Below are 225,247 nucleotides of genomic sequence, written 5' to 3'. Positions count from 1 at the left end.
TGGATCACCGCTTCGAAGAAGGTCATTCCACACAGCAGGTAAAGTGTGGCACAGCTCAGCGAAAGGCCTGCATAAAGCGCCAGCAGCCGGTAGACGAACGGGCCGACATGACCATAGGGCTTGCTGGTGTTTTCCGAAGATTCCAGGGCAAAGAGCTGGCTGCCACCAACGCGCAGACCCGGCAGAAGCCAGATCCCGATAGCCACCACACCGATGCCGCCAACCCATTGCAGCAGCGCCCGCCAGAGCAGGATGCCGGGTGGCAGGGTGTCGAGGCCGGTCAGGATGGTCGAGCCGGTGGTGGTCAGGCCGGAGGCGGTTTCGAAAAAGGCGTCTGTAAAGCTGATGCCGAGACCGCTGAAGTAGAAGGGCACGGCACCGGCAAAGGAAAATGCGAACCAGGCGGCGTTGACGAACAGGATGGCTTCGCGGAAGTGACCCGGTGGCCGCTCTCCCTGAAAGGCCATGGTCATCAGCAGGCCGGCCGTCCCCAGGACGAGAGCCGACACCAGAAAGACCTGCCAGTCCGAGTTTCTGGCGAACACATCCGCGATCCCGGGGACGATCATCAAAACTGAAATCAGGATGAGCAATCGTCCGATTGGCAACGCAATGGCGCGATAATTCATAGACTGGACGTCCGCAACGGTCGGCTGTCAGGACAGCAGGCGTGTGTGTCAAAAGACTTTCGTTATCTGCCTGTGCACCGCAAAAAGCAAGGCCAACGGGTTTTGAACCTCCTGAAGACCTGGAACGGCGGGTCGGTGGTTCACCCTTGGCGCCGTCGCCAAATATGCTTCTAAAACACACCTGTACGCCAGATCATGTTGACCGGACCGGGAGGCTTTGCCAGAGTGATTTCATAAATTTGGGAGGAAAACATGAAACCACTTACCTGGGCGCTTGGCGCAGCAATGGCGCTTGGCCTGGCAGCCGGTTCGGCGCAGGCCGCAGACACCACCTTGCGCATTTCGCTGCAACTGCCCATGACGAGCCATCTCGGCCAGAATCTTCAGCTTTTCAAGGAAGAAGTCGAGAAAAACTCCAACGGCGACATTGCTGTGGAGATCTACGATTCCGCTCAGCTCTACAAGGACAACGAGGTTCCTGCGGCGGTCGGCAGCGGCTCCATTGAAATGGGCGTCGCGTCCCTGACCCGCTATGTCGGCGACATTCCCGCCGTCGATGTCTTCTATCAGCCGTTCCTGTTCGATACGGAAGAAAAGGTCCGGAAGGCTGTTGCCAAAGGGTCCCCCGTGCGCGGACCGCTGGACGAGGCGATCGCGGAAACCGGTTCGACCGTGCTCTGGTGGCAGGCCTATGGCGGCTCCATCATGCTGTCCAATGGCGCTCCGCTGAAAACGCCGGAAGATCTGAAGGGCAAGAAGGTCCGCGTCTTCGGCAAGACCCTTGGCGATTTCGTGACCGTGGCCGGCGGTGCACCAACGCTGATTTCCGGCTCGGAACAGTATCTCGCCTACCAGCGCGGTACGGTGGACATCGGCATGACCGGGATTTCCGGCGTCAAGTCTCGCAAGCTCTGGGAAGTGATGGACACGATCACCGTCACCAACAATGCGGATATCGAGTTTATCGTCGTGGTGAACACGGATTTCTGGAACAGCCTGCCGGATGAGCACAAGAAGATCATCGAGGCCGCGGCCCTGAAGGCGGAAGCCGATGTGCGTGACCGCATGTCCCAGATCGAGGCAGAGGCTTACGAGATTTCGAAGCAGAACGGCATGACGGTCTACACTCCGACCGAGGAAGAAATGGCTGCCTGGAAGAGCGTCAGCCAGCCGGTCTATGACAACTTCGTCGAAAAAGCAGGCCCGCTGGGCAAGCAGGTTCTCGAAGCCGCTCAGACATTCTGACGGTTCGCGGATCATGAATGACGGAAGCGGCGGGCAACGCCCGGCCGCTTCCGGTCACGGATACCGGGCCTCCGGCGTCCTGTCCCGGCCTTGCCGATTGCTCGATCGACAGATGGTTTCATGAAAGCCTTCTATTTTGTTCTCCAGGCCTTCGCCTGGATCGCCGCATTCCTGTTCGTCGCCGTGGGCTGCATGCTCACCTACGAAGTGCTGGCGCGGTATCTCTTCATTGCGCCCACCATCTGGGCGTCGGAGCTGTCCCAGCTGTGCCTGATCTGGGGCACCATGCTTGCCATGCCCTGGCTGCTGAAGAGCGGACGGCACATTGCGGTCGATGCGTTGACGGACCAGTTGAGCCCGGTCTGGCGCCGTGTTTGTCACGTGCTTGCGATGGGTTTCGTGGCGGTGTTCAGCATTCTGGTCGCCTGGAAAGGTGGCGGGATATTCTACGATTCCTTCGAGCGAGGCCGCACGTCCGGCACCATGCTGGATCTTCCCATGTGGATTTCCGAACTGTCCGTTCCCCTCGGGTTCGCGCTATTATTCGTGCAGGCACTTATCGAACTCGGCCAGAAGCCCAAGTCGGGCGATCATGAAGCGGTGGTTATGGAATGACCACAGTTCTCATTCTCGCTGCGCTGTTCAGCTTGTTGCTGATCCGGGTTCCGGTTGCCTTCGCGCTGGGCGGTCTTGGTCTGGCCATGCTCATTCTCGGCGGTTTCTCGCCACTGATGGCGCCCCAGGCGATCCTGTCGACACTCGACGGGTTCATTCTTCTGGCGGTGCCGCTGTTTCTTCTGATGTCGAATATTTTGCTCAAGGGCGGTGTCGGGCGGGATCTGTTTGCCGCGGTTCATGCCTGGGTCGGCCACTGGCCTGGCGGGCTTGCCGTCGCGACGATTCTGTCCTGCGCCATCTTCGCCGCCATTTCCGGGTCTTCGGTCGCAACAGCCGCCACCATCGGCACGGTTGCGATCCCGGAAATGATCCAGCGCGGCTATGAACGAAAATTCGTCTACGGGCTACTGGCCGCCGGCGGCACGCTGGGTATCCTGATCCCGCCGTCGATCCCGATGATCGTCTACGGCTTCGTCACCGAACAATCGGTGATCGCGCTGTTTCTGGCAGGTGTCGGCCCGGGCTTGCTGCTGGTGGTGTTCTTCATCGTATTTTCCATGGTCTATGCCCGCTGGTTTGGCGGTTACACCCCGGAACCGGCGTCAAGCTGGGACGAGCGTTTGCGGGCAACAGTGCGGGCGTTTCCCTCGATCCTGCTGGCGCTGGTGGTCATCGGCGCGATCTACAGTGGTGCCGCAACACCGACGGAAGCCGCCGCCATCGGCTTTGCCGTGGCGCTTCTGATCACCGGGCCGCTCTTGCGCACGCTCACATGGCAAGGCCTGAAGGAAGCCGCGTTCGATGCCATGGTGACGACGGTTGCCATCGTGCTGATCATCGCCGGCGCCAAGGTGTTCGGAAAGGCGATCACCCTGTACCGGATCCCGCAGGACATCTCGGTCTTCATTGGCCAGACCATCGACACGCCGCTGGCATTCATCATCGTGGTGTCGATCGTGCTTTTGATCATGGGGCTGGTGTTCGAGGCGCTGTCCATGGTGCTGATCATGACCCCGGTGCTGTTGCCGGCGGCCATGGCGCTGGGATTCGATCCGATCTGGTTCGGCGTCTATATGGTCGTGATGGTGGAATGCGCCTTGATCACACCGCCGGTCGGGCTCAATCTCTATGTCATCCAGTCGGTGGCGCGGTCGAAACTGTCTGACGTTTCGCGGGGGGTGCTGCCGTTCCTGGTGATCATGTTGATTTCGGTCGCGATCCTGTATGTCTGGACTGATCTCGCGCTCTATCTTCCGTTCAAGTTCTGAGGTTTTTGTCATGCCGTCACCGGCAGATTTGCTTCGCGCGCTGCTGGAGCAGCCGAAACTCCACGTCATGCCCTGCTGCTACGATGCCTTGTCGGCCAAACTGATCGAACAGGCCGGGTTCGATCTGACCTTCATGTCCGGTTTTGCCGCCTCTGCATCGCGGATCGGCCAGCCGGATCTCGGGCTGATGTCTTATGGCGAGGTGCTCGATCAGGCGCGCAATATCACTGATGCCATCGGTATTTCGCTGCTGGCGGATGGCGATACCGGCTACGGCAATGCCATGAACGTGCGCCGTACGGTGACCGGCATGGCCAAGGCGGGTGCTGCGGCCGTGATGATCGAGGATCAGGTTGCGCCAAAGCGCTGCGGCCACACACCGGGCAAGGCTGTCGTTTCCCGTGAAGAAGCCTTTGACCGGATCCGTGCGGCGCAGGATGCCAAGGAAGCAGGTGCCGATATCCTGATCCTTGCGCGTACCGATGCCCGCCACGAGCATGGTCTTGCCGAGGCGATCGCCCGGGCGGCCAGGTTCAAGGAACTCGGTGCCGACATCCTCTTTGTCGAAGCGCCCAAGACGGTGGCTGAAATGCAGGAGATCTGCCGGGAACTGCCGGGCCCGAAGATGGCCAACATCGTGGAAGGCGGCGAGACGCCGGACCTTTCCCATAAAGAGCTGCAGGACATCGGCTACGCCATTGCCGCCTATCCGCTGACCCTGATGGCCAGCGCCATGAAGGCGATGGTGGCAACGCTCGAAAAACTGAGGACCGACCAGGACCGCACCCCGGATCTCATGGACTTCAAGGAACTGCGCGAGCGGATCGGTTTCAACGATTATTACGAAGTTTCATCCAAATACGAGACATCGAAGCGGGACTGACAGCGCCCGCCTGTCCGAAGCCGCGTCTTTGTGACCAACAGCGAAACTCGGCATCGCGCCACTCGGCGTTGGATTTATTTCAAACGGGATGATAGACCCGGCGCGACTGAGAAGCTGTAACGGAAAACTTGAATGCAGGGCGAAAGACGCCGAAGACCTTCGCTGTCGCTCCCGATCCTGCGGACATCACGCGACCAGCACCGGGACGGCACACTGACGCTCGGCAATTTGCTGCTGGCGCTGGGCGAGACGTCGTTCGGCTGGGCGATTGTGCTGTTTTCCCTGCTGACGCTTCTGCCGTTGCCGCCCGGCTCCTCTCTCGTCACCGGTCTGCCGGTTCTCGTCACCACGTTCCAGATGGTGCTCGGCTTTCCGCATGTGAAACTGCCCAGGCCACTTGCTCGCCTGTCTCTCAATCACAACAAGTTGCGGCGAACGATGGTGCGCCTGCGTCCCGTCACAATGCGGCTGGAGCGCGTGCTGGCCCACCGGTACGAAGGTCTGTTTGCGCGAAAACATGAGCGTTTGCTAGGGCTTGCGTTGTTCGTGATTGCTTTCACATTGTTTCTGCCTGTACCGCTCAGCGGCTGGTTTCCGGCGGTCGCGCTGTTCATCGCCGGCGTCGGCATCGTCGAACGGGACGGCCTGGTGGTTATCTTCGGTCTTCTGCTGGGTCTGGCCGCGGTGCTGCTGACGGCTGCCATCCTGACTTCGATCGCGATCAGCACGAACGCACTGATGGCCTGACGTATATGTCCGGCACGCAGTTGCGATCCAGCGGCACGGTCTCGCCGTTGCGCTATTACCGCATTTCTACTAAAGCTGGCGCAGTGCATTCACCGATAGGCGGCTGAATTGAAAATTCCGGATTTACCGTTCACCGTGACCGACTGGTCGAAAATCGAACCGACGGAACATCCCGGCGAGACTGGAACTGCGTTCTGGCGGACTCTGAATATCGGTGACATCCGCATCCGGCACGTGGAGTATTCTGAGGGCTATCTGGCGGATCACTGGTGCGACAGGGGGCATATTCTTCTGGTTCTGGAAGGTGAACTTGTCTCGGAGCTGAAGGATGGTTCAAAGACCACGCTGACCGCGGGGATGAGCTATCAGGTTTCCGACTTTGGCGATGCAGCGCACAGGTCGTCGACCACGACCGGCGCAAAGCTGTTCATCGTCGACTAGGCCGGGAAAAACCCGCAGTATCGAGAAGAGCGTTTCAGCCGCGCGGTGATTTTCGGCAGCTTCCTTGACTCTCTGGCCGGTTTCAGGCATAGACCCGCCAACTCCATATGAGTGACTGATATTTCAAGCCGCCGACCGGGACCCGTAAAGGTGTAAAGAGATCCCGGAGGTTACCACCCGACAGCGCGTTGCGCCCTCGGGTGTCAAACTGCTTTGCGCGGATTGATCCGGTTGGAAACGACCGGCGGTTGCCCATATGGTTCGGGAGACTTCCCGAAACCGAGACCATTCAAGGACTACTGATGTTTGAAAGCCTGTCCGATCGATTAAGCGGTATTTTCGACAAGCTCACCGGCCGCGGTGCGCTGTCGGAAAACGACGTCAACGAGGCGCTGCGCGAAATCCGCCGCGCGCTGATCGAGGCCGACGTCGCGCTGCCGATCGTACGCTCCTTCACCGACAAGGTGCGCAACCGCGCCGTCGGGGCCGAGGTGGTCAAGTCCGTGACGCCGGGCCAGATGGTCGTGAAGATCGTTCATGATCAGCTGGTCGAGATGCTCGGTGAAGAAGCCCACCCGATCGATCTGAACGCTCCGGCGCCGGTGGCGATCATGATGGTCGGTCTGCAGGGGTCGGGTAAAACCACCACCACGGCCAAGATCGCCCGCCGCATGACCCAGCGCGAGAAGCGCAAGGTGCTGATGGCGTCGCTCGACACCCGCCGTCCGGCGGCCCAGGAGCAGCTCAAGGTTCTGGGCGAACAGAACAGCATCGACACGCTTCCGATCGTCGCGGGCCAAGGCCCGGTCGAGATCGCCAAGCGGGCGATGTCCGCCGCCAAGCTCGGCGGTTACGACGTGGTCATGCTCGACACCGCCGGCCGTATCCACATCGATGAGCCGCTGATGGTGGAAATGGCAGAGGTCAAGGCCGCTGCCCAACCGCACGAAATCCTGCTGGTCGCTGACTCACTGACGGGTCAGGACGCCGTCAATCTGGCGCAGAGCTTCGATGAGCGCGTCGGCATCACCGGTATCGCCCTGACCCGTATGGACGGTGACGGCCGCGGTGGCGCGGCGCTCTCCATGCAGGCGGTCACCGGCAAGCCGGTCAAGCTGATCGGTACCGGCGAAAAATCAGACGCACTTGAAGACTTCCACCCGCGCCGGATCGCAGACCGCATCCTCGGCATGGGCGACATCGTCTCGCTGGTCGAAAAGGCCGCCGAAGCCATCGACGCGGAACAGGCCGCGAAAATGGCGAAGAAGATGCAGAAGGGTCATTTCGACCTGGAAGATCTCGCCGAGCAGCTTCGCCAGATGGAAAAACTGGGCGGCATGTCCGGCATGATGGGCATGTTGCCGGGCATCGGCAAGATGAAGAAGCAGATTGAGGCTTCGAACATCGACGACAAGATGTTCAAGCGTCAGGTCGCCATCATCGAATCCATGACACCTGCCGAACGTCAGAAACCCGAACTGCTCAAGGCCAGCCGCAAGAAGCGTATTGCTGCCGGCTCGGGCATGGATGTGGCCGACGTCAACAAGCTTCTTAAGATGCACCGCCAGATGGCGGACATGATGAAGAAGATGGGCAAGGGCAAAGGCATGCTGGGCAAGCTGATGGGCGGCCTCGGCGGCGGCGGAATGCCGGACGTCGACCCCAAGCAGCTTGAGGAAATGGCCAAGTCCGGCAAGTTGCCGGGCGGCATGGAAATGCCGAAAGGCCTGCCCGGCGGCATGGGCGGCGGTCTGCCGCCAGGCATGGGCATGCCGGGTCTTCCGGGCCTCGGTGGCCCGAAACTTCCCGGATTTCCGGGCATGGGCAAGGGCAAGAAACGATGAGCGAAGCGGAGACCAAGCTGGGTGAAAGCCCTGCCTTGAGCGAACTGAAGGCTCTTCGGGCGTCCATCGACAACATCGATGCAGCTCTTGTTCACATGCTCGCCGAACGGTTCAAGTGCACCCAGAAAGTGGGTGTCCTGAAAGCCACCAACGACCTGCCGCCGGCTGATCCGGCGCGGGAGAAAATTCAGATCGAGCGGCTGCGCCAGCTTGCCTGCGACGCCAATCTTGATCCTGACTTTGCCGAGAAATTCCTGAACTTCATCGTCAGGGAAGTGATCCGGCACCACGAAGCCATTGCCGCTGAAGCCGGCAACTGAACAAACTGGAGACATAAAAATGGCTACGAAAATTCGCCTGGCACGTGGCGGTTCCAAGAAGCGCCCGTATTACCGCATCGTTGTTGCTGACATCCGCTCCCCGCGCGATGGCCGTTTCATCGAAAAGGTCGGTTCCTACGACCCGATGCTGCCGAAGGATTCCGAAAACCGCGTGACCCTGAACGTCGAGCGCATCCAGCATTGGCTGGACAACGGCGCGAAGCCGACCGACCGCGTTCACCGTTTCCTGGATGCTGCCGGCCTGTTGAAGCGTGAGCCGCGCAACAACCCGAAAAAAGCCGAGCTGGGTGCAAAGGCGAAGGAACGCGTTGAAGCCAAGCGTCAGGCTGAAGAAGAAGCAGCCGCTGCTGCCGCTGAAGCTGCTGCCGCTCCGGCTGAAGAAGCTGCTGCAGAATAAGCAGATGTGTCAGGCCGCGCCGGAATACAGTTGCCAGGGAGCCTTTTGAAATGACGTCCGAGGACGATCAGAAGGTTCTGATGGCCAAGATCGGTGCGGCGCACGGCATTCGCGGGGAAGTGCGGGTCAAGCCCTATGGCGATGACCCGCTTTCCTTTGCCGATTACGGCATTCTGACCACCCGGGACGGAAAACGTTCCTTCGAGGTGGAACGGGCGCGGGTGCAGAAGACGGTCGTGATCACCAAGTTCAAGGGGATCGCGGACCGCAATCAGGCGGAAGAACTGAACGGCATCGATCTCTTCATCGACCGTGATCAGCTGCCCGAGCCTGAAGAAGACGAATTCTACTATTCCGACCTGACCGGCCTCGACGTGCTCGACCAGACTGGCGAGACGCTTGGGAAAATCATTGCGGTTCAGGATTTCGGTGCCGGCGACCTTCTGGAAGTCCGGCCAAAACGCGGCCGAAGCTTCTATATCCCGTTCACGAAGGAATTCGTGCCGGAGATCGATCTGGAAAACGGCCGGGTCAGCGTTTCACTGCCAGAAGACTATTTCTCCGAAGGAACGCCCGAACCCTCGACGGGTGCGCCGGACAGGTAACGCGTCGGCACGGGCTGCAGGCCCATCTGCCGCAGATTGAGTTCTTCACGCTCGTTCGCCTGAACGTCCTCCCGGACAGCCTGACGAACCTCGGACCGCTTCAGAGCAATCAGCGCGACGATCAGCGCGACCCCGATCCCATTGGCAAAGGCATCCTGCAGCGACATTTCGTGGTGGGGAATGAAGCCCTGCACCACTTCGCCTGCGAGACCCATGCCGAAGGCAACGACGGCGGAAATGCGCAGCCGGCAGCAGAACAGCGCATGGATGGACAGGGTCAGAAGCGCGAAAAACCCAATATGGATGACCTTGTCATACGGGTGGCCGACGCCGGTGTTGAACACAAGACCAGCCAGCACGCCGAAGGTCATCAGCGCGAACAGGGGCAGCACGCGGCTCAGGGAAATGTCGAGATAGTGCCGGTCGACATGAACCTGTATGAAACGGGGAAGTTTGAAACGCAGGACTGGAAACTTTGCCACGGCAGTAAACCCGATTGAAACGCTCTTGCCACATTATACGGGGAGCCTTAATCAGAGCTTTCTTTCCGGCGGCTAACCTGATGAATTCGACAGGTTTTTAGAAAACCGGTAAACGGGCCCTTAACCATTCGCGATTTGGGGCTGGCTCAATGGCCAATCAGCGGAACTGACAGGCGTAATGACGTTCAAGGCAACCATTCTGACGCTCTACCCGGACATGTTTCCTGGGCCCCTGGGTCACAGCCTGTCGGGGCGTGCGCTGGACAAGGGATTGTGGCAGCTCGAAACCAGTCAGATCCGTGATTTTGCAACGGACAAACACCGCTCCGTTGACGACACGCCGGCCGGTGGCGGCGCCGGCATGGTGCTCAGGGCCGATATTCTGGCCAGAGCCATCGATGCGGCGGCGCCTGCCGACGATCCGCGCCCGCGGCTTCTGATGAGCCCGCGCGGAGCGCCCTTCACCCAGGACCGTGCCCACGAACTTGCCGAAGGCCCGGGCGCAGTCATCGTCTGCGGCCGGTTCGAAGGGGTCGACCAACGGGTGATCGACGCGCGCGGCCTGGAGGAAGTCTCCGTTGGCGACTACATCCTCTCTGGCGGGGAAATCGGCGCGCTGACCATGCTGGACGCCGTTATCCGGCTGATCCCGGGTGTCATGGGCAATATGGACAGCGCGGAAACCGAAAGCTTCGAAGGCGGCCTGCTGGAGCATCCGCAATATACGAGGCCTGCCGAGTTTGAAGGTCTGACCATTCCCGAGGTTCTGACCTCGGGCAATCACCGGAAGATCCACGAATGGCGCATGGCCGAAGCCGAGCGTCTCACGCGCGAGCGGCGGCCGGATCTCTGGGATGCCTATATGGCGGATGAAGACGACGTGGATTGAAGAATCCGCATGACAGTCGGACAAATTTCCTGTATATGCGCGCCGAAGCTGGGTGAAGTTGTGTCTTTTCCTTGGAAAGACCTGCGCTCTGAACTTGGGCCGGAAGGTTCCAGACAATCAGAAAATCCTGGCTGACAAGCAACATGGCCCAAAGTCGGTGAACCCGTTTCCGGCCCAAACCGGAAAACGCTCTGACCGCTTTGTAATTCAAAAGGGAAATATGCCATGAACATCATCGAGCAGCTCAATGCTGAAGAAATGGCGAAAATCGAAGAGCAGCGCAAGCTGCCGGAATTTTCTCCTGGTGATACCGTTCGCGTCAACGTGAAGGTCACCGAAGGTACCCGTACCCGTACCCAGGCTTACGAAGGTGTCTGCATCGCGCGTTCCGGCGGCGGCATCAACGAGAGCTTCACGGTTCGCAAGATTTCCTACGGTGAAGGCGTCGAGCGTGTCTTCCCGGTCTACTCCCCGATGCTGGAAGGCGTTGAAGTGGTTCGCCGCGGTAAGGTCCGTCGCGCGAAGCTCTACTACCTGCGTGACCGTCGCGGCAAGTCTGCCCGTATCGTCGAAAACACCAACGCTCGCTCCAAGCGCCTCAACGAAGAAGTGCGCGCGGAAGTGGCTGCTGCCAAGGTTGCCGCTGCAGAAGCCAAGGCTGCTGCCAAGGAAGCTGCAGAGAACGCAGCCGAATAAGCCGGCCCGGCAAGACGTTTCGAAAAGGCGGTCCTTCGGGCCGCCTTTTTTGTTTTGGCGCCTTCCCCTGGCGCTGCCGATGACAAATTGAGGGCTTTGCGACCCTTACACCCGGCGCCAGTCAATCTGAGTTGAATTCAGCTCAACTTGGAGCTCTTGACCTTCAAGCGGCGCTGCGTCATTCACTAGCTACGATAAACGAGGATAGACCCTCGCGGCTGGACGCGCCGCAAAGGGCATCACCGGGCACTTCGCAAACTTTTGACTGTTTGACCGTTTGCTCGGATGAACCGAGGAGAGACCCATGGCCAAGGCACGGACGCTTTACGACAAGATCTGGGACGACCACGTGGTCGACATGCAGCCGGACGGAACCGGCCTGCTCTACATCGACCGTCACCTGGTGCATGAAGTCACCAGCCCGCAGGCTTTCGAGGGCCTGCGCATGGCCGGCCGCAAGGTGCGCCAGCCGCAGAAGACGCTTGCGGTTGTCGACCATAACGTTCCGACCACCGACCGCCGCCACGGCATCGATGATCCGGAATCGGCCCTGCAGGTCGATACGCTGGCCAAGAATGCTGCCGAATTCGGCATCGAATATTATTCCGAACTCGATATGCGTCAGGGTGTCGTTCACATCGTCGGACCGGAGCAAGGCTTCACCCTGCCCGGCATGACCATCGTCTGCGGCGACAGCCACACCTCTACCCACGGCGCTTTCGGCTCCCTGGCACATGGCATCGGAACGTCGGAAGTGGAACACGTTCTGGCCACCCAGACGCTGATCCAGAAAAAAGCCAAGAACATGCTGGTGAAGGTCGAGGGCAAGATCCCGGCCGGCGTTACCGCGAAGGACATCGTTCTGGCCATCATCGGCAAGATCGGTACTGCCGGCGGCACAGGCTACGTGATCGAATATGCCGGCGAAGCCATCCGCGCGCTGTCGATGGAAGGCCGGATGACGGTCTGCAACATGTCCATCGAGGCCGGCGCACGCGCAGGCCTGATTGCACCGGACGAAACCACCTTCAAGTACATCGAAGGCCGCCCGAAAGCGCCCAAGGGCGAAGCCTGGGATATGGCACTTGACTACTGGAAGACCCTGCACTCTGACGCAGACGCCTATTTCGACAAGGTGATCGAACTGGACGCAGCCAACCTGCCGCCGATTGTTTCCTGGGGTTCGTCTCCGGAAGACGTCATTTCGGTGGAAGGCGTGGTGCCGGATCCGGCGGAAATCGAAGACGAAAACCGCCGCGAATCCAAGAAGCGCGCCCTCGAGTATATGGGTCTGCAGCCGGGAACGAAGATCACGGACATCAAGATCGACCGTGCCTTCATCGGGTCCTGCACCAACGGCCGCATCGAAGACCTGCGTGCCGCGGCAGCCGTCATCGGCAATCACAAGGTGGCGTCGGGCGTTAGCGCCATGGTCGTTCCGGGTTCCGGCCTGGTGAAGGAGCAGGCCGAGGAAGAAGGTCTGGACGTCATCTTCAAGGAAGCCGGATTTGAATGGCGCGAGCCGGGCTGCTCCATGTGCCTTGCCATGAACGCCGACAAGCTGAAGCCGGGCGAGCGCTGCGCATCGACATCCAACCGCAACTTCGAAGGCCGTCAGGGCCACAAGGGCCGGACCCATCTGGTTTCGCCGGCCATGGCGGCTGCGGCGGCCATTGCCGGACATTTCGTCGATATCCGCGAGTGGACGACGAATTGATTCGACCGCATTTCGGGTCATGAGAAAGGGCGCCGCAAGGCGCCCTTTTTGCTTCTTCGCGCAGAACAGTCACAATGACGCAGGGGATTTTGCTTTTGCGTAAACAATTCATGGAGTTAAGAAAAATCCTTTGCCGGGTCTCATCTCACGGCAACTGCACCCAGAAATGATTTTCCCGGGCTTCACAAGACTGTCACCTCGGCACTACAATACTCCCGTCACAAAAGGACATGTTCCGCTGTCCGTTTGACCGGATCACGGACATTCCGACAGGTCAACGCGCTGTCAGTTGGCACCTGATTGCTTGAAGTTGATCCAACGTAAGTCGTTAGAGCAACGCATCCCTGTCTGGGTGCGGTGTACTCTTGGAATGAGGAGCGGAAGGTGACGATAGCGGTTTCGTCGGGCGCCCATCCGGCGTTGGTGCTCAATGCGGATTACCGGCCCTTGAGCTACTACCCCCTGTCTCTGTGGAGTTGGCAGGATACCATCAAGGCTGTGTTTCTGGACCGGGTCAACATCGTTGCCGAATACGATGCGGCGGTTCGAAGTCCGAGCTTCGAGTTCCGATTACCCAGCGTGGTTTCGCTCAAGACCTTCGTGAAACCCAGCCGATACCCCGCCTTTACCCGATTTAACGTCTTTCTCCGCGACAAATTCCAGTGCCAGTACTGCGGCTCCAAGGATGAGCTGACCTTCGACCACCTTGTCCCACGCTCCAAGGGTGGTCTGACCACCTGGGACAATGTCATTACCGCCTGCTCCCCCTGCAACCTGCGCAAATCCAACAAGTCCTGCCAACAGCTGAACATGTGGCCGATGCACATGCCGTTTCAGCCGACCATCCAGGACCTGCACAACAATGGCCGCGGCTTTCCACCCAACTATCTGCATGATAGCTGGCTGGACTTCCTTTACTGGGATACCGAACTGGAACCGTAGGGCATGGCTTTGAAAACGCGTGCCCACGCGCATTGAGGGTTTGAGACAGGATCGTCATTCAGCCAGAGGCCTTTGAAGGCTTCTCTGCGGCCCGACCGGTGTTTCCAGGCTGATCTGTGCGGGCTGGTGAAAACCGGCTTCAGGCGGTTTCACTCCCTGATTTCATGCAGGCCGTCGCCGGCATCACCTGAAACATTTGTGGCCGCTTCGCCTGTTCCGATTTGGACCATGAGACCGCGGACGCACCACGGCTCAGGCCAAATTTCTTTCCATTTGGTTTACCAAACGGAAGATACCCCTGATTTTCTACATTCCGTTTAAGGAATTAGGTACTTTTCTAGATTATCTGTCTCACAAAATCACGAGGCAGCAATGCAGTATTTCAGGCGTCTCATTGGCCGGCCCTTGCTCAAAGAGTTAACCGGCGATCGCAAAGCATCGATTTTGCCGGTTTTCGCTATCATGGTCGTCCTGATCGTGGTGATCGCCGGGACCACGATCGACGTGTCCCGCACGGTGAATGCACGCGAGAAACTGTCCTTTGCCATTGATGCGGCAGCTCTTTCTGTTGCCGCAGATCTGTCGACCAGCGTCATGAGCGACGAGCAGATCAAGGCGGCCCTGGCGGATTCCTTCAAGGCCAACCTCGCAGATGTCGAATTCCTGGATGAGGCGATCAAGAACCTCAGCTTTGTCGTCGATCCGGAAAACGGCACCATCAAGGTGTCGTCCTTTGCGACGCTCGACAACTATTTCATCGACATGGGTGGATATGGGATGCAGGCCCTCGGGCCGGAAACGTTCAACTTCGGAACGAGCTCCCAGGTGACCTATTCGCGGTTCGACGTTGAACTGGCCCTCGTCGTCGACGTCACCGGCTCCATGCGCAACGACATGGGTACGCTGCGGGATGCGTCCAAGGGCCTTGTGAACATCCTTATTCCGGAGACCACGGAAGAAGCGGACAGCAAGGTGCGCATTTCCCTCGTCCCCTACAGCCAGGGCGTCAATCTTGGAACTTACGCCGCCAAGGTGAAGGGCGGCGTCTATGGCTATGCTGACAGCAGCGTCTGTGTGACCGAGCGTCAGGACTATGACGACGGCGAGGATATCTACAAAGTCCGATACACGGACATGCCCTACCATTATTACGTCAAGACCGATCCGCCGCCGAAGGATGTGTTTTACGGCGGTGGCAGCAACAGGTGCTCCAGCACGTCGAAGATGATCCCGCTGACGGCAGACCGGGACAAATTGCTCGATGCGATTGCGGACCTGAATGACAATGGCGGCACGGCTGGCCAGACCGGGGTGGTCTGGGGCTGGAACAGTATCTCCCCGAACTATTCCGACGTGTGGCCTTTGGCGAGCAAGCCGGAACCCTACGACAACGATGATGTGCTCAAGTTTGCGATCATCATGACCGATGGCGACAACAACCGTTTCTACGAGTATGTGAAGGAACGGGAAGAATGCGACTGGGTCTATTCGAAACGGTTCGGCTGGCAGTGGAAATGCGAGATGATTCCCGTCAATCAGTGGCAGGAACGCAGTGAAAGCGAGAGCTACAACAATAATTCCTCTAAAGCTCAGCGTGCGCTTTGCCAGGCCATGAAAGACGAGGGAATTTCCATTTTCGGGGTCTACTTTGGTACCAACGATAGCTCGGCCGGTTCTAAAAACATGCAGTCCTGCGCCAGCACAGGCAACTACTACAAGGCGACGAGTGCGGATGAGTTGATCAACGCGTTTGCCAATATCGCCAAGAAGATTCAGCAGATCTACGTTTCCAGATAACCGGATTCTTCCGGGATCTGATCTGAAAAACTGAAAAAGGCTCGCCGGTTGGCGAGCCTTTTGCGTTTCCAGTTTCAGACCGTGCCGGTCAGCTGCGGTTCTGGCGGTTGTCGATCAGGTCATCGACAACGGTCGGATCAGCCAGGGTCGACGTATCGCCGAGGCTGTCGAAGCTGTCTTCGGCAATCTTGCGCAGGATCCGGCGCATGATCTTGCCCGAACGGGTCTTGGGCAGGCCGGGCGCGAACTGGATCAGGTCTGGCGAGGCAATGGGCCCGATTTCGGAGCGGACATGCTTGACCAGTTCCTTCTTCAACTCGTCGGTCGGCTCTTCGCCTTCCATCAGGGTGACATAGGCATAGATGCCCTGCCCCTTGATGTCGTGCGGATAGCCAACCACAGCGGCTTCGGAAACCTTCGGGTGCGCCACCAGTGCGCTCTCGACTTCCGCCGTTCCCATGCGGTGGCCGGACACGTTGATCACGTCATCGACGCGGCCGGTGATCCAGTAGTAGCCATCTTCGTCGCGGCGGCAGCCGTCACCCGTGAAATACAGGCCCTTGTAGGTGGCGAAATAGGTCTGGACGAAGCGTTCATGGTCGCCATAGACCGTGCGCATCTGGCCAGGCCAGCTATCCTTGATGACCAGATTGCCTTCCGTCGCCCCTTCCAGGAACTTGCCTTCCGCGTCGACGATTGCTGGCTGCACGCCGAAGAACGGCCGGGTGGCCGAGCCCGGTTTCAGGTCGGTTGCGCCGGGAAGCGGCGTGATCAGAATGCCGCCGGTTTCCGTTTGCCACCAGGTGTCGACAATCGGGCAGCGTTTGTCGCCGACCACGTTGTAATACCAGGTCCAGGCTTCCGGATTGATCGGCTCGCCGACGGACCCCAGAAGACGCAGCGACTTGCGCGAGGTCTTGGTGACATGTTCGTCTCCGGCGCCCATCAGGGCGCGGATCGCGGTCGGTGCGGTGTAGAAGATGTTGACGTTGTGCTTGTCGCACACTTCCCAGAAGCGGCCGGGTCCCGGATAGGTCGGCACGCCTTCGAACATTAGCGTGGTTGCGCCATTGGCGAGCGGGCCATAGACGATGTAGCTGTGACCGGTGACCCAGCCCACATCCGCCGTACACCAATAGACGTCGCCTTCGTGATAATCGAAGACATATTCATGGGTCATGGATGCATAGACCAGATAACCGCCGGTGGTGTGCATCACCCCCTTCGGCTTGCCGGTCGAGCCGGAGGTGTAGAGGATGAACAGCGGATCTTCCGCATTCATTTCCACCGGTGCGCAGTGATCGGACACCCGGTCTGCTTCGTCGTGATACCAGACGTCGCGGCCGGCCTGCATGGAAATGTCGCCGCCAGTGCGCTTGACCACGATCACGCTTTTCACGGGCGCTTTTTCGGCTGCCTTGTCGACATTGGCCTTCAGCGGCACCTTGCGGCCGCCGCGCAGGCCTTCATCGGCGGTGATCACGCATTCAGAGGCGCAATCCTCGATCCGCTGCGCCAGACTGTCCGGTGAGAAGCCGCCGAAAACGATGGAATGGACCGCGCCAATGCGGGCGCATGCCAGCATCGCGTAGGCAGCTTCCGGGATCATCGGCAGATAAATGGTGACGCGGTCACCCTTCTTGACGCCCTGGCCATGCAGCACGTTGGCGAACTTGTTCACCTCGTGGTGCAGTTCCTTGTAGGTGATGACCTTGTGCTCGTTTGGATCGTCGCCTTCCCAGATGATCGCTGGCTGATCGCCGCGTTTCTCCAGATGGCGGTCGACACAGTTGGCCGAAACGTTGAGCGTTCCGTCCTCGAACCATTTGATCGATACGTTGTGATAGTCGTAGGAGGTGTTCTTCACCTTGGTGAATGGCTTGATCCAGTCGACCCGCTTGCCGTGTTCGCCCCAGAAGCCCTGGGGGTCTTCCACGGAGCGCTTATACATTTCCAGATATTTGGCATTGTCGACATGCGCCCGCGCGGCAACGTCCGCGGGAACGGGAAATACGGACTCAGTCATGTGAAACCTCCCAGAAACCACAATTGGACCGACGGTAAGTGAAATCTCCCTTCCGCGGCCTTGCTTTGCTGGGGCCATTATGCGTATCGCCCCACCAAGCGTCCAGAACCTGGACTTGGTACTTTAGTCGGCGAGTCTTTGGTCTATGGCAAGGCCTAAGACCTTCAAACTCGTACGGATTTACGCGTATTTCGAGGGGGATGGCGGTCAACTCAGCCATCCGATCACGATACCCTGGACAAGGAGCACACCGAGCCAGTGTCCGCCATCGATCAGCGTCAAATTCCAGGACAGCCCCTGGAAACGGTGATTGACGATCTGCGTGGTCATGACGATGCCGACCCAGATCATCAGGGCTGAGATGATCCCGTTCCTGATGTCGGCTCCGCCGCTGTGGTAGATGACGCCGGCGAAGACGAAGGCCATGATGATCTGGCAGAAAAAGGTGGTTGCGAAGACAACCGGATCCGGCCGGGTCCGGTCCCTGGTCAGGCCGGCGGCCTTCATCCAGGCCTTGCCGAGGATGCCGTACCAGAGCGCGCCAAACAGAAATGACACAATGGCGGCCGCAGCAACCGCAATCAGGTTGATACCGTCGAACATCATTGCAGGTCTCCCAACGTCATTTTTTTCTTGGCAAATCTGTCTAGTTGCGACTTTTATCACACTTCGAGATGGCAAGAGTTCCTAAATTCGGCCCGTCTCGCCTATCTCCTTTCCGGATAAGGCTTTTTCTAGAAATACATTACAGGAGCCCAAGGTTTCATGCTGATTTCAAAGCAACCTGTGTTTCGATTGCTGGGAGCCGCTCTCATCGGCGGCGCAATGGTCATGTCGCCCGCAAGGGCGCAGGAGGATACACCCCCGGATCTTCTGTTCGTCCTGGATTCCTCCAATTCCATGTGGGGTCAGATCGACGGTACCGCCAAGGCGGAAATTGCCCGGTCTGCGTTCGATGGCTTCGTGGCCGGCCTTCCCGATGGCACAAGGGCCGGAGTGATGGCCTACGGCCACCGCCGCAAGGCCGACTGCGGCGATGTCGAGACGCTGGTTCCGGTAAGCGACCTGGACCGCGCCAAACTGGTGGAAAGCGTCAAGGCGCTTACGCCGCGCGGAAAGACACCGATTACCGAAACCCTGCGCCAGGCCGCAGAACTTCTGGCACAGAATGATCGGCCCGGCCGGCTGATCCTGATTTCCGACGGTATCGAAACCTGCGGCGGCGACCCTTGCGCCCTCGCCGAGGCGCTCGCAAGGTCCGGTGTCGATTTCAAGGCCCATGTCATCGGCTTCGATATCGCTTCCAAGGCGGACCAGGCCAAGATCGCCTGTATCGCGCATCTGACCGGCGGTACCTACTGGAATGCCCGGGATGCTGAAGGCTTGAGTGAAGCGCTGAAGGAAAGCGTTGCCGCGGTGGAGGAAAAAACACCGCTTCCCGTCACCGTGCTGACGGCTGCCGACAAGGAAAGCGGCCAGCCCATAGATGGGCCGGTGCAGTGGATGGTATCGCGCGTCGATGACGAGACCGTGGTAGCCTCCGGCATGACGGGCGGCAGCGTCGAGGTTGAACTGGAACCAGGTTCCTACGTCGTCAGCGCCGAACTCGGCGAAAAGGCGGGTGGCGCTGCGCTTGACGTGTCCGACAAGGGGGGCCAGCAGACCGTTCTTCTGGATGGCAATCTTCCTGAGGCAAGCGTCACGCCGGCCTCTCCCGAGGCGCCCGCTACGTCTCTGCTGGATATTGCTTTCGACGGCCCCGGTCTCGACGGCGACTTCCTGCGGGTGGTCACTCCGGACGGAAACCGGCTGGAACGGGATCTTTGGGTTTATGTGAAAGACGGCAATCCTGCCAAATTGGCACTGCCAACCCAGCCGGGGGACTATGAAATCGTCTATGTCTGGACTGAAGCTGGCGAGCGGGTTCTGGCCAGGGCTCCGGTCAAGGTGACAGAAGTCCAGGCGACTCTCACCTACGCTCCTGAAGTCGCTGCCGGACAGCCGGTCGAGATTGCCTTTGAAGGCCCCAACGGGCCGGAAGACTGGATCGGGATCGTTCCGAAGGATGGCACGATCGATGATTATCAGGGCCGCTGGAAAGGCACTGTCGATGGGTCTCCGGTCACGATTCAGGCCCCGAGCGAAGCCGGCAGTTACGAGGTTATCTATGTCACTGGCATCGATCAGACTGTCCTGACGCGCCAAGCGCTAACCGTTGGCGAAAGTGCTGCCGCTTTGCAGGCTGCCGGCACTGTGGAAGCGAGCGGCAGACTTAACGTGACCTGGAGCGGTCCGAAGGCCCCGGACGACTGGATCGGCATTGCAGCGGTCGGCTCGGATCCTTCGGCCTATGTCACCTACGAACGTCCGGATGGCGACAGCGTGTCGATCATCGCGCCACTGGCCCGGGGCGATTATGAACTGCGCTACATTCTTTCAACGCCAGACGGGTCGAAGATCCTCGCCAGTCAACCGCTGAAGATCACGGATCCGCAGGTGACGCTGGAAGGCCCGTCCGAAGTTCCGGCCGCTACCTACGTCAGCGTAAAGGCGAGCGGCCCGGCCAACGCCAGCAACTTCATCGGTTTTGCCGAACCATCCCAGGATGCGTGGAGCACGGCGCCGGGAGCCTGGGAGATTGCGGATAACATCTCCAACGGTGTTGTGGAGGTGCGGACACCGGAAGAACCGGGCACATACGAGCTACGCTTCGTCCTGTCCGCAGGTGATGCGGAAATCGTTGCGCGGCAGACCGTGACGGTGAAATAGCGTCACAAGTCCTCGTCGAAGATCGAAGCCCGCCGCTGAAAAGTTGCGGGCTTCGGCATGTTTGGGGGCTATTGTTTCAGCCAGACGGAAAGCTGTCCGCAAGGCTCGAAACCGAGCTGCCGATAGACCGGCAGCACGCTTGCGTCGTTTTCGTAGGTGCACAGCGGCCGGTTCGGGAAAGGTTCCAGAAGATCGTGCAGGGCGCTGTAGAGCCAGGTCTTGCGGCAGAAGACGTTGGAGATCCCCAGCACATCCTTGTCGTCCAGCCTTGGCCCGGTGTTGAAGACGGCACCCGCCTTCACCGTGCCATCCTTCACGATGGCAGCGAAATCGATGGCTTTGCGTTCCAGCAGCTTGGGTGGGAAAACGGGATGAAGGCTTTCGTTGCTGTTCCAGCCGGCCAGCCATTTGCGCAAGCTTTCCGACGTCGCCACCTTGTGCCATTCGGAGCTGACCGTGGCGCGTTTGGAACTGACCGGCGGACGAAACAGCCATGTGCCGGTAAAAAGCTTCTGAAATCCGTAGGACACCAGATCCAGGGTGTCGAAACTGTCCTTCACCCCGGCTCCTTCCGGCACGTCGGTCAGCGCGGCATAAAATTCCGCTCCCGGTTTCGGCAACAGCGTGACAATGTTCGGATAGAGCGGCAGGGTCTTGTCCCGCGCGCACCAGAACCCTGCATGAAAAGCGGTTTTCGCGCCTGCGGATTTCAGAACCGCATCGCACCAGAGCGCGTTGTTATGCGCGCAAGCTTCCTGTCTGCCAGCGATCATGCGGCCATCATCATCCAAGATTCAAGCGTTCAGCCCACCCTTTTGGACAATGAAGTCTACCACGGATTCGACACCCTCACCCGCCTTTGTATTGGCGAAGACAAAGGGACGGTCCTTGCGCATTTTCTTGGCGTCCCGGTCCATGACCTCCAGATTGACGCCGACATAGGGAGCAAGGTCGGTCTTGTTGATGATCAGGAGATCGGAGCGTGTGATGCCCGGCCCGCCCTTGCGCGGAATTTCCTCGCCGGCGGCAACGTCGATCACATAGATCGTCAGATCGGCAAGCTCCGGCGAGAAGGTTGCGGCCAGATTGTCACCACCGGATTCGATCAGGATCAGATCAAGATCCGGGATGCTTTTCGTCAGGTCCGCTACGGCTGCCAGATTGATGGAGGCATCCTCGCGGATCGCCGTATGGGGGCAGCCGCCGGTCTCGACGCCGCGAATACGGTCGCTGGTCAAGGCCTGCGAGCGCATCAGGGCTTCGGCATCCTCGCTCGTGTAGATGTCGTTGGTGATGACGGCGAGCGAATAGTCGTCGCGCATGGCCTTGCACAGCTTGTCGGTCAGTGTGGTCTTGCCTGACCCGACGGGACCGCCAATGCCGACGCGCAAGGGACCATTTTGGGAAGTCATGAACGGAACAACCTCGAATACTGGGTTTCGTGCGCCATGGAGGCGATATCTGCAAGGAAGGTGGAAGTGCCAAGGTCATCAAGACCTGCTGCCTCGGCTTCTTCCGCGATTTCGAAGATCACCGGTTCCAGACCCGCCAGCACCTTCTGTCCGTCGCTCTGGCCAAGCGGCACGACCCTGACGGCGACGGAAATCAGGTTGGCGGCAAAAGCATGCAGAAAACAATGGAGCGCGGCATCCACCGGCAACCCGTGGGCCGCAGCCGCTAGGCCCAGTACCACCGGATAGGGCCAGGATAGGTTTTCGTCCGACGCGACCTCGTGAAACAGGCGTGCGGCTTGCGTGTCCGCTGACGGCATCCAGCTGTTGCAAATGGCCCTGAAAAAGGCGCTGCCCTGGGCGCTTGATTCCAGGTGCCGTTCTCTGGAGGGCTGCAATGCCAGACCCAGGTCCCGCAGTTCTGCGACGGTCTCTCCGTCTCCTGCGAGGGCGGCCCGGTGGGTTTCCTTCAGGAGGATGGCATCGCTTCTTCCAGCGCCAAAGCGCAGGATTTCGCGCAGCCAGATGTCAAGGTCGCGCGCGTTTGCCACCCCGCCCTGCTCGATCACCTGTTCCAGCCCGTGGCTGTAGGTAAAGGCACCGATGGGAAAGGCCGGCGAGAGAAACGCCTGCAGCCGGTAGAGCGCCTGCGGTGACAGGGGCAGTCGCGGAGCTAAGGGTTCAGTCATGGGAATGTCCGGACCCGTGATCGTGGCTATGGTCATGGCTGTGCCCATGCGGATGGTCGTGCGAATGCCCGTGTCCATGATCGTGCCCGTGGGTGCGGCCATGGCCGTAGGCACCGCCTTCCGGATCGAAGGGGGCAGACAGTTCGGTCAGACGGCCGCCGAGTTTTTCCACCATGTCTTCAATCACGTGGTCCCGCCGGATCCGCAGGGTGTTGCCCATGAGCTGCGTCGGCAGGTGCCGGTTGCCCAGATGCCAGGCGATCTTCACCAGATGGGCCGAGTCGTCGGCATGAATTTCGACCAGCTCTTCCGGCTCGGCAAGAACTTCAACGATCCGGCCGTCTTCCAGCTCCAGACCGTCGCCATGACGCAGGTGAATGGCTACTGGTTCGTCCAGCAGAAAGGTCAGGCCGGCAGCGCCGGTGAGCACAGCCCTGCGCCTGTACCGGTCTTCCCGGTCAAGCGTCACCTGGTCGACGGCCTGGCCGGTCCATGTCCCGGCATTGTGGATCTTCGCGACGCGGATCATGCGGCCTCCGCAACCTTTGCCATTGTCGCACGGAAGGCAGGGCGCTCCTTCAACCGCTTGAAATAAGCGTAGACAGGCCCCTCGTCCGGCAACTCGAATTTGGCACTGCTGGCCCACCCGAGACAGCTTCCGAGCAGGATATCGGCAATCGTAAAGGTGTCGCCCATCACGTAGGGCCCTTTCCCGAGGCGTTGCTCCAGCGTTTCGAGACCCCGTGCGAATTCCATTCTGCAGACGTTTTTGATAGCTGGCACCCGCATTTCCTCCGGGTGGATGAAACTGTTCTTGGCTGCCGTCCAGAGCGCGCCTTCAAGGACGTCTACCCCGAACTGGGTAAAACTGTCCTGCCGCGCGCGTTCAATGATTCCGGCCGGAAAGGTGAACTGGCCGTGTTTGTCGGCTAGATAGGCGCAAATGGCGATGGACTCGGTGAGCACCTCGTCTCCGTCAATCAGCACAGGCACCTTGCCGGTCGGGTTCAGCGCCTTGACGGTGTCCGTTTGGGGAAAGGCTGGATCAAGCTCATATGGCTCGCCCAGTTCTTCCAGCAACCAGATCACCCGCATGGCCCGTGAGCGCGGATATCCGACGATCTTGTACATGGCTTTCCTCTTCCGAACGCGTCTGTCCGGTACTTAGAACAGGAAGTAGCGCTGGGCCATCGGCAGCACTTCGGCAGGTTCGCAGGTCAGCAGTTCGCCATCCGCGCGAACCTCGTAGGTCTCCGGATGCACTTCGATTTCGGGCATCATGTTGTTGTGAATCATCGACTTTTTCGAGATCCCGCCACGGGTGTTCTTGACCGGAAGCACCAGGCTGTCGAGGCCTGCTTTGTGCTTGACGCCGGTGTCGTAAGCCGCCTGGGACACGAAGGTGACGCGGCTGTGCGTCAGCATCTTGCCATAGGAGGCGAACATCGGCCGGTAATGGACCGGTTGCGGCGTGGGGATGGAGCCGTTCGGATCGCCCATCGGGGCGGTCGCGATGGAGCCGAGCTTGAGCACCAGCGAGGGTTTGATGCCGAAGAATTGCGGGTCCCACAGAACCAGATCCGCCAGCTTGCCGACTTCGACAGAGCCGATGTACTCGTCCAGGCCGTGGGCGATGGCCGGGTTGATGGTGGTCTTGGCGATGTAGCGCTTGACACGGAAGTTGTCGTTATCACCGGTTTCATCAGCAAGACGGCCGCGCTGCACCTTCATCTTGTGGGCGGTCTGCATGGTGCGGATGATGATTTCGCCAACACGGCCCATGGCCTGGCTGTCGGAGGAAATGATCGAAAAGGCGCCCATGTCGTGGAGAATGTCTTCCGCCGCAATGGTTTCCTTTCGGATCCGGCTTTCAGCGAAAGCAACGTCCTCCGGAATGTCCTTGTGCAGGTGGTGGCAGACCATGAGCATGTCGAGATGCTCTTCCAGCGTGTTGATGGTATAGGGCCGGGTCGGATTGGTGGAGGACGGAATGACATTGGGTTCGCCCACCACCTTGATGATGTCCGGCGCATGGCCGCCACCGGCCCCTTCCGTATGGAAGGCATGGATGGTGCGGTTCTTGAACGCGGCGGTGGTGTTCTCGACAAAGCCGGATTCGTTCAAGGTGTCGGTGTGGATCATCACCTGAACGTCGTACTCATCGGCAACCGACAGACAGTTGTCGATGGTCGCCGGTGTTGACCCCCAGTCTTCATGGATCTTCAGGGCGCCCGCGCCTGCCATCACCTGCTCTTCCAGAGCGGCGGGCAGAGACGCATTGCCCTTGCCAGCGAAGAGAAGGTTCATTGGAAAGCTTTCGGCCGCCTGAAGCATCCGCGTGATGTGCCAGGGACCGGGCGTACAGGTGGTCGCGTTCGTGCCGGTGGCCGGGCCGGTGCCGCCACCGATCATGGTGGTCACACCGGAGCACAGGGCTTCGTCAACCTGCTGCGGGCAGATGAAATGGATGTGGGCGTCGATGGACCCCGCGGTGAGGATCTTGCCCTCGCCGGCAATCGCCTCGGTACCGGGTCCGACGATGATGTCGACACCGTTCTGCACATCCGGGTTGCCGGCCTTGCCGATGCCGACGATCCGGCCGTCCTTCAGGCCGACATCGGCCTTGACGATGCCCCAGTGATCGATGATCAGCACGTTGGTGATGACCGTATCGACCGCACCGGCGGAACGCGGTGCCTGAGACTGGCCCATACCGTCGCGGATGACCTTGCCGCCACCGAATTTCACCTCATCGCCATAGGTGGTGAAATCCTTTTCCACCTCGACGATGAGATCGGTATCCGCAAGGCGCAGCCTGTCGCCGGTTGTCGGTCCGAACATGTCCGCATAAGCGGCGCGGGGCATCTTGTAGGCCATATATAGTCTCCAATCGGCGATCAGAAATCGGTGTGTTTAATTCGCGTAGTCCTCAACCGTCGCATCCAGGTCTTCGGTGCGTTTCATGGTGAGGACAATCAGGCAGTTCCGGTAAAGTTCGTTGCCTCGTGTGCCGCCCTTGAAAGGGTAGCTGTAGGCGGTGCAATCCTTGTCGGCGTAAGTCTTCCAGGCAGCCTGGGCTTCATCGAGGCTGGCCGGTGCGCCCTTCAGGTGGTCCGGCAGATCGGCATCGATCTCCACCAGCCTGACACGCAGGCGGTCGAAGGCTTCCTGCATGCGTGCGTCGGCTTCCTTCAGGGCCTTGTCGGCACAAAAGCTGCGTTCGGCATTGGTCAGCGGATAGCCGCAGTCGATGTTGTCCTTGACAGTCTCTTCCTGGGCACCCGCGCTGCCGACGGTGGCCAGAAACAGGGCGATAGCAGGAGGGATCAGGCTGCGCACAGGCATCAGTTCCCCAGACCTTGCTCAAGCTGTCTCAATTCGTCGATGCGGCTGCGCGTGAGGTCGGCCCGGCAGCCGTAGACCAGCATGGGTTCCATGGTTCCGCCGCGGGCCAGAAAGCCGTAGGCGTCGCAGGCCTTGTCGCGATAGGGAATCCAGGCGCGCTGGGCTTCGCGCAGCGTCTCGACTGCCCCTTTCAGCCCTTCCGGCAGGTAGGCGTCGGTCTCCGTCATCTTTTCCATTGCGGATCTGTAGACCGCGTTCAGCTCCGCATCCGCTCTCAGCCAGTCGAGGTTGGCGCACTGGGTCATTTCCGACTGCGTCATGGCATTCTCGCAGTTGGGTGTTTCCTGTGCGGCAACCGGACCGGCCAGAACGAGGCCAAGCCCGAAAAGCCATGACGAAAGAGTGGGTGCAGATCTGATCACAATTCGCCCATGACCTTCTGGTTGAAGCCGTAGACCGTGCGGTTGCCGCCATATGGCACCAGCGTCACCAGTCTGGATTGACCGGGTTCGAAGCGCACGGCTGTGCCGGCGGGGATATCGAGGCGCATGCCGCGTGTCTTGCCGCGGTCGAAGGAGAGGCCTTCGTTTGTTTCGAAAAAGTGATAGTGGCTGCCGACCTGGATCGGACGGTCGCCGGTGTTGGCGACTTCCAGCGTGAGTGTCTCGAGGCCTGCGTTCAGTTCGATCTCGCCGTCGGCGGGAAACAGTTCTCCGGGGATCATGCTCGTCTCCTTGGAAATCGCGGTCAGCGGATCGGCTCGTGCACGGTCACGAGTTTGGTACCGTCGGGAAAGGTTGCCTCGACCTGAACATCGTGGATCATCTCGGACACGCCTTCCATCACCTGGTCGCGCGTCAGCACCTTGGCGCCTGCCGACATAAGGTCGGCAACGGTGCGCCCGTCGCGAGCGCCTTCCACCACGAAGTCGGTGATCAGGGCGACGGCTTCAGGGTGGTTGAGCTTCACGCCGCGCTCCAGACGGCGGCGGGCGACCATCGCGGCCATGGAAATGAGCAACTTGTCCTTTTCGCGGGGCGTCAGATTCATGAAAGAAAGTCCTCCAAATCAGCAATACCAGACGCGCGGCAGCGCGGTCATTCGATATCCGGTGAGAAACGACATCAGGGCCGCGCGCAAGCTGCGGCCATCATTGGACACAAACCGGGAGATCAGCAAGCCGTTCCAGGCGCTGGCGGCCGCCTGGACGGTTCCCTCCGGCAGGGCATCGATCAAGTCTCTTGCCCGGGACAGCCTGTCTTCGGCATCGGCGGAGCAGTCGACAAAGGTTGCGGCCGCCAGGGCGCCCGCAGCGGTGGCAGGACCGGTCAGAGCTGCGGCCGGGTCGCCATCCAGACGGATGTCATCGGCGAAGATCAGCTTGCCGTCCCTGCGGATGCGCCAACTGTCCCGATAGAAAACGGATTTGACCTGTTCGCCCATCGCCTTGCGGCCGAGAACGAAGGATTCCACCATCATCAGCCTGGCATCGCCTTCCAGGTCGGCCCGCAGCGTCCGGCGGAGGCGCGAGGCATCAAACAGGATGGTTTCCTGAGGCAGCCATTCCAGGGTCGCACCGGCTCCGACGGTGAAAAAACCGCTCACTTCGGCGGTACCGCCCGGGCTGCGATACGCGCGTTCGGCGGTCTGGCTGGTCACGATTACGTGTACGCCGGCATCGGCGCCAACTTCATAGGCGAGCTTGTCGCCTCCGGTGAGGCCGCCGGCAGTGTTGATGAGAACGGCTGTGGCGGGGGTGTCATAGACCTTGGGCAGGCGGACCTTTGCAGACCCGCTCTGGTAAAGGTCGGTCAAACGGGTTTTGCCTTCCCGCGCTGCAAAGCAGACCTTGCCAATGCCCTTCACGCGCTGCAGGACGATGGCCTTTCCGGCCGTTTCTGATGCCAGACCAGCATCATACATCGCTTGACCGCCCCCCCTGCGGGCTCATCCAGTCATTGTTATTTTTCACATCTGTTCAAATTGGTCCAGACTGACCCCGGGCCGCAATAGGCAATATGCCCTTGGCAATCTTAGCAAGAGCCGGGCCAAGGCCGGCAATTGGAAACGCCGGGCGAAGCCAGTACAAAAAAGGCTCTGTTTCCCGAAGCTTATCAATCTCCGTTTGCAAAAACTGCCTAAAAATAGGGCAAATGCAAGAAAGATTGGCGTGGAGTGGTTTTCAGGAAGGGCTTGCTCTCGCCATCATGTTCCGGTTTTTTAAGAGAACAGCAGCTATTCATACTGCCTCTGCCCAATTGCGACGCGTCATCCGACGGATGACAAGCGAGGGAAACCGTGTTTTTAAGCCCGTTTGGCCGCCTGACTTCCGTATGTCTGACCGTAACCGTTCTTGTGATGAGTCTGGCCATCAGCCAGGCGCGGGCGGATATAGGTGCCTATGTCCTGATCGATGCAAGTTCCGGCGCCGTGATCGAAGAGGAAAACGCCACGCGCAAGTGGTATCCGGCCTCGCTTACCAAGCTCATGACCGCCTATGTCACCTTCAAGGCGATCCGCGAAGGCCGTGCTTCGCTCGACAGCGCCGTGGTGCAATCGAAGAACTCGGCGGCCGAACCTCCCAGCAAGATGGGGTTCAAGGTCGGAACCCGGTTTACCGTCGACACGGCTTTGAAAATCATTCTGATCAAGTCCGCAAACGATGTCGCGGTTGCTCTCGGTGAGGCGATAGGAGGATCCGAAGCCGGGTTCATCGCCATGATGAATGCGGAAGCTCAGCGCCTCGGGATGACCAACACCCGCTTTTACAATCCGCATGGCCTGCCCGATAACCGGCAGGTGACCACGGCGCGCGACCTTGCCATTCTGGCCCTTGCGCTTCGCCGGGATTTTCCTGAAGCCCGCAACTATTACGACCATCCTGGAATCCGCTTCGGCAAAAAGACGCTGCGCTCCGCGAACCGCGAGTTCCTGTTGCGCGTGCCCGGGGCCAACGGCATGAAGACCGGCTACATCTGCAACTCCGGCTACAATGTTGCCGCCTCCGCGACGCGCGGCACCAAGACGCTGATCGCGATCATCCTCGGTGCCGGTTCGGGTCTGGAGCGCACGGCGTTTGCCCGTCAGCTCTTTGACGAAGGTTTTCGCAAGCGGGGCGGACGCAACATTACAAGCCTTACGGGCTCCTCCGGCAACCCGCCCGCCGACGGATATTGCCGGCGCAACAAGAGCCCGGGTCCGAAGGGCTACATGGCCCGGTTTGACATGGAAAAGGAAAAGCAGGGCGGTTTCCTGTTTTTTGCAAAGGCCGACAAAACCGACGAAGACAAGCTGGATGACAGCGGTTTCATGCTGTCGAACGGCAAGCCGGACTGGGCCAAAATCCTCGACCGCACCCTCGGCCCGCGCCGGATCGCCTATCGTCCGCTGGATGTCGGTCTCGGTAACCCGAAAGGCTCACCTTCCGCCAGTCCGGGAACGGTTCCTGCCAGCGCGGCTGACGACGCTGTGGCCGCGATTACGGGGGACGATATAGCTCCGGAGGATATACCGCTGCCGGTTGCCAATCCCGTGCGGCGTGCGGAAAATGAAATTCGCGCCAAGATGCAGTTCACGGCCGATGCCAAGGCGGCGGGTGCCATTCCGCAGACCGGCGATGGTGCGGCCCGCCCGGGTGCCGCCGCCGACCTGTCCAAGTCGTCGCCCGGTTCGATCTTCCGCAAGGGCCTGGACTTCACCGTTCCGGTTCCCTCGCCAAGTCCCCGCAAGTAAATCGACATCAGATCTCTGACCGTACCGGTGGTTTAGCGTTTCGGTTAACAGGGTTAACCTTTTATTTACGCTACTCCTTAACACTGAAGTAAGCATTTTTCTGGCAAAGGCGTGCTCCCTGCCGGATGACAAAATGCCTCTGCGGCACAGAATATGCCGGTACAACAGGTCGAGAGATCGCATGATGATTGAACCGAGATCCACCGCCACCATCCGGGCTCTTGCCAGCCTTGCTGAGCTTTCCGCCAATCAACTGGAGGAAGGGGTTTCGGTCGACCATGTGATCGCCACCTTGCGAAAGGCGGCCGAGGCTGTCCGGCTTGTCGTTGATGTCGAGGCGGAAGACGAAGCGGACGACTTCGGTTTCGAGGCTGACGCCGACGACGAAGCGGAGCTGGAAGCTGGAGAAGCGGATATCGTCCAGGATCTGACCCCCATGACCCTGTCCGAGGATGATGCGGACAAGAAGATCATCGCGATGGACAAGAAGGACGCCGAAGCGGTTTCCGAAGAAGAAGACATCGTTCTCAACGCGGGCTGATTCGGCGCTCGCCAGACAATTTTTCAAGTGAACACACCGACGTGGCGGGAGCAGCATTTGCGCTGACCCGCCTTTCTGCCTATGTGTCTGCGGAAAGGCAGCCGGGTCCGATCCAGGAACGGCGATTGCATCTGGAGACGAACCATGGCCTCGCCGACACCGGTTTCCGAAGGACAAAAACCCAAGGGCCCGAAGCCCCCCATTCCCTTGTCCGTCCTGACGGGCTTTCTGGGGTCGGGCAAGACGACGCTCCTCAACCGGATCCTGAAGGATCCGTCGATGGCGGACACGGCGGTCATCATCAATGAATTCGGCGAAATCGGGCTGGACCATCTGTTTGTCGATCAGGCCGGCGACGGCATCGTGGAGCTTGCCTCCGGCTGCCTGTGCTGCACCATTCGCGGCGATCTGGTCACCACGCTGGAAAATCTTCTGCGCCGGCTCGACAACGGCCGTATGGACAGGCTCAACCGCGTGATCATCGAGACGACGGGGCTGGCGGACCCGGCGCCGATCCTGCACACGGTCATGCTGCATCCCTATCTGCTGATGCGCTACCGGCTCGACAGCGTGATCACGCTGGTGGATGCGGTCAACGGCCTGTCGACCCTCGACAATCACGAAGAAGCGCGCAAGCAGGCCGCGGTTGCAGACCGGCTGGTTTTCACCAAGACCGATCTGCTTGAAGGCGATGAGGCGCGTGCCTCTTTCGACGCGCTCAAGCAGCGTTTGCAGCAGCTCAATCCCGGCGCCCGCCGGCTGGAGGCGCAGGCGGATGATGCAACGGTGGAGAATCTTTTCAACGCTGGGCTCTACGATCCCAAGAGCAAGATCCCGGACGTGGCTGCCTGGCTGAACGCGGAAGCCTACGAAGACCAGCAGCATGGCCACCATCACGGTCATGATCACTCGCATGGCCATTCGCACGGGGATCACCACGGCCACCATCATGATCATGCCCATGATGTGAACCGGCACAGCGATGCCATCCGGGCCTTCACCTTGTCGACCGACCGTCCGGTCCCGGCGTCCGCGTTGGAAATGTTTCTCGACCTGCTGCGTTCGGCGCACGGCCCGAAACTGCTTCGGGTCAAGGGCATCGTGCAACTGGCCGAAGACCCTGAACGGCCCGTGGTGATCCACGGCGTCCAGCACGTCTTCCATCCGCCGGCGACTCTGGAAGCCTGGCCGGATCAGGATCGGCGCACCCGAATGGTGTTCATCACCAGGGATCTGCCGGAAGGCTTCGTCCGGCGCATGTTCGAAGCTTTCTCGGGCGCCTTGCTGCCCGACACGCCGGACCACCAGGCCCTCACCGACAATCCGCTGGCTGTGTCAGGGTTTACAAGTCCGGTGAGGTAGGTCGCAGACCCGCGATACGCCGACCCACTTCCAAAGGGATCCCTCATCCTGAGAAGCCGCGAAGCGGCGTCTCGAAGGATGGGCGGCACCCACAGGAGCAAGAGGCCCATCCTTCGAGACGGACCTGATGGCCCTCCTCAGGATGAGGTCGTAAGAGAGAGGCGAATTTGTGAAACTTCAGGAAACTCAATCCTTCTTGCGCAACCGGATCAACCCTTCCTGGGCGGTCGAGGCGATCAGGACGCCGTCTCTGGTGAAGAGAGAGCCGCGGTTCATGCCGCGCGAGCCGGAGGATGAGGTGCTGTCGGTGGCGTAGAGCAGCCATTCGTCCGCTCGGAACGGACGGTGGAACCACATGGCATGGTCGAGGCTGGCCGCCTGGATCTTCGGGCTGAAGACGGACGTGCCGTGGGGAAACAGCGAGGTGTCCAGAAGGGTCATGTCGGAGGCATAGGCGAGCACGCACTGATGCATGCGCTCGTCATCCGGAAGCGGACCGCTCGCCCGCACCCAGACATATTGCTGCGGCGGCAGAGGTTTCTTGCTGAAGTAATGCGTCATATCGACCGGGCGCATCTCGATCGGCCGTTCGCGTTCCCAGTAGCGGCGGATGTTTTCCGGGGCCATCGAAAGGAATTTTTCCTTCAGCTCCTGTTCGCTCGGCAGGTCGTCGGGTGCCGGAACCTCCGGCATGTCGATCTGATGCTCCAGCCCCTCTTCTCTCACCTGGAAGGATGCGGACATGGAAAAAATCGCTTCGCCATGCTGGATCGCGACCACGCGCCGCGTGGTGAAGCTGCCGCCGTCGCGGATACGGTCAACTTCATAGATGATCGGCACGGCCGGGTCGCCGGGTCTCAGAAAGTAGCCGTGAAGGGAGTGAACGTGACGGTCTTCCACCACCGTGCGCGAGGCGGCGACCAGTGCCTGGCCGATCACCTGTCCCCCGAAGACACGTTGCCAGCCGACCTGCGGGCTGCGACCACGGAACAGGTTGCGTTCCAGCGGTTCCAGGTCAAGTATCTGAAGAAGAGTATCAATAGCCGTGTTCATCGGCGCGATCCCTGTTAGATAGACGGCAGGTGATTTGGCTTGGGTCATGGCAGCCCAACCCCGCACTCTTGGACGGCAGTTGACGTTAAAGTCAAGATGCCTTTAGGGAAACCTGAGGCAAGGAGAAGAAGACGATGGCGAGAAAAAAAAGCGTCCCCGACATGTTCGATGTCGTGATCGCAGGTGGCGGTTATGTCGGCCTGTCGCTGGCGGTGGCGCTCAAGCAGGGCGACGCCAGCCTGACATGTGCCGTCGTCGATCCGAAGCCGATGGAAGATCTGCACAAGGATCCCCGCGCCTCGGCCATCGCGGCGGCTGCTTCGCGTATGCTGTCGCAGCTCGGCATCTGGCAGAAGATTGAAAGCGAGGCTCAGCCGATCAACGAAATGATCGTTACCGACAGCAAGCTTCGCGACGCGGTCCGGCCGGTGTTTCTGACCTTTGGCGGTGAGGCGACGGAGGGCGAACCCTTTGCCCACATGATGCCGAACGGTGTGATGATGCCGGCGCTCTACAAGGCGGCCAAGGCGCTTGGCGTTTCCTTTTTTGCGCCGGGCACCGCGGATTCGTTCCGCAGTCACCCCGATCATGTGGAACTGACGCTGGAAGACGGCTCGCTGTTGAAAAGCCGGCTGCTTGTGGCGGCCGACGGCGTGCGCTCCCGACTGCGCGACCTTGCCGGAATTCGCACGGTCAACTGGGACTACGGCCAGTCGGGTATCGTCACCACGGTCAAGCACGAACGGCCGCACAACGGCCGTGCGGAAGAACATTTCCTGCCCGCCGGGCCCTTCGCCATCCTGCCGTTACCGGGCAACCGGTCGTCGCTGGTCTGGACGGAAAAGACAGCCGACGCCGACCGGCTTGTGCGGTCCGACGATTTCACGTTCGAACTGGAGCTGGAGCGCCGGTTCGGCCATCACCTCGGCACACTGGAACTGGACGGTCCGCGCCGCGCCTATCCGCTGGGACTGAAGCTGGCGCGTGATTTCGTCAAGCCGCGCTTCGCCCTGATCGGAGATGCCGCGCACGGCATTCATCCGATTGCGGGCCAGGGTCTCAATCTCGGCTTCAAGGATGTTGCGGCGCTGGCCGAAGTGCTGGTCAACGCCCGGCGTCTGGGGCAGGACCTGGGTGCGTTCGATGTTCTGGAACGCTACCAGCGCTGGCGCCGGTTCGACACGTTCCAGATGGGCGTCGTTACCGATGTGCTCAATCGCCTGTTCTCCAATGACAACGACGTGTTGCGCGCTGTTCGCGATTTCGGACTTGGCCTTGTTGACAGGATGCCCGGCCTGAAAACCCAGTTCATCAAGGAAGCCGCCGGGTTCGCGGGACCCGTGCCGAAATTGCTTTCCGGCGAACCTATCTGATAGGAGTGGATTCGGATCGTCTCACACTCCGCAGGATTACCGTTTGATGATTGCCAATCCGGAGAGTTTTCCCGCCTACCGGTCGATATTGATTACGGGGTGTTCCTCCGGCATTGGTCTGTGCGCAGCTCATATTATGCGGGGCCGTAACTGGCGCGTGTTTGCAACGGCCCGGCGGCAGGCCGACGTCGACCTTTTGAGCGACCTTGGATTCGAAACCTTCCGCTTGGACTATGAAGACGCCGCCAGCATCGAGGCGACCGCCAACGAGGTTTTGCAACGGACGGACGGCGAGCTGAGCGCCGTGTTCAACAATGGTGCCTATGCGGTTCCCGGAGCTTTGGAAGACCTGCCGACGGAGGCGATGAGGTCGCTTTTCGAGGCAAATTTCATTGGCTGGCACGATCTTACGCGCCGACTGGTGCCCGCCATGCGCGCCAACAGGTTCGGCCGGATCGTTCAATGTTCGTCCGTACTGGGACTGGTGGCGCTGAAGTACCGCGGCGCCTACACGGCCTCCAAATTCGCGCTGGAAGGCTATTCCGACACGCTTCGACAGGAGTTGAAGGGGACGGGCGTACATGTCAGCCTGATCGAGCCGGGACCCATAGATACGAGGTTCACGCGAAACGCACTGGCGAATTTTGATCGCTGGATCGGCGAGGATGGTCTGCAGGCGTCGCCCCATCGTAAGACCTACGAGAAGCGCCGCATCCGGATGGAAGCGGGTGAGCCCGGGCCGTTCAAGTTGCAGCCGGAGGCCGTTGTCAAACGGCTGGTTCACGCGGTGGAAGCAAAAAGGCCGAAGGCGCGCTATCATGTCACAATTCCCACCACCGTCATGGCGGTGGCCAAAAGGATGCTGCCGGTCAGCCTGCTGGACCGGTTCTGCATCTGGGCCGCTGACGGGGAGGAATAGCTGCCTGCCGACCGGCGAGCGCGCCGGACAGCGGTGAAACAAGGAACACGAAATGGCAGATCTGATTAATATTCTCATCCCCGTCGGCATGGCCGCAGTTGCCCTGGTGCTGCTGCTCGGCATCTGGAACATGTTCCGGCAGGGGCCGGCCAACCGCTCGCAGCTTCTGATGCGCTGGCGTGTCGGCCTTCAGTTTCTGGTGATTGTGCTGGTGATGGGCGGTCTCTACTTTTTCGGAACCGGCCACTAGGGTGTTGCCCCATAAACGAAGATGAAACAACCGGATCATACTGGAGGGACAGGGGCACAATGGTTGTTCTGAACAAGATCTACACGAAGACCGGCGACGACGGTACGACAGCGCTCGGCTCAGGCGAGCGGCGTTTGAAAAGCGATCTCAGGATCGAGGCTTACGGCACCGTCGATGAAACCAATTCCGTCGTCGGCCTGATCCGCCTCAACACCGGGCAGTCGGCTCCGGACGTCGATCAGGTGCTTGGCAGGATCCAGAACGACCTGTTCGATCTGGGAGCCGATCTCGCGACGCCGGAAACGGACGAGGATCTTGGCTATGAGCCGCTCCGGATCACCGATGCCCAGGTTACGGCGATCGAACAGGCGATTGACGTTCTCAATGCGGAGCTCAAGCCTTTGCGTTCCTTCGTGCTGCCCGGCGGCAGCCCTGCGGCCGCGCATCTGCATCTGGCTCGCACTGTTTCGCGGCGGGCGGAACGGCTGATGGTGGAACTGGCGGCGCGCGAAAAGATCAATCCGGCCGCGGTGCGCTACATGAACCGTCTGTCGGACTATTTCTTCGTCGCCTCGCGCTACCTGAACGACAAGGGCGAGCAGGACGTTCTGTGGGTGCCCGGGAAAAACCGCTAAGCCGGTTCTTCCCCTTGCCGGAGGCGTGGCGCTGAATGTTCCTTCCCCTGCACGATCAGAACCGGCTGGTGCATGTCCCCCGCCCCTATGTGAACCTTAGCCTGATTGCGGCCAATATCCTGATCTTCCTCTTTTATCAGGGGGCAGGCTCGCAGCAGGCCGTTGCCGCTTCTTCCTACTCCTTCGGGCTGATCCCGGTTGTCCTGTTCGATATCAGGGATCTGTCGCCGGAGCTGCAGGTGCTGCCGGACTGGATGTCGGTGGTCACCTATTCGTTTCTGCACGGCAGCTTCATGCATCTTATCGGCAACATGCTGTTCCTGTGGGTGTTCGGCGACAACATCGAAGATGCGGTGGGGCACCTGCGTTACCTTGTTTTCTATCTGCTGTGCGCCATCGCCGGCGGGCTGGCCTATGCCTCCCTCGACGTGAATTCGGACGTGCCGTTGATCGGGGCGTCCGGAGCCGTTTCAGGCGTGGTCGCCGCTTATCTGATGCTGCATCCGCGTGTGAAGGTCTGGGTACTGGCGCTCGGCCGGATACCGTTGCGCCTGTCCGCGGTCTGGCTGTTGGGGGGCTGGATCGTCTATCAGCTCGTCAACGCGGTGATTGCGTCCGACAGCGATATCGCCTGGATCGCGCATATCGGCGGCATGGCGGCCGGGGCGCTGCTGATCGTGTTTTTCCGGCGCAGGGGTGTTCCTCTCTTCGACCGGCCCACTTTCTAGCGTGTATCTGTGCGCCGGCGAAACCGGCCAGTCCTTCGGGCAGCTTTTGCAAGACCGCGAGAGCTCTGATCGAATTACAATTGGCTTCAAAAAGCACTTTCGCTGAAGGTGCCTTGAATGCAGCCCGGCTTCAGTCAGGCACTGGCTGACGCTCGACGGCTAGGCTGCTTTCCAGACGGCATTGCCGGTTCGGCAGGCGACACCCCTGCGGCTGATGGTCCTGCCGTCAGCCAGTTTGATCCGCTCCCTGTAGGAACGGCAGAAGTCTCCCGAAGTGTTTTTCCAGGTCTTCAGGGGAGTGGCGGTGCCACTGGCGCCGCTTGACGGGTTTTTCCAGCTTCGAGCATTGCCGGAAACCGATTTTTCCAACGCAGCTTGAAGCGTTCTTTCCGCCCGGTATTTGTCGGATGCCATCAATTTGGCTGCCGGTTTGCCGGTTGACACGGGCGTCGGTTCCAGGAGAGATCCAACCGTGTCTTGCGGGGTCAATAAAGAACAGCCCGCTACGAAATTTGCGATAAAAAACAGAAATACCGCCCCTCTCGGGACGTGGCCCCCAAAAAAAATCAAATTCGACCCCGCCTCTTGGATCTATTGCCAGCCGTTCGATATCGCCTCCCGTTCCTCGCTCCTGCTGAGGGATCCACCTGAAGGCTCACTGTCACCATTAAACTGGCTTCCGCCAAAGATGCTACCTAAAAAACCGCCTGAACCGGGCTTTTCTGTGGCAGAACGGCCGGAAGAGCGATTGTTCGAGCCGTTCGCGGGTGATGCGGACACCGAAGAGAATGAATCACTTGCTGCCGAGCGGTTGGACGAAGATCTGGAAGAGGACTCGTCGCCCCGACCGGAGCTGCTTCTGCCGCCGGAATTGTTCCCGCCTGACCTGTTGCCGCTGGAACTGGAGCTGTTCCCACCGGAGCTATTCCCACCTGCACTGTTGCCACCGGAGCTCTTGCTTCCGCTGTCGCCGCCACCAGACTTGCTGCCGCCGCTGTCGCCGCCGCCAGACTTACTGCCGCCGCCGGAGCTGCTTCCACCGCCGGAGTTGCTGCCACCGCCGGAGTTGCTGCCACCATCGCCGCCAGAAGAACTGCCTCCGCCGGAATTGCCGCCACTACTGCCTGAATCACCGCCACCGCGACCTGGCCGGTCCCGGCTTTCGCCCCGGTCACTGCGTTCGCTCCGGTTCGAGCGTTCGCTGCGGCTGTCGCGATCTCTTCGCTCGCTCCGGCTTGACCGTTCGCCGCGGCTGCTGCGCTCACCGCGCTCGCTGCGCGATTGTGCGGCCGCGGCAATGCTGTCCTTCATGTCGATCAAGGGGCTGAAGTAGACAGAAGAGAACACCATTGCCGCAGCTGCAACACCCGGCAGCATGCGAAACATCGCAGAGAGGCGGTCTTGCAATGTAATCTGGCGGGCGCGTTTCATCGTTTGCGGTTTCAACTTGTAATCAGAGGCCTATTTTGGTCGTCGAGAGCGGTTTTACGACCTTCGCATGCACAACACCCGGGCGATCTTCGTTCTTCCCGAAGATAGTCTAAAAAAAGCCAGGATCAAAAGCTCTCCTCAGGTGTTGTCTCCCTGAGAGCGGTTTTGCGGAGAACTCCTTGTCTGAAGATACGTTAAAGACGGAGATGATCCGTCTGCTCCCGAAGCTGAGGAGTTTTGCTTTAAGGCTGTGCCGGAATCCGGATCAGGCAGACGATCTGGTGCAGATGACATGTGAACGTGCAATCCGCTCGCTCGATCAGTTCGATCCGGCAACCCGGCTTGATAGCTGGATGTTCCGGATTTTGCAGAACCTATACTTCAATTCGGTTCGCGACACCGCAAACCGGGCCAGGTTGTTCGACCTTGCTATGCTGGATTTCGAGGAAAGCTACGATGGTGCGAAAGCCGCCGCGAGCAGCCTGGAACTTCAGAAGGTTCAGGATTTCATCGGCGAACTGGACGAAGACAACCGTGAGGTTCTTCTGAAAATCGCCGTCGAAGGCAGAAGCTACAAGGATGTGGCGGATGAACTCGGTGTCCCGATCGGAACCGTCACCAGCCGGCTTGCTCGCGCAAGGCTCAAACTGCGTGAGTGGCTGGACACGAACGATGCCCCGCAGGGGGTCAGGCTGCGCAGCATGCCAGGGGGTGTGTGATGACATTTGACGAAAAGCGCGAACAGGTCCTGCTTGCCAAGGATATCGGCAAGATCCTGGATGCGGAAGGCTCGGAAGAAGAGCGTGCGGCGCTGCTTCGCCGGATCGAGGCGACCGGCAACGGGCAAGACCTCCTGGAGCAGATGTCGAAAGACAACACGCTCCTGCAATCTGCCGTTGCCGCGCCGGTACCGGACGAATCGATGGCGAGGTTCGAGGCGCTCATCGACAGGGAATTCGCCAAGCGCGAAGCGCCTGTGCGCCATCATGCACACGTTTCCTGGACGGGCGCCATGATCCAGATTGCGGCAGCACTTGTGATGGTTGCCGGCACATTTGCCTTCACCACCTACTGGATGCAGACGCGGATGGACAACGCGGTGTCTTCCCTCGCCGCACACATGGAGACCGAACGGGTTCTTCTGGCGCAGACAGTGCAGGAAGCCCTGGAGACGAAGGTCAGCGGCGAACCCGTGTTCGTCGGTCAGGAAGGCGACTGGACCGAGGTTCTGACGCCGATCAAGACCTATCGCAGCAAAAGCGGTCACTGGTGCCGTCAGTACCTTCGGCAGACGACATTCAGCAAGCTGGATCTTGCCATTCGCGGAACGGCCTGCCGGGATGAGAACGGCACCTGGGTGACAGTTTTCGCCGAACCGGTTTCGGACAAGTTCTCGCCAGAGACCCCCGGCATCTGACCGGGCCGGATCGAAGATAACCGACTGACCGCCGCGCGTTTCCGACAACGGAGCGCGCGGTTTTGTTTTTCGCCTACGGTCCAGGTTTTCCCGGCTTTGCTGCGTTGCCGAACTATCCACATTGCGACGCATGTTTTTCCAGGCCCGGCAATTTGCCGACTTAAACCTTTTACTGCAATTGACAGCCGCCGTGTCGGTCAGTACCGTCCCCCGCCATGCGCCACGATTGGCTCAATTCTGCCGTTTGTAACCTAGCGTCAAGACGGCAGGGAGCCGCATAATGCGGTGCGGTGAAAGCCGGCCCAGCAAGAGGTTGAGACCAAATGAAGATCCTCGTACCCGTAAAACGGGTCATCGATTACAACGTGAAGGTCCGTGTGAAGGCGGATGGTTCTGGCGTCGATCTTGCCAACGTCAAGATGTCCATGAACCCCTTTGACGAAATCTCCGTCGAAGAAGCTCTGCGGCTGAAGGAAGCAGGCAAGGCGAGCGAAGTGATCGTCGTGTCCGTCGGCCCGCAGCAGGCCACCGAGACGCTGCGTACCGGCCTTGCAATGGGCGCCGACCGCGGCATTCTGGTGAAGACCGACGATACCACCGAACCGCTGGCGGTCGCGAAGATCCTGAAAGCCATTGTCGAAGCCGAAGAGCCGGGTCTTGTGATCCTCGGCAAGCAGGCCATTGACGATGACTGCAACCAGACCGGCCAGATGCTGGCAGCCCTCCTCGGCTGGAGCCAGGGCACCTTTGCCTCCAAGGTCGATCTGGGCGAAGGCACTGTCGATGTTACCCGCGAAGTCGACGGCGGCCTGCAGACCATCAAGCTGAAGCTGCCGGCCATCGTGACGACGGACCTGCGCCTCAACGAGCCGCGTTATGCGTCCCTGCCGAACATCATGAAGGCGAAGAAGAAGCCGATCGACGAGAAGACCCCGGCCGATTTCGGTGTCGACACCGCGCCGCGGCTGACCGTTGTCAGCACCGCCGAGCCGGCATCGCGTCAGGCCGGCATCAAGGTCGGTTCGGTTTCCGAGCTGGTCGACAAACTCAAGAACGAAGCCGGCGTCCTTTAAGACCCGTCGCAGGAGGATAAAACATGACAACACTTCTTGTGGCCGAACATGCCGGTGGTGAACTGAACGATGCCACGGCAAAGGCCCTGACGGCAGCCGTCGCCCTCGGCGCAGACGTCCATGTCCTGGTCGCCGGCAAAGGCGTTCAGGGCGTTGCCGATGCTGCATCCAAGCTTTCCGGCGTTGCGAAGGTCCTGCTGGCTGAAAGCGACGCCCTGGAACACCAGCTTGCGGAGCCGACCGCCGACCTGATCGTCGGTCTTGCCGGCGACTATGATGCCATCGTCGCCCCGGCAACCGCCAACGGCAAGAACACCCTGCCGCGCGTCGCAGCACTGCTGGACGTGATGCAGATCTCCGACGTGACCGCCGTTATCGACGCCGAGACCTTCGAGCGTCCGATCTACGCGGGCAATGCGATCCAGACCGTAAAATCCGGCGATCCCAAGAAGGTGATCACCGTGCGGACGTCCACGTTCGCTGCTGCCGAAGCAGGCGGTTCCGCCGCTGTCGAGACTGTTGCCGGCAGCGATGGTTCGGGTCTGTCGGAGTTCGTGGGCGAGGAACTCTCCAAGTCCGATCGTCCGGAACTGACCTCTGCAAAGATCATCATTTCCGGTGGCCGAGCGCTCGGGTCTTCCGAGAAGTTCCAGGAAGTCATCATGCCGGTGGCAGATGCGCTTGGCGCCGCGGTTGGTGCATCGCGCGCCGCCGTCGATGCGGGCTACGCTCCGAACGACTGGCAGGTTGGCCAGACCGGCAAGGTGGTTGCGCCGGATCTCTACATTGCCTGCGGCATCTCCGGGGCTATCCAGCACCTCGCCGGCATGAAGGATTCCAAGGTGATCGTCGCGATCAACAAGGACGAGGAAGCCCCGATCTTCCAGGTGGCTGATTACGGCCTCGTAGCCGATCTCTTCGACGTCCTGCCGGAATTGAAGGCTGCCGTCGAGTAAGACCTGCGGCAAATTGATCACGGACCCCGGAGCGAATGACAGTTTTCGCTCCGGGGTTCTTGCTGTTCGGCGCAAGACTTGCCAAAAATAGCCGCAACTCGTCCAAACGGGATGTTTTCAAAAGATCGGATTTTCAGGATGGCAGTCGAAATCAAGAAAGTCGGCGTAATCGGCGCTGGTCAGATGGGCAGCGGGATTGCCCATGTTTGTGCACTAGCGGGCTTCGACGTGGGATTGAGCGATCTCTCCATGGAGCGGATCGAATCCGGCCTGGCTTCGATCAACGGCAATCTGGCACGCCAGGTGTCCAAGTCGATGATCACCGAGGAAGAGCGCAATGCGGCGCTTGACCGTATCAAGCCGGCCGAAGACCTCGATCTTTTGCGCGATGCCGACCTGGTGATCGAATCCGCCGTCGAGAACGAGCAGGTCAAACGCAAGATCTTTTCGCAGCTCTGCCCGATCCTGAAGCCGGAAGCGATCCTGGCAACAAACACCTCGTCCATCTCGATCACGCGCCTTGCCGCGTCGACAGACCGTCCGGAGCGCTTTATCGGTATCCACTTCATGAACCCGGTTCCGGTCATGGAGCTGGTTGAACTGGTGCGCGGCATTGCCACGGAAGACGAGACCTTCGAAGCATCAAAAGGGTTCTGCGTTCGTCTCGGCAAGCAGATTGCCGTGGCGGAGGATTTCCCGGCCTTCATGGTCAACCGTATTCTGCTGCCGATGATCAACGAAGCGATCTATACGCTTTACGAAGGCGTCGGTTCGGTCGATTCCATCGACAAGGCCATGCGTCTTGGCGCCAACCATCCGATGGGTCCGCTGCAACTTGCCGATTTCATCGGCCTCGACACCTGCCTGTCGATCATGCAGGTGCTCTACGAGGGTCTGGCCGACACCAAATACCGTCCGTGTCCGCTGCTCGTGAAGTATGTTGAAGCAGGGTGGCTTGGCCGCAAGACCCAGCGCGGTTTCTACGACTACCGCGGCGAACATCCGGTTCCGACCCGGTAACCGGGTCGCCAAACCGCAGGAACGCCAGAACCACATGAACCTTGCCCGCTATTGCCTCACCAGCGCCGCCCCGGATGCGGGCAAGACGGCGCTGGAACTGGTAGGGGTTGGCGGCGCTCTTCTGGAAACCTGGAGCTATGGCACGCTGACGCGTACCGTTCTTTCGGTCGCGACGGGCCTGCGTGCCACGGACCTTTCGCCCGGTGACCGCATTCTTCTCAGGATCGGTCATTCCAGCGATTTTCCTCTGGCCTTCTTTGGCGCCATCGCAGGCGGCTTCGTACCGATCCCGACCTCTTCCCAGCTCACCGCATCCGAAGCTGAAGCGATCCTGACCGATAGCGGGGCCCGGGTGGTGCTGCACGACGGACATACCGTGCTGCCGGACGCGGGCAGCGCGACGTTGCTGGGTCCGGAGGCATTGGTCGAACTGAAGCAGGCTGAGCCGGGAGATTTCGCGGAGACCCACGCTGACGATCCGGCATTTCTTGTCTACACTTCCGGCACGAGCGGCACGCCAAAGGGCGTGTTGCATGCGCAGCGCGCGGCCAGTGCGCGCAGGCCCATGTATGCGGGCTGGTATGGCATCAGCGCGTCAGACAGACTGCTGCACGCTGGCGCATTCAACTGGACCTATACGCTGGGTGCGGGGTTGATGGACCCCTGGGCGAATGGTGCCACCAGCGTGGTTTATGACGGACCGCGGGACCCGGACCTGTGGCCAGACCTGATCACCGATACACGCGCAACGCTTTTCGCGGCCGTGCCCAGTCTCTACCGGCGTATCCTGAAGTATGGCACGGTTTCTCCGTCGTCCTTTCCAGAGCTGCGCCATGGACTGACCGCGGGTGAAGCACTCCCGGCAAGCCTTTACCGGGAGTGGACGGAGCGCACCGGGCGCGAACTCTATGAAGCGCTCGGCATGAGCGAGATCTCGACCTATCTTTCCAGCGGTCCCAGCGTACCGGTCAAGCCGGGCTCGCCGGGCAAACCGCAGGCAGGCCGGAAGGTTGCCATCCTCAGCGAGGCGGAAGACACGCCGGTGCCGGTTTCCGGACCTGAAACAGGTCTGCTGGCCGTTCACAGGGACGAACCGGGCCTGATGCTGGGGTACTGGAACCGTGCCGACGAAACAGCGGCCGCGTTTCGAGGCGACTGGTTCCTGACCGGTGACCGGGCACGGAGGGATGAAGACGGCTATTTCTGGTATGAAGGCCGCGCCGACGATCTGATGAACGCTTTCGGTTACCGGGTGGCCCCGGAAGAAGTGGAGCGGGTGCTTGCCTCCGATCCGCAGGTGCAGGAAGTGGCCGTGACAGCGGTGCTTGCCCGCGAGGGTGTCAGCCTGATAACGGCTTTTGTGGTTCCGACCTTGCCTGGTCAGCTGGATATCGACCGTCTGGCCGCCTTTGCGGCAGAAAACCTGGCGGAATACAAGCGCCCCAAGGTTTACAAGGTGCTGGACCAGTTGCCCCGCACACCATCTGGCAAGGTTCGGCGCAGCGTCCTGCGGGCGGGAGACTGACACATCGTTAACACCTGATTAAGGGTAGGGGTTTAGGGTGGCCACAACCTCAGGAGTTAACGATGGACAGCGTTGGCATAGCCACCACTTTCGTGGCCCAGCAACAGGCCCAAACAGCCCAGACGCTTCAGTCAGAGATGATGAAGATGGCCGCGCAGCAGGATGCCAATCTGGTGGCGCTGCTGCAGCAGGGCGCCGACAATCTCCAGGCTCAGCAAGCCGCACCGCCCCCTGGTCTTGGCGGACGGGTGGACGTTAGCGCCTGATCCCTTTCCTTTCCGATTTTCTTAACGGCCCGCGCGGAAATGCTCCACGCGGGCCGTTTTCGTTGGACTGCGGGGCATCTTTTTTCGGAGTGCGCTCGCAACTTTTCTTTTGAAGGGTGCTTCGGAAAATCCAGATCCTTCATATGGTTATTATTTATTACGTAAAGTTTTAAGTAAATTGTTTCGATAAAATCAGCAAAAGAGTTAGCAATTGTGCGAGTTCTTTTGGAAATTTACCTTTGAATTCAGCTATTTCATGCATGGTAATCTTTGAAATCGTATCCAAGGATTGGAGCGACGATGCCAGATGCAATAGGATATGGATCATCCCAGGCGTTTCAGCCGAACACGACCAACGCGCGTGCGAACCAGGTTGCAGAGCAAGCTGAAGCATTCAAGACGAAGCGCTCCGAAGCGGCTGCCGAGATCGCACAGCGACAGGCAAGCTTCAGCACCAGCCGGGCAGAATTTCTGAGCCGGCAGGCCGAGCAACTGGAAGATCGCGCCGAAACGCGCCAGCTGGAAAATGGCGTGGGAATTCAGGTCAACATCCTGGCCTGATGCGGCGCAGGACCCGAACGGGTCATCTGCAAGCGCGAGACGAACGAATAAAAAGCCGATGCACCCGAGTGTCAGGATGACGGGTGACCGTCGGCCACGGACAAGCCTCATCACCACGGCGAAGGAGTAACCCATCATGCCGAGTGCTATCGACAGTTCCTCTTCCTCGGCTGCCTACAGCGCTGCAAGTGTTCGCAGCGAACTTGCCGCCAATGCGGTCAAAGACCAGAATGAGCAGGAGCGTCAGGTTGCCGAGCGGCTGGAGCAGGCTCAGGCAACGCAGGAAGAAGACCGGCGCGAATCCCGCCGCATTCCGGGTCTGGGCAACGCAGTCGATATCAGCGTCTGAACCGGCGGAGGATAACCTCCACGGGTCCCCTGAAGGTCCCCGATATTCTCATCTCTGGCGGCAGCCGGACGTCAAGCGTCCGGGGCCACCATTGCATTTGTGATAAGCGCCTTGGCCTCGCTGGAAGCCCACTCGGCAGGCCCGTACATGGTGCCGATCTCGCAGCCCTTCGGGCTCACCAGAATGGTTGTCGGCAGGCCGGTTGCCCGGGCGACCTTGCGCAGATCCTTCAGAAGATCATTGGAGCTGTCCTGATAGAAGGTCAGATTGCCGACACCGACCTCTTCCAGAAAGTCCTTCGGTTTCTCCGGTCCGCCCCGGTCGAGATTGACGGCGACCACTTCGAACGTCTCGTCTCCCATTTCCGCCTGAAGCGTATCCAGCGCCGGCATTTCCTTTCGGCACGGTGCGCACCAGGTTGCCCAGAGATTGAGGAGAACGGTCTTGCCGCCGAAATCCGAAAGCGTCATCTGCTGGTCATCCGGCCCCTTGAAGGTCAGGTGCTGAAGGTCCAGCGGTGCGCTTGCCGGCAGGAAGGCAGCCACCTCTCCCGTGGCATAAGGCTTGGCGGCGGCAGCCAAATCGAGTGCTGCCGAACAGCTTTGCGCACCGGCGATGTTGCCATTCGGTCCAGCGATCACGTATAGAGCCGCTACGGCGGCCACTGCGCCCGCAAGCCCGGCGGCAACAATGCCGCGTCTGTTGGTTTTTGCTGGTTCGGTTGGCTTTGTCATTCGTTCACACCCCGCAAGGGGGCGCCTTCTAAGGGACAGGACATGAGCAATCGCATGTGGGGAGGCCGGTTCGCTGAGGGACCGGACGCCATCATGGAGGAGATCAACGCCTCCATCGACTTCGACCGGAAGCTATATAAGCAGGACATCGACGGCTCGAAAGCCCATGTGCGCATGCTGGCCGAAAAAGACATTGTGACGCGGGACGATGCCGACAAGATCGTTCAAGGTCTAGACACAATCCTGTCAGAGATCGAAAGCGGCGAGTTCAAGTTCTCCCGCGCGCTTGAAGACATTCACATGAATATCGAGGCGCGCCTTGCCGAGCTGATCGGCCCGGCGGCCGGGCGCCTGCACACCGCGCGCTCGCGCAACGATCAGGTGGCGACCGATTTCCGACTGTGGGTGCGCGACACGCTCGACACGCTGGATGATCAGCTCGGTGACCTGATGCAGGCGCTGGCGGAAAAGGCGGAAACGCATGCCGCCGACGTCATGCCCGGTTTCACGCACCTGCAATCCGCCCAGCCGGTGACCTTCGGCCATCACATGCTGGCCTATGTCGAAATGTTCGGCCGTGACCGCGGCCGTGTGCGCGATGCCCGCAAGCGCATGAACGAATGCCCGCTTGGTGCTGCCGCTCTGGCCGGCACGTCCTTCCCGATCGACCGGCACATGACCGCCAAGGCGCTCGGCTTCGACCGGCCGTCGGCAAACTCGCTCGACGCCGTGTCGGACCGCGATTTCGTCATCGAGGCGCTGGCTGCAGCTTCCCTCACAGCCATGCATCTGTCGCGCCTTGCCGAGGAAATCGTCATCTGGTGCTCGGCGCAGTTCGGCTTCGTCAAACTGTCCGACAAGTTTTCGACCGGCTCTTCGATCATGCCGCAGAAGAAGAACCCGGATGCAGCGGAACTGGTGCGTGCCAAGTCCGGCCGTATCTACGGCTCGCTGCAAGCGCTTCTGGTGATGATGAAGGGCCTGCCGCTCGCCTATTCCAAGGACATGCAGGAAGACAAGGAACAGGCTTTCGACGGCCTGGCCAGTGTTTCCCTTGCGCTTGCGGCCATGACCGGCATGATCCGCGATCTGGAGCCCGTCACCAAGGCCCTGAAGAAGGCCGCAGGCTCGGGCTATTCCACCGCGACGGACCTGGCCGACTGGCTGGTGCGCGTTCTCGGTCTGCCGTTCCGCGATGCCCATCACGTGACCGGCCGCATCGTGGCGATCGCCGTTGAGAAGGGCGTCGAGCTGCACAAGGTCTCGCTGGAAGAGATGCAGGCGGTGGAGCCGAAGATCACCAACGAGATCTTCCAGGTGCTGTCCGTCGACAAATCCGTGCGCAGCCGCACCAGCTATGGCGGTACGTCGCCTGTGAACGTGCGCAAGCAGGCGCGCCGTTGGCTGAAGGACCTGTCCAAGGCCTGACGGCGTGCTGAAGGTCCGCTCTCAGCCAGGGCACGGCGCGAACTGGTCTTGCCGAACGCGCCGTGTCATGCGAGGAGAAGGACCAGCGTGTGACTTTGAAAAAACTCCCGCGTCCGCCCGGGCGCTGGGCAGTCGATCCTAAAAGGCATAATGGTGATGACAATGCGGTTCAAAACCCTGGCTCTGGTCGGTCTTTGCCTGAGCGTGACCCTGGCAGGGTGTGGCCGCAAGGGCGGGCTGGACACTCCGGGGGCGCCTGTTCAGCAGGCGGACAGTGCGGTTGATCCCGCCGTGGCAGCTCCGGTAGAGCCCGCGGCCCCGGAGAGCGACAAGTCCTTTTTCCTGGATTTTCTGATCCGATAAACCACAGGCGCAGCGGGAAAACCGGCTGCGCAGCGGAGCCAAGCCGGATGTGCCGAGGCACCCGGGATGCTCCATCGTTTCAATGCCGATCAGCTATCGCACGGTCCGGTCACGTGACCGGGCACTGAACCTGATCCAGCCGCATGAGGGCCGCCCCTTGCATCACTTCGAATACAAGAATGGCGAACTGTTTGCCGAAGACGTGGCGATCGAGACGATCGCGCGTGAGGTCGGGACACCGTTCTATTGCTATTCCACCGCGACGCTGACCCGTCATTACCAGGTGTTTGCCGCCGCGTTCAGCGACATCCCGTCGCTCGTCTGCTACGCGATGAAGGCAAATTCCAACCAGGCAGTGCTGAAGACGCTTGCGCAGCTCGGCGCGGGCATGGACGTGGTCTCGGAAGGCGAATTGCGGCGCGCACGGGTCGCGGGCGTTCCCGCGTCGAAGATCGTCTTTTCCGGTGTCGGCAAGACCGAGGCCGAACAGGCCTATGCGCTGCGGGAAGACATCCTGTGCTTCAACGTCGAATCCGAACCAGAATTGCGCCAGCTTTCCAGGGTGGCCAGCGAGATGGGCAAGACCGCGCGCGTGTCCATGCGCATCAACCCGGATGTAGACGCCAAGACCCACGCCAAGATTGCGACCGGCAAGGCAGAGAACAAGTTCGGCATTCCCTGGCAGCGCGCCCGCGACGTTTATGCCGAGGCAGCGGCTCTGCCCGGCATCAAGGTCACCGGCATCGACATGCACATCGGCTCGCAGATTACGGAGCTGGAGCCCTTCGACAATGCGTTTGCGCGCCTGGGCGAGCTGATCACGGATCTGCGCTCGCAGGGCCATACGATCGATCATGTCGATCTCGGCGGCGGCCTGGGCATTCCCTATATCACCGACAACAACCCGCCGCCGCATCCAGATGCCTATGCGCAGGTGGTCAAGAAGCACGTGCGTGAACTGGACTGCATGGTCATGTTCGAGCCCGGTCGCATGATAGCGGGCAATGCCGGTATCCTGGTAACGGAGGTCATCTACGTGAAGGATGGCGCCGACAAGAAATTCGTCATTGTCGATGCCGCCATGAACGACCTGATCCGGCCGACGCTTTACGAAGCCTATCACGAGGTGCGCCCGGTGCGTGAACCGGCGGTAGAAACAGACCGAATCAAGGCCGACATCGTCGGGCCGGTCTGTGAAACCGGTGATTTTCTCGCCCAGAATCGGGATATACCCAGCGTAAAGGCAGGGGAAATGCTGGCGGTCTATTCGGCCGGCGCTTATGGAGCGGTTCAGTCCTGCACCTACAATACGCGGCTGCTGGTGCCCGAAGTGCTCGTAAATGCAGACCAATTCGCCGTTATCCGGCCGCGGACAAGCTACGAAGATCTGCTCGGTCTGGACCGGATTCCCGATTGGCTCAAGGGTTCGTGAACAAATCGGCCGACAATTAGTTGAACCGACAGGTTGCCGGACAGCTCGCTATGCCTCACCTTATTGTAAGGTGGGCATGGCCAGCGGGCTGCGTTTCCGGCGAAACGGGCAGTTCGGGGGGCAAAACCGGAGGTGCCATTGAGCGCGAGCGACAGCGACCCCGATCAAGACCGTCAGATTTCTCCCGAAGCTAGCGGCTGGCGGGCTATGATCCGGTCCCGGCTGGACAAGCTGGTGGGCCAGAGCCGCCGTGCCTTGTTCATCGAACGCCTCTGGCGCGCCTTGTTGCCGGTGCTTGTGGTGATTGGCCTGTTCGTCGGGCTGTCCTGGCTCGGTTTATGGCTGGTGCTGCCCGCCTGGGCCGGACCGCTTGGTCTTCTCCTCTTCGCCGCTGCCATCATCTGGGCGGCGCGCGATCTCTTCCACCTGACCTGGCCGACACGCGAGGACGCGCTTGCCCGCGTCGAAAAATCTTCCGGCCGTACCCACCGTCCGCTGACCGCGCTGGAAGACGAGTTGTCGGTCGGCGCGCGCGACCGCGAAAGCCAGGCCATCTGGGCTCTGCACCAGCGCCGCACGGCGGAAGCTGTCGCCGCCATCCGATCCAAGGCGCCCGATCCCCAGGCCTTCCGCCGCGATCCCTGGGCGCTTCGCGTCCTGGCCGCCAGTGTACTCCTGATCGGCTTTTCGACCGCCAGTGGCGATCATTTTGGCCGCCTGGTCTCGGCTTTTCAGAACCCGTTCAAGACAGTGGAACCGCCCAGCCGTCTTGATGCCTGGGTCACGCCGCCGCTCTACACCAGCGAACCGCCGATTTATCTGACGGGCGAAAGTGCCCAGTTGCGCGATCCCGGCACACCGATCTCGGTGCCGGAAGGCTCCATACTCGTCGTCCGTACACAGGGCGCACGTGATCTCAAGATGACCTATGCCCGGGCGGAAGACACCGAGCCACAGGTGATCGAACCCGAGCTCGGCACGGAAAACGAAGACCCGGACCTGAAAGCGCTTCTGCCGGTCGAACGCCGGCTTGAACTGGAGACCACCGGTATCGTCGAGCTGCTCAACGGGGAAGAGCATCTGTTGAGCTACGTCTTTGCGGTGAAGCCGGATGATGCGCCGAGTATCCGCTTGACGGACGATCCTGAAGAACAGCTCAGCGGCGCGCTCAAGTTTTCCTATCTGGTCAATGACGACTACGGCGTCGTGGCGGCCGAGGCGCGCATCGCTCCGCTTCCCAATCCGGATCACAACAACCGGGCGCCCCGGCCGCTTGTGGAGGCTCCTCAGTTTCCGTTGTCGCTGCCCGCGCGTGCCGGAACGGCCAAGACCGCGGAAACCATCCGGGATCTGACGTCCCATCCCTGGGCAGGTTCTGAGGTCAACCTGTCGCTGCTTGCACGCGATCAGGCTGGCCAGGAAGGCCTGTCGCCTGCCTATCGCATTACCCTGCCCCAGCGCCGCTTCGGCAAGCCTCTGGCACGTGCCGTTGTGGAGCAGCGCCGCAATCTGGCGCTAGATGCCCAGAACCAGGATCAGGTGATCATCGCGTTCGACGCCCTGATGCTGGCGCCGGATATGTTCGACTTCAAGCCGCGCAATTACCTGGGCATGCGCTTTGCCTATGGGGCTCTTGTGAATGCCAGCACCGATGAGGAGCTGAAGGCCCTGTTGCCGCTTCTGTGGGATCTGGCCCTGTCCATCGAGGATGGTGATCTGTCGGCTGCCGAACGCAAGCTGCGTGATGCCCAGGAAGCCTTGCGCAAGGCGCTGGAAGAAGGGGCGAGCGACGAGGAAATCGCCAAGCTGACCCAGCAACTTCGTGAAGCCTTGAACGAATACATGCAGGCGCTGGCCGAGCAGATGCGCCAGAACCCGCAGGCCATGCAGCCCTTCGATGGCAACCAGCAGACCTTGAGCGAGCAGGATCTGAGTGAAATGCTGGATAGGATCGAGGAACTGGCGCGCACAGGTTCTCGCGATGCGGCCCGCGAGCTGCTGGCACAGATGCAGCAGATGCTGGAAAACCTGCAGGCCGGCCGCCCGCAGATGATGCCCAACAGCATGTCCAGCGAAATGATGGAAATGCTCAACCAGCTTGGTGAAATGATCCAGCGGCAACAGCAGCTGATGGACGAGACCCACAAGTTCAACCAGGATCAGCAGCAACAGCGCCGTGGCCAGCAACAGCAGCCCGGGCAACAGCAGCAGCAAGGCCAGGGCCAGCAACTGACCCAGGAACAGCTTGAGCAGATGCTGCAGCAGTTGCAGGAGGGCCAGGGTGAGCTGGCGCAGCAGCTTCAGGAACTCATGGATCAGCTCAGCCAGAACGGCATGGGGCAGAACCAGGCCCTTGACGAGGCTGGCGAGTCCATGGGCGACGCGCAGCAGTCCCTAGGCGAAGGTCAGGCGCAACAGGCGCTTGGCGAGCAAGGGAATGCTCTTGATGCCCTGCGGCGTGGCGCACAGGGCCTGACAGAGCAGATGATGGGCCAGGGGGAAGGTGCCGGGTCGCCGAACGGTCCCTCGCCGATGGACGAGGACCCGCTTGGCCGCCCGCGGCGCACCGAAGGCCCGGATTTCAACAACCGGGTGCGTATCCCGGACGAGATCGACGTGCAGCGGGCCCGCCGGATCCTCGAAGAGCTCCGCCGCCGCTTCTCCGACCCGTCCCGTCCGCAGCTCGAGCTGGATTATCTGGAGCGGCTCTTGAAACGGTACTAGGTCTTTTCGGACAAAGTTTCATGACCCCGCTTCGGCGGGGTCAGTTGTTTTAAACGGTGGTGTTTGTGGTCCATCCTTCGAGACAGCGCGTCGCGCTTCCTCAGGATGAGGGAGATCTTGTGGCAACGTGAGAGTGAATGCGGCAGGCCGTCAATCCAATCGACAAAAGCCCTTACCCCCAAAAGACAACTTCATCCTGAGGAGCGCACGTGTGCGCGTCTCGATGGATGGGCCGCTTCGCCAATTCACTGTGGTCCGAAGGAATAAGGTGACTACCGGGCGTAATCAGCCTCAAACAAAAACCCCGCCGAAGCGGGGTCTTGGATTTCGAAGCCTTGGCCGGAAGCCTTAGGCGTAGCGGCGGGTCTCGCTCGGCAGGTCGCCGGAAATGGCGTTGCGCACGGCCTTGCGAATGTCGACCAGCGAAAACGGCTTGGTGACCACGTCATGCACCAGGGTTTCAAGGCCGTTGGCCCGTTCGCGCTGGTCGGCGAAGCCGGTCATGAGGAGGATCGGCATCCGAGGGTAGTCGCGGGCTGCGTGCAAGGCAAGGGCAATGCCGTCCATGACGGGCATCTTGATGTCGGACAGCAGCAGATCGAAACTGCCCTTCTCGCGGGTCAGAACTTCGACGGCTTCGCCGCCATCCTCGGCCGCTTCGACGGAATGACCGTCAAGCTCCAGGGCACGCTTTACGAAGCTGCGGACAGCTTCATCGTCTTCAGTAAGAAGAATGCGAGCCATGCTCACTCTCCCGTGTTGCCGTCAGCCGCTCCGTCGTCCGGGGCGACAACGTATCCAATATAGGGCAACTGCCGCCAAGCGTGGCCCATATCCATACCATATCCGACGACAAACTTATCAGGACAGGCAAAACCAACGTAATCGGCAGATATGGCAGCTTTACGGCGCTCGGGTTTATCCAGCAAAGCTGCGATCTTTACCGAGCGTGCTCCCCTGTTCAGCAGCCGCTCCCGCGCGAAGGCGAGTGTGCGGCCAGATTCCAGGATATCATCCACTAAAATTATATCGCGCTCGTTAACGTCACTTTCAACATCGCGCAAAATACGGATGTTTTCCGAGCCCTCGGTGCCGGCCCCGTAAGAGGACAGGTGCATGAACTCCATTTCCGGCTGAAGCGAGGCCCGGTGCATGGCCCGGACGAGGTCGGCCGCAAAAATGAAACTGCCTTTCAGCACGGCGACGACCAGCAGGTTCTGCGGTTTGCCTTCGGCGATTTCCTCTGCGAGTGCGCTAACGCGCTGGGCGATGGCGTCTTCATCGAACAGAGTATGAATATGTGATGTCATGGTCACTCTAGAACTACCTGGCGTTGGCCGCGTTCAACAAACCGCACCTGGATATCGGTAGCGGTTTTCGGAGGGTCGGCTAATATCGTCCTGAACCGGGTTTCGTCCAGTGCGTTTAGCGTTTTTGTTCTGGGTTCCACCGTCCAGGCATAAACTTCCTGCATGTCGGCGCCGCGGATCGACAGGCGCACTGCAGGAACGGAGTTGAGCTCGTCGAGCAGATTGCGGATCGACCCTTCGACCACGAGAACCTTTTTGCCGTCCTCGACTTCGGTGAAGGTGCGCAGGTTGCGGAATTCCAGTCCGCGCAGGTTTACCTCAAACCCGATCATCCCGAACAGACTGGCCAGATCAGGAGACTGCTTCACCAGTGTGTCGCGCATGAGAACGAACATGACGCAGACCGCAATCGCGACACCGAACAGCGCGACGCCGCCGATGCGCCGGTAGTTGCGCCGCACCAGCCAGTTCAGGATCGCGCCGATCTGGTCTCTGCGGAACTTGTTCGGGTTGACGATGATTTTCGGCCGCTTGGCCAGGGATTCAATATCGGCCTTGTTCTCCGGTCCCGCCGACTGGGCGTCTTCCGCCAGGTCCGCTGCAAACTTCGCCTCGTCACTGGCTGTGCGGGCGGCGGCGGGTTCGGGAATGGCGGTTGCTGGTTCGTCGTCCTCGTCCTCCGGTTCCGCGTCGAAGGTTTCTTCCTCGGCGTCGGCGGCCCACTCGGCCTCGTCCTGTTCGGGGTCTTCCGCTACCGAGGATGATACGGTGTCCTCGTCGGTCTTGGCGCTGAACGCGACCTCGCCTTCTTCGTCATCGGCGGGCGAAACGAACCAGCGGTTGCCGCACTTGGCGCATTTGACGCTGCGCCCTTCCGGGCCAAGTGCCTCTACCTTAATCTCGTAGGACGTACTGCAGTCCGGACATTTGATCTTCATGTGCGAAGACCTTTCGCCATGGCATGCTCTATCGGGTCACTTCGGGGCCCACAGGGGGTCGAAATCCGGCACGAAATATTGGACAAGGGCCAAGCAAATCCTATGACGGGCTTTCAGGTCCTTAATGGACCTTTATATGATTAATGCACCGTTAACGGCCAGGCTATAGCGTTCGGGCCATCAACAGGAGTAATTTTGTGATCCGCTTCGAAAATGTCGGATTGAGATACGGAATGGGGCCGGAAATCCTGCGCGATCTGACATTTCAGATCGAGCCGCAGTCGTTTCAGTTCCTGACCGGGCCTTCCGGGGCGGGCAAGACCAGTCTGATACGGCTCTTGTTCATGTCCCTGCGTCCGACCCGTGGATTGATCAAGGTGTTCAACCGCGACCTGAGTGTGATCGACAAGCAGGAATTGCCGAAACTCCGGCGCAAGATCGGTGTGGTGTTTCAGGATTTCCGGCTGCTGGACCATCTGACGACATATGAAAATGTCGCCCTGCCGCTGCGTGTGGTGGGAAAGGATGAGTCCGAGTATCGATCCGACGTGATCGATCTGTTGCGATGGGTTGGTCTGGGCGACCGAATGCATGTTCTGCCGCCGGTGCTGTCCGGCGGGGAAAAGCAGCGCGCCGCGATCGCACGGGCGCTGATCACCCGCCCTGAGGTGCTGCTTGCCGACGAGCCGACCGGTAACGTGGATCCGCCACTTGCACGCCGTCTGTTGCGCCTTTTCATTGAATTGAACAAACTCGGCACGTCTGTCGTCATCGCGACCCACGATATCGCGCTGCTGGAACAGGTGGACGCCCGGCGCATGGTGCTTGCGGACGGGCGCCTCTCAATTTTCGATTAGGCGGCATAATGGTTCAGTCCGACGACACCGACAAAAAACAGGCGAGCGCTTCCAGCGTCCGTCCGCCCAGGCGGGTGGAACGCCCGAAGCGTGGCCGCAAGCCGGCCCGCAAGGCCGCGCCCAAGCCGAAGAACGAGGCTCCCCAGGGAGACGACGCCAAATTGCGCCCCTCCGCGGCGATCGTGCCGCCGCAGGCTGTTGCCGGGCGGGCGCTTACGCTTGTGGTTGCCATCATGAGCTTTCTGGCCTGTCTGACGGTGGGGGCGGTCTCGGTGGTGTGGGACGCTGCCGATGCCTGGCAGAACGATCTGGTGCGCGAGATCACCATCCAGATCCGCCCGACCGAAGGCGTCGACATGCTGCGGGAAATCGACAAGGCGGTTGCGCTCGCCCAGGAGTTTCCGGGCATCGATTCCGTTCGTGCCCTGTCGGATGCCGAAACCAAGGCGTTGCTGGAACCCTGGCTCGGCGAAGGGTTGCAGCTTGACGGCCTGCCGGTGCCGCGGCTCATCCAGATCACTGTCGGAGATCCGGAACTCCTGAACCTGTCGCAATTGCGCGACATGGTCTCCCAGACCGTGGCCGGTGCAAGCGTCGACGATCACTCGGTCTGGACGTCAAGATTGTCGGCCATGGCCGGTGCTGTGGTGCTTGGCGGTTTTGCCATCATGGTGCTCGTTCTCGGATCGATGGTCCTGAGCGTCGTCTTCGCGACGCAGGCGGCCATGGCCGGTAACAAGGACGTCGTCTCCGTTCTGCATTTCGTCGGTGCGGAGGACGGCTTCATCGCGCGGGAATTCCAGCGGCACTTCCTGATGCTGGGTCTGAAGGGCGGCGTTTCCGGCGGTGTTGCGGCGATCCTGAGCTTTCTCACGGTCGACATGCTCACCCGGCAGAGCTCCGGCCAGGCCGGTTCCGATCAGATGTCGGCACTCTTCGGCGGCATCTCCGTCAGCCTGCCCGGCTACCTCGGTGTGTTCGGTGTGGTGTTCCTCGTGGCGATCCTGACGGCCCTTACTTCAGGTCTCGCAGTCAAGGCCCATCTGGCGAAAGTGGATTGATTTTATCACACAATGCCGTGAAATTGGCCGAATCACTTATCATAGTCGCGCCATGATTCATGCTGACACAGTGTTAGACCCCGTTCTGGACGACGGAAGTTCCGTCGTTGGCGAACGGCGTGTGTCCAAATCGCAGGACCAGCGCGCAGCACGCAGGAGCACCACCACGGGCGATACGCGCAAGAAGCGATTTGGCCTCAGGGTCCTGTTCGTCGCGGTCGTCACGGCTCTTTTGGCCGGAACCGCCGGGCAGTTTGCCATGTTTGCCCAGAAGGTCGCCAATGCCAGAGTGCCGGCTGCCGCCAATGCGGATGCCATCGTGGTGCTGACGGGCGGACACGCCCGCGTCAACGAGGCCGTCCGCCTTCTGGAAGAAGGACGCGCCAACCGCCTGCTGATTTCCGGCGTTCATCCCGGCACCACGCGTGAACAGCTTGCCGCCGTCACCGCGTCCAACATGCCGCTGGAAACCAACAGCGTCGATCTTGACCGTGTTGCGCTCAACACCGCTGGCAATGCGGTGGAAACCGCCAACTGGGTCAGGAAAAACGGGTTCTCCTCCCTGCTGGTCGTGACCAGTGCCTATCATCTTCCCCGGGCCAAGGTGGAACTTGCCGGAGCCCTGCCGGATGTTTCCCTGATTGCCTATCCGGTTTTCTCCAAAGACCTGAACCTGGACCACTGGTACAGGGAACCGGCAACGATGCGGCTTCTCATGCGCGAATATGTGAAGTATATCCTCGCCCGACTCCGGATTACCGTGCAGGGTATGCGCTGACATCAGTCGGACCATGGCCGAGCGGTGACTTCACCTACGACCAGTCTTTGCGGTGCCATGGTTTTTCTGCGCTCTACCCTTTTCCAGATCCTGTTTTATACGGTCACGTTGCTGCTGATGATCCTGTTTGCGCCGGTGATGCTGCTGCCGCGCCGCTGGGGCTGGTGGGTGGTGCCGACCTGGTCGCGGGTGCTGCAGCTGCTGATGCGCGTCTTTGCGGGCATCAAGGTGGAAGTCCGGGGACGGGAAAACCTGCCTGACGGCGGTTTTATCGCCGCCATGAAGCACCAGTCCGCCTGGGAAACGGTGGCACTGATACCGCTGTTCAGAAGCCCCACCTTCATTCTGAAGCGCGAGCTGCGCTGGATACCGATTTTCGGATGGTACACTGCCAAGTTCAAGCAGATCCCGATCAACCGCGGCAAGCGGACTGAAGCGCTGGCTGCGATGATGCAGGCCGCCAAGCAGGCGATTGCCGAAAAGCGCCAGATTCTGATCTTTCCGGAAGGCACCCGCCGTCCCGCCGGGGCCGAGCCCAAGTACAAGTTCGGGATCGCCCATCTTTACCGCGACCTGAAATGCCCGGTGGTGCCGATCGCCCACAATGCCGGCCTCTACTGGCCCCGTGCCTCATGGAAGGTCTATCCGGGCACGGTGATCGTCGAGATCCTGCCGCCGATCGAACCGGGTCTGGCCCCGAATGCCTTTTACGGCAGAATGGTCACGGAAATCGAAGCGGCCAGCGACCGGTTGATCGAGGAAGCGCGCGCGGCCAGCAAGCCCTCCCCGGTGCTTGAGGACGTGGACAAACGCCGCAAGGCACAACCGGCCTGAAAAAAAAGACCGCCTCAATGCGTTGAGGCGGTCTTTCAGTTTGAAGGGGTTCAGGTGCGATGATCGCCTGAACCGGGCTTCAGGCTGCCTTAATGTGCTGCCTTGCCGGCTTCGGCCGTCTGCAGGCGCATCAGGCCCAGATGCAGCACGCCGCCCAGAACCGCGCCGATGACCCAGCCGTAGCCGGAGAGTTCCGAAAGGGCCGGAACCCAGACGGTTGCCACCGAGAACAGTGCGGCTATGGCGAAGGCAAAGATCGCCTTCATGTTCCAACCGTTGTTGTAGTGGTAGCGGGCCTCCGGATCGGAGGAAAACAGCGCCTCGACATCGATGTTCTGCTTGCGCACCAGGTAGTAGTCCGCGACCAGAATGCCGTAGAGAGGTGCCAGGAAGGCACCAAGCGTGTCGACGAAAGCGGCAATGCCGATGTTCGAGATGACCGACACCCACAGCGCACCGATGAAGAAGGCGATGACCGCGGTGATGATGCCGCCGGTCTTGGCCGAGATCTTTTCCGGGTTGAGGTTGGCAATATCATAGGCCGGCGGAATGAAGTTTGCCACCAGGTTGATGCCCACCGTTGCCGCGAAGAAGGTGATGGCAGCGATCAGCGTCAGCAGAACGTTGTCGACACGATCGACGATGTCGGCCGGGTTCACCAGCTTTTCGCCGAACAGAACGACAGTGCCGGCGGTCACGAACAGTGCGATGAACGAGAAGAACGCCATGGAGACCGGCAGACCCCAGAAGTTGCCGCGTTTCATGGCGCGTTCATCCGATACGAAGCGGGAAAAATCGCCGAAGTTGATCACGACGGCGGCGAAATAGGCGATCATCGTGCCAACGACTGCGACAAAGGCCGCAACGGGCCCACGCGGATCGGATGCTTCGCTGCCTTCAAATATGGTGCCGAGGGCCGCGAAGATGCCGTTGCCGGCTTTCCACCAGATGACCAGGCACAGCGCGATCATGACGATATAGACGAACGGGCCTGCCCAGTTCAGGAACTTGCCGACCCAGTCGATGCCCTTCATGAACAGGGCAACCTGGAAGACGCAGACGATGAGATAGGAAATCCAGCCGACGGTTGTCATGCCGAGGAATTCCGCTCCGCCTTCGCTGCCTATCAGCGTGTTGAACAGCAAGGCGACCGCTGTAGAGGCGAAATAGGTCTGCACGCCGTACCAGAAAATGGCAACGATGCCGCGCACCAGTGCCGGAAAACGGGCGCCGTAGACACCCATCGAGGCACGTGCGATCACCGGATAGGGCACGCCGTGCTTTACTGACGGACGGCCGGTGAGATTGACCAGCACCATAACGAAGAAACCGGCCAGCACGATCGCCGCGAAGACCATCCAGCCGTTGAGGCCGTAGGTGATGAACAGTGATGCAGCCAGAGTGTAGCCGAACAGGCTCTGGATATCGTTGTTCCAGACGTTGAAGATCTCGAAGGCGCCCCATTTGCGCTCCGAAGCCGGGATCGGCGCGAGGTCTTCGTTGTAGAGACCTCCGTCTCGCGGACCCGATTTGCCAGTTGAATTCGCCATAGTCTCCTCCTTGCGGCCACATCCCCGGCGGCCTTGGTGTTTATCCCGACGTTCGCGTGACTTCTTGCGTTCTCCCGGACGCAGGAAGCGCTTGGCTGTGCATTGCAAAAAGTTTGTGCTTGCATCTAACATTTTACAAAGCATGTTAGGTAACAGACTATGCGGAATTTCAAGCAGGTCCTTTCGGTTTTGCTTGGAAATGCCTTTGGAGACAACCTGCGAACATCCAGGCCGGATCGACGGAGCTGCAATGAAGGACGCGAACAAGGGCGAATTGCTGAACGACAAGGCTTTTCAGGCACTTGTCGAATCCTTGCGCAGCGGTTCGTTGCGCAACGGACAGTTTCTGTCGATGTCCCAGCTCGTCGACCTTCTGCAATATCCGATCGCACCTGTACGCGAAGCCGTGAAATACGCCAGCTCGCAAGGGTTCCTGACGACGGTGCCCAAGCGCGGTCTTCAGGTGATGGAAGCAAGCGCAGACAATATCCGCGAATGTCTCGATGAACGGCTGGTGCTGGATCAGGAAGGCGCGCGGCGGCGTATTTCACAGGGTAATCTGGACGGCCTGGAGGCCTTGCGTCACCGGCACGAGGTCATGCGGGACGCGGCAAGGACCGGCGCTGCCGTCAGCCTGCCGCCCAAGGCCATCGAGGTGGATCTGTCGCTCCACACCTACCTTGGCGAAGGTCTTGGAAACTCGCTTCTGTCCGCGGCTTATGCAGCCAACCGTATCCGGATCGCCGTCATCCAGCATGCGCGGCCGTTTCTTGCCGACCGGATCGCCTCGGCGATGGAAGAGCATCTGGCGGTCATCGACGCGCTCGAAGCGCGCAATGCAGCAGAGGCGGTGCAGGCGCTGAAATATCACTGCGAGCAGACGCTGCGCTGGTGGGGCGTTCCCTGACGAAGCCTGCCTGCCGCGGCGGCTCGGGGATCAGGTTTTCAGGCGTTCGGCCAGCCAGGCCAGGCCTGTGTCCGGAATGCCCATTTCCTGAAGGTGGGCTGCGGTGTTTATGACGTAGTCAGGATTGGCGCCCGACTTGCCAACAGCACCCCTCACGATCTCAAGCTGTTCTTCCAGCGGCAGCGCCCCTGCATATTGGGCGTGGCTGTGGTCGACCATGTAGACAAGCGCTTCGACCGTCTCGCCACTGTCGAGTTCGACGTGATGATGGTGTTCCTTGTAGACCATCGTCGTCTGTTCGCGGGCGCGCAGATACTCCAGCACCTGCGGCCAGATGTCCCTGGAGACCTGATAGGCGATGCCCCGGCAGGCGCCGCCGTTGTCCAGACCGAACACGAGTCCGGGGCGCTGCTGGGTGCCCCGGTGCACCCAGGAATAGACGCAAAGTGAGCGATGCGCACCGCGCAGCAGAGCCGGTTCGGCGCGCTGGTGATCAAATCCCGGGTTCCACATCAAAGAACCATAGCCAAAGACCCAAAAATCGCTCATATCGACCTGTCTTGTTTTACCGCAGCTGCGGAGATAGCAAGCTGCACCGGCCGTTTCAATGGCACTCCGGCAGTCGTCTGTCTTGAAGATGGCCGTTGGTGGTAGTGTGGCCGGCCCGGAAACCGACAGAACCAGAAGAGAGTGTCTCCCAGTGTCCGATACCAAGACCAAGCCACCGAAACCCTCCAGACGCGGATATATTCTGTTGGTCGGAGCCATCGTTCTGGTGATCGCGGGCTGGTCGGCTGCCTGGTTTTACGGGCAATCCGTCCTGCGCGAGCAGCTCGACCTGCAGATCGCCCGCATGGCGGACCAGGGCCTCGATGTGAGTTGTGCGGATCTGGCCATCGCCGGTTATCCGTTCCGGTACGAAGTTTCCTGCGCGGACATGCGCTCGGCCGACCGCTGGGGAACCGCCGCGTCTCTTGGCGGGCTCAATGCGGTCGCTCTGATCTACAATCCCTGGCACGTGATTTTCGAGGCGAAGTCTCCCGCCGCCATGTCGGTGCCGGTGAACGGCCTGGAAGGCGGGCTGACCTGGCAGACGGCCCGTGCCAGTGTGAAGTTCGGCGAGAACACAATCGGGTCGTTTGACGCGGTGATCGACAAGCCGGAAGCCGCGGTCGATACCGCCCTCGCCCGGGGCCTGTTTGCGGCCGAGAAATCCGAAGTCCATCTGCGCAAGCAGCCCGAAACCACAGCAACGCTGGAAAGCTTTGTCACGGTGCAGGATCTCAGCCTCAAGTCTTTGCCGGAGCTGCAGCAGACGATTTCCCTACGTTTCCATACCCGCATCGAGGGCGGCACGACCCTGCTCGCCGGGGCCGACCTATTCTCGCTTGTGCAGGCGCAAGGCGGCGAATTGCCGGTGGAGCTGGTGCTGGCTGAAGCAACGCTTGGAACCGGCAAGGCTTCGGCAGGCGGCAATCTGGTCATCGCGGGCGACGGCACCTTGAGCGGGGCCCTGGAGCTGAGCCTCGGCAATCCGGACGCGCTTCTGGACAGCGTGAAGCCCCTTTTCCCGCCCGACGACCAGACGTTTTCACTGCTGCAGAATGTGGTGAAGAGCCTTGAGCCCGCCGCAAAGGAAATCGACGGTGTAAGAACCATCGCCCTGCCGGTCTCGATCGACCGTGGCGTCGTTCGCATCGGTTTTCTGCCGCTTGGCCAGATCCCGCCGCTGTTTCCAGCAGGATCCTGAACACTTGAAAGCCTCAGCCCGCGCTCCGTCACTGGTTTGCGGGCTGAAGCCTTTCTGAAGGGAGGCCCGCTCAGTCGCCGGCGATGCGGTCGATCGGGATCAGGTAGCTCTTGCGATGGTCGGGTTCGGCGATCTTCTCATAGAGCGCAACCGCCGGGGTGTTCTTGCCCGGCACGAGCCAGCGCAAATGCAGCCATCCGCGGCTCTGGCCCTCGGTGACCAGCGTTTCGATCATCTTGCGGCCGGTGCCCTTGTTGCGGTGGTCCGGATGAACGTAGATGTCGTCCATCTGGCCGATCCTGAGGCCGGTGATCAGTTCCGGCAGGTCGAAGAAGACCGCGAAACCGACCAGCTTGTCGCCTTCGAAAGCGCCCAGAACCTCGGCGGTCTTGTCGGCCAGAATACGTTCGGCGTAATAGGCGTCCGGACGGCGCGGTGCCCCGCGCTTCAAGGCCTGCGCGTTTTCCGCGATAAGCGGCGCAAGCTGATGGGCATCATCCAGCCGAAGGGCCCTGATTTGCGTTGTCGTCATGATTTCCCCGGAAAGCAAATCGTTTGAGTGTGACTTTGCCCCACCATGTCCTGAAACGGGCACCCTGATCAAGGACTTCGATGAATTAAAGCCTGCGGCATCTATCCCGGCGGACAACCCGGGCAATACCCCGCGTGCGCAGGCTTTCGCTTTCCGCGATTTCGTGCCATGAGCGATGGACGGGAAATGGCGGGAAATTGAAATGGCAGACAGTCAAAGGTTGAAGGCGACGCTGATCGGGCTTACGGCTGTGCTGATGTGGGCGACCCTTGGCCTGTTCGGCGCCGGTTCCGGCAAGGTCCCGCCCTTTCTGCTCAACACGCTGTGTTTCGGCTTTTCCGGGATCATGGCGCTGGTCTGGCTGGTGCTTACCGGCAAGACCCGGCTGCTCCGGCAACCTCTTGGCGTCTGGGCTTTCGGGACCTTCGGCCTGTTCGGCTTCCACTTTTTCTACTTTACCGCCATTCGCAATGCGCCGCCTGTTGAAGCCAATCTCATCAATTACACCTGGCCGCTGCTAATTGTGCTGTTTTCCGCACTTTTGCCCGGCGAACAGTTACGGCTGCACCATGTCATCGGCGCCGTTCTTGGTCTCGCCGGTGCAGTGCTTCTGATCACCGGTGGGGAAGGTGTCGGCTTTTCCTCCGGCTCCATGCTCGGCTATGGGGCGGCCGTGGCTTCATGCCTGTTCTGGTCCAGCTACTCCGTGCTGTCGCGCAGACTGGGCGCGGTTCCAACGGAAGCCGTTGCAGGGTTCTGTCTGATGACCGCGATCCTGTCGGGCGTCTGCCATCTGGCGCTGGAGGAAACGATCCTGCCTGCCTCGTCGCTGGAATGGGCATCGGTGCTGGCTTTGGCCGCATTCCCGGTCGGGCTTGCGTTCTTCACCTGGGACATTGGCGTCAAGCGCGGCGATATCCAGGTGCTGGGGGCGGCGGCCTATTCGGCACCGCTTCTGTCCACCCTCTTGCTGATTGCCTTCGGCTTCGGGGCGTTGACGCCTTCGGTCGGCATTGCCTGTCTGGCGATTACGCTGGGGGCGGTGATTGCTGCAAAGGACATGCTCTTCAAACGCCGGCAAAAAGCACCGGCGCGCGCGCCAGCGGATGAACTGTCGTGACCGCCGGGGGTTGGGGCTGCGTTAATCGCCAGTCCGGCGCTCAAACACTGCCTTTCCCCCTTCGGCGAATTCCCCTCCTTGCTGCGATCCACTAAGTTAACCGGAAATCCGTTTTCTCAGTTCGCAGGATCTACCCATGACAGCACAGCCAAGACCCCGCCGTTCCGCTCTCTATATGCCCGGCTCCAACGCCCGCGCACTGGAAAAGGCGGCGACGCTGGATGTGGACTGCCTTCTGCTCGACCTGGAAGACGCGGTCGCCCCTGATGCCAAGGAAATGGCGCGAACGCAGATCGTCGAAGCCGTTTCAGCACGCCCCTATGGCAAGCGCGAGGTGGTGATCCGCATCAACGGGCTGGAGACGCCCTGGGGTGAGGACGATCTGGCTGCAGCGGTGAAGGCCAGTCCGGATGCCATTCTGGTGCCCAAGGTCAACAGCCCGGCCGACCTGCAGATGGTTGCGCACAAGCTGTCTCTTCTGGGAGCGTCACCGGATCTGAAGCTCTGGGCGATGATGGAAACGCCGCTTGCCATGCTGAATGCCGGCGCCATCGGCGCCTGCGGACTGGATCCGGCCGTGAGGCTGTCCTGTTTCGTGATGGGCACCAACGATCTGGCCAAGGAAACAAGAGCCCGCCTGTCGCCCGGCCGCGCCGCCATGACGCCCTGGCTGATGACGTGTGTTGCCGCCGCGCGCGCGGGAGGCATCGATATTCTGGATGGGGTCTACAATGCGTTCCAGGACGAGGAAGGCTTTGCAGCCGAATGTGCCCAGGGTGTCGACATGGGCATGGATGGCAAGACACTGATCCACCCGAAGCAGATCGCCCCCTGCCACGCCGCTTTCAGCCCGTCGGAAGAGGAAGTCGCCTGGGCGCGCAAGATCAACGCTTTGTTCGATGAGCCGGAAAATGTAGGCAAGGGTGCAATCCAGGTGGACGGCAAGATGGTTGAAAGGCTACATGCGGACATGGGCAAGCGGGTGATCGCCATCGCCGACGCCATAGCGGCCCGGACCTGATACACAAGAGACCTTTCATGAAACTCTACCGCTTCATCACCGGCATCGACGACAGCGAATTCTGCCATCGGGTTACCCAGGCTCTCAACAAGGGCTGGCAGCTTTCCGGTTCTCCGTCGCTCACCTACGACGCGACACGCGGCGCGACCATTTGCGGCCAGGCCGTGACCAAGGAAGTCGATGGCGTCGAATACTCGCGTGACATAAAACTCGGCGATTATTGATTTTCGCCCGCACTGATTGCAGCGCCGCCAGGTAAAGTTTCGTCAAAGGACTTTTCCTGTCGGCGTCAGGCCTGCGGGGCTGTTTGTAGCCTTGCCGAAACCCCGTCCTGCAGCAGATCCTCAACGAACCATGCCGCGAACTGGTGACGGCTCGAAACGCCGGCCTTTGCGTAAATTCTGGTCAACTGAGCTCGCACTGTTCCTTGCGCGGCGCCGCGAAGCTGGGCGATCTCCGAAAGATCCAGGCCTTTCAAGGCCAGGAGACCGACATCGCTCTCGGCTGGGGTGAGGCCCCATTCCGTAAACTGCGTGTCGATGATCCGGGCTAGATCACCCCGGGCCGCACCAAGGGCACGCTCCTGGTGACGCAGTCTTTCCAGGGTCAGCCGCAATTGCCATCCGGCCAGAAAAATGCCGACGATCAGGACAAAGGCGACGAAGAATTCGAAAACGGAATGCGGGCTGCCCAGGTCGGTCACAAGGTCGGTAAAGGCATCGCCGACAAAGAAGATCGCGGCGACGGATTGCAACAGCATGAATGCGGCAAGGGCGATTGTCTCACGCCGTCCCTGCCGCAGGTTGATCCCTGAAAATGTCATTTTTCCCTGTTCCGGCCAACCAGCATGGGCCGAACCAGATTACGCTTCATCACACGACTTTCAACTGCGACACCTGCGACATGGATCAGGGCCAGCACCAGCATCAGGTTGGCGGCGATCTCGTGAACTTCCTCCGCGGCTTCACCCAGGGCCGATTTCTCTTCGCCTTCGTCGTCGTCGTCCTTGACGAGCACCGACCAGTCTCCGGCGGCAACCGCCGCCTTTTCCTCGGCAATCGTGATGGGGCTCTTGGCACCGGTCATGTAAAGGCCGGTTCCGGTTACCACGACAAGGCAGGCCCAGAGCGCATAGACCATGATCGCTCCGGCAGGATTATGGGAGCGATAGTGGCGCGGCTTGCCGCGAACCAGGTCGATGAGGTGAGACACCGCAGCTCGCGGGTCGGGCAGAAAGGAGGAGAACCTGGCTTCGGCAGGCCCGAGAAATCCCCATACGAAGCGGAGCGCCAGCAATCCCAGAACGCCCCAGCCTATCCAGATGTGGATGGTGCCGCCGCCCTTGTTGATGAGGCCGTTGGCGATGACTGCGGCTGCGATCAGCCAATGGCTGATGCGCACCAGCGGATCCCACAGATCGGGGGGGCTTTGCGCCCCCTCGGTCGATTGCGGGCTGTTTTGGGCACCCATGATCAGTCTTCGTTTTTAACGTTGGTGACTTTGCCGGACTTCGGGTCGATATAGATTTCCCAAAGCTTGTTTTCGGCATCGGTGCATTTCGCTTCGATCTTGCCGTCCTCGGCCTCGAATTCCTTGACGGTGCAACCGGCCTTGGCGAGAGCCGCAGTCGCTTCTTCCGGATTGGTGCCAACCATGTCGCCAACGGCAGGCATCGCCTGGGCAGCGACCGGAGCAAGGCAGAGGCAGAGTACGGCGAGAGATTTCTTCAGCATGGTATTGTCCTTCATCAGGTGGTTGCGACCGTTGGCGGTCTTGCTCCTGAATGGCCGCAAACCGCGCTGCGGTCGATTGACGGACTGCTGACACGAGGCACCGTAAGCAGATGCTTACGCGTGGATCTGAGGGATTTCCGGGACCTTCCGAGCTTTTGGCTTCGGACTGCGGAAGCGCGAGTAAAGCCAATCAAACGACGCGTTCCTACGGTCACAGAAGCCAAGCCGACGTGATTTGATTCCGTAGAGTGTCTGGAGCGAAGTGCCAGGTGACACATACCACGATAGCGTGGCGCTCTGGAATGCGAGCGCCACGTTCTCAGGCCCAGTGTGGGCAACTCCAATCCCCAGCAGCAAGACTGGCAGGAAGAAACCGCCCGGAATGCGTTTTGCGGCTGACTAAGCTGTCACGAGATCCTTCAGGACGTCGGCCGCGAGCTGGAAGGATTTCACGCGGGCGCCGTGATCGTGGATCATGCCGGTGATCATCAGTTCGTCAGGTTCGTAACGGGTGATGATTGCCGACAGCTGGTCTCGGATCGTCGCCGGAGATCCCGTTGCCGAGCAGGACAGGGCGTGTTCGACCTGCGCCAGAACAGGTGCCGGGATTTCGGCGCTGATATCTTTCACCGGCAAGGGCAATTTGCCCGGGCTGCCCATGCGCAGGCGGGCGAAGGCGAGCAGCTGGGACGAACGGTGGTAATCGGCCTCTTCATCTGTGTCGGCGGCAAACACGCCGGCTGCCACCATCACATGCGGTCTGGCAAGTTGCGGTGACGGCTGGAAGGTTGCCCGGTAGATCTCCAGAGCTTCTTCCAGCATGTCCGGTGCAAAATGAGAGGCAAAGGCATAGGGCAACCCGAAGGCCGCCGCGAGTTGCGCGCCATAAAGGCTCGAGCCGAGGATCCAGATCGGAACCTGCGTGCCCTCACCCGGGATCGCGCGAACCCTGCTTGTTTCGGATGCTGGCCGGAAATAGCCCATAAGCTCCTGCACATCCTGGGGAAAGCTGTCCTCGCCAGCCATGTGGCGGCGGAGCGCCCTTGCTGTCGCCATGTCCGTTCCCGGAGCGCGGCCCAGCCCAAGATCGATCCGCTCCGGAAAGAGCGTTGCCAGCGTGCCGAACTGTTCCGCGATGATCAGCGGCGAGTGGTTGGGCAGCATGATGCCACCCGCGCCGACACGCATGGTGGAGGTCGCCGCTGCCACCTGTCCGATGACAAGCGATGTTGCCGCACTGGCAATGCCCGGCATGTTGTGGTGTTCGGCCAGCCAATAGCGATGGTAGCCTGCGTTTTCTGCGGCCCGCGCCAGATCGACGGTATTCGCCAGAGCTTCGGCGGCTGTCTGGCCTTCCGGGACAGGGGAAAGATCGAGAAGGGAAAAATGCTGCATGGATATCTCCGTTGGAGCTCCATGTAGGATCTGAAAACTCTCCCGCCAAGGTCAAGTTTTGTCGGCTCCCCTCTTCAGGGCAGTCATTCCAGGCGTTCAACCGCTTTGCGACCGGACAGAGAGGATCTAGCCGGCGAACATTGTCTCGAACACACGGTCGTAGATCTGATGAACGGCGGCGCTCTCTTCGGAGCCTTGCCGGGCAAGGTTGCCAAGGCCGGGTGCGGCGTTGACCTCCAGAACGATGGCGTCCGCCTCAGCGCCGGCAGCGTCCGGCAGGATCAGGTCGACGGCGGCATAACGCAGGGCAAGCGCCTGCGCGGCTTTGCGGGCAAGGGCTGCAAGTTCCGGACCCAGGGAGCCGGTCACAATTCTGGCTGTACCACCCGCGGACAGATTGACGACCGGCAGGAGCGTGACTGTCTGCCCTGGCGCGGGGATCGCTTCCAGCGTCAGACCCTGCTGCGAGAGTTCGACGTTGAGACGGGGATCGACCGCCTCAAGACGCACATCAGCGCCGATCAACTCTGCAATGCTGCGAAGGCCATCGCCGGTGATCTGTGGCGGGCGCCGTTCAATGGCGCACAGCACTTCGCCGTCCAGCACGACAATTCTCAGTTCCTGTCCGCGAATTTCCGGCTGCACCAGAAGCTGGTCATTGCGCTCGGCAAGGGCGCTGAGGGCATCTTGAAACGCGTGAAGGGTGTTTACCCGCAGAACGTCCCGCCCTTCCCGGCCGCAGTTGGGTTTGACGAAAAGTGGAAACCCGTGCTGCTCGGCGAAATCGAGAAGATCTCGCGGCAGTTGGCAGTCCTTGCGGATGTCCCGCGCAAAAACCAGGCGTCCATCCGGCACCGCAAGGCCTGCCGCCTTCAGAAAGGCTGCGGCATAGGCTTTGTCTGTGGCGATTTCCGCAGCGCCGAGCGTATTGAGGTCGAACCGGGTGCCCTTGAAGAACCAGCGCTTGCCGGACGGGCTTTCGACCATGCCGGCGTGGCCGTGGCTATCGCCGGCTGTCAGCCGGAATCCTTTGCGGGAGCAATAGGTTTCAAGCAGATCGAAGACGAGCGCACGCCGGCCGGCCGTTTCCGTCATGCTGGGCCAGCCGGGCTGTTAGTTGTTTTTCTGGCGGGCGTTGGCCAGATAATCGATCTTGAAAAGGTCTGGATTGGTCGGGCCGTTGGAGACGACGTTATAGACTGCAACCGACGTGTCGTAGCCTTGCTGATCGGTGACCGTCCACTGCTTCAGGGCGTAGTCCTTGGCATCGAAGATCAGCGTCAGCGTGCCGGAGTTGAACTTGGTCTTGTCCAGGATCGTGACAGTGATCAGGTCTTCTTCCACCAGAACGTTGGTGACGTTGGTGTCCTTCTGCAGGTCGATGTCGTCGGACAGCAGGAAGCGCAGGGGCGTCTGGCCAAGCGGCCAGATATCCTGGGTGTTCAGCTTGCGATCACGCACCGACACCGATTTGCCGTCGGCCACGATGTCGAGCACCGAAGGTTTGTTGTAGTAGAAACGCACCTTGCCCGGACGGGCCATGTAGAACTTGCCGTCGGACTGGTTGCCGTCAGGACCGAACTGGATGAAGTCGCCATGCATGGTCTTCACCGAGTTGAAATAGGCGTTCAAGTCCGTAAGGGTTTTTTGTTCCTGCTCGGTCAGCGCCGCAGCGGGCAGCAGTGCCGACAGGGACAGTGCCGCGGCCAGGCCGGCTGCCAGCAGAGGCTTGATCAAGCGGGAAGCGAAGCGTTTCAGCATGATGCAATGTCCTAAATCGTTCTCTCTGTGACACGTTTCCCCCTAGCTAGGGAGCGTGTGTGGCAAAGCTTTGGCAGTCTACCATCAAAAATCTTCTTCCACGCCGTTCTGAACGAGAATCTCGCGTTTCCCGGCGTGGTTGGCCGCGCTGATCAGACCTTCGTTTTCCATGCGCTCGATCAGCGAAGCGGCGCGGTTGTAGCCGATGGAGAGGCGCCGCTGCACGTAGGAGGTCGATGCCTTCTTGTCGCGCAGCACGATGGCAACCGCCTTGTCGTAAAGGTCGTTGCCCTCGTCGCCGCCGGCAAGACCGCCGCCGTCGTAGGGGCTTTCGCCCTCGTCTTCTTCCTCGGTCACGGCTTCCAGATACTGCGGCGTGCCCTGAACCTTCAGATGCTTGACGATATCCTCGACCTCGTCATCGGCAACGAACGGCCCGTGCACACGCTGAATGCGTCCGCCACCGGCCATGTAGAGCATGTCGCCCATGCCCAGAAGCTGCTCGGCCCCCATTTCGCCCAGGATGGTGCGACTGTCGATCTTCGACGTGACCTGGAAGGAGATACGGGTCGGGAAGTTGGCCTTGATCGTACCGGTGATGACGTCCACCGACGGGCGCTGCGTTGCCATGATCAGGTGGATGCCGGCGGCACGGGCCATCTGTGCCAGACGCTGGATGGCGCCTTCGATGTCCTTGCCGGCCACCATCATCAGGTCGGCCATTTCGTCGACGATGACGACGATATATGGCATCGCCTCAAGCGGCAGTTCCTCGTCCTCGTAGATCGGCTGGCCTGTGTCGCGGTCGAAACCGGTCTGGACGGTGCGGGTGAACGACTCGTTCTTTTCCAGCGCCTGCTTGATGCGGGTGTTGTATCCGTCGATGTTGCGGACGCCCATCTTGGACATCTTCTTGTAGCGGTCCTCCATCTCGCGGACGGTCCACTTCAAGGCGACGACGGCTTTTTTCGGATCGGTCACGACCGGTGTCAGCAGATGTGGAATGCCGTCGTAGATGGACAGTTCCAGCATCTTCGGGTCGATCATGATCATCTTGCACTGTTCCGGCGTCAGCCGGTAGAGCAGCGACAGGATCATGGTGTTGATCGAGACCGACTTGCCCGAGCCGGTGGTCCCGGCGACCAGCAGGTGAGGCATGCGCGCCAGATCCGCGACGACGCTTTCGCCGTTGATGGTCTTGCCGAGGGCGAGCGCCAGCTTGGCCTTGGACTTTTCGAAGTCCTGCGCGGCCAGCAGTTCGCGCAGATACACCGTCTCACGACGCGCGTTCGGCAGTTCGATACCGATGGCGTTCTTGCCCGGGATCACCGCCACGCGAGCGGAAATCGCGCTCATGGAGCGGGCAATGTCGTCGGCAAGGCCGATGACGCGGGACGACTTGATGCCAGGCGCGGGCTCCAGTTCGTAAAGGGTCACGACCGGGCCGGGGCGCACTTCGATGATTTCGCCGCGAACGCCGAAGTCTTCCAGCACGCCTTCCAGAATGCGGGCATTCTGTTCCAGCGCATCGGCGGATAGGCCCGGCACCTTGCCGGCCACCTTCGGTTCGGCCAGAAGCCGCAGCGGAGGCAGTTCGTATTCTTCTGGTGCGCCGAGGAACGACGGCTGCGCCTCCGCGATAGCCCGCTTGCTCTGCTTTGGACGCGGAGCCGGGGGAATGACACGGCCGTTCGATGCGGTCTGAGCTGATGCCTGCGACGCGGAGTCCGGTGCGGCTATGCCGACCGGTACGGCCGGGCGCCCAGTTACAGGGCCCTTGTCGATCATCAGGTCGTCCGGCGCGAAGGTGTCACCTTCCTCGTCGTAGTACTCTTCCGCATAGGGCTCTTCGGCGTCATCCGCATGACGACCGCGCTGGTAGAAGTCGTCCAGGCCGTCGTCGTCTTCCCGGATCAGACGTCCTGCGAGCGCCTTGCGGAAGGCCTTCAGACGGCTGCCCTGGCGGGTGTCCTCCGGCTCGTAGTCGTCGTCGTCCTCACCTTCGTCCTCGTTCCAGTATTCTTCTTCCTCCGGAGCCTGGCTGCGCTTCAGGCCGGTCAGGCGGCGCAGTTGCGCTGCGGCCAGAAGGCCGAAATGCTCCATCTGGCCGACGAAGGCGCTGAAGAAGATGCCGAGGCGGGATTCGCCGTCTTCGTCATCGAAGTCGAGCTCCTGCTCTGCGGCCTTGCCATGGCCAACCGGACCCGCGACGGGTTCGATCCGTTCGGACGGCGCACCGACCTTGCCCAGCCAACCGGCGGCTGCCAGCAGACACAGGACGGCGGGCACACCAAGTCCGAGCGCGCCGACAATCGTCGCGGCGCCGCTGGTCATGTTGTCCGTGACGAGCGCCGGCAAGTGGTGAACGGTGTCGCCGAAGAAGCCGCCGAGACCGGTCGGCAGCGGCCAGCTTTCAGGAACCGGCAGGGAGGCCAGGGCACCTGCGGCAAGGCTCGTTCCGAGCAGCCAGAAGACCAGGCGCTTGCGGCCGATGCCAAGCACATGACCGGTCAGAAGCCTCCAGCCCCACAGAACCAGCGGGACCAGGAACACGGCGGTTGCCAGACCGATGGTCTGCATCAGAATGTCGGCAAGAATTGCGCCGGGCGTTCCGAGCGCGTTGCGTACCTGGCCGCCGGTGGCGTGGTTGAGGCTAGGGTCGCTGACGGACCATGTCGCAAGGCTTGCAGCGAGCATGGCGGCAACAGCAATGATGCCAAGGCCGGCGGCCCCGACGAGGTTGCGCCGAATGAACCGCTTCAGCGGGCTTTCGGTGTCCAGAAGGTCAACCGAAGATCTGCGGCCGTTGCCGCGAATTGCGCTGGCCCGCCTCATGCCTTGTCCCCCATCCATTTCGCCAGGCGCTCCAGAGCAATCTCGGTCTGCTCCAGCGGCGCCGTCAGGCTGATGCGAATATAGTTTCGCCCCGGATTGCTGCCGTCCTGCTGGTCCGTGGCAAGATAGCTGCCTGGCAGAACCTTGAGCCCGATTTCCGTCCACAGGGCCTTGGTGATCGAGACGGCATCCCCCCAACGGCTGATATCCAGCCACAGGAAGAACCCGGCATCAGGCGTGACCGGCCCGAGGATCGGGCCCAGATGCCGTTCGGCAGCTTCGAATTTTTCGTTGTAGAGCCTGCGGTTTTCAATGACGTGGGATTCGTCCTGATAGGCCCTCACGGCGACCGCCTGTGCCGGTAGCGGCACTTGTGGCGCGGCAAGGCCGCGGAACTTCGCCCATTTTTTCAAGAACTCCGGATCGCCCGCGGCAAAGCCGCAACGCAGGCCGGCCAGGTTGGAGCGCTTGGACAGGGAGTTGAGGACGATGATGTTGGCGAAGCCTCCCCCCTGTTCCTCGTTCAGATCCCGTGCCGCTTCGAGAATGCCCACAGGCGGCGTCTCACGGTAGATTTCCGAATAGCACTCGTCGGCAAAAATAAAGAAACGGTGCTTGCGGGCGAGACCGATCAGGCGCTGCCAATAAGCTGTATCGGCGACAAAGCCTTCCGGATTGGTGGGAGACGCCACGTAGAAGGCGACGGTTTTTTCCAGCAGTTCCGCATCGAGACTGTCGAGATCAGGCAAAAAGTTGTTGCCCGCAACCGCGTCGAGCAGCACGGCTTCCGCATCGGCCACATGGGCCGCAGCGGCATAGGTCTGGTAGAATGGGTTGGGCAGAATCACCACGGGGTGATCCAGGCCCTTGTTCAGCTGGTCGCGGGCGGCGATGGCACCGAAGGACAGGCCTTCGCGGGACCCGTTCAGCGGCAATACGCCGTGATCGGCGTCGATCAAGCCACCGAGGTTGTAGCGGCGGTCCAGCCAGGATGCGATGGCGGCACGAAACTCCGGCGAACCGTCAATCGGCGGGTACCGGCGGAAACCCGCCATGTTTTCCGCCAGAACTTCGGCCGTAAAGTCTGGAATCGCATGTTGCGGCTCGCCAATCGTCATAATGATCGGGTCGAGCCCCGGCATCTCGCCGCTCAGAAGTTCGGCAAGGCGTTGAAACGGATTGGAGCTCGGCAGGGACACACCGCGCTGATAGGCTTTTTTGCTGGCAAGCATGAATAATCCGGCACTCGTTACGCATAACTTTGCACAGACCCTATAGCCGGTGTGGTAAATCCCTTATTAACCAAGCAGGGCAGGGGCTACGAATTGCAGCCATTGCCGCCTGATAATCCGCCGGCAAGCACCAAGGCGCATCATCGGTTGCCTTCGGGAGAATGGCACGCCTTCGCGTTTGCCTCATGGCTTTTGCCCGGAAGTCCTTGATCGCCAACGAAGACCCTGTAGAAATTGAAAGCAGCGGAACGACCGGTGGAAACGAAGTTCGTCCGGCTTTTCAACAGGGCTCACCCGAGCAGGTTCTACGATGGCGAAAACAGAAAAAGATCCCGTGACCGTTGTTTGCTTCGGTGATTCACTCACCTGGGGTTTCAATCCGGTCGACAAGTCCCGCTATGGCCACGATGTGCGCTGGACCCGGCTTTTGCAGAAAGAGCTGGGCGACGGGTTCTATGTGGCCGAAGAGGGCGTCAACGGTCGAACGACCGTCTTCGAGGATCCGGTCAAGGGTGACAAGAACGGCCTTGCGCATCTGGCGACCGTTCGCAAGACCCATATGCCCATCGACATTCTGATCATCATGCTCGGCACCAACGACCTTCAGGCGCGCTTTGCAATGAACGCCGAAACAATCGCGATTGCCATGGGACGCTTGCTGGATTTTGCCCGCAGACCGACCGATGATGTCGAAGGCCGGGCGCCGAAAGTGCTGTTGATGGCACCGCCGCCACTGGCGCCTCTGGCCGGCACGCCTTACGCGGCACAATTCAGCGACCAGAGTGTTGCCGAATCTCATCGTCTGGCAGACTGTTACCGGGAGAAAGCAGCCGAATATGGCGCGGCGTTTTTCGACACGGGAACGGTCATTTCGGCCAGTCCGATCGATGCCGTTCATTTCGAGGCAGAGCCGCAAGCCGATCTCGCCAAGGCGGTGGCATCGGAAGTGCGGAAACTGGCAGACTGAATTTGCAGACCTGATTGCCTGCCGCCGTTAGAGGTGTCTGCGACAGGCGGAGCGGCTCAATATTCTCTCAGAAATCCGACGTCAGTCCCTTGATCTCCCAATCGTCGTAGCGGGTGGGTTCCAGCCCGCCGCGCCCGTTGACCTCTTCAGGTAAGTTCTGCTGTCTGGCGTCGATTTCCTTGCGCCGTTCTTCGGCTTCCAGCAGGGCGCGCTGGGCCGCCGGCGGCAGGTCCTCGAACTTCCGCTTCGGAGCTTCCTCGACATCGGTCTTCAGGGAAGGCGCGTCGCTCTGGCTGTAGCGGCTCGTCGGGTTGTCCGGTGTTTCTGTCATGGCTCTTCGTGGTTCGGTTTTGCGGTCTTGTCCAGCGTATATAGGGTAATCTTGCCAAGGATGGCAGCACTCCCCATCTGTTGAACGGATAGAAAGGCCAAAACGCGCCTTTCTGCAAGCAGTCGAAAACAGGACAGAAACGGAAACAAGCGGCGATGAACTATATTCGCACGGCAATGCTTCTGGCGGCGATGACCGCCTTGTTCATGGGGATCGGTTTCATGATCGGCGGTCAGTCGGGCATGATGATCGCGCTGGTCATCGCGGCTGCCATGAACCTGTTCAGTTATTGGAATGCGGACAAGATGGTCCTGCGCATGCATCATGCCCGGGAGGTGGACGAGCGCGAAGCGCCGGAATTCTTCCGCATGATCCAGCGGTTGGCACAGAATGCCGAACTGCCCATGCCCAAGGTCTATATCATCGACAATCCGCAGCCGAACGCCTTTGCGACCGGCCGCAACCCGCAAAATGCCGCCGTTGCCGCAACGACCGGCCTGATCGACATGCTGACGCCCGAGGAAATTGCAGGCGTGATGGCCCATGAGCTGGCCCACGTGAAGAACCACGACACGTTGATCATGACGATCACAGCGACGATTGCCGGTGCGATCTCCATGCTGGCCAATTTTGCCTTCTTCTTCGGCGGCAACCGCAACAATCCGCTCGGTGTCGTCGGGGTTATCCTGATGATGGTGGTGGCACCGCTGGCGGCGATGATCGTGCAGATGGCGATTTCCCGGACGCGTGAATATGCGGCCGACCGGATGGGCGCGCAGATCTGCGGCGAGCCCATGTGGCTGGCGTCCGCTCTGTCGAAAATCTCACGTGGTGTCGAACACATCCACAACCCGGATGCGGAAGCCAATCCGGCGACGGCTCACATGTTCATCATGAACCCGCTGTCCGGTGAACGCATGGACAACCTGTTCTCGACCCACCCGAACACGCAGAACCGGATCGACGAATTGCGCAAGCTGGCCGACGCGGGTCTGGGCACCGGCGGCAGAAGCGGTCCCATGTCCTTTACCCGCCAGGCTCCGCAGCAGGCCGGCCCCTGGGGCAGCTCCGGTTCGACCGGCCCGTCCAGCGCTCCGCGCCGCCCGAAAGGGCCATGGGGATAGGTTGCTGTCCCCCGGAAGCTCCGACCCCAAGGCAAAAACAACTTTGCCGTAAGACCACCGGCCTCTAATATGACCAGATGCGCCGCGACCGGCAGACCGGTCTGCGGCGCTTGATTTTGATACCGGCCGTAACAGATGGGCCGGCCGCGTGAATGGATTGACCCTTGACCAAACGGCCGAACAACAAACAGAAGCCTTCCGGCAAACCGGCAACGGAACAGGCCGAGAAGCCGGGGTTCGCCGCGCGCAAGGTGGCTGCCGATATTCTTGGCAACGTCGTCCACAAGAAACGGCCTCTCGATGGCGAACTGGACACCGCTTCCGGTCATTCCGGGTTCCGCGCGCTGGCCGCAAACGATCGGTCGCTGGTGCGCGCGATCATCGGTGCAGCCTTGCGCCACCGGGGAGAAATCGCGGAAATTCTGGACCGTTTGCTCGACCGGCCGATCCCGGAAAAGACCGGCCGCGTTCTGGATATCCTGCATGTGGCCATTGCCCAGATGCTGTTTCTCGACATTCCGGACCGTGCCGCCGTTTCGCTGGCCGTCGACCATGCCGGCCTCGACCGCCGCGCCCGGCCCTACAAGGGTCTGGTCAATGGCGTGCTGCGCCGGCTCGGGCGCGAGCGGGACGAGGTCGCCGCCGATCTGGACGCTGCCGTTCTGAACACGCCCGACTGGCTGATGGAAAGCTGGCAGGCAGCCTATGGAGCGGAGACAGCGCGCGAGATCGCACGGGCTCATGAAAATGAAGCCGCGCTCGATCTGTCGGTAAAGACGGATCCAGAAGCATGGGCCCAGAAGCTGGACGGCCAGATCGTGGGGGCAGGCAGCATCCGGCTCCTGCGCAAGGGCGCTGTCGATGCGCTGGAAGGCTATGGCGACGGGCAGTGGTGGGTCCAGGACGCCGCCGCAGCGCTTCCCGCCCGTCTCCTGGGCGACGTGAAAGGTCTGCGTGTTGCCGATCTTTGCGCTGCACCGGGCGGCAAGACCGCCCAACTGGCGGCCACAGGTGCCTCTGTCACCGCGGTTGATATTTCAAAGGCGCGCCTGAAACGCCTTGAAGAGAATATGACCCGACTCGGCCTGAGTGTCGAAACGGTTGCGGCGGACCTTCGGGCCTTCGAGCCGGAGGAGCCTTTCGACGCAATCTTGCTGGATGCGCCCTGCAGCGCCACGGGGACGATCCGCCGGCACCCCGATGTGCCGTGGATCAAGAAGCCGTATGACATTGAGAAATTGACGGAAATCCAGAGCGAGCTGCTGGACCGGGTGGCCGGTTGGGTGAAGCCGGGCGGCTTGATTGTCTATTGCACGTGTTCGCTGGAAGCAGCCGAGGGTGAAGCCCAGGTATCTGCTTTCCTTGAGCGGCAGGCCGGAAAAATGGAACTGGTTGCCGTCGAGGCCGACGAGGTCGGCGGCCTTGCTGAATGTGTCACGAAAGAAGGCTATCTTCGCTGTCTGCCCTGCCACAGTGCCGCCGTGGAGCCTGTCAGCAAGGGTATGGACGGCTTTTTTGCCGCAAGACTCCGCCGGTTTTAACGCGGCATAAACTGTTCACTTGCAATGATTCTTTAAATGAAATGCTAACCTTAATGGTTCGTTTCCAGAAATAGATACCGGAGACTCCCCATAAACGCGCAAAAACCATCAGTTTTGGAGATGGTTTGGTGAATACTGCAAGCCTGAGTGAAAGAAGCCGCATCTGGCGGCTCGTGGCCCTGCATATTTGGCAACGCTCCTTGAAATGGATGCATGGCGGGCCGCTGTTCCGCATGCAGCCGTTTTCGGCTGTGCCTGCGCGCCTGCTTATAGCGCCGCAGGATTTGCGCACTGCTGACGCGACCAATGCCGCCGATATCTACGGCGGCCGCTTCCTGTTCTCCGGCCACCTGGTGGAAACGCAAGGTAGATCCCCTTTCGAGCTGAAGGCCGTTCATGAGGACTGGCAGCGCGAGTTGCACAGTTTCGGCTGGATGCGCGATCTGCGGGCAGCCGACAGTCAGATCTCCCGGCAGAATGCCCGGGCGCTGGTGGAAGACTGGATCAAGTTCTGCGGCCGTTGGCACGACATCGGCTGGGAAGCCTCTGTTGTCACGCGGCGCATACTGTCGTGGCTCGCGCATTCGCCCTTCATTCTTCAGGACGGCGATCATGAGTTCTACCGCAGTTTCGTGCGGTCTCTGGCCCGTCAGGTGCGCTATCTGCGCCAGACCATCAATGAAACGGAAGACGGCGTCGAGCGTCTGCATGCGGCGCTTGCCATGGCCTCCGCCTGCATCTCCATGGCCGGGCAGGGCCGTTTCGCGCGCCAGAGCATCCGGCGTCTGGATCAGGAGCTGACGCGCCAGATCCTGCCGGACGGCGGTCATATCTCGCGCAATCCGAAAGCGCTGATCGACATTCTGGCAGACCTGCTGCCGGTGCGACAGGCCTTCGTTGCCCAGGGGCTGGAAGTGCCGCAGGCGATGGTGCAGTCGGTAGACCGGATGATGCCGCTGTTGCGTTTCTTCCGCCATGGGGACGGGGCGCTGGCGCATTTCAACGGCATGGGGTCCACGCCGAGTGATCTGGTCGCGACCATTCTTGCCTATGACGATGCACGCGGCGCGCCGCCACAAAACGCGCCGCATTCGGGCTATCAGCGCTTGACGGGAGGCAACTCCGTCGTCCTGATCGACACCGGCCCTGCCCCCGCAGTGGGTGTTTCCGGCGATGCCCATGCGGGCTGTCTTTCGTTCGAGTTTTCCTCCGGCAGCAACCGGATCGTCGTCAATTGCGGTGTCTCGCCCAAGTCCAATCCGGCCTGGCGCCGGGTCAGCCGCTCGACACCCGCCCATTCGACCGCGGTAATCGAGGATACGTCCTCCTGCCGGTTCCTGTCCGACCGGCCTTTCGGGCATATTCTGGGCGCTCCCATCCTGTCCGGACCGGTCAGGGTGCCGGTGGAGCGGGAAGACGATGCCGCCGGCAGCCGGATCACCGCCTCCCATGACGGCTACGCGAGCGAATTCCATGTTCTGCACGAGCGGGACATCCGCCTGGCCGGTGACGGCACGGTGGTGGACGGCATCGATACGTTTTCGGCAATCGGTCCGGTGGACCGGGAAAACCGCTACGCAATCCGGTTTCACCTGCATCCGGGCCTGCGCAGCTCGCTTATCCGGGGCGGATCGGCGGTGCTGCTGGTCTGCCGGGATGGTGAAGCTTGGGAATTCGAAGCGCCGGGCACCGAAGTCATGCTGGAAGAGAGCATTTATCTGTCCGATGTCTACGGTCACCGCAAGAGCGAGCAGATCGTGATTGCCGGTGCGGTGCTGGAAGCGCCCTCGGTGGGGTGGCAGTTCCGCAAGACAGCGACGGCCAAGCTCAGCCGCCGTGGAACCAGCGATTTCGACGAGCTGGACGAGCTGCCGCTGGAAGAATAGAGACCTTCCGCTTTTGCTGAAGACGTGATAGGGCGACGGCAACTCCCGGACCGTCCCCAATTGCGAGGCAAATTCATGGCCATTGTGTCCAAAGCCGTACCCGTTCCCGAGCTGGTTTCCGTCAAGCGCGCGCTCTTGTCCGTCTTCGACAAGACCGGTCTTGTCGACTTTGCAAAAGCGCTGTCCGAGCGCGGTGTCGAGCTGGTCTCCACCGGCGGTTCCTACAAGGCGTTGAAGGAAGCCGGGCTTGCGGTTCTGGACATTTCCGAAGTTACCGGCTTTCCGGAAATCATGGACGGGCGTGTGAAGACGCTGCATCCGAAGGTGCATGGCGGTCTCTTGTCGATCCGCGACGATGCTGACCACCAGAAGGCAATGGACGAGCATGACATCGTCGGCATCGACCTCTTCTGCGGCAATCTCTATCCGTTCGAGGACGTTGTCGCTTCCGGTGCCGACTATGCCACCGGCATCGAAAACATCGACATCGGCGGGCCGGCGATGACCCGCGCAGCTGCCAAGAACCACGCCTATGTCACCGTCGTCACCGACCCGGCCGACTACGATGCGGTGATTTCCGAGCTTGATGCCAACGACGGCAAGGCCCCTCTGGCACTGCGCAAGAAACTGGCTCAAAAGGCCTTTGCCCGGACGGCCGCCTATGATGCCGCCGTTTCCAACTGGATGGCGGATCAACTGGACGAAGCTACGCCCGCCCACCGTGCGGTTGGCGGTTCGCTTGCCGAAGTCATGCGCTATGGCGAAAACCCTCATCAGACGGCCGGTTTCTACACCACCGGTGAGAAGCGCCCAGGTGTGGCTACGGCCAGGCAGTTGCAGGGCAAGACCCTGTCCTACAACAACATCAACGACACGGATGCCGCGTTCGAGCTGGTGAGCGAGTTCGATCCGGCCCGCACCAGTGCTGTCGCCATCATCAAGCACGCCAACCCGTGCGGCGTTGCCGAAGGCGCCAGCCTGAAGGAAGCCTACGAGCTGGCACTGCGCTGCGACCCGGTTTCCGCCTTTGGCGGCATCGTCGCCCTCAACCAGACGCTCGATGCTGCAGCCGCGGAAGAAATCGTCAAGATCTTCACCGAAGTTATCATCGCGCCGGATGCGGATGATGCGGCCCGTGAAATCATCGCGGGGAAGAAGAACCTGCGCCTTCTGGTCGCCGGCGGCCTTGCCGATGCGCGTGCCAAGGGCCTGTTCGTCAAATCCGTCGCAGGCGGCCTTCTGGTCCAGTCACGCGACAACGGTGTGGTCGACGACCTCGACCTCAAGGTCGTCACCAAGCGTGCGCCGAGCGAGCAGGAACTGGCCGATCTGAAATTCGCCTTCCGGGTCGCCAAGCATGTGAAGTCCAATGCCATCGTCTATGCCAAGGACGGTGCGACCGTAGGTGTCGGCGCCGGCCAGATGAGCCGTGTGGATTCCGCACGCATCGCCGCCCGCAAGGCTCTGGACGCGACCGAGGCTGCCGGGCTTTCCGAACCGCTCACGAAAGGCTGTGTGGTCGCCTCCGATGCCTTCTTCCCGTTTGCCGATGGTCTTCTGTCTGCTGCCGAAGCCGGTGCAACAGCCGTGATCCAGCCGGGTGGCTCCATGCGCGACGACGACGTGATTGCGGCTGCCGACGAGGCCGGTCTTGCGATGGTCATGACCGGCATGCGCCATTTCAGGCACTAGAGCGTGTCGCGTTTGACCGGAAAAATTCCGGATTGCTTTTGCTGATTGAAATCAGAGATTTCAACGCAAGAAACGATCCAGATAAAACGCGATTTGCTCCAGGCTTTCGCGTTCGCATTTGAGTTGAAGGGCCGGTCTCCGAAGAGACCGGCCTTTTGCATGCAGATCTTGTGGGCCTACATATTAGCTAGCTAATGAGCTGAAATATCATTTGAATATTACCGTGAACGTTCAGAAAATGCGGCTCGCTGAAGACCTTGTTAACGCAAGGCGATTACTCTGCGACAAGCTTCGGCAGGTATTCACCTGCCTTTACTTGCGATTCGCGGAGATTACCGGTGTTTAGAAGAGCGAAGGTCACAACAAAGCTTATAGGGGCCAGTGCGGCGACCCTTACGGCCGCCCTGGTGGTCGGCATCAGTTTTATCGCATGGGAAGCCTCCCGGATTACGGGCGACCTCGCGCGCTCGGAAGCCGAGGCCGTGGCGCGTGAGCAGGCCGAGTTTGTCCAGCGCGGCCTGGAAAAAGGCCTGAAGGCATCACAGACGCTGGCGAGCTCCCTGAGCGGTATGAAAAAAGCCGGTGTGGTCGATCGTGAAGCCTGGAATTCCGTCGTGGAAAACCTGACGCTTGTCAACATGGACCTGGCGGGTACCTGGGGCGTTGTCGCCGGTGACAAGCTCGACGGCAGGGATGCGGAGCTGAAGGGCGACGAGAGATGGGCCGTCGGTGGCCAATGGCAGCCCTACTACTTCCGCAAGCCGGATGGCACTCTGGCTTACCGGCCGATCGAGGAAATCAGCATCGGAGACTTGAGTGACGCCGGCGACCTCTGGTTCAACGGTGCCTATGTGTCCGGCAAAGACTACATGACGGAACCCTATAACTGGGATGCCGACGGAAAGGTCGTGACCGGCGTGTCTTTCTCATCGCCAATCCGCGACGGAGGCACGGTCATCGGGGTTGCTGGTGGCGATATTCTCCTGACGCCGCTCTCCGACGTTCTGGGCAAACAGCGCCCGCTGGAAACGGGGTCGGTCCACCTGCTGTCTCAGAACGGCGTCTGGATCGCGCATCCGGATTCCGCCGTTCTCGGCAAGCCGTGGACGGAAGGCCGGGCTGAAGCCGATCTTGCCGTTCAGGACAAGCTGCTGACCGCGGTCAAGAACGGCGAACGTTTCTCCTATGACGGATATTCCAACACGCTCGGCACCGAGGTGCACCGCATCGTCATGCCGGTGAGTGTGACCGGTACCGATGCCAAGCTGGCCGTGGTGGTCAACGTTCCGCTGTCGACCCTCAATGCGGCGTCCTCCTCGATCACCACCATGATTGTCATCGTCGGTGTCGTGCTGCTCATCGTTGTGGCACTGTCCATCTACTTCGTCGGCAACACCATCGTCCGCCGTCCGCTGGAACGGGCTGTTGGCAGCATTCAGGCGCTTATCGACCGCCGGTACGACGAACCGATCCAGGACACGGACCGTCACGACGAAATTGGCGAGATCAGCAATGCGCTGGAAGTCTTCCGCGAGAAGGCTCAGCAGGCTGAAGCGCTGGCCGCAGAACAGGAAGAAGCACAGCGCCAGCAACTCGCCCGCGCAAGCCGGATCAGCGAGCTGTCGCAGAACTTCGACCGCCAGATCTCCGAGCTGACCCAGACCGTGATGCATCAGGTGCAGGACCTCAACGCGGCGTCGATGACGCTGACGGCCGGTGCCGACGACACCAGTGAAAAGAGCACGGCAGTGGCCGCAGCTTCGGAAGAAGCCTCGTCGAACGTGGAAACGGTCGCCTCCGCGGCAGAAGAACTGATGGCCTCCGTCGGTGAAATCTCCCGCCAGATGACCCAGTCCACCGAGATCGCGTCTCATGCGGTTGAGCAGGCCCAGTCCACGAACCGAAAGATCGAAGGTCTTGCGGAAGCTGCAAACCGGATCAGCGAAGTGGTCAAGCTGATCACCGACATCGCCGAACAGACGAACCTCCTGGCGCTGAACGCAACGATCGAGGCCGCTCGTGCGGGGGAAGCCGGCAAGGGCTTTGCCGTTGTGGCTGCCGAGGTGAAGGAGCTGGCCAACCAGACTGCAAAGGCGACCGAGGAAATCTCGCTGCAGATCCAGTCGGTGCAGACGGAAACCGCCGGGTCGGTCGACGCGATCAAGGGCATCTCCGAAACCATCGAGAAGATGAACGAGATCTCCTCGTCCATTCAGGCTTCGGTCGAACAGCAGGGCCTCGCCACCGACGAGATCGCCCGCAACATCCAGGAAGCCTCCAACGGCACCCAGGAAGTCGCGCAGAACATCGTCAAGGTTGCCGCCTCCGCGGATGACACCGGCAACGCGGCCCGTCAGGTTTCGGCCTCTGCCAACGTCCTGCAAACGGAAGCCGACCGCCTCAAGCAGGAAGTCGAAGGCTTCCTTGCCAACGTCCGTCAGGTTGCCTGACGCAGCACGACAAGATCAGAGCAAACATCAGACGCGCCGGTTTTTCCGGCGCGTTTTTGTTTGGGCATAACCCAACCCGTCGGGCGTTTTATCGCTCCCGAACCCGCAGCAGCAGCATCAGGCCGACGCCGAAAAACACCAGAATGACAGACATGCCGGCCGGTTGGCTGGCGGTGAGGGCGGTCACCACGCCGACGGTCAGCGGAGCGAGGAAGCTGGTGACTTTTCCGGACAGGGCCAGGAGGCCAAAATACTGGGTAACGTGCTGAGGCGGGGCAATGCGAACCAGAAGACTGCGGCACGAAGCCTGCAAGGGACCGGATACCGCGCCAATGACACCGCCAAGGGCAATGAAGACCTGCTCCGGCAGAGAGGCGAACAGAGCGCCTTCGGGGGCGGCGACGGTCTTGACGACAAAGAACACCGTGGTCTTGTCGATTGAAATCATGCCGAGGCCGCAGATCATCAGAACGACAAGCGAGAAGAGGATCACCGGTCTGGCGCCGAAGCGGTCGTCCATCGGTCCGCCAAGCAACAGGCCAAGGGTTCCGGTGACGGTCAGAATGATGCCGAAGGTGCCGATTTCTATGGAGCCCCAGCCAAGCTGGCCGGCGGCATAAATGCCCCCGAAGGCGAACAGGGCGACAAGACCGTCCTTGAAGATCATGTTGGCGAGAAGGAACAGGAAAATGTTCTTGTTGGTGCGTGCCTGTGCCAGGCTGGTGCGCAGGTTTGCAAGGCCGGTGCGCACGGCAGGCCCGATCCTCGACTGATGCGGCACATCCGGCACGAACAGGAACATCGGCAGCACGAAGATAAGGTACCAGAGCGCCGAGAACGGACCCACGGCGCGGTCGCCTTCCTGTGTCGCCGCATCAAGACCCAGAACCGGTTCGAAACCCAGCAGAGTCTTGCCCGATTCAGGGCTGGCCGCGAAAAATCCGAGTGCGATCACCAGTGTGACCAGGCCGCTGGCGTAGCCGAGTGCCCAGCCGAAGCTGGACAGACGCCCGATCCGTTCCGGCGGCACCAGCGAGGGCATCATGGCGTTGTTGAACACGGTTGCGATTTCGATGGACAAAGTGCCGATGGCAAAGGCCACAAGTGCGATGGTGATGCCGTTCGGGCTTCCCGGTGCGGCGTACCAGAAGGCCCAGCAGCAGATGACGAACGGCAGTGAGAAGAAAAGGATCCAGCGCTTACGCCGGCCGGTCGCATCCGCAACCGACCCCAGCACGGGAGCAGCCACGGCAATGCAGAGTCCGGCGGCTGCGGTGGCATATCCCCACAGTGATTGACCTTCTGCAGGCGTTGCCGCCAGTGTTGAGGCAAAATAGGGCGCGAAGACGAAGGTGGTAATCAGGGTGAAGAATGGCTGTGCTGCCCAGTCGAACAGCGCCCAGGAAAGGACGGCGCGCCTGTTGGACGTCTGCAAGGGAATGTCTGAAACGGTCGTCATGGACGGGCAACTCGCTGCCTGGGGGGATCAACACCGGGACGAGCCCAATTCCCCCCTGTCTATCGCTTCCCGGACCTGAAGCCTACAGGCGACTGCGAATATCCGCTGTCTGTTGCGGGAAGTTTTGTCCAGTCGGTGTATGCGGCCCATCCTTCGAGACAGCGCTGCGCGCTTCCTCAGGATGAGGTGATATGTGTTGCCAGGCTGGTGAGAGGCCTACCTCCCACACCCTCATCCTGAGGAGCGCGCTTGCGCGCGTCTCGAAGGATGGGCCACTTGCTCCTTATGTCTCCAGCCAACCAAAAAGCGGGCACTGAAGCGTCCGGAGTGAGAGTATTCAAACCCCAACCTCGTCACCCTGTCCGCAGTAAAAGCGAAGATCCGGGATCGGTGAGCTAGGGTTTCTCCGGAAACCATCTGTTGCAGCGGCTTTCCAGTCCCGGTGCTCGCGCCGCGCTTCGCCGAAAGGAAGACGTCCAGAACGATACTTTCTGAAAAGCCAAGGCCGGCAGGGGAATTGCCGGCCTTGTTGTCGTGTTCCGCGCGGTTATGCCGTGCCGCAGATTTCCGCGAGCAGGCTGGCGGCCACGGAGAATTTCGACACGCTGAGGCCACCGTCGAGGATTTCGGAGACAGAGCGCTTGCGCCGACCGACTTCCGCCTCATGTTCCTCCAGCCAGCTTGCAAAGCCGCCTGCCCGGACTGCCGCGATGGCCAGCGCCCGCTGAGCAGAGACCAGGGTTGCCTGCGCGCGGTCGAGTGCCAGACCGTCGTAATAGTCCCGGACGTCGAGATCATTGGCCAGTTCGATGATCGCGCCGAGCTGGAAGTGGTGGGCGACCTCGAAATAGGCTCTTGCCGCCGTGTCCAGATCGGCCCCCGTTTCTTCCGAAACGATGACGATGTCGGGAATGGTCCGTTCCGCCGGCAGCCAGGCGATTCGCCGTGCCAGACCTTCCGGCACGCCCTGGTTCACATAGGCAGCGGTGCGTTCCGCCAGAACCGCGGCGGGCTCTTCCGGCAGGACGGCTTCCAGGCGGCCACGCAGCGCGGAAATGCCTGCGCGGAACCGTTCGACGACTGCGGACAGTCCCTTGTCGAAGGACACGTTGCGCTTGAACCAGACCACCCGTTCCAGAAGCAGCGACTGGATTTCCGAATAGAGCTCCAGTTGCAGACCACCGTCGATCCTGGTGTCGAGCTGGTCGATTTCCGTATTGAGGTCGGTCAGGTCGTAGCTGTTGCGCACGGCGACGAAGCCCTGAGCGATTTCGGTTGCCGTAGCGTCGGTCTGGTCGCGCAGACGGGTGATGAAGGTCGCCCCGCCCCGGTTGATCATCGAGTTGGCCAGCATCGTGGCGATGATCTCACGCCGCAGCCGGTGGCCACTGATCTCGTCCTTGTAGGTGTCGGCCATCTGGTCCGGGAAATAGCGGAACAGTTCGCGGGCCAGATAATCATCATCCGGAACCGAGCTTTCCAGAAGCGCGTCGTACAGCGTGATCTTGGCATAGGCCAACAGCACACCCAGTTCGGCGCGGGTCAACAACAGCCCGGCCTTGCGCATCTCGTCGAGGGTTGCCTCGTCCGGCAACTGCTCGACAACGCGGTCGAGTAGCCCGGCCTGTTCCAGTTGCCGCATCATGCGCACCTGGTAACCGAAGTCCTCCATGCCGCGCAGTTCGGTCATGGAGATGGCAAGGGTCTGCAGGTAGTTGTTCCGCAGCACGAGTTCGGCCACCTCGTCGGTCATTTCGGCCAGTAGTTCGTTGCGCTGTTCGATGGTCAGCTTGCCGGATTTGACCGCGGCCCCGAGCGCGATCTTGATGTTGACCTCCATGTCCGAGGAGTTCACCCCGGCGGAATTGTCGATCGCATCGGAGTTGGAGCGCCCGCCCTTCTTGTTGAATTCAATACGGGCAAGCTGGGTGAGGCCAAGGTTCGCGCCTTCGCCGATCACCTTTGCGCCGACTTCCGACGCAGTGATGCGGATCGGGTCGTTGGCGCGGTCGCCCACGTCGGCGTCCGTCTCGGATTTTGCGCGGATGTATGTGCCGATGCCGCCGAACCACAAGAGATCGACCTCCATCCGCAAGATGGCCGTCATCACTTCCTGCGGGGTTGCGCTGCCCTTGTTCAGGTTGAGCAGGGCCTGCATTTCCGGCGAAAGCGGGATGGACTTCAACTGGCGTGAGAAGATGCCGCCGCCTTTGGAAATCAGGTCGGTGTTGTAGTCCTTCCAGGAGGACCGGCCGAGGTCGAACATCCGCTTGCGTTCTTCCCAGGTCTTCGCCGGGTCCGGATTGGGATCGATGAAGATATCCCGGTGGTCGAAGGCGGCGATCAGCCTGGTGGCCTTGGACAGCAACATGCCGTTGCCGAAGACGTCGCCGGACATGTCGCCGACACCGGCCGCGGTAAAGGGTTCGGTCTGGATGTCGCGGTTCATCTCGCGGAAGTGCCGCTTGACCGCTTCCCACGCACCGCGCGCGGTGATGCCCATCTTCTTGTGATCGTAGCCCGCAGACCCACCGGAGGCGAAGGCATCGCCAAGCCAGAAGTGCCGGCCTTCCGAAATGCCGTTGGCCGTATCGGAGAACGTGGCCGTGCCCTTGTCGGCGGCCACCACCAGATAGGGATCGTCACTGTCGTAGCGCTTCACCCGCTGCGGCGGCAGGATGGTGTCCTCGTCCAGATTGTCGGTCACGTCCAGAAGGGCGTTGATGAAGATCTTGTAGCTTTCTGTGCCTTCCTTGAACCAGGCGTCGCGGTCGCTCATCGGCGGCAGGTTCTTGGGCACGAAACCGCCCTTTGCGCCGACCGGAACGATCACCGCGTTCTTTACCTGCTGCGCCTTGACGAGGCCGAGCACCTCGGTGCGGAAGTCCTGCGGCCGGTCGGACCAGCGCAGGCCGCCACGGGCAACCATGCCGAAGCGCAGATGCACCCCTTCCACACGCGGGCTGTAGACGAAGATTTCCCGGAACGGGCGCGGCTGCGGCAGGTCGTCGATCTGGCGGCTGTCGATCTTGAAGGCAAACGTCGGCTTGGGCTGACCCTTGCTGTCGAGCTGGTAGAAGTTGGTGCGCAGGATCGACTCGATGGTGTTCTGGAACCGGCGCAGGATGCGGTCGTCGTCAAGGCTGGCGACGTCTTCCAGATCGGCGGTCAGTTCGCTTTCCAGCCGCTCAGTGCCGAGGTCCCGGTCCTTTTCGGTCACATCCGGGTTGAAGCGCAGGTGGAACAGTTCCACCAGCTTGGCCGTGATCTTCGGATAGTTGTTGAGCGTGGACCACATGTAGTCTTCGGAAAAGCGGATGCCGGCCTGGCGCTGATAGCGCGACAGGGCGCGGATCACCGCCACGTCGCGCCAGGCGAGATCCGCCGTCAGCACCAGGCGGTTATAACCGTCGTCCTCCGCCTGTCCGGTCCAGACCGCCATGAACATGCTTTCCAGCCGCGATTGAAGCTGGTCGGAGAAGGTGATGTCTTCGCCGCTGCGCGATTCCAGCGTCATCTCGTGCAGGTACGACAAGGGAGCATCGGCGGGCGTGACGCGGTAGGTCCGCTCGTTGATCACGCGGAAGCCCATGTTCTCCAGAAGCGGCACGCGTGCGGACAGCGGGATCGGCGAGCCGCGGTGATAGACCTTCAGCGACAGGCGGCTGTCCTTGGTGCCCGACTGGCGATGGAAGGTGATGGTGGTGTCGGTCCTGTCTGACAGGGTTTCCAGCTTGACGATGTCGAACAGGGCGGACTGGGCGTTATAGACTTCCTTGTAGCCGCCATGGAACGAAAGCGCGTAACGGTCGGCCAGCTTGCGAGCCTGCGCCGGCGCAAATTCGTCCTTGAGCGCGTCACGCACGCTGTCGGACCACGTGCGCACCATGTCGGCAACGGCGGCCTCAAGCTCTTCCTGCTGCGGTTTCGGCGTTTCGCCGCGATCACGGCCGATGATGTAGTGAACCCTCGCAAGCGGACCTTCGGGATAGGTGACATACCAGGCCGAAACGCGTCCTTCGTAGACCGAGGCCAGATAGGTGCCGACATTCAGGCGCACCTCGGTGGAATAACGGTCTCGTGGAACGAACACGAGAATGGACACATAGCGGTCGAACTTGTCCGGGCGGGACAACACGCGAATACGCGGACGCTCGTCCAGTTGCAGGATGGCGATGGAAAAATCGAACAGGCGGTCGCGGTCGATCTGGAAAAGCTCGTCGCGCGGGAAGGCTTCCAGAACGTTCCGCAGTGCCCGGCCTGAATGGCTTTCCGACCCGTAGCCGGCGCGGGCCAGGACGCTGGCAACCTTGCGGCGCAGGAACGGGATGGTGCTGGTCGGCTCCGTGTAGGCGGTCGAGGCGAACAGGCCGACAATACGCAACTCGCCGTTCATGTTGCCGTCGTCGTCATAAAGCTTGGCGCCGATGTAATCCATGTGCACGCGCCGGTGCACGGTGCTCTTCACATTGGCCTTGGCGATGATCAGCGGTTCGGGCTTCTTCAGGAACTCGCGGATTTCCGGTGTGATCTGAACGAACTCGGTGCCACGGCGCAGAACGCGCACGTCCGGGTCCGACAGGAGGCCGAGGCCCGTGCCTTCGTGGGGTGACAGCTCGCCTTCCTCGACACCGCCCTCGAACATGTATTCCCGCATACCGAGGAAAATGAAGTTGTCGTTTTCCATCCATTCCAGGAAGTGGATCGCTTCCCACAAATCGTCGCTGCTGCCGGGAATCTGCGTGGTCTTGTAGGTGTCGATGGCTTCCGCGAGGCGTTCCTGCATCGGCTTGAAGTCGGACACGACAGCACGGACATCGGACAGCACCTTGTCGAGCCGGGCCTTGAGACCCGCGCGGGCTTCGGGCGAATCGATCCGTGTCACGTGAATGTGGATGAGGCTTTCCTGCCGGTCGGTCCGCTTCGGCGGCTTCTTGCGGGCAATGGCGGACGTCAAAACGCCGTTTTCGTCGCGCTCCACGATGAAGATCGGGTGCAGGACCAAGTGAACCTCGATCTTGCTGTCCTGCAGCTCGTCCATCACGGAATCGACCAGGAAGGGCATGTTGTCGTTGACGATCTCGATGACCGAGACGCCCTTGACCTTGCTGCCCTGTGCCTTGAACGCCGGGTCGGCGATGCTGACGCGGTGCGTGCCGAGCTCGTGGTTCTGGAAATCCTGCCAGGCGTCCCGGGCGAAGCCGATCAGCTCTTCCGCGGTGTAGGCCACAAGGTCTTCCGCGGCGCCCCGGTCATAAAAGGCGCTTGAAAACTCGGCGAGAGCCGGATCTTCCTGATTCAAGGTTGCTTGGACCGCGTCGATGATCTTCAGTTTCTCGACGTCGTGTTTGTCCGGCATTTTCCATCCCCTTAGGCGATCGTATGGTTTGGCTCTGTCGCTGGCTCGTTATAAGTCTTAAGTTCATATTTCAGCGACATAAACGGTTTCATGACGGGAGGAGCAAATTGTCAAGTAAAGTCACGGCCTTGCAAATCGATTCAAGTGTAACATTGAGTGAAAAGACGCAGGCTTATTTCGACCTGTGCCAAGAGAAACTGGGGCTCGTTCCCAACGTTCTCAAGGCCTATGCATTCGACGAAACGAAGCTGCGCGCCTTCACTGACATGTACAACGACCTCATGCTGGGCGAGTGTGCGCTCTCCAAGCTTGAAAGGGAGATGATTGCCGTTGCGGTATCAGCGGTCAACCGCTGTTTTTATTGCCTGACTGCCCATGGAGCTGCGGTGCGCGAGCTTTCCGGGGATCCCGTGCTGGGTGAACTGATGGTGATGAACTACCGTGTCGCGGACCTTTCGCCGAGGCAGCGGGCGATGCTCGACTTCGCCGTCAAACTGACGGAAAAGCCGGCAGAGATCCTGGAAAGCGACCGGCAGGCCCTGCGGGACGCCGGATTTACGGATCGCGATATCTGGGACATCGCCTCGGTGGCGGCCTTCTTCAACATGACCAACCGGGTGGCCGCGGCTTCCGACATGCGTCCGAATGATGAGTATCACTCAATGGCCCGTTGAGATAACGCAGTGGCGCGCGGCGGTGACAAGCCGCGCGATTGGGTGTATGACGCTTGCGATTTTGCACTGATCGGCGTGGAAACTTTCGTGTCATCCGGCACGAAAGCCACGGCGATCCTGAGAGGGAGAGGAGCGGGCCATGGTCGCGCGCGTGTTTATTGATGGTGAAGCCGGTACGACGGGTCTGCAGATCCGCGAGCGCCTCGCCACGCGCCGTGACCTTGAGCTGATCTCCATTCCGGAAGACAGCCGGAAAGATCCGTCAGCGCGGGCCGATTACCTCAACAAGGCCGATATCGCCATTCTTTGCCTGCCTGATGCGGCGGCCAAGGAAAGCGTGGCTCTGATCGAGAACGACACCACCCGCGTGATCGACGCTTCCAGTGCTCACCGCGTTGCCGACGGCTGGGCCTACGGCTTTGCCGAAATGGATCTCGATCAGGCCGATATCATTGCTGCTGCCATGCGTGTCACCAATCCGGGCTGCTGGCCGCAGGGACTGATCGCGGCGGTGCGTCCGCTGGTCGCTGCAGAGCTGCTGCCGTCGGACTTCAACCTGACTTATTTCGGAATTTCCGGGTATTCCGGTGGCGGCAAGGGCATGATTGCCGACTACGAAGCCGCTGGCGCTGACGTCAACGCGTTTGCGCCCTATGCGCTCGGTTTCAACCACAAGCACCTGCCGGAAATGACTGAATACGGCCTGCTCGATGCGGCGCCGTTGTTCACCCCGACCGTCGGCAGCTTCTACAAGGGCATGCTGACGGTTGTGCCGTTGAACCTGGCCGGACTGGCAAGCATTCCGACCGGCGAGCAGTTGCACGCGGCAATCGCGGATCATTTCGCGTCCGCTGCCGGTGGCTTCGTTGAGGTTGCGCCGCTGGAAGGGCTCGAGAAATCCGACAGCCTGAACCCGCAGGCGCTCAACGGCACCAACAAGCTGCAACTGCACGTCTTTGCAAATGACGCCAGGGCGCAGGCCGCCATCGTTGCGGTCTATGACAACCTGGGCAAGGGCGCGTCCGGTGCGGCCGTCCAGAACCTCAATCTGATGCTCGGTGTCGACCAGGCCACCAGCCTCGCTGCGTGAGCGGGCATCCGTTTTCAGGCCTTTCAGGAGAGAAGAAGAATGGAAAAATTTGAGACCCTGACCGGTGTCGCGGCACCGTTGCCGATCGTCAACATCGACACGGACATGATCATTCCGAAGCAGTTCCTGAAGACGATCAAGCGCACCGGTCTCGGCAGCGCGCTGTTCCATGAAATGCGCACCAACGACGACGGGTCGGAAAACGAGAATTTCATTCTCAACAAGCCGGCCTACCGTGATGCCAAGATCCTGATCGCGGGCGACAATTTCGGCTGCGGTTCCTCGCGTGAGCACGCGCCCTGGGCGCTTCTCGACTTCGGCATCCGCTGCGTGATTTCAACGTCTTTCGCGGACATCTTCTATAACAACTGCTTCAAGAACGGCATTCTGCCGATCCAGGTTTCCGAAGACGAGCTGGACACGCTGATGCATGCGGCCGAGCGCGGTGCCAACTTCACGCTGACGATCGATCTGGAAAACCAGGAAATCAAGGGTCTGGAAAGCGGCGCCATCGCCTTCAGCATCGACAGTTTCCGCAAACATTGCCTGATCAACGGTCTTGACGACATTGGCCTGACCATGGCCAAGGCCGGAGACATCGATACCTTCGAAAGCAAGATGGGCAACGACCGCCCCTGGGTGTAAGCCCTGCCGTCTAGTTCATTTGAAAGCCGGGTCGTGAGGCCCGGCTTTTCTTTGTTTTCCATGCTTTTTCCCGCTCAAGCCGCACGGCTCTTCGCAATAGCTTGATCATCCTCTCATGGGACGAACCTCGGGACGGTGATAACGGCAATCGCACCAAGCCGCCCCGCCCCGAAGCCTCTCACTCTTGTCATCCCTGCGAAGGCAGGGATCCAGTATTCATTGAGTTCGCTAGCTGTTCCAAGTCTGGTTACACGGCGTACTGGATCCCGGTCTTGCCGCTGACGCGACAAACCGGGATGACAACCACGCGGGCTTGAGTGGTTCTAACCTTGGTCTGCCTGTCTGGATTGGTGCATGAAGAGGGCGAAATCTGGATCGGCAGATCCGCTGTGTGGGGCTTGCTGGTGTGCAGCTTGTCAAAAGGGCCGGGGCCCCTCACATGGGGGCGACCCACCGGAGCTTGATTGCGGCAATCGCATCAGGCCGTCTTGCCCAGAAGCCTCTCACTCTTGTCATCCCTGCGAAGGCAGGGATCCAGTATTCATTGAGTTCGCAAGCTGTTCCAAGTCTGGTTACACGGCGTACTGGATCCCGGTCTTGCCGCTGATGCGGCAAACCGGGATGACACACAATGTAGGTGGGAGTGGATCCATATTGGATTTTCTGTTCAGGTTGGCCCAGGTGTGCGGGGCTCTCAAATGGATCGAAAGGCGCTTTCTGGCGAAGCGGGGTAGGCAATGCGGGATAGCCGCCTCGCATCTTCTTCACGCAGGCTTGAAAAGCTTTTCAGTGTCCTTGAACGTTTCGTGCGATAGTTCGAACGCATGACTATGACGACACTGGCATCCTATGCTCCCTGGACCGATCGGCGCGGCAACCTGTCCGCCTTGCGACTGGCCGTTTTCATTGCCGTGCTACTTCCGGCAGTGCAGATCCTTTACGGCCTAGCCATTGGCCCGGTGTTGCCGGAGCCTTTCGAGATGGAGCTGCATGCCAGTGGTGACTGGGCAGTCCGGTTCTTGCTCGTAACCCTTGCCGTCACGCCGCTCAGGCGGATCTTTTCGTGGAACCGGATCGTCGGTGTGCGCCGCATGCTTGGTGTCACCGTGCTTGCCTACGCACTGCTGCATCTGGGGCTTTATGCGGCACAGGAAAGCTGGAACCTCGGCAAGGTCGTATCCGAGATCTTTCTCCGCTTTTATCTGACCATAGGCTTTGCGGCCTTGTGCGGACTTGCCGTGTTGGGTGCAACGTCCTTCGATAGCGCCATCCGCAAGCTCGGGCGCAATTGGCAGCGGCTGCACCTGCTGATCTATCCAATCGGTGGCCTTATGCTGTTCCATTTCTTCCTGCAGTCAAAATCGGACGTTACGCAGGCCACCTTGATGGCCGGCCTGTTCGTGCTGCTGATGATCTACAGACTGATGGTGAAGGCCGGCTTCCGCCTTGCCAACCCTCTGGTTCTGGCGGTCTGTGCTTGTGCGGCGGCGGCCGGGACGGCGGGGATCGAATATGCCTGGTATGCCCTTGCCACGGGTATTCCGGCGGACAGGGTGTTTCAGGCAAACTTCGCCGTTTCCCTTGCGATCCGTCCGGCGGTCTGGGTCGGGATTATCGGGCTCGGGGTTGCAGCAGCGGCAATCGTTCAATGGGTCGGCGGATTGCTGGGGCCGAGGCTGCGTCTGAAGCGGGCATAGAATTACGCCAGACCCTCGGTTCAACCTTTGTCATCCCATGGTTCGACAGTGATATCCATGTCGATCAGCTCTCCTTACCGATGCGCTTGGCCGTACGGCAAGGTCACGGCATGGATTGCCGGATCAAGTCCGGCAATGACGATGAGGGGACTCATTTTCCCTTGAAAAGTCGAAGATTTGCACAGGGCCAAGTCTGTTTTGGCTGACTGAATTGCCCGACAGGGGAGATGGGGGCATTCGCCTTACGACTGCTTCTCGTCGTCGCGCACGCGGCGTTCGGCGTTGATCTGTTCCAGTTCAGCCATCTTCTCGCCAATGGGCTTGAGGGCCGCGACCGTTTCGCGGAACTGCTGGGCGCGTTGGTCGAGCAGGCGTTGGGCGAGTTCCGGAAATTCCTGGATCATGCGTTTGAACAGAGCCCGGCGAATGCGAATGATGCGCACGCCGTCGACGGCTTCCGCCCGGCAGGGGCGCTTGTTTTCTGCAAGAAGAGCCGTCTCGCCCAAAAGCGTTCCCTGACCGACACGCTCGATTTCCTCAAAACCGTCCTTGGTCCGGGTCTGCAGGCTGACTATGCCGCTGGTGATCACCAAACCGCCATCGGCGCGGTCGCCCTGATCAAAAAGGCGCTGACCACGGTTGTAATCCATGCTTTCGGCGCTGAAGGCGAGCAAACGAAGCTGATCGTCCTGGAAATCCGAAAGCGTCGGGATTTGTTTGAGAATCGCAATGTCTTGGGCAAGGCTCATGCCCAAGAAATACGCCGATTACCGGTTAGGGCACAAGCTTATATCCACCGGCTTCTGTGACAAGAAGCTCCGCATTGGACGGGTCACGCTCGATTTTCTGCCTGAGGCGGTAAATGTGGGTTTCCAGCGTGTGGGTGGTCACCCCGGAATTGTAGCCCCAGACCTCATGCAGCAGCACGTCGCGGGTCACGGGCTTTTCGCCGGCGCGGTAGAGGAATTTGAGGATGGAGGTTTCCTTTTCCGTCAGCCGGACCTTGGAACCACTGTCGTCCTGCATCACCTTGGCGGCGGGCCGGAAGGAATAGCGGCCAATGGCGAAGGTGGCGTCTTCGCTCTGTTCGTGCTGGCGCAGATGAGCCCGCACCCGGGCCAGAAGCACGGCAAACTTGAACGGCTTGGTGACATAATCATTGGCACCGGCCTCAAGACCCAGGATCGTGTCGCTGTCGCCGTCATGGCCGGTCAGCATGATGATCGGCGCCTTGAAGCCGCCCTTGCGCAGCAGTTTGACCGCCTCGCGGCCGTCTATGTCGGGCAGGCCGACGTCCATCAGCAGCAGGTCGACGTGCTCTTCCTTGGCCATGGCAATTCCGGACGTTGCCGAATCCGCCTGGATCGTCTCGAATTCATCGTAAAGCGAAAGCTGTTCCACCAGCGCTTCACGCAGTTCGTTATCGTCATCGACAATCAAAATCGTGCGAGCGGTCATCGTCGCGTTCCTCGCCAAAATCCAAAAACTTTTCACGGCGACTTGTGCAAAGGACACAAGCGCGTTCCTGCTCCTATGTGCGTGGGAAATTGTTCGCGCACAAGCGGTGCCGCGTCAATTCTTCTTCACGCGGGGTTTAGGGGTGGTTTATCAAGAAGACCGGTCGAGCGGTCAGGCAGAACGGGCACAAACATGAAAACCTTGAAAAAATCGGCGGGAAAGCTGGACGTTCATGCATCACCGCTGGATCGGAGACGGGGCATTCTCCGTCTCGGGGGGATCACGGTCCCGTGTGCACTCGGCCGGTCGGGCATCGTCATGCGCAAGCGTGAAGGCGATGGCGGCACGCCTGCGGGCCGTTTTGCCTTGCTGCATGTCTACTACCGTCCGGACCGGGGACTACCGCCGGCAACGCTTTTGCCGGCCGAACCGCTGTCACCGGCGTCCGGCTGGTGCGACGACCCTGGCCATCGCCGCTACAACAGGCCGGTGCAACTTCCTTTTCCGGCCAGCCACGAAAAAATGTGGCGAGACGACAGGCTCTACGACATCGTCGTCGTCCTGGACTGCAATCTCGATCCCGCAGTGAAGGGAAAGGGCAGCGCGATCTTCTTTCACATCGCGCGGGAGGGGCATTCACCGACGGAAGGCTGCGTCGCCGTTTCGCCGGAACACATGCGCCTGATCCTTCAAAACGTCGGCCTTGGCGCGGAGATGGTGATCCACGCCTGAGCCGAGGTTCAGAACAGATTTACGGGTTGGCCGAGACCTGCGGCCGGTAAATGATGAAGCTGCCACTGACCGTGGTCGAGGTTCTGACGCCGGCGTCGTCGGTCGTGGTTGCCGTGCGAATGCCGAACCCGTTGCGCTTGACGGTCTGGTCGTCCGTGACGTTGCTTTCCAGGAAAGTCGCCCTGTTGCCGTTGACACTTTCCAGGATTGCCGTGTGCCGCGGTTCGCCGCGGGACATCGTCTGCTCCTCCCAACTGCCGTCGGGCTGCGTCACGCGGACCGTGACTTCGAAGCGGGTGAACTGGAAGACATCACCCGGGCGGGCATCGGACAGGTTGCTGATCACCCGTCCCCAGACATAAGTGGAGGCCGGCTTGTTGAAGCCGACATGCCGGAAGCCGTTGTCGACCAGCGACCAGCACTGGCCGTCGCCTTCAACCCGGCCCAGTCTCTCAGTGGCAAAATTGATCAGGCGTTGTGCCTGTTGAGCGTTTACGTCGGGCATGATCGTTATCCTTCATAACTGCCCCTCAGACGCAATGTTAGGCCGGCGCCACCGTGAACTCTGTAACCGGCATCACGATTACGTTGATAAACGGGGCAACCGAATGCGCCTTGCCGCGTTTTTCGAAGAAGGTTCTCACAGACAGGGACCGCAGCCAACCGCATAGGTTTCCGTTGTCTTGTCTGCTATGACCGAAGTTCGGGTTCACGGAGACGATCAGAACATGCGCTGGAGAGGCCGCCGCGGCAGCAGCAACGTTGAAGACAGGCGTTCAATGGGCGGGAGGCCGCGCATGCGCGTTGGCGGCCGCCGGATGAGAGCCGGTGGTGGCATCGGTCTGACAGGCCTTTTGATCGTCCTGGGTATTGCCTGGCTGACGGGCATCAATCCCCTGGCATTGCTCGGCCAACTGGATGGCGGGGGCGGATACGACACCCCGTCGTACCAAACCCAGGCCCCACGCAGTGCCGCGGACCAGGAAACGGCCCAATTTGTCTCTGTTGTTCTGGCGGATACCGAAAACACCTGGGGCCAGATCTTCGAAAATGGCGGGGCAAACTATCCGGAACCGACGCTGGTCCTCTTTTCCGGGTCGGTGTCTTCGGCTTGCGGGTATGCCAGTGCGGCCACCGGTCCGTTCTACTGCGGTGCCGACAGCAAGCTTTATATCGACCTCTCCTTCTATCAGGAGCTGGCGAACCAGCTGAATGCGCCCGGCGATTTCGCGCAGGCCTATGTGCTGGCGCATGAAGTCGGCCACCACATCCAGAACGTGCTCGGCGTTTTACCTGAGTTCCACAAGGCCCGGCGCACACTCAGCAAGGCGGAAAGCAACGCCCTGTCCGTGCGTGTCGAACTGCAGGCCGATTGTTATGCCGGTATCTGGGCGCATTACGCCGCCCGCCAGAAAGGCTTTGTCGAGGAAGGCGATATCGACGAAGCTCTGAACGCGGCGAGCCGGATCGGCGACGACACCCTGCAGCGTCAGACTCAGGGATATGTGGTGCCGGAAAGCTTCAACCACGGCACTTCGGCGCAGCGCGCCCGCTGGTTCAAGAAGGGTTTCCAGTCCGGCGACCTCAACGCCTGCGATACGTTCAATGCGGCGAGCCTTTAAGGGGCGCCAACACATCGAGTTCCGTCTTGGTCCGATCTTGGCAGTCCTGCCGCTTGGCCGTTTGTTTTTTCCGGACCCTTCCGGTTTTGAAAGACTGGGGCATGGATTGCAGGGGCAAGACCTGCAATGACGACCAACTGATAGCGGCTGGCGTGTTTACGCATATCTGCGATGACGGGCTGTCCCACTGGTAATTTGAGGCAATTTCCGCCATATAGGGGCAAATGTCCGCAAGATGGCGGACGCTTTTCCTTGAAGCTTTGAAGAAGTGCGACCGGTATGGCGTCTGAAACCAGACCCTTTTTGAAGATGAACGGCCTTGGCAATGATTTCGTGGTCTGGGACGCGCGTGAAAAACCGCTGCGTCTGGCCCCCGAAGCCATTGCCGCACTGGGCGACCGCGAGACGGGCATCGGTTTCGACCAGATGATCACCGTTGAACGGTCCTCGCTGGGTGTCGATGCCTTCATGCGCATTCACAATCGCGATGGCAGTGAAGTGTCGGCCTGTGGCAACGCCACGCGCTGCATCGGCCGCCTGCTGATGGAAGAAGCCGGCAAGGATCTCGTCACCATCGAGACCGGCGCCGGGCTGCTGCACGCGTTCGATGCAGACGGACCGCGCAGCGTGACTGTCGATATGGGCGTGCCGCGGCTTGCCTGGAACGAAATTCCGCTGGCGGAAGAATTCGCCGACACGCGTGCGATCGAACTCCAGATCGGGCCGATCGACGATCCGATCCTGCACACGCCGGCCGTCGTCAACATGGGTAATCCGCACGCCATCTTCTGGGTCGATGACGTGGAGGCCTATGAGCTTGAGCGGGTTGGGCCCTTGCTGGAACACCATCCGATCTTTCCGGAATACGCCAACATTTCCCTGGCCCATGTGTTCGATACCGATCAGATCCGGGTGAAGGTTTGGGAACGCGGCGTCGGCCTGACGCTGGCCTGCGGCACAGCGGCCTGTGCGGTCGGCGTTGCTGCCGCGCGCGATGGCCGGACCAGCCGCAAGACCACCATCCATCTGCCGGGCGGTCCCATCGGAATCGAATGGCGCGAGAGCGACAACCATGTGCTGATGACGGGTCTCACGGAAGTGGAATTCGAAGGCGAGGTCGATCTCAACACGCTTGCCTGGCGCGAGACTGCCACGGGCGACGCCCCGGTGGAGGCTGGAGCCGCGTCATGAGCATCGATGTCGTCACCTTCGGCTGCCGGCTCAATGCCTATGAGTCGGAAGTCATGAAGCGCGAGGCGGAGGCTGCAGGTCTCAAGGACGCCATCCTGATCAACACCTGTGCGGTCACCGGCGAGGCTGTTCGCCAGGCCAGGCAGGCCGTGCGCAAGGCCAAGCGCGACAATCCGAACGCAAGGGTGATCGTCACCGGCTGCGCCGCGCAGACGGAGAGCGAGACCTTCTCCGCCATGGACGAGGTGGATCTGGTGCTCGGCAACACGGAAAAGCTGGAGCGCAAGTCCTACCAGGACGTTGCCGCCTTCGGCGTTTCCGAAACCGAGAAGGTGCGCGTCAACGACATCATGAGTGTCGAGGAGACCGCTGGTCACCTGATCGACGGACTGACGGGCCGCGCCCGGGCGTTCGTGCAGGTTCAGAACGGCTGCGATCACCGCTGCACCTTCTGCATCATCCCCTATGGCCGGGGCAATTCCCGTTCCGTACCGATGGGCGTGGTCATCGACCAGATCAAGCGCCTTGTCGGCAACGGCTATAACGAGATCGTGCTGACGGGGGTCGACATCACCTCCTATGGCGCCGATCTGCCGGGAATGCCGAAGCTCGGCACGCTGTCGGCAAAGATCCTCAAGATGGTTCCCGAGCTGAAGCGGCTGCGGCTGTCTTCCATCGATTCCATCGAGGCCGATGACGACCTGATGCGGGTGATTGCCGAAGACGAACGGCTGATGCCGCATCTGCATCTGTCGCTACAGGCGGGCGACGACATGATCCTGAAACGGATGAAGCGGCGCCACTTGCGCGCCGACACGATCCGCTTCTGCGAAGACGTACGCCGCCTGCGGCCGGACATGGTTTTCGGCGCGGACATCATTGCAGGCTTCCCGACGGAAACCGAGGAGATGTTCCAGAACTCGCTGAGGATCGTCGACGAATGCGATCTCACGCATCTGCACGTCTTCCCGTTCTCCCCGCGCAAGGGCACGGCGGCCGCGCGCATGCCGCAGTTGCCGCGTGACGTCGTGAAGGAGCGCGGCGCGCGCCTCAGGGCCAAGGGCGAGGAAGCTCTGGTCCGGCATCTTCAGGCCGAGGTCGGCAAGACCCGCCCGGTCCTGATCGAGAAGGAAGGCCTTGGCCGCACGGAACAGTTCACCCAGGTCGAGCTGGGCGGCGGCGATGCGGGAGAGATTGTCGAGACAAGAATTGTCGGTCACACCGGCCGCCATCTCCTGGGCGAAGCCCTCTCCCGGGCCGCCTGAGGGCGGCTCAGGGTTCGGGTGGTGACAGGCTGGCCTTTGGTGTGTGTCAGATTGGATTGAAGCCGGGGCGAATTAGAACATACCCCTCATCCTGAGGAGGCCCACAGGGCCGTCTCGAAGGATAGGCGGCAATCTCGGCGCAAGTGGCCCATCCTTCGTGACAGCGCGATGCGCTTCCTCAGGATGAGGGTGAGAGTTTGGTTCCGGCGGTGGATGCCGACAGTTTAAAAAAGCAGTGTTGGGCAGAATTTTTAAGGCAGGTTCATGAGCGAGAAAAAGCGCGGCTTTCTTGGGCGTCTCTTCGGCGGCAAAAGCAAACCGGAAGACGAGGCCGTTCCGGCCGCCGAGGGTGCGGCACAGGAGGCAACATCCGCGGAACCGCAAGGTGAAGATCCGGCGCTTGACGTGGAGATGGAGGTTCGCCCCGTTGCCGCGATGAACGAGCCGTTCCAGCCGTTCTCGATGGACGTCTCGCCGGGTGTCGCGCCCGAATTGTCGCCGATGAAACCGGTGCTGCAGCCGGAAGACATTCCGTCCACCGATATCGGGTCCGACGACGTCGAGCCTCTGGAGACGGAAACACCTGAACCGCCTGCAGAAGAGCCGGAGGCTGCGGAAACGCCCGCACATGAAACGCCTGCAGCCGAAACGATTGCGCCCGAACCGGCACGTGCTCCGGATCCGATCGTCGAGCCGGCTCCTCCCGCTCCTGCGGTAGAGCCTGTTGCCGAGCCTGCGCCTGCTGCCGAAGAACCGAAACTGTCCTGGTTTCAGCGGCTGAAGGCCGGTCTGTCCCGGTCTTCCGCATCGCTGACCGAAGGAATCAGCTCGATCTTCACCAAGCGCAAGCTGGATGCCTCCATGCTGGAGGAGCTGGAGGATATTCTGATCCAGGCTGATCTCGGCGTTGACACGGCGATGGCGATCACCGACCGGCTGTCCGACGGGCGCTACAACAAGGAAATCTCACCGGAGGAAGTCCGGGCGATCCTGGCGGAAGAAGTCGAGAAAGTTCTCGCTCCCGTTGCCAGGCCGCTTGACCTTGATACCGGCAAGAAACCGCATGTGGTTCTGATGGTCGGGGTCAACGGCACCGGCAAGACCACCACCATCGGCAAGCTGTCGCAAAAGCTGCGCTCCGAAGGCAAGAGCGTCATGCTTGCCGCCGGTGACACCTTCCGGGCCGCGGCGGTGGAGCAGTTGAAGATCTGGGGTGAGCGCACCGGCGCCGAAGTGATTGCCCGCGCGACCGGCGCGGATGCGGCCGGGCTTGCCTATGACGCAATGAAGGAAGCGCAGGCCAAGGGCGTCGATGTGCTTCTGGTCGATACCGCCGGGCGGCTGCAGAACAAGGCCGAGCTGATGGATGAGCTGGAAAAGGTCATCCGCGTGATCAAGAAACACGATCCGGAAGCTCCGCACACGGTTCTGCTGACGCTGGACGCAACGACCGGGCAGAACGCGCTCAACCAGGTCGAGATCTTCGGCAAGGTTGCCGGTGTGAACGGTCTGGTGATGACGAAGCTGGATGGCACGGCGCGCGGCGGCATCCTGGTGGCAATCGCTGCCAAACACGCCTTGCCGGTGCATTTCATCGGTGTCGGCGAAGGGGTTGCCGATCTCGAGCCCTTCTCGGCCAAGGATTTCGCCAGCGCGATTGCCGGAATGGCTTGAACCGACGATAAGCGCCAGGCCTTGCGCGCAGCGCGAGGCCTGGGGTCTGGCGATGGGGCTGAATTTACCGGACCCTACCCTTGGAACTTCAACGCCATGGGCGCGTTGTGTTAGCGTCGAAGTCCATCGCGCGCGGAAACCCTTGTAATGACGGCAGCCGAGCGCAAGCGCGGAAAGGCCGTCATGATTTCCAGACTGTTGCAATCCTTCCTTCTTGCCCTGGTGCTGTCTCTGCCCGGGGCGCTGCCCGTGTTGTCACAAACGGAAAACAAGTCCGGCGCAATCACCGCCGTGCCCGGCGCTGGTGAAGATCAGGCGATAGAGCACCGTATCAACGACATTTTTGATGAACTCGATGGGCTTGCCGGAATTGCCGTCTCGGTGAAATCGGGTGTGGTCAACCTGAACGGTACGGTGACCGAGGCCGTTCTCGCCACGAAAGCCGAAGAGCTTGCCAGCCGCGTGGACGGCGTTGTTGCGGTTCAGAACAATATCACCGAAGAAACAGCGCTCGAGGAACGCCTCGTTCCGGTTTACGAGCGCTTGCAGGCACGTCTGTCCCAGGCTGTGAATTATCTGCCGCTTGCCCTTGTTGCCTTGCTTGTCTGGATGCTCGCGAGTGCGGCAGGTGTGCTGATCGCGCGGCTTGAATGGCCCTGGAACAGGCTGACCCCCAATGCCTTTATTGCAGATCTCGTCCGGCAGTTGATCAGGATCCTGTTCTTCACGATCGGCATCGTGCTGGCGCTCGATGTGCTTGGGGCCACCGCCGTTATCGGCACCTTGCTTGGTGCGGCGGGTATCGTGGGCCTGGCGGTTGGTTTCGCTGTCCGGGACACGGTCGAAAACTATATCGCCAGTATCATGCTCAGCATCCGGCAGCCGTTCAATCCGAAGGATTTCGTCCGGATTGAAGGCTATGAGGGCTATGTCATCAGCCTCACGTCGCGTGCCACGATCCTGATGGAAAAGGATGGCAACCACATCCGCATCCCCAACGCGATTGTCTTCAAGAGCACGCTTATCAATTACTCAACAAATCCAAAGCGCCGCTTCGTGTTCGAACTGGGTGTGGATGCGGAAAGCAATCTGGACAAGGCGCTGGATGTCGGCCTGAACACGCTTCGCCGTCAGGGGTTTATCCTTGAAGAGCCTTCTCCTGATGCATGGATCGAGGCACTGGGAGATTCCAACGTTGTTCTGAGCTTCGTCGGCTGGATCGACCAGACGCGCACCGATTTCCAGAAAGCCCGGTCCGAGGCGATGCGCCTCGTCAAGCTTGCGCTTGAAGCAAATGGCTTCTCCCTGCCCGAACCCATCTACCGGCTGCGCTTCGACGATGCGCCCGCTCTGGAAAACCTCCTGGCAGACAGGGAACAGCCGGATCGGGAGCAAAGGCAAATCGCCAGCAAGGAGACGGTCTTCCCCGATACAGTGGAAGAGGTGCCGAACGATACGGAAGCCGACAGGGACCTCGAAAAGCAGGTTGACCAGGAGCGTATAGCCACCCAGTCGGAAGATCTTCTCGATGAGCATGCGCCGAAGGAATTCGGCGCCAAATCGGCCAACCGTTCCTGACAGGTGTCAGAGGGCGAGCAGCTATCGGATGAGGCGGGTCAGGAAAGGCTGACCCTGCGCCAGCGGGACTCCACGAAGGAGTAGATTGCGAAAATCATGAGGCCCACCGCCAGGGCGAACAGCATGATACGCCCGTAAGGCAGTTCCTGAATGTATCTGAGCGCGTCGAGGGTGCTCGGCAGATCGCCTTCGGCCGTTGCCGCGCCTTCTATGCCAAGCCAGATCATGGCCGACAGAAGAGCAAACACAACACCGCGTGCGCCAAGGCCAAGCACAGACACGACATGGACGACGCGCATCGGGGCCTCGTTTTCATCGAAGTGCTTGGTGTATTTGCCTGAGTAGGCTTTCCACCAGTGGGCGGCCGCGATTCCCAGGAAGACGAGCGACAGACCTGCCACGAAGAGGCGCTGGCCAAGACCTTGTGAAACGGCATTCAACACGTTCGGCAGCAGTTTGCCGCCGCCCGAGCCGGTTAGACCCAGCAGACCGATGGCATAGATTGCGAGAGCGGAATAGGTGGCAGCGCTTGCCAGAAGCGCGAGACGGACGACAATCCCCTGCGCACTCCAGCCGTGATTATCCGCGTCCAGAACAGCCTGAACCAGCCGCCAGACGACAAAGCCGAACAGGCCTGCCACCAGAACAGCCACGAGAACCGATCCGAAAGGTTGGGATAAGAGCGTAACGAGCGCGCCCTTGGTGCCTTTGCTGCTGCCTGCGCCAATGGAGGCGAGAATGGCAAAGAACGATACGACGCCGTAGACGACACCGCGCGAAAGATAGCCGGCGCGCGCGGCAGCTTGTAACCAGTTCGAGTGTCTCATGACCCTGGTCTTTCCGCCATGCCGGCATTTTGACGTTCAGATGTGCGCTGTGGAGTGCCTTCTGTTGAAGGATCGCGGGAGGCGCCAATCAAGGCGCCGCAGGCTTGCGCGGATAGCTTTCAGCGGAAGCTTCAGGCGAGGCCGAGAAACGACAGAATCGCGACAACGACGACAATGAGTCCGACGAGATAAATGATGTTATGCATGATGTGCTCCTTGTCAAAAAGGAAAAGGGCCGGACGCTGAGTGAACGGGGGGCGGCCGTTCATGGGCGGGGGCAAGCGTCCGGCCCAAACAGTTGGAGGTCAGCTGCCGGGGGCGCGGCAGTGTTACCGGGAGTGGGGTCAGATCAGTCCGATAAACGACAGTATCGCGCCGACTACGACGACGAGACCGACCAAGTAGATGATACCGTTCATGCCTCTCTCCTTTCGTTGGAAAGAGAACTCGCCAATTCTAGATTGGTTCCGCCGAAACGCGCAGAAAGTAAAAAATTAGTTTCCGGGTTCCCAGTCTTCCGCCGCCAGGACGAATCCTTCGAACTGGAATCCGGGTGCAACAGTGCAGCCGACCAGGGTCCATGAGCCAAGAGAGCGAGCCTGTTGCCAGGCGTCGCGCGGAACAATGCCCTGTGGGCGTTCGCCTGCCAGAAGATCGTTCCCGAGGGTCAGGACTTCCTTCGTCTTGCCGTCCGTGCTGATGGAAAGCTCCAGCGGGGCCCCGTCATACCAGTGCCAGGTCTCGACGGCGTCCACCTTGTGCCAGCGCGACAGCACACCTTCGGGAAGCAGGAAGTAAATCAGGGTAGATGCGGCCCGGCCGCCATCGTCTGTAACGCTGTCGCGGAAGGTTTCGGCGAAAAAGCCACCTTCCGGGTGCGGCTGCATGTTGAGGAGATCGATGATCTTCTCGGCGGTCAGACTGGCGGAAGAAGACATGAAAGGTCCCGGACGGCTCAACAAGAATTCCGGGACGGGATCGCTCAGGAGGATTTTGGCCCGGTGCAGAAAGCCAGATCATCAATGGTTTCGCGCAAGGCCGCAACCACTTCCTCGTAAAGAAGCTGCATGTCCAGCCTGTGCCCTCCGCCCAGATGACCCGGTATCGGTTCGGCCTGGCCCACTATTCGGCTGACCACGTCCCGTGCCCGCTGCTCCGCAGAGCGTGTCAGATGGTTTTCGGAACTCGCTGGTGTCATGGTGAGTGCCCCTTCATGATCACGATAGCGTGCATATGGGGGCACTCAACCCGGGTTATAAGCCTTACCGTCTGGAAAAACGGCCGTGCGAGCCAGGAATTACGCAGAAAATCCCATAGGTATGATCAAGCGTTGTCCTTGCGGGTGCGGATTTCCGTAAAGACTTCGGCGGCACTTTTTCCTTCCATGCCGAGCGCCTTGGCAACGGAAGCTTCGCCTGCGCGCAGGAACGGGTTCGTCGCCTTCTCTTTCGCCATGGTCGTCGGCAATGTCGCGACGCCTTCCTGGCGAAGGGTTTCAACCTCTGCAGCCCGGGCTTTCAGATCGGCGTTGTCCGGATCGATGGTCAGGGCGAAGCGGGCGTTGGCCAGGGTGTATTCATGGCCGCAATAGATGGTGGTGTCGTCGGGAAGCTGGCGCATCAGCTTGGCAAGCGACGACCACATCATCTCCTTGTCGCCCTCAAATACACGGCCGCATCCGAGCGCAAACAGCGTGTCGCCGGTGTGCGCCACCTTGATTGAAGGGATGTACCAGGAGATCTGATCCAGCGTATGGCCCGGGGTCGAGATCGCCTTGATCTCGTATGGCCCGCAGCGGACGTCGTCGCCGTCTTCCACGGTGCGGTCGAGCCCGGAAATCTTCAGGCGTGAGCGCTCGGGGCCGACCACCGTGGCGCCGGTCTTCTGCTTGAGCGTGCCCAGACCCTGAACATGGTCCCAATGGTGATGGGTGATCAGAATGTGCGTCAGCGACCATCCGGTCTGTTCCAGCGCCTTTTCATAGGCGTCTGCGTCGGGAACGTCGACGGCAATGGTTGTGCCGGTGTCGGTGTCATGGATCAGCACGCCGAAATTATCGTCGAGACAGGTGAACTGGTGAATTTCGGTGGTGTCGCTCAAGGCCATGAAACGGCTCCCTGCTGAGATCTGTTGGTTGACGTGCAGACTGGCAAAGACAAGCGCCAAGGGCAAGGCAAGAGATCTTGCGCTCTCCTGCCGTTCCATGTTCAATCGCCGCGACCCTTCTTGACCGAGCAAGGCTGAATGTATCTCGACGTCGTTCATTTGCGCGCCTTTTACGATTTGCCGCTCGGCAGGCTGCTGCGCAGCCTGATCGGGGGGCCGATTCGCAAGATGTGGCCGGACCTCACCGGCCAGGCCCTGCTTGGTATCGGCTATGCGGGCCCGTTCATGCGGCCCTACCTCGACACGGTTGACCGGGCCATTGCGGCCATGCCCGCGCCACAGGGCGCCGTTCACTGGCCGCGCGAGCGGGACAGTGCCTGCACGCTGGTGGAAGACCAGGACCTGCCGTTTCCCGATGCCTATTTCGACCGGGTGATGCTGGTGCATGCTCTCGATCACTGTTCGGATCCGGCGGCGGTGCTCCGGGAAGCCTGGCGGGTGCTGGTTCCAGGCGGGCGGCTGATTGCCGTCGTGCCCAACCGGCGCGGCCTGTGGGCGCAATCGGAACTTTCTCCCTTCGGCTATGGACGGCCTTATTCGGGCAGCCAGCTCAAGGACCTTCTGAAGAGCTGCCAGTTCAACGTGACCGACGACAAGGAAGCCCTCTTCATGCCGCCCTCGCGCGCCCGCACCATCCTGCGCGCAGCCCGCACCTGGGAAGGCATCGGCCGCCGCATCTGGCCGGCTTTCGGCGGGGTCCTGATCATGGAAGCGGAAAAGGTCGTGTTCCAGAGCCTGCCCGTCGACGGCAAGAAAAGCCGTTTCCGTGTTCTGCGGCCCGTCTTCATTCCCGAAGGCGTCGCGACAGGGCTGAAGCCGGTCAGGTCCGTTCATCGGCAGGTGAAGGCGGACTAGGGCTGGTGGTTTGGTTGCAGGGTGCGGTTTCGCATTGTCGGCTGAACCCCCACCCCTAACCCCTTCCCACAAGGGGGAGGGGAATTCTGCCTTGCCGTGGGCAAGGCCTTCAAATGAACATCAACCGCTGAATTGTGGCCTCACCGCATAAGAGGTCTAGTCCCCTCCCCCTTGTGGGGAGGGGTTAGGGGTGGGGGTCTGATTCCCCAAAATCTTCCCTGAAAGTCCAGAAACTTTGCCAGCCGCCAGTTAATCCCACCGGTTCACCGCTTCAGCAGAAAAACGGCCTGTTCGGCGACGATGTTCCACACCCACCAGGGGGCGTTGACCGGGATCTTGTTGCCTCTGCCGCTGAGGGCGATGGCCTTTTCGACATCCGCGTCCAGTTCCCGGCAGAGCTCGACGAAATCGCGCAGGGAGCAGAAGTGGATGTTCGGCGTGTCATACCATTCGTAAGGCAGGTATTTGGTCACCGGCATACGGCCGCGGAACAGGAGCTGGGCCCGGTTGCGCCAATGGGCGAAATTCGGGATCGAGATCACCACCTGATTGCCGATGCGCAAGAGTTCGCTGACGACCTTTTTCGGTTCGCGTGTGGCCTGCAGGGTCTGGCTGAGGATGACGACGTCGAAGGCCTGGTCCGGATAGTCGGCCAGGTCCTGGTCGGCATCGCCCTGGATCACCGACAGGCCGCGGGCAACACAGCGGTTCACGCCTTCCTGGGACAGTTCGATGCCACGACCGTCCACCTGGCGTTCGCGCACCAGAAGATCGAGCAGCTCGCCGTCGGCCGATCCGATATCGAGCACGCGGGCATTGTGCGGCACCAGCGAGGCGACAACCTTGTGGTCGCCGCGCACATCGCCGGATTTGGTCTGTCTTGGAGCCAGGTTCACGGGATCAGGCCTCCTCGCCCGGTGCGGGCAGGCCGCGGGCGTGTGCTGCGCCGGTGATGAAGCCGGAAATCGTCTGGAACATCTCCGGCACGTCCAGCAGGAACGAATCGTGGCCCCGGTCGCTCTCGATCTCGACAAAGGAAACGTTGGCCGCTGCCGCGTTGAGCGCCTTGACCACGCGCCGGCTTTCGGACGTGGGGAACAGCCAGTCGGAGGTAAACGACATGACGCAGAACCGCGTCTTCGTTCCCTTGAAGGCGTTCGCCAGCGAGCCGCCGAACTGATGTGCCAGGTCGAAATAGTCCATCGCCCGGGTGACATAGAGATAGGAATTGGCGTCGAACCGGTCGACGAAGGTCATGCCCTGGTGGCGCAGATAGCTCTCGATCTGGAAATCCGCGTCGAAACCGAAGGTGACATTTTCCCGGTCCTGCAGGTTGCGGCCGAATTTCTGGTGCAGGGATTCGTCCGACATGTAGGTGACATGCGCGGCCATGCGGGCAACCGCCAGACCCTTGGTCGGACGTTGCCCTTGCTGAAGATAACTGCCGCCGCACCAGTTCGGGTCGGCCATGATCGCCTGCCGGCCGACTTCGTGGAAGGCGATGTTCTGGGACGTGTGCCGGGCTGCCGCGGCAATCGGCACGGCCGAAAACACACGCTCGGGATAGCTGGCTGCCCATTGCAGCACCTGCATGCCGCCCATGGAACCGCCGATGACCGCAAACAGCGTGTCGATGCCCAGGTGATCGACCAGGCGTGCCTGGGCGCGAACCATGTCGCGGATCGTGATGACGGGCAGCGCAAGGCCATAGGCCTGTCCGGTTTCCGGGTTGATGGACGCCGGTCCGGTGGTGCCGAGGCAACCGCCGAGCACGTTGGAGCAGATCACGAAATAATGGTTGGTGTCGATCGGCTTGCCGGGGCCGACCATCTGGCTCCACCAGCCGGGCTTGCCCGTGACGGGATTGGTGGAGGCCACATACTGGTCGCCGGTCAGGGCATGACACACGATCACGGCATTGGACTTTTCCGCGTTGAGCTCACCATAGGTCTCATACGCGATCTGCCAGGGGCCAAGCCTCACGCCGGCATCGAGTTCCAGCGGTTCTTCCGCCGGAAAGCGCGCAAGTTTGCTTGAGGGCGAAACCGCTTCGCTTGCCTTCAGATCCTCCGGGGTGGCTGGACGTGATGTGTCTGCGGACATGGCTCTTTTAGAATTAACTGTTGTCCCGGGCCGGGAGAGTTTCAGGCCGGTTGCGCGGGCCACAGTCCGCCGCCGGGAAACGGCAGGTGCCCGTCAGCGCGGCCAGACTGGCGACCTAGCCGTGCCGGAACGCCTGAGTCAATGTTTTCTTTTGCCTTTGGGCAATCACATGCCTATGACTATGCGCCGCTGAACCCAAACGAAGGCCGGAGCCACCTCATGTCTCACTTGCCGGACAGCGGGCTGTCGCTGGACGACCTCAGGACGCGGGTCGACGAGATCGATGCACGCATCCACACCGCCCTGATGGAACGCGCCCAGGCCGAAGCCGGCATCCAGGCCGCCAGCCGTGCCGCAGGAGCCGCAGCCGCCCTGTTTCAACCCGAGCGCGACGCCGACCAGATGCGCCAGATGGTGGAGCGCCACGAGGGCGATCTGCCGCTTGCGACCGTCGAACACATCTGGCGGGACCTCATTTGCGCCTGCACCAGTCTGCAGGCGGATACCGCCGTTCATCTGGACGGCAGCGCCGATCTGATCGAGATGCTCGATCTGGCGCGTTTCTATTTCGGTTTTTCCGTGGAGCTGGTGCCGGGAAGCGATGCGGCCGACGTGGTCGGCGCCGTGACGGCCTCTGCCTGCGACCTGGGCCTGGTGGCGCTGATCGACCGGGCGGAATTGCCCTGGTGGCGCGGCCTCAGCGAAGCCGGTGCAATCGTGCGGGCACGGCTGCCATTCGTCATTCTGGACGAGCGCCCCGCCGATCTCCCGGCGCTGGTGCTGGCCAAGGCGGACAGCATGATCGACAACGCGGATGTGGCGGTTTATGACGCCCGCTGGTCCGATCTTCTGCCGGGCAACCTGATGGATGAGGGCATTGAGGTGCTCAGTTTCTTCCGGTCTGCCAGCGGTGTCGACGCGCTGCTTGCGATTTCCGGCGAGCTGACGGAAGAGGACGTGCGTGCTGCCTGTAGTGCCGCGGGCGCTGCACCGGATGTTTTGAGACGTGTCGGCGGCTATGCCGCGCCGATTGACGGCAATGGCGATCCCGACGACACATTTGCTGCCGAGGACGAGGAGCCTCAGGGATGAACGAGATGACGACAGTGACCGAAGCTGGCAAGGCAACCGCAAACCGTCCGCAGCCGCGGCCGGGCGTTCTGGATATCGCGCCTTATGTTCCCGGAAAGTCCAAGGGCAGCCACGGCAAGACCGTGCACAAGCTTTCGTCCAACGAAACACCGCTCGGCACCAGCGATGCTGCCAGAGCGGCCATTGAAGCCGTGGCGCGAAACCTGGAACTCTATCCGGACGGCTCCTCTGCAGAGCTGCGTGCCGCCATCGGCGAAGTCTACGGCCTCAATCCGGACCGCATCATCTGCGGCGCCGGGTCCGACGAGGTTCTCAGCCTGATCGCCTACGGTTATCTCGGCCAGGGCGACGAGGCGATCTATTCCGAACACGGCTTCCTGGTCTACGACATTGCCATCCGCGCCGCCGGGGCAACGCCGGTGATTGCGCCTGAAAAGGACCTGACAACGGATGTCGATGCGATCCTGGCAAGGGTCACCGAGAAGACGCGCATGGTCTTCATCGCCAACCCGAACAATCCGACCGGCACCTATCTGCCGTTCGAGGAGGTCAAGCGGCTGCATGAGGGCCTGCCGGCCAACGTCCTGCTGGTTCTGGATGCCGCCTATGCGGAATATGTCCGCCGCAACGACTATGAAAGCGGTCTCGAGCTTGCAGCGACGTCCGACAACGTCATCATGACGCGGACCTTCTCCAAGATTTACGGCCTTGCCAATCTGCGTCTCGGCTGGGGCTTCGGTCCGGCGCATGTGATCGATGCGCTCAACCGCATCCGCGGGCCGTTCAACGTCAACGGCATGGCAATTGCCGCCGGTATGGCCGCTGTTCGTGACCGTGACTTCGTCACGCGCTCGATCGAGCACAATGACACCTGGCTGCCGTGGGTGACCGCGGAACTCGAGAAGCTGGGTCTGAAGGTGACGCCGAGCGTCGGCAACTTCGTTCTGGTTCACTTCCCCGATGAGGACGGCAAGCGCGCGGCGGATGCCGATGCCTATCTTCTGGAGCGGGGCTGCGTGCTGCGCATGGTCGGCAACTACGGATTGCCGAACGCGATCCGCATGACCATCGGCTCCGAAGAAGCCAACCGGGCCATCATTGGCCACCTGAAGGACTTCCTGGAACAGAAATAAGATTCACATGACTGTTGCCCCTATTTTCGAGCGCATGGCCCTGATCGGCATCGGCCTGATCGGTTCCTCGCTTGCGCAGGTCGCCCGACAGCGCGGCCTGGTCAAGGAAATCGCGATTTCCACCCGGTCCGCGGATACCCTGCAAAGGGCGGAGGAACTGGGCCTCGGCGACAGTTATGCGCTCGATGCCGCCGTTGCGGTGGAGGGGGCGGATCTGGTGATCCTGTGCGCACCGGTCGGCGCCAACGAGGCCATTGCCAAGTGGATCGCGCCTGCGCTGAAAAAGGGTGCGGTCCTGACCGATGTCGGCTCTACCAAGGCCTCCGTTGTCGATCAGGTCAGCCCGCATGTGCCCGAGGGCGTGCATTTCATTCCGGGCCACCCGATCGCCGGGACCGAGCAGTCCGGGCCCGATGCCGGGTTCGCGACGCTGTTCGACCAGCGCTGGTGCATCCTGACACCGCCCGAGGGCACGGACCCCGATGCCCTGGAAAAACTGAGCGCGTTCTGGCGCGCCTGCGGCTCCGATGTCGACACGATGGACCCCAAGCACCACGATCTGGTGCTGGCTATCGTTTCGCATTTGCCGCATCTGATCGCCTACAACATCGTCGGTACCGCCGACGATCTGGAAACGGTCACCAAGTCGGAAGTCATCAAGTACTCGGCGTCCGGTTTCCGCGATTTCACGCGTCTGGCGGCCTCCGATCCGACCATGTGGCGGGATGTCTGCCTGCATAACAAGGACGCGATCCTGGAAATGCTGGCACGGTTCTCCGAAGATCTTTCCGCTCTCCAGCGGGCGATCCGCTGGGGGGATGGGCAGATGCTGTTCGACCTCTTCACCCGCACCCGGGGCATTCGCCGCTCGATCATCGAGGCCGGTCAGGAAACCGACGCCCCCGACTTCGGCCGCCACGCCAAGGACAAGGCAGGCGTGCCTGCGGAGTAATTGCGCTTACCCGGAATACGTCCTCAGAAAGACCTATTCGGGCAATAGTCCCTGCAATTGATTTCAGGCCTGCGACGTCGTGGGCCGTCAGACGCTTGGCGTTAGGATCAATTCGTCCTGTCGACGATGAAGCGGGCGAGTGCGCTCAGGATCGCCGCGCGGCTGCCATAGGGCGCAAGCAGCGTCTCAGCCTCCCGGACCAGGCGGCCCAGTTCTTCGCGCGTCCTGGCCGTGCCCCAGAGCCCCACAAGCGTTGCCTTGCCGGCTTCCGCATCCTTGCCGGTGGCCTTGCCCATCGCTTCAGTGCTGGCTTCCACATCCAGAAGATCGTCGGCGAGCTGGAAGGCAAGGCCGATCACTTCACCGAAACGCGTCAGCCGGTCGATGTCCGCTTCGGATGCGTCGGCCAGAATGGCACCTGCCCGGCAGGCGTAGCGCAGCAGTGCGCCGGTTTTCATGGATTGAAGCTGGCGGATCTCGGCTTCGGACCGTTCGCGATGTTCCGATTCCAGATCCAGCATCTGGCCGCCGGCCATGCCGCCGGGCCCCGAGGAACGGGCAAGTGCTCGGGACAGGCGTAGCCGGACGGCCGCATCCGGGTGAACCACGTCTTCCGCGATCACGTCGAAGGCAAGCGTCAGCAGTGCATCGCCGGCCAGAATGGCGGTGGCTTCGTCATAGGCCTTGTGGACGGTCGGCTGGCCGCGGCGCAGATCATCGTCGTCCATCGCGGGCAGGTCGTCATGCACCAGCGAATAACAATGGATCAGTTCCAGCGCGCAGGCGGCCCGGACCACGCCATCGTCTTCCCGGCCGAACAGTTTTGCCGTTTCCAGCACCAGTATGGGGCGCAGGCGTTTGCCGCCGTTGAGCGCGCCATGGCGCATTGCCGCCACAAGCCGCGCGGGACGTGTGATTTCGCCCGGCTGGTGTTCAGCGCCCAATATGTCCTGGAGCGTTGTTTCGACGTATTTTGCCCGCGTCTCGAGATGCGGTTTGAGATCGAAAGTCATGCACGACCCTGCCACGAATTTGCCCGGGGCTTCCCTGTCCCGAATTTTCGCCCCCGTCAAGCCGTTCGAGCCATGGAAATCTGCCCAATGAGGATACTGGACGGATGCTGCCCGGCCCTTTATTGGCTAAAGGCCTGGAGCATTTTCAACTGAAGGCTGCCGTTTGCTGCGATCCATGGAACTTTTAGGCGGGCCCCTCTCTTTACCTGATGTCCTTGCATATGGACGGATCGGGGGCTGATGGCCAGAGCTGCAAAATCATCGACCGGGACGGGGTCGTTCTGGCGTTTCGCGCGCAAGTGGCTTGTCCGCGCCCTGCTGGTGGCCATACTTCTTCCGCCACTTCTCACCGTTATCTATTCCGTGGTGCCGCCCGTCAGCACTCTCATGATCGGCCGGTATGTCCAGTTTCTGTGGGTCGACCGGCAGTGGGTGCCACTTGAAGAGATTTCGCCAAACCTTATCCGTTCGGTGATCACTTCGGAAGACAGCGGTTTTTGCGAGAACGACGGTGTCGAGTGGGACGCGCTTCAGGACCAGGTCGAAGCCTTGAGTGAAGGCGAAAAGCCCCGGGGCGCCAGCACCATCACAATGCAGACGGCCAAGAACCTGTTCCTGTGGGGCGAACGGTCGTACATCCGCAAGGGGCTGGAGCTGCCGCTGGCCCTGATGCTGGATGCGATACTGTCGAAGAAACGCATCCTGGAAATCTATCTCAACATCGCCGAATGGGGCGAGGGAATCTTCGGGGCCGAGGCGGCCGCGCAGGCCTGGTTCGGCAAGAGCGCCAAGGACCTGACGCGGACCGAAGCTGCCAGATTGGCGACAGCCTTGCCAAATCCGCGCGGCCGAAACCCCGCAAAACCCGGATCAGGACATCGGAAACTGGCCGGCACGAACCTGGCCCGCGTGAAGGGTGCAGGGCCAATTTTCGGCTGTGTTCTGGGGAAATAGGCACAGGCGGATGGCGCTTTGGTCCGGGCTGTTCTATCCAGACCAAGAATTTTTTCTCTATGGGGTGGCAAAACGTTGGCGTTGCCTGTATAACGCCGCGCATTCCAACACGCTGCGTGACGCCACGCCCCGGGCTAACCCGGTCCGGGCCGCGCGGTTATGGACCACGGAGAAAAACAAAATGGCCGTTCCAAAGAGAAAAACCTCGCGCTCCAAGCGCGGTTTTCGCCGTTCCGCGGACGCCCTCAAGCAGCCGACTTACGTCGAGGACAAGGATTCGGGCGAACTGCGCCGTCCGCATCACGTTGACCTGAAGACCGGCATGTACCGGGGCCGTCAGATCCTTTCCGCGAAAGACGACGCATAACACCCGCATTCTTCTTGAATGCAGGTAGCGTCCGGATCGGATCGCCGCATGGCAAAACAGGATTGAGGCTGGCCTTGTTTCGACGGGCCGGCCTTTTTCTTTTCTGCGCCTTGAATTGGCTTTCAAGATCGTGTCAGCTCGCTGCGATTTCCGCCCGCTTCGGGCGGCCTTGATACCGGGAGCCGTCCATGCGCCTTTTCTCCGCCCTTCCTTTCACGCTCTTCTCGCTGCTGATCTACAACGCCCTTGCTTTCACGGCAGGTGCGGGAGATCCCGGTTTCTGGGCTCAGCCCGTGATCACCATCCAGATGGTCTCCGGTGCGACATTCGAGCTTCTGGCGAGCGATCTGCTCATCACCGTCGGACTGTTGTTTCTGTTCATCGAAATACTGAAGGCGACTCGCATCGGCACGACGGCCTTGCTGGACCACATGTTCTCGGTGCTGGTGTTCGTCGCCTATCTGGTGGAGTTTCTGGTGGTGCAGCCTGCGGCGACGTCGCTGTTCTTCATCTTGATGGCGATCTCCCTTATCGACGTGATCGCCGGGTTCTCGATCTCCATCACCGGGGCACGGCGGGACGTTTCCTTCGGCCATGGGGACATGCACTAGGCGGGCGTGATCCTGCAAATCCCTCCTTCCGGACAAGAGAAACGCAGTCGGACGCAGGCCCCGACTCCAGGCTTAATTCGCGCCTTGGACGCGCTGAAATTTCGCAGGAAATGGCGTCGCTTGACTCACGCCGACACCCGGTTTCCGGATCGGCGTGCAGCGTTTCGCTGCATTTGTCCGGAATGACGGGCGCGGAGCAAGACCGGAACGGCTAGGCGTCCTTGCTGTCCTCGACGATCGCGTGCTTCTGGATCAGCGGTAGCTGGGTCAGGGTGAAGATGAGGGTGATCGGCATGATGCCGAAGACCTTGAAGCTGACCCAGAAATCGGTCGAGAAGCTGCGCCAGACAATCTCGTTGATCGCGGCAAGAACGAAGAAGAACACGCCCCAGCGGAATGTCAGCTTGCGCCAGCCTTCGTCTGTCAGGCGGAAAGCGCTGTCGAAGACATAGCCCAGCAACGATTTGCCGAACAGCAATCCCCCCAGAAGAACCGTGCCGAACAGGCAGTTGACGATGGTCGGTTTCAGCTTGATGAAAAGTTCGTCGTGCAGCCACAGCGTCAGGGCGCCAAAGACGAGAACCACAGCGCCGGACACCAACGGCATGATCGGCAGTCGCCGCGTCAGCCAAAGCGACACGACCAGCGAAATGCTGATGGCCACCATGAAGGCCGCGGTTGCCAGGAAAATCGGCTTGCCGACTTCCTGCAGCACGGGAAAGGCGGCGGCGATCTGTTCGCCGCGGGCATTGAACAGGAAGAACACGCCAAGCGGTCCCAATTCCAGCGCCAGCTTCAGAAGCGGCGAGAGTTCCTTGCGGGTCGGGTCGTTCGGGGCGTGTTCGAATTCCATGTTTTTACGTTATCCTGTTCAGGAAGTCTGATTCCGGACATAGGTGATGGAGGGTGCCAGGGTCAAGCACCCCGGCCCGAATCGGAAAATAGAGCCGGAAATTTTCAAGGCCAGTAGAGAGACACCGGGAAGCGTGAACATGAAACGTTGGATGCTGGGCCTTGCCGCCACCCTGCTGTTTACGGCTCCCGTGTTCGCGGCGATGCCTCTGCGCTGGGACCAGCTCAAGGATCCGCAGGCTGCAGCCTATGAGGACCCCTTTGCCGCGCTGAGCGGCTCGGAACTGCGGTCGCTCGGCGCGGTGCTGCGGCTTCGCCAGCAATTGGACGAGATGGATGCGACTGACGCGGACCGTTCGACGTTTGAACAGCGTCTTCGGCAGGAAGAGGCCCAGCTTGCTGCGGCCGGCGTGCCGACGGACCAATTGTTGTCGCAGCGCTTCGAGGTGGCGAAGAAGCGGGCTGCTGCGTCGCTTGCCGGCAACAAGGCTCTGGCCGGAAAGGACATCGAGATTACCGGGTATGTGATCCCCGTTCAGGAACCGGGCAGCGATGAGGTGATCGCCGGCTATCTGGTTCCCGAACAGGGCATGTGCAGCCACATGCCGGCGCCAGATCCCAACCAGATGATCCGGTACCGGCTGTCGACGGGCTGGCGGGCGGAATACGTCTACGAACCGGTCCGGCTGACCGGGCGTCTGTCTCTGAAAACAACCCGCCAGGAAATCACGCTTCTGGACGGTCAGGTCGACATGATCGCAGCCTTCGAGATGGAGGTCACCGGTGCCCAGAGCCTGGGTGAAGAGACCGCCCCGGACCCGATGAGCCGGATCTGGAAATTCTTCAAGGGCCCGGTGCCGGAAAACTTCTGGAAGCACCCATGAAAAAGGCGCCGCAAAGGGCGCCTTTTCCTGTGATTGAACTTCGAATTCAACCGTTGGCGATATACTGGCCGCCGTTGATGGTCATCACGGCGCCGGTCATGAAGGCGGCGGCGTCGGACGCGAGGTAAACCACCGTCTGGGCGATTTCTTCCGGATGGCCGAGACGGCCGACCGGGATGCCGGAGATGATTGATTCCAGCACCTTTTCCGGCATGGCGGCAACCATGTCGGTGTTGATGTAGCCCGGGCAGACGCAATTGACGGTGATGCCCTTGAAGGCGTTTTCCTGCGCCAGAGCCTTGGTGAAGCCAATCACGCCGGCCTTGGCCGCGGAATAGTTCGCCTGGCCCATCTGGCCTTTCTGACCGTTGATCGACGAAATGTTGATGATGCGGCCGGAGGCGCGTTCGCGCATGCCGTTGATCACCGGCTTGGTCATGGTGAACATGGAATCGAGGTTCGTCGACAGGACTTCGCGCCACTGTTCGAAGCTCATCTTGTGGAACATGCCGTCACGGGTAATACCGGCGTTGTTGACCAGCACTTCCACCGGGCCCACTTCGCTTTCCACCTTGGCAATGCCTTCAGCGCAGGCATCAGGATCGGAAACGTCCCACTTGAAGACGTGAATGCCGGTTTCGGCCTTGAAGGCCTCCGCTTTTTCCGTATTGCCGGCATATGTGGCCGCCACGGTGTAACCTGCGTCTTTCAAGCCTCGTGAAATTGCTTCGCCGATACCGCGTGTGCCACCCGTGACCAATGCGACCTTGCTCATTCCATTTCCTCCTGACTTCCTGTTCCGGGCCCTTTGGGCTCTCTGACATCAATTCAGTCTAGTTTGCTGTTCCCCATCATGGCCGGAGGTCCGGCCATGATGTTTCTTGCCGGTAGGGGCTTAGCGCTCCAGGCACATGGCGACACCCATGCCGCCGCCGATGCACAGGGTTGCAAGGCCTTTCTTGGCATCGCGGCGGTTCATTTCGTGCAGCAGGGTCGTCAGGATACGGGCGCCGGATGCGCCGATCGGGTGGCCGATGGCAATCGCGCCGCCATTCACATTGACGATATCCGGGTTCCAGCCCATGTCCTTGTTGACCGCGCAGGCCTGAGCGGCAAAGGCTTCGTTGGCTTCCACGAGGTCCAGATCGGCAGCGGACCAGCCGGCTTTTTCGAGCGCCTTGCGGGATGCCGGTATCGGGCCTGAGCCCATGATTGCCGGATCGACACCAGCGGTTGCCCAGGAGGCGATGCGGGCCAGAGGCGTCAGGCCGCGCTTTTCGGCTTCGGCGGCACTCATCACCAGAATGGCGGCGGCGCCGTCGTTGATGCCGGAAGCGTTGGCGGCGGTCACGGATCCGTCCTTGGTGAAGGCCGGGCGCAGCTTGGCGACGCTTTCCAGCGTGGCGCCGTGACGGATGTACTCGTCATCTTCCACAACGCGCTCGCCCTTGCGTTCCTGCAAGGTCACCGGGGTGATCTCGTCCTTGAACCTGCCCGCCTTCTGCGCGGCTTCCGCCTTGTTCTGGGAAGCAACGGCGAACTCGTCCTGCTGCTCGCGGTTGATCTGCCACTTCTCGGCGACGTTCTCGGCGGTCTGACCCATGTGGTAGCCGTTGAAGGCATCCCACAGGCCGTCCTTGATCATGGTGTCGATCATCTTGTAGTCGCCCATCTTGTAGCCGGCGCGCATGTGGGCGCAGTGCGGCGACAGCGACATGTTTTCCTGGCCGCCAGCCATCATGATGGTGGCGTCGCCCGAGATGATCTGCTGCGCTGCAATGGCGACGGTGCGCAGACCGGAACCGCAGACCTGGTTGAGCGTCCAGGCCGTTGCGCTGTCGGCGATACCTGCCTTGATGGCAGCCTGGCGTGCCGGGTTCTGGCCCTGACCGGCCGTCAGAACCTGACCGAACACGACTTCGTCGATGTCGCCGCCGTCGACGCCGGCCTTTTCCATGGCCGCCTTCATGACAATGGCACCGAGGTCATGCGCCGGGGTGTTGGCAAAAGCGCCATTGAACGACCCTACGGGCGTGCGGGTTGCACTGACAATGACGATATCGGTGAAAGCGCTCATCATACTCTCCAGACTTGAGGCCAATTGACCGTAGTGGGCTGGTGCCGTTGCGGCACCTGCCGAGGCTCTTTATGCATGGACTAGAAACTGCGGTGAGATTTGTGTCAACCGTAACACTTCGTATCGAAGGTCTGTTTTCGCATTTGCGGCATCATCCTTTCGTCAGTGCACATAAAAAGGCTGGCACGATCCGATACGATTGGCTTAGTCTCTTATCTGGAGGAGATGACAGGCCTGCGAAGGCCTTGTCGTCAAATGGGAAACGAGCCAAAAGGCTGATAGGCGGAATTCACGGATGGCCAAGACCAACGAGCCGACAATCATCAAGAAATACGCCAACCGGCGGCTGTACAACACGGGCACCAGCACCTATGTCACGCTCGAAGACCTGGCGGTGATGGTGAAGGGGGAGGAGGACTTTGTCGTCTATGACGCAAAGACCGGTGAGGACATCACCCGTTCGGTCCTGACCCAGATCATTTTCGAACAGGAAGGCAAGGGGCAGAACCTTCTGCCCGTCACGTTCCTGCGTCAGCTGATCCGGTTTTACGGCGACAGCATGCAGGGCCTCGTGCCGAGCTTCCTGGAATATTCCATGACCTCGCTCACCAAGGAGCAGGAAAAGCTGCGTTCACAAATGAGCGAAGCTTTCGGCGCAACGGCGTTCGAGGCCATCGAGGATCAGGTCAAGCGGAACACGGAAATGTTCGAACGGGCCATGAAGATGTTCATGCCCTTTCCGGCCGCGGGCGGCGACACGGCTGCATCTTCCAACCCGGCGAGCACGGCCAAGCCGGCAAAGTCCGGCGGCAATGACCTCGACGAGATGAAGCGTCAGCTGGAAGACATGCAGAAGAAGATCAACCAGCTCAGCGAAAAGTCCTGAGGCGTTCGAAGCGCGTGACATGAGCGGGACTCTCGCCACCGGGAATGTAACCATCACCGCGCTTGGCAATGCGCCTGCGGTGATGGAAACCCTGGAAGGCTGGTTCGTCGACGAATGGTCCGGCTGGTATGGACCCGACGGGCCAGGCGACGCGCGGCAGGATCTGGAAAAATGCCTTCAACCCGGCACCCGGTTGCCGCGCTGTCTGGTTGCGCTGGATGGCGGAGGCAGGCTGTTGGGCACGGTTTCGCTGCGCGATACCTCGCCGGGATCGGACCTTTATCCGGGAGCCTGGTTGACCGCGCTGCTGGTGCATCGCGCTTTCCGGAAAGCGGGCATCGGCGCTGAGCTCGTTGCCGCTGCCGAAAGGCAAGCAAGACAGCTCGGGTTTCCGGATATTCTGACCGCGACGGCAACAGCCCGGTCGCTCGTCCTCAAACGCGATTGGCTGCTGGTCGAAACGCTGCACCCGGAAACAGGGCCTTTGGGCATCTACCGGAAAACACTGCAAGCTGATTGAGCCTTGTCCGCCCTCTTCTGGTTGCCGGTTCGTCGCGCAGCGCTGATTGCAGCAGCTCCCCCCAACCTCATCCTGAAAGGCACGACCGACGGTCAGGATGAGGCTGCGTGGAGAAGTGCTTCTTAGCCGCAGTCGGCGACCAGCCTGGCGGCTTCAATACCGGCGACCGCGCAGGCTTCGTCATTGTCGGAGGTGTCTCCGGTAATGCCGACGGCACCGAGGGTTTCGCCTTCGTCGTTCTTCACCAGAACGCCGCCGGGAACCGGAACGATGGCGCCGCCGGAAACGCCGTTCAGCGCGTTGACGAAATGCGGACGGGATTCCGCGTTGGCATTCAGCCATCTGGTGCCGGTGCCGACGGCCAGCGCGCCAATGGCTTTGCCCGTGGCAATCTGCGGACGCATGATCGAGGAACCGTCCTGGCGCTTGAGCAGGATTGCATGGCCCCCGGCATCGAGCACAGCGACGGTAAGCGGCTTGAGAGACAGCTCTGCTGCCTTTTCAAAAGCGGCGGAAATGATGATTTCTGCCGTTGATAATGTCAGTTTGCGCATTTTCCCTCTTCTCCTTAAGGTGCTGGCCGCGATACCGATTTGCTAACAGATCACGGCATTGGCGAATAGGCGGCATTCCCGAGAAGCTATTGCTGCGTTTGGGAAAGAAAGACACTTCGGGCAGGAGACATTCAGTGAAGCGTGATTTTCAGGCTCCGGGCCGGTCCCCGGTTTTTGCGCGGGAAGCGGCGGTTGCGACCTCTCATCCTCTTGCGACAAGTGCGGCTCTGGAAGTGCTTCAGGCTGGCGGCAATGCCGTCGATGCCGCCATCGCGGCGGTTGCTGTCCAATGTGTCGTCGAGCCTCATATGACCGGCATTGGCGGCGACTGTTTTGCCATCGTGATGGAGCCGGACGGCCGCCTGACGGGGTTCAACGGCTCAGGTGCTGCGCCGCGCGCTGCAAAGCCGCAAAAGCTGGCCGAACTGGGCGTGAAAGAGATTACCGACGGCTCGCCGCACGCCGTGACCGTTCCCGGCGCCATACGGGCCTGGGAAACGCTGCTGAAGGCCCATGGCACCAGGAGCTTCAGGTCCCTGTTCAAACGGGCCGTTCAATATGCCCGTGACGGTTTTCCCGTTGCGCCGCGTGTTGCCAGCGACTGGGCCGGCGAGGTTGACAAGCTGCGGGCCGACGAGCTTTCTGCCGCGCGCTACCTGATCAAGGGCGAAGCCCCAAAAGCCGGCACGATCCTCAAATATCCGCATCTTGCAGACACCCTGTCGGCAATTGCCGAGGGCGGGGCGGATGCCTTCTATTCCGGCCCGATCGCCGATGACATCGTGAGTGCACTGAAGTCTCGCGGCGGGCTGATGACCCATGACGATCTGGCCGCCTGCCATACGACGGCGGTGTCGCCGGTGTTGAGAGACTACAGGGGCCATACGGTGGCCGAACTGCCGCCCAACGGTCAGGGCATCGTCGCCCTGATCATGCTCGGCATTCTGGAGCGGTTCGACCTGGATAGCCTCGATCCGCTCGGTCCGGAGCGCTTCCATCTGGAAATGGAAGCAGCGCGCCTGGCCTATGGCGTGCGGGAACAATTCATCACCGATCCGGGCTACATGGATGTGTGTCACACACGGCTGACCGGCGCCGACTACATCGAGCAGCTTGCCGGGCAGGTCTCGCTGACCAAGCGCATGGCGTCCGTGCCCACAAGCGCGCTGGCCCCGCAGACCGATACGGTCTACCTGACGATTGTCGACAAGGACGGACTTGCGGTTTCCTTCATCAATTCCCTGTTCAGTTCCTTCGGCAGCGGCATCGTCGCTCCGGAAACCGGAGTGTTGCTGCATTGTCGGGGCAAGTCGTTCCGGGTGGAGCCCGGGCACGCCAATTCCATCGACGGCGGCAAGCGGCCGATGCATACGATCATCCCGGCAATGGTGCTGAAGGAAGGCGCTCCGTTCCTGTCCTTCGGTGTGATGGGCGGCCACTATCAGGCCTGCGGCCATGCGCATGTGCTGACCAATATCATCGACTACGGCATGGACGTTCAGGCAGCCATCGACTTCCCGCGCATGTTCTTCGACATGGCCAGCCATGAACTTCAGGCGGAAAGGCTCGTGCCACCGTCCACGCTGGACGGATTGCGTGCCCTTGGCCATTCGGTCGTAACGGCGAACAGCCCGATTGGCGGATCCCAGGCGATCATGATCAACAAGGCCCGGCATCTGCTCACCGCCGGGTCCGATCCGCGCAAGGACGGGCACGCTTCCGGCTACTGAGCCGATGGCAGCCGCGTCAATTTGAACCTTGTGATTGCCGCCTTGCGGGTGTTTGGTGCGCCTGGACGCGCCGGTAATCATATGAGGTTTTCAAAATGCCCGGATTTTCGAGGCGGGAGATCCTGCTTGGCGGCGCCGGAGCGCTGACCGCGTTTGGGGCCGGCGGGCTTGGCGCCAGAGCAGCGCTGGCTGCCGACCATAGCCTGACCCTTTCCAATCTCAGTCATACCGTGCTGCCGGAAACGGTGACCGCGGACATGATGAGCTTCAACCCCGGTGGGGCGCCTCCTGTGCTGCGCTTCCGCAAAGGGCAGACCACCACCATCGACGTTCACAACGCGCTTGATGAAGCATCGGTGGTGCATTGGCACGGGCTCAGAATCGCCAACAACATGGATGGCGTGCCTTATCTGACGCAATATCCGATCGAGGCAGGAAACTCCTTCCGATATGAGTTTACGCCGCCGGACGCGGGCACCTTCTGGTATCACCCGCATTGCAACACGCTGGAACAGATCGCCCGGGGCCTGACCGGGGTCATCGTGGTGGAGGACGAGGAAGACGTCGGTTTCGACAGCGACCTGCCGCTCAACATTCGCGATTTCCGTCTTGGTGGCGACGGCCAGTTCATCGCCTTCTACAAGCCCCGGAACGCCGCACGGGGTGGCACGCTGGGCACTGTTTCGACGGTCAACTGGCAACCTCAGCCTGTCTATGAGCTTGCTGCAGGCAGCCTGGTGCGCCTGCGCCTGGCCGTGACCGACCTGACACGGGTCGGCACCTATACGATCTCCGGAGCGGAGGCACTGGTGATCGCGCTGGACAGCAATCCGCTGCCTCAGCCGGTGGCTATGGACGAAATCGTGCTCGCACCCGGTCAGCGCGCGGACGTCGCCCTGCGCGTGCCGGACAGCGAAGACCAGGTCGCCACGCTTGTTCTGAAAAAGCCGAACGGTGACAAGGTGCTGGCAACGTTCCAGCCGAAGGGCGCGACCGCCGGCAGGGACCTGCGCGAACTGAAGCCCCTGTTGCCCAACCCCGTGCCTGTGGCGGATCTTGCCAATGCCGAGGTTCTGGATTTTGTGTTCGGCTGGTCGCCTGGTGGGGATGCGCCGCAGGCAAGCATCTGCGGTTCGCTCGGCTATACCTTCTGGTCGATCAACCGTGTTGCCTGGGGCGGGGACGTGCCGGGGCCGTTCGATCCGCTGGCGACCTTGCGGCATGGCAAGTCGTACATCCTGCGCTTCAGAAACGAGACCCCGAACGATCATCCGATCCATCTTCACGGCATGTCGTTCCAGTTGCTGCGGTCGAACAAGCGCAAGTTGCCGCCTTTGGTGACCGATACGGCGCTGCTTTTGGAAGAAGAAACGATGGAAGTGGCACTGGTCGCCGACAATCCGGGCGATTGGGCGTTTCATTGCCACGTGATCGAACACCAGAAAACCGGCCTGGCCGGTTTTCTGCGTGTCGAAGCCTGAGCGCTTTCTGGCAGATCAGGCAGACAGGGAAATGGTGAAGGAGCGGTCGTCGCCATCGTCGGCGGCGGACGCATATTGCGCGACATGCTGCCGGCGCTCCAGCCAGGTTTCCTCATCAAGGCCATCGCCGGCCAGAAGCTGAGTGGCATATTCGACATGGGCACCGTGATAGGCATCGCGCGTCGAAGCGTTTTCAGCGATATGCGCGGGAACGGCATCCAGAGCACTGTAAAAGCCGTTTGAGGCGGAACCGAAGCCGGTTTGCCCGGCGGGTGCGGTTACCGGCTTCTGCCGGATGCGCATGGGGTGGATGGCGGATACGGGTCTTACTTGCATTTCAGTCTCCGGTGTGGGCCAGTCCGTGGCCAGTCTTTCGGAGGTCCGGGGAGTCCGGATCTGTGTTTCAATATAGGGTGGCCGGCAACAGATAAACGTGATGTGCGTCACACTTTGTCGGGTAAGGCATTTGCCGGTTTCCGTAAGGGAGTAACGGTTGTCTGCCGATTTTGTTCCCGGCTGCCGTCATTTGGCATGGTGCTTCAACCCCGGGTGTCTGCAGTTCCTCTGACAAGCCTCCTCCACCTCATCCTGAGGAAGCGCTGGCCCTTCTCAGTTGTCATCCCCGCGAAAGCGGGGACCCAGTAACCTCATGAGTTTGCTTTAAGGGCTCAATACTTACTTCACGGAGTCCTGGTTTCCCGCTTTCGCGGGAATGACAAATGTGGTTGTGGCAGTTTCCCCGGGCACCATTTTCGGGTCAGACACTCAGGATGAGGTTGGTGGGCAGGAGGCAAGTCGGAAGGCAAGTCACACCCACTTGAAGCTTGCGGTACTAATCCCAAAAAAAAGCCCGAGGCGATGCCCCGGGCTGAAGGTATCCAGTGGTACTTCTGGAACTGTAAAACGGGTTGGCCTAGCGCTCGGTCTTGAGCAGCCGGCCGGCCGGCCGCTGGCGCGGTAGGGCAGCGGTGGCCCGGTAGGAGTTAATGCCGGTCAGAGGTTCAGTTTGCCTGCGGAACCTTGTCTGAGGCTCTCCATCGCGGGTCGCGATCAGATGGGCGAGAAAGACCGAGTTCGGACGGTAGCGCGCGCTGAAGGCAATCTGTTCACGCTCAAGCTCCGGTTCCACGGGAACAGGAAGATACGCGGCGAAAGTTGCCTGACGCTCGGATTCCGTCTCTCCCACGGAGGGACGCTTGCGCCTCACTTTGGCACGACCTGCAGAAGAAACCGGGTTAACTCGCACGATTTAACGCCTCTTTGTTTCAGAATGGCACGCCTTGGGCTGCCTCATCTGAAACGTCGCAATCACCGTGCCACGTTAACCTCTTGTTAACTTTTTGTCCGCAGAAAACCGCCGTTTCGCGTTAATAATTGTTAACGTAGTGGCGCGAAACCGGACACTTTCAGTGAGAAACGGGGATAGCGGTGGTAACCGGAACCGGCCTGTTGCGCTCGTGGCGGGAGGGAAAGGACTAGGCCCTACCGTGCGTCCGGAAAAATCATTCTAAACCGGAGTGCATGCGCTCCGGTGGGTTGACGATCAGCGGCAGGCTGAAATCCTCCGGTGTCAGTTTTTCGGTGTTCAGAAGATGCTGCAGGGAGACGGCAACCGACATGGCATCGTCGAGAGCGTCGTGCTGTCGCCCGTCCGGTATTTCCAGGCCGAAATATTCCGCCAGACGTCCGCTCGACATCTGGCCCATATCCGCAACGGGGATGCCCGCGTTCAAGATAAGACCGATGGCGTTGCCGAAGCGGTGCGCGGGCACAGGTGGTGTCAGGCCTTCGATATAGGAACTGATGGCCAGAAGGGTGAGTTCGTCCTTACCCCAGGACCAGAAATTGGCCCCCTCCGAGAAGGTCGCGAATCTTTCCAGTGCGTCGGCGTGGGCAATGCCTTCGCGGTCGATGTCCGCCTGGGTTATGCCGGTCAGTTCCGTGAAGAAAGGATCCACCTTCGGGTGCGCACCGAACCTGTCTCTCGGTTTGATCAGGACATTGAAGGTATCCAGAATGTCATAACCACCCTTTAGCGAGAGTTTCACCGCCCCAATCTGGGCGACATTCGGATCCGGATCCAGCGGCCCGCACCATTGCCGGCGCATGGCGCCGGGCGCGGTCAGATATTCGCAGTCGAAAATGATCACGTGATGCATGGAAAAAGGATCCGTTGGGTCAAACGAAGGAAAAAAACAGGGCGGCGACAAACAGCAGAACGGTTGAGTAGAACGTGAGCGCAAAGCCGAAGGATCTGGCTGCGGCCCCTTGTGCATAGCCTTGCCAGAACAGCGCGCGTCCGCACCAGAACAGCAGAGCGGCGGCAGGCAAGGCGCCGAGGTACTCCGCCGGGGTCAGCGCTGCGAAGGCGAGATAGGTCAGGGCGGCCAGTGCGGTTTGTTCCAGCGTGTTCTGCAGCATGGCCTGCAGAACCCTGGCCTTGGCGGTTCCGGACGTCAGCCCGCTGCCGTCGATATCTTCAGGAGTGAAAAAGCGATGCCGTGCCAGAATGCCGATGGACAGCAGCAGCCAGAACGCGCTGGCAAGCAGACACTGGGCGGCGAGCGTAAAGCGGGCCTGTGGCGAGCCATCCGTCAGCCAGTCCTGCGGATACTGAAAGGCGCCGAGGCCAAGCCCGGTGGCCGCGACGATCACCGCCGCGATCATGCCCTTCAGGACACCGTGTTGTTTCGTTGTAAGGGGCATCCCGCTGCCTTCAGATGCTGTGCCGACACAGGCAGGGGACCACAGCCGGCTTCAAAAGGAAAGCGCGGCCGGATGGCCGCGCTTCCCGATGGATCATATTCTTGGCCTGTCAGTCCGGTGCCTTGCCGGTCCAGGCGCTGCGGTCGATATCGAGATCCGCGAACTTGTCCGGGTCCAGTACGGGCCGGGCCACGCCTTCGCGAAGCTGGCTCTTGAAGTCGTCCAGGATCCGCTTGGCCGTTGGAAACAGCATCATCAGCGCCAGCAGGTTGACCACGGCCAGAACGCCCATCAGCGGGTCCGAGAAGAAGAACACCGCGGTTGCGCTCGGCGCCGTTGCTCCCAGGAACACGACGCCCATGACGGCTACCCGGAGGATATGCAGCGCCATGGTGCTGGAGGTCATCGAGCTGAGCGCATTCTCGCCGAGGTAGTAGTTGTAGATGATGGAGCTGAAGGCGAAGAGAAGCACCGCGCCGGTGAGGAAATAGCTCGTCCAGTCCCCGAGGTGCGAGGCAAGCGACTGTTGGGTCAGAACCACACCGTCAACGCCTTCGGCGCCCGGCACATAGACATCGCCAAGCAGGATGATCAGCGCCGTGCAGGTGCAGATGATCATGGTATCGATGAAGACCGAGAACGACTGGGTGATGCCCTGGCTGATCGGATGGCGCACTTCTGCCGTTGCCGCCACGTTGGGAGCCGAGCCGAGGCCGGCCTCGTTGGAGAAGAGCCCGCGCCGCAGCCCTTGCGCCAGAGCGGCGCCCATGCCCCCGCCAACCACTTCTTCAAGCCCGAAGGCGTTCGAAACGATTGTCGAGATGACAGCCGGAACTTCGGTGATGTGGAGAAGGATGATCAGCAGCGCCATGCCGATATAGCCGACGGCCATGATCGGCACGATGATATCCGCTGCCTTGGCAATGCGGTGAATGCCGCCGAAGACGATCAGGCCGGTCAGCACTGTCAGGCCGATGCCGGTCCAAAGACGGCCGATGCCGAGGCTTTCTTCCGCCGCGCCGGCCACCGTATTGCCCTGAAAGGCGTTGAAGCCGAACGCAAAGGAGGCCATGAGGCAGAGGGCGTAGAGCACCGCGAGCCAGCGGTAGTCCGCGCCAAGGCCGTGAATGATGGTGCGGGCCGGTCCACCGCGATAGGTGCCGTCACCGGTTGAGCGCTTGTAGAGCTGGGCGAGAGAACATTCGATCAGGCTGGTGGCCATGCCGACCAGGGCAACGGCCCACATCCAGAAGACGGCACCCGGCCCGCCAAGGGTGATGGCCACCGCAACCCCGGCAATGTTGCCGCCGCCCACACGGCCGCCGACGGACAGAAGAAGAGCTTCACGGGCAGAGATCGCGTTGGGATCGCCGGACTGGTTCTTGGAAGACAGAACCCGGAACATCCGGAAGAAGAAACGGAGTTGCACGAACCCGGTAACGACCGTGAAAAAGACGCCAATGACAACGAGAAATGGGATAAGTGCCCACCCCCATGTCAGGTCGCCGATAAGGGCGAAGAACGCCTCGACAAACTGCATGGAACCAACCCTCCTTTTTTGTTCCGCAAGGCTGACGAGAGGTCAGTCCTGCCGGAAGAGAAAAGGTAGGCTTCTATTTCCGCCGTTTGCAATAAAAAAGAGAAGGGCCTGAAATTGCAGCTTTGAATTGACGGATTCGCCTGTTTGCGGCCTGCAAACAAAAAACGCGGCTCGAATGAGCCGCGTTCTTCAGATCAGATCGGAACGTCGGCCTTAAGCGGCCAGAGCGCCCTGTGCCTGGTCAACCAGGGCCTTGAAGGCATCCGGCTGGTTGATGGCGAGATCGGACAGAACCTTGCGGTCGACTTCGATGCCGGCCTTGTTCAGGCCGTCGATAAAGCGGCCATAGGTCATGCCGTGCTGGCGGGTTGCCGCGTTGATGCGCTGGATCCAGAGCGAACGGAAGTTGCGCTTCTTGGCTTTGCGGTCGCGATAGGCATATTGAGCTGCCTTTTCGACGGCCTGCTTGGCGACGCGGATGGTGTTCTTGCGGCGGCCGTAATAACCTTTTGCGGCCTTAAGAACTTTCTTGTGACGAGCGTGGGCGGTAACGCCCCGTTTGACGCGTGACATTTAGGTGATCTCCTTCGGGGCTGGCTTTACGCGTAGGGCAGGAACTGCTTCACGATCTTTGCATCCTGGTCGCTCAGCGTGGTGGTACCACGGGCGTCGCGGATGAACTTGTTCGTGCGCTTGATCATGCCATGGCGCTTGCCGGCCTGTGCGGCTTTCACCTTGCCGGTCGCAGTCAGTTTGAAGCGCTTCTTGGCGCCGGACTTCGTCTTCAGCTTGGGCATTTTGCATCCTTTCCTTAGGTGCATCCGTTCAGAACGGATACTCTTTTGTTGGTGCATTCAGAGCCGACACGGCATGCCCTTGGTTGTCGAAACCGGTCTGCGCAAGAACGCAGAAATCCAGTCCACGACGAGCCGGACGACTCTGGACCGGGCGCTTATATGGGAGCTTTCCCCCGAATGCAACCGGTTTCCGCGCCTTTTTCGCGGTTTCAGCCGCGCTTTGCAGGGTGGTCTCCGCGACCAAACGAGACGCCGCGGAGGTGAGTTGCGCACGGGCAAAGCGGATCAGGCGGCCAGGTCACAGGCCTGACGGGCGGCCTGAAGACTGGCCGAGACCTTTTCAGGATCGGCAACAGTGCCCTGCGCCGCTATGAAGCGGATATCCTCAATGCCCAGGAACGACAACAGGAACTTGAGGTAGGGCTGCACGAAATTGGCCGCGGCAAAGGGTTCGCCATCGAGATAGCCTTCTGCGCCATAGGCTGAGATCACCACAGCGCGCGGCGTTCTTGCAAGGCCCTGAAAACTGGTGCCGTCATAGGAAAACGTGTGTCCGACGCGAACGATCTGGTCGATCCATGCCTTGAGGGCTGCCGGAACGGCGAAGTTGTAGATCGGTGCAGCAATCAGCAGGGTGTCGGCGTCCTGGAGTTCGGCGATCAGCTCATCGGAAAGGGCTGTCGCTTCCTTCAGGTCTGCGGTCATGGAGGCGGGCTCGGTATAGAAACCTTCGATGGTCTTCTGGCTGATGATCGGGATGGACCCATCGCCGACATTGCGGGTGATGACGCGGCAATCGGGGTGTTTGCGGCGGTAGCTTTCCTCGAAATGATCGGCAATGGCGGTGGAGTGCGAGCCGGTCTGGCGGGAGCTGGAATTGATGCGCAGAAGCAGTGTCATGGGGGAACCTCCGGATTTGGACGAGGTCCACAGGCTATTTCTGCAATTGCGCGCTAAAAACGCTGTGGCTTGCAGGATATTCATGCTTATTCTGCATGAATGGATCTGCAAGCCCTCAAGACAATCCTGCTCGTTCGCGACCTCGGCAGCCTGGCGGCCGCGGCGCGGGCTCTGGATCTCGATGCCTCGAATGTTTCCCGCACCGTATCTTCGGTCGAACGGGAGCTTGGCCAGCGGCTTTTCCAGCGCAGCACGCGCAAACTGTCGCTGACAGAAGCGGGCGAAGCCTATCTCCAGCGCGTTGCACCGCTTGTCGAGGAAATCGAGGCCGCGAACGAGGATATCGCCGCCAGAAGCCGGCAGCCACGCGGCACCTTGCGCATGACGGCGTCGGTCGCCTTCGTTCTGGAGGGGATCGTGCCGCTTCTGCCGAAATTTCAGGAGCGCTATCCGGATATCTCGATCGAGCTGTTTCCATCCGACAGCAATCTTGATCTTCTGGCAGAAGGTCTGGACCTTGCAATTCGCCTGGCGGCGGCGCCCAAGGGCGATCTCATTTCCACGAAGCTGCTGCAAACCCGCTACCGGGTGGTGGCCTCGCAAGACTATCTGGACAGGGAAGGTCACCCGGAAGCGCCCGGCGATCTGTCGGCGCGCAATTGCCTGTGTTTTGCCCTGCCGGATTTCCGCAATGCCTGGCGGTTCAGACTGGGCAACAGTGCGCCCTTCGATGTCGACGTTTCCGGCAGAGCGACAATCGCAAGCGCACTTGCGCTGCGTGAAGCTGCCAGGCTGGGGCTTGGCCCGGCCCTGCTGGCCGACTGGCTGATTGGGAATGATCTAAGGGAAGGCAGGCTGGTCGACCTGTTTCCCGCCTACGCCTGCGCACCGGCCAATTTCGAGACCGCCGCCTGGATCCTCTATCCAACCCGGGCCTATCTGCCGTTCAAGGTGCGGGTGATGATCGATTTCCTGAAAGCGGAGCTTGGGCGTTCCGGAGCCTGAGCGCTTGCGCCGGGGCAAAGCCATTTTCCTACCGTGATTTCCTGCCGGCGGAGGAAAAAACAGTGGCGGCCTGAGGGGCTCTGAACAGAGGGCCTGAAGGCCTTTGCCCGGGCAGACACGCTGTCCACCCGGGCAGGACGCCATGTCAGGCGTTTACGTCGACGACGACCCGGCCTTTTACCTGGCCTTTCAGAATATCGGCACCAAGGGCCGGCAGATCTTCGAGCGTTGCCGGTTGGATCATCGCTTCAAGCTTATCCATCGGCAGGTCCTTTGCCAGCCGTTCCCAGGCTTTCAGGCGGCCGTCATAAGGCTTCATGACGCTGTCGATGCCCAGAAGGTTGACCCCGCGCAGCAGGAACGGAATGACCGTGGCCGGCAGGTTGGCGCCGCCCGCAAGGCCGACGGCGGCAACCGAAGCGCCGTATTTCATCTGGCCGAGAACCCGCGCCAGCATCGGGCCACCAACGGCATCGACGCAGCCTGCCCAGGTTTCGCTTTCCAGCGGACGCTTGACCGTTTCGGCCACATCATCCCGCGGCACCACGCGGGCAGCGCCAAGGGATTTCAGGTAATCCCAGGTGCTTTCCCGCCCGGTGACGGCGGCAACTTCATAGCCCAGATTGGCCAGAATGGCGGTTGCCACAGACCCGACGCCACCGGCTGCGCCGGTGACCAGCACCGGGCCGTTTTCCGGCTTCAGCCCGTGCTCCTCCAGCGCCATGACGGCAAGCATGGCGGTGAAGCCCGCTGTACCAATCGCCATGGCATTGCGCGTTGTCAGGCCTTCAGGCAGGGGCACCAGCCACTCGCCCTTGACCCGCGCCTTCTGGGCATAGCCACCCCACCAGGCTTCGCCGACGCGCCAACCGGTGAGCACCACCTTATCACCCGGTTTGTACCAGTCGTCAGAGCTTTCCTCGACCGTGCCGGCAAAGTCGATGCCAGGCACATGCGGATAGTTTCTGACCAGGCCGCCCCCCGGGCCAAGGCACAGGCCGTCCTTGTAGTTGAGCGTGGAGTATTCCACGGCAACGGTGACATCGGCTTCCGGCAGCCGGCTCACGTCGATATTCTCAATCGAGGCGTGGGTTTTGCCGTCTTCGTCCTTGTCGACAATCAGTGCCTTGAAGGTCATGAGATATTCCTTTTTCTCTGCGGTTTCAGGCAGCGGCTTCCGCCGCCGGGCCGGACCAGTCGATCTGGCAGATTTCAGCACTTCTGCCGTCAAAATCCCAGACCCGGCCGTAAGCACGCACGCGCCCCTGAGTGGCGGTGGCAACCGTGATGTCCGAACCCATCCAGTATTCGGTGTTCTTGACGACTATATCCTCGTCCGGATTGGCGCCGCGTACCGGCTCCACTTCGCCCTTGATCGCCTTGCCGACGATCAGGCGGCGTTTCTTGCCTTCGTTGGTGTAGGAGACCGGAGCGCGTTCGGCGCCCAGAAACTCGCTGACCAGAACCCGGAACAGGCCGGTGGTGCCCTTGGCCTGTCCGGAGAAGATCTTGATCAACCCGTCATAGGCCGCTTCGCTGGCGCGCTCGTCGATATAGGCGGCGGCCTTCCAGTTGCCGCGGGCCATCAGGCCGGGAATTTCCAGAACCAGGCCGACATTGAGCCCGGAGAGGTCCTCGCCCTCATAGTGGCCTTCGTCAATGCGCACGCCAGCCCAGGCCTGGCAGTACCCCTCTGTGGGCGGGTGCTTGCCGAGCGACACCACGCAGGGGCAGAAGACGGTGCAGTTGCAATTGAGGATCAGCTCCCCGCGGATGGCCCAGCCGGACATGGTTTTCTCCCTATATGGTTATTGGCAATAACGGCAGAACCAGAACAACCAGTCCGGCCAGAATGAGGAAAACGCCGAGTGGTGCGGTTAGTTTCGCACCGATGTCGGGAAGTTTTTCCAGCGTCATCAGCACCATGGCGAGCCCCATGAAGGCGAGGTTCATGGTGCCGGCAACAAAGGCAAGCAGCATCAAGGCCCAGCAGCACCCAAGGCAGACGGCACCAAGCCTGAGGCCAAGTGAAAGCCCGCCCCTGGCCCCCGGCTGCCAATGGCTGAAGAAGAAGGTCAGCGGGTTGCGGCAGGAGCTGAGGCAGGCCTGCTTGAGCCGGCTGAACTGATAGGCGCCCGCAAGCAGCAGCAGGGCCGCGTTCAACGAGTTGGAAACGGATTTCCCGAATGGATCGAGCAGCGCCTGCGCCGCCAGCCAGACCTGAAGAGCCCCGGCCAGACCCGAGAAGCCGAGCCACATAGCCAGATAGCCGCTCACCAGCGCAACCAGTGGCAAGTTGCCGGCGGCGGACGTCTGCGTCAGTTGTGCGTAGGTGCGAAAGGCAGGAAAGGCCGTTGGCGCCATCATGGCCAGGGCCATCAGCGCCCACATGAGGATGGCGGCTTTGAAGCCGGCATTGGCGGCCGTTGCCGAGCACAGCGACAGGAATGCCTCCAGCGGCTGTCCGAACGGCAGTCCACCGACCTGTCTGGCCAGTTGCCAGTCTGCCGCGTCCCGCAAGCCGCCTGCCTGCATGGCGAACAGCACGGCCCAGGCCGCCAGAATGGCGGCGTAAAAGGTCAGCCAGAGCGTTCTGCTGCCAGGCATGAGCCGTGCGACGGTGTCCACCCGATCCTCCCGATATATTTTCGCCTAGGCTGCGGGGGCGGTCCGCAAAAGTCAAACATTTAATTGTCAGACATTTAAACAATTCGTTTGACCGTGCCGGGCAGCCTCTTTAGGTTTGCCGGGGTTCAGGCGAAATGCGGAGGTTCTTTTGGCGATTGAATTCAACACGATTCAAAAAGAGGGCCTTTCGGTCCAGATCGCCAATGCCATCCGCAACGCCATTCTGGAAGGCCGGCTTGCCGGTGAGGAGCGCCTGCCGAGCGAAGCCGACCTGGCTGAGCGCTTCGGCGTGTCGCGCTCTACGGTGCGCGAAGCGCTGAAACGGCTTGCCGCTCAAAACCTGATCCGCAGCGAGCGCGGGTCCTCCGGCGGGGCTTTCGTCAACCGGATGACCTGGGCCGAGGCGCAGGACAACCTGATGACGACCACGCGTCTTCTGATCGGCATGAACGACATTCCGCTGGAAGACGCCATCGAGGCCCGCTTCGCGCTGGAAGCTGCCGCCCTGCCGCTGGCGGCGGAAAAACGCACCGACGATCAGCTTGCCGAGCTTGCCCGCGAGATTGCCCGACAGAGAGACCGGGACACGAGCGACGAGGACTTCTGTGCGTCGGATGTCGCGTTTCATTCGGCGGTAGCAAGGGCGACGGACAACCCGATCCTGATTTTCCAGCTGTCGGCCGCCTTCGAGGCCATGCAGCCGCTCATGAACATGCTGGTTTACCGTCTGCGCGATCGCGAGCGGATCGCCGACCTGCATCAGGCCCTGGCCAATGCGCTGGCCGCGCGGGACAGCGCCGGGGCTGCGCAGCATCTGGACGCCCTGTCGGCCTATACGCGGGAACTTGCAGCGCAAAGGCGCAAGCCGCGCAGCGCCTAGCGTCGCCGCTCAAGCGTTATCTATCGTTTTCGGGATGCCGCGGAAGGGCCATTTCGGGCGAAAATCGGCCGGAAAACCCTTTTGTTCCAGCATGTTAAGGCATAGGTAACTCTACGGCATTGCCTGATCTCATCCTAAAGTCTAATATAGACGAAAGTCGAAGTTCGAATCGTGGCGGATTTTCCTCCCGCGTCTGCCGAGACAGTCGCCGGATCCACCACTGTTCGAAAAGCTTGGCTTTTGTGCACCCGGGCCCATCTGGCCGGGTGCACAGATCCGAACAGAAGCCGCACCTGCATTGGCAGGGTCGGTCTTCACTTGAGGGAGAAGTGCCATGAAATTCTGGAGCATCGCCATCGTCGCCATGATCCTCGCAGGCGTCGCCGCCACAAAGGCCACCAACCCGAGCCACGCCCTGACCGACAGCTCCGTCGCTTCCGGCGTTCCGGTCACGACGCTGCACACACCGGTCACGCCGTAAGGTCACCGACACATTGCCGGCGCAGGCACCTTTTGCCTGCGCGCCCAGACTTGTTTTATGCAACTTGCCTCGGCTGCATCCCCTGCGCGCAGCCGTTTATCCGGCCTTGAGCGATCCTTGCTCGGCCGTGCTTCGTCTCACGTAATGACTTTTTTGGAAGCTGGTGACCCCGGCGCGATTCGAACGCGCGACCCTCAGATTAGGAATCTGATGCTCTATCCTGCTGAGCTACGGGGCCTTAATGCGGTCGATTAGCATGATTTGGCGTCCGTGGCGACCCCTGGCTGCATCAGACTGTTGGCTCTGGTGGGGATTGTTTCAGGTGGAGGCTTGGTCGGGGTGCGGGTGACGTGGCTGCGCCGTTACCGCGCCGTGCTGGTCTCCTCATTTTTACCGCCGTTTTACCGACCTGTCTTGGACTTGCCTTATTCGCTGCTTAGCAGTGCGGTTTGTCGTGACCGCTTTCTCAGCCTTGCCCGGTGCCATGCCTGTTGCCGGGTGACGTGCGCCTTGAGTCGTCTGCTTGCAGGAGGCGCGGTGAAAGAGGTTCGCGCCAGAAGCTGAAGGGATCGGACGTGCCGAAAAGGCAACAGACAGCGGGTTGGAAGAAGACGGCGCGGGTGCCCAGCCTGCGCGCGGCCAGCGTTGCTCTGGTCGCGGGTGTTGCGGTTGGTGTAGCCACGCCAGCAGCCTTTGCCGCTGAGCAAGCGCCGCTGACGCCCTTAGTTCCGGTGAAGGCCGACGCTGCATGCGCGGAAAGGCCGGAAAAAGCCGTTCCCGTGACTTTTGACAACAATGACGCCGTGTTCGTTTCCGCTTCCGGAGCGCGCTTTTTTGTGGGCGATATTCAGGTTCCTGCGCCAGCTGCAGAAATCGTGGGCCGCCAAAATGGCGGCGACCAAAGCTTGCGCGCCTATCTGGCCTCCCGGCCGGATGTTGAGTTGACGGCCCTCCCGGCAGGGCCGGAAAACCGTTGGGGACTGACGCCCGGTTGGGTGTTTGCTTCATCCGGTAGTGGCGGCGATGCCGTGCTTCTGCAGGCGGATCTTTTGAGGGCAGGCGTTGCCATCTTCGCGCCGGATCATGCAGGTGCGGCCTGCGCGGATGCCTTGCGGGCTGCGGAAGCGCAGGCCAGCCAGGCCAAGGCGGGCCTGTGGGGAAAGAGCGCGCCACGACTTGTCTATTCCGCTGATGCGCCGAAGTCTTTCACCGGCGCTTCCGGGCACTATGTTATTGCGAGGGGGCGTATTGTTTCTCTTGGAAAAACACGCAGCACCCGTTATCTGAACTTCGGCAATTACTGGAAAACGGATTTCACGGTCACGTTGAAGGCCTCTGACGAGGAGGACGTCAATACGGCCCTCGGACGGTTCGGCTGGACGCTGGATGCCCTGGAAGGACAGGTTGTCGAAATACGCGGCTCCGTTCAGGATCGGGACGGGCCGTCTATGGTGCTCCGGCATCCGGAGCAACTGGTGGTACTGAATGACAAAAGGGCAGGACGTGACGGCCAAAGCAGCAACTGATTTCCGTCAGCCGGCATGTTTGCCCGCACGACGCGGTCTGCGCCGGGCCTGGCTGCGCACCCTTGTTGCAGGCGGGACCGCGCTTCTTGTGGCCTCCTGCCAGTTCCTTGGCGATGGCCCGACCGTCGGCACGGTAACGCCGGGCACGTTGCGCCCCAACCTTGCGGCCGATATCGGCGAGCGCGAGCATCCACGTGTGGTGGCCACCTATGGCGGTGTCTACAAGGACGCCGGCGCCGAGCGCGCTGTTGCCAGCGTCGTCGGCCGGCTGGTGGCGGCTTCGGAAGATCCGTCGCAAAGCTACAAGATCACCATTTTGAATTCGCCGGCCATCAACGCCTTTGCCCTGCCGGGCGGGTATCTCTACGTCACGCGCGGGTTGCTGGCCCTTGCCAATGATACGTCGGAAGTGGCTGCCGTACTGGCGCACGAGATGGCCCATGTGACGGCCAACCACGCGATCAAGCGCCAGCAGCGCGCCGAAGCCAAGCAGCTTGCCAACAAGATCCTGACCGATGTCGTGCAGGACAGCGAGGAAGCCCGCAAGGCGATCATTTCGTCTCAGCTTTCCTTTGCCCGCTTCAGCCAGGTGCAGGAGCTGGAGGCTGACGACATTGGCGTGAAGACGCTCGCAAGAGCAGGCTTCGACCCCTATGCGGCTGCCCGCTTCCTGCGGTCCATGGCGGCCTTCGCGCAATATCAGTCCGCCGACAAGTCGGGCTCGACCGCGCCGGACTTCCTGTCGTCGCACCCTTCGACACCGGAACGGCTGCAGATCGCCATTCGCGCGGCGCGGCAGATCGGTGCGCCGGGGATCGGCGAGCGGGACCGCACGCGCTATCTCAGCCAGATCGACGGCATGCTGTTTGGTGACGACCCGCTGGAAGGCTTCGTCCGTGGCCGTTCGTTCCTGCACAAGGCGCTCGGCATCAGTTACACCGTGCCTGCCGGCTACATTCTGGAAAACACGCCTGAAGCCGTGCTGGCCAGCAATGGCGACGGCACGGCGATCCGCTTCGACGGTGCCGATGTCAGCAGCTATTCCAGCCTGCGCGACTATATGAATTCCGGCTGGATCAACGGGCTTCTGCCCGAAAGCGTGCGCGAGACGACGATCAACGGTCTGCCGGCTGTCACCGGGGCGGCCATTACCCAGGGCTGGTCCTTCCGCATTGCTGTGGTGCGGATCGGCAAGACAGGGTATCGCTTCATCTTCGCCAGCCGTTCACCCAACGACACCTTCGACCGGGACTTCCATCAGACGGTGGAAAGCTTCCAGCAGCTTTCGCCCACCGAACGGGCCCGCCTGCGCTCGCTCAGGATCAAGGTCGTCACCGCCAAGCCGGGCGACACGGCGCGTAAACTGGCCATCGGCATGAGCGGGGTCGAGCCATCGCGGCGGTTGGAATTCTTCACTATCCTGAACGACCTGGATGCGAACCAGCCGATCCCGGCCGGCACGGCTATCAAGCTGATCGTCGACTGAGGGCTATCCGAGCGGTTTCCCTGAGAAGCTCAAAAAAAGGCGGACCATAAGGCCCGCCTGTCAGAGTTACTTGGAGGAGATAGCTGTCAGGTGCTGTAGGCGGCCCGGTCGGGCTGGGCCGCAAGCAGAGCGGATTTCAGTTTTTCCATGGCCCGGCTTTCGATCTGGCGAACGCGCTCCTTGGAAATGCCGAGCTTCACGCCAAGCGATTCCAGGGTGGCGCCGTCTTCCGACAGGCGTCTTTCGCGCACGATCTTCAATTCACGTTCGCTGAGGACCTCTAGCGCGGAGGAAAGCCAGCGCTGGCGGCGTTCGGTATCGATGCTGACCGTGACGATTTCGTCCGGAAGCGGGGCGTCGGAGACGAGGAAGTCCTGGCGGTCGGCGCTGGAGCCTTCGCTGTCGGTCACCGGCGCATTCAAGGACGTGTCGGGACCGGACAGACGCGCATTCATCAGCGCAACGTCGGACTGTTTGACGCCGATTGCATCTGCGATCTTCTGATGAAGCTCGCTGTCCGTAAGCGGTGTCTGATTGCCGGAGAGCTTCGCGCGCAAGCGCCTTAGGTTGAAGAACAGGGCTTTCTGGGAGGAGGAGGTGCCGCCACGAACGATCGACCAGTTGCGCAGGATGTAATCCTGAATGGAGGCGCGGATCCACCATGTGGCGTAGGTGGAAAAGCGGACTTCCCGTTCCGGTTCGAACCGTGCAGCCGCTTCCAGCAGGCCGACGTGGCCTTCCTGGATCAGGTCACCCAGTGACAGGCCGAAGTTGCGAAAGCGCGAGGCAACGGCAATGACCAGGCGCATGTGCGACAGAGACAATTTCTCAAGCGCTTTTTCATCCCGTTCCTGGCGCCAGCGTATCGCCAGCTCCAGTTCTTCCTCACGCGTGAGGTAGGGCGCTTTCATTGCGGCTCGGACCAGTTGACGTTTTTCGCTCTGGGACATGATCGACGCTCCGATATGTTATCGGGGGAAATACGTACCGAAGCGTAGGTTAGATCACTTATCGATTCCGTTGGGGCAGTTTTTGCACACATTCGCGTGAACGGACCGCATGGATGCAGCCTTAAATGGAAAAGGGCCCGGATTTCTCCAGGCCCTCGTCGTTTTTTCGCAAGGAAAGTCCGCCTGGATCAAGCGGCTTCTTCCTTGTCCTCGTCGTCTTCCGCTGCAGCTTCTTCAGCGGCTTTGATGCGGCTCGGAGATTTTGCCAGGTTCTGTTCGATCTGCTTGACCGCTTCGGTTTCGGAACATTTGTTCACTGCCGCGATTTCGCGGGCCATACGGTCAAGCGCAGCTTCATAGAGCTGGCGTTCAGAGTAGGACTGTTCCGGCTGGTTTTCAGAGCGGAAAAGATCGCGAACCACTTCAGAGATCGAGATCAGGTCGCCGGAATTGATCTTGGCTTCATATTCCTGAGCGCGGCGGCTCCACATCGTCCGCTTCACGCGCGGGCGGCCACGAACGGTTTCGAGAGCCTTCTTGACGGCCGCAGGGTCGCCAAGCTTGCGCATGCCGACGGAGGCAATCTTTGCCACCGGGACACGAAGGGTCATCTTGTCCTGTTCAAAAACGATCACGAGCAACTCCAAAGAGTGACCTGCAACCTTCTGCTCTTCAATGGCGGTAATCTGGCCGACGCCATGCGCCGGATAAACAATGTACTCGCCTGTCTTGAAACCTTGGCGCTGCGCGGTCTTTTTGGTGTTCGTTGCCATACTCGTATTCTCTCCTGCGCAGTTGGCGGTCCGGGTTCGGACCGATGACGGACCGCGGTGCGGTCCCCTGTTCTTGTGAGACACGTACCCCGCAGTGCGATCCACAATGGAACGCCTGTTGATATGCGGCGTGTCAGGGCTGGTCAGTCGACGTTTTCCACTCTAGAACCTTGTTCAGTCGTGTGGGCTGCCGGGAGCTTGAGCTGTCCGGTTGTGAAGATCCGGAACAGTTTTCAAAGACTCCGTTTTGGGGGTTGTTCTCGTGGTTGGCGACTATCTTCCATGTCTACCACACTTTTGTGGAAAATTAAAGTACTGAGCTTTGTTGGTGCCAAAACACCACAACGGCCCCACCCGGTCGCCCCGGGCAGGTGCCTGAAAATCATGGAAGAATCACTGTTTTAAGCGGTTCTCATTTGTCTTGCGGCAGTCTGCCGCATAAGCATTTTGCCCGAATCAGGAAGCAGGATTCGGCGAAAAGAACTTTTCAAACTTGTTTTCCTTGCCATCAAACTCTTCAGCGTCCGGCAAAGGATCTTTTTTCTCGGTGATGTTCGGCCACTTTTCAGAGTATTCGGCGTTGATCTCGATCCATTTCTCGAGGCCGGGCTCCGTGTCCGGCAAAATCGCCTCCGCCGGGCATTCCGGCTCGCAGACACCGCAGTCGATACATTCGTCCGGATTGATGACGAGGAAATTCTCACCCTCGTAGAAACAGTCCACCGGGCAGACTTCAACACAGTCGGTGTATTTGCATTTGATGCAATTGTCCGTGACGACGTAGGTCATCGCTATCCTCATTCGGCGCCGGGCGGTCTGCAGCCGTTTCGCGCAAGGCCCTGGCGGTCAGTTTCGTGCCGCTCTTTCAACGAAGGCGCACGTATAACGTCTGGTGCAGATGTTGGGTATCGTTTTTGTCAAACCGGCGCAAGCGCTCTGGATGACGCAGTCCGGGCCGGAAAGAGAAAGTTTTTCTGTTTTCGGGCCTCTGGCGGGAAACGGTGTCAGTCGCCGCCGCGGAACGCGTCAATTTTCCGGCGCTCGCGCTTGGTCGGACGGCCTGCGCCGGCATCGCGCTGTCCGGGTGCGGCAGGCGGCGGGGCATCCTTCGGCGGAGGCGGGGGCGAAAGATCCTCATACAGCTTGCGGGCTTCTTCATAGGGGCCGCGTCTGGTGCCGAGGGCGAGGATCTTCAGGACGAGGATGCGGCGCTCCAGGCCGATCGTCAGAACGTCGCCGGTCCTGACCGTCTTGCTGGCGGAATCGATCTTGTCCTTGTTCACCCGGACATGGCCGGATGTTGCCAGCTTCTGGGCAAGGGAGCGGGATTTGGTGACTCTGGCGTACCAGAGCCACTTGTCTATGCGCAGGCTGCCACCGGCAGCAGTGTTATCAGGCGCAGAAATTACTTTTTGTCCTTATTGTCCATGTTCGCCTTGAGGGCCATCAGGGCCGCGAAGGGCGAGTTCGGATCAATCGGCTTGTCCCTCGGGGCCTTGTCGCGGCGGTTGCCGCCGTCAAAGCCCTTCTGGCCACCGCGTCCGCGGCCTTCGCCTTTCGGTCCGCCCTTGCCGTGACGTTTTTCACCCTGACCACCCTTCGGACCGCGACCCTGGCCCTGACCCTGGTCGCGCCGATTGTCGCCACCGCGGCGCTGGTCCTGACGGCCGCGCGGACGGCGGTCGTGCCGACCCGGGCGCCAGATCTCGATGGACACGGTTTCCAGCTCAGCGTCACCTTCAGCCGCTTCACCGTCTGCCTTCGCTTCCGGTGCTGCTTCTGCAGTTGCGGTGTCAGCAGATGCTTCAGCGGGCGCGTCTTCGGCAGTTGCTTCTGTTGCGCCGTCAGCCGCTTCTGCGGCCTCTGTCACAGGCGCTGCATCAGCGGCAGGTTCTTCTGCGAGGGCTTCAGCGCTTTCCGTCGTGGCAGGTTCGGCCGCTGCATCCGCAGTGGTCATCTCGTCTGTGGCAGCCTCCGCGGGGGCGGCAGCTTCAGCAGGAGCGTCTTCTCCGGTTGCAGCTGTTTCTGCTGCCGGCGTTTCCGGGGCTGTTTCCGCCGCCGGTTTGGCTGCGACAGGGCGCTGCACTTCCTTGGTCTCGGACCGGTAGCCGAGAGACTTCAACACGGCGGCAAAGTCCTCGCCCGCGCACCCGAGCAAGGACGTCATGGCAACGGTGACGGTAAAGCCGCCGCCGGTTGCAACCGCACCTTCCGGCGGGCTGACTTCCGCGTCGAGCGGCTTCCAGGCGATCAGCGGACGGATCAGGTCGGCCAGGCGTTCCAGAATGTCGACGCGAACGGCGCGCGGGCCGCACACACGGAAGCCGACAACCTTGTAAAGTGCCTTGTCGATGGTCTCGTCCACCGGAATGGAGGTGCGGCCGGACGCGGAAAGCTGGGGCAGTTCGGCCATGCCGTTCATGTCCAGCGAGCCGTGCTTCAGGGCCCAGAGCTGCGCCAGAAGCTGGCTCGGTGCCGGCTTCAGCAGGGCCGGCACGAACACGGTGTAGGCGCCGAAGCGGATGCCGTGCTTGCGCAAGCTGGCGCGCATGTCCTGATCCAGCTGACGGATTTCGTCGGCAGCCTCGTGGCGTTCCAGAATGCCGAGGCCTTCGACGATGCGGAACGCGATGCCGCGGGCAAGGCCTTCCAGACCTTCGCCGGCCTTCAGGTCCACAAGCGGTTTCAGCAGTGTATCGATCTGAGCCTTGACCCACAGGTCCAGCCGCGCCTGCACGCTGTCGCGTGCCGGGCCGGTCAGGTGTTCGTCCGCCAAAAGCAGGACAACCGGTGCCAGCACTTCTTCCCCGGCAACAAGTTTTGCCACGGGTTCGCCGCGCCAGCGGATCACCGCTTCGGAGGTCAGCACGAAATCGGAGTTCTCGGACTTGCCGAGCTTGTCCGCACGGGACTCGATTTCGGTCGTCAGGGCTTTTTGCGCGGCGGCGCGCACGGTCTTGCCGTCCGGTCCTTCCGCTGCCGCGTCAGGGGCAAACCGGAAGCCAAGCAGATTTCCGATGTGCTGACCTTCCACGAGCACATCGCCGCTCGATGTAATTTCCGCTTCCAGCATTGCGTTCTCTCTCAAACGTCGCATCAATACACTTGTACGCCGATCCACGAACCGCTGCGTGAGCCGCTCGTGAAGGGCGTCAGATAGTTTGTCTTCTATGTCGCGTGTCTCGCCCTGCCAGTGGGCCGGATCGGCCAGCCAGTCGGGACGGTTGGCGACATAGGTCCAGGTCCGGATATGTGCAATCCGGTTTGCGAGAGTGTCGATATCACCATCTGTGCGGTCTGCGAAGGCCAATTGACGCGAGAACCAGTCATCGGCGATCGCATTGTCCTGCATCAGATGGGTGTAAATGGTGTTCAGCAACTCTGCGTGGTTCGCCGGGGCGATCTTACGATAGTCGGGGACCTGGCACACGTCCCATAGCAATTCGACCGCTTTTTGGCCATTTGCCATGCCGGATATTGCGGGATCGCGCAATAAATGTTCAAGGGCGGTGATGTCGTCACCGATGGGTGCCCTGGCGAGACCCTCTTCCCGGGGCACCATGTCGAGGCTGGAACGCAAAGCGTTTGCCGACGAAAAATCCAGCGCACTGTTGCGCCATTGCAGCACTTTCAGGCTGTCGAAATGGTGACTTTCGATCTGTTCGATCAGATGGTCGTCCAGCGGATCGACCCGTCCGGTCACCCCGAAGGTGCCGTCCTTGGTGTGGCGGCCGGCCCGTCCGGCGATCTGACCCATCTCCGAAGCGGTGAGCTGGCGGTACTGATAGCCGTCGTATTTGCGGTTGCCGGCAAAGGCGATGTGATGGACGTCGAGGTTCAGCCCCATGCCGATGGCATCGGTCGCCACCAGATGGTCGACATCGCCGTTCTGGAACAGTTCCACCTGGGCGTTGCGCGTGCGCGGGCTCAGCGAGCCGAGCACCACGGCAGCCCCGCCGCGCTGGCGGCGGATAAGCTCGGCGATGGAATAGACTTCATCAGACGAAAAGGCGACGATGGCAGAGCGGGCCGGCAGACGCGAAACCTTCTTGGAGCCTGCATATTCCAGTACCGACATGCGGGGCCGCGTGACCACGTTGAGGCCCGGCAGCAGCTTTTCCAGCAGCGGACGGGCGGTGGCCGCGCCCAGCAGAAGCGTTTCGGACTGGCCGCGCACATTCAGGATGCGGTCGGTAAAGACGTGGCCGCGGTCAAGGTTGCCGGCAAGCTGCACCTCGTCAATGGCGACGAAGTCCGTCTTCAGGTCCAGCGGCATGGCTTCAACCGTCGACACCCAGAAACGCGGGTTCTTCGGGACGATCTTTTCCTCGCCGGTGATCAGGGCAACCGCGTCCGGACCGGCACGGTCGGCAACACGGTTATAGACTTCGCGCGCGAGCAGGCGCAGCGGCAATCCGATCAGCCCGGACGGCTGGGCCAGCATGCGTTCGATGGCGAGGTGGGTCTTGCCGGTATTGGTCGGTCCGAGCACGGCCGTCACTGTGCGGGACCGGGCAGACGGCGGCAGCGGCATGGTCTGGGGGCGGGGCATGGAGAGGCTTGTGATCGGCTTTCTTCGGACCGGCGCAAACGGGTAGCGCCTATATCTGGTGTGGCGTGTCTAGCACAGCCGAGGCGGGCATGTCCTTATTCTTTTGGCCAGTCAGTCAGGTTTTTGGCGGTCGAAAAATGTTGTGGAGAACGACTCTGGAACAAACCGAAACCGAATCGGCGACTCCGGGCGATTCAGGATTTGTTCCCTACGACATGTGGTTTCAAGTGTGGGTAGAGGCACCAAATCGTGAATCTGGTCAAGAACTTGAGTCATTTTGAGTGGGGGGTGCTGATTTGGCTCGAATCGCTGTCAATGATTAATTTTTGAAAAACGCCGATATGCCCTATCAGGCGGACGGCGTTTACTTCGGCACACAGGGTGAACGAATCCCGTCCGAATCGCTGATTCAAGCCGGTTGCGGATTTGTTCTCACAAGATCTAGTGGGCTTGCCGCGGGTTTCTGTCTAACCGGACCGGGTGGCTGACGAGGCTTTCGCGATGTCTGACAGGAATGTGTCCCGAAATGGCTCACGGTGGTCCCAAGGTCGGTTTTACAGGTCGCAGCCGCCGTATCGATGCTCCAATTGCTGCGCTGCACCTTTTTTGAAAAGGCTGATACTCTCAGGATTTAAATCGAATTAATGTTCATTTTCCGCCGGTTACGGGCGCAGGCGCAAAAATTTTTTCCAGGTTAAAAAAAGGACATGGCGTCTGGCTCTTTTCAAGTGCGTCCGACCAAAGTAGAAATCTTGCCGAAACAGGCTTTTGTTTTGCGCAAAATTAGGGGGAGAAGGCGTTTGGCGATAACAAAAATTCTCGTTGCTAACCGGTCTGAAATCGCGATCCGGGTGTTCCGTGCGGCCAACGAACTGGGCATGAAGACCGTCGCGATCTATGCCGAGCAGGACAAACTGGCCTTGCACCGGTTCAAGTCCGATGAGGCGTATCAGGTCGGCAAGGGGCTCGGGCCCATCGAGGCGTACCTCTCCATCGACGAGATTATCCGGGTTGCCAAACTCTCCGGCGCAGACGCCATTCACCCGGGTTACGGCCTTCTGTCCGAAAGTCCCGAGTTCGTGGATGCCTGCGAGGAAGCGGGCATCACCTTCATCGGGCCGAAGTCGGAAACCATGCGCCGTCTGGGCAACAAGGTTGCCGCCCGCAATCTGGCCATCGAGGCCGGTGTGCCGGTGATGCCGGCCACCGATCCCCTGCCGGACGACATGGACGAGATCAAGCGCCAGGCGGCCGACATCGGCTATCCGGTCATGCTCAAGGCTTCCTGGGGCGGCGGCGGCCGCGGAATGCGCGTCATTCCGGACGAGGCGACCCTTTCCAAGGAAGTTGTGGCAGCCAAGCGCGAAGCCAAGGCAGCCTTCGGCAAGGACGAGATTTATCTGGAGAAGCTGGTTCAGCGGGCGCGCCACGTTGAAGTGCAGATCCTGGGCGACGGCGAAAACGTGGTTCATCTGTTCGAGCGCGACTGTTCCATCCAGCGCCGCCACCAGAAAGTGGTCGAACGCGCCCCCGCGCCATATCTGTCGGCCGAAAAGCGGGCGGAGCTTTGCGAATACGGGCTGAAGATCGGCCGGGCGGTGAATTACCGCGGTGCCGGCACCGTCGAATTCCTGATGGATGCCGACACCGGCGATATCTACTTCATCGAGGTGAACCCGCGCGTTCAGGTGGAGCATACGGTGACGGAAGAAGTCACCGGCATCGATATCGTGCAGGCGCAGATCAAGATCTGCGAAGGCGAGAAGATCGGCACACCGGAAAGCGGCGTTCCCTCCCAGGACCAGATCCAACTTCACGGCCATGCCCTGCAGTGCCGTATCACGACCGAAGACCCGGAGCAGAACTTCATACCGGATTACGGCCGCATCACCGCCTATCGCGGAGCCACCGGCTTCGGCATCCGCCTGGACGGCGGAACGGCCTATTCCGGCGCGGTCATAACCCGTTTCTATGATCCGCTTCTGGAAAAGGTGACGGCCTGGGCGCCGACTGCCGAAGACGCCCGCAAGCGCATGGACCGCGCCTTGCGCGAATTCCGCATCCGCGGCGTGGCCACCAACCTGGTGTTCCTGGAGAACATCATCAGCCATGCCGATTTCAAGGCCAACAATTATACAACCCGTTTCATTGACGAGACGCCGGCGCTATTCGAACAGACCAAGCGTCAGGACCGGGCGACCAAGCTTCTGACCTATATCGCCGATGTTTCAGTGAACGGGCATCCGGAAACCAAGAGCCGAGCCCGTCCGCCGAAGGATGTCGCCGCGCCCGTCATCCCGAATTTCGGCGACGCCAAACCATCCGGCACACGCCAGCTTCTGGACGAGTTGGGGCCGAAGGGCTTTGCCGACTGGATGAAGGACCAGACGCGGACGCTGGTGACCGACACGACCATGCGCGATGCGCATCAGTCGCTGCTGGCCACCCGCATGCGCACCCACGACATCATCAACATCGCGGACGCCTATGCAGCCGGCCTGCCGAGCCTGTTCTCGCTGGAGTGCTGGGGCGGGGCAACCTTCGACGTCGCCATGCGCTTTCTGACCGAAAGCCCCTGGGAGCGCCTGCACAAGATCCGGGAAAAGGCGCCGAACATCCTGTTGCAGATGCTGCTGCGTGGTTCCAACGGCGTCGGCTACACCAACTATCCGGACAATGTGGTCAAGTATTTCGTGGCGGAAGCTGCGGAAAACGGCATTGACCTTTTCCGCGTGTTCGACTGCCTCAACTGGGTGGAGAACATGCGTGTTTCCATGGATGCGGTCCAGGAAGCGGGCAAGCTTTGCGAAGGCGTGCTCTGCTACACCGGCGACATGCTGGACAGTGCCCGGCCGAAATACGACCTGAAATACTACGTCGGCCTCGCCAAGGAACTGGAAGCCGCCGGCGCGCATATCCTGGGCCTCAAGGACATGGCCGGCCTGTTGAAGCCGGAAGCCGCCAGGGTTCTGATCCGGACCTTGAAGCAGGAAGTCGGCCTGCCGATCCACTTCCACACGCATGATACCTCGGGCATTGCCGCGGCCACTGTTCTGGCTGCGGTCGAAGCGGGGGCGGATGCGGTGGATGCGGCCATGGACGCGCTGTCCGGCCTGACGTCCCAGCCATGCCTCGGCTCCATCGTGGAAGCCCTGCGCGGGTCTGAGCGGGACACCGGTCTCGATGCCAAGACCATCCGCCAGATCTCGTTCTACTGGGAAGCCGTGCGCACCCAGTACCGGGCCTTCGAAAGCGATCTGCGCTTCGGCGCGTCGGAAGTCTACCTGCATGAAATGCCGGGCGGCCAGTTCACCAACCTCAAGGAACAGGCCCGTTCGCTCGGACTGGAAACCCGCTGGCACGAGGTCGCGCAGGCCTATGCCGACGTCAACATGATGTTCGGCGACATCGTCAAGGTGACGCCGTCTTCCAAGGTCGTCGGCGACATGGCTTTGATGATGGTCAGCCAGGGGCTGAGTGTGGCGGAAGTCGAGGATCCGGCCAAGGACGTGGCGTTCCCGGACAGCGTCGTCAAGATGCTGCACGGCGATCTCGGCCAGTCTCCCGGCGGATGGCCGAAAGCCCTTCAGAAAAAGGTTCTGAAGGGCGAGGCTCCGATTACCGTTCGTCCGGGTTCTCTCTTGAAGGAGGCCGATCTTGATGCGGAGCGCAAGACGGTTTCGGAGAAAACCGGCCACGACATCAGCGACATCGAGCTTGCCTCCTATCTGATGTATCCGAAGGTGTTCACCGACTTCGACAAGGCCCAGCAGCAATACGGTCCGACCTCCGTCTTGCCGACCCCGGTCTATTTCTACGGTCTTGAGCCGGGCGACGAGATCTCCGTCGACCTGGAAGCGGGCAAGACGCTGGTGATCCGCTGCCAGGCGATTGGCGAAACCGACGAGAAGGGCGAGAAGAAGGTGTTCTTCGAGCTCAACGGCCAGCCGCGCATCATCAAGGTTCCGGACCGTGCCCACGGCGCAACCGGTGCCGCCACGATGCGCAAGGCAGAGGACGGCAACGCCGCCCATGTCGGTGCACCAATGCCGGGCGTGATCTCCACGGTGGCTGTCACTACCGGTCAGGACGTGACCGCAGGCGATGTGCTGGTCTCGATCGAAGCCATGAAAATGGAAACCGCGCTTCACGCCGAACGCGATGGCAAGGTGAAGGAAGTTCTGGTTTCACCGGGCTCCCAGATCGACGCGAAGGACCTTCTGGTCGTCTTCGAAAGCTAGACCGCTTGCGACACCTTTTTCAAAAGCCGCCCGGAGCGATTTCGGGCGGCTTTTTGTTTCCCTGGCGTCCGTCATTTGGGGGGAGAGGCGCAGGCGAGTCCGGTGATGTTCCGGTTATTAGTGTTGCCGAATTCGAGGCGTCTGAGCCTCCGCCAGTGTCATTCCGGACAAGTGCAACACCGTTGCACGTAGATCCGGAATCCAGACATTTGTCGCGCTGAAAGCGCGTCGATAGTCCAGCTTGAGTGTTTGGTGTTCGCTGCGCTCACGCTGATGTCTGGATTCCGGATCAGCGCTCGGCTGTGCCTCGCTTGTCCGGAATGACAGTGGATGTGGCTCAGGATTATGTTAAAGACCTGTCTTGACGGGCTTTTTCGATGGCCTCCCGACTACAGATTGTCATCCCGGGCGAAGCGTATCGCAGACCCGGGATCCAGTATTCCCGGCCAAGTGCAAATCGCGTGCGCCCTGTCTTTTCCTGGGGCATCGCCCGCATTTCCGGTGAAAACGTGTGTGGGGAAACAAAAGACGATAGTCGAGCTTCTTCGAATGCTGGCCTAGAAGCTGCTCAGCTTTTCGCTAGGCTGAAGGCTGAAGTTGTTTCGATAGTCCAACTTTTTCCATCTCTATCTTCAGGATCGGGTCGAAACTGATCTGCCGCGACTCTTCCCGGTATCCGAGGTGACGATAAAGCCTGAAGGCGCGGGTGTTGAGCGCGGCGGCCTGGATGTGGGCAACAGGGTAACCGCGGTCGAGGATCTCTGTTTCCAGCGCATTGACCAAGGCTGAGCCAACACCGCGTCCTTCGAACGCCGGAGCGACCCAGATGTCGGAAATAGTGTCGTCTGCGTGTTCGCAGGCGCCGATGCCGACAGGGTCGCCGTTGATTGTCGCGACGATCACCGCAGGCCCGAGTGTCTTGAGGAAGGGAAGAAACGGATTGTCAGCAAGGATCCCCTGACGGACCTTGTCCGGGACAAGAGGAGCGATGCCGTTCAGCCAAGCCTTTAGGCCAATGCGAGCCAGGGTTTCTGTTTCTTCTGGCCGGGCGTTGTGAAGGTGAATGGCTGGACGGTCCAAAGCGTGTGTCACTCCCGCTCCTGAATGATTGCCAGAAGCTTGCGGTTTCGGTTTTTCCGCATAGTCCGCCTCAACCTGAAGAGCCAAGCAAGCGCAGCGAACACTTGGGTTCGAATATGGACGCGCTTTTAGCACGAAATATGTCTGGATTCCGGATCAGCGCTCGGCTCCGCCTCTCTTGTCCGGAATGACGGGGAAGGCAGCTCAGGACCGCGCTAAAGGCCTGTCTCGGCCCGCTTTTCCGGCGGCCTCCAGACTACAGATTGTCATCCTGGGCGAAGCGTAGCGCAGACCCGGGATCCAGTATTCCCGGGCGGGCTTGGTACGGAGACAGGCTATGAGGCATGCTTGGGTCCCCGTTTTCGCGGGGATGACAATGGTGGAGGCGCCTGACAGCGCAAAAGCAATCTCCTGGCAAGCCCTTGGTCTGAAATACCGGTTATTCAGCCGCCTTCATCAGATCATGGCGAACCGGGGCGGCGGCTGTGCCGATCCAGAGGTCCAGGAACCGGTCGAGCCATTTCCGGACGGCGGGGTCGTAGACGAAGCGGCCGGCGAAATGGTCGCGGCGTATCTGTGCGCCGGGCAGTTCCATGCGCGGTGCGCCTTTGGTCGTCCAGCGGACCATCATCTGGTGGGTCAGTTCGGGGTGAAACTGTATGCCGTAGGCGCAGGAACCGACGCGGATCGCCTGATTGGGATAGGTCGGCCCGGAGGCCAGAAGATCGGCGCCGCGGGGCAGGTCGAACCCTTCCCGGTGCCATTGATAGACCTTCTTCGGCCAGTCCATCAGGGATTTTCCGGCATCGGTCGGCTTCAGCGGATAATAGCCGATCTCCACCAGGCTTTCATGGTGGCCGGTAACCGTACCGCCAAGATGTCTGACCATCATCTGCGCGCCAAGGCAGATGCCGAGAAAGGGTTTTCCCTCCGCAAGCGGAACACCGATCCAGTCGATCTCCTTCTGAATGAAGGCGTCAGGATCGTTCGCGCTCATCGGGCCGCCAAAGATAACGGCGCCGGCATGGTTTTCCATGGTGTCTGGCAGAAGGTCGCCGAACCGGGGCTTGCGGATGTCGAGCGCGAAGCCGCGCTTTACAAGCTCAAGACCCACCCGTCCGGGTGAGGAATGCTCCTGATGCAGGATGATCAGGACTTTCGGTCGGTTCTTCACGGGATCGGACTGAAAAAGCATGGACTTAATATGAGGGAGGTCGGCACGAAAATCGAGTCCCGTTGCCGCATCATCCTGCATAAATACGCGCCCGGCCTGATTATCGCGTGGGCGTTCAGTCGGCTTCGTCGGTTTCCGGAGCCGTCTGGGCTACCTTGTGCCGCAAGTTCATCCTGTCGCGCGTGGAGACGCCCAGAAGTTCGGCGACCCGCCAGATGGTGTTGTCCTCAAACTCGTGGACATGGCCGTCAGCATAGACAATTTCCCACATCATCTCTACGATGGCGAGGCGTTCCTCTTCATCGGTGGTACGCTTGAGCACCGAGGTGAAGCCGTAAAGGTCGACGGCTTCCTCGTCCCGCTGCTTGGCAGCGGCAATCAGCTCGGTCGTCTCCTTATCGGAAAGATCATAGTGGTTGCGCAGGATCTCTCGCAGCTTCGCGCTTTCGCTTTCCTCGATCACGCCGTCGATGTCGATCAGGTGAAACAGCAGGGCCGCGGCGGCCAGACGCTTGTCATCTTCGGCGAAAGTCTTTTCTCCGCTGTCGCCAAAGGTGAGTTCCCGGACAAAACTTTTCAGCGCATTGAGCATGTCAGTCATTCCTGTTGCCTGGCCCCCCAAACAGGCCAGTTTTATTGCTATACCATTCCCTCTTTTCCATCAAAGGGTTGTTGTCGGCTTTCGGTCACTGGACATGGGAAGACAATCCGGCATTTCCAAGTCAACTTTTTGGAACTGTTCTAAACTATTGATTTTTTTGGAATTATAACTTGACTTTCTGCCTCATGAAATGTTTTCCCTCTCCTTGTTGGGCGTGGTTCCACGTCGCAAAATCATTCAGGTTTCGCCCAGGGCAGGTCCATGCGCACCGAGGGCGGCACAGTTTACGGGATGGATCTATGAATACCTTCAAGCTTGGCCTTCTGGCCGCTTCCGCCCTTTTCGTCACACCGGCATTAGCCGCGGCTCCTTCCGACATTCTGTCGACCTACGGCGACATCGCCCAGGCAAAATATGCGGACTCCCTGGCAACGGCCAAGTCGCTCAAGACCGCCATCGACAAGCTGGTGGCCGAGCCGACCGAGGCCAACCTGGAAGCGGCGCGCACCGCCTGGAAGAAAGCGCGTGATCCCTATCAGCAGACCGAGGCATACCGTTTCGGCAATGCCATTGTCGATGACTGGGAAGGCAAGGTGAATGCCTGGCCGCTTGATGAAGGCCTGATCGACTATGTCGACGCGTCCTACGGTGATGAATCGGAAGAAAACGACTTCTACGTCGCCAACGTGATTGCCAATCCGTCGCTCAAGGTGGGTGGTGAAACCATCGATGCCACCGAAATCACGCCGGCTCTTCTTGCTGATACGCTGCAGGAAGCCGGTGAAGTGGAAACGAATGTGGCCACTGGCTATCACGCCATCGAATTTCTGCTGTGGGGGCAGGACCTCAACGGTACCGATGCAGGTGCGGGCGAGCGGCCGGCAACCGACTTCGATCCGGCCAACTGCACCGGCGGCAACTGCGAACGCCGCATCCAGTATCTGCAGGCCGCAACCGATCTGCTGATTTCCGATCTTGAGGAAATGGCTGCTGCCTGGGCTCCGGACGGGGCTGCACGCGAAGAACTGGCGAGCAAGGGTGAGGCCGGTGGGCTTGCCACCATCCTGACCGGCATGGGCTCTCTTTCCTACGGTGAGCTGGCTGGCGAGCGCATCAAGCTTGGCCTGATGCTGCACGATCCGGAAGAAGAACATGACTGCTTCTCCGACAACACCCACATGTCGCATTACAACGACGTGGTCGGTATCCGGAACGTCTATTTCGGCTCCTACGAGAGCCCGGTTGGCAACGATGTGTCCGGTGCGTCCCTCGCCGAACTGGTGGCGGAAAAGGATCCGGCGCTGGCAGAGGAAATGAAGACGAAACTCGACGCCACGCTGGCGGCTTTCGAAGCTATGAAGGCGCGGGCCGAAGCCGGTGAAGCCTACGACCAGATGATCGGCGAAGGCAACGAGGAAGGCAACGCCGTCGTCCAGGCAGCAGTAGACGCCCTGATCGACCAGACGGCCTCCATCGAGCGTGTGGTGAAGGTTCTCGAGCTCGATGATATCGCGTTCGAAGGGTCGGACAGCCTGGACAACCCGGGCGCTGTTTTCGAATAATCGAACAAATCGTCAGGCGGCTCCAGCCGCCTGACAGCTTGTCCGCGAATTGGGGCTCGCGGATCACAGTCAGGATGCGAATATGAGACTGGTCCCCAGACTGGGCGCCAAGACAGGCGTCTTTTTGTGTTTCTGCCTCGCGGCAGGCACAGCCCTTTCAGACGATACGCTATCTTACCGCGACGATTTATCGGCAAAAGACCGGCTCAAGGCCGCTAAGGTTCTGCAGCCACCGGCCGATTTCGAAGCCGCCGAAGCCTTCGAGCTCATGCAGGGCGGAGCCGGGACGTCCCGAAAGCGGATCAACCGGGATGCCTATTCCCACTCCAACGCCAATCTGACCTTCGAGGAACAGGCCACCTTCAAGGTGGGCAACGGCCTGTTCAAGAAACTCTGGGCTTCTTCCCCTTCGTCGACGCAGGCATCCGACGGCCTCGGGCCGCTCTACAACGCGCGCTCATGTCAGGGCTGTCATCTGAAGGACGGCCGGGGCCGGCCGCCGCTGCCGGGCGAAGACGCTGTTTCCCTGTTCCTTCGCCTGTCCATTCCGCCGCAAACCGAAGGGCAGCGCCAGGCGCTGGCCGATCGCGACATCATGCTTGTGCCGGAGCCGACCTATGGCGGTCAGTTCCAGACTTTTGCGGTGCCGGGCCTGCCAGGCGAAGGTCGCTTCGACATCGAGGTGGAAGAAATCGAGGTTCCACTTGCCGGCGGCGAAACGGCGGTGCTGCAGAAGCCCTTCTACAAGGTCCGGGATCTCGGCTATGGCGAGATGCATCCGGACACCATGATTTCGCCGCGCGCGGCGCCGCCCATGATCGGCCTTGGCCTGGTGCAGGCCATTCATCCCGGTGACATCGAAGCCCTTGCAGATCCCGACGACGAGGATGGCGACGGCATTTCCGGCAAGGTCAGCCGGGTTCGCGACCCTGAAACCGGTGTGCTGACGCTCGGCCGTTTCGGCTGGAAAGCGTCCAAGCCTTCGATCCGTGCCCAGTCCGCTGCTGCGTTTTCCGGAGACATCGGTATTTCCACGCCGCAGATGCCGGACAATTACGGCGACTGCACAGATGCGCAGGCCGCCTGCCGGGCCTTGCCGCATGGGGAACAGGCGAACCTCGGCGTTTCGGAAGCTCCGGATCCGGTAATGGATCTCGTCACTTTCTATTCCGAGAACCTGGCCGTGCCGATGCGCAGGGACGTGGAAGATCCCGAGGTGCTGAAGGGCAAGAAGGTATTTTATGAGACCGGCTGCCCGGCCTGTCACCGGCCGAAGTTCGTCACCAGCCGGAAGGCGGAAAATCCCGCGCACCGGTTTCAGTTGATCTGGCCATATTCGGATTTCCTGTTACATGACATGGGAGACGGCCTTGCCGACAACCGCCCGGTGGGTGACGCCGGTGGCCAGGAGTGGCGCACGCCGCCGCTGTGGGGCATTGGCCTGACCGAAACCGTCAACAGTCATACGCGGTTCCTGCATGACGGCCGCGCGCGAAACCTGCTGGAGGCGGTGCTGTGGCACGATGGCGAAGCCAGACAAGCGCGCGATGCGGTTGTTGCGCTTTCGCCGTCTGACAGGCAATCGCTGATACGTTTTCTGGAGTCCCTTTGATGCGCCGTTTGCTCTTCGCCGTTCTTGCCGTTGGTGCTGTCACCATCCAGCCCGCGTTTGCCACGGATTACGAGCCGAAGCTCGATAACCTGATCGAGGCCTATATCAGGCCGCAAACCAGTGCGTTCGCAGAGACTGCGGCAAAGCTTCCGGACGTTGTGCGCGGGGTTTGCGCCAAGGCGGACGCAGCGTCGGTCGAAACATTCGAGGCGGTCTATTCGGAAACGCTGCGCGACTTTGCGCATGTGCACTTTCTGCGGTTCGGCCCGCTGATCGACAACGACCGCCTCAGCCGGCTGGCTTTTCTGCCCGATCCGCGCGGCATCACGCAGCGCCAGATCCGCAAGGTTCTGGCCTCTGAAGACAAGGATGCGCTTTCGGCGGACACTCTCAAGGACAAGAGCGTTGCGGTCCAGGGGCTGACGGCGCTGGAGCTGCTGGCTTTCGACAAGGACAGCGCGGTCCGGTTGGGACAGGCGGGCGACGACAAGGCCTTCACATGCGGATACGCGTTGGCGATTTCGGAAAACCTTGCGGCGATGGCAGGCGAAATCGCGGGAGGCTGGCAGGATCCGGACGGTTACAGCGCTGTGCTCCTGACCGCTGAAGGTGGCAACGAACGGTTTCACACCTCGAAGGAAGCGCTGGAAAGTGTGTTCAATGCGCTGGTGACAGGCTTGATCATCGCCCGCGACCAGGACGTTCTTCCGGCACTTGGAACAGGCAGGGACAAGGCCAAGGCGACGCGGTTTCCCTTTTCGCGCTCCGGCAACAGCGTGGTTTACCTCGTCGGCGAAATGCGCGGCGTTCAGGAGGCGCTTGCCTCTCTTGATCTCATGGATCTGACCCCGAACGATTTCACCTGGATCTATAACGCGGTCGACTTCGAGTTCGACAATGCCATCGGTCTTCTGGAGACACTCGAGCCGCCCCTGCGCCAGTCCTTCGAGGAAGGCGATGCCTATGACAAGGTCGCCGTTCTGGCGATCACCTTGAAATCGCTTCGTGACACGATTGCTCTTGAGCTTGCCGGTGCGCTTAACCTGGCAGGAGGCTTCAATGCGCTCGATGGTGACTAAACCTCTTTCCCGGCGCGGATTTCTGGCGGCGCTGGGCGGCCTTGCCACGTTGCCGGCCTTCTCCGGTTCGACGCTGGCGGAAAGCCTGTTGAGCCGCGAGGCATCTGAAGGCGTGCCGCTGTTCGTGAGCGCCTACAAGCTTGAAAACGGCGATTATGGCGTCGGTGTCGTTGATGATCTCGGGCAGGTTCTGGCCAGGATCACGCTGCCGGGGCGCGGCCATGGTGTTGCGATTTCACCGGACAAAACACGGTTTGTGGCTTTTGCCCGCCGGCCCGGCACATTCGCGGTCGTGGTGCGACCGTTTCAGGATGTGGCGCCGGAGGTTCTGACGGCGGAAGCGGGTCGTCATTATTATGGCCACGGCTGTTTTTCCGCCGACGGCAAGTTGCTGTATGCGGTGGAAAACGACTACGCCACAGCGCGCGGGGTCCTCGGTGTCTACGACATGAGCGGCCGTCAGGTGCAGCGGATCGGCGAGATCGAAACGCATGGCATCGGACCGCATGACATCCTTCTGGCGCCGGACGGACGGACGCTGGTCGTCGCCAACGGCGGCATCATGACCCATCCGGACAAGGGGCGCGAGAAGCTCAATCTCGACACGATGGCGCCAACGGTGGTGTTTGTGGACAGGGAAACCGGCGATCTCCTTGCAAGCCACGCACTGGACGCCTCCCTGCACCAGTTGTCGCTCCGGCACATGGCGCTGGATGGACAAGGGCGCGCGTGGGTCGGCGGTCAGTTCGAAGGCCCGGAAACGGACCTGCCGCCACTGATCGGCGTGTTCTCGAAAGATGAGGCGCCGATCCTGACAGAAATTCCAACCGGGATTGCGTCAGGCCTGCAGAACTACATCGGCTCGGTGACCGCCAACGCCAGCGGCGACGTGATTGCGACCTCAGCGCCCAGAGGTGGACAGACGTTGTTCTGGAATGCCGATACCGGCGCGTTCCTGGGGGCCGAGGCGATTGCGGACGGATGCGGCGTTGCGCCAATCGATCAGGGCAGCTTTCTGATATCCGACGGCAACGGAGCGCTGTCTCTTGTGAGCGACCCCGCGCAGCCGGCGGAAATCCTGGCTCGCCCGCCGGGGATCTCCTGGGACAATCACATGTTTGCCCTGTCCTGAGACAGGGCAACGACTGACGGAACCTTGCACGTGCTCAAGCCGTTTTCTGACTGAATGGTGCCAATCGGCGGCAAATTCGGCAGACTTCCTGCTTTTGTCAAAATCGGCTGGCACATTGGCCGCGTCCGTATGCCGGTCCGGAACCGGGGTGTGGCGCTGTAGACCGATTTGCCGGTAATTGAGCGTTCCGTCTTCTTTCCTGCGAAAGCCTTTGCTTCTGCTTGGGGACGTTCCAGCCCGATTGGTCTACATTGGGGACCGATTCGCGACGGGGAGACACTAAATGCGTCGGCTTTTGATCGGACTGGGCAGCTTGTTGTTCTTGCTGGCAACCATCGTTCTGGTGGTGCCGCTGTTCCTGCCCAAGGACGAAATCAAGCGTCAGGTGGTGGAACAGGTGGACAAGCGCTTTGGCTGGCGCGTGCGCCTCGACGGGCCTGTGTCCCTTTCGCTTTTCCCGGGCTTTACCCTGGTTGCCGAAGACATTGGCCTGGCCGGTGAGGCCGGGGCAGACGGGATCGAGTTTGCCAAGGCCGAGCGTGTCGAGTTCGGTCTGGCGTGGGGCGGTCTGGTGTCCGGCAACATCCAGGTGACCGGAATTGCCCTGGACAAGCCGGACATCTATCTGGAAATCGGCCCGAACGGCACCACGAGCTGGGAGCCGCGCCGCGACATTAGCGACATTGGCGACCTGATCGAGGCGGAAACCGGTGACGCCGAAACCGCTGCGGTGGCGGAAAGCGCACCAGCGCCTGCTTCTGAGGTGGGCGCGGAAGAAACGGCTGCAAGTTCAGACGGCTACCTGAAGAGCATTGGTGTCGACAGCCTGCAGATCACCGGTGGCACGGTGACCTATAAGGCGCCGGACGCTGCCGAGCCGGTTCGTCTCTCCAACCTTGATCTCAGCCTGCAGGCGCCCAGCCTGTCGGGTGAGGTCGATCTGACATCCAGCTTCACGTTCCGCGAAATGCCGGTCGCGGTCACAGGATCCCTGACGAACCCGCTTGCCCTCATGAGTGGGGAGCAGGTTCCGGTGGACCTGAAGATTTCCAGCGGTGAAAACAGCCTTTCCGTCACTGGTCAGTCCGGCCTGGATCCGGTGCGTGCTGACCTGGCTCTCACTGCCGCCGGGCCATCCCTGAAGGCTCTCGCGGCGCTGGCCGGTCAGGATCTGGCTGCCGATCCGGGAGCATTTGCCGTGTCGGCCAAGGTTGCAGGCACCGAGGCTATGTTGTCGCTGGCTGATCTTGATATCACGCTTGGTCAGCTTTCTCTTGGTGGTGCGGCGGATGCGGATCTGTCGGGGAGCGTTCCTGAAGTCTCCGGCCGGCTGGTGCTGAAGGATGGTTCGATTGCCGATCTCCTGAAGCTTGCGGGCCGGGATCTGCCGGCCAGCGGCAAGCTCAGCGTGGATCTGGCGTTCGAAACCGCTGGGCAGACAGGTGAAGAGCTGCTTGCCGGGCTTGATATCAACGGCGGCGTGCGCATTGCCGAGGGCGAAGTCGGCGGACTGGGGCTCTCGTCGGCTGTCGGCGGCGATCCGGAAGCTGACCGCCTGACGAACCTTGCCCTGGATATCGATCTTCAGGGGTTGGAGCAACCGGTCTCGCTCAGCGGCGCGCTGTCCTGGCGGGGGGAAGCTTTCAGCGTGACCGGCGAGGGCGACACTGCCCGTCTGCTGGCCGGGGAAGCCGCGCCTGTTTCGGTGACAGTGAAGGGCAATCGCGTCAGCGCCGGCTTCAATGGCAGAGCGTCGCGCAACGGTGCGCTTGACGGTGCAGTCAGTGTCGACACGGCAGACCTGCGGGGCCTCATGGCCTGGCTGGGCAAGCCTCTGGGCAACGGCGGCGGTCTCAAGCGCTTCAAGGCGTCGGGCATCTTCGGTGTTGCGGGCGAGACGATCTCGTTCGAGGAAACCCGTTTCACCCTGGATGATACCTCGGGCGAAGCCAACGGGCGCATCGTTCTGGGCGGCAAGCCAAACGTCACGGCTCGGCTCGATCTGCGGGAGCTTGTGCTCGATCCCTATCTCGGAGGCACATCGTCTTCCGGCGGTGGTGGCGGCGGTTCCACAAAGGCGTCCGGAAACGCTTCGGGTGGCGGCGGTGGCGGCAAACGCGGCGGCTCGGGCGGCTGGAGCACGGAACCGATCGATTTCTCCGGTCTCAACGCAATCGATGCCGACTTCAAACTGACCACCAGGGAAATCCGCTGGGACAAGATCAAGATCGACCAGAGCGCGCTATCGACCACCATCAAGAACGGTGTGCTGACCGCGAACCTGGAAAAGCTGGCGCTTTACGGGGGCTCCGGCACGGGTACTGTTACGCTTAACGGAGCCGCTGCCACGCCTGAGGTTGCCGCAAAATTTGCGCTCGTCGAACTCAATGCCTACCCGCTGCTGCGCGATGCTGCCGATTTCAGCTGGATCGAAGGCAAGGCCAACATCAACCTGAATGTCACGGCCAAGGGTGGCAGCGAGCAGGCGCTGGTTCAGGCCTTGAACGGGACGGCCGACTACAAGTTCGCCGACGGTGCAATCAAAGGCATCAACGTGCCGAAAATGGTTCGTGGCCTTTCGGTGGAAACGCTGCTCGGCTGGCAGGCCAACCCGTCTGCCAAGACCGACTTCAGCTCGCTCGGGTCGACTTTCCAGATCCAGAACGGCATCGCCAAGACGGACGACCTGTCTCTGGTTGGCCCCCTGGTGCGCATGACCGGCAAGGGCACGACGGACATGCCGGGGCAGCGCCTTTCCTGGCGTGTGGAGCCGAAGATCGTGCCAACACTTGAAGGTCAGGCTCCGCAGCCTCGGCGGAAGGGCGAAGACAAGAAGCTGGCCGGCCTCGGTGTGCCCATCGTGATCGAAGGTCCGTGGAACGATCCGCGTATCTATCCGGACATCAAGGGCATACTGGAGAACCCGGAAGCGGCCTACAAGCAACTGCAGCAGACCGGCGGCGAGCTGATCTCCATTCTGCAGGGCAAGAAGGAACCGTCTCAGGAGCTGGTGGACCAGGCCAACAAGGTCATCAATCAGGCGACCGGCGGCAAGACGCAGATCGACGTTCAGAAGGTTCTCGAGGGTGATGTCGATGACGAGGAAGTTCTGAAAGCGGTTGAAGAAGGCTTCGGCCTGCCGTCCGGGCTGTTGGGCAACGTGTTCGGAAACAAGAAGAAAAAGAAGAACTGACGGCGCAACCGGGTGAAGGTGCTGCGCTTCGGCGCGGCATTGCCTTCTGTGTCGTCGATTTCAAACCGTCTGTTCGGATGCGGGAGCAGTGCCGCATTTAACCGGAAAATCCTGCATCGCCTTTTGCGTTGAAATCTCTGATTTCAGGCAGCGAAAAGCGGCTCCGATAAAACGCGATTTGCTCTGAGCTCGTCCGGCAGCGGACGTGTGCGTTCAGAACTGCCTTGCCCGATGCGCCAGTTCGACACCGGGGTTGACCCGCATCAGCCGCATTTCACCAAAACTGCGGATCTCGCGCTTGCCGAGGTCTTCCAGGTGAAATTCGTCCACCAGGAACTCCTTCATGGCATCAGGCGCCACAACGCACATAGGATTGGCGAATTCCTGCAGTCGTGCGGCGAGGTTCACCGCCGAACCGAAGACGTCATAGACATATTTCTGGATCCCGACGACCGAACCGACTGCCGGTCCCGTGCCCAGTCCGACCCGCGCCAGCCACTTGTGTTGATGGCTCTGGTTTCTGCGTTCCAGGTAGCGAATGAAGCGGACGGCGCAATTGGCAACCGCACGCATGTGGTCTGGCGAAGGTTCGGGCATGCCCGCAACGGCAAGATAGGCATCACCGATGGTCTTGATTCGCTCGCAACCGAATTGCTCCGCAATACGGTCGAAAGCGGTGAAGATGTCGTTCAACTCCCCGAGCGTGACCGTCGGATCATGTTCCGAGGAGAATTTCGTGAAGCCCACGAAGTCGAGCATCACGACGGAAACGCTTTCGTAAAGCTGAGGCGTGACGACACCGAAGGTCTTGAACTCCTCGTAGACCGAGCGCGGCATCAGGTTGAGGAGCAGGCGTTCAACACGTTCCTTTTCCCGCTCCAGTTCCCGCGTATTCCGCTCGACCATGGAAGAATAACTCTCGATCATCGATTCCAGTTCGCGGATCCGCGTGATGTTCTGACACTCGACGACGAGGAAATCCTGCTCCTCGGCCGGGGAGACCGTCAAGGCGATGACCAGCGTCCGGCGCTTCATCTTGACGGAGACTTCGCCGGTAAAGCGGCCCTGGTCTTCTATTTCCGCGCGGAGCTTTTCGATATCGATATCCGGCAGCAGATCGGTGAGCGCCGCAGCGGCATCTGGTTTTCCAAACCAATCGGAAAACGGGCCGTTCTGGAAAAGAACCTGCAGGTCCTTGCTGCCGACTACGGCAATGCCAACACCGATCGCGCGCAGGAGCTGCTGGTTGATGGCGGTGATGCTCATGGAGCACCGGTCGAAAGGATGGCGGAGCGGCGGGCTTCGATTTCCCGCATCACGGACTTGATGTCACCCGGGTCGAATTTGTGTTCCACCAACGTCTCGCGCAGAAGCCGCGCGATTTCGTCAAAATCCTCGTTGTTCAGGTCAAGGGTGGCATGGGTTCGTCTCAGCCGCTCTTCCGAATAGGAAATCGGCCCGCCCAAAAGGTAGGAGATAAATTTTGTCTGATGATCGATCAGACGCGTCATGTCGACGTCGTCGAAAAAGTCGCCGATGTCCTCGGAATCGAGAACCTTATCGTAAAAAGTCATTACGATGCGGCTCACCGAGCCGAAGCCGCCGTACTTTTCAAACAATGTCGCAGGCATGCCGCAGAACTCAATTTTCAGAATGAGATCAAGAATAAGAGAGTAGTCGACTATTCTGCCAATGCAAAGATTTTGTGCTTTCTATTCCTCTGGGTCACATAATCGGATTTTCTCTGCGGGTCTCTCGCACATTCCGGTGGTCGGTTAATCGCCGTGTTAGGGCGGGGCGGGGTGTTCCTGTGTTCCAGTACATGAGCGCGAAAAGCCCGGCGTTGGCACGGCAACAGAGTGTCACCGCGCCTTCCGGGATATCCTCTCTCTTGAAACCCGCTATTTGGACAGGTCCTGGGCCAACATGAGAGCGTTGCCGTCCGGATCGTAGAAGGTTGCCGTGCTGACCATGCCTTCGATGGTTTCTGTCGGCCCGTCGAAATTGACCCCCGCTTTTTCCAGTGCACTGCGGGCAACGGCGATATCGGCCACACCGAACACGGGAACAGTGTTTCCCGGAGCGGGTTCGGACTGTTCGCCCAGCCCCAGGGTCACGCCCTCGGTCAAGGTCTTCAACTCGCTCCAGCCAGCGTCATCCATATGGTAAAGCAGCTCGAACCCGAGCTTTTCCGCATACCAGTCGGCACTTGCCTGCCTGTCGCGAACCGAGAGGGCGAGGGTGATCGTGTTATCCAGTGAAACGACAGGCATGAGACTTCCTTATGTAGCAAAAGTATAGTAGCTATAAAACATGAATATGCAGCTTCTTGTCAACCTCACGTCCAAGGCCTGGTCCCTGAAAATTCTCGCTCAGCTGCATGCAGGCCTTCCCGGGCGCCAAGCTCCATTGATTGCAGCAACGGGGGCAAGCCGCAGTTCGTTTGCGGCAAGCCTTGACCTTCTGATCCAGCTTGGGCTGATCGAGCGAAACCCTGGCCACGGCCATCCCTTGCGGCCGGAGTTTCGGCTTACGGAAAACGGCAAGGTTGCCGCCGCCATGGCGAGCCGAATCGAGGAGATCGTTCCGAACGAGGATGCCTTTGCCATACTGAGACGCAGCTGGACCGTCCCGATCCTGGCGGTGACGGGAACGCCGAGCCGATTTTCGGCCATCAAGTCCGGTCTTGGGCCAGTCACGGACCGGGCCCTGTCGAAGTCCCTGGGTGTACTGGAGGAAAAGGAGTGGTTGAGGCGGGATATCGACCTGTCTCAACGTACGCCCTTCCCGATCTATCATGCCGTAAATGCAGGACTGGAAATCAATCAGGTGATCTCCGCCGGCGGGTTTTGACCGGGATGTGAACCAAAGTTCTATCCTGTGGTTGCATTTTTCGCTCTGGAGGTGCGGTTTTCCCCTACGTCGTCCACCGTGCAAGTATCTGTTTCTGAGGGTTAATTTCAAAATCAATGAATCTGGGCGTGTGGCGGGGCCTCATGACTCTTCTGGTTCATTGCAGTTTCCGGATGTAGCGCTACGCTTGTGAGGTCGTGGCGAATCTTGCGAGGCAAGCATGTCCCGGTCAGACGAAGAGAAATGCGGTCGCCTGATGCGCACCGCCTGCACGAATGTCATCGGTTTCTGGCAGCTTTTGCAGGAGCCGGACGTTCACAGGATCGATCATGTCAAACGCCTGCAGTACCGGGCCTACATGATCGGCTCCGCCCTCCATCTGGCAGACCTTGTGGTCAGGCACGAACAGGCCCTGATCCATCTCCGCCGGCCAGCCGGGGAGCCCGAGCTGGGCGAAGAAGCAAAACAGTTCCGCGCCATGGTTCACGCGTTTGATGGTGACCACCAGGAGACACTCGATGCCCGGGCCCTGGTTTTCAGCCAGGCCGTGCAGAGCGCCTTTGCGGAATAGACACGGGTAGGGTCAAAGGCCAAGTGCGGCGACCATCCTGTCGACCGCATCGTCCACCGTACCGGTGTTTTCAATGCGGATCAGGTTGGCGACGTTTTCCGGTTCCAGGTCGGCGCGGCGTAGCCGGTCTTCTATTTCCTGCCTGCTTTCGCGGCCGCGCGCAGCAAGACGTTCGGCCAGAATTTCGACCGGGGCGGTGATCAGCAAAACGCTGGCGTTGCGGTACTTGTCTTCTGCCTGCTTCAGAACCTTGCGTGAGCCATTGGCAATAACGGTTTCGCCGGCTGCGATTGCCTGGTCGTAGCTTTGCGGAATGACGTAGCCGAGCCCGTGGGCTTCCCAGCAAAGGGCAACTTTTCCGTCAGCTCTCAACCGGTCGAATTCGGTGCGTGAAAGCGTGTCGTGATCCTCGGCCTCGACATCTGCCGCACGGGTGATGGCACGCCGGGCGAAGCTGACGTCCGTTCGGCCCGCGAGACGGGCTTTGAGCGCGGCCATCAGCGTGTCCTTGCCAGCCCCACTCGGGCCCACCACAAGCACCATGCGGCCGGGGCCGAGCTTTTCAGCCATGACGGAGCCAGCCTCAGGCAACCCTTTTGCCCTCGCGCCAGACGCCGCGCACGACCGGAATGTCGCCCACCATCTTCACCTGAATGAGATCGGCCCTGAGGCCGGGGTCCAGAACGCCGCGGTCTTCCAGGCCGATGGCCTTTGCAGGCGTTGACGTGACCATGGCAACAGATTGCGGCAGAGAAATCGCTTCGACCTCATCAGCCAGTTGGAAGGCAGCCTGCAACAGCGAAATCGGCACATAGTCGGAGGACAGCACATCCAGAACGCCTGCCTCTGCAAGTTCCTTCGCCGAGATGTTGCCCGAATGAGACCCGCCGCGAACGACGTTCGGCGCGCCCATCAGAACGGCCATGCCGGCTTCGTGTGACGCCTTGGCGGCTTCCAGAGTGGTCGGAAACTCGGCGATTTTCGTCTGCAGCGAAATTGCCTCGTTCACATGGGCGGTGGTGGCGTCATCGTGGCTGGCGATGGCGATGCCGCGCGCTTGGGCGATGTCCGACAGATGCTTGCGGTTTTCAGGGGCGAGGCTGCTGGCGCGTGCCTGGCGCTTGCGGATGAACTCGTCCATCTGGGCGTCGGTGAATCCCTTCTTGCCCTGATAGTAGACCTTGTAGGCATCCATCGACACGAATTGGCGCTGACCGGGCGTGTGGTCCATCAGCGAGATCAGGCGGATACTGTCATCATCCTCAAACACCTTGAAGGCGTCGAGCACGTCTGGCGCGGACACTTCGCAGCGCAGGTGGATGAAATGATCGGCGCGCAGGCGGTTTTCCCGCTGGCCGGTTTCAATGGCGTCGGCAAGTGCGCGCATGTCCGCATAGCCGAGGTCCGCGTCTTCATCCATGCCAACGCGCAGGGCATCGAAAACCGTGGTGATGCCCGAGCAGGCAATTTGGGCATCGTGGGCCTGGACGGCGGAAACCGGGTTCCAGCGCACTTTCGGACGCGGCGCGTAGTGGGTTTCCAGGTGGTCGGTGTGCAGTTCGATCAGGCCGGGCAGCAGGTAATCGCCTTCGCAGTCATGGCCGTCGACGTCGGTCGGCGATCCGACGCCGGAAATCAGACCGGCATCGTCGACCGTCAGGGAGCCGTCGAACACTTCGCCTGCGAGAACCAGACGGGCATTCTTGAAGACTTTGGGGTGCTTGCTCATGCAGTTTCCTCTTGGGACAGATGCCCGCTCTGGCTGAGCGCGTCAGCGGGGGCGGTGTTGCCGGTCAGCTCAAATACCGTGCGGACCTCAAACGGCGCGCCGCGCTCGGCTTCGGTGTAAAGCGCGACGTGGCGGCACAGCCTTTTCCTGCCGGTGACATCCGCGAAATGGTCTCGGGCGGCATTCGTCAGCCGTTCCATGTCGGTGTCGTCTTCCAGCTTGTTGGACAGAGTCAGATGAAAGCGGAATTCATCGAAGATATAGGGATAGCCCCATCTGACGAGATAGGTGTCGTGTTTTTCCGACAGTCTGCTCTTGCGGCGGCGCTCCAGATCCGCTTCCGAAAGCGGTGCGCGGAACGGCTCAAACCGGCGCACGCACAGGCTGGCAAAGGCACGCAGGGCCGGCTCTTCTGCCTCAGGGGTGAGTGCCAGAAAACGGCCAAGCCTGTTCACGCCGAGGGCTTCTATCTCGTAAGGCGCGATTTCCGCTGCAAAGGCTGTGCAGGCTTCCACCAACCCCGCCTCGGTCTGATCGGCTGCGAGGGAAAACGGGGCTTTCAAGGTCCCGTGAAAACCATAGCGTCGGGGATCGGTCGTCAGCTCGTGAAAGCGTGCAGGTGTCATGCCGTGCAATTCCGGTTGGGTCAGGGCCGCGCTGGTGAAGGGATCACGCCCGAGCCAGGTGTTTCCGAGCTGCATCAGGCGGTCGTCGGCATTGGCGGCGAAATAGAGAGCATAGCGCATGAGGGGAATCGCAATTTTTGAAATGTGGTTCGGCCGGGAAGTGGCAGGGCCACGTCCTTCAACTTTCTGAAGGAGTGACCTAAAGACGGGCGGTGACTTTTCTGTGACAGTTTCCGCCCGTCTGCAAGCCTTTCCTCATCTTGCGCCTCAGGCGGCCGCTTCCGCGCTGAATCCCGTCACGTCGATGATGCGGTCGGCAATCTGCTCCCGCACATCCTGATCGTGCAGGATGCCAACCATTGCTACGCCCTGGGCTTTCTTCTCTTCCACCAGACGGACAACCACGGCTCGGTTGGCGGCGTCGAGCGAGGCGGTCGGCTCGTCCAGCAGCAGGATCGGATAATGGGCGATGAACCCCCTGGCGATGTTGACGCGCTGCTGTTCGCCGCCGGAGAAGGTGGCCGGCGGCAGGGTCCACAGGCGCTCGGGCACATTCAGCCGAGACAGCAGGGAGCGGGCCTTGTCGACACCTTCTTCCTCGCTGGTGCCCTGGGCGATCAGCGGTTCCGCAACCACATCTTCCGCCGACACGCGCGGAATGGTGCGCAGGAACTGGCTGACGTAGCCGATCGTGTCTTCGCGCAGGCGCAGAATCTTGCGCGGCTCGGCGCCGGCAATGTTGACGATCTCATCGCCGGCCGTCACCAGGATCTGGCCCTCGTCACAGCGGTAGTTGCCATAGATCATCTTGAGGATCGAGCTTTTGCCGGCTCCCGAGGGGCCGCCAAGGACGACGCATTCGCCGGCATTGACCGAGAATTCGACTTTCTCGACTACGGGAATGACGGTCCCGCCTTGCAGGTGCATGGTGAAGGACTTGCCGACATTGTTGAGATAGAGGCGTACGGGCATTTCGGTCCTCATACCTGGAGAATGGAAGAAACGAGCAGCTGGGTATAGGGCTCGCGCGGATCGTCGAGCACCTGATCCGTCAGGCCGCTTTCGATGACATCGCCGTGGCGCATCACCATGATCCGGTGCGACAGCAGCCGGGCGACGGCAAGGTCGTGGGTGACGATGACTACCGAAAGCCCGAGATCGGCCACCAGACGGCGCAGCAGGTCCAGAAGGCGGGCCTGAACGGAGACATCCAGACCGCCGGTTGGCTCGTCCATGAAGACCAGCCGCGGCCTTGTGACGAGGTTGCGGGCGATCTGCAGGCGCTGGCGCATGCCACCGGAGAAGGAGCGCGGATCGTCGTCGATACGGTCACTGTCGATTTCCACCCGTCCCAGCCAGTCGTCAGCGGTGGAGCGGATGTTGCCGTAGTGACGTTCGCCCACCGCCATCAGCCGTTCGCCGACGTTGGCACCGGCGGAAACATTCATGCGCAGGCCTTCGGCGGCATTCTGGTGCACGAAGCCCCAGTCGGTGCGCATCAGCAGGCGGCGTTCTGCCTCGGTCAGCTGGTAGAGATTGCGCATGGTGCCGTCGCGCATGCGGTATTCGATGGCACCCGCCGTCGGAGCCAGCCGCGTCGACAGGCAGTTGAGCAGCGTGGTCTTGCCGGAACCGCTTTCGCCGACGATGGCCAGCACTTCGCCGGGCCACAGATCGAAGGAGACATCGGCGCAGCCGACGCGGTCGCCATAATAGCGGGTGACGTTGTGAACCTGCAGCAGCGGATCCGTGGTCGGAAAGGCGTTCATCGGGCGGTCTCCTCTGCCTGGGTGGCGCCGAACTGATGTGCCGCCGGATCGGCTGCCATCGGGCCGAGGTGGCCCTCCGCGCGCCGTTCCTCGCAATAGTCGCTGTCGGAGCAGACGAACATGCGTCCGCCCTTGTCATCCAGGATCACTTCGTCGAGATAGACATTCTCCGCGCCGCACAGGCCGCAGGGTTTGTCGAATTTCTGCACCTCGAACGGGTAATCCTCGAAGTCGAGGCTCTTGACCTTGGTGTAGGGCGGAATGGCGTAGATGCGTTTCTCGCGGCCGGCGCCGTAAAGCTGAAGGGCTGCCATCTGGTCGATCTTCGGATTGTCGAATTTCGGTGTTGGCGAAGGGTCCATCACATAGCGGTCGTTGACCTTCACCGGATAGGCGTAGGTGGTGGCGATATGGCCGTTCTTGGCAATGTCCTCGTAGAGCTTCACGTGCATGAGGCCGTAATCCTCAAGCGCATGCATCTTCCGGGTCTCGGTTTCGCGCGGTTCAAGGAAGCGCAGCGGTTCTGGGATCGGCACCTGGAAGACGATGATCTGGTCTTCGCGCAAGGTCTTTTCCGGAATGCGGTGGCGGGTCTGGATGACGCTTGCCTCCGACGTCTCGAAGGTGGTGCGCACGCCTGCAGTCTTTTCAAAGAAACCGCGCAGCGACACGGCGTTGGTGGTGTCGTCGGAGCCCTGGTCGATCATCTTCAGGCAATCGTTCTTGCCCAGAATTGCCGCCGTCACCTGCACCCCGCCAGTGCCCCAGCCATAGGGCATCGGCATCTCGCGCGAGGCGAAAGGCACCTGGTAGCCCGGAATGGCGATGCCCTTCAGGATTGCCCGGCGGATCATGCGCTTGGTCTGCTCGTCCAGATAGGCGAAGTTGTATTCGCCCTGTTCGAAAATCTGAGCCGTGTCGTTCATTCTGCGGCCTCCCGGGCAGCGTCGCCCTTTTCTTCTTCCTGACGGCGTTTTTCGAACCATTCGCCGCGCATGCGGCGCACGAGGTCCAGTTCGGCCTGGAAATCGACGTAATGCGGCAGCTTCAGGTGTTCGACGAAGCCGGTCGCCTGGATGTTGTCTGAATGGGACAGGACGAATTCGACGTCCTGGGCCGGGGCGGATGGCTCTTCCCCCAGTTCCTGCCAGCGCATGGAACGGTCGACCATGGCCATGGACATGGCCTTCCTTTCCACCTGTCCGAAGACGAGGCCGTAGCCGCGGGTGAAGGTCGGGGCGGTTTTGGCGGAGCCCTTGAACTGGTTGACCATCTGGCATTCGGTCACCTTGATGGTGCCGAGCGTCACGGCAAACCCGAGTTCCTCTGCAAAGAACTCCACCTCCACTTCGCCGTAGCGGATTTCACCGGCAAAGGGGTGTGTGCGGCCATAGCCGCGCTGGGTGGAGTAGGCCAGCGCCAGCAGGAAGCCTTCGTCGCCACGGGCAAGGTTCTGCAAGCGCAGGTCCCGGTCGGCCGGGAAGGACAGGGGTTCACGGGTCAGGTCACCGACCGGGGCGTCCTCGTCAGTGATCGGGTCCGGCTCCATCAGGCCTTCGTCGCCTAGCAGATCGGTGACGCGCGGCATGCTGTCGTCTTCGACGCGGGCGGTTTCGGCCGGCTTTTCAAGGCCGTCCTCTTCGGCGGCCAGCGCGAAGTCCAGAAGGCGGTGGCTGTAATCGAAGGTCGGGCCCAGCACCTGGCCGCCGGGCAGGTCCTTGTAGGTGGCCGAGACGCGCCGTTCCACCAGCATTTTCGCGGTGTCGACCGGCTGGCTGTAGCCGAAGCGCGGCAGGGTCGTGCGGTAGGCCCGCATCAGGAAAGCGGCCTCGATCAGGTCGCCGCGTGCCTGCTTGATGGCAAGCGCGGCCAGCATTTCGTCATAGAGCGACCCTTCGCCCATGACGCGGGCAACGGCGTGGGAGAGCTGCTGGGCAATCTGCTCCAGTGTCAGCGAGGGAACGGATGTGTCACCCCGGCGGCGCTTGGCCATGAGCTTGTGGGCGTTGCGAATTGCTTTTTCGCCACCCTTTACGGCTACATACATGGTGTCAGACCTCCGCTTTCAGGATGCGGGTGGAGCGGGGCAGGGCAGCCAGTGCGTCCTGGCCGGCAAAGACCAGATCGATGCCCCGGGGAAACTGGCGGTTGTTGGCGATCACCTGATCCCAGAAGACCGGCGGAACCGGGCCGGAGCCGAAGGACACGGTGTCCTTGACGCCCGGACCGCTGAAGGTGACAGACGGATGAGAGCTGAAGTCCTGCCCGGTCAGGATCACCGTGGTCGAGCGGTCCGGATATTCGGCGGAGCCCTGGTTGAAACTTGCCAGCGGGATCATGCTCACCGGCGCGCTGACCAGCGCGAAGGCCGCTTCCACCGGTTCGGTGACGATCGGGCAGCCGGTGTGGAAACGCAGGAAGGTCTTCACCGCGTCCGACGTCATCAGCGGTTTGTCGAGCCAGATCGGTGTGTCGTAGTCGAAAAGGGTCAGGGCAATGGCGGCGGCCACCTGTGTCAGCGGTGCGGGCGGCTTCAGATTGCCGGCGGAAATCGTCTGCCGGGTGCCCGGGCGGGCCATGGCGTTCATGATGGCACGGAAGCAGCCCTGCGCATCGTGAACAGGATCCTGAAAGCCCGCGGCCAGGGGGGCGGCGGCGGTTGCGTTGCTTGCGCTCATCAGTTGTCTCCCCGCACCATGGTGAAGAAGTTGACCTTGGTGGCCTCGGTTTCCTGGCGGACGGTTTCCTTCGCGCCTTGCTGGGCTTCGGCCAGCGGTGCGATGATGTCCGCCTCGATGCGTCCCTGCATCGCCGGGCTTTGCCACAAGGCGTCGATCACGGCCGATTGCAGCACCTTCTGCTTGTTGCGGCCAAGACTGTAGGCGTTGCCGGTTTCGCCGGTTTCAAGCCGGACGACGCAGCGGGTCACAGTGACCTCGCCCAGATTGAACGGGCTGCCGGTTCCGCCCATGCGGCCACGCACCATCACCAGTCCAGTCTCGGGCTGGCGCACCAGTTCGTAGCTCTGCGAAGGAAGCGCGTTGAATTTTTCCGCGACAGCTTCGGCGGATGCAGCGGCCAGTGTTGCGATGACCTTCTGGCGGGCGCCGACTGCCGCGCCGGCTTCGGTGTCCGGGGAGGATGTGGAGGGTATGTCTGTCATGAAGCGCGCCTTTTGGGTTGGGCGGTTCTTCGGAAAGCGTTCGAAAACGCCCTTGTCCTAGATCTGATTTGTCTATTTGTCTAGACAAATAATCCGGTTGACTCTTTGGTACCGAAATTTGATGACGGGCTCATGACGACAAACAGCACTCTCGACCGCAGCGCCGGAATTGCGGTGTGGCGCCAGATCATGGAAACGCTGAAAGCGGAAATCGTGAGCGGCGCCTTTGAAAAAGGCAGCCGCCTGCCGCCGGAATCTGAGCTTGCGAGCCGTTTTGGCGTCAACCGCCACACGGTGCGCCGGGCCATTGCCGCGTTAACGTCGGATGGCATTCTGCGGGCAGATCAGGGCCGCGGCACCTTTGTCGCCTCCGCCCCGCTCAGCTACCCCATCGGGCCGCGCACGCGCTTTTCGGAAATCGTTTCAGGCCAGCTTCGGGCCCCGTCCGGTCGGTTGATCGGGTCCGCAATCGAGGAAGCCGACGCTCTTCTGGCGCATCAGCTTGGCGTGCCGCTCGGCACGGTGCTCATTCGCGTGGAAACCTTGCGTGTTGCCGACGGTGTGCCGATGATCGTTGCGACAAGCTGGTTCGAACAGGCCCGCGTGCCCAACTTCGTTGCCGACTATGCCGAGACAGGGTCGATCACCACAGCCCTGAACCGGGCTGGCATTTCCGACTATCGCCGCAAGGAAACACGGATTACCGCCGAACTGGTGGAAACACGGGACGCCCAACAGCTCGGGCTGGCGCTGGGCCAGCCGGTGATGGTGGTGGAAAGCGTCAATCTGGATATGGCCGGCAAGCCCCTGCAATGCACCCGGGCCCGCGTCGCCGCCGACCGCATGCAGCTTGTTGTCAGCGGTGACACCTGAGGGCAGCTAGCGCCTTCGCCTGAAGCGCCAAGCCAGCGCTATTCTTCGACCGGCAAACCCCGGAACCAATTCCCGGAGCCGCAGGGATCAAACGTTTTCACGTGTCGCCGAAAAGGCTTTTATCAGGATTCCGGCAGATTTTCCGGGTCGAAGTCACACATCTCGGCGGCCTTGGCCAGGCTCTCGCTGAAACCGGCCGGTGAGAAACGGCCATAGAGCCAGGTTTCACCCAGGCTCTCGCGTTCCACGGAAATGTCGACATTCGTCTCTGCGTTGGCTACTGCCGCGGCTATGTCCTTCACGAAGCCGGATGTCATCGAGAGCTTGTTTGGGGCCTGCATGCCGACAGGGAACATTTCCTCGCCCAGCCAGATATCTTCCCCGTCAATGGTGATTTCAACCAGATCTGTCTCGGCCCAGGGATCTTCCTCGTTTTCGGTGTAGGGGGCATATTCGTAAGTGAAATCTGCGTTGTAGCCTTTGACGTCGAAGCTGAACTGCAGCGATCCGGAGGTGTCGCGCGCGGGCGCATTGTTGTAGACAACACAGGTCCCGCCGATCCTGGCTGCTTCCCAGTCACCACTGCTGAACGGCGCGGCCGCCACGCTTGTTGCCGGCAGCAGGGCCAGCACCGAGACAAAAGCTCTGAATTTCATTCCAAAGTCCCTCAAGAACATATTGATGTGCGGACACATGCGTCCGGCTGCCCCGCGAACCGTGCAAGGGCTTGAAACTCATTCGTTTCCGGCAAAGTCATACAAGCTCTTCGTTGACTGAATGGGAATAGTCTCAAGAAAAAGGCCGGGATCGGCTTCCCGCGGAACCTTTGGTTTTTGGTGTCGAGGGTATGGGAGTTGTGGTGAGCCGATTGAGGACGGCGGCGCGAAGCTCCCGAAGGCCAAACCCGGTCACCTGAGCATGAGACCGACAGGAGCGTTCACGGGCGATCGCCCAGATCTGGTTGTTCTTGGGAGGCTTCCTAACGCTGCTGCATCCACGGAACACGTCAGTCGCGCGCGTCGAGCGAAAGTCCAAACCGCACAGCAACGCCCAATCCTTCTTGCTTCATCAAGTCAGGTATCTGAATTGCCGAAGGGGTCAGATGCTTGTCTGCAATAGGATTGCGTCCTGCTGACTTCCCAATCCGCGTTGTTGGGGGTGCGGTCTGGTTTCAAGCGACTGGTGCAAGGCCTCATCGTCTTCCGTGTCGGCCAACTCAAGGCTCCAGACACGGAAGCCGGTAAGCTCATAGGCGCCGAAAGACGTCATCATCGCGACGTCGGCCGCATCGTGCCCCCTGACCATCAGAACACGTCCGGCCCTTGGTACGTTGTAGCGCGCATCGAACGTGTACCATCTGCCGTCCAGAAAAACTTCGAACCAGGCGCAGAAATCGTCGAAACCCGTGTCGGCGACACCGATGTCTCCCAGATAACCGCTGGTATAGCGGGCCGGTATGCCCATCGCCCGGCACAGGCTTATCGCCAGTTGGGCAAAATCCCGGCAAACGCCGGTCTTTTCCTTCAGGACGTTTGCCGCAGTTTTGTCCGGCCGGCCGAAGTTGTAGCCGAACGTGACCTGACTGTGAACGAAGTCGCAGATCGCCTGAACTCTTGACCATCCCTCTTTCGTCTGCCCGAATGTTTTCCAGGCGAATTCCCCCATCAGGTCGGAGTCGCAATAGCGGCTTGCGAAAAGGTAGGTCAACGTTTCGTTGGGCAGATCCTGCAAAGGGATTTGCGATGCTGCGGGATGCACTTCGTCTGGCTGGCCGTCCACTTCCACGATGCAGTCGGACCAGAACGTGGACACGCCTGGGGGAGCGGTTACCCGGGTGATGCGATTGCCATAACCGTCCGTGTATTCCCGGATATTGGGGATGCTTATATTTCGGACATGATCGGAGCCGATCACTCTGCCGGCAAAATCGCTGTGAACACTCAAGGCCAAAAGCATCGGGACAGGCTCTGGGCATGTGACGGTAATCTCAAATCCTATTCGGATGAGCATGTCGATCTTCCTTGTGCATGAGCTAAATAGGGTCCAGGCTGCAGCGCTTTCCGAGCCAAGGACAACCAACAACGGCATGCGGGGGCGACAAGGTTCCGATGACAACCGCTATTCGCATCCTCCACACTACACGATATCGCTACAGCCGGCCGGTAAAGTTTGGAGCTCACCGGCTTTTGCTGCGCCCAAGAGACGGTCACGATTTGCGGCTGCTCTCATCTGCAATTGCCATTTCGCCCGAACCGCGGCTGAGTTGGCACTTCGACACGTTCGGCAATTCGGTTGCGAACGCGGAGTTTTCCGACGCCTCGAACGTGCTCGAATTTCGCAGTGAGCTGCTGATCAGGCGGTTTTCCCACGATGATTTCATCGCGTCTCCGGAGCGGGGCAGAAGCGCTTACCCCTTCGCTTATCCAGAGGAAGATCTTATCGACCTTGCGCCATTCATATCGCTTGAAAACCCGGAAGAAGGCGAGGCAATCGATGCCTGGCTGGCGGCGGTGATCGGTCCTGGCCCAGATGAGGTTCTCGCTTTCTTGCGGCTGTTGTCCGAGACGGTCAACGACAAGCTGACCTATATCCGGCGGGAGCGAAGCGGCACGCAGAGCGCCGCGACAACTCTGAAAAAAGGAACCGGCAGTTGCCGGGATTTTGCTTTCCTGTTCATGGAAGCCGCGCGCCGCTCCGGGTTCGCAACCCGTTTTGTGACGGGGTATCTGAACGATGTCACCGATGACGGACACATGCACTCCGGCGGTGGAGCGACCCATGCCTGGGCGGAAGTCTATCTGCCCGGCGAAGGCTGGGTGGAATTCGATCCGACAAATCGCATCATCGGAAGCCCCAACCTCATTCGGGTCGCCGTGGCCCGGACGCCCCGCCAGGCGATCCCCATCAGCGGAACATACGATCCGCGCTCCGGAGCGAAGTTTTTGGGAATGGATGTTGAGGTGAAGACCAGTATCGAGCCCTACGACCCGGGGAGTTCCGCTTAGGGCAAAGCTTGCGTAAGACAATCGGGGTGACACTCATCGACCCTGGCCGTTGTCATGCCGGGCACCTGGCTCATTTTCCCTTTAAAGACCCTGGCCTCAACAACCTGAACTTTGCCTTCGCGTTGCCTTCACCCCCTCAGCACGCCTCCGACGGCAATCGTCGTTGATCAGAAATAGCCCTCAACAGACACGTAGATGATCATCGCGAAACTCAGAAACGCGAAATAGGTGGTGAAGGATTCGGGGTCCAGGAATTTTTGGAAAGTGGATCTGATGGTCGCCATTCCGCCCTCGATTTTGGGGCGAAGTGTGTAGGCTCCTGTCGGCAGCGCCCTGTAAAATTGCTGCAGATACTGTATTATATAGGAATAAATTTTGGTTTTGCGAATTTTATTTTGAAAATATTTTGGTATGATTTTTTGATTGGCAGATTATTTTTTTAGATTTTTGGAAGTTATATTGAATTATTTTAGAATGTACTTTTATTATTCGATTCTGCTGTTAAAAATGCAGGTTCCTTATCGAAGATCACGAAATCTTCCAAAGAAAGTGCCTTCGTTGACGGCAAACATGGCGCGTTTCCAGCAGCCTGCTCCTGCTACAATCTCCGAACTGAGTTTCCGCCGGCTATGATACGCTTTATCAAGCTTGCGGCAGCCTGGTGCGTTTTCCTCTCGGCTTCTGTCCCAAGGGCATTTTCGTGAGCCGCTGCGGCGTCCTGCAGAACGCCTGCAATCTCATGCTCGGGAAGAAGCTTATGATCGTTCAAGGCAAGCAGAAGTGACTCGCAGATCGAAAGCGCAGCCATTCCGGCGTAATCTGTCTGGTCAGCCATTGCGGTATTCCCTTTTCGGAATTGAACTTCAAGGATGACTTTGTGCCTCTTGAATTTCCCATTGTCGCAGGAAGTGCATTAAGCTGTACTGATCGAAAGCAGTGCCAGCACAGTCCCGTGTCTGAAATCGCAGCCGGCCCGGTAGGTCCCACTTGAACGTGATTGAAAACAGCCCCTTCACTCGGAAGCTGGCGGGATACGTAACGTTGTCTCCGGTAGAACTTGAGGTTCTGGAACGATTGCACAAGCGGCGCCGGTCTTTTGCGGCGGGGCGAGATCTTGTGCAGCAGGGGCAATCGGAACAGGCAGCCTACATACTCTCGGAAGGTTGGGTCTGTTCCTACAAGGTCCAGCGTGACGGCACGCGCCAGATCATTGATTTTCAGATCCCGGGTGATTTTCTGGGCCTGCGTAGCGTGCTCTTGCGCACGTCCGATCACAGCTTTGAGCCGGTTACCGATATCCAGGCGATCGAAGTTCTGGCGAGCGACCTGCTTGAAGCCTTCGCGCAGACGCCTCGCCTGGCAAACGCGATCCTGTGGGCTGCGTCACGAGACGAAGCAATGGTGGTTGAGCATCTTGTGAACGTTGCCCGCCGCGACGCAGATGCGCGCATGGCGCATTTTCTGCTCGAGCTCGGCGCCAGATTGGCCCTGGTGGGCATGGGCAACAAGGCAGGCTTCCAGTGCCCGTTGACGCAATATCATCTCGCCGACGCACTGGGATTAAGCGCGGTCCACGTCAACCGCGTCCTGCGGCAATTGCGGGAAAACGGTCTGCTGACATTTCGAAACGGTCACGTGACGTTCGACAACCGGCATCGCCTTGTCGAGCTTGCAGAGTTCGACGAGGCCTACCTCGATCACACAGGGCCGGTACTGAAGTAACTGCTGGGGCCGTTACCGGATCGTGCTTTCGACATTCCGGATCTTTGCTCGTCTCTGCATGAAATCACCTCACTGGCCTGGCCTTCGGCCCAAATAAGAGATCCGCCAGGCCGACGGAAACTGGATCGCAAGCAGGTAGTCTGTGTGAGGTGCGTCCGGCAAGTGGAAAAGGGCGGAAACCGCACGGTCTAGAAGAACGAGCGGATACAGAAGAATAAAAGCCTTCAGGCTAACCTGGATCAGCCTGCGTCATCAAAGTGCCTGATAATGTTATCGCAAGATCGTGCCTGCGGGTTCTTTCCCTCGAAAAGACTTTCATTGCGATTGCATGAGGCAACCATCAAACAGATCGGCGGCATCCAACATGAATACGCGATCAACCAGATCGACTGTGACGTTTTGCCAACCTTTCACTTTAAAGGGTCATTCAGACGTATTGCCTGCAGGCGACTACGAGGTTCTCGTTGAGGAGGAAGAGCTGCAGGGGGTGAGCTTCCTGGCCTACAGAAAGAAGGCAACCTACCTGATCATCATGGGACACGGCAGGACCGAGATGCGTGAAATCTCCGGAAATGATCTGGAATCCGTGCTCAACCGAGACCAGCCTGCCAACGATGACGAATAAACAGCAAGGCGTTGCCTGCTCCAATGGAAGGACATCAAATGAATATTCCCGAATGGCTTAAACCTGTCACCTATGGCGTCGTGATCGGCGCAGTTGCCGTGAGCACTGTGGGGTTTTCCTGGGGTGGCTGGGTAACGGGTGGAGGCGCGGCAAAGATGGCGAACGCGCAGTCGCATGACGAAGTGATTGCAGCGCTGGTGCCGGTTTGCGTGAGCCTGTCCCAAGCGGATACAGAACGCGCGGCAAAGCTGGCGAAGATCCGTGAAACCTCTGCATACCAGCGCAGGAATGTGCTCATGGAAACTGGATGGGCGACGGTTCCTGGTTCGGACAGCTCGGACCGGGATCTGGCGCAAGCCTGCCTGGCTGCGCTCGAACTGGACAAGTCCTGATCGGGAGCGTTCATCGTGCCGGAGAGTTTAGTTGGTCCGACGCCTGCCGAGAACGTCCAGCTTCAGGATCAGGCCGCAGTGGATACAGTTGCTTACTATGTGAAGGAAGGTCTCACACTCAGAGACTTTTTTCGCCGGAAACAGCGCACTAGCCGAAGGGAGACTTTCGTCATCCAGTTGGCGGAAAATGAAGACATACGGGTCGTTATCGACGAGCCGGAACAAGAGCAAAGTCTAGCGGTGCGTCCCGACCGAGATTGACTTCATTCAGGGGCGGCGAAACGTGTCCCGGCGATCTGCCGGGCGACGCGAGTTTCCGGTCCTTCACCCCCCTTAGAACCAGGGTAATTTATCTGCTCAGCCGGTGCGCAGGCAATTCTCGGCAGGGAACTGCCATGTCACCGGCAAACAATGGTTCTCCCCTTTTTTGACCCAGTCACGTCTTTTGCTTCCTCTGACCGGAAATGCCCGGCAGCGCATCAGGGATGAGCGCCGGCGCACATGACTGGCGCAAAGGTCAGTCGCTGGCTTTTTGTGTGGCCGCCTTCAGCTTGGCAATGTCTGCCTCGGAAAGCTTTGGCCGGTCGACCTTGATCGTCAGCTTGTCGAGTTTGGCGGTCAGAGGGAATGGCGGCTTGTAGTCGGCGTCATTGACCCCGGTCAGGGTGTCCGAGCCGATGTCGAACGCTTCGTCCCATTGCAGGATGATCGGGATGGTCTTTTCCATTTTCCTGGTGTCGACCAACTCGCCATCGACCTTGAGCGTGCCTGTGCCGGGACGGCCAACCCCGCTCATGTTGTTGAAGGCAAGCGTTCCGGCCCCCAATCCGTCGTACTTGAAGTCGAACTCAAGCGTGTGCTTTCCCGGGGTGAGTGCTTCCTTGCCTTCCCATTTGATCCTGTCCAGATCAACCAGGTTCCACAGGAACACGGGTTTTCCGTCCAACAGATAGAAACCGTACCCCGCAAAGCGGCCTCCCGATGTCAGGATCATGCCTTCGGCACCGCCTTCTGGAACAGTCAGTTCCGCAGTGATCGCGTAGGAACTGTTGAGAATGCTCGGTGAATCGCCCTGCGGCAATCCGGTCATAGGGCGGGTATAGACGAACTCGTCACGGCCCGCGGTGATGTTTGGACGCGGTGCCGCAACGCGCGGGCCAACCGACGCATCAAGAGGAAACACCTGGTATCTGGTTGCTTCCCTGATGAAGGTTTCCTTCAGGTCCCGAACCTTGTCAGGGTTCTCCGCGGCAATGTCCGTCGTTTGCGTCGGATCGGTCTTGAGATTGTAAAGTTCGAACACCTGATTGTTCAGGGGATCCTCATTGGCAGCGCCGAAGGCATCCCAGGGAGCGCGGTTCACCTTTGTGGCAAGGAACCAGTCATCTTGCCAGAGGCCCCACTGACCGAACATCTCGAAATACTGGGTGTCACGGGGTGGAGCCGCGCTGGCATTCGCCTTGTCGAACAGATAGGCAAAGCTCTTGCCGTCCATCGGAGCCTGGGTGATGCCGTCGACGGTTTGCGGAGGAACGATACCGGCAACGTCGAGAATGGTCGGCACCACGTCGATCACATGCAGGAACTGATCGCGCCTTCCACCCTTGTCGGTGATCTTCGCAGGCCAGGTGACCGTCATGTTCTGCCGGATGCCGCCAAGCTGCGAGGCGATCTGTTTCATCCAGGGGTAAGGCGTGTCGAACGCCCAGGTCCAGCCGACAGCCATGTGGTTGTAGGTCGCCTCCGTTCCCCAGACGTCGTACCACTTCATCTGCTCTTCGGCGGGAATCGCATTGATGCCATTGAAATAGGCAACTTCATTTGGCGTGCCGAGCATGCCCCCTTCGGCGCTCGTGCCGTTGTCTCCGTTGATATAGATGATCAGGGTGTTTTCGTATTCGCCGATATCCTTCAGGGCCTGAACGACGCGGCCGATTTCATCGTCCATATAGGCCGAATAGGCGGCAAAGACATCGACCTGGCGAATGAAGAGCTTCTTCTCGACATCCGTGAGCTGATCCCAGTTCTTGATGTAGTCGGTCGGCCAAGGCGTGATTTTCGCATCTTTCGGAAACAGCCCCATGTTCTTCTGGTTTTCGAAGATTGTTTCCTGGAGCTTGTTCCAGCCATCATCAAAGAGATGCATGGCGCTGATCTTGTCGACCCACTCTTTGGTCGGGTGGTGGGGCGCATGGGTAGCGCCGGGCGCGAACTTGACGAAAAACGGCTTCGACGGATCGATCTGGTGCATCCGGGTGATCCAGTCGATGGCATCGTCCGCCATCGCTGTCATCAGGTTCCAGCCGGGTTTGCCATCAAAGGGATAGATCTGGGTCGTGTTCCGAAAAAGGTTCGGCTGCCACTGGTTGGCATCTCCGCCCACGAAGCCATAGAAATATTCAAACCCCATGCCGGTCGGCCACTGATCGAAGGGACCGCTCTGGCTGGCCTCGAAGGCGGGCGTGTTGTGGTCCTTGCCGAACCATGACGTGTTGTAGCCATTGTCGAGAAGGATCCTGCCCACCGTGGCTTTGTCTTCGGTGATGATGCTGTTGTAGCCGGGATACCCCGTCGACTGTTCCGAGATAACGCCGAAGCCGACATTGTGATGGTTGCGCCCGGTGATGAGCGCGGCGCGTGTGGGCGAACAGAGCGAGGTCGAGTGGATGCTGGTGAAGCTCAATCCATCCGCCGCAAGCGCGTCCATGGTCGGATGAGGAATGACGCCGCCGAAAGTGCTTGGAATGCCCCAGCCGGAATCATCGGTGATAATCAGCAGAACGTTGGGAGCTTCGGCAGGGGGCACGACACGCGGAGGCCACCACTGCGTAGAGTCCCCGGCAAGCGTGTCGATGTTGCCGCCGAAAGGTTGCGGAGGTGGTGGCAACTGCAATCCATTGAGAGTGGTTGTGGCATTCGGGGCACCGGAAGCCGGTTGTGCATCTGCCTGAGCCGTGGCGCCAACCAAAAGCGCAAACCCGACAACGCTCGTCATAAAGACTTTAACTGAACTCATTATTGCCTCCCGCACTGACACTGCCGAGTCAGCCTTCGCGTGTATTGGAATGCCTTCGAGGGCTAATAACTCTACGTAAAATTTATGTTTTTAGAGAATTCCAAGGCTCACGGTACAGTAAAATAATCTGCCAGCAACTACGCATCGCTACGTATTATCTTGTATTTTTGTTTGATACGGTCGTGGCTCGCAATTTTTAATTGAGTTCTGTTTTTGGGGTTCAGGTCAGGGTCAAGGTGTTGTTTTCGTGGCTTTCTTTTGGTCGTCTAGACGTCGGATTGCTGAAGATGACACGTTTGACGAAGGTGGTTTGTTTTCAGAGGTCAACAAAACCGCCAAGTCCACCTATTCCAGCGCGCGGTCACTCCGAAACAGTGTCTATTAAGTCACGCTGCCGGGATTTGTTTTCTTCAATATAAAACTAAAAGTGCCCCTAAGTTAGATTCAGGCTAAATTTGAAGATGGGTGAAGCGAATGTTATTTCGCGGTTCGGTTGCAGAGCGAGAAGGTAGAATGTTGAAGATCCATCTTTCCAACGCTGTCGCCTTGGCTGGGCTTCTCATGTCCCAAGCTCCTGCGCTCGCTGCCGATCTCCCGGTCGAGCCGCCGGTGACACCTGCTAACATCGTGGAAGACCGATGGAATTTCAGCATCACGCCCTATTTCTGGATGGCGGGCCTTGGCGGGGAAACCGCTGCCGGCGATGACATCAGCATGCCGTTCAACAAGGTGATCGAGAACCTGAGCTTTGCAGTGATGACGTCTGTTGCTGCCGAGAAAGGGCGCTTCGGTGTCTATTCCGACCTGATTTACATGAATCTGGAAGGCTCCAAGACCACGACGGCAAGAATCGTCAGAAGAACTTTCGATGCAAGACTGAATGCCACGATCCAGGGCTTCATCACGACCAATTCTCTGGGCTACAAGATTGTCGATACGCCAAGCACCGGCATCGCCGGTTTCGGTGGTTTTCGGTATCTGTGGTTGAGCACCGATCTCGATTTCTCACTTGGCAACTTCAGCGCCAGCGCAAATGACCAGGGGCAAGTCATCGACGCCATCGTGGGCTTGCGCGGGGAAACCAAGATTACCGACCGCTGGTCCGTAGCCTATTACGGCGATGTCGGCACCGGCCAGTCGGACGTTACCTGGCAGCTCTTCGGCGCCATCGGTTATGAAATCAAGAACATCGATCTTTTTGCAGGGTATCGCTACATCGGCTGGCGGTTCGATGATGTTGCCGGCCTTGACGCTCTTGATACCTATGGCCCGGTCCTCGGCGCACGGTTCAAGTTCTAGTCTTGCAGTTCTGCTATCACCTTCCAAGCCGTTGCGAACGGGCCCCTGGAGGTTATTCATCGGTCAATTTGGTGTCTGTGCCGCCAGCCCACCTTGCCGACAGATGCAGCAGGATGATGACCATGGCAATGGGAACCGAGACAGAGATCCAGACCATGGGAATGCCGAGCGTGTCCGCGGTGAGGCCGGATTGCCGGGCCAGGTAGCTTTTTGCAAAGCCGCCCCGCAGACCGACGAAGCAGAAATAGAGCACCGGCAGGACGAATGTCAGGATTGCCGCGCTTTGGATGGCCTCACCCAACACGCCGAGAATATGCGGGCGCTGCGGAAACACGCTATCCATCAAAACAGCGTCGGACTTCGTCTTGAACGACAGCGTTGCCCCGAGAAGCCCCGTCCAGACCATGGCGTAGCGGGCAATATCTTCCGTCCAGACCGGAGGGGAGGAGAAGACATAGCGGGCGATGATCTGGATCATCACGGTCACGAACATCAGGCAGACGGTAAGAACTGCCACCCCACGCACGGTCCGATGGACACCGTTGCTGAGGGTAATGATGAACTTGCGCATCTTGATATCTCCTGCTGCATGGCAGGCGGACCGCTGGTGCGGCCCGCCTTTCATCGATCAGCGCGTGCTTTCGGACAGTTCGGTCCAGGCCTTCACATCCTCGGACGGCATCAGGCCTGAATCGTAGACCGGCTTGGAGGCTTCACGAAAGACCGCACGCTCTTCCGGCGACAGGCGCTGGACGGTCACGCCCTTTTCCTCAAGCATCTTTAGGCCTTTCTCGGACGCTTCGTTCAGCCATGCACGGGTTGCTGCATCCGCGGTCTTGACCGCTGCATCTACCGCTTCACGGTCCGCGTCGGACAGGCCGTCGTACCAGGATTTGGAGACGATCACGGCGCGCAGCGGCCAGATGACCCGCGCGTCCGAGAAGTTCTTCACGAAGTCGGTCTGACCGAACAGAACGGGCACGAAGGGCGAGTTGAGGTAGCCGTTGATCACGCCGGTCTGAAGGCCCGTGGGCACTTCCCCCCACGGCACAATCGTGCCGCTGGAGCCCCACGCCTCGTACATGGCGATCTGCGCGTCATCCAGCGCACGCATCCGCAAGCTGGTCATATCGGCAGGCGAACGGACCGCGGTCGTGGTGGTGATTACGCCCGACGCAGGCCCGAGCGGGGCCAGAGCCAGCAGGATCGCGTCCTGGTCAGCCAGTTTGGCATTCACCTGCTCGAACACTTTGCCCGCTGCCAGAGCGCGGTCCATGTGGTCGATGTCGTCAAAGATGTAGGGAAGACGCACGCCGTAAATGAACGGATCGACCTGCGCGACGGAGCGCACGTCTGCAAGGGAGACTTCCAGCAGGCCGGTCGTGACCTGGTCGAACACCTCCGCCTCGTTTCCGATCGAGCCGCGCGGCAGTTCGCGCACGTCCATGCCGGCTTCTTTCAGGGCTTCACCAAAAGCGTGGGCCCAATTGTAGGATCCGGAGGTTTCCAGATCCGGCTTGGTGTCCAGCGCAATCTTGACCTCTGCGGATGCAGGTGCAGCCATTGCCACCAATGTGGCCAGAGCAAGTGCCTTGAGTTTCATGTGTAGTCCTCCCAGTCAGATATCTAGTTTGTTGAAAGTTCGAACAGGCGCGGCAGGGCAAGACTGATCGACGGCCAATAGACCAGCGCCAGCAGCAAGAGCACTTGAACGAGGACGAAAGGCAGCGTGGCAAAGGCCAGGCGCCAGTAATTGAGCGATGTCAGTGCAGACACGACCACCAGGCATTTGCCGAGCGGCGGCGTGATCAGGCCGATGCACAGGTTGAAGCACAGCACGATACCGAGCTGAATCGGGCTGATCCCCTGTTCGAGGGCCTGCGGCACGAACAAGGGGACAAGCAAGGTCAGGGCGACGGGGGTGTCCATGAACATGCCCGCGATCAGGAAGACCGCAACCAGGAAGAAAAAATAGCGCGTGCCGGTCAACCCGAAGGATTCGACCCAATCTGCCAGAGCCTGCGACCAGCCCAATTGCCCGGCCAGGTATCCCAGAACGGAAATCGCCGCGAGAATGATGAAGATGGTGCCGGTCATGCGGGCGGTTGCCTCGACCGCATCGAAAATCATCCGCCACGTGAGACCAGTGTAATACTGCCCTGCCAGCAAGGCGACAAGCACGGCGATGGCAGAGCCCTCTGTGGGTGTGGCCAGTCCGAAGACAAGCGAACCAAGGATCACCAGAGGCAGGCAGAGGGCGGGGGCTGCATGAAAGAGGCTTGGCCAGAACCGGGGCAGATCGTCGAATTTGCCGCCCGGGTGTTTCCTGACGATCGCGATGCCGGCATTCAGCAACATCAAGGCTGCGGCCAGCAGAATGCCGGGAACGATACCGGCTATGAACAGGGCCGCGACCGAAGTGCCGGTTAGTCCGCCGTAGATGATCATGATGATCGACGGCGGAATGATCGGCCCGATCATGGACGACGCCGCCGTGATGGCCCCGGCATAATAAGGGTCATAGCCGCGCGCCTTCATCTCCGGCACGAAGGTCCGCGACAGGGCCGCGCTGTCGGCAATCGCCGATCCCGAGATGCCCGCAAAGAACACGCTGGTCAGAATGTTCACATGCCCCAGACCGCCCCTGAAACGGCCGACAATAGACATGGCAAAGTCAATCAGGCGGCGCGTGACGCCTGCACGCCCCATGATTTCGGCCGTCAGGATGAACATCGGCATTGCCATGAAGGCAAAGACGTCAAGCTGGGCAAAGATGCGCTGAGGCAGAATGGACAGGAACTGGGTTTTTCCCACGGCCACGAAGGTCAGAACCGACACGGCTCCCATCAGATAGGCAAAGGCCGTGCCGCTGATCAGCAAGACAACAAAGAGGATTGGGATGAACCACATGAGAAGGTCTCTTACACGGCCGTTTTCATGGACAACGGGTCGGACTGCGTGGCATTGCCCACGATAGGCGGATGGGTCACGATCGAGCGCAGGTCAACCGTTGATGCACGGAGCCTTGTCAGATCAGGTCGGGGCCGGGCGGTTGCAGGCGAGCGCGCAAAAAACGTTTCAATGGCCTTGGCCGAGGCAAGAAGCCTCTCGTCCTGCCGGATCGCACCAAGCATCTGCAAGCCGAACGGCATTCCGTGGGGGTCCAGCCCGGACGGCAGGGTAATCGCCGGGCCACCTGCCAGGGATCCGCGATATGTCAGCGCCAGCCAGCGATAATAGATATCCAGGGTGTGCCCATCGATTTCCATGGCATGGGATTGGGTCCATGGAAACGGCGAGACAGGCGACGTCGGCAACAAGATGACGTCAAAGTCGCGCATGAGCGCGTTGAATTTCCGCAGGATGCGTGTCTGCTCGAGATGGGCCCAGGCCCGGTCCGACAGGCTCATGGAGAGACCAAGCTCAACATTGGCGGCAATATGCGGCCCGAAATCCTCCGGCGCTTGTTTGATTGCCTGGCCAAAGGCCGAGACGAAGCTTTCCGCGCGCAGAATGTCGAAGGTCCGGTCCATGTCGCCGAGATCAAGATCGACCGGCCGGCACTCCTTGACCTGAGATCTCAGAATGTCAATGCGCGCCCGGAAGGTCTCCCGGATGGCTGGTGCCACCGGCGCGCCGCCAAAATCCTCGCTCACGCCCACGCGAAGGTCACGAAGATCGATCTTGGGAAGCTTGCTGAAACGGTCAGGATCTGCCGGAGCGGACAAAGGGTCATCCGGATTGTAGGACTGGCAGACATCCAGCATGAGCAGAAGGTCGTCCATGGTGCGGGCCATCGGACCAAGCACCGATATGCCGGACCAGCCGAGCGGTCGTGTCGGGTGGGCAATGACGTCAACCGAGGGGCGATAGCCGACGATGCCGCACAGGGCCGCCGGCAGACGGAGGGAGCCGCCGGTGTCCGATCCGGTGCAGAGCGGCACAAGATCGGTCGCCAACGCGGCGGCCGAGCCGCCGGACGACCCGCCTGCGATCAGGTTCGGATCAAACGGATTTCCGGTTGCGCCCCAGACAGGGTTTTTGCTGTTCCCGCCCGCCCCAAGTTCCGGAACGTTGGTTTTTGCCAGAACGATGGCGCCGGCCTCGCGCAGGCGCGCCACCATGGGCAAATCCTTGTCAGGAATATTGCCACGTGCCCGGGGGCTTCCGTGGGTGGTCAGAAGGCCTTTGGTGTCCTGCAGGTCTTTCACGCCGATCGGCAGGCCGTCGAGCGGGCCCTTCGGTGCGCCTGACTGCCAGCGGCGCGTTGCCTCGACAGCCTCGGCTCTGGCGCCTTCAGTGTCCAGCGCAGTGAGGGCATTAATGGCCGGGTTGATCTGTTCAATGTGCTCAAGACACGCCTCAAGCAGCTCGCTCGGGGTGGTTTCCCCCCGGGCAAAGGCTTCGAGCAGATCTCCAGCCGAGCGTTCGACAAGCGCGCGCTCAGCCATGCAGCACCACCGCCGCCAGCGACGTTGCAACTGAACTCATATCGAACTCCTCCCAGTGCTACTAGCGTTCAACGTTAGTGGGGGAGGCTGCCGGGAAAAATTGAATTCTTCGCCGCAAACCATAACCTTCGGTAATGGTCTACATCCTGCTGGCACTCTGCATCAGGCACTGCATGAACAGGTCGAACGTGCTGTCGGAGGTCTGCTTGTCGCGTGCCCAGAAGCAGCAGGCCTCCGACAGGAAATCTTCCGTATCGAGTGGCAGGACGGCGATGTCCCCGCGCGCGGAATGAATACGCGCCAGGCTATCCGGAAACAGGCCGACCGCCGGCAGCTTGCGCATCAGCTCAAGGTTCAGGGTCAGGGACGCGGAAGCAATCGTGTTTTCCGGAGGCAACAGTCCGTTACGGGCGAAGAGTGCGTCCACAGCCTGCCGGGCAACTGAATTCGGCTGGGGAAGTATCCATGGCCATTGGGAAACTGTTTCCCAGGTAATCTCGCTCTGTCTGGCCAGCGGGTGGTCTCGTCCGACCACGACGACGATAGGTTCCTTGAACAGCGTGGCTTGCTGAATGCCCGGCAGTTCCCGCGGTTGCCAGATACGTGCGATCAGAAGGTCGATCTTGCCGGCCGTCAGTTCCGGCAAAAGCGAAACGAAGTGGCCTTCGACCACGCCGACACTGGCCTTCGGCGCACTGCTTTTCATCAAGGCGATGGCTTCAGGCAGCAGCAGCGGCGCAACCGATCCCACAGCGCCGACGGTGACGGAGCCGGATACGCCTCTCGCCATGGCTTCGATGTCGAAGGCGGCCCGGTCCAACTGGCTCAGGATCGCCCGTGCATGCTCGGCCAGCCTGCGTCCGATCGGGGTAAGGTAGAGCCGGTTGCGATCCCGTATGACGATGGAATCGCCGATGATGCGTTCCAGTTCGGCAATCTGTTTCGAGATCGCCGGCTGCGTGACATTGAGCGCCTCGGCCACACGCGCGACAAGCCCCAGTTCGGCCAGGCTCACGATCATCCGCATGTGTCGTGTGGTCAGCCGGGTGTGCCAATCCCTGTTTAAAATCTATCTGCCTCCCGGCCACCTTGCAGCTCTGGACCGCTTCGAACAATTACCTTTGTTTATCATAACCAAAAGGCGATGCCAGGTGAACGTGCCGACCGACCTATACTCCTGTCAGCTTGCCTGTCGAGCAAAAGAAAGCGTCAGGGGGCTCGCGGAGAGGCTGGCCTTGGCCGATCGGTCAACGGGAATCATGGCAGGGGACAGCTTCCCCGCTGTTATCAGAGCCGATGCTCCTTGCCGCTCATGGGGGGTGCGCAAATCATGTCGTCCATTGCCACCTCGAAGTCACCCGGTACGCGGGCAAGGATCTGCTTCAACTCAGGATGATCGAGATAGACGACTGTATCGGCGTCGAGCCGGTCGGTATGGCAGACCCGTACCCGCCATTTTCCTTCGGCCCGCCACAGCACGAGATGCTCTGGGCGGATCCCATAGGTTTCGCGGCCTTCATCAGCTGCGCCCTCGATGAGGATCTGGCCTGAGTTCGAGACCCGAGATCATCCTGAGCAGAGTGGACTTGCCACAGCCGGACGGGCTGACAAAGACACAGAATTCACCCTTTGACAGCGCCGGTGGTCATGTCGGCCAGGCGGTAAGCGACCGGAGGAGCCGCACTCACCGAATGCTTTGGCACAAGAGGCCGGAATGCCCGGTGCGAAAGCCTTTCGTCCGACGGTACGGGGACAAAGGCCTCAGACCTGCCAGGCGAGCCGCAACCGTTCGCGGATGTCGCCGAGCCTTTCTTCCGGCTCGTTGGCAAAGACGAAGCGCAGGTAGCGTCCTGCGATGTTCTCACTGCCCCAGCCGGTCATCGGTGTTGCTGCGATCCGCCCCTTTTCGAACAGCAGCCGGGAGGCCTCTGAAGGCGGCAGGCCAAGCTTGGCGGTGTCGATCAGCAGCGACCAGCCGCCATCCGGGCGCACGACGGGCAGATCCGAAAGCTCCTGCAGGATGATGTCTCGGCGCGCTTTCCAGGTTGCGGTCGCAGCGGCGATGCCGTCGTCTTTCGCGGTGACGGCGGCGGCAGCACCCGGCATAGCGATGCCAACCTGACAGACCACGTTGGTGAGGCTGACGAGGCTGATATCCGCCATGATCGAAGCGGGGCCGACCGTCCAGCCGACGCGCCAGCCGATCATCCGGTATTCCTTGGAAACGCAGCCCACCGTTATCGTGCGCTCAGCCATACCATCCAGGCTGGCGGGATGGATCACCGTACTGCCGGTGTAGAGGATGCGTTCCATGGCGGCGTCGTGCAAAAGGTATGCGCCGGTGCGTATAACGACTTCCGCAATGGCATTCCATTCTTCGGCTGTGTGCACGATGCCTGTCGGCATGGATGGGCTCATGGTCAGCACAGCGCGTGTCCTCGGGCCAGCCGCCTGCAGAAGTGCGTCCAGGTCAAGGCGCCAGCCGCCGTCCACCACCTTCAGCGGAACGAGTTTCGGAATGCCGCCGGCCAGGCGGATGCGATTGAGCAGTCCCGCATAGGCGGGATCGGTGATGATGACCTCGTCGCCCGGCTCCAGAATTGCAAGCAGAGCATTGAGGATGCCGGACAGCCCGCCCGCAGAAATCACGCTCTGGGTCTTCCAGTCGTAGGCCTGGCCGGTGGTGGTGGAAACTCGGGTTGTTGCTGCCTTGCGGATGTCATCAGTGCCCAGAAACGGCAGATAGCTGTTGGCGTCGTCCCGGCCGATAGCGGCTCGCGTCGCCTCCAGCGCCTCCTGCGGCGGGCTCAGATCCGTATCGAGGTTTTCCAGGCGAAGCATGTCGGAGGTTCCGGCGTCATCAGCTGCCTGTCCCATCCGGTCTACCCCAATTCCCGGAATGTCCTTCAATCGTGAGACGGTCATCTGCATTATCCCTATTTGTATCCAAATATAAAAATTGGATACAAAAATGGGTAATTGCAGTCAAGTCACCGATTGTCTACGAAGGCGGACGGACCCAGCCGGATGGACAAATGGCAGAGCGAACAGCCGCAAAAAGAACCGGAGACCAGGCCATTCGGGTGGCCGATGCCTTGCGGGAAAAAATCATCTCAGGCGAACTGAAACCGGGCGAGCCGCTGCGTCAGGAGCGGCTGGCGGTGCTGTTCGAAACCAGCCGGATGCCGGTTCGTGACGCACTGCGCCTGCTGGAAGCCGAGGGACTGGTGCAGATGCCGCAGAACAGGGGCGCGATCGTTGCGCCGCTTGATCCGGAAGAGTTCAGGGAAGTTTATGAAATGCGGGCGGCGCTGGAAACGCTGGCCTTGCGCCTTGCCATTCCGGAACTGACCAACAGCCAGATCGACCGTGCCGTGGCCATTCAGGACAAGGCGGAGGCATCTGATCTGGAACACTTCGGCGCCTTGAACAAGGCGTTTCATTTTGCGCTGTACGAGCCCTGCGCACGGCCCCGGCTGCTGGCGCAGATTGCCGCTCTCAACGAAACCGGAGACAGGTACTTGAGGCTTGCCGCAGCGCAGCTCGACTACACCCGGCGGTCCCATCAGGAACACCGGGATCTGCTGGAGGCCTGCCGCCGCCGCGATGGTGCTGAAGCCTGCGAGATCCTGAGGTGTCACATAGAAGCCGCTGGTGAAGCGCTGGTTGATCGTCTCACCGTGAGATTGCCTGGTTCCTAAACGCGATCAGGCGCAGCGAGTCTGTCCCGGTGTCCTTGTCGAGGTAATGGATGTCCCGCATAACCTGCCGAACTGAACCCGTATCTGACGCGGATGCCGAGAGGCTTGCCAACCTGCGTGTCGAGGCGATGCGACCGAGCCTCGAAGCTGTCGGCCGGTTTGATCCCGTGCGGGCGCGAGAGCGCTTTCTGGACGGCTTTGTTGCCGCCGACACCTGCATCATTCAGGTGGAAGGCAGCATTGCCGGCTTCCTTGTCGTGCGCAGGCGAGCCGACCACTTCTACCTGGATCATCTCTATGTCAGCCCGGCGTTTCAGGGGCGGGGGATCGGCCGCGACATTATCGAAGGCCTGAAGGCCGAGGCAAATGCGGCGGGACTGCCGATCCGGCTGATGGCCCTCAACGGCAGTCCGGCAAACGCCTTTTATCTCTCCTGCGGGTTCCGTTTCGTCTCGCAGGACGCACTGGACACTATCTACATCTGGACGCCCGGCGCTTGATGCCTACCGGCCTGGAACCCGGCGGTGGCTGACAACCGGTCAGAAATGAAGGGTTTCTTCATCAGACCGCTCCATGGGTTGAGGCTCAGTCAATGCGGGTAAATGGCGGAGCGGAGGCCGCTACAGCGAGGCTTCGTGAGCACCGGCGGCCGCAGGGCAATAAGGTCTGAAACGGAAATGAGGTCAGCCTTGGGGATGTCTAAAATTCACACGTTTTCAGGCGACCTTGGCGAATGCCACCGGTCCGGGTCGAAAGGCTGGTCGAGCGGGCCTGACAGTGGCCGCTCGGGGGGGTACGTCAGGCTGTCGACGGGTTGCGCAATTTGTCTGCCACGAATTCCCCGAATGCCTGCGCCGCAGCCGAAGGATTTGGCGACGCATAGGCCAGCGTGACGCCGATGCCGGGAAGTGGCGGCAGACCGGTTTCCACGATGTGCAGATCGGGCGGCACCGCGGAGCGGGTTACCACACTTATGGCCTGGCCGGAGCGGGCAATGGCCAGCAGGCCTGCGAGACCGTTGCTGGCAAAGGCGATGCGATAGGCCTTGCCCGCCTGATCCATGGCGGTGCGGGCCGCGCGATGATCCAACGTGTCCGGTGCTGAAAGGGCCAGAGGTACGATGTCTTTTTGCAGGATCTCCGGGGTGGGGTGATTGGCCACCCAGACAAAGCTTTCCGGCCGCAGGATGCGAGTGGAGGCGTCTTCGCCGGGAACGGAAATCAGGGCAAGATCGATCCGCCTGCGCTGCAGCAGCAGGTGCAATTCCGTCGTCGGGGCACAGACCACCTCGATCTCGACATCACCATGGCGCGCGCCGAAGCCTTTCAGAAGATCGGGAAAGAAGGCGGTCAGATAGTCTTCCGGACAGCCGAAACTGATAAGACCATGCAGGCCTGCGCCTGGCAGGGTGGCGATGGCTTCATCATGAACGGCGAGAATGCGTTCCGCCTGGGCTAGAAACCTGTCGCCCGCTGCCGTCAGTTCCACACCCCCGCGTGTGCGTCGCAGGATCGGCTGACCGACAATCGCTTCCAGCCGGTTCATCTGCATGCTGACGGCCGATTGTGTCCGCCCGACCTGCCGCGCTGCGGAGCTGATCGATCCGCTGCGGGAAACCTCCATGAAACTGCGCAGAAGAGCGATTTCCAGAACAGGCATAAGATATCAATCCAGTTGAATATCATAATTTAAATTATGAATTTTATTGAATGCAAGGCTTCTCCTACACTTTCCGAAGTCATTTCAGCCGGCCGGATCGGGAGACGCATCATGGCATTGGAAAGCGCCAGCAACAGCACGGACACAGGGTTCTGGTCCGACGTATCGGATCATGTTCTGCGGTATGGCCCCATGTTCGAACAACGTGTCATCGAGCGCGCCGAGGGCAGTTACGTCTACGACAGCTCGGGCGCGCCAATCCTCGATTTCACCTCCGGTCAGATGAGCTCCATCCTGGGGCATTCCCACCCGGATGTCGTGCGCACCGTGCGCGAGCAGATCGGCCAACTCGATCACCTGTTCAGCGGCATGCTGTCCCGCCCGGTCGTCGACCTGTCGAAACGCCTCGGCTCGCTGGTGCCTGGTCTTGAGAAGGTGCTGCTCCTGTCCACCGGTGCGGAATCCAACGAGGCTGCCATCCGTCTGGCCAAGCTCGTGACCGGCAAGCATGAAATCGTGGCCTTTACCAAGAGCTGGCACGGCATGACCGGGGCAGCGGCTTCCGCCACCTACAGTCACAACCGGCGGGGGTATGGGCCTGTCAATCCAGGGTCGTTCGCGATTCCCGCCCCCAATGCCTATCGGCCGCGGTTTACGGATGCGAACGGCAATCTGGACTGGAAGACCGAGCTGGACGATGCCTTCGCGCTGGTCGACAGCCAGTCCACCGGCAACCTCGCCGCCTTCATTGCCGAGCCGATCCTGTCTTCAGGCGGTATCATCGAATTGCCGGCGGGATATCTCGCGGCACTGCGCCAGAAGTGCGACGAGCGCGGGATGCTGCTTATTCTGGATGAAGCCCAGACCGGTATCGGTCGGACGGGACACATGTTTGCCTTCCAGCGGGATGGCGTGACACCCGACATCCTGACCTTGTCAAAGACCCTGGGGGCCGGTTTGCCGCTTTCCGCGGTGTTGACAAGCAGCGCCATCGAGGAAGAAGCGCACCGGAAAGGGTTCGTGTTTCTGACCACCCATGTGTCCGATCCTCTGCCGGCCGCTGTCGGCCTGACGGTGATGGACGTGGTGAAACGCGATGGCCTGATCGGCCGTGCGGTGTCTGCGGGCCAGCGGCTGCAAGCCGGATTGGAAGGTTTGAAGCAGCGTTTTGAGTGTGTTGGCGATGTGCGCGGCCAAGGGTTGCTGCTCGGGCTTGAGATCGTGACCGACCGGGCCAGCCGCAAACCGGATCTTGCCATGGCTGACCGGATCGGCGCAGAGGCGATGGCGCGCGGGCTCAGCATGAACATCGTCAAGCTGCCCGCCATGGGCGCGGTCTTCCGCATTGCCCCGCCACTGACGATTTCGGATGAGGAGATCGAGCAGGGGCTGGATGTCATGGCATCGGCGATTGAGGCGGCACGGGCCTGAAGCGGCCGCGTGAGACATGAGAAGGCGAAGAGGGTCGCTTGATGCTGCCCCTGCCAACTTGAGTTTGTCGTCAGTTTCCCGTCACCGCAATCGCGGTCCAGGTTCCGGTCAGTAAAGCGTTTTCTGGTAGGTCTCTTCCAGAGCCGCATCCAGCTTCTGCATTTCCGCATCATCCGGAGCCCCGGTCGTCTGGTCCAGAATGATCCTGGAAAGCGACGGCATCTCGCTGCGGTCCTGCCGATGCTCCGGATCCCAGAGATGGGAGCGCCGGAAGGCCTTGGCGCAATGCAGGAAGACCTCCTTTACAGAGACGACGATGGCAAGCTTGGGAGCCCGGTCCCTCACGCTCATGGTTTCCAGAAGATCCGGATCGGTCACCAGGGTGGCTGTGCCGTTGACGCGCAGGGTCTCGTCAAATCCGGGTACGAGGAACAAGAGACCAACATTCGGATTGGCGACGATATTGGCCAGACTGTCCAGGCGGTTGTTGCCCGGACGGTCCGGGATGGCGAGCGTTTGCGGGTCGAGAACCCTGACGAAGCCGGCAGGATCGCCGCGCGGGCTGACATCTGCCTTGCCGTCCGCGTTCTGGGTGCCAAGGCACAGAAAAGGGGAGCGCTTGATGAAGTCCTGCGCGTGCTTGTCCAGCGCGCTCAGGCACTTTTTCGCAGCCAGTGGCGACAGTTCGGAATATTGGTTCCGCAGCGTTTCCTCATCCGAAATGATGAACTCCGGGTTGATCTTGTAGGCTTCCATCATGAGTCCCCTTGGCGTTCTTCCCTTGTCCGGCACTCTCCGATCCGAGACCGACTCCAGCAGCAGGCTCTCGCGTCCTGCTCCCGGTCGTCGAACCGGCCACGCGTGAAGGTAACATGAAATGAGGTGCGTACATCATTTTTGTGAGGGGACATTTGAGAGCGTTTCTCTGGTGCTCACACGGCACAGGATCGCATGTTGTTTCGCAGGGAAAAGCTTCAGGCTGGGCATGTGCTGCCCAGCCGTCGTTCGCGGGATATGGCGCTTTGTGATCGTCTGTTGCCGAGGCGACTGGCGTCTAGTCCAGCGTTACCGCTTCGATCTTTCCTTCCAGCATATGCGGCAGATAGAGCACTTCATCGCGTGCGGAGATATCGGCAAGGCCTGCTGGTTCACTCAGGATCTCGGAGGTCGCTCCGTCCGTCCCGATCTCGAAGACCTTGCCGGTGATCCAGTCATTGAGGACGAGTTTGCCGTTCAGCCGGGTGATGCCGTCGATGTTGCCGACATCCTGCGCCACGACGCTGATGGATTTTGTTGCCGGGTCGATGGCGAGCAGGCTGCCGGGGGCTTCGGTGGTAAAGTCGTCCTTGAGGCCCTTTCCCCAGGCCCCGACAAGCAGGCAGTCGTCATCCCAGTAGAGGCCATTAGGATGGTTGAGAACCTGGCTTTCCAGCCATTTTTCGAAAGTGCCGTTCGCATATCGCCAGATCGTGTTCGTCATCATGTCGGAGACGTAGATCTCGCTGCCATTGGTGGTGACATCGTTCAGAAAAACCGCGCCCTTGGCAGGAAGGGATTGCAACAAGTCGCCAGTGCCGGCGTCGACAACGCGCAGGCTGGTGAGATCGGCCGCGAAAACCTTGCCGTCCATCACCGCCAGCCCCTTGGGGGCGTCCATGCCGGTTGCCCAACTGGCATCGATGACCTTTCCACCGGTGGACAGAAGCGCCAGATGTCCGTTGCCATCGACCGCATTCGGTGCGCCCTCCATGACGCTGACAATCAACCGATCAGTCGTGGGGTCGTAAGCAACTGATTCCGGCATATCGAACCCGTCCGTCGACCAGAGAGAACCAGCCGCGGAAGGCAGCGTGGAGAGGCTGAGCAGGAGCGCGGCGGCGAGGTGTTTCAGAGGCTGCATGGGATGTCCTTTCAAACAGTTGAACTGGACTTTCCATGCAGTCAGCGAACTTTTCTTGCAATTGATCATGACATGGTATCAAAAAACGATACCAAGGCTGTCATTTCGGGATCAAGATCATGCGTGGAGATACATTCAAGATTTTGCAGGGCGTTCTGAAGGCGCGCGGCATGACCTATGCGGATCTGGCAAGGCGGATGGATATTTCGGAGCCGACGGTCAAGCGGATCTTTGCCGGGTACGATTGCAAGCTGAGCCGGCTGCTGGAAATCTGCGACATTCTGGAGGTTCCGCTGGCGGATGTGTTGCACCGGGCAGCGCGAACTTCCGAAGAAGCAAGTGTGCTGCCGGTGGCAACGGAAACGAGGCTCGCCGCGGACCCGTCGCTGTTCTATCTCTTCATCCTGCTGCGCGAGCCGATCCCGCAAAAGGAAATCGAGCGCCGGTTCGGTCTTTCAGGGGAGGATATGTTCCGTATGGGCCGGGCGCTGGAGGCGCTGGGGCTGGCTGAGGTACACCCCGGCAACCACATCAAGATCACGCGCAAGGAACCGTTGAGGTTCCGTCCGGATGGACCGCTGATCGCGCTCTTGAAGGACATCAACACCCGTTTTCTGGGGCAGGTGATCGCCAATCCGGGCGGCAACCAGTCGCTGTTCTTCACGCTCTCCCGCCGCATGCTGCCAGACACGGGGGCGTTCATCCTGCGCGAGATCGAAACCCTGAAGGAGACCATTGCCGAGCTGGCCCGTCAGGACCAGCTTGTCTCGCGTGAGGAAGACCTGACCACCTTCAAGCTGACAGGGGCTTTCGCGCCCGTTTCCTTTCCGGACATTCTGACGATCGAGCCGGGCCGGTGACCGGCGTCAGGTCCAGAATTTCGGCGTTTCCCGGGTCGCTTCCCAATATCCCTTGGCGTGTTGCCACATGGCCTGGCACTGGGCCTCGTGCCAGCCGATGACAAAGCCAATGGCCTGGTTGGTTGCCAGAGCGTTTGCGCCGCTGACCTTGCATTTCACCGGCAGTTGTTCGGCCATGGCGACATCGTTGAGATAGCCGAAAATATCCTGCAGCTTCTTCATCCGCTTCAGGAAGGGCTTCACCGTGTCCTTCGGGTAAAGGCAGCCGAAGAATTCGATGCCATAGCGCATCTTCTTCATGGCCTTGCGCATTTCGTGGCGTTCCGCGACGGTGAGTTCTTCCAGGCGCTTGCCGTATTTCAGCACCTTCTTCCACTGCTTGGCGAGGGCGTCACCGGCGTGGGTCTCGACAGGCTGGGCAAGAAGCTGCGTCTGGCCGAAGTTTTCCGGATCCAGCCATCCGCGCCCTTCCGTATAGGCGGCAAGATCCAGCAGGAAGCCGTTGACCTCTTCCGATTTCAGGTGATCGGTCAGCGTCGTGCGGGTGCTTCGGTCCCGGGACGCGTTGAGGTTTTCCAGAAGGGCGTCGAAGGACAAGGTTGCCGGGGCTTTCGCGACCAGCGGCATCACGATCTCATCGACCAGAACATCGAGGTCGCGCAGGGAGCCGGCTTCGGTGGCAATGATCTTCGCCATCTGGTCGAGCGGTGCCATGGTCGCCGGGTTCAGGATCGGCCGGAACAGGCGGAAGGCGCTGCGCAGGCGGCGCAGGCCCACCCGAAGCTGATGAGGGCCTTCCGGATCGTCCGATGACAAAACGGCGAGCCGGTTTTCGGAAATCTGCGTCAGGCAGGAGCGCAGCACATCGCGGAAGGCGTGCTCGGTGGTGATGCCGCTCTCGAAGGTGATGTCTTCCGCAAAATAAGGAGCCCGTTCCGCCGGCGCGGTGCCTTCGGCAAAACGATAGCCGCGTTCCGCCTTGCTATAGGGGGAAAAGCGGAAGGGAATGTCCTTCAACAGGGCCTTGGCTGCCTCGAAAAGGGCAAGGCTCGGGCCGGACTTCAGCTCCATTTCCAGCTCGGTCAGCGGCTGGCTGCCGCTGCCGGCCAGAATATTGCCGCTGTCGAAGGCGAGTTCGATGAAGGTGCCGTCGCTGTCGCGCGTCAGGTTGCGTACGGTGCGTTTCATCACCGTTTCAAAGCACTCCGACAGAGGTGCATCGCCGATGATTTCCAGAAGGCGCTCGTGAACACATGGGTCTTCGATGACGGAAAAATCGAGCGCTCGACCCTTGACCGGGTGTTCAGCTTCCACCGGCGAGGACAGCCCGCCCATGACGCCGGTGCCAAGCTTGACTGTCTGAACCCAGCTATTGCCGGATTTCCGCACACGCAGCGATATCTTGGCCTTGCGCAGCGCCTGGTCCGGCGTGTCGAAATAGATTGACTGCAGCGTCTTGTTCACCGCCCGGCTGGCGGTAAACCCATCGATGGATCCGGCGCGTTTCAAAGCGTCCTGCGCCGTCGTCTCAAGCTCGAGCTTCAACTCGATTTCACGTCCTGATTTGCTCATGCTGAATTTCTAGCCAAGCGGTTTCTGCTTGTCCAGAAAATGCGCACAATTTGCGCCTTTGTTAGCAGGCTAACAAACTCGGTCTGACGACGGGCATTGACCCCCAGCCACCTCGAGCCTGAGGTTCAGCGCGAGACGGGTGGTGTTACCCGAAGAGCTTTTTGCCGATACCTTTCAGGCGCTCAAGGATGCGGGACTGGTAATGCAGATACCACGGCACCGGTTTCTGGTTGAAGGCGAGCTTGCGGATGTAGGTTGGCACTTCCCAGACGGCGGAGGTGCCCGCCGGAAAGAACAGCGTGACACCAGGCTTGCCTTCATACACATGGCCGGCGTCATCGGTGATCCGCACTTCACCTTCTAGAAACATCACCGATTCGTCCCAGCCGTAGTGCCAGCGGAACTTGCCTGCCGTGCACGACCAGTGGCAGGCATCGCCCCAGCCGAACTTGTGTCTGGCCAGAACGGCGCACATGGCTTGGGGGGCGCCCTCAAGCACCCATTCGGGCCGGATCGGCGCAGGCATCAACTGTGCCTTGTCGACGAAGGATTGCGTGAACGCCAGCCCGTGCCGGGCGGCATCGTCCACCGTCGAAGTCTTGGTGCGTTTCGTCTCTTGAAGGCTGCCAGCAAGTGTCATCCGTATCTCCCAAACGTGTCTTACTGGTCACTTGCGCGAGCAGCCGTTGCAAACAGCTTAAATATGCGCCGGAAACCACGCTTTGAGAGCGTTCAGGCCAGGGTTTTGTGGTCCAGGGTTAAGGGAGCGTGAAGGAAGTTGTTCAAATTCCACCGACAGCGATGAGACCGGCAATCGGCGGCGGCAGGCGGCAGCGCGCTCGAACCGCTTGCATCGGACAAAAGCCCATGATAGGCAGCCAATCCGATACCGGATTGCCCCCCTGGCGGAACTGGTAGACGCGCCGGATTCAAAATCCGGTTCCTTCGGGAGTGCCGGTTCGATTCCGGCGGGGGGCACCACCACAGTTTCCAAGTCATTGTTATGCTTCAGCTTTCTCTTGAGAGAGGGTGGCCGTAGCACATGCTGGCACACAAAACCGCACCGGAAAACACCTTCCGCAAAGACGGAATCTTCTGCTTCCGCCGCCGTGTTCCATGGGACTTGTCTCATCACTACACATCACAGTAGATAGCTTTTTCGCTGCGTACACGATCTGCACCTGTAGCCGCCGCGCGAGCAAGCCGAGCAGCGCAGCAGCTTGATGAGCATTGGTATCATCTGAGGATCAAGGACCGGGACCTGCCCGGTAAGCATCTGTTGCGAATGCAGCAAGCGACGAACGTACCCACAAAACTGTGTCAGAGCGCCTTCGTTTAAGCGGCCATGATGACGATCCCGGGCACATCTGTAGCTTCGTATCCTGGCATCGTTTGCCGAGCGGGGGGAAGGGCTATAGCAAAGCGACAGCAGTCCGGAGGAAATGCACGGGCGGAAGTGTAATTTCAAAGCTTATTGAAATTCGCGGGTTGCCAAGAACAACAAAGGGCAACGGAACTATCTGATCGCAACCTTACGCCGGATTCGAATGCTTGAATATGGAAGGCCTTTTTTATCTGTAGTCCATCAAGTAGAAGTTCAGACAGAATCAATGAAATCGAATCCGCTCGCATCTGGCACTTCTGCTTGTGCGAAGGGAAATCTAAAGTGTGAAGCGCGTCTTATAGTAACGTTGAAATCATTGCATTTTTGTTGAAGACGGTTCAATTGAAGTTTAGATAGTGAGCTATAAATCACTCTGTTAGATTTGGAGAGTTTGAGTGTACAGTGACGTTCGCGGAAGCTTGGAGAATGCTGTTAATACGTATGGCCGAGCAATACATGGAGAAGCACACTTGCTGACTATGTATAATGAAATTGCTGCTCGTGAACGGCCAACTGTATTGGAGCTGGGTACTCGGGAGGGGATAAGCACACGTGCGTTTTTAGGTGCAATACATGAAGGCGATGGTGGGCACCTTTATTCAGTCGACATTGTTGATTGTTCGAGTGTCGCAAATTCACCGCGGTGGACCTTCATACAGTCTGATTCTGCGGATATTGAAGGGGTGCTCTCAAAAGCGCCGAACTTACGCAATGGTATCGATGTATTATACATCGATTCCGTGCATGAAGTGGAGCATGTCAAAAAGGAACTTTTTGGCTATTTTCCATTCGTGAAACCTGGCGGGGTAATTTTTTTCGACGACGTCGATAGTTTGCCGTACATGCTGGGAAGACAAAAAGACAACATCCACACCGAAATCGGCAACAGGATGATATTGACGCTTTTAAATGAAGTATTTGAGGACAATGAAGATACGCTATATTTTTGTCTAAGTCGCGGATCGACCGGACTGGCTCGTCTAGAAAAGCGATCTGCATTGGGCGAGAAGTTAGCTACGCAACAGCAGCCGCGCGCGCGGTACAGTAAGAGATATTGGAAGATGCGGCGCTCATTTCTTAAAAGACTGCATACCTTTTTTCCAAGTTCGAGGGTTTGATTATTTTTTGGCGCTACAAGATAACAGTGTAGAACAGCATAAGACCTCAAGTTGCCTTAGTTCGAAAGTATTTTTCACCTTATTTAGGTGTAAAGATATTTACTCTTCTCTGTAACGGGAAAGCCTCAGTCGCCTGAAATTGATCTTGGCAGAAATAGCGGTGAAATTTTGTATTTCCTTAAAATTAGTTGCTGAAGAAATGAAATGTGTGTCGTTAGGGTGCATCAGCTTATTGCGTTGAGTTTTTACCCGAATGCGCCGAGGGGAGCGAGGCCTCTCTCCCACCCGCACAGGTAACCAGCTACTTTAATGTCACCGTATCGAAGGCCAGGGAAGCGCTGGTCTGGTAGATGTCTTCCACCTTTTTGATGCGCCCCTGACGCGGATGGCCGATGGCGATGCCGACGATGCCTCTCTGGCTGTCGGGTTTTGCCAGTGCGACAAGCCGTACAAGCAGCTGGTCGCCTTCCTTGTTGATGAAGTTGCCGACGATTTCGGAGGCGGGCAGATCGCCCAGTGTGATCTGGCGGCGGACGTTCAGCCGTGTGTCGTCGGTGGTGCCGAGCTGTTTCAAAAGCTCGATGGCAACATAGTCGCCCACTTCAAGGCGCTTCTGCGGATCGTCGGTCTTCATGGTGTAGGTGACGATCTGCAGGGAGGAATAGATGCGTTTGGTTTCGTCGTCTGTCGTGAAGTAGATCTTGATCGGGCCGCCGCCGGCGGGTTTTGCCTGGGCGACGATCTTCTGTGCCTCGCGGCGGGGCGCAGCCAGGCTGAAGGGGACGGGAACCTCGACGCCGTGTTTTGCGGCAAAGGCCGCATCCACCGTGTAGATTGTCGACAGGGTTACGCCCTCGGCTTCGAAGGGTGTCAGCTTGACCGATCCTTCCATCTCGACCTGCTGGGCGGCGGCCACAGCCGGAGTGCTGATCATCAAGGCGAATGCCAGCTTGGCGATGCCTGAGGCTGTTCCTGTCATCTCCCCCTCCCAGTGGCATGCGGAGCCCGTTGAGGCTTTAATGCTAGCAGAAGTGAGAGAAAAGTCTGCCCTGCGTGCCGAAGCTGTGTGCCAACGCCTGTTCGCGAAGGGGCTGACATGCCGACGGGGTGCGTCAGCACGGCATTGCGATGCAGAAGGTTCTCGCATTTCTTCAGGTGACTTTTTGCAGCGCAACGGCTAAGGGAAACGCCATGATCAGACGCCTTTACGACTGGACCCTGTCCCTTGCCGCCGGACCGCGTGCGCCTGCCGCGCTTGGTACCGTTTCTTTTGTCGAAAGCTCGGTGTTTCCGATCCCGCCGGACATACTTTTGATCCCCATGGTGATCGCCCGGCGCGAGAAAGCCTGGTGGTACGCGCTGCTGTGTACGCTGACGTCGGTTGCAGGCGGTATTCTGGGGTATGTCATCGGCCTGTTCCTATTCGAGCAGGTGGCCGTGCCGATCCTGACCTTCTACGGCAAGATGGGGTTCGTCGACGAGTTCAAGGACATCTATCATCAGTATGGCTGGTGGTTTGTCTTTATCGCCGGGCTGACGCCGTTTCCCTACAAGGTCATCACCATTGCCTCCGGGGCGCTGGGGCTCAGCCTGCCGGTGTTCATTGCCGCCAGCATCGTTTCGCGGGGGATCCGCTTCTTCGTCGTTTCCGGTTTGCTGTATCTGTTCGGCCCGCCGATCCGCGATTTCATCGAAAAGCGGCTCGGTCTCATGTTCACCATATTTGTGGTGCTGCTGGTCGGCGGTTTCCTGGTGCTTAGGTATATCTGACAGTAAAGAGGGTGAGATGACAGCCGACCGGATTTCGCGCAATCTGACGGGGCTTTTGCTGCTGGGCGGCTTTGCGGCGATCGCGACAGCCTGGGGCTTTCAGCTGATCGGCGGCTATGTGCCCTGCAAACTGTGCCTGGAGCAGCGCATTCCCTATTACGTGGGCCTGCCGCTGGCCCTGCTGGCGCTTTTCCTGATGCAGGCCAAGCGGACCGGTGCGGCCATGGTCGTGCTTCTGATCGTTGCGGTCGTTTTTGCCTATGGGTCCGGCCTCGGGGTCTATCAGTCCGGTGCTGAATGGGAGTTCTGGGATGGCCCGAGCGATTGCGGCGGCGGCGCTGCGACGCCGACATCCGCTGCCAACATGCTGCAGGCGCTGAAGTCCACCCGCGTCGTGAGCTGCACCGAGGCAAGCTGGCGGATGTTCGGCCTGTCCTTTGCCGGCTGGAATGCGGTGGCTTCCGGCGGGCTTGCGCTTCTGGCGCTTTTGGCCGCTTTCGGGTTGAAACGCCGGGGCAACACGGCCAGTGTAGGTGCATGAGCGATAACGAAAACGAGAAAGACCACCCGAAGGAGAAACTCCGCAAGGAGGCGTTGCGCACACTCGATCGGGTGAATGCGGAAAGCGAGACGGTGGCGGGCTCGACGTTTGTGCGCATGGCAGACCGGGCGAAGGATCATCTGAGCGCCGCCGACAAGGATGAAGACGACCGTATCGAGGTGTGGGGCAGCCGGATCGGCCGTGGTCTCGGGCTTGTGTTCGCGATCGGACTGGCGATTTATCTTGTCGTTACTTACGTATTGCCCAACACCTGAATGAACCGATCCCTAAAAGGAAGCGATATGGCATCCGTCCGGCCGGTCAGCCAAAGTAGCTGGACCGAAACCAAAGCACCTGACCTGGAAGACTTCGAGGCGATGGCGAGCGAGATCCTGTCCGGACTTCCGGACGATCTTCTGCTGCGCTGCGGTCATCTGCAGATCAGTCTGGCCGATTATGCGCCCGACGAAGTGCTGGATGAACTTCGCATCGACGACCCGCACGATCTTCTGGGCCTGTTCGAGGGGCAGGGCCTGAGCGAGGGCGCGGCGAGCGTGCTGACCGGACAGATGCCCAACCGCATCTGGCTCTACCGCCGGCCGATCCTGGATTATTGGGCGGCGATGGACGAGACCCTGGGCGATGTCGTCGCCCATGTACTGATCCACGAGATCGGCCATCACTTCGGCCTCTCCGACCAGGACATGGAGCGGATCGAGGCAGCAGCGGAACGCTGAAGCCGGGCCCGCTTACAATAAAAAGGCCTCCCGCGATTTCGAGACGCGGGAGGCCTTTGTTGTTTTCGTCCTGCCGGAAAGCGCTTACTCAGCAGCTTCCTTCTGGGCACGGGCGATGGATTCCATGATCAGCCGCTTTGCGGATTCAACACCTTCCACGCCGGTGATCTTCACCCATTTGCCCGGTTCCAGATCCTTGTAGTGTTCAAAGAAATGCTTGACCTGAGCGATGGTGATTTCCGGAATGTCGGACACGTCATTGACGTTGTCGTAGCGCTTGCTGAGCTTGTGGGAGGGAACCGCGAGGATCTTTTCGTCCTGGCCGGATTCGTCTTCCATCAGCAGAACGCCGATCGGACGGCAGCTCATGATGGCACCCGGAACGATCGGGCGCTGGTTGACCACGATCACGTCGATCGGATCGCCATCGCCGCACAGGGTGTGCGGGACAAAGCCGTAGTTGCCCGGATACCGCATCGGTGTGTACAGGAAGCGGTCGACGTACATCGCACCGGCTTCTTTATCCATCTCGTATTTGATCGGCTCGCCGCCAACGGAGACCTCGATAATGACGTTGATGTCTTCCGGTGGATTCTTGCCAATCGGCACAGCGTCGATACGCATTTAGAAAACTCCTGTTTTTCGTTGCTGCGTCTATCGCAATCCAGCCGAAGAAGTTCAAGCCCTTTATTTTTGCATTGCACCTAATTGATTAACATGCCTCTATTTTCGCCGCATGCTCGGGAGGAGACAGATTCATGAAACGGCTCACGCTTTCCCTTTTGGCGCTCTGTGGGTTGCTTGCGCCGCTGCAGCCTGCAAAGGCGGCGTCAATCGAAAGCACCTATACCAAAATCCTGCTGGACAGCTGCCGGTTGATCACGTCCCCGGATGAGGAAGAAGGCACCTTCGGCGGTGCCTGGCAGTGCGCCGGTTACAAGGGCACGAGTGTCTATGTTGCCGAGGGCGACCTGCGCATGTTCGTTTCCTTTGGTCCCGACGCCGCCAACGAGCCCGCGGCAGGTCAGACACTGCCCAGTTTCAACTCGGTCAACGAAACGCTGGAATGGCGCCTCAAGGGAGGCGTTCCCTTCGCAACCATCCTGCGCTGGTTTCCGAGCCTCGACGACAGTACAAAAACCGGCAGCGTGCTGATCGTGACCCAGTTGCTGCCCGGTGGTGGCACCTGCCAGATTGCCCGGATCGATGCTCAGGCCAACAAGAACGCCAACGAGATGGCGCGCCAGGCCGCCGATACAATGGCCGGGTCTTTCGACTGCACGCAGCCGCCGCAGATCATCGGCCATCCCGGAATTCTTTACTAGGATCACAGCCTGGGCAAGCACGCCATATGGGTCAGGTGTTTTTCTGCGGCCAGGCGTAGATGCTGAGGTCCAGTCTTCGGCCGCCGATCCTGTACCAGGACTTTGCAGCAAGTTTGCCGCCGACGGCCTTGTAGAAGGCGCGGGCCGGTTCGTTTGCGCTCAGTACCTGTACGGCAAGTCCGGGCATGTTTTTCGCCGCAAGCGTTTCACGCACGTTCTGGAACAGGACCCGGCCGAAACCGAGGCCCTGATATTCCGGTTTCAGGTACAGCTCGTAAATCTCGCCGTCCATGCGGGTGCCGCTCAACCGGCAAGGCCCATAGGTCGCGTAACCGGCGGGAATTTCGGCAATGCTGAGGATCTTGATATCGACACCCCTTGCAAGGGCGCCGCGCCACCAGGTGCTGCCTCTGCGGGAGATCATCTTTTGCAGGTCGACACCATGCAAGACTCCCCGATAGGCACCCAGCCAGGCTTCGCTGTGGATGCCGGCGAGTGCCTCACAATCGGCGGTTCGAGCCGCGCGCAGATCGATCAGGTCGGTTGTCATGCTCCAAGAAAGATACAGCAAGCATTCCGACGGAAAAGAGGCAATCTTGCCGTGGCGGCACCAATAATTGTGATTTCAGCGCAATCGGCATCCATCAGTTGAGTGGCCGGACAGGACACACGGTCCTTGTCGTGCGATCCGTCCGGCCAAAGCCTATGAAAAAGTCTCAGGTTTTGTCGCCCTGCCGCAACCGGGCGAGGATTTCCTCGGCCAGATCCTGCCGCACCTTGCCGAGTGCCTTCAATTCACTGGCGACCTGGTCGATTTCCTCACCTGTTGCACCAACCATCAGCGCAACGTTCTGGGCGTGCAGGGCCATGTGGCCTTTCTGGATGCCGGTGGTGGCGAGCGCGCGCAAGGCGCCGAAATTCTGTGCCAGTCCGACGGCAACGATGATCCGCGCCAGTTCGTCCGCGGTGGTCACGCCGAGGATTTTCAGGTTGGCCTGTGCGGTGGGGTGGATTTTTGTGGCGCCGCCGATCAGCCCGACGGCCATCGGTAGTTCCAGGATGCCGACAAGGTTGCCGTCGCCGTCCTTTTCCCAGCGGGACATCGAACGGTAGCGGCCGTCCCTGGCGGCGAAGGCATGGGCACCGGCTTCCACGGCCCTGGTGTCGTTGCCGGTGGCGAGAACCACCGCGCTGATGCCGTTCATGATGCCCTTGTTATGCGTGGCGGCCCGATAGGGGTCGGCATCGGCAAAGTGGTAGGCCGACAGCATGTCGTCGCGCACCTTTTCACCGCCGATTTCCTCCAGCGGCCAAACGGCCCGCACACGGGCCACGCGGCGGTCGGCGAGGTTGGTGAGAATGCGCAGCAGGCTGCGGGCGCCGGTCCATTCCTCCAGTTTCGGAGCAAGGGCTTCGGCCATGCTGTTGACAGCGTTTGCGCCCATCGCATCGCGCGTGTCGACGATGATGTGCACGATGGTCATCGGCCCCTCGGCCGTGTCGATCACCCTGATGTCGAGATCGCGGAACCCGCCGCCGAGCTTGACCAGAAGCGGATCGATCTCCTCGCAGATGGTGCGGATGTCGTCGATACGTTCCAGAACCTTCAGGCGGACGTTTTCCGGATCGCTGGCCCCCAGAAGCTGGATCTGGGCCGCCATCAGCGGGCCGCTTGTCGAGGTCTTGAAGCCGCCGGTCGACCGGCAGCGCTTGGCCGAGTTGCACACGGCGGCGATGACGGAAGATTCCTCGCTTGCCATTGGAACCAGCACGTCGCGTCCGTCCACGGTCATGTTGGTCGCGATGCCGACCGGAATGGAGATGCTGGAAATGGCGTTCTCAACGAGGCGGTCTGCCAGCTCGATATGTCCGGAGGCCGCCTCGACAAGATCCGAGACGGACTTGTTGTCCAGCTTCGCCTGTCGCTGGACGGCCAGAAGCCGGCCGGACGGGTCCAGCTTGTGAAAACCTTCAATACGGGATGAAGTGACGTCACTCATCGGGGGAACCTGTCTGTCAATTGATCATGGATTGCGGCAGCCACAACACCAGCTCCGGAAACAGGGCGCAGATGAAGATACCGATGGCTTGCAGCAGGATGAAGGGAACGATGGCACGGTAGACCGTGCCCATGCCGATGCCGGCGGGCAGGACGCCCTTCATGTAGAAGAGCGTGTAGCCGAAGGGCGGAGAGATGTAGGCCATCTGCGCCGAAACGAGGAACAGGATGCCGAACCAGAGCCGGTCGAACTCAAGGAAGTCGATCACCGGCAGGAACACGGGCACGCACAACAGGATGATGCCCATTTCGTCCAGGAACATGCCGAGAAAGAACAGAATGCCCAGCATGACCGCAAGCACGATCCAGCGGTTGGTGTCGAGGTCCTGAATGAAGGACAGGAGGAAGTCCGCGCCGCCGGTGCCGGTGAAGATCGCGACGAAGGCCCGGGCACCGATGGTGATCCAGAGGATCATGGCCGTCACCTTGACCACGTCGAGTGCGACACCGGAGACGAGCTCCCAGCCGAAACGGCGCTCGATCAGCGACGACAGGAACGCCAGGAAGACGCCGACGGCCGCCGCTTCCGTGGGCGTTGCGATGCCCATGTAGATCGTGCCGAGAACACCGACGATGATCAGCAGCGGCAGGATGAGGGATTTCAGCGAAGCGATACGCTCTTCCCAGGTCGCCGGGGCATCGTTTTCCGGACGGGGGGCGATGGACGGATCGAGCGCGGACCGCAGGACGATGTAGCCGATATAGAGCGAGGCCAGCAGCAGGCCCGGCACCACGCCGGCGATGAACATCTGGCCGATGGAAGCCTGCGCGGTGACGGCATAGACGATGGTGATCACCGAAGGCGGGATCAGGATGCCGAGCGTGCCGCCGGCGCAGATCGTACCGATGGCGAGTTCCGGGCTGTATTTGCGCTTCAGCATGGAGGGCAGGGCCAACATGCCCATGGCAGCGACTGCGGCCCCGACGATGCCGGTCATGGCGGCGATGATGGTGCAGATGGCGATGGTGCCAACCGCAAGGCCGCCGGGCAGCCGGCGCGACCAGAGCTCCATGGCCCGATAAAGGCTTTCGATGACCCCGGAGCGCTGCAGGATGCTGGCCATCATGACGTAGAGCGGGATCGCCAGAAGCGATTCCGACGTCATGGTGGCGTAGAGATTGAGGACGGTAACGGAGAGAGCGGCAGGGCCCCAGAGCGTTACCGTGAAGACGAGCGCAAGTGCGCCGAGCGTGAAGGCAAGCGGCAGGCCTGTGAGCAGCAGACCCACCAGGCTGGCAAACATGATGGCAAGGACGAATTCGGAGCTCATGCGCTTGCTCCCGTCTGTTCCCGCGCCGGGCGCACAGCGTTGAAGGCTTCAACAAGGGCCTGCGCAAACAGGAGCGCGAAGGAGAGGGGCACCACGAATTTCAGCCACCAGACCGGCGGGTTCCAGGCGGAAAAGCTGGTCTCGCCAAGGGAATACGCATTGACTGCAAGCGGCCAGCTTACCCAGGCGAATACGCCAGCAAAGACCGCAATGACGAGATAGGAGAACACGTCGAGCGCCGCCTTTGGCCAACCCGTCAGCTTTTCGCTGAAGATGTCGACGGCAACGTGGCCCTTCAGATGCAGAAGGTAAGGTCCGGCCAGCATGAAATGCGGGCCGAAGATCAGGGTGCTGGCTTCCATGGCCCAAACGGTCGGTGCATCGAACAGGTATCTTGCAACCACTTCGAAAAGCAGGATCGGCACCACAGCGAAGATGAGCATTGCCGCAAGGAGGAAGAACACCCGGTTGACGCCGGTGACGATGGAACTGACGGATTTCATGAAGCTGAGCATTGGCCGATCGGAACAAAGACCGGACGGCAGGCGGCAGGGAGGTGCCGTCTACCGTCCGGTGGGAGGAAGGGTCAGATCAGCCCGAGGGCTGTCATGAACTCAATCTGGCTCGTGAGAACACGATTGGCCAGGTCATCTTCCTTCGTAGCCTTTTTCCAGGACTCGACGGCCTTGGTCCGGTTGGCGGCAACATCGGCCGGGTCAAGCTGGATGACCTCGACGCCCTGTTCGCCGTATTTTTTCAGGACATCGACATTCTGTACCATGATGTGCTGACGCAGCGAGCCGGAGATTTCCCGAGCCGCAACGGCAAGCGCTGCCTTGTAATCGTCCGGCAGGGCATCGTATGCAGCCTGGTTGGCGACATAGCTGGTGGCAGTGGTTGGCTGGTGGACGCCCGGCAGGATGATGAACTTGGCAACTTCGCCAAGGCCTGCCTCGTAGTTGGCGGTCAGATCGCCGCGGTCGGCAAAATCGATCAGTCCCTTTTCCAGCGCGGTATAGACTTCCGCCGTCGGCAGCGGCGTCACGGAAACGCCCTGGTCGGCCATGACTGCGGACGCGAGCCCGACGAAGCGGCCCTTCTTGCCGGCCATGTCGGCGATGCTCTCCATCTTCACGGTCGAATGGATCGGCTCTTCGCCATAGACGGTGGGAGCAATGTAGAAGAGGCCGGCCCTTGCGTAGGCTTCGCGAGCGAGATCCAGACCACCCTTTTCGTAGAACCAGGCTTCATACTGGTCGGACTCGGGAAAGCCGAACGGGATGGTGGAGGTGAAGGCAAACGCCGGGATCTTGCCGGCTTCATAGCCGTCAAAGGTCTTCATGAGCTGGAACGCACCGGCGCGTACGGCATCGAATGCCTGGTTGGCGGGCACGAGCTGGCCGGCGGAAAACAGTGTGATCTTGAAATTGCCGTTGGTCAGTTCGCTGACGCGCTCGACGAATTTCTTCTCGAATTCGAAAGGAGTGGTGCCGGCGTCCCACAGTGCCTGCATGCGCCACTCGACGGCTTCCTGCGCCTTGGCGGCAATCGGTGCCGCGAGGGCTGTGCCGCCAACGGCTGCACCTGCAAGAAGGCTGCGTCTACTTACTTTGGTCATTTTTCCCTCCCAAGGAAATTGCCATTTGCTGGCATGATGGGGCAAACTGTCATAAAAATGATTGGGACAATCAAGGGACAGTTGTTGGATTTATAGGCAGCACTGTCCCAGAAATATTTGAAGGACAATTACGGTGTCGGGTAGCGGTCGGAAACTGTCTCGCGTTGACCAGATCGTCGAAAAGGTGGCGCTTTTGCTCGAGGCCGGGGCGTATAAGACCTTCGAGCGACTGCCCTCCATCCGTCAGGCGGCGCGGGAAAACGGCGTTTCCAAAAACACGATGGCGGAGGCCTATGACCGGCTGGTCGCCCGGGGACTTCTGGAAGCAAGGGCCGGCTCCGGGTACTACATGTCACAGGTCGGACCTGCAACCAAGACCCCGCCTGCGCCTCACGTTACGGCTGCGGTCGATGGCATGTCGCTGCTGCGGGAGCAGCTGGAACAGCACTATGAAGTGCGCCCGGGAGACGGGCGCCCCCCGCCGTCGTGGATGGAAGGGGCTGAGCTGCGCCGGCATTTCGCCAATGCCAAGACGCCCTTTCCCGAAGCGATTGAGTTCGGCTATGGCAGCTCTTGGGGTTACTGCCCGCTGCGCGACCGGCTGCGGATGCAATTGCTTGAACGCTCGATCCCCGCCGATCCGCAAGGGCTCTTGCTGACCCATGGCGCCAACCACGGGCTGGACCTCATCATCCGGCATCTGACCGAACCGGGCGATACGGTGTTCGTTGACGAGCCGGGCTATTATCCGCTTTTTTCCAAACTGACCTTCGCCAAGGTGCAGATTGTCGGTATCCGGCGTGACCGGGACGGCCCGGATCTGGAGGACCTGACCGCGAAACTGGCTCTTTACCGGCCGAAGATGTTCGTGACCCAGTCTCATGGCCACAATCCGACCGGGGGCTCGCTGTCGCCATCGCGGTCTTTCGGGCTGATGCAGCTTGCCGAGCGCTGGGGCTTTCTCCTGGTCGAAAACGACGCGCTTGCCGACATTCTGCCGGCCACGCTGCCGAGGCTCGCTGCCCTGGACCAGCTCCAGCGCGTGCTTTATCTCGGCACCTTCTCCAAGACCCTGTCCGCCAGTCTCAGATGCGGTTATGTGGCGGGAAACCCTGACATCATCCGCCGGCTTGCCGACATCAAGATGCTGACGCTGGTCAATTCTTCCGATCACGTGGAACGGTTCGTTTTCAATCTGATCCAGGCCGGGCACTATCTGCGGCACCTGCGCCGTCTCAAAAGCCGGGTGGAGGAAGCCTACAAGGCATCCTTCGGAACTCTGGAGGCCATCGGCCTGTCCGTGCGGGAGTGCTCCATACCGGGGTTCTATCTCTGGGTGGAGTTTCCCGATGATGTGGACGAACGGGAGCTTTGCGCCGCGGCCAGCCGGCAAAGCATCTTCATTGCGCCGGGGTCCGTTTTCTATCCGAACCGGGAGACGCGGCAGACGCCGGCGATGCGGGTGAATGTCGCCTATGGAACCGATGCAAGGCTGCTGTCGTTCCTGAGGGATTTTCTGAAGTAAGCCGCAAGCAGAAGAGAAGGCCGGCCCAGAAATGAAAAGGGCCGGCATAATGCCGGCCCTTCAGTTGCCCTGATGTTTGACTCACTAAATCTGGTTGGCCAGTAAAAACCCCGGGGGGCTGGGGGGCTAATGCATTCCGCGGCTTCTACGGGCCATACCCATCAGGGTATGATCCTAATATGGGTGGTTAAAATGGCTGGCCAAGGGCTGGAATGCGGCAAAATCAAGGAAATTTAAGCATTCTTTCTTGGCAAAGTGCCGTAACGTTCGTTTTTACACTTCTCCCCGGGAAACTTATTGGCAAAACTACACTGGTGGCGGGCCTGAGTTGGCCATTATGACGTTGCGGGCTTGCCAGACTGGCCAAAGAAGACGCATCATGACACTCAGGTGACAGGTATTGCCTCGACGATTCTCTTGGCGACTGCCTGTCTCGGCGGAACCGCGAGCGGAATGGAGGCGGAATGAGTGAGGCCGACGACAGCGCGTTTCAGCGTGGTGCGGGTGCAGGCCCGACACCACACCATCACCCGGTTCCCCCACCCAAACCCATTGTTGCCTTCAACAGGCGCGAACTCGACGTCATCCTGAGGCTCTACGGGCGCATGGTTGCCGATGGTGAGTGGCGGGACTATGCCATCGATCTTCTCAAGGACCGGGCAATCTTCTCCGTGTTTCGCAGGTCTTCCGAAATGCCGCTCTACCGGATCGAAAAGGACCCGAAGCTGGCCCGCCGCCAGGGCGCCTATTCGGTCGTGGCAACCGGGGGCATGATCCTCAAGCGCGGCCACGACCTGGCACAGGTGCTCAAGGTTCTGGAAAAGAAGAAGCACCTTCGGGTGGTCGACGCCTGAAGCTTCACCGCCCGGAGTGGCCTGAAAGCCTCACCAGCGTCCTCGCGCTCTGCTGGCCATAGTGTCGCCAAAAGCCATTCTGATAAAACGCAGTTTGCTCCAGTCACAAAAAAGCCCGGCTGAGCCGGGCTTTTCCGTTTGTTCAAGAGACTGCGCTTAGTCGCGGTTGCCGAAAAGCTGCAGCAGCATGACGAACAGGTTGATGAAGTCGAGGTAGAGACGCAGAGCGCCCATCACGGACTTCTTAGTTGCGACTTCACCGCTGTCGCCTTCGTAGTACATTTCCTTGATCTGCTGGGTGTCGTAGGCGGTCAGGCCGGCGAACACCAGAACGCCGATCACGGAGATCGCGAACTGCAGAGCGGAAGATGCCATGAAGATGTTGACCAGCGACGCGATCACGATACCGATCAGGCCGATGAACAGGAACGAACCCCAGCCGGACAGGTCCTTCTTCGTGGTGTAGCCGAACAGGCTCAGCGCGCCGAAGGTACCGGCGGTGATGAAGAACACCTGAGCGATCGAACCCGGGGTGTAAACCAGGAAGATCGAGGACAGGGAGATACCCATTACGGCCGCATAGACCAGGAAAAGGGTCCGCGCTGCGCCGGCACTCATGGACTGAATGCGGAAGGAAAGCCAGAACACCATTCCGAGCGGTGCAAGCATGACAACCCACTTCAGCGGGCTGCCGTAGATGGCAACACCAAGCTGGGTGAGCATGCGGCCGTTGCCGAGGCTGGCGACGGCGGCGTTCGGATCAGTGGTGGTGGCGAGCATGACGGTTGCCAGCGCAAGAAAGCCGGTCAGCGCAAGGCCGATGGTCATGTAGTTATAGACGCCCAGCATATAGGAGCGCAGGCCCTGATCGATGCCGGCCTCGGCGCGTGCGCCGGCGACGGTATACGCGCCTTGAGATTGACGGTCATAGGTCGACATGGTCGTTTGAATCCCCTTCTAGATAGACGTGTGCATGCAATCGCGCATGCAACACAACTCCCTCAACATATGGGAAAAGCCTACCTCGAGCACAAGTCGGATTCGATGAAAAGTTTGTAATCTTTGCGCTCGAGGACGTTTAATTGAGCCTATCCTTAAGAACAGACTGAGATTCAGCCAGATTATTTCATGGCTTTGAGGCGGGACTCGATCTGCCTGTCGCAGGTGCCGCGCGGATTGCGGACGATTTCTTCAGACGCGAAGTCCAGGATTTCCTTCTCCGGATCGCGCATCTGCTCAACGCTCACGCCCGGTTTGAACCATTGCAGAACCGCATAGTCGCCGCCTGCATCGGTGAGGAATGCGATCGGCTTTCCGTCTTCCGTAATGCCCATGCGGCCGACACGAACGTCCTCGATGGACACCTTGCGGGCTTCGCCGTCGATGGTCAGCCGGTTCTTCGAAACGTTCAGTTTCTTGAGTTTGGAGCCTTCGGTGCCAACCCAGTTGCCGAAGAAGCGTTTGCCCTTCTTTTCCACGGACAGGCAGGAATTCTCGAAGTTCGGAATCGACAGACGAACGGCGGAAACCTCGATAGGGTCCTTGCCCTTGGGTGCAAGGGTATATTTCATCGCGTTGTCGCCGGTGCGGTACACCCGGATGCCGACCGGTGTGTAGCCGGAATCGTTCATGGAGCGGGTGAAGAAATCGAACTGTTTGGCGTCGTTGGTGCCGGCCCGGCGATAGAGCCAGCGCTTCGGCAAGCCGTTTTCGAACACCAGCCAGTCACTGACGACAAGGCCACGCGGGCCTTCTGGTGTGTTGAGCTGCCAGACGCCGGTATGAAACGGACTTTCCGCCGACGCCGCCGGAGCCAATGCCATAACGGCAACTGCGGACAGGGCCGCAGCCCCGGCAATGGTTTTCAAACGCAATTTCGGGAAAAACTTGAACATGGAATGACCCCTTTTTAACAATCTGCCCAGAGCTGAACCGGATAGCCAAGATCTATTCAGTATGCAAGTTGTGCGGGGCTGAAGTTTTTCGCGACCTGATTGTATTTCGGGGCTTTCTCGGGCGCGAAGATTGTCAAAGCTGGAGACGGCCGGGCTGAAATAGATCTGCGACCGGCAAGAATTCGTTCGGTCTTGTTTCGCCAAAGCTGCCGGTGCGTTGGAAATAGCCTGCGGGAAAGGGTACCCCTGCCGGTTCCGAGCTCAGTCAAAAACGGCAGGGACTAGAGGTTTCGCAGCACAGGCGCCGGTTTTTCACCCAGGACGCGCCATGTGCCGATAAGGCCGAAGCCAACCGTCAGCACCAGCGCGACCAGCGCAGCGCCTGCCGCCGTCACCGGCATCATCACGAATGATCCGTCCATGATCTGCGTGATCACGTACCAGGCGGCAACGCCGCCCGCCAGCAGGGCGAAAACCGCCGTTGCAAGGCCCAGGATGGCGTATTCGAGTGCATAGGCGAAGATCAGACGTGCCCGTGTCGCGCCGATGGTCTTCAGGATGACCGCATCGTAGATCCGGCTGCGATGTCCGGCCGCAAGGGCTCCCGCCAGAACCAGCACGCTGGCGATCAGCGTGATCGAGCTTGCCCCCCGGATCGCCCAGGCAAGCTGCGCCACAAGGTCGTTGACCTGCGAGATCGCGTCCTTCACCCGGATGGCCGTCACCGTGGGGAAGGCATTCGAGACGGTCTTCAGGAGACCCAATTCCTTTTCTTCCGGCACGTCGTTGTCCCAGCCGAGCGTCATCAGGTGGGCGTGCGGGGCGCCTGCAAAGGTGTTGGGCGAGAACACCATCACGAAATTGATCGCAAGGGATTGCCATTCCACCGTCCGGGTGTTGGCAATCTCCGCCGTGATTTCCCGTCCAAGAACATTGACCGTGATCTGATCGCCGATCTTGAGGCCAAGATCGGTGGCGGCCTCCGAATCGAAGGACACCAGAGGAATGCCGGAATAATCCTCCGGCCACCAGGCTCCCTGTTCCAGTTTCGAGTTCTTCGGCAGATTGGCGTCATAGGTAATGCCGCGGTCGCCGCGCAGCACCCAGCCGGAGCCTTCCTGCGCAGGCACGAACTTGTCGGCCGCAATGCCGTTCAGCGAAACGATGCGCCCGCGCAGCATGGGGACGCTTTGCAGGTTGGCGGCAGGTGCCTCGGTCTTCAGCAGCGCCTCGAAGGCATCGCGTTCGTGGCTCTGGATGTCGATGAAGAAGAAACTCGGCGCCTTGTCGGCGATGGTCGCGGTCAGCTCGCGTCGCAGGTTGCCGTCGATGAGGGCAAGTGCCACCAGCAGCGACAGGCCGAGCCCGAGGGACAGGACGACGGACGGGGTCAGCGCACCTGGGCGGTGAATATTTGCTATCGCCAGCCTGAGCTCGGTCGAACGCACGCTGGGCAAGCGTCTGGCAACGGCCATGATCCCGCGCGCAACCAGCACCAGCAGCATGAAGGCAGCGGCGGAGGCCGCGATGTAGATGCCCGCCATACGCTGATCATGGGCCAGCAGAATGGCAATGGCGGCAAGGGCAAGAACGGTCACGCCCGTGGCGACCAGATAGCGCTTGCGCGGCAGTTTGGCGCCACCCGTCACGATGTCCCGGAAAAGGGCTGTCGGCGGCACGTCGTGCGCCCGGCCAAGCGGCCAGATCGCGAACGCGAGGGCGGTCAGAAGTCCGTAGACGAGCCCGAGGGCAAGTTCCGCCGGATAGATGCTGGCTGCAAGCTTCACGGGCAGAACCGGTGCGAGGGCGGCGGCCGCGGCAAAGGGGATCAAGGCCCCCAGCGCAAGGCCGACGGCGATGCCGAGCAGGGCCAGCACAAGCATCTGAACCAGATAGATCTTGAAGACGAAGCCGCCTGTCGACCCCAGGCACTTGAGACTGGCAATGACCTCGCGCTTGGTTTCCAGATAGGCGCGGATGGCATTGGCGACACCGACGCCGCCGACCACCAGCGCGGTGAGGCCGACCAGCGTCAGAAACTGGGCGAAGCGGTCGATGCTGCGTTGCAGTCCGGGGGATGCATTGGCGCGGGAACGGATACGCCAACCGGCATCCGGCTGCGCGGCCTTGGCCTCTTCGACGATCTCTTCCATCGTTTCCAGGTTGGGCGCCGGGTCCATGCGCACCCGGTAGTGCCAGCGCACCAGGCTGCCGGGCTGGATCAATCCGGTTTCGGGAAGGGCTGCGTCGAATATCAGAAGGCGCGGACCAAACTCCATGCCGCCGGACAGTTTGTCGGGTTCATTGGCAATGGTGCCGGCAATGCGGATGGTGGCGCGCCCGAGCGACAGCGTATCGCCAACGCTTGCGCCGAGCCGTGCCAGAAGGGAGGGATCGGCAACGGCGCCCCAGGTTCCGTCCTTGCGGGCCAGAGCCGTTTCGAGCGCTTCTCCGGAGGCAAGCTCAAACGTGCCGTAAAGCGGGTAGGGGTCGTCGATGGCTTTCAGTTCGACGAGGGCCTGATCGCCGGTCTCCGGGCGGCGGGCCATCGCCCGCATGGTCGCAACGCGGGACACCTCGCCCAGGCTGTTCAGATAGGCAAGCTGGTCGGCATCGGCTTCCCGGTGGATCAGAGAAAAATCGAGATCTCCGCCCAGGATGGTCTGCCCCTCTCGGGAAATGCCTTCGGTCAGGGCCCGGGAGACAGAGGTGACGCCCGCAATGGCCGCGACGCCAAGCGCGATACAGGCGATGAAGATGTAAAATCCCTTGAGGCCTCCGCGCAGTTCCCGGAAAGCGAACCGGGCTGCCAGGCGCAGCGTCTGATGGTTTGCCGGGATGCCCCCCGGGACAAACGCGCTCATGCAGACACCTCGCGGCGGGGGCGATCGGACGTTTCTTCCTCGATTTCACCGGAGCGGACGCGGATCATGCGGTCGCAGCGGGCGGCAAGGCTCGGGTCGTGGGTGACCAGAACCAGCGTGGTGCCCCGGTTCTTCTGGGCGGTGAACATCAGGTCGACGATTTGTGCGCCCGTGCTTTCATCAAGATTGCCCGTCGGCTCGTCCGCAATCAGGATCTCGGGTTCGACGACCAGCGCCCGCGCTACGGCGACACGCTGCTGTTCGCCGCCGGACAGTTGTGCCGGATAGTGATGCATGCGGTGGCCGAGGCCAACGGCGTCCAATTCCGCCTTCGCCTTGTCGAAGGCGGCGGTATCGCCTGCAAGTTCCAGAGGAACGGCCACGTTTTCCAGCGCCGTCATGTTGGGCACGAGATGAAACGACTGGAAGATGATGCCGACGTTGCGACCCCGGAACCGGGCGAGCTGGTCTTCCGACAAGGGGCCGAGTTCCGATCCGGCGACGTTGACCGACCCTTCGTCAGCGCGTTCCAGGCCCGCCATGACCATCAGCAAGGTCGATTTTCCGGAGCCTGACGGGCCCACGAGACCGACCGAGGCCCCCTTCTCGATCTGAAGGTCGATCCCCTTCAGGATATGCACCCGCCCGGCGCCTTCGCCGAGGGTCAGGTGAACGTCTTTCAGGGCGATCGCGGGCGAATTTGTCATTCTCTGGCCTTTACAATGGGCGTTTGATCGTCTTCCTGACGGATACAAGCCCTCGACAATTGGACGCTCTGCGACCATATGGGCCTGTTGTAAAGCGTCTTCCAGTCCCAAAAGAGGGTTCAAGTGAACCGGTTTATTGCCTGCCTGACGATTATCGTCCTGTCTTTCCTGCCCGTAGCGGCCCAGTCGGCCGATCTGAAGCTGGTGGTTCTGGGGGACAGCCTGTCCGCAGGCTATCAGCTCTCCGCGGGTGAAGGGTTTACCGACCAGCTCCAGAAAGCGCTCGACGCGAAGGGACGGTCGGTCGAAGTCATCAATGCCGGTGTGTCAGGCGATACCTCCAGCGGCGGGCTCTCCCGGCTGGACTGGTCCGTCGGGCCGGACACGAATGCCGTGATCCTGGAACTGGGGGCGAATGATGCCTTGCGCGGGATCTCGCCGGAGCTGACGCGCAAGAATATCGACGAGATCGTCCGCCGCCTGACAGACCGGGGAATTGCGGTGCTTGTCGCGGGCATGATGGCGCCGCGCAATCTCGGCCCGGAATATGCCGACGCCTTCGATCCGATCTACTCGGATGTTGCCAAGGCGCACGATGCGTTGTTTTATCCGTTCTTCCTGGAGGGCGTTGCCCTCAATCCCGATCTCAACCTTTCCGACGGTATGCATCCCAACGCCAAAGGGGTGGAAATCATCGTCGAAAACATCTTGCCGAAAGTGGAAGAGCTTTTGGCCAAAGCCCAATCCTAGGGGCTTTACCCTTGACCCGGGGAGGAAGCCGTTCCGGCTTCCGGGATGCCCCATTTTCAAAATTTGAAGGATAGTCTTATGGAACAGCGCCGTCTTGGCCGCACCGATATAAAGGTCAGTGCCCTTAGCCTGGGGACCATGACCTTCGGGGAACAGAACTCCGAGGCGGAAGGTCACGCCCAGATGGATCGCGCGGTCGAAAAGGGCATCAACTTTTTTGATGCGGCCGAGCTTTATCCGATCCCGCCGAAAAAGGAGACCCAGGGCCGAACCGAACGCATCATCGGTACCTGGTTCAAGAAGACCGGCATGCGCGACAAGATCGTCATGGCGACAAAGGTGGTCGGGCGGACCGACATGGACTGGTTTCGTGAAAACGGCGAAAAAGCGAAACTGGTTCGTGAGCAAATTGAATTTGCGGTCGATCGCAGCCTGAAGAACCTCCAAACCGACTACATCGATCTGTACCAGATCCACTGGCCGGACCGGAACGTCGGCGGCTTCGGCTCAAACCCGACGCGCTGGACGGATGTCGAACCCGCGCCGGACGAAAACAGCATCCAGTCGACGCTGGAAGTTCTGGGAGACCTGGTCAAGGCCGGGAAGATCCGGCACGTGGGCGTGTCGAATGAAAGCGCCTGGGGCACGATGCGCTATGTGGCTGCGTCCGAAATGTATGACGTGCCGCGGGTTGTCTCCATCCAGAATGCCTATTCGCTCGTCAACAGGACCTTCGAAACCGGCCTTGCGGAAGTCGCCCAACGCGAAAATGTCGGGCTTCTTGCGTATTCTGCGCTGGCACAGGGATATCTGACCGGCAAGTACCGCAATGGCGCTTTGCCTGCAGGCGCCCGCAAAACGCTGTTCAACCGGCTGCAGCGTTACGAGGATCCGCGCTCTATCGAGGCATTTGACGCCTATGTGGACCTTGCGAAGGAGGCCGGTCTCGATCCGTCACAGATGGCGCTTTCCTTTGCCATGTCGCGGTCGTTCATAACGTCGGTCATCCTGGGCGCCACCTCACTGGAGCAACTGGACGCCGATATCGGAGCCGCCGACATCACGCTCAGCGAGGATGTTCTGGAGAAAATCGACGCGCTGCACCAGCAGTTCGGCAATCCGGCACCATAAGAAGGCGTAACTGCCTGATTTCGCATTCTTTTCAGAGAATCATTTGCAAATCGGAAGCCGGGCTGGTGAGCAACCAGCCCGGTTTTCATTTGAGCGCTACGCTGAATTTTTGAATGGGCTCAAAATCTTAGCTTTTTGTCTTGCGATTTTCATGAAGTTGATTCCTCATGGGATTTATCAGCGACAGCGGAGGGAACACCCATGCCGCGCCTTTTTACAGGCCTTGAGATACCGTCCCAGACGGCGCTCATGCTTTCGATGCTCCGGGGAGGCCTTCGGGGCGCCCGCTGGATCGATCCGGAAAACTACCACATCACCTTGCGCTTCATCGGCGACATCGACGACCGCACGGCCGATGAGGTTGTCGCGGCGCTCGACCGCATCCGCAGGGACCCGGTGGAAATCCGGCTCAACGGGCTTGGCTCGTTCGGCAACGGCAAGCCGCATGCGGTCTGGGCAAGGGTGGAGCCCACGGCTCAGCTTGCCGAATTGCAGGCCGAGCAGGAGCGCATTCTCCAGCGCCTGCATCTGCCGGCCGAGCGGCGCAAATATGTGCCCCATGTCACCCTGGCCCGCTGCAAGACCTCGACCAATGAGGATGTGGCCAAGTGGCTGAGCGAGCGCGGCAATTTCCAGGCGCAATCCTTCATCGCCGGACGGTTCGTGCTGTTTTCGGCAAAGTCGAGCGTCGGTGGCGGCCCCTATCTCGTGGAAGAGGCCTATCCGCTGGCCGCATGACGCCCGCGATCTGGTGGTTTACGGCAGGGCTCTCCGGTTTGCGTCCCGGCAGCACGAACCCAAGCCTTTGCCGGTTTGCGGGTCACTTTGGCTGAAGCCCTGAGAAAGACTGCACCGACCCACCGCGAAAAAATGACGCACGCTGGCGTCTGCGCTCCTGCTTTGATGGTCAAAAGGGACAGGAAGGCGCCGCCGGACTGTGCGGTTTTTGGGCAGGTCGGTATTCAAGTGCAGTGAAAAAGGCTGTTTTGCCTAAACAAAAAGTCGACCGAATTCTCTGAATGATTGAGTGGATTGAAGTATAAGCCTGTGGTTTATAGGTTGGTTGGCTAAGTATTTAATCTGCGTAAAGGAAAATTAATGGCTTGAGCGTTTTGTGGGCGCACTGTGCAAGGCTCGAAAAGAGCTGCCCCGAAAAAAGAGACCATTATGAAGTTCTTTGCAGATCTGCCTATAGCGGCGCGTGTCGGAGCGCTGTCCGCGATTGCTGTTGTCGCCATTGGCGTATTGCTTGGTACGGCCCTCTACAGCCAGCAAATCGTATCGCGTGAAATCGACAATCTGGCTGAATACTCGCAAATGGACTTTAAGGTTTCGCAGGTTCAGGCTCATGCCCAGAATATGCAGCGCAGCCAGAAGGACTTTCTTCTGAGCAAGGATCTTGCCTTCGTTGAGGAATACAAGGCCGAATTCGAGAAAGCCCAGAGCAACCTGATCGATGTCGATACCAAGCCGCAATCGGGTTCCATCAAGGATAACATCGCCAAGCTTCGTGGCGTTCTGGACCAGCACAAGGCAAAGTTCGACGCTCTGACAGATGAGCTTACCCGAATGGGGCTTGACGAAAGCGCCGGGCTGCAAGGTTCTCTGCGCACTGCCGTCCATGACGTGGAAAGCAAGCTGGATGCCGCCAATCTGGACGCCTTGACCGTCAAGATGCTGATGATGCGCCGTCATGAAAAGGATTTCATGATGCGTGGAGACGAGAAATATGTCGGCAGGATCGATGAGCGGCGGGCCGAGTTCGCGGACCTGCTGCCGAAAAGCGGGTTGCCCGAGGCAGAACAGGCTGAAATCGGCAAGCTGCTGGATACTTACCAGGCCTCTTTCCGGGCCTATGCGGAAATGTCCTTGAAGATCACTGCCGATCTGGCGGAGATCGATTCGATTTACGCCCAGATTGCCCCGGAATGGGCAGTGATGTCTGAAGCTGCCTATGCGGGCAAGCTGGCTGCCGGGGAAGCTTTGGACACTGCCCAGGCCTTTTCCAAAACAATATTCCTGACCGTTTCCGCCATCGCACTGGTGCTGTCTATCGGACTTGGCTGGCTGATCGGCCGCAGCATTACCAGGCCGGTGAAAACGCTTACCGGAACCATGGGAACGCTCGCTGGCGGATCCATCGATGTTGACGTCCAGTACACCGACCGCAAGAGTGAAATCGGCAGCATGGCGCGTGCGGTCGAGGTCTTCCGCGCCAATGCGGTCCGGACTCGCGAACTGGAAACGGAGCAGAAGGAACAGGAAGCAAGAAACGCCGCCGAACAGAAGCGGATGATGATGGAGCTTGCCGACAGTTTCGAAAGTTCTGTTGGCGAAATCGTACAGGCGGTGTCTTCCTCCTCGTCCCAGCTGGAATCAAGCGCAAGTTCCATGAGCGCGACCGCCGAGCAGACCCAGCAACAATCTTCGAACGTTGCCGCGGCAGCCGAACAGGCATCCGCCAACGTTCAGACCGTTGCCTCCGCGGCCGAAGAGCTGTCGTCGACGGTTTCCGAGATTTCCCGGCAGGTCACTCAGTCTTCAAATGTCGCTGCCACGGCAACGGCGGAAGCAAAGAAGACCAACGAACAGGTGCAGGGACTTGCCGAAGCCGCCTCGCGGATCGGTGAAGTGGTGAAGCTTATTTCCGATATCGCGGAGCAGACCAATCTTCTGGCGCTCAATGCCACAATCGAAGCGGCCCGTGCGGGCGAGGCCGGCAAGGGATTTGCCGTCGTTGCGTCGGAAGTGAAGGAACTGGCCAGCCAGACGACGAAGGCGACCGAGGAAATCTCCCAGCAGATTTCCGGTGTCCAGTCGGCTACGCGCGATGCGGTTTCGGCTATCGACGGCATCACCAAGACGATCTTCGAGATCAACGAGATTGCCGGCGGGATCGCGGCGGCCGTCGAAGAGCAGGGCGCAGCGACCACCGAGATCGCGCGCAATGTTCACGAAGCTTCCACCGGCACACGCGACGTGACACGCAATATCAGCAGCGTCAGCGAAGCAGCCACCCAGTCCGGGCAAGCGGCAGAAGAGCTGCAGGCGGCGTCCGGCACGCTGGCGAGCAATGCCCGGGCGCTTCAGGCGGAGGTCGACGGCTTCCTGGCACGCGTACGCGCTGGCTGAAATCAGGTGCCCAGCAGTCCGGCATAAACGTCGAGCGTGCGGGCGCACATGGTTTCGACAGAGAAATTCTTGCGGACATGGGCCAGCGCCCGGTCCGCAACCTGCTTTTTCTCCTCGTCGTCCTGGCTCAACACCTGGATGATGCTGTCCGCCAGTGCCCGAGGGTCGCCCGGTGCCACCCGCCAGCCGGTGCGTTCGTTTTCAGATGTGTCGGGCGGCGCGAGCACGGTTTCGGGCACCGCCCCGAGATCGGAGACGATAACCGGAACCCTTGCTGCCTGTGCTTCCACGGCCGCGCGGCCGAAAGCCTCCGGTTCGACCGAGGCAACGATGGCGATATCTGCCAGCGCCATGGCGGCGGGAACGTCCGCGCAATGTCCGACGATCCGGACCTTGTCCTGCAGGCCGTTGTCGGCGACAAGCTTCTTCAATTCAGCCACATAGCCGTCGCGGCCCTGGGCATCACCCGCAAGGATCGCGATCGGGTCGGTCAGGGTCTTGTCTTTCAAGAGTGCCATCGCCTCGATCACGATACGTTGCCCCTTCCAGGCGGTCAGCCGGGCCATGTTGATGAGGATCGGCCGTCCGGCAGGAATGCCCCACTGGTCCTTTAGCGCCTGCAGCCGGAGAGCACTGACGTTTTCCGGCAGAAGCCCCTTCAGATCGGAGCCGCGCTGGACCACGGTGATCTTGCCTTTTGCAAACGGGTGCCGCTCTTCGATCAGCCTGCAGATGAAGTGTGAATTGGCGATCACCGCATCGCCCCGGGCCATGACCGAATTGTACCAGCCCTTCAGCGCGTTCGATTGATTGTAGGTGCCGTGGTAGGTGGTCACGAATGGCGTTTTCGTGCGCCGCGCGGCCCAAAGGCACGACCATGCCGGGGCCCGGCTGCGGGCATGAAGCACGCTGACATTGCGCTTGGTCACGATCTCCGCCAGCCTGGCCGCGTTTTTCCAGAGGACGGCCGGGTTCTTCGATTTGACGGGCAGGACGATATGTTCTGCGCCAAGCGCTTCCAGTTCCGGCACCATCTGGCCGCCCTGGCTTGCAACAAGAGCCGTTCCTCCGGCCGCCACCACCGCTTTGGCCACATCAAGCGTCGTGCGTTCGGCGCCGCCGGAGTTGAGATCCGGGATCACTTGCAAAATCGTGGTCGCAGGGGGCAGATGAACCAAATCGGATCTCCGGTGAACTGGTCAAGGCGGGAGCGTCTGTGCCAAATGGCACTGACAGAAAACATCTATCAGAACGAGAGCCTTAATATGGGTGATTCCGAACCGCAATTCATCCAGGTCGGAAAAAGCGACGCCAAACGCCGGATTGCCGTGCGCAACGCCACGGGCGCTGCGGACGGTTCGCGACCCGGTATACTGTGGCTGTCCGGGTTCAAGTCGGACATGTCCGGCACCAAAGCCGAGGCCCTGGCCGAAGAGGGGGCGCGAAACGGGCAGGGCGTGGTGCGGTTCGATTATTCCGGCCATGGCCTGTCGTGCGGCGATTTCGAAGATGCCTGCGTTTCCGACTGGCTGGAGGAGGCGCTTGCGGTTTTCGACGCCTATTGCCCTGGCGAAACCGTGTTGGTCGGTTCCTCCATGGGAGGCTGGCTCGCCTTGTTGCTGGCACTGGCCCGCAAGGGCAGCGGCCGGATAAAGGGACTGGTGCTGATTGCTCCTGCGGTCGATTTCACCGAGGAACTGATGTGGAAGCAGCGCTTCAGCGACGAGATTCGCGCCACCATTCTTGCCGACGGGCGCTGGGAACAGCCGTCGGCCTATAGCGACGCGCCCTATGTGATCACGCGCAAGCTGATCGAGGATGGGCGCAATCACCTGCTTTTCGGAGCGCCGCTTCATCTCGGAGCTCCCGTCACCATCCTGCAGGGTGCACAGGATCCGGATGTGCCGGAAAGCCATGCACGCCGTCTTGTTGACGCCCTGCCGCTGGACGATGTCACCTTTTCATTGGTGCCGGATGGCGACCACCGTCTGTCCCGGCCACAGGACATCGACCTTCTGCTTCGGGCGGTTGGGGAGATGTCTGCCAGATAGGGGGCACCATAGGCGTCCAGTCTCTAAACGGGCAGGGTTTCCCGGCCCTGCTTCTTCACCTTGTACCAGGCCCAGAACAGGCGGGCGGCGACGGCGCGGTGTGGCGCCCAGGCCTGCGCGATGATGTCGAGATGCTTCGGGGCGGGACGCTCGGCAAGGCCGAGGGAGTCCTGAACCGCCACCTGCAAGGCAAGATCGCCGCTCGGGAAGACGTCCGGATGTCCCGCGCAGAACAGCAGAAAGATATCGGCGGTCCAGCGCCCGATCCCCTTGATCTCACATAGGGCGCGGTGGGCTTCCTCGGCGGGGGCTTCCGCCAGGTGGGCCAGGTCGAGGCCTGCCTCGCAAGCCTCGGTCAAAGCGCGCAAGGTCCGGATTTTCGGCCGCGACAGGCCGACGCCAGCCAGATCTTCATCGGTGAAACGGGTCAGGTTTTCCGCCGTCAGCGGTGATATCAGCGCCTGAAGGCGCGCGAAGATGGCGGCCGCACTGGCAACCGACACCTGCTGACCGGTGACGATCTGGGCAAGGCCCTCGAAATCCGCTGCACGTCGCCGCAAGGGGATCGGGCCCGCCGTCCCGGCAATTTCCCGAAGGCGCG

General features: G+C 60.5%; 220 protein-coding genes, 2 tRNA genes and 1 pseudogene (2 of these 223 cut by a window edge). 114 read left to right on the top strand and 109 right to left on the bottom strand.

Going from position 1 to position 225,247, the window contains the following annotated elements; translation table 11 throughout:
* Nucleotides 1-629, bottom strand: the 5' end (the start) of a protein-coding gene (locus V1T76_RS14020; protein ID WP_330561269.1) for a TrkH family potassium uptake protein. 811 nt of this gene lie to the left of the window's left edge; 629 of the gene's 1,440 nt are visible here — the first part of the coding sequence; it begins with the start codon at nt 627-629; its stop codon lies beyond the left edge, outside the window.
* 252 nt (nt 630-881) lie between these two features.
* Here V1T76_RS14020 and V1T76_RS14015 point away from each other — a divergent pair, with 252 nt between their 5' ends.
* From V1T76_RS14015 to rimM, 10 genes are all read left to right on the top strand, one after another.
* Nucleotides 882-1,874, top strand: a complete 993-nt coding sequence (locus V1T76_RS14015; protein WP_330561268.1) for a TRAP transporter substrate-binding protein — start codon at nt 882-884, stop codon at nt 1,872-1,874.
* 120 nt (nt 1,875-1,994) lie between these two features.
* On the top strand, nt 1,995-2,489 hold the full coding sequence (locus V1T76_RS14010; RefSeq protein WP_330561267.1) for a TRAP transporter small permease: 495 nt from the start codon (nt 1,995-1,997) through the stop codon (nt 2,487-2,489).
* Complete coding sequence (locus tag V1T76_RS14005) at nt 2,486-3,760, top strand: TRAP transporter large permease (protein WP_330561266.1); 1,275 nt, start codon at nt 2,486-2,488, stop codon at nt 3,758-3,760. Before V1T76_RS14010 ends, V1T76_RS14005 begins: the two co-directional genes overlap by 4 nt.
* A gap of 10 nt (nt 3,761-3,770) precedes the next feature.
* Nucleotides 3,771-4,643, top strand: coding sequence for an isocitrate lyase/PEP mutase family protein (locus V1T76_RS14000; protein ID WP_330561265.1), 873 nt, complete (start codon nt 3,771-3,773; stop codon nt 4,641-4,643).
* 132 nt (nt 4,644-4,775) lie between these two features.
* Nucleotides 4,776-5,390 (top strand): exopolysaccharide biosynthesis protein, encoded by a 615-nt coding sequence (locus V1T76_RS13995; protein ID WP_330561263.1) that lies wholly within the window; start codon nt 4,776-4,778, stop codon nt 5,388-5,390.
* Nucleotides 5,391-5,498: 108 nt separating this feature from the next.
* Nucleotides 5,499-5,831 carry a DHCW motif cupin fold protein gene (locus tag V1T76_RS13990; protein WP_330561261.1) on the top strand — a complete coding sequence of 111 codons (333 nt, stop codon included), beginning with the start codon at nt 5,499-5,501 and terminating at the stop codon, nt 5,829-5,831.
* 302 nt (nt 5,832-6,133) lie between these two features.
* The gene (gene ffh / locus V1T76_RS13985) at nt 6,134-7,675 is read left to right on the top strand and encodes a signal recognition particle protein (protein ID WP_330561260.1); all 1,542 of its coding nucleotides are present in this window, start codon (nt 6,134-6,136) and stop codon (nt 7,673-7,675) included.
* Nucleotides 7,672-7,995, top strand: a complete 324-nt coding sequence (locus tag V1T76_RS13980; RefSeq protein ID WP_330561259.1) for a chorismate mutase — start codon at nt 7,672-7,674, stop codon at nt 7,993-7,995. The genes ffh and V1T76_RS13980 overlap by 4 nt, the downstream gene beginning before the upstream one ends.
* Nucleotides 7,996-8,014: 19 nt before the next feature.
* A complete protein-coding gene (gene rpsP / locus V1T76_RS13975) occupies nt 8,015-8,413 on the top strand; it encodes a 30S ribosomal protein S16 (protein ID WP_330561257.1) in 399 nt (132 codons plus the stop codon).
* A gap of 50 nt (nt 8,414-8,463) precedes the next feature.
* A complete protein-coding gene (gene rimM / locus V1T76_RS13970; RefSeq protein WP_330561256.1) occupies nt 8,464-9,018 on the top strand; it encodes a ribosome maturation factor RimM in 555 nt (184 codons plus the stop codon).
* Here rimM and V1T76_RS13965 read toward each other — a convergent pair.
* Entirely contained in the window at nt 8,967-9,500 is a 534-nt protein-coding gene (locus V1T76_RS13965) for an antibiotic resistance protein VanZ (RefSeq protein ID WP_330561255.1), read from the bottom strand. The genes rimM and V1T76_RS13965 overlap by 52 nt on opposite strands.
* 178 nt (nt 9,501-9,678) lie before the next feature.
* Between V1T76_RS13965 and trmD the strand changes: the two genes are divergently transcribed.
* The 5 genes from trmD to V1T76_RS13940 all read left to right on the top strand — a co-directional run bounded on the left by trmD (nt 9,679) and on the right by V1T76_RS13940 (nt 15,541).
* Complete coding sequence (gene trmD, locus V1T76_RS13960) at nt 9,679-10,389, top strand: tRNA (guanosine(37)-N1)-methyltransferase TrmD (RefSeq protein WP_330561254.1); 711 nt, start codon at nt 9,679-9,681, stop codon at nt 10,387-10,389.
* A gap of 225 nt (nt 10,390-10,614) precedes the next feature.
* Nucleotides 10,615-11,085 (top strand): 50S ribosomal protein L19, encoded by a 471-nt coding sequence (gene rplS / locus V1T76_RS13955; protein ID WP_330561253.1) that lies wholly within the window; start codon nt 10,615-10,617, stop codon nt 11,083-11,085.
* 304 nt (nt 11,086-11,389) lie between these two features.
* Nucleotides 11,390-12,802: a 3-isopropylmalate dehydratase large subunit gene (gene leuC / locus V1T76_RS13950; RefSeq protein ID WP_330561252.1), complete on the top strand. Its 1,413-nt coding sequence runs from the start codon at nt 11,390-11,392 to the stop codon at nt 12,800-12,802.
* Between the two features lie 384 nt (nt 12,803-13,186).
* Nucleotides 13,187-13,744 carry an HNH endonuclease gene (locus V1T76_RS13945; protein ID WP_006936861.1) on the top strand — a complete coding sequence of 186 codons (558 nt, stop codon included), beginning with the start codon at nt 13,187-13,189 and terminating at the stop codon, nt 13,742-13,744.
* Nucleotides 13,745-14,188: 444 nt separating this feature from the next.
* Nucleotides 14,189-15,541, top strand: coding sequence for a TadE/TadG family type IV pilus assembly protein (locus V1T76_RS13940; RefSeq protein ID WP_330561251.1), 1,353 nt, complete (start codon nt 14,189-14,191; stop codon nt 15,539-15,541).
* 88 nt (nt 15,542-15,629) lie between these two features.
* Here V1T76_RS13940 and acs read toward each other — a convergent pair whose 3' ends face one another.
* Complete coding sequence (acs, locus tag V1T76_RS13935) at nt 15,630-17,567, bottom strand: acetate--CoA ligase (protein WP_330561250.1); 1,938 nt, start codon at nt 17,565-17,567, stop codon at nt 15,630-15,632.
* A gap of 207 nt (nt 17,568-17,774) precedes the next feature.
* A complete protein-coding gene (locus V1T76_RS13930) occupies nt 17,775-18,173 on the bottom strand; it encodes a DUF1761 domain-containing protein (RefSeq protein WP_330561249.1) in 399 nt (132 codons plus the stop codon).
* A gap of 159 nt (nt 18,174-18,332) precedes the next feature.
* On the opposite strand from V1T76_RS13930, the gene V1T76_RS13925 reads away from it, so the two are divergent.
* A complete protein-coding gene (locus V1T76_RS13925; protein ID WP_330561248.1) occupies nt 18,333-20,336 on the top strand; it encodes a vWA domain-containing protein in 2,004 nt (667 codons plus the stop codon).
* Between the two features lie 68 nt (nt 20,337-20,404).
* Here V1T76_RS13925 and V1T76_RS13920 read toward each other — a convergent pair whose 3' ends face one another.
* Genes V1T76_RS13920 through V1T76_RS13870 form a run of 11 tightly spaced genes read right to left on the bottom strand, consistent with a single transcriptional unit; the run spans nt 20,405 to nt 27,744 of the window.
* A complete protein-coding gene (locus V1T76_RS13920) occupies nt 20,405-21,109 on the bottom strand; it encodes a hypothetical protein (protein ID WP_330561247.1) in 705 nt (234 codons plus the stop codon).
* Between the two features lie 21 nt (nt 21,110-21,130).
* Nucleotides 21,131-21,748 (bottom strand): urease accessory protein UreG, encoded by a 618-nt coding sequence (gene ureG, locus V1T76_RS13915; RefSeq protein ID WP_330561246.1) that lies wholly within the window; start codon nt 21,746-21,748, stop codon nt 21,131-21,133.
* A complete protein-coding gene (locus tag V1T76_RS13910; protein ID WP_330561245.1) occupies nt 21,745-22,578 on the bottom strand; it encodes an urease accessory protein UreF in 834 nt (277 codons plus the stop codon). Before V1T76_RS13910 ends, ureG begins: the two co-directional genes overlap by 4 nt.
* Nucleotides 22,469-23,005 (bottom strand): urease accessory protein UreE, encoded by a 537-nt coding sequence (locus V1T76_RS13905; RefSeq protein ID WP_330561244.1) that lies wholly within the window; start codon nt 23,003-23,005, stop codon nt 22,469-22,471. Before V1T76_RS13905 ends, V1T76_RS13910 begins: the two co-directional genes overlap by 110 nt.
* Complete coding sequence (locus V1T76_RS13900; protein WP_330561242.1) at nt 23,002-23,607, bottom strand: glutathione S-transferase family protein; 606 nt, start codon at nt 23,605-23,607, stop codon at nt 23,002-23,004. Before V1T76_RS13900 ends, V1T76_RS13905 begins: the two co-directional genes overlap by 4 nt.
* A 33-nt stretch (nt 23,608-23,640) precedes the next feature.
* The gene (ureC, locus tag V1T76_RS13895; RefSeq protein ID WP_330561241.1) at nt 23,641-25,353 is read right to left on the bottom strand and encodes an urease subunit alpha; all 1,713 of its coding nucleotides are present in this window, start codon (nt 25,351-25,353) and stop codon (nt 23,641-23,643) included.
* Between the two features lie 36 nt (nt 25,354-25,389).
* Nucleotides 25,390-25,821 (bottom strand): lysozyme inhibitor LprI family protein, encoded by a 432-nt coding sequence (locus V1T76_RS13890; RefSeq protein ID WP_330561240.1) that lies wholly within the window; start codon nt 25,819-25,821, stop codon nt 25,390-25,392.
* The gene (locus V1T76_RS13885) at nt 25,821-26,243 is read right to left on the bottom strand and encodes a lysozyme inhibitor LprI family protein (RefSeq protein WP_330561239.1); all 423 of its coding nucleotides are present in this window, start codon (nt 26,241-26,243) and stop codon (nt 25,821-25,823) included. The genes V1T76_RS13890 and V1T76_RS13885 overlap by 1 nt, the downstream gene beginning before the upstream one ends.
* Nucleotides 26,240-26,545, bottom strand: a complete 306-nt coding sequence (locus tag V1T76_RS13880) for an urease subunit beta (protein ID WP_006936844.1) — start codon at nt 26,543-26,545, stop codon at nt 26,240-26,242. Before V1T76_RS13880 ends, V1T76_RS13885 begins: the two co-directional genes overlap by 4 nt.
* Nucleotides 26,546-26,568: 23 nt before the next feature.
* Complete coding sequence (locus tag V1T76_RS13875; protein WP_006936842.1) at nt 26,569-26,871, bottom strand: urease subunit gamma; 303 nt, start codon at nt 26,869-26,871, stop codon at nt 26,569-26,571.
* Between the two features lie 18 nt (nt 26,872-26,889).
* Nucleotides 26,890-27,744: an urease accessory protein UreD gene (locus V1T76_RS13870; protein WP_330561237.1), complete on the bottom strand. Its 855-nt coding sequence runs from the start codon at nt 27,742-27,744 to the stop codon at nt 26,890-26,892.
* A gap of 375 nt (nt 27,745-28,119) precedes the next feature.
* Between V1T76_RS13870 and V1T76_RS13865 the strand changes: the two genes are divergently transcribed.
* The 3 genes from V1T76_RS13865 to V1T76_RS13855 all read left to right on the top strand — a co-directional run bounded on the left by V1T76_RS13865 (nt 28,120) and on the right by V1T76_RS13855 (nt 31,456).
* Nucleotides 28,120-29,553 (top strand): D-alanyl-D-alanine carboxypeptidase family protein, encoded by a 1,434-nt coding sequence (locus V1T76_RS13865; protein WP_330561236.1) that lies wholly within the window; start codon nt 28,120-28,122, stop codon nt 29,551-29,553.
* A gap of 181 nt (nt 29,554-29,734) precedes the next feature.
* Entirely contained in the window at nt 29,735-30,094 is a 360-nt protein-coding gene (locus tag V1T76_RS13860) for a hypothetical protein (protein ID WP_330561235.1), read from the top strand.
* 144 nt (nt 30,095-30,238) lie between these two features.
* Nucleotides 30,239-31,456: a CobW family GTP-binding protein gene (locus tag V1T76_RS13855; RefSeq protein WP_330561234.1), complete on the top strand. Its 1,218-nt coding sequence runs from the start codon at nt 30,239-30,241 to the stop codon at nt 31,454-31,456.
* Between the two features lie 186 nt (nt 31,457-31,642).
* Here the strand turns inward: V1T76_RS13855 and tesB are convergent, their stop codons facing one another.
* Entirely contained in the window at nt 31,643-32,509 is an 867-nt protein-coding gene (gene tesB / locus V1T76_RS13850) for an acyl-CoA thioesterase II (RefSeq protein WP_330561233.1), read from the bottom strand.
* Between the two features lie 134 nt (nt 32,510-32,643).
* On the opposite strand from tesB, the gene V1T76_RS13845 reads away from it, so the two are divergent.
* Genes V1T76_RS13845 through V1T76_RS13825 form a run of 5 tightly spaced genes read left to right on the top strand, consistent with a single transcriptional unit; the run spans nt 32,644 to nt 36,414 of the window.
* Entirely contained in the window at nt 32,644-33,882 is a 1,239-nt protein-coding gene (locus V1T76_RS13845) for a ubiquinone biosynthesis hydroxylase (protein WP_330561232.1), read from the top strand.
* Between the two features lie 46 nt (nt 33,883-33,928).
* Complete coding sequence (locus V1T76_RS13840; protein WP_330561231.1) at nt 33,929-34,801, top strand: SDR family NAD(P)-dependent oxidoreductase; 873 nt, start codon at nt 33,929-33,931, stop codon at nt 34,799-34,801.
* Between the two features lie 52 nt (nt 34,802-34,853).
* On the top strand, nt 34,854-35,051 hold the full coding sequence (locus tag V1T76_RS13835) for a twin transmembrane helix small protein (RefSeq protein ID WP_330561230.1): 198 nt from the start codon (nt 34,854-34,856) through the stop codon (nt 35,049-35,051).
* A gap of 59 nt (nt 35,052-35,110) precedes the next feature.
* A complete protein-coding gene (locus V1T76_RS13830) occupies nt 35,111-35,686 on the top strand; it encodes a cob(I)yrinic acid a,c-diamide adenosyltransferase (protein WP_330561229.1) in 576 nt (191 codons plus the stop codon).
* Between the two features lie 35 nt (nt 35,687-35,721).
* Nucleotides 35,722-36,414 (top strand): rhomboid family intramembrane serine protease, encoded by a 693-nt coding sequence (locus V1T76_RS13825; protein ID WP_330561227.1) that lies wholly within the window; start codon nt 35,722-35,724, stop codon nt 36,412-36,414.
* Between the two features lie 159 nt (nt 36,415-36,573).
* Here V1T76_RS13825 and V1T76_RS13820 read toward each other — a convergent pair whose 3' ends face one another.
* Nucleotides 36,574-36,828 carry an RT0821/Lpp0805 family surface protein gene (locus V1T76_RS13820; protein ID WP_330561226.1) on the bottom strand — a complete coding sequence of 85 codons (255 nt, stop codon included), beginning with the start codon at nt 36,826-36,828 and terminating at the stop codon, nt 36,574-36,576.
* A 334-nt stretch (nt 36,829-37,162) separates the two neighbouring features.
* Between V1T76_RS13820 and V1T76_RS13815 the strand changes: the two genes are divergently transcribed.
* The 10 genes from V1T76_RS13815 to V1T76_RS13770 all read left to right on the top strand — a co-directional run bounded on the left by V1T76_RS13815 (nt 37,163) and on the right by V1T76_RS13770 (nt 45,012).
* A complete protein-coding gene (locus V1T76_RS13815) occupies nt 37,163-37,747 on the top strand; it encodes a hypothetical protein (RefSeq protein WP_330561225.1) in 585 nt (194 codons plus the stop codon).
* 277 nt (nt 37,748-38,024) lie between these two features.
* Nucleotides 38,025-38,564 (top strand): RNA polymerase sigma factor, encoded by a 540-nt coding sequence (locus V1T76_RS13810; RefSeq protein ID WP_330561224.1) that lies wholly within the window; start codon nt 38,025-38,027, stop codon nt 38,562-38,564.
* Nucleotides 38,564-39,262: a hypothetical protein gene (locus tag V1T76_RS13805; protein ID WP_330561223.1), complete on the top strand. Its 699-nt coding sequence runs from the start codon at nt 38,564-38,566 to the stop codon at nt 39,260-39,262. Before V1T76_RS13810 ends, V1T76_RS13805 begins: the two co-directional genes overlap by 1 nt.
* Before the next feature lie 323 nt (nt 39,263-39,585).
* The gene (locus V1T76_RS13800) at nt 39,586-40,335 is read left to right on the top strand and encodes an electron transfer flavoprotein subunit beta/FixA family protein (protein ID WP_330561222.1); all 750 of its coding nucleotides are present in this window, start codon (nt 39,586-39,588) and stop codon (nt 40,333-40,335) included.
* 23 nt (nt 40,336-40,358) lie between these two features.
* Nucleotides 40,359-41,291 (top strand): electron transfer flavoprotein subunit alpha/FixB family protein, encoded by a 933-nt coding sequence (locus tag V1T76_RS13795; protein ID WP_330561221.1) that lies wholly within the window; start codon nt 40,359-40,361, stop codon nt 41,289-41,291.
* Between the two features lie 138 nt (nt 41,292-41,429).
* Nucleotides 41,430-42,311: a 3-hydroxybutyryl-CoA dehydrogenase gene (locus tag V1T76_RS13790; protein WP_006936813.1), complete on the top strand. Its 882-nt coding sequence runs from the start codon at nt 41,430-41,432 to the stop codon at nt 42,309-42,311.
* Nucleotides 42,312-42,345: 34 nt separating this feature from the next.
* A complete protein-coding gene (locus tag V1T76_RS13785) occupies nt 42,346-43,836 on the top strand; it encodes a class I adenylate-forming enzyme family protein (protein ID WP_330561449.1) in 1,491 nt (496 codons plus the stop codon).
* A 62-nt stretch (nt 43,837-43,898) separates the two neighbouring features.
* The gene (locus tag V1T76_RS13780) at nt 43,899-44,102 is read left to right on the top strand and encodes a hypothetical protein (protein WP_330561220.1); all 204 of its coding nucleotides are present in this window, start codon (nt 43,899-43,901) and stop codon (nt 44,100-44,102) included.
* 300 nt (nt 44,103-44,402) lie between these two features.
* Nucleotides 44,403-44,663, top strand: a complete 261-nt coding sequence (locus V1T76_RS13775) for a hypothetical protein (RefSeq protein WP_330561219.1) — start codon at nt 44,403-44,405, stop codon at nt 44,661-44,663.
* A gap of 136 nt (nt 44,664-44,799) precedes the next feature.
* Nucleotides 44,800-45,012, top strand: a complete 213-nt coding sequence (locus V1T76_RS13770) for a hypothetical protein (protein ID WP_330561218.1) — start codon at nt 44,800-44,802, stop codon at nt 45,010-45,012.
* A gap of 71 nt (nt 45,013-45,083) precedes the next feature.
* On the opposite strand, the gene tlpA is transcribed toward V1T76_RS13770, so the two are convergent.
* Nucleotides 45,084-45,746 carry a thiol:disulfide interchange protein TlpA gene (gene tlpA / locus V1T76_RS13765; protein WP_330561217.1) on the bottom strand — a complete coding sequence of 221 codons (663 nt, stop codon included), beginning with the start codon at nt 45,744-45,746 and terminating at the stop codon, nt 45,084-45,086.
* Nucleotides 45,747-45,788: 42 nt separating this feature from the next.
* On the opposite strand from tlpA, the gene argH reads away from it, so the two are divergent.
* From argH to V1T76_RS13745, 4 genes are all read left to right on the top strand, one after another.
* Nucleotides 45,789-47,174, top strand: a complete 1,386-nt coding sequence (gene argH, locus V1T76_RS13760; RefSeq protein WP_330561216.1) for an argininosuccinate lyase — start codon at nt 45,789-45,791, stop codon at nt 47,172-47,174.
* A gap of 162 nt (nt 47,175-47,336) precedes the next feature.
* The gene (gene lptM, locus V1T76_RS13755; RefSeq protein ID WP_330561215.1) at nt 47,337-47,537 is read left to right on the top strand and encodes an LPS translocon maturation chaperone LptM; all 201 of its coding nucleotides are present in this window, start codon (nt 47,337-47,339) and stop codon (nt 47,535-47,537) included.
* Between the two features lie 157 nt (nt 47,538-47,694).
* Nucleotides 47,695-48,969, top strand: a complete 1,275-nt coding sequence (gene lysA, locus V1T76_RS13750; RefSeq protein ID WP_330561448.1) for a diaminopimelate decarboxylase — start codon at nt 47,695-47,697, stop codon at nt 48,967-48,969.
* Nucleotides 48,970-49,107: 138 nt separating this feature from the next.
* Complete coding sequence (locus V1T76_RS13745; protein WP_330561214.1) at nt 49,108-51,693, top strand: TIGR02302 family protein; 2,586 nt, start codon at nt 49,108-49,110, stop codon at nt 51,691-51,693.
* A 348-nt stretch (nt 51,694-52,041) separates the two neighbouring features.
* Here the strand turns inward: V1T76_RS13745 and V1T76_RS13740 are convergent, their stop codons facing one another.
* The 3 genes from V1T76_RS13740 to V1T76_RS13730 are packed head-to-tail and all read right to left on the bottom strand — an operon-like array spanning nt 52,042 to nt 53,941.
* Entirely contained in the window at nt 52,042-52,437 is a 396-nt protein-coding gene (locus V1T76_RS13740) for a response regulator (RefSeq protein ID WP_330561213.1), read from the bottom strand.
* A 2-nt stretch (nt 52,438-52,439) separates the two neighbouring features.
* Nucleotides 52,440-53,003, bottom strand: coding sequence for a hypoxanthine phosphoribosyltransferase (gene hpt, locus V1T76_RS13735; protein ID WP_330561212.1), 564 nt, complete (start codon nt 53,001-53,003; stop codon nt 52,440-52,442).
* Nucleotides 53,004-53,005: 2 nt separating this feature from the next.
* Complete coding sequence (locus tag V1T76_RS13730) at nt 53,006-53,941, bottom strand: zinc-ribbon domain-containing protein (RefSeq protein WP_330561211.1); 936 nt, start codon at nt 53,939-53,941, stop codon at nt 53,006-53,008.
* A gap of 197 nt (nt 53,942-54,138) precedes the next feature.
* On the opposite strand from V1T76_RS13730, the gene ftsE reads away from it, so the two are divergent.
* From ftsE to V1T76_RS13710, 4 genes are all read left to right on the top strand, one after another.
* Nucleotides 54,139-54,798: a cell division ATP-binding protein FtsE gene (ftsE, locus tag V1T76_RS13725; protein ID WP_330561210.1), complete on the top strand. Its 660-nt coding sequence runs from the start codon at nt 54,139-54,141 to the stop codon at nt 54,796-54,798.
* A gap of 8 nt (nt 54,799-54,806) precedes the next feature.
* A complete protein-coding gene (locus tag V1T76_RS13720; protein WP_330561209.1) occupies nt 54,807-55,859 on the top strand; it encodes a cell division protein FtsX in 1,053 nt (350 codons plus the stop codon).
* A gap of 70 nt (nt 55,860-55,929) precedes the next feature.
* On the top strand, nt 55,930-56,637 hold the full coding sequence (locus tag V1T76_RS13715; protein ID WP_330561208.1) for a YdcF family protein: 708 nt from the start codon (nt 55,930-55,932) through the stop codon (nt 56,635-56,637).
* A gap of 57 nt (nt 56,638-56,694) precedes the next feature.
* Nucleotides 56,695-57,471, top strand: a complete 777-nt coding sequence (locus V1T76_RS13710) for a lysophospholipid acyltransferase family protein (RefSeq protein WP_442970124.1) — start codon at nt 56,695-56,697, stop codon at nt 57,469-57,471.
* Nucleotides 57,472-57,560: 89 nt separating this feature from the next.
* Here V1T76_RS13710 and V1T76_RS13705 read toward each other — a convergent pair whose 3' ends face one another.
* The gene (locus V1T76_RS13705; protein WP_330561206.1) at nt 57,561-59,021 is read right to left on the bottom strand and encodes an NCS1 family nucleobase:cation symporter-1; all 1,461 of its coding nucleotides are present in this window, start codon (nt 59,019-59,021) and stop codon (nt 57,561-57,563) included.
* Nucleotides 59,022-59,271: 250 nt separating this feature from the next.
* Between V1T76_RS13705 and V1T76_RS13700 the strand changes: the two genes are divergently transcribed.
* Nucleotides 59,272-59,928 carry a GntR family transcriptional regulator gene (locus V1T76_RS13700; RefSeq protein ID WP_330561205.1) on the top strand — a complete coding sequence of 219 codons (657 nt, stop codon included), beginning with the start codon at nt 59,272-59,274 and terminating at the stop codon, nt 59,926-59,928.
* A 30-nt stretch (nt 59,929-59,958) separates the two neighbouring features.
* Here V1T76_RS13700 and V1T76_RS13695 read toward each other — a convergent pair whose 3' ends face one another.
* Nucleotides 59,959-60,477 carry a gamma-glutamylcyclotransferase gene (locus tag V1T76_RS13695; RefSeq protein ID WP_330561204.1) on the bottom strand — a complete coding sequence of 173 codons (519 nt, stop codon included), beginning with the start codon at nt 60,475-60,477 and terminating at the stop codon, nt 59,959-59,961.
* Between the two features lie 151 nt (nt 60,478-60,628).
* Between V1T76_RS13695 and V1T76_RS13690 the strand changes: the two genes are divergently transcribed.
* Nucleotides 60,629-61,678: a DUF2125 domain-containing protein gene (locus V1T76_RS13690; protein ID WP_330561203.1), complete on the top strand. Its 1,050-nt coding sequence runs from the start codon at nt 60,629-60,631 to the stop codon at nt 61,676-61,678.
* A 70-nt stretch (nt 61,679-61,748) separates the two neighbouring features.
* Here V1T76_RS13690 and V1T76_RS13685 read toward each other — a convergent pair whose 3' ends face one another.
* Nucleotides 61,749-62,210: a GNAT family N-acetyltransferase gene (locus V1T76_RS13685; protein ID WP_330561202.1), complete on the bottom strand. Its 462-nt coding sequence runs from the start codon at nt 62,208-62,210 to the stop codon at nt 61,749-61,751.
* 202 nt (nt 62,211-62,412) lie between these two features.
* Here V1T76_RS13685 and yddG point away from each other — a divergent pair, with 202 nt between their 5' ends.
* The 3 genes from yddG (at nt 62,413) to V1T76_RS13670 (ending at nt 64,575) form a co-directional block, all read left to right on the top strand.
* A complete protein-coding gene (yddG, locus tag V1T76_RS13680; RefSeq protein WP_330561201.1) occupies nt 62,413-63,330 on the top strand; it encodes an aromatic amino acid exporter YddG in 918 nt (305 codons plus the stop codon).
* Nucleotides 63,331-63,466: 136 nt separating this feature from the next.
* Nucleotides 63,467-64,351 carry an HpcH/HpaI aldolase/citrate lyase family protein gene (locus tag V1T76_RS13675; protein ID WP_330561200.1) on the top strand — a complete coding sequence of 295 codons (885 nt, stop codon included), beginning with the start codon at nt 63,467-63,469 and terminating at the stop codon, nt 64,349-64,351.
* 17 nt (nt 64,352-64,368) lie between these two features.
* Nucleotides 64,369-64,575: a DUF1737 domain-containing protein gene (locus tag V1T76_RS13670; RefSeq protein WP_006936751.1), complete on the top strand. Its 207-nt coding sequence runs from the start codon at nt 64,369-64,371 to the stop codon at nt 64,573-64,575.
* 65 nt (nt 64,576-64,640) lie between these two features.
* Here V1T76_RS13670 and V1T76_RS13665 read toward each other — a convergent pair whose 3' ends face one another.
* The 8 genes from V1T76_RS13665 to V1T76_RS13630 form a co-directional block, all read right to left on the bottom strand.
* On the bottom strand, nt 64,641-65,174 hold the full coding sequence (locus V1T76_RS13665) for a helix-turn-helix transcriptional regulator (protein ID WP_330561199.1): 534 nt from the start codon (nt 65,172-65,174) through the stop codon (nt 64,641-64,643).
* Nucleotides 65,171-65,821: a cytochrome b/b6 domain-containing protein gene (locus V1T76_RS13660; protein WP_330561198.1), complete on the bottom strand. Its 651-nt coding sequence runs from the start codon at nt 65,819-65,821 to the stop codon at nt 65,171-65,173. Before V1T76_RS13660 ends, V1T76_RS13665 begins: the two co-directional genes overlap by 4 nt.
* A 2-nt stretch (nt 65,822-65,823) precedes the next feature.
* Entirely contained in the window at nt 65,824-66,084 is a 261-nt protein-coding gene (locus V1T76_RS13655) for a PepSY domain-containing protein (protein WP_330561197.1), read from the bottom strand.
* 399 nt (nt 66,085-66,483) lie between these two features.
* Nucleotides 66,484-67,479 carry an LLM class flavin-dependent oxidoreductase gene (locus tag V1T76_RS13650; protein ID WP_330561195.1) on the bottom strand — a complete coding sequence of 332 codons (996 nt, stop codon included), beginning with the start codon at nt 67,477-67,479 and terminating at the stop codon, nt 66,484-66,486.
* Between the two features lie 126 nt (nt 67,480-67,605).
* Complete coding sequence (locus V1T76_RS13645) at nt 67,606-68,574, bottom strand: ATP-dependent carboxylate-amine ligase (RefSeq protein ID WP_330561194.1); 969 nt, start codon at nt 68,572-68,574, stop codon at nt 67,606-67,608.
* Between the two features lie 18 nt (nt 68,575-68,592).
* Nucleotides 68,593-69,240: an outer membrane lipoprotein carrier protein LolA gene (locus V1T76_RS13640; protein WP_330561193.1), complete on the bottom strand. Its 648-nt coding sequence runs from the start codon at nt 69,238-69,240 to the stop codon at nt 68,593-68,595.
* Between the two features lie 84 nt (nt 69,241-69,324).
* Nucleotides 69,325-72,075 carry a DNA translocase FtsK gene (locus tag V1T76_RS13635; RefSeq protein WP_330561192.1) on the bottom strand — a complete coding sequence of 917 codons (2,751 nt, stop codon included), beginning with the start codon at nt 72,073-72,075 and terminating at the stop codon, nt 69,325-69,327.
* Nucleotides 72,072-73,307 carry an aminotransferase class I/II-fold pyridoxal phosphate-dependent enzyme gene (locus V1T76_RS13630; protein ID WP_330561191.1) on the bottom strand — a complete coding sequence of 412 codons (1,236 nt, stop codon included), beginning with the start codon at nt 73,305-73,307 and terminating at the stop codon, nt 72,072-72,074. The genes V1T76_RS13635 and V1T76_RS13630 overlap by 4 nt, the downstream gene beginning before the upstream one ends.
* 310 nt (nt 73,308-73,617) lie before the next feature.
* Here V1T76_RS13630 and V1T76_RS13625 point away from each other — a divergent pair, with 310 nt between their 5' ends.
* Nucleotides 73,618-74,274 (top strand): SGNH/GDSL hydrolase family protein, encoded by a 657-nt coding sequence (locus V1T76_RS13625; RefSeq protein WP_330561190.1) that lies wholly within the window; start codon nt 73,618-73,620, stop codon nt 74,272-74,274.
* Between the two features lie 67 nt (nt 74,275-74,341).
* On the opposite strand, the gene V1T76_RS13620 is transcribed toward V1T76_RS13625, so the two are convergent.
* Nucleotides 74,342-74,605, bottom strand: a complete 264-nt coding sequence (locus V1T76_RS13620) for a DUF1674 domain-containing protein (RefSeq protein WP_330561189.1) — start codon at nt 74,603-74,605, stop codon at nt 74,342-74,344.
* Nucleotides 74,606-74,760: 155 nt separating this feature from the next.
* Here V1T76_RS13620 and htpX point away from each other — a divergent pair, with 155 nt between their 5' ends.
* The 5 genes from htpX (at nt 74,761) to V1T76_RS13595 (ending at nt 83,298) form a co-directional block, all read left to right on the top strand.
* Entirely contained in the window at nt 74,761-75,729 is a 969-nt protein-coding gene (gene htpX, locus V1T76_RS13615; RefSeq protein WP_330561188.1) for a zinc metalloprotease HtpX, read from the top strand.
* A gap of 164 nt (nt 75,730-75,893) precedes the next feature.
* Nucleotides 75,894-77,270: a 16S rRNA (cytosine(967)-C(5))-methyltransferase RsmB gene (gene rsmB / locus V1T76_RS13610; RefSeq protein ID WP_330561187.1), complete on the top strand. Its 1,377-nt coding sequence runs from the start codon at nt 75,894-75,896 to the stop codon at nt 77,268-77,270.
* A 209-nt stretch (nt 77,271-77,479) separates the two neighbouring features.
* Entirely contained in the window at nt 77,480-79,156 is a 1,677-nt protein-coding gene (locus V1T76_RS13605; RefSeq protein ID WP_442970123.1) for a heparinase II/III family protein, read from the top strand.
* A 75-nt stretch (nt 79,157-79,231) separates the two neighbouring features.
* Nucleotides 79,232-80,848 (top strand): bifunctional phosphoribosylaminoimidazolecarboxamide formyltransferase/IMP cyclohydrolase, encoded by a 1,617-nt coding sequence (purH, locus tag V1T76_RS13600; protein WP_330561185.1) that lies wholly within the window; start codon nt 79,232-79,234, stop codon nt 80,846-80,848.
* A gap of 338 nt (nt 80,849-81,186) precedes the next feature.
* Nucleotides 81,187-83,298, top strand: coding sequence for a methyl-accepting chemotaxis protein (locus tag V1T76_RS13595; RefSeq protein WP_330561184.1), 2,112 nt, complete (start codon nt 81,187-81,189; stop codon nt 83,296-83,298).
* A gap of 88 nt (nt 83,299-83,386) precedes the next feature.
* Here the strand turns inward: V1T76_RS13595 and V1T76_RS13590 are convergent, their stop codons facing one another.
* Nucleotides 83,387-84,757: an MFS transporter gene (locus V1T76_RS13590; protein WP_330561183.1), complete on the bottom strand. Its 1,371-nt coding sequence runs from the start codon at nt 84,755-84,757 to the stop codon at nt 83,387-83,389.
* 547 nt (nt 84,758-85,304) lie between these two features.
* Complete coding sequence (locus V1T76_RS13585) at nt 85,305-90,116, bottom strand: NAD-glutamate dehydrogenase (RefSeq protein WP_330561182.1); 4,812 nt, start codon at nt 90,114-90,116, stop codon at nt 85,305-85,307.
* A gap of 107 nt (nt 90,117-90,223) precedes the next feature.
* Here V1T76_RS13585 and V1T76_RS13580 point away from each other — a divergent pair, with 107 nt between their 5' ends.
* The 4 genes from V1T76_RS13580 to V1T76_RS13565 all read left to right on the top strand — a co-directional run bounded on the left by V1T76_RS13580 (nt 90,224) and on the right by V1T76_RS13565 (nt 94,222).
* Nucleotides 90,224-90,790 carry a peroxidase-related enzyme gene (locus V1T76_RS13580; protein WP_330561181.1) on the top strand — a complete coding sequence of 189 codons (567 nt, stop codon included), beginning with the start codon at nt 90,224-90,226 and terminating at the stop codon, nt 90,788-90,790.
* 139 nt (nt 90,791-90,929) lie between these two features.
* Nucleotides 90,930-91,880, top strand: coding sequence for an N-acetyl-gamma-glutamyl-phosphate reductase (gene argC / locus V1T76_RS13575; RefSeq protein WP_330561180.1), 951 nt, complete (start codon nt 90,930-90,932; stop codon nt 91,878-91,880).
* Between the two features lie 39 nt (nt 91,881-91,919).
* Complete coding sequence (gene leuD, locus V1T76_RS13570) at nt 91,920-92,525, top strand: 3-isopropylmalate dehydratase small subunit (RefSeq protein ID WP_330561179.1); 606 nt, start codon at nt 91,920-91,922, stop codon at nt 92,523-92,525.
* Nucleotides 92,526-93,349: 824 nt separating this feature from the next.
* Complete coding sequence (locus V1T76_RS13565) at nt 93,350-94,222, top strand: sulfite oxidase heme-binding subunit YedZ (RefSeq protein WP_330561178.1); 873 nt, start codon at nt 93,350-93,352, stop codon at nt 94,220-94,222.
* Nucleotides 94,223-94,464: 242 nt separating this feature from the next.
* Here the strand turns inward: V1T76_RS13565 and V1T76_RS13560 are convergent, their stop codons facing one another.
* Together V1T76_RS13560 and V1T76_RS13555 are read right to left on the bottom strand one after the other, a co-directional pair.
* Entirely contained in the window at nt 94,465-94,971 is a 507-nt protein-coding gene (locus tag V1T76_RS13560) for a Crp/Fnr family transcriptional regulator (RefSeq protein WP_330561177.1), read from the bottom strand.
* A gap of 25 nt (nt 94,972-94,996) precedes the next feature.
* Complete coding sequence (locus V1T76_RS13555; protein WP_006936706.1) at nt 94,997-95,680, bottom strand: response regulator transcription factor; 684 nt, start codon at nt 95,678-95,680, stop codon at nt 94,997-94,999.
* Between the two features lie 192 nt (nt 95,681-95,872).
* On the opposite strand from V1T76_RS13555, the gene V1T76_RS13550 reads away from it, so the two are divergent.
* Entirely contained in the window at nt 95,873-96,412 is a 540-nt protein-coding gene (locus V1T76_RS13550) for a L,D-transpeptidase family protein (RefSeq protein ID WP_330561176.1), read from the top strand.
* 19 nt (nt 96,413-96,431) lie between these two features.
* Here V1T76_RS13550 and V1T76_RS13545 read toward each other — a convergent pair whose 3' ends face one another.
* A complete protein-coding gene (locus V1T76_RS13545; RefSeq protein WP_330561175.1) occupies nt 96,432-96,917 on the bottom strand; it encodes a hypothetical protein in 486 nt (161 codons plus the stop codon).
* Between the two features lie 223 nt (nt 96,918-97,140).
* Here V1T76_RS13545 and ypfJ point away from each other — a divergent pair, with 223 nt between their 5' ends.
* The 5 genes from ypfJ (at nt 97,141) to V1T76_RS13520 (ending at nt 103,742) form a co-directional block, all read left to right on the top strand.
* Nucleotides 97,141-98,034, top strand: coding sequence for a KPN_02809 family neutral zinc metallopeptidase (gene ypfJ / locus V1T76_RS13540; protein ID WP_330561174.1), 894 nt, complete (start codon nt 97,141-97,143; stop codon nt 98,032-98,034).
* 279 nt (nt 98,035-98,313) lie between these two features.
* Nucleotides 98,314-99,225: a diaminopimelate epimerase gene (dapF, locus tag V1T76_RS13535; RefSeq protein WP_330561173.1), complete on the top strand. Its 912-nt coding sequence runs from the start codon at nt 98,314-98,316 to the stop codon at nt 99,223-99,225.
* Nucleotides 99,222-100,490: a tRNA (N(6)-L-threonylcarbamoyladenosine(37)-C(2))-methylthiotransferase MtaB gene (gene mtaB, locus V1T76_RS13530; RefSeq protein WP_330561172.1), complete on the top strand. Its 1,269-nt coding sequence runs from the start codon at nt 99,222-99,224 to the stop codon at nt 100,488-100,490. Before dapF ends, mtaB begins: the two co-directional genes overlap by 4 nt.
* A 264-nt stretch (nt 100,491-100,754) precedes the next feature.
* The gene (gene ftsY, locus V1T76_RS13525; RefSeq protein WP_330561171.1) at nt 100,755-102,164 is read left to right on the top strand and encodes a signal recognition particle-docking protein FtsY; all 1,410 of its coding nucleotides are present in this window, start codon (nt 100,755-100,757) and stop codon (nt 102,162-102,164) included.
* 147 nt (nt 102,165-102,311) lie between these two features.
* Nucleotides 102,312-103,742, top strand: coding sequence for a mechanosensitive ion channel family protein (locus V1T76_RS13520; RefSeq protein WP_330561170.1), 1,431 nt, complete (start codon nt 102,312-102,314; stop codon nt 103,740-103,742).
* 38 nt (nt 103,743-103,780) lie between these two features.
* Here V1T76_RS13520 and V1T76_RS13515 read toward each other — a convergent pair whose 3' ends face one another.
* The 4 genes from V1T76_RS13515 to gloB form a co-directional block, all read right to left on the bottom strand.
* Complete coding sequence (locus V1T76_RS13515) at nt 103,781-104,569, bottom strand: DUF1206 domain-containing protein (protein WP_330561168.1); 789 nt, start codon at nt 104,567-104,569, stop codon at nt 103,781-103,783.
* A gap of 494 nt (nt 104,570-105,063) precedes the next feature.
* Nucleotides 105,064-105,507 carry a cupin domain-containing protein gene (locus V1T76_RS13510; RefSeq protein WP_330561167.1) on the bottom strand — a complete coding sequence of 148 codons (444 nt, stop codon included), beginning with the start codon at nt 105,505-105,507 and terminating at the stop codon, nt 105,064-105,066.
* 44 nt (nt 105,508-105,551) lie between these two features.
* Nucleotides 105,552-105,767, bottom strand: coding sequence for a hypothetical protein (locus V1T76_RS13505; RefSeq protein WP_006936682.1), 216 nt, complete (start codon nt 105,765-105,767; stop codon nt 105,552-105,554).
* Between the two features lie 125 nt (nt 105,768-105,892).
* Nucleotides 105,893-106,675 carry a hydroxyacylglutathione hydrolase gene (gloB, locus tag V1T76_RS13500; protein ID WP_330561166.1) on the bottom strand — a complete coding sequence of 261 codons (783 nt, stop codon included), beginning with the start codon at nt 106,673-106,675 and terminating at the stop codon, nt 105,893-105,895.
* 138 nt (nt 106,676-106,813) lie between these two features.
* Between gloB and V1T76_RS13495 the strand changes: the two genes are divergently transcribed.
* Nucleotides 106,814-107,590: a class I SAM-dependent methyltransferase gene (locus V1T76_RS13495; protein WP_330561165.1), complete on the top strand. Its 777-nt coding sequence runs from the start codon at nt 106,814-106,816 to the stop codon at nt 107,588-107,590.
* Nucleotides 107,591-107,853: 263 nt separating this feature from the next.
* On the opposite strand, the gene metW is transcribed toward V1T76_RS13495, so the two are convergent.
* Both metW and metX read right to left on the bottom strand, forming a co-directional pair.
* On the bottom strand, nt 107,854-108,486 hold the full coding sequence (gene metW / locus V1T76_RS13490) for a methionine biosynthesis protein MetW (RefSeq protein WP_330561164.1): 633 nt from the start codon (nt 108,484-108,486) through the stop codon (nt 107,854-107,856).
* A gap of 4 nt (nt 108,487-108,490) precedes the next feature.
* Complete coding sequence (gene metX, locus V1T76_RS13485) at nt 108,491-109,693, bottom strand: homoserine O-acetyltransferase MetX (RefSeq protein WP_006936678.1); 1,203 nt, start codon at nt 109,691-109,693, stop codon at nt 108,491-108,493.
* Between the two features lie 219 nt (nt 109,694-109,912).
* Here metX and V1T76_RS13480 point away from each other — a divergent pair, with 219 nt between their 5' ends.
* Genes V1T76_RS13480 through V1T76_RS13470 form a run of 3 tightly spaced genes read left to right on the top strand, consistent with a single transcriptional unit; the run spans nt 109,913 to nt 112,870 of the window.
* Entirely contained in the window at nt 109,913-110,785 is an 873-nt protein-coding gene (locus V1T76_RS13480) for a chorismate mutase (RefSeq protein ID WP_330561163.1), read from the top strand.
* A complete protein-coding gene (hisC, locus tag V1T76_RS13475; RefSeq protein WP_330561162.1) occupies nt 110,782-111,918 on the top strand; it encodes a histidinol-phosphate transaminase in 1,137 nt (378 codons plus the stop codon). The genes V1T76_RS13480 and hisC overlap by 4 nt, the downstream gene beginning before the upstream one ends.
* Nucleotides 111,919-111,925: 7 nt before the next feature.
* Complete coding sequence (locus tag V1T76_RS13470; protein WP_330561161.1) at nt 111,926-112,870, top strand: prephenate/arogenate dehydrogenase family protein; 945 nt, start codon at nt 111,926-111,928, stop codon at nt 112,868-112,870.
* 107 nt (nt 112,871-112,977) lie between these two features.
* Here V1T76_RS13470 and V1T76_RS13465 read toward each other — a convergent pair whose 3' ends face one another.
* Entirely contained in the window at nt 112,978-113,883 is a 906-nt protein-coding gene (locus V1T76_RS13465) for a polyprenyl synthetase family protein (RefSeq protein ID WP_330561160.1), read from the bottom strand.
* Between the two features lie 240 nt (nt 113,884-114,123).
* Between V1T76_RS13465 and mtgA the strand changes: the two genes are divergently transcribed.
* The 3 genes from mtgA (at nt 114,124) to V1T76_RS13450 (ending at nt 115,815) form a co-directional block, all read left to right on the top strand.
* Nucleotides 114,124-114,837 carry a monofunctional biosynthetic peptidoglycan transglycosylase gene (gene mtgA / locus V1T76_RS13460; protein ID WP_330561159.1) on the top strand — a complete coding sequence of 238 codons (714 nt, stop codon included), beginning with the start codon at nt 114,124-114,126 and terminating at the stop codon, nt 114,835-114,837.
* A gap of 181 nt (nt 114,838-115,018) precedes the next feature.
* Complete coding sequence (gene rpmF, locus V1T76_RS13455) at nt 115,019-115,204, top strand: 50S ribosomal protein L32 (RefSeq protein ID WP_006936667.1); 186 nt, start codon at nt 115,019-115,021, stop codon at nt 115,202-115,204.
* A 188-nt stretch (nt 115,205-115,392) separates the two neighbouring features.
* Nucleotides 115,393-115,815 carry a hypothetical protein gene (locus V1T76_RS13450; protein ID WP_330561158.1) on the top strand — a complete coding sequence of 141 codons (423 nt, stop codon included), beginning with the start codon at nt 115,393-115,395 and terminating at the stop codon, nt 115,813-115,815.
* Nucleotides 115,816-116,026: 211 nt separating this feature from the next.
* On the opposite strand, the gene V1T76_RS13445 is transcribed toward V1T76_RS13450, so the two are convergent.
* Nucleotides 116,027-116,668, bottom strand: coding sequence for a septation protein A (locus V1T76_RS13445; RefSeq protein ID WP_330561156.1), 642 nt, complete (start codon nt 116,666-116,668; stop codon nt 116,027-116,029).
* Nucleotides 116,669-116,807: 139 nt separating this feature from the next.
* On the opposite strand from V1T76_RS13445, the gene V1T76_RS13440 reads away from it, so the two are divergent.
* Nucleotides 116,808-117,551, top strand: a complete 744-nt coding sequence (locus V1T76_RS13440; RefSeq protein WP_330561155.1) for a DUF3299 domain-containing protein — start codon at nt 116,808-116,810, stop codon at nt 117,549-117,551.
* A 46-nt stretch (nt 117,552-117,597) separates the two neighbouring features.
* Here V1T76_RS13440 and phbB read toward each other — a convergent pair whose 3' ends face one another.
* Both phbB and V1T76_RS13430 read right to left on the bottom strand, forming a co-directional pair.
* The gene (gene phbB, locus V1T76_RS13435; protein WP_330561154.1) at nt 117,598-118,326 is read right to left on the bottom strand and encodes an acetoacetyl-CoA reductase; all 729 of its coding nucleotides are present in this window, start codon (nt 118,324-118,326) and stop codon (nt 117,598-117,600) included.
* Nucleotides 118,327-118,446: 120 nt separating this feature from the next.
* Nucleotides 118,447-119,628 carry an acetyl-CoA C-acetyltransferase gene (locus V1T76_RS13430; RefSeq protein ID WP_330561153.1) on the bottom strand — a complete coding sequence of 394 codons (1,182 nt, stop codon included), beginning with the start codon at nt 119,626-119,628 and terminating at the stop codon, nt 118,447-118,449.
* 295 nt (nt 119,629-119,923) lie between these two features.
* On the opposite strand from V1T76_RS13430, the gene phaR reads away from it, so the two are divergent.
* Nucleotides 119,924-120,514 (top strand): polyhydroxyalkanoate synthesis repressor PhaR, encoded by a 591-nt coding sequence (gene phaR, locus V1T76_RS13425; RefSeq protein ID WP_330561152.1) that lies wholly within the window; start codon nt 119,924-119,926, stop codon nt 120,512-120,514.
* 19 nt (nt 120,515-120,533) lie between these two features.
* Nucleotides 120,534-121,034 carry a GNAT family N-acetyltransferase gene (locus V1T76_RS13420; protein ID WP_330561151.1) on the top strand — a complete coding sequence of 167 codons (501 nt, stop codon included), beginning with the start codon at nt 120,534-120,536 and terminating at the stop codon, nt 121,032-121,034.
* A 122-nt stretch (nt 121,035-121,156) separates the two neighbouring features.
* On the opposite strand, the gene V1T76_RS13415 is transcribed toward V1T76_RS13420, so the two are convergent.
* Nucleotides 121,157-121,588 (bottom strand): GlcG/HbpS family heme-binding protein, encoded by a 432-nt coding sequence (locus V1T76_RS13415; protein ID WP_330561150.1) that lies wholly within the window; start codon nt 121,586-121,588, stop codon nt 121,157-121,159.
* Nucleotides 121,589-121,722: 134 nt separating this feature from the next.
* Between V1T76_RS13415 and ggt the strand changes: the two genes are divergently transcribed.
* Together ggt and V1T76_RS13405 are read left to right on the top strand one after the other, a co-directional pair.
* Nucleotides 121,723-123,318, top strand: a complete 1,596-nt coding sequence (gene ggt / locus V1T76_RS13410; protein ID WP_330561149.1) for a gamma-glutamyltransferase — start codon at nt 121,723-121,725, stop codon at nt 123,316-123,318.
* 95 nt (nt 123,319-123,413) lie between these two features.
* Complete coding sequence (locus tag V1T76_RS13405) at nt 123,414-124,799, top strand: multicopper oxidase family protein (protein ID WP_330561148.1); 1,386 nt, start codon at nt 123,414-123,416, stop codon at nt 124,797-124,799.
* Between the two features lie 15 nt (nt 124,800-124,814).
* Here the strand turns inward: V1T76_RS13405 and V1T76_RS13400 are convergent, their stop codons facing one another.
* The 8 genes from V1T76_RS13400 to V1T76_RS13365 form a co-directional block, all read right to left on the bottom strand.
* A complete protein-coding gene (locus V1T76_RS13400; RefSeq protein ID WP_330561147.1) occupies nt 124,815-125,135 on the bottom strand; it encodes a hypothetical protein in 321 nt (106 codons plus the stop codon).
* 577 nt (nt 125,136-125,712) lie between these two features.
* Complete coding sequence (locus V1T76_RS13395; RefSeq protein ID WP_330561146.1) at nt 125,713-125,985, bottom strand: hypothetical protein; 273 nt, start codon at nt 125,983-125,985, stop codon at nt 125,713-125,715.
* Between the two features lie 316 nt (nt 125,986-126,301).
* Complete coding sequence (locus V1T76_RS13390; protein ID WP_330561145.1) at nt 126,302-126,958, bottom strand: 3'-5' exonuclease; 657 nt, start codon at nt 126,956-126,958, stop codon at nt 126,302-126,304.
* 19 nt (nt 126,959-126,977) lie between these two features.
* Entirely contained in the window at nt 126,978-127,505 is a 528-nt protein-coding gene (locus tag V1T76_RS13385) for an MAPEG family protein (protein WP_330561144.1), read from the bottom strand.
* A 109-nt stretch (nt 127,506-127,614) separates the two neighbouring features.
* Nucleotides 127,615-129,045 carry an alanine/glycine:cation symporter family protein gene (locus V1T76_RS13380; protein ID WP_330561143.1) on the bottom strand — a complete coding sequence of 477 codons (1,431 nt, stop codon included), beginning with the start codon at nt 129,043-129,045 and terminating at the stop codon, nt 127,615-127,617.
* Between the two features lie 213 nt (nt 129,046-129,258).
* Nucleotides 129,259-129,618, bottom strand: a complete 360-nt coding sequence (gene rplT, locus V1T76_RS13375; RefSeq protein WP_006936626.1) for a 50S ribosomal protein L20 — start codon at nt 129,616-129,618, stop codon at nt 129,259-129,261.
* Nucleotides 129,619-129,644: 26 nt separating this feature from the next.
* Entirely contained in the window at nt 129,645-129,842 is a 198-nt protein-coding gene (gene rpmI, locus V1T76_RS13370; RefSeq protein ID WP_006936619.1) for a 50S ribosomal protein L35, read from the bottom strand.
* Between the two features lie 285 nt (nt 129,843-130,127).
* Entirely contained in the window at nt 130,128-130,742 is a 615-nt protein-coding gene (locus V1T76_RS13365; protein ID WP_330561142.1) for an FMN-dependent NADH-azoreductase, read from the bottom strand.
* Nucleotides 130,743-130,841: 99 nt separating this feature from the next.
* Between V1T76_RS13365 and V1T76_RS13360 the strand changes: the two genes are divergently transcribed.
* Nucleotides 130,842-131,747 carry a LysR family transcriptional regulator gene (locus V1T76_RS13360; RefSeq protein ID WP_330561141.1) on the top strand — a complete coding sequence of 302 codons (906 nt, stop codon included), beginning with the start codon at nt 130,842-130,844 and terminating at the stop codon, nt 131,745-131,747.
* 145 nt (nt 131,748-131,892) lie between these two features.
* On the opposite strand, the gene acuI is transcribed toward V1T76_RS13360, so the two are convergent.
* From acuI to V1T76_RS13345, 3 genes are read right to left on the bottom strand one after another with little or no spacing between them, the layout of a single operon-like run.
* Entirely contained in the window at nt 131,893-132,885 is a 993-nt protein-coding gene (gene acuI / locus V1T76_RS13355) for an acryloyl-CoA reductase (protein WP_330561140.1), read from the bottom strand.
* Nucleotides 132,886-132,910: 25 nt separating this feature from the next.
* Entirely contained in the window at nt 132,911-133,537 is a 627-nt protein-coding gene (locus V1T76_RS13350) for a DUF1326 domain-containing protein (protein WP_023002616.1), read from the bottom strand.
* A 10-nt stretch (nt 133,538-133,547) separates the two neighbouring features.
* The gene (locus V1T76_RS13345; protein WP_330561138.1) at nt 133,548-134,375 is read right to left on the bottom strand and encodes a DUF2182 domain-containing protein; all 828 of its coding nucleotides are present in this window, start codon (nt 134,373-134,375) and stop codon (nt 133,548-133,550) included.
* Nucleotides 134,376-134,523: 148 nt separating this feature from the next.
* On the opposite strand from V1T76_RS13345, the gene V1T76_RS13340 reads away from it, so the two are divergent.
* The gene (locus V1T76_RS13340) at nt 134,524-135,255 is read left to right on the top strand and encodes a FadR/GntR family transcriptional regulator (protein ID WP_330561137.1); all 732 of its coding nucleotides are present in this window, start codon (nt 134,524-134,526) and stop codon (nt 135,253-135,255) included.
* A gap of 334 nt (nt 135,256-135,589) precedes the next feature.
* The gene (locus V1T76_RS13335; RefSeq protein WP_006936611.1) at nt 135,590-135,736 is read left to right on the top strand and encodes a hypothetical protein; all 147 of its coding nucleotides are present in this window, start codon (nt 135,590-135,592) and stop codon (nt 135,734-135,736) included.
* Nucleotides 135,737-135,897: 161 nt separating this feature from the next.
* Here V1T76_RS13335 and V1T76_RS13330 read toward each other — a convergent pair.
* Nucleotides 135,898-135,974: transfer RNA gene (locus V1T76_RS13330), tRNA-Arg, on the bottom strand.
* A gap of 382 nt (nt 135,975-136,356) precedes the next feature.
* On the opposite strand from V1T76_RS13330, the gene V1T76_RS13325 reads away from it, so the two are divergent.
* Both V1T76_RS13325 and V1T76_RS13320 read left to right on the top strand, forming a co-directional pair.
* Nucleotides 136,357-137,262 carry a hypothetical protein gene (locus V1T76_RS13325; protein ID WP_330561136.1) on the top strand — a complete coding sequence of 302 codons (906 nt, stop codon included), beginning with the start codon at nt 136,357-136,359 and terminating at the stop codon, nt 137,260-137,262.
* Nucleotides 137,222-138,748 carry a M48 family metalloprotease gene (locus V1T76_RS13320; RefSeq protein ID WP_330561135.1) on the top strand — a complete coding sequence of 509 codons (1,527 nt, stop codon included), beginning with the start codon at nt 137,222-137,224 and terminating at the stop codon, nt 138,746-138,748. Before V1T76_RS13325 ends, V1T76_RS13320 begins: the two co-directional genes overlap by 41 nt.
* Nucleotides 138,749-138,834: 86 nt before the next feature.
* On the opposite strand, the gene V1T76_RS13315 is transcribed toward V1T76_RS13320, so the two are convergent.
* From V1T76_RS13315 to V1T76_RS13295, 5 genes are all read right to left on the bottom strand, one after another.
* Nucleotides 138,835-139,698 (bottom strand): RNA polymerase factor sigma-32, encoded by an 864-nt coding sequence (locus tag V1T76_RS13315; RefSeq protein WP_006936607.1) that lies wholly within the window; start codon nt 139,696-139,698, stop codon nt 138,835-138,837.
* 188 nt (nt 139,699-139,886) lie between these two features.
* On the bottom strand, nt 139,887-140,471 hold the full coding sequence (locus V1T76_RS13310; RefSeq protein ID WP_006936606.1) for a CarD family transcriptional regulator: 585 nt from the start codon (nt 140,469-140,471) through the stop codon (nt 139,887-139,889).
* 456 nt (nt 140,472-140,927) lie between these two features.
* Nucleotides 140,928-141,260: a ferredoxin FdxA gene (fdxA, locus tag V1T76_RS13305; protein WP_006936600.1), complete on the bottom strand. Its 333-nt coding sequence runs from the start codon at nt 141,258-141,260 to the stop codon at nt 140,928-140,930.
* Nucleotides 141,261-141,475: 215 nt separating this feature from the next.
* Nucleotides 141,476-141,841 carry an RNA-binding S4 domain-containing protein gene (locus V1T76_RS13300; RefSeq protein WP_330561447.1) on the bottom strand — a complete coding sequence of 122 codons (366 nt, stop codon included), beginning with the start codon at nt 141,839-141,841 and terminating at the stop codon, nt 141,476-141,478.
* 35 nt (nt 141,842-141,876) lie between these two features.
* Entirely contained in the window at nt 141,877-145,023 is a 3,147-nt protein-coding gene (locus V1T76_RS13295; RefSeq protein WP_330561134.1) for a helicase-related protein, read from the bottom strand.
* An 800-nt stretch (nt 145,024-145,823) separates the two neighbouring features.
* Between V1T76_RS13295 and pyc the strand changes: the two genes are divergently transcribed.
* Nucleotides 145,824-149,264 (top strand): pyruvate carboxylase, encoded by a 3,441-nt coding sequence (gene pyc, locus V1T76_RS13290; RefSeq protein ID WP_330561133.1) that lies wholly within the window; start codon nt 145,824-145,826, stop codon nt 149,262-149,264.
* A 579-nt stretch (nt 149,265-149,843) separates the two neighbouring features.
* Here pyc and V1T76_RS13285 read toward each other — a convergent pair.
* The 3 genes from V1T76_RS13285 to V1T76_RS13275 all read right to left on the bottom strand — a co-directional run bounded on the left by V1T76_RS13285 (nt 149,844) and on the right by V1T76_RS13275 (nt 152,110).
* Nucleotides 149,844-150,356: a GNAT family N-acetyltransferase gene (locus tag V1T76_RS13285; protein ID WP_330561132.1), complete on the bottom strand. Its 513-nt coding sequence runs from the start codon at nt 150,354-150,356 to the stop codon at nt 149,844-149,846.
* A 427-nt stretch (nt 150,357-150,783) separates the two neighbouring features.
* Entirely contained in the window at nt 150,784-151,539 is a 756-nt protein-coding gene (locus V1T76_RS13280; protein WP_330561131.1) for a glutamine amidotransferase, read from the bottom strand.
* A 94-nt stretch (nt 151,540-151,633) separates the two neighbouring features.
* Nucleotides 151,634-152,110 carry a tellurite resistance TerB family protein gene (locus V1T76_RS13275; RefSeq protein ID WP_330561446.1) on the bottom strand — a complete coding sequence of 159 codons (477 nt, stop codon included), beginning with the start codon at nt 152,108-152,110 and terminating at the stop codon, nt 151,634-151,636.
* Between the two features lie 308 nt (nt 152,111-152,418).
* On the opposite strand from V1T76_RS13275, the gene V1T76_RS13270 reads away from it, so the two are divergent.
* From V1T76_RS13270 to V1T76_RS13250, 5 genes are all read left to right on the top strand, one after another.
* Entirely contained in the window at nt 152,419-153,681 is a 1,263-nt protein-coding gene (locus V1T76_RS13270) for an imelysin family protein (protein WP_330561130.1), read from the top strand.
* A gap of 82 nt (nt 153,682-153,763) precedes the next feature.
* Nucleotides 153,764-155,293 (top strand): di-heme oxidoreductase family protein, encoded by a 1,530-nt coding sequence (locus tag V1T76_RS13265; protein ID WP_330561129.1) that lies wholly within the window; start codon nt 153,764-153,766, stop codon nt 155,291-155,293.
* Nucleotides 155,293-156,372 (top strand): imelysin family protein, encoded by a 1,080-nt coding sequence (locus V1T76_RS13260; protein WP_330561128.1) that lies wholly within the window; start codon nt 155,293-155,295, stop codon nt 156,370-156,372. The genes V1T76_RS13265 and V1T76_RS13260 overlap by 1 nt, the downstream gene beginning before the upstream one ends.
* Nucleotides 156,362-157,504, top strand: coding sequence for a DUF1513 domain-containing protein (locus tag V1T76_RS13255; protein WP_330561127.1), 1,143 nt, complete (start codon nt 156,362-156,364; stop codon nt 157,502-157,504). Before V1T76_RS13260 ends, V1T76_RS13255 begins: the two co-directional genes overlap by 11 nt.
* Before the next feature lie 283 nt (nt 157,505-157,787).
* Complete coding sequence (locus tag V1T76_RS13250; protein WP_330561126.1) at nt 157,788-160,697, top strand: AsmA family protein; 2,910 nt, start codon at nt 157,788-157,790, stop codon at nt 160,695-160,697.
* A 213-nt stretch (nt 160,698-160,910) separates the two neighbouring features.
* On the opposite strand, the gene V1T76_RS13245 is transcribed toward V1T76_RS13250, so the two are convergent.
* From V1T76_RS13245 to V1T76_RS13235, 3 genes are all read right to left on the bottom strand, one after another.
* Nucleotides 160,911-161,963 carry an adenylate/guanylate cyclase domain-containing protein gene (locus V1T76_RS13245; RefSeq protein ID WP_330561125.1) on the bottom strand — a complete coding sequence of 351 codons (1,053 nt, stop codon included), beginning with the start codon at nt 161,961-161,963 and terminating at the stop codon, nt 160,911-160,913.
* On the bottom strand, nt 161,960-162,328 hold the full coding sequence (locus tag V1T76_RS13240) for a group I truncated hemoglobin (RefSeq protein WP_330561124.1): 369 nt from the start codon (nt 162,326-162,328) through the stop codon (nt 161,960-161,962). Before V1T76_RS13240 ends, V1T76_RS13245 begins: the two co-directional genes overlap by 4 nt.
* Before the next feature lie 270 nt (nt 162,329-162,598).
* Nucleotides 162,599-162,970 carry a VOC family protein gene (locus V1T76_RS13235; protein ID WP_330561123.1) on the bottom strand — a complete coding sequence of 124 codons (372 nt, stop codon included), beginning with the start codon at nt 162,968-162,970 and terminating at the stop codon, nt 162,599-162,601.
* Nucleotides 162,971-163,016: 46 nt separating this feature from the next.
* Here V1T76_RS13235 and V1T76_RS13230 point away from each other — a divergent pair, with 46 nt between their 5' ends.
* The gene (locus V1T76_RS13230; RefSeq protein WP_330561122.1) at nt 163,017-163,550 is read left to right on the top strand and encodes a winged helix-turn-helix transcriptional regulator; all 534 of its coding nucleotides are present in this window, start codon (nt 163,017-163,019) and stop codon (nt 163,548-163,550) included.
* A 220-nt stretch (nt 163,551-163,770) separates the two neighbouring features.
* Nucleotides 163,771-164,121, top strand: a complete 351-nt coding sequence (locus tag V1T76_RS13225) for a hypothetical protein (RefSeq protein ID WP_330561121.1) — start codon at nt 163,771-163,773, stop codon at nt 164,119-164,121.
* Nucleotides 164,122-164,133: 12 nt separating this feature from the next.
* Here the strand turns inward: V1T76_RS13225 and phnN are convergent, their stop codons facing one another.
* The 9 genes from phnN to phnG form a co-directional block, all read right to left on the bottom strand.
* Nucleotides 164,134-164,691, bottom strand: coding sequence for a phosphonate metabolism protein/1,5-bisphosphokinase (PRPP-forming) PhnN (gene phnN / locus V1T76_RS13220; protein WP_330561120.1), 558 nt, complete (start codon nt 164,689-164,691; stop codon nt 164,134-164,136).
* A 13-nt stretch (nt 164,692-164,704) separates the two neighbouring features.
* Nucleotides 164,705-165,850, bottom strand: coding sequence for an alpha-D-ribose 1-methylphosphonate 5-triphosphate diphosphatase (locus V1T76_RS13215; RefSeq protein WP_330561119.1), 1,146 nt, complete (start codon nt 165,848-165,850; stop codon nt 164,705-164,707).
* Nucleotides 165,847-166,596: a DUF1045 domain-containing protein gene (locus V1T76_RS13210; RefSeq protein ID WP_330561118.1), complete on the bottom strand. Its 750-nt coding sequence runs from the start codon at nt 166,594-166,596 to the stop codon at nt 165,847-165,849. The genes V1T76_RS13215 and V1T76_RS13210 overlap by 4 nt, the downstream gene beginning before the upstream one ends.
* A gap of 147 nt (nt 166,597-166,743) precedes the next feature.
* The gene (gene phnL, locus V1T76_RS13205) at nt 166,744-167,448 is read right to left on the bottom strand and encodes a phosphonate C-P lyase system protein PhnL (RefSeq protein WP_330561117.1); all 705 of its coding nucleotides are present in this window, start codon (nt 167,446-167,448) and stop codon (nt 166,744-166,746) included.
* Nucleotides 167,449-167,456: 8 nt separating this feature from the next.
* Nucleotides 167,457-168,245 (bottom strand): phosphonate C-P lyase system protein PhnK, encoded by a 789-nt coding sequence (phnK, locus tag V1T76_RS13200; protein WP_330561116.1) that lies wholly within the window; start codon nt 168,243-168,245, stop codon nt 167,457-167,459.
* Nucleotides 168,242-169,171 (bottom strand): alpha-D-ribose 1-methylphosphonate 5-phosphate C-P-lyase PhnJ, encoded by a 930-nt coding sequence (locus V1T76_RS13195; RefSeq protein ID WP_330561115.1) that lies wholly within the window; start codon nt 169,169-169,171, stop codon nt 168,242-168,244. The genes phnK and V1T76_RS13195 overlap by 4 nt, the downstream gene beginning before the upstream one ends.
* Entirely contained in the window at nt 169,168-170,292 is a 1,125-nt protein-coding gene (locus V1T76_RS13190) for a carbon-phosphorus lyase complex subunit PhnI (protein WP_330561114.1), read from the bottom strand. The genes V1T76_RS13195 and V1T76_RS13190 overlap by 4 nt, the downstream gene beginning before the upstream one ends.
* 4 nt (nt 170,293-170,296) lie before the next feature.
* Nucleotides 170,297-170,923, bottom strand: coding sequence for a phosphonate C-P lyase system protein PhnH (gene phnH, locus V1T76_RS13185; protein WP_330561113.1), 627 nt, complete (start codon nt 170,921-170,923; stop codon nt 170,297-170,299).
* Nucleotides 170,923-171,408, bottom strand: a complete 486-nt coding sequence (gene phnG / locus V1T76_RS13180; protein ID WP_330561112.1) for a phosphonate C-P lyase system protein PhnG — start codon at nt 171,406-171,408, stop codon at nt 170,923-170,925. Before phnG ends, phnH begins: the two co-directional genes overlap by 1 nt.
* Before the next feature lie 132 nt (nt 171,409-171,540).
* Between phnG and phnF the strand changes: the two genes are divergently transcribed.
* Nucleotides 171,541-172,281 (top strand): phosphonate metabolism transcriptional regulator PhnF, encoded by a 741-nt coding sequence (gene phnF / locus V1T76_RS13175; protein ID WP_330561111.1) that lies wholly within the window; start codon nt 171,541-171,543, stop codon nt 172,279-172,281.
* 122 nt (nt 172,282-172,403) lie between these two features.
* On the opposite strand, the gene V1T76_RS13170 is transcribed toward phnF, so the two are convergent.
* Nucleotides 172,404-172,937: a hypothetical protein gene (locus tag V1T76_RS13170; protein ID WP_330561110.1), complete on the bottom strand. Its 534-nt coding sequence runs from the start codon at nt 172,935-172,937 to the stop codon at nt 172,404-172,406.
* Between the two features lie 442 nt (nt 172,938-173,379).
* Entirely contained in the window at nt 173,380-174,291 is a 912-nt protein-coding gene (locus V1T76_RS13165) for a transglutaminase-like domain-containing protein (RefSeq protein ID WP_330561109.1), read from the bottom strand.
* 98 nt (nt 174,292-174,389) lie between these two features.
* Between V1T76_RS13165 and V1T76_RS13160 the strand changes: the two genes are divergently transcribed.
* The 4 genes from V1T76_RS13160 (at nt 174,390) to V1T76_RS13145 (ending at nt 178,025) form a co-directional block, all read left to right on the top strand.
* Nucleotides 174,390-175,286 carry a transglutaminase family protein gene (locus V1T76_RS13160; protein WP_330561108.1) on the top strand — a complete coding sequence of 299 codons (897 nt, stop codon included), beginning with the start codon at nt 174,390-174,392 and terminating at the stop codon, nt 175,284-175,286.
* Between the two features lie 1,041 nt (nt 175,287-176,327).
* Nucleotides 176,328-177,008, top strand: a complete 681-nt coding sequence (locus tag V1T76_RS13155; protein WP_330561107.1) for a Crp/Fnr family transcriptional regulator — start codon at nt 176,328-176,330, stop codon at nt 177,006-177,008.
* Between the two features lie 436 nt (nt 177,009-177,444).
* Nucleotides 177,445-177,633: a hypothetical protein gene (locus V1T76_RS13150; protein ID WP_330561106.1), complete on the top strand. Its 189-nt coding sequence runs from the start codon at nt 177,445-177,447 to the stop codon at nt 177,631-177,633.
* Between the two features lie 38 nt (nt 177,634-177,671).
* The gene (locus V1T76_RS13145) at nt 177,672-178,025 is read left to right on the top strand and encodes a hypothetical protein (RefSeq protein WP_330561105.1); all 354 of its coding nucleotides are present in this window, start codon (nt 177,672-177,674) and stop codon (nt 178,023-178,025) included.
* 517 nt (nt 178,026-178,542) lie between these two features.
* Here the strand turns inward: V1T76_RS13145 and V1T76_RS13140 are convergent.
* Entirely contained in the window at nt 178,543-181,041 is a 2,499-nt protein-coding gene (locus V1T76_RS13140; RefSeq protein ID WP_330561104.1) for an arylsulfatase, read from the bottom strand.
* A 513-nt stretch (nt 181,042-181,554) separates the two neighbouring features.
* Here V1T76_RS13140 and V1T76_RS13135 point away from each other — a divergent pair.
* Entirely contained in the window at nt 181,555-182,340 is a 786-nt protein-coding gene (locus V1T76_RS13135) for a hypothetical protein (protein WP_330561103.1), read from the top strand.
* 52 nt (nt 182,341-182,392) lie between these two features.
* On the opposite strand, the gene V1T76_RS13130 is transcribed toward V1T76_RS13135, so the two are convergent.
* The 5 genes from V1T76_RS13130 to V1T76_RS13110 all read right to left on the bottom strand — a co-directional run bounded on the left by V1T76_RS13130 (nt 182,393) and on the right by V1T76_RS13110 (nt 187,812).
* The gene (locus tag V1T76_RS13130) at nt 182,393-182,911 is read right to left on the bottom strand and encodes a TRAP transporter small permease (RefSeq protein ID WP_330561102.1); all 519 of its coding nucleotides are present in this window, start codon (nt 182,909-182,911) and stop codon (nt 182,393-182,395) included.
* A gap of 57 nt (nt 182,912-182,968) precedes the next feature.
* Entirely contained in the window at nt 182,969-183,943 is a 975-nt protein-coding gene (locus V1T76_RS13125) for a TRAP transporter substrate-binding protein (RefSeq protein ID WP_330561101.1), read from the bottom strand.
* A 23-nt stretch (nt 183,944-183,966) separates the two neighbouring features.
* On the bottom strand, nt 183,967-185,250 hold the full coding sequence (locus tag V1T76_RS13120) for a TRAP transporter large permease (RefSeq protein ID WP_330561100.1): 1,284 nt from the start codon (nt 185,248-185,250) through the stop codon (nt 183,967-183,969).
* Nucleotides 185,251-185,261: 11 nt separating this feature from the next.
* Nucleotides 185,262-186,791, bottom strand: coding sequence for an amidase (locus V1T76_RS13115; RefSeq protein ID WP_330561099.1), 1,530 nt, complete (start codon nt 186,789-186,791; stop codon nt 185,262-185,264).
* 139 nt (nt 186,792-186,930) lie between these two features.
* Entirely contained in the window at nt 186,931-187,812 is an 882-nt protein-coding gene (locus V1T76_RS13110; protein ID WP_330561098.1) for a LysR family transcriptional regulator, read from the bottom strand.
* Between the two features lie 371 nt (nt 187,813-188,183).
* Between V1T76_RS13110 and V1T76_RS13105 the strand changes: the two genes are divergently transcribed.
* Nucleotides 188,184-188,342 carry a hypothetical protein gene (locus tag V1T76_RS13105; RefSeq protein ID WP_330561459.1) on the top strand — a complete coding sequence of 53 codons (159 nt, stop codon included), beginning with the start codon at nt 188,184-188,186 and terminating at the stop codon, nt 188,340-188,342.
* Nucleotide 188,343: 1 nt separating this feature from the next.
* On the opposite strand, the pseudogene V1T76_RS13100 reads toward V1T76_RS13105, so the two are convergent.
* Both V1T76_RS13100 and V1T76_RS13095 read right to left on the bottom strand, forming a co-directional pair.
* Nucleotides 188,344-188,427, bottom strand: a pseudogene (locus tag V1T76_RS13100) (ATP-binding cassette domain-containing protein); the annotation flags it as partial.
* 125 nt (nt 188,428-188,552) lie between these two features.
* Nucleotides 188,553-189,716 (bottom strand): pyridoxal phosphate-dependent aminotransferase, encoded by a 1,164-nt coding sequence (locus V1T76_RS13095; protein ID WP_330561097.1) that lies wholly within the window; start codon nt 189,714-189,716, stop codon nt 188,553-188,555.
* Nucleotides 189,717-189,826: 110 nt separating this feature from the next.
* Here V1T76_RS13095 and V1T76_RS13090 point away from each other — a divergent pair, with 110 nt between their 5' ends.
* Nucleotides 189,827-190,492 carry a GntR family transcriptional regulator gene (locus V1T76_RS13090; RefSeq protein WP_330561096.1) on the top strand — a complete coding sequence of 222 codons (666 nt, stop codon included), beginning with the start codon at nt 189,827-189,829 and terminating at the stop codon, nt 190,490-190,492.
* Between the two features lie 50 nt (nt 190,493-190,542).
* Nucleotides 190,543-190,992, top strand: coding sequence for a GNAT family N-acetyltransferase (locus V1T76_RS13085; protein ID WP_330561095.1), 450 nt, complete (start codon nt 190,543-190,545; stop codon nt 190,990-190,992).
* Between the two features lie 298 nt (nt 190,993-191,290).
* Here V1T76_RS13085 and V1T76_RS13080 read toward each other — a convergent pair whose 3' ends face one another.
* A complete protein-coding gene (locus V1T76_RS13080) occupies nt 191,291-192,151 on the bottom strand; it encodes a LysR family transcriptional regulator (RefSeq protein WP_330561094.1) in 861 nt (286 codons plus the stop codon).
* A gap of 111 nt (nt 192,152-192,262) precedes the next feature.
* Between V1T76_RS13080 and V1T76_RS13075 the strand changes: the two genes are divergently transcribed.
* A complete protein-coding gene (locus V1T76_RS13075) occupies nt 192,263-193,582 on the top strand; it encodes an aspartate aminotransferase family protein (RefSeq protein WP_330561093.1) in 1,320 nt (439 codons plus the stop codon).
* A 108-nt stretch (nt 193,583-193,690) separates the two neighbouring features.
* On the opposite strand, the gene V1T76_RS13070 is transcribed toward V1T76_RS13075, so the two are convergent.
* Nucleotides 193,691-194,338 (bottom strand): pyridoxamine 5'-phosphate oxidase family protein, encoded by a 648-nt coding sequence (locus V1T76_RS13070; RefSeq protein WP_330561445.1) that lies wholly within the window; start codon nt 194,336-194,338, stop codon nt 193,691-193,693.
* Nucleotides 194,339-194,636: 298 nt separating this feature from the next.
* Nucleotides 194,637-195,482 carry a hypothetical protein gene (locus V1T76_RS13065; RefSeq protein WP_330561091.1) on the bottom strand — a complete coding sequence of 282 codons (846 nt, stop codon included), beginning with the start codon at nt 195,480-195,482 and terminating at the stop codon, nt 194,637-194,639.
* 119 nt (nt 195,483-195,601) lie between these two features.
* Here V1T76_RS13065 and V1T76_RS13060 point away from each other — a divergent pair, with 119 nt between their 5' ends.
* Entirely contained in the window at nt 195,602-196,342 is a 741-nt protein-coding gene (locus tag V1T76_RS13060) for a helix-turn-helix domain-containing protein (RefSeq protein ID WP_330561090.1), read from the top strand.
* Between the two features lie 6 nt (nt 196,343-196,348).
* Here V1T76_RS13060 and V1T76_RS13055 read toward each other — a convergent pair whose 3' ends face one another.
* Nucleotides 196,349-197,914, bottom strand: a complete 1,566-nt coding sequence (locus V1T76_RS13055; RefSeq protein ID WP_330561089.1) for a CYTH and CHAD domain-containing protein — start codon at nt 197,912-197,914, stop codon at nt 196,349-196,351.
* A gap of 145 nt (nt 197,915-198,059) precedes the next feature.
* Entirely contained in the window at nt 198,060-198,554 is a 495-nt protein-coding gene (locus V1T76_RS13050; protein WP_330561088.1) for a cupin domain-containing protein, read from the bottom strand.
* 256 nt (nt 198,555-198,810) lie between these two features.
* Between V1T76_RS13050 and V1T76_RS13045 the strand changes: the two genes are divergently transcribed.
* The 3 genes from V1T76_RS13045 to V1T76_RS13040 all read left to right on the top strand — a co-directional run bounded on the left by V1T76_RS13045 (nt 198,811) and on the right by V1T76_RS13040 (nt 200,416).
* A tRNA-Leu gene (locus V1T76_RS13045) sits at nt 198,811-198,895 on the top strand.
* Nucleotides 198,896-199,064: 169 nt separating this feature from the next.
* On the top strand, nt 199,065-199,253 hold the full coding sequence (locus V1T76_RS29050) for a DUF6538 domain-containing protein (RefSeq protein WP_442970122.1): 189 nt from the start codon (nt 199,065-199,067) through the stop codon (nt 199,251-199,253).
* Between the two features lie 440 nt (nt 199,254-199,693).
* Complete coding sequence (locus V1T76_RS13040) at nt 199,694-200,416, top strand: class I SAM-dependent methyltransferase (protein WP_330561087.1); 723 nt, start codon at nt 199,694-199,696, stop codon at nt 200,414-200,416.
* A 301-nt stretch (nt 200,417-200,717) separates the two neighbouring features.
* On the opposite strand, the gene V1T76_RS13035 is transcribed toward V1T76_RS13040, so the two are convergent.
* Nucleotides 200,718-201,395, bottom strand: a complete 678-nt coding sequence (locus tag V1T76_RS13035) for a hypothetical protein (RefSeq protein WP_330561086.1) — start codon at nt 201,393-201,395, stop codon at nt 200,718-200,720.
* A 212-nt stretch (nt 201,396-201,607) separates the two neighbouring features.
* Between V1T76_RS13035 and V1T76_RS13030 the strand changes: the two genes are divergently transcribed.
* Genes V1T76_RS13030 through V1T76_RS13015 form a run of 4 tightly spaced genes read left to right on the top strand, consistent with a single transcriptional unit; the run spans nt 201,608 to nt 203,464 of the window.
* Nucleotides 201,608-202,186, top strand: a complete 579-nt coding sequence (locus V1T76_RS13030) for a YqaA family protein (RefSeq protein WP_006938287.1) — start codon at nt 201,608-201,610, stop codon at nt 202,184-202,186.
* A gap of 16 nt (nt 202,187-202,202) precedes the next feature.
* Complete coding sequence (locus tag V1T76_RS13025) at nt 202,203-202,727, top strand: disulfide bond formation protein B (protein ID WP_330561085.1); 525 nt, start codon at nt 202,203-202,205, stop codon at nt 202,725-202,727.
* Complete coding sequence (locus tag V1T76_RS13020) at nt 202,724-203,002, top strand: hypothetical protein (protein ID WP_330561084.1); 279 nt, start codon at nt 202,724-202,726, stop codon at nt 203,000-203,002. The genes V1T76_RS13025 and V1T76_RS13020 overlap by 4 nt, the downstream gene beginning before the upstream one ends.
* Before the next feature lie 27 nt (nt 203,003-203,029).
* Nucleotides 203,030-203,464 carry a metallopeptidase family protein gene (locus tag V1T76_RS13015; protein WP_330561083.1) on the top strand — a complete coding sequence of 145 codons (435 nt, stop codon included), beginning with the start codon at nt 203,030-203,032 and terminating at the stop codon, nt 203,462-203,464.
* 84 nt (nt 203,465-203,548) lie between these two features.
* Here V1T76_RS13015 and ppa read toward each other — a convergent pair whose 3' ends face one another.
* Nucleotides 203,549-204,088, bottom strand: a complete 540-nt coding sequence (gene ppa / locus V1T76_RS13010; protein WP_330561082.1) for an inorganic diphosphatase — start codon at nt 204,086-204,088, stop codon at nt 203,549-203,551.
* 134 nt (nt 204,089-204,222) lie between these two features.
* On the opposite strand from ppa, the gene V1T76_RS13005 reads away from it, so the two are divergent.
* Entirely contained in the window at nt 204,223-204,789 is a 567-nt protein-coding gene (locus V1T76_RS13005) for a hypothetical protein (RefSeq protein WP_330561081.1), read from the top strand.
* Nucleotides 204,790-204,820: 31 nt separating this feature from the next.
* Here V1T76_RS13005 and V1T76_RS13000 read toward each other — a convergent pair whose 3' ends face one another.
* From V1T76_RS13000 to dctP, 5 genes are all read right to left on the bottom strand, one after another.
* A complete protein-coding gene (locus tag V1T76_RS13000; protein ID WP_330561080.1) occupies nt 204,821-205,339 on the bottom strand; it encodes a GNAT family N-acetyltransferase in 519 nt (172 codons plus the stop codon).
* A gap of 166 nt (nt 205,340-205,505) precedes the next feature.
* The gene (locus V1T76_RS12995; protein WP_330561079.1) at nt 205,506-206,789 is read right to left on the bottom strand and encodes a hydroxymethylglutaryl-CoA reductase, degradative; all 1,284 of its coding nucleotides are present in this window, start codon (nt 206,787-206,789) and stop codon (nt 205,506-205,508) included.
* Nucleotides 206,790-206,805: 16 nt separating this feature from the next.
* A complete protein-coding gene (locus V1T76_RS12990; protein WP_330561078.1) occupies nt 206,806-208,119 on the bottom strand; it encodes a TRAP transporter large permease in 1,314 nt (437 codons plus the stop codon).
* A complete protein-coding gene (locus tag V1T76_RS12985) occupies nt 208,116-208,622 on the bottom strand; it encodes a TRAP transporter small permease subunit (RefSeq protein WP_330561077.1) in 507 nt (168 codons plus the stop codon). Before V1T76_RS12985 ends, V1T76_RS12990 begins: the two co-directional genes overlap by 4 nt.
* An 83-nt stretch (nt 208,623-208,705) precedes the next feature.
* On the bottom strand, nt 208,706-209,737 hold the full coding sequence (gene dctP, locus V1T76_RS12980) for a TRAP transporter substrate-binding protein DctP (RefSeq protein WP_330561076.1): 1,032 nt from the start codon (nt 209,735-209,737) through the stop codon (nt 208,706-208,708).
* 133 nt (nt 209,738-209,870) lie between these two features.
* Here dctP and V1T76_RS12975 point away from each other — a divergent pair, with 133 nt between their 5' ends.
* Both V1T76_RS12975 and V1T76_RS12970 read left to right on the top strand, forming a co-directional pair.
* Nucleotides 209,871-211,262: an aminotransferase-like domain-containing protein gene (locus V1T76_RS12975; protein WP_330561075.1), complete on the top strand. Its 1,392-nt coding sequence runs from the start codon at nt 209,871-209,873 to the stop codon at nt 211,260-211,262.
* A 464-nt stretch (nt 211,263-211,726) separates the two neighbouring features.
* On the top strand, nt 211,727-212,116 hold the full coding sequence (locus V1T76_RS12970; protein ID WP_330561074.1) for a DUF2794 domain-containing protein: 390 nt from the start codon (nt 211,727-211,729) through the stop codon (nt 212,114-212,116).
* A 156-nt stretch (nt 212,117-212,272) separates the two neighbouring features.
* On the opposite strand, the gene V1T76_RS12965 is transcribed toward V1T76_RS12970, so the two are convergent.
* The 4 genes from V1T76_RS12965 to V1T76_RS12950 all read right to left on the bottom strand — a co-directional run bounded on the left by V1T76_RS12965 (nt 212,273) and on the right by V1T76_RS12950 (nt 217,582).
* On the bottom strand, nt 212,273-213,055 hold the full coding sequence (locus V1T76_RS12965) for a Bax inhibitor-1/YccA family protein (RefSeq protein ID WP_330561073.1): 783 nt from the start codon (nt 213,053-213,055) through the stop codon (nt 212,273-212,275).
* 182 nt (nt 213,056-213,237) lie between these two features.
* Nucleotides 213,238-214,011 (bottom strand): hypothetical protein, encoded by a 774-nt coding sequence (locus V1T76_RS12960; RefSeq protein WP_330561072.1) that lies wholly within the window; start codon nt 214,009-214,011, stop codon nt 213,238-213,240.
* 281 nt (nt 214,012-214,292) lie between these two features.
* Nucleotides 214,293-216,875 carry an ABC transporter permease gene (locus V1T76_RS12955; RefSeq protein ID WP_330561071.1) on the bottom strand — a complete coding sequence of 861 codons (2,583 nt, stop codon included), beginning with the start codon at nt 216,873-216,875 and terminating at the stop codon, nt 214,293-214,295.
* Nucleotides 216,872-217,582: an ABC transporter ATP-binding protein gene (locus V1T76_RS12950; protein ID WP_330561070.1), complete on the bottom strand. Its 711-nt coding sequence runs from the start codon at nt 217,580-217,582 to the stop codon at nt 216,872-216,874. Before V1T76_RS12950 ends, V1T76_RS12955 begins: the two co-directional genes overlap by 4 nt.
* A 123-nt stretch (nt 217,583-217,705) precedes the next feature.
* Here V1T76_RS12950 and V1T76_RS12945 point away from each other — a divergent pair, with 123 nt between their 5' ends.
* The 4 genes from V1T76_RS12945 (at nt 217,706) to V1T76_RS12930 (ending at nt 222,595) form a co-directional block, all read left to right on the top strand.
* Nucleotides 217,706-218,332, top strand: a complete 627-nt coding sequence (locus V1T76_RS12945; RefSeq protein ID WP_330561069.1) for an arylesterase — start codon at nt 217,706-217,708, stop codon at nt 218,330-218,332.
* A 78-nt stretch (nt 218,333-218,410) separates the two neighbouring features.
* Entirely contained in the window at nt 218,411-219,463 is a 1,053-nt protein-coding gene (locus V1T76_RS12940; RefSeq protein WP_330561068.1) for an NADP(H)-dependent aldo-keto reductase, read from the top strand.
* Nucleotides 219,464-219,664: 201 nt separating this feature from the next.
* Complete coding sequence (thpR, locus tag V1T76_RS12935; RefSeq protein ID WP_330561067.1) at nt 219,665-220,201, top strand: RNA 2',3'-cyclic phosphodiesterase; 537 nt, start codon at nt 219,665-219,667, stop codon at nt 220,199-220,201.
* Nucleotides 220,202-220,630: 429 nt separating this feature from the next.
* Nucleotides 220,631-222,595 carry a methyl-accepting chemotaxis protein gene (locus V1T76_RS12930; RefSeq protein ID WP_330561066.1) on the top strand — a complete coding sequence of 655 codons (1,965 nt, stop codon included), beginning with the start codon at nt 220,631-220,633 and terminating at the stop codon, nt 222,593-222,595.
* A gap of 2 nt (nt 222,596-222,597) precedes the next feature.
* Here V1T76_RS12930 and V1T76_RS12925 read toward each other — a convergent pair whose 3' ends face one another.
* Nucleotides 222,598-223,773 carry a glycosyltransferase family 4 protein gene (locus tag V1T76_RS12925; protein WP_330561065.1) on the bottom strand — a complete coding sequence of 392 codons (1,176 nt, stop codon included), beginning with the start codon at nt 223,771-223,773 and terminating at the stop codon, nt 222,598-222,600.
* 45 nt (nt 223,774-223,818) lie between these two features.
* On the opposite strand from V1T76_RS12925, the gene V1T76_RS12920 reads away from it, so the two are divergent.
* On the top strand, nt 223,819-224,646 hold the full coding sequence (locus V1T76_RS12920) for an alpha/beta hydrolase (protein ID WP_330561064.1): 828 nt from the start codon (nt 223,819-223,821) through the stop codon (nt 224,644-224,646).
* Nucleotides 224,647-224,669: 23 nt separating this feature from the next.
* Here V1T76_RS12920 and V1T76_RS12915 read toward each other — a convergent pair whose 3' ends face one another.
* Nucleotides 224,670-225,247, bottom strand: the 3' portion of a protein-coding gene (locus tag V1T76_RS12915) for a DNA-3-methyladenine glycosylase family protein (protein WP_330561444.1). 64 nt of this gene lie beyond the right edge of the window; the window shows 578 of its 642 coding nt (coding positions 65-642); its start codon lies beyond the right edge, outside the window — the gene reads right to left on this strand; its stop codon occupies nt 224,670-224,672.

This window comes from Roseibium sp. FZY0029, from assembly GCF_036350355.1.
GTDB lineage: Bacteria > Pseudomonadota > Alphaproteobacteria > Rhizobiales > Stappiaceae > Roseibium.
This window is presented reverse-complemented; position numbering and strand designations above follow the sequence as displayed.

Bases quoted from the DNA above. Each gene is read 5' to 3' on its own strand.
- V1T76_RS12965 (WP_330561073.1), bottom strand. From the start codon at position 213,055: ATGTCGACCTATGACCGTCAATCTCAAGGCGCGTATACCGTCGCCGGC.
- V1T76_RS13555 (WP_006936706.1), bottom strand. From the start codon at position 95,680: ATGACCGCTCGCACGATTTTGATTGTCGATGACGATAACGAACTGCGT.
- V1T76_RS13625 (WP_330561190.1), top strand. From the start codon at position 73,618: ATGGCGAAAACAGAAAAAGATCCCGTGACCGTTGTTTGCTTCGGTGAT.
- V1T76_RS14005 (WP_330561266.1), top strand. From the start codon at position 2,486: ATGACCACAGTTCTCATTCTCGCTGCGCTGTTCAGCTTGTTGCTGATC.
- V1T76_RS13195 (WP_330561115.1), bottom strand. From the start codon at position 169,171: ATGAACGACACGGCTCAGATTTTCGAACAGGGCGAATACAACTTCGCC.
- V1T76_RS13470 (WP_330561161.1), top strand. From the start codon at position 111,926: ATGACTGTTGCCCCTATTTTCGAGCGCATGGCCCTGATCGGCATCGGC.
- V1T76_RS13900 (WP_330561242.1), bottom strand. From the start codon at position 23,607: ATGTACAAGATCGTCGGATATCCGCGCTCACGGGCCATGCGGGTGATC.
- V1T76_RS13255 (WP_330561127.1), top strand. From the start codon at position 156,362: ATGGTGACTAAACCTCTTTCCCGGCGCGGATTTCTGGCGGCGCTGGGC.
- ureC (WP_330561241.1), bottom strand. From the start codon at position 25,353: ATGGCCTACAAGATGCCCCGCGCCGCTTATGCGGACATGTTCGGACCG.
- V1T76_RS13880 (WP_006936844.1), bottom strand. From the start codon at position 26,545: ATGATCCCCGGAGAACTGTTTCCCGCCGACGGCGAGATCGAACTGAAC.
- V1T76_RS13275 (WP_330561446.1), bottom strand. From the start codon at position 152,110: ATGCTCAATGCGCTGAAAAGTTTTGTCCGGGAACTCACCTTTGGCGAC.
- trmD (WP_330561254.1), top strand. From the start codon at position 9,679: ATGACGTTCAAGGCAACCATTCTGACGCTCTACCCGGACATGTTTCCT.
- V1T76_RS12960 (WP_330561072.1), bottom strand. From the start codon at position 214,011: ATGTTCAAGTTTTTCCCGAAATTGCGTTTGAAAACCATTGCCGGGGCT.
- phnG (WP_330561112.1), bottom strand. From the start codon at position 171,408: ATGACAGACATACCCTCCACATCCTCCCCGGACACCGAAGCCGGCGCG.
- tlpA (WP_330561217.1), bottom strand. From the start codon at position 45,746: ATGACAAAGCCAACCGAACCAGCAAAAACCAACAGACGCGGCATTGTT.
- V1T76_RS13675 (WP_330561200.1), top strand. From the start codon at position 63,467: ATGACAGCACAGCCAAGACCCCGCCGTTCCGCTCTCTATATGCCCGGC.
- V1T76_RS13875 (WP_006936842.1), bottom strand. From the start codon at position 26,871: ATGAATCTGACGCCCCGCGAAAAGGACAAGTTGCTCATTTCCATGGCC.
- V1T76_RS13310 (WP_006936606.1), bottom strand. From the start codon at position 140,471: ATGGCAACGAACACCAAAAAGACCGCGCAGCGCCAAGGTTTCAAGACA.
- V1T76_RS13820 (WP_330561226.1), bottom strand. From the start codon at position 36,828: ATGGCATCCGACAAATACCGGGCGGAAAGAACGCTTCAAGCTGCGTTG.
- metX (WP_006936678.1), bottom strand. From the start codon at position 109,693: ATGTCCGCAGACACATCACGTCCAGCCACCCCGGAGGATCTGAAGGCA.
- V1T76_RS13120 (WP_330561100.1), bottom strand. From the start codon at position 185,250: ATGTGGTTCATCCCAATCCTCTTTGTTGTCTTGCTGATCAGCGGCACG.
- V1T76_RS13775 (WP_330561219.1), top strand. From the start codon at position 44,403: ATGCCAGATGCAATAGGATATGGATCATCCCAGGCGTTTCAGCCGAAC.
- V1T76_RS13235 (WP_330561123.1), bottom strand. From the start codon at position 162,970: ATGCCTGTCGTTTCACTGGATAACACGATCACCCTCGCCCTCTCGGTT.
- V1T76_RS13665 (WP_330561199.1), bottom strand. From the start codon at position 65,174: ATGACATTTTCAGGGATCAACCTGCGGCAGGGACGGCGTGAGACAATC.
- V1T76_RS13670 (WP_006936751.1), top strand. From the start codon at position 64,369: ATGAAACTCTACCGCTTCATCACCGGCATCGACGACAGCGAATTCTGC.
- V1T76_RS13270 (WP_330561130.1), top strand. From the start codon at position 152,419: ATGAATACCTTCAAGCTTGGCCTTCTGGCCGCTTCCGCCCTTTTCGTC.
- V1T76_RS12985 (WP_330561077.1), bottom strand. From the start codon at position 208,622: ATGAAATCCGTCAGTTCCATCGTCACCGGCGTCAACCGGGTGTTCTTC.
- V1T76_RS13260 (WP_330561128.1), top strand. From the start codon at position 155,293: ATGCGCCGTTTGCTCTTCGCCGTTCTTGCCGTTGGTGCTGTCACCATC.
- ureG (WP_330561246.1), bottom strand. From the start codon at position 21,748: ATGACTTCCCAAAATGGTCCCTTGCGCGTCGGCATTGGCGGTCCCGTC.
- V1T76_RS13465 (WP_330561160.1), bottom strand. From the start codon at position 113,883: ATGACTTTCGATCTCAAACCGCATCTCGAGACGCGGGCAAAATACGTC.
- rimM (WP_330561256.1), top strand. From the start codon at position 8,464: ATGACGTCCGAGGACGATCAGAAGGTTCTGATGGCCAAGATCGGTGCG.
- V1T76_RS13780 (WP_330561220.1), top strand. From the start codon at position 43,899: ATGGACAGCGTTGGCATAGCCACCACTTTCGTGGCCCAGCAACAGGCC.
- V1T76_RS13905 (WP_330561244.1), bottom strand. From the start codon at position 23,005: ATGATCCGCGTCGCGAAGATCCACAATGCCGGGACATGGACCGGCCAG.
- V1T76_RS13830 (WP_330561229.1), top strand. From the start codon at position 35,111: ATGGTTGTTCTGAACAAGATCTACACGAAGACCGGCGACGACGGTACG.
- ftsY (WP_330561171.1), top strand. From the start codon at position 100,755: ATGAGCGAGAAAAAGCGCGGCTTTCTTGGGCGTCTCTTCGGCGGCAAA.
- V1T76_RS12995 (WP_330561079.1), bottom strand. From the start codon at position 206,789: ATGAGTGACGTCACTTCATCCCGTATTGAAGGTTTTCACAAGCTGGAC.
- V1T76_RS13805 (WP_330561223.1), top strand. From the start codon at position 38,564: ATGACATTTGACGAAAAGCGCGAACAGGTCCTGCTTGCCAAGGATATC.
- V1T76_RS13055 (WP_330561089.1), bottom strand. From the start codon at position 197,914: ATGAGCAAATCAGGACGTGAAATCGAGTTGAAGCTCGAGCTTGAGACG.
- V1T76_RS13280 (WP_330561131.1), bottom strand. From the start codon at position 151,539: ATGCTTTTTCAGTCCGATCCCGTGAAGAACCGACCGAAAGTCCTGATC.
- V1T76_RS13000 (WP_330561080.1), bottom strand. From the start codon at position 205,339: ATGACAACCGACCTGATCGATCTGCGCGCGGCTCGAACCGCCGATTGT.
- rplS (WP_330561253.1), top strand. From the start codon at position 10,615: ATGAACATCATCGAGCAGCTCAATGCTGAAGAAATGGCGAAAATCGAA.
- V1T76_RS13265 (WP_330561129.1), top strand. From the start codon at position 153,764: ATGAGACTGGTCCCCAGACTGGGCGCCAAGACAGGCGTCTTTTTGTGT.
- V1T76_RS13590 (WP_330561183.1), bottom strand. From the start codon at position 84,757: ATGACGACCGTTTCAGACATTCCCTTGCAGACGTCCAACAGGCGCGCC.
- mtaB (WP_330561172.1), top strand. From the start codon at position 99,222: ATGAGCATCGATGTCGTCACCTTCGGCTGCCGGCTCAATGCCTATGAG.
- V1T76_RS12930 (WP_330561066.1), top strand. From the start codon at position 220,631: ATGAAGTTCTTTGCAGATCTGCCTATAGCGGCGCGTGTCGGAGCGCTG.
- V1T76_RS13385 (WP_330561144.1), bottom strand. From the start codon at position 127,505: ATGCCCCTTACAACGAAACAACACGGTGTCCTGAAGGGCATGATCGCG.
- V1T76_RS12955 (WP_330561071.1), bottom strand. From the start codon at position 216,875: ATGAGCGCGTTTGTCCCGGGGGGCATCCCGGCAAACCATCAGACGCTG.
- V1T76_RS13790 (WP_006936813.1), top strand. From the start codon at position 41,430: ATGGCAGTCGAAATCAAGAAAGTCGGCGTAATCGGCGCTGGTCAGATG.
- V1T76_RS13510 (WP_330561167.1), bottom strand. From the start codon at position 105,507: ATGTCTTCTTCCGCCAGTCTGACCGCCGAGAAGATCATCGATCTCCTC.
- V1T76_RS13770 (WP_330561218.1), top strand. From the start codon at position 44,800: ATGCCGAGTGCTATCGACAGTTCCTCTTCCTCGGCTGCCTACAGCGCT.
- V1T76_RS14010 (WP_330561267.1), top strand. From the start codon at position 1,995: ATGAAAGCCTTCTATTTTGTTCTCCAGGCCTTCGCCTGGATCGCCGCA.
- V1T76_RS13225 (WP_330561121.1), top strand. From the start codon at position 163,771: ATGTCCCGGTCAGACGAAGAGAAATGCGGTCGCCTGATGCGCACCGCC.
- V1T76_RS13730 (WP_330561211.1), bottom strand. From the start codon at position 53,941: ATGAAGATCAAATGTCCGGACTGCAGTACGTCCTACGAGATTAAGGTA.
- V1T76_RS13560 (WP_330561177.1), bottom strand. From the start codon at position 94,971: ATGAGCCTTGCCCAAGACATTGCGATTCTCAAACAAATCCCGACGCTT.
- hisC (WP_330561162.1), top strand. From the start codon at position 110,782: ATGAACGAGATGACGACAGTGACCGAAGCTGGCAAGGCAACCGCAAAC.
- V1T76_RS13095 (WP_330561097.1), bottom strand. From the start codon at position 189,716: ATGACCGTCTCACGATTGAAGGACATTCCGGGAATTGGGGTAGACCGG.
- V1T76_RS13910 (WP_330561245.1), bottom strand. From the start codon at position 22,578: ATGGCCGCACCCACGGGCACGATCATGGACACGGGCATTCGCACGACC.
- V1T76_RS13795 (WP_330561221.1), top strand. From the start codon at position 40,359: ATGACAACACTTCTTGTGGCCGAACATGCCGGTGGTGAACTGAACGAT.
- V1T76_RS13400 (WP_330561147.1), bottom strand. From the start codon at position 125,135: ATGCAAGTAAGACCCGTATCCGCCATCCACCCCATGCGCATCCGGCAG.
- V1T76_RS13065 (WP_330561091.1), bottom strand. From the start codon at position 195,482: ATGCAGCCTCTGAAACACCTCGCCGCCGCGCTCCTGCTCAGCCTCTCC.
- V1T76_RS13620 (WP_330561189.1), bottom strand. From the start codon at position 74,605: ATGACAGAAACACCGGACAACCCGACGAGCCGCTACAGCCAGAGCGAC.
- V1T76_RS13075 (WP_330561093.1), top strand. From the start codon at position 192,263: ATGGCATTGGAAAGCGCCAGCAACAGCACGGACACAGGGTTCTGGTCC.
- V1T76_RS13365 (WP_330561142.1), bottom strand. From the start codon at position 130,742: ATGACACTGCTTCTGCGCATCAATTCCAGCTCCCGCCAGACCGGCTCG.
- V1T76_RS13585 (WP_330561182.1), bottom strand. From the start codon at position 90,116: ATGCCGGACAAACACGACGTCGAGAAACTGAAGATCATCGACGCGGTC.
- V1T76_RS13630 (WP_330561191.1), bottom strand. From the start codon at position 73,307: ATGCTTGCCAGCAAAAAAGCCTATCAGCGCGGTGTGTCCCTGCCGAGC.
- V1T76_RS13015 (WP_330561083.1), top strand. From the start codon at position 203,030: ATGGCATCCGTCCGGCCGGTCAGCCAAAGTAGCTGGACCGAAACCAAA.
- V1T76_RS13360 (WP_330561141.1), top strand. From the start codon at position 130,842: ATGGATCTGCAAGCCCTCAAGACAATCCTGCTCGTTCGCGACCTCGGC.
- V1T76_RS13035 (WP_330561086.1), bottom strand. From the start codon at position 201,395: ATGACAGGAACAGCCTCAGGCATCGCCAAGCTGGCATTCGCCTTGATG.
- V1T76_RS12920 (WP_330561064.1), top strand. From the start codon at position 223,819: ATGGCACTGACAGAAAACATCTATCAGAACGAGAGCCTTAATATGGGT.
- V1T76_RS12950 (WP_330561070.1), bottom strand. From the start codon at position 217,582: ATGACAAATTCGCCCGCGATCGCCCTGAAAGACGTTCACCTGACCCTC.
- V1T76_RS13090 (WP_330561096.1), top strand. From the start codon at position 189,827: ATGGCAGAGCGAACAGCCGCAAAAAGAACCGGAGACCAGGCCATTCGG.
- V1T76_RS13005 (WP_330561081.1), top strand. From the start codon at position 204,223: ATGAAACGGCTCACGCTTTCCCTTTTGGCGCTCTGTGGGTTGCTTGCG.
- phbB (WP_330561154.1), bottom strand. From the start codon at position 118,326: ATGAGCAAGGTCGCATTGGTCACGGGTGGCACACGCGGTATCGGCGAA.
- V1T76_RS13240 (WP_330561124.1), bottom strand. From the start codon at position 162,328: ATGCCTGCGACATTGTTTGAAAAGTACGGCGGCTTCGGCTCGGTGAGC.
- dapF (WP_330561173.1), top strand. From the start codon at position 98,314: ATGGCGTCTGAAACCAGACCCTTTTTGAAGATGAACGGCCTTGGCAAT.
- V1T76_RS13130 (WP_330561102.1), bottom strand. From the start codon at position 182,911: ATGCGCAAGTTCATCATTACCCTCAGCAACGGTGTCCATCGGACCGTG.
- V1T76_RS12940 (WP_330561068.1), top strand. From the start codon at position 218,411: ATGGAACAGCGCCGTCTTGGCCGCACCGATATAAAGGTCAGTGCCCTT.
- phnN (WP_330561120.1), bottom strand. From the start codon at position 164,691: ATGGCTGAAAAGCTCGGCCCCGGCCGCATGGTGCTTGTGGTGGGCCCG.
- acuI (WP_330561140.1), bottom strand. From the start codon at position 132,885: ATGACCTTCAAGGCACTGATTGTCGACAAGGACGAAGACGGCAAAACC.
- V1T76_RS13520 (WP_330561170.1), top strand. From the start codon at position 102,312: ATGACGGCAGCCGAGCGCAAGCGCGGAAAGGCCGTCATGATTTCCAGA.
- V1T76_RS13080 (WP_330561094.1), bottom strand. From the start codon at position 192,151: ATGCCTGTTCTGGAAATCGCTCTTCTGCGCAGTTTCATGGAGGTTTCC.
- V1T76_RS13160 (WP_330561108.1), top strand. From the start codon at position 174,390: ATGACAACCGCTATTCGCATCCTCCACACTACACGATATCGCTACAGC.
- ffh (WP_330561260.1), top strand. From the start codon at position 6,134: ATGTTTGAAAGCCTGTCCGATCGATTAAGCGGTATTTTCGACAAGCTC.
- V1T76_RS13215 (WP_330561119.1), bottom strand. From the start codon at position 165,850: ATGAGCAAGCACCCCAAAGTCTTCAAGAATGCCCGTCTGGTTCTCGCA.
- V1T76_RS13125 (WP_330561101.1), bottom strand. From the start codon at position 183,943: ATGAAACTCAAGGCACTTGCTCTGGCCACATTGGTGGCAATGGCTGCA.
- V1T76_RS13085 (WP_330561095.1), top strand. From the start codon at position 190,543: ATGTCCCGCATAACCTGCCGAACTGAACCCGTATCTGACGCGGATGCC.
- rplT (WP_006936626.1), bottom strand. From the start codon at position 129,618: ATGTCACGCGTCAAACGGGGCGTTACCGCCCACGCTCGTCACAAGAAA.
- V1T76_RS13845 (WP_330561232.1), top strand. From the start codon at position 32,644: ATGGCGAGAAAAAAAAGCGTCCCCGACATGTTCGATGTCGTGATCGCA.
- V1T76_RS13925 (WP_330561248.1), top strand. From the start codon at position 18,333: ATGCTGATTTCAAAGCAACCTGTGTTTCGATTGCTGGGAGCCGCTCTC.
- V1T76_RS13710 (WP_442970124.1), top strand. From the start codon at position 56,695: ATGGTTTTTCTGCGCTCTACCCTTTTCCAGATCCTGTTTTATACGGTC.
- V1T76_RS13170 (WP_330561110.1), bottom strand. From the start codon at position 172,937: ATGAAATTCAGAGCTTTTGTCTCGGTGCTGGCCCTGCTGCCGGCAACA.
- V1T76_RS13110 (WP_330561098.1), bottom strand. From the start codon at position 187,812: ATGATCGTGAGCCTGGCCGAACTGGGGCTTGTCGCGCGTGTGGCCGAG.
- V1T76_RS13230 (WP_330561122.1), top strand. From the start codon at position 163,017: ATGCAGCTTCTTGTCAACCTCACGTCCAAGGCCTGGTCCCTGAAAATT.
- V1T76_RS13740 (WP_330561213.1), bottom strand. From the start codon at position 52,437: ATGGCTCGCATTCTTCTTACTGAAGACGATGAAGCTGTCCGCAGCTTC.
- acs (WP_330561250.1), bottom strand. From the start codon at position 17,567: ATGACTGAGTCCGTATTTCCCGTTCCCGCGGACGTTGCCGCGCGGGCG.
- V1T76_RS13250 (WP_330561126.1), top strand. From the start codon at position 157,788: ATGCGTCGGCTTTTGATCGGACTGGGCAGCTTGTTGTTCTTGCTGGCA.
- V1T76_RS13685 (WP_330561202.1), bottom strand. From the start codon at position 62,210: ATGACGACAACGCAAATCAGGGCCCTTCGGCTGGATGATGCCCATCAG.
- V1T76_RS13635 (WP_330561192.1), bottom strand. From the start codon at position 72,075: ATGAGGCGGGCCAGCGCAATTCGCGGCAACGGCCGCAGATCTTCGGTT.
- V1T76_RS13840 (WP_330561231.1), top strand. From the start codon at position 33,929: ATGATTGCCAATCCGGAGAGTTTTCCCGCCTACCGGTCGATATTGATT.
- lptM (WP_330561215.1), top strand. From the start codon at position 47,337: ATGCGGTTCAAAACCCTGGCTCTGGTCGGTCTTTGCCTGAGCGTGACC.
- ypfJ (WP_330561174.1), top strand. From the start codon at position 97,141: ATGCGCTGGAGAGGCCGCCGCGGCAGCAGCAACGTTGAAGACAGGCGT.
- V1T76_RS13515 (WP_330561168.1), bottom strand. From the start codon at position 104,569: ATGAGACACTCGAACTGGTTACAAGCTGCCGCGCGCGCCGGCTATCTT.
- V1T76_RS13165 (WP_330561109.1), bottom strand. From the start codon at position 174,291: ATGCTCATCCGAATAGGATTTGAGATTACCGTCACATGCCCAGAGCCT.
- V1T76_RS13140 (WP_330561104.1), bottom strand. From the start codon at position 181,041: ATGAGTTCAGTTAAAGTCTTTATGACGAGCGTTGTCGGGTTTGCGCTT.
- rpmI (WP_006936619.1), bottom strand. From the start codon at position 129,842: ATGCCCAAGCTGAAGACGAAGTCCGGCGCCAAGAAGCGCTTCAAACTG.
- V1T76_RS13705 (WP_330561206.1), bottom strand. From the start codon at position 59,021: ATGGCGAATTCAACTGGCAAATCGGGTCCGCGAGACGGAGGTCTCTAC.
- V1T76_RS13450 (WP_330561158.1), top strand. From the start codon at position 115,393: ATGCGCCTTTTCTCCGCCCTTCCTTTCACGCTCTTCTCGCTGCTGATC.
- phnK (WP_330561116.1), bottom strand. From the start codon at position 168,245: ATGAACGCCTTTCCGACCACGGATCCGCTGCTGCAGGTTCACAACGTC.
- V1T76_RS13380 (WP_330561143.1), bottom strand. From the start codon at position 129,045: ATGCAGTTTGTCGAGGCGTTCTTCGCCCTTATCGGCGACCTGACATGG.
- V1T76_RS13545 (WP_330561175.1), bottom strand. From the start codon at position 96,917: ATGCCCGACGTAAACGCTCAACAGGCACAACGCCTGATCAATTTTGCC.
- rpsP (WP_330561257.1), top strand. From the start codon at position 8,015: ATGGCTACGAAAATTCGCCTGGCACGTGGCGGTTCCAAGAAGCGCCCG.
- V1T76_RS13800 (WP_330561222.1), top strand. From the start codon at position 39,586: ATGAAGATCCTCGTACCCGTAAAACGGGTCATCGATTACAACGTGAAG.
- V1T76_RS13870 (WP_330561237.1), bottom strand. From the start codon at position 27,744: ATGTATGATGCTGGTCTGGCATCAGAAACGGCCGGAAAGGCCATCGTC.
- leuC (WP_330561252.1), top strand. From the start codon at position 11,390: ATGGCCAAGGCACGGACGCTTTACGACAAGATCTGGGACGACCACGTG.
- V1T76_RS13440 (WP_330561155.1), top strand. From the start codon at position 116,808: ATGAAACGTTGGATGCTGGGCCTTGCCGCCACCCTGCTGTTTACGGCT.
- V1T76_RS12990 (WP_330561078.1), bottom strand. From the start codon at position 208,119: ATGAGCTCCGAATTCGTCCTTGCCATCATGTTTGCCAGCCTGGTGGGT.
- V1T76_RS13050 (WP_330561088.1), bottom strand. From the start codon at position 198,554: ATGACACTTGCTGGCAGCCTTCAAGAGACGAAACGCACCAAGACTTCG.
- thpR (WP_330561067.1), top strand. From the start codon at position 219,665: ATGCCGCGCCTTTTTACAGGCCTTGAGATACCGTCCCAGACGGCGCTC.
- V1T76_RS13550 (WP_330561176.1), top strand. From the start codon at position 95,873: ATGAAAACCTTGAAAAAATCGGCGGGAAAGCTGGACGTTCATGCATCA.
- V1T76_RS13835 (WP_330561230.1), top strand. From the start codon at position 34,854: ATGGCAGATCTGATTAATATTCTCATCCCCGTCGGCATGGCCGCAGTT.
- V1T76_RS13210 (WP_330561118.1), bottom strand. From the start codon at position 166,596: ATGCGCTATGCTCTCTATTTCGCCGCCAATGCCGACGACCGCCTGATG.
- V1T76_RS13495 (WP_330561165.1), top strand. From the start codon at position 106,814: ATGTATCTCGACGTCGTTCATTTGCGCGCCTTTTACGATTTGCCGCTC.
- V1T76_RS13565 (WP_330561178.1), top strand. From the start codon at position 93,350: ATGACTATGACGACACTGGCATCCTATGCTCCCTGGACCGATCGGCGC.
- V1T76_RS13995 (WP_330561263.1), top strand. From the start codon at position 4,776: ATGCAGGGCGAAAGACGCCGAAGACCTTCGCTGTCGCTCCCGATCCTG.
- tesB (WP_330561233.1), bottom strand. From the start codon at position 32,509: ATGAACACGGCTATTGATACTCTTCTTCAGATACTTGACCTGGAACCG.
- V1T76_RS13505 (WP_006936682.1), bottom strand. From the start codon at position 105,767: ATGACACCAGCGAGTTCCGAAAACCATCTGACACGCTCTGCGGAGCAG.
- V1T76_RS13420 (WP_330561151.1), top strand. From the start codon at position 120,534: ATGAGCGGGACTCTCGCCACCGGGAATGTAACCATCACCGCGCTTGGC.
- V1T76_RS13115 (WP_330561099.1), bottom strand. From the start codon at position 186,791: ATGGCTGAGCGCGCGCTTGTCGAACGCTCGGCTGGAGATCTGCTCGAA.
- V1T76_RS13070 (WP_330561445.1), bottom strand. From the start codon at position 194,338: ATGGAAGCCTACAAGATCAACCCGGAGTTCATCATTTCGGATGAGGAA.
- V1T76_RS13335 (WP_006936611.1), top strand. From the start codon at position 135,590: ATGAAATTCTGGAGCATCGCCATCGTCGCCATGATCCTCGCAGGCGTC.
- V1T76_RS13295 (WP_330561134.1), bottom strand. From the start codon at position 145,023: ATGCCCCGCCCCCAGACCATGCCGCTGCCGCCGTCTGCCCGGTCCCGC.
- V1T76_RS13315 (WP_006936607.1), bottom strand. From the start codon at position 139,698: ATGTCCCAGAGCGAAAAACGTCAACTGGTCCGAGCCGCAATGAAAGCG.
- leuD (WP_330561179.1), top strand. From the start codon at position 91,920: ATGGAAAAATTTGAGACCCTGACCGGTGTCGCGGCACCGTTGCCGATC.
- mtgA (WP_330561159.1), top strand. From the start codon at position 114,124: ATGGCCAGAGCTGCAAAATCATCGACCGGGACGGGGTCGTTCTGGCGT.
- V1T76_RS13930 (WP_330561249.1), bottom strand. From the start codon at position 18,173: ATGATGTTCGACGGTATCAACCTGATTGCGGTTGCTGCGGCCGCCATT.
- argH (WP_330561216.1), top strand. From the start codon at position 45,789: ATGAGCAATCGCATGTGGGGAGGCCGGTTCGCTGAGGGACCGGACGCC.
- dctP (WP_330561076.1), bottom strand. From the start codon at position 209,737: ATGACCAAAGTAAGTAGACGCAGCCTTCTTGCAGGTGCAGCCGTTGGC.
- V1T76_RS13695 (WP_330561204.1), bottom strand. From the start codon at position 60,477: ATGAGCGATTTTTGGGTCTTTGGCTATGGTTCTTTGATGTGGAACCCG.
- V1T76_RS13855 (WP_330561234.1), top strand. From the start codon at position 30,239: ATGGCCTCGCCGACACCGGTTTCCGAAGGACAAAAACCCAAGGGCCCG.
- V1T76_RS13430 (WP_330561153.1), bottom strand. From the start codon at position 119,628: ATGAGCGCTTTCACCGATATCGTCATTGTCAGTGCAACCCGCACGCCC.
- V1T76_RS13350 (WP_023002616.1), bottom strand. From the start codon at position 133,537: ATGTCCGGCTGGGCCATCCGCGGGGAGCTGATCCTCAATTGCAACTGC.
- phaR (WP_330561152.1), top strand. From the start codon at position 119,924: ATGGCCAAGACCAACGAGCCGACAATCATCAAGAAATACGCCAACCGG.
- htpX (WP_330561188.1), top strand. From the start codon at position 74,761: ATGAACTATATTCGCACGGCAATGCTTCTGGCGGCGATGACCGCCTTG.
- V1T76_RS13390 (WP_330561145.1), bottom strand. From the start codon at position 126,958: ATGCATCACGTGATCATTTTCGACTGCGAATATCTGACCGCGCCCGGC.
- V1T76_RS13700 (WP_330561205.1), top strand. From the start codon at position 59,272: ATGAAGGACGCGAACAAGGGCGAATTGCTGAACGACAAGGCTTTTCAG.
- fdxA (WP_006936600.1), bottom strand. From the start codon at position 141,260: ATGACCTACGTCGTCACGGACAATTGCATCAAATGCAAATACACCGAC.
- gloB (WP_330561166.1), bottom strand. From the start codon at position 106,675: ATGGCCTTGAGCGACACCACCGAAATTCACCAGTTCACCTGTCTCGAC.
- V1T76_RS13655 (WP_330561197.1), bottom strand. From the start codon at position 66,084: ATGCTGAAGAAATCTCTCGCCGTACTCTGCCTCTGCCTTGCTCCGGTC.
- V1T76_RS13025 (WP_330561085.1), top strand. From the start codon at position 202,203: ATGACAGCCGACCGGATTTCGCGCAATCTGACGGGGCTTTTGCTGCTG.
- V1T76_RS13660 (WP_330561198.1), bottom strand. From the start codon at position 65,821: ATGGGTGCCCAAAACAGCCCGCAATCGACCGAGGGGGCGCAAAGCCCC.
- V1T76_RS13785 (WP_330561449.1), top strand. From the start codon at position 42,346: ATGAACCTTGCCCGCTATTGCCTCACCAGCGCCGCCCCGGATGCGGGC.
- V1T76_RS12970 (WP_330561074.1), top strand. From the start codon at position 211,727: ATGAGTGAGGCCGACGACAGCGCGTTTCAGCGTGGTGCGGGTGCAGGC.
- V1T76_RS13605 (WP_442970123.1), top strand. From the start codon at position 77,480: ATGCATGGCGGGCCGCTGTTCCGCATGCAGCCGTTTTCGGCTGTGCCT.
- phnF (WP_330561111.1), top strand. From the start codon at position 171,541: ATGACGACAAACAGCACTCTCGACCGCAGCGCCGGAATTGCGGTGTGG.
- rpmF (WP_006936667.1), top strand. From the start codon at position 115,019: ATGGCCGTTCCAAAGAGAAAAACCTCGCGCTCCAAGCGCGGTTTTCGC.
- argC (WP_330561180.1), top strand. From the start codon at position 90,930: ATGGTCGCGCGCGTGTTTATTGATGGTGAAGCCGGTACGACGGGTCTG.
- phnL (WP_330561117.1), bottom strand. From the start codon at position 167,448: ATGCCCGTACGCCTCTATCTCAACAATGTCGGCAAGTCCTTCACCATG.
- V1T76_RS13020 (WP_330561084.1), top strand. From the start codon at position 202,724: ATGAGCGATAACGAAAACGAGAAAGACCACCCGAAGGAGAAACTCCGC.
- V1T76_RS13245 (WP_330561125.1), bottom strand. From the start codon at position 161,963: ATGAGCATCACCGCCATCAACCAGCAGCTCCTGCGCGCGATCGGTGTT.
- V1T76_RS13135 (WP_330561103.1), top strand. From the start codon at position 181,555: ATGTTGAAGATCCATCTTTCCAACGCTGTCGCCTTGGCTGGGCTTCTC.
- V1T76_RS13825 (WP_330561227.1), top strand. From the start codon at position 35,722: ATGTTCCTTCCCCTGCACGATCAGAACCGGCTGGTGCATGTCCCCCGC.
- V1T76_RS13415 (WP_330561150.1), bottom strand. From the start codon at position 121,588: ATGCGCAAACTGACATTATCAACGGCAGAAATCATCATTTCCGCCGCT.
- V1T76_RS13480 (WP_330561163.1), top strand. From the start codon at position 109,913: ATGTCTCACTTGCCGGACAGCGGGCTGTCGCTGGACGACCTCAGGACG.
- V1T76_RS14015 (WP_330561268.1), top strand. From the start codon at position 882: ATGAAACCACTTACCTGGGCGCTTGGCGCAGCAATGGCGCTTGGCCTG.
- ppa (WP_330561082.1), bottom strand. From the start codon at position 204,088: ATGCGTATCGACGCTGTGCCGATTGGCAAGAATCCACCGGAAGACATC.
- V1T76_RS13445 (WP_330561156.1), bottom strand. From the start codon at position 116,668: ATGGAATTCGAACACGCCCCGAACGACCCGACCCGCAAGGAACTCTCG.
- V1T76_RS13645 (WP_330561194.1), bottom strand. From the start codon at position 68,574: ATGACGGAAACGGCCGGCCGGCGTGCGCTCGTCTTCGATCTGCTTGAA.
- V1T76_RS13145 (WP_330561105.1), top strand. From the start codon at position 177,672: ATGAATATTCCCGAATGGCTTAAACCTGTCACCTATGGCGTCGTGATC.
- V1T76_RS13980 (WP_330561259.1), top strand. From the start codon at position 7,672: ATGAGCGAAGCGGAGACCAAGCTGGGTGAAAGCCCTGCCTTGAGCGAA.
- V1T76_RS13720 (WP_330561209.1), top strand. From the start codon at position 54,807: ATGGTTCAGTCCGACGACACCGACAAAAAACAGGCGAGCGCTTCCAGC.
- V1T76_RS13920 (WP_330561247.1), bottom strand. From the start codon at position 21,109: ATGATCGCTGGCAGACAGGAAGCTTGCGCGCATAACAACGCGCTCTGG.
- V1T76_RS13650 (WP_330561195.1), bottom strand. From the start codon at position 67,479: ATGCAGCATTTTTCCCTTCTCGATCTTTCCCCTGTCCCGGAAGGCCAG.
- V1T76_RS13405 (WP_330561148.1), top strand. From the start codon at position 123,414: ATGCCCGGATTTTCGAGGCGGGAGATCCTGCTTGGCGGCGCCGGAGCG.
- phnH (WP_330561113.1), bottom strand. From the start codon at position 170,923: ATGAGCGCAAGCAACGCAACCGCCGCCGCCCCCCTGGCCGCGGGCTTT.
- V1T76_RS13060 (WP_330561090.1), top strand. From the start codon at position 195,602: ATGCGTGGAGATACATTCAAGATTTTGCAGGGCGTTCTGAAGGCGCGC.
- V1T76_RS13105 (WP_330561459.1), top strand. From the start codon at position 188,184: ATGATCGAGATAGACGACTGTATCGGCGTCGAGCCGGTCGGTATGGCA.
- purH (WP_330561185.1), top strand. From the start codon at position 79,232: ATGGCCATTGTGTCCAAAGCCGTACCCGTTCCCGAGCTGGTTTCCGTC.
- V1T76_RS13030 (WP_006938287.1), top strand. From the start codon at position 201,608: ATGATCAGACGCCTTTACGACTGGACCCTGTCCCTTGCCGCCGGACCG.
- V1T76_RS13860 (WP_330561235.1), top strand. From the start codon at position 29,735: ATGATGATTGAACCGAGATCCACCGCCACCATCCGGGCTCTTGCCAGC.
- yddG (WP_330561201.1), top strand. From the start codon at position 62,413: ATGGCAGACAGTCAAAGGTTGAAGGCGACGCTGATCGGGCTTACGGCT.
- V1T76_RS13320 (WP_330561135.1), top strand. From the start codon at position 137,222: ATGACAAAAGGGCAGGACGTGACGGCCAAAGCAGCAACTGATTTCCGT.
- V1T76_RS13640 (WP_330561193.1), bottom strand. From the start codon at position 69,240: ATGCTGAAACGCTTCGCTTCCCGCTTGATCAAGCCTCTGCTGGCAGCC.
- V1T76_RS13890 (WP_330561240.1), bottom strand. From the start codon at position 25,821: ATGCCTGTGCGCAGCCTGATCCCTCCTGCTATCGCCCTGTTTCTGGCC.
- hpt (WP_330561212.1), bottom strand. From the start codon at position 53,003: ATGACATCACATATTCATACTCTGTTCGATGAAGACGCCATCGCCCAG.
- V1T76_RS13190 (WP_330561114.1), bottom strand. From the start codon at position 170,292: ATGTATGTAGCCGTAAAGGGTGGCGAAAAAGCAATTCGCAACGCCCAC.
- V1T76_RS14000 (WP_330561265.1), top strand. From the start codon at position 3,771: ATGCCGTCACCGGCAGATTTGCTTCGCGCGCTGCTGGAGCAGCCGAAA.